The 230,686-nt window shown below is 47.1% G+C and carries 215 protein-coding genes, 1 tRNA gene and 1 pseudogene (2 of these 217 cut by a window edge); 110 read left to right on the plus strand and 107 right to left on the minus strand.

The features are described 5' to 3' along the window. The 3 genes from NIES2104_RS01155 to NIES2104_RS01165 all read right to left on the minus strand — a co-directional run. A protein-coding gene (locus NIES2104_RS01155) for an inositol monophosphatase family protein (protein ID WP_082689902.1) crosses the window boundary here: on the minus strand, positions 1 to 431 show its 5' portion. Its footprint begins 376 nt before the window's first position; the window shows 431 of its 807 coding nt (coding positions 1-431); it begins with the start codon at positions 429 to 431; the stop codon falls past the left edge of the window. After that, a complete protein-coding gene (locus NIES2104_RS01160; protein ID WP_059001503.1) occupies positions 431 to 1,819 on the minus strand; it encodes a BCD family MFS transporter in 1,389 nt (462 codons plus the stop codon). Before NIES2104_RS01160 ends, NIES2104_RS01155 begins: the two co-directional genes overlap by 1 nt. A gap of 88 nt (positions 1,820 to 1,907) precedes the next feature. After that, entirely contained in the window at positions 1,908 to 2,474 is a 567-nt protein-coding gene (locus NIES2104_RS01165; RefSeq protein WP_058994962.1) for a fasciclin domain-containing protein, read from the minus strand. Between the two features lie 222 nt (positions 2,475 to 2,696). Between NIES2104_RS01165 and NIES2104_RS01170 the strand changes: the two genes are divergently transcribed. Together NIES2104_RS01170 and NIES2104_RS01175 are read left to right on the plus strand one after the other, a co-directional pair. Beyond that, complete coding sequence (locus NIES2104_RS01170; RefSeq protein ID WP_058994964.1) at positions 2,697 to 2,957, plus strand: hypothetical protein; 261 nt, start codon at positions 2,697 to 2,699, stop codon at positions 2,955 to 2,957. Further along, the gene (locus NIES2104_RS01175; protein ID WP_058994967.1) at positions 2,944 to 3,366 is read left to right on the plus strand and encodes an anti-sigma factor; all 423 of its coding nucleotides are present in this window, start codon (positions 2,944 to 2,946) and stop codon (positions 3,364 to 3,366) included. The genes NIES2104_RS01170 and NIES2104_RS01175 overlap by 14 nt, the downstream gene beginning before the upstream one ends. Here the strand turns inward: NIES2104_RS01175 and NIES2104_RS32160 are convergent. From NIES2104_RS32160 to NIES2104_RS01195, 5 genes are all read right to left on the minus strand, one after another. Continuing rightward, positions 3,363 to 3,518, minus strand: coding sequence for a hypothetical protein (locus NIES2104_RS32160; RefSeq protein WP_192843545.1), 156 nt, complete (start codon positions 3,516 to 3,518; stop codon positions 3,363 to 3,365). The genes NIES2104_RS01175 and NIES2104_RS32160 overlap by 4 nt on opposite strands. A 41-nt stretch (positions 3,519 to 3,559) precedes the next feature. Next, positions 3,560 to 4,783, minus strand: a complete 1,224-nt coding sequence (chlP, locus tag NIES2104_RS01180) for a geranylgeranyl reductase (RefSeq protein ID WP_058994969.1) — start codon at positions 4,781 to 4,783, stop codon at positions 3,560 to 3,562. Positions 4,784 to 4,889: 106 nt separating this feature from the next. Further along, entirely contained in the window at positions 4,890 to 5,306 is a 417-nt protein-coding gene (locus tag NIES2104_RS01185) for a PIN domain-containing protein (protein ID WP_058994971.1), read from the minus strand. Next, positions 5,303 to 5,536: a hypothetical protein gene (locus NIES2104_RS01190; protein ID WP_058994973.1), complete on the minus strand. Its 234-nt coding sequence runs from the start codon at positions 5,534 to 5,536 to the stop codon at positions 5,303 to 5,305. The genes NIES2104_RS01185 and NIES2104_RS01190 overlap by 4 nt, the downstream gene beginning before the upstream one ends. 70 nt (positions 5,537 to 5,606) lie before the next feature. After that, complete coding sequence (locus NIES2104_RS01195; protein WP_058994975.1) at positions 5,607 to 6,563, minus strand: site-specific DNA-methyltransferase; 957 nt, start codon at positions 6,561 to 6,563, stop codon at positions 5,607 to 5,609. 438 nt (positions 6,564 to 7,001) lie between these two features. On the opposite strand from NIES2104_RS01195, the gene NIES2104_RS01200 reads away from it, so the two are divergent. The 6 genes from NIES2104_RS01200 (at position 7,002) to NIES2104_RS01225 (ending at position 12,458) form a co-directional block, all read left to right on the plus strand. Beyond that, entirely contained in the window at positions 7,002 to 7,253 is a 252-nt protein-coding gene (locus NIES2104_RS01200) for a hypothetical protein (RefSeq protein WP_156426840.1), read from the plus strand. Positions 7,254 to 7,338: 85 nt separating this feature from the next. Beyond that, positions 7,339 to 8,058: a deoxyribose-phosphate aldolase gene (gene deoC / locus NIES2104_RS01205; protein ID WP_263970881.1), complete on the plus strand. Its 720-nt coding sequence runs from the start codon at positions 7,339 to 7,341 to the stop codon at positions 8,056 to 8,058. Continuing rightward, positions 8,055 to 8,927, plus strand: a complete 873-nt coding sequence (gene recO / locus NIES2104_RS01210) for a DNA repair protein RecO (RefSeq protein WP_058994981.1) — start codon at positions 8,055 to 8,057, stop codon at positions 8,925 to 8,927. Before deoC ends, recO begins: the two co-directional genes overlap by 4 nt. Before the next feature lie 2 nt (positions 8,928 to 8,929). Further along, positions 8,930 to 10,465 carry an MFS transporter gene (locus NIES2104_RS01215; protein ID WP_058994983.1) on the plus strand — a complete coding sequence of 512 codons (1,536 nt, stop codon included), beginning with the start codon at positions 8,930 to 8,932 and terminating at the stop codon, positions 10,463 to 10,465. Positions 10,466 to 10,534: 69 nt separating this feature from the next. Next, positions 10,535 to 11,779 (plus strand): glycosyltransferase family 4 protein, encoded by a 1,245-nt coding sequence (locus tag NIES2104_RS01220; RefSeq protein ID WP_058994985.1) that lies wholly within the window; start codon positions 10,535 to 10,537, stop codon positions 11,777 to 11,779. A 259-nt stretch (positions 11,780 to 12,038) separates the two neighbouring features. Continuing rightward, positions 12,039 to 12,458, plus strand: a complete 420-nt coding sequence (locus NIES2104_RS01225) for a hypothetical protein (protein WP_058994988.1) — start codon at positions 12,039 to 12,041, stop codon at positions 12,456 to 12,458. Between the two features lie 15 nt (positions 12,459 to 12,473). Here the strand turns inward: NIES2104_RS01225 and lysS are convergent, their stop codons facing one another. After that, positions 12,474 to 13,976, minus strand: coding sequence for a lysine--tRNA ligase (gene lysS / locus NIES2104_RS01230; protein WP_058994990.1), 1,503 nt, complete (start codon positions 13,974 to 13,976; stop codon positions 12,474 to 12,476). Positions 13,977 to 14,104: 128 nt separating this feature from the next. On the opposite strand from lysS, the gene cysE reads away from it, so the two are divergent. The 5 genes from cysE to NIES2104_RS01255 all read left to right on the plus strand — a co-directional run bounded on the left by cysE (position 14,105) and on the right by NIES2104_RS01255 (position 18,093). Next, positions 14,105 to 14,863 carry a serine O-acetyltransferase gene (cysE, locus tag NIES2104_RS01235; RefSeq protein ID WP_058994991.1) on the plus strand — a complete coding sequence of 253 codons (759 nt, stop codon included), beginning with the start codon at positions 14,105 to 14,107 and terminating at the stop codon, positions 14,861 to 14,863. Between the two features lie 100 nt (positions 14,864 to 14,963). Continuing rightward, positions 14,964 to 15,584: a DUF4142 domain-containing protein gene (locus NIES2104_RS01240; protein WP_058994993.1), complete on the plus strand. Its 621-nt coding sequence runs from the start codon at positions 14,964 to 14,966 to the stop codon at positions 15,582 to 15,584. Positions 15,585 to 15,708: 124 nt separating this feature from the next. Beyond that, entirely contained in the window at positions 15,709 to 15,927 is a 219-nt protein-coding gene (locus NIES2104_RS01245) for a DUF2997 domain-containing protein (protein ID WP_058994996.1), read from the plus strand. 1 nt (position 15,928) lies between these two features. Beyond that, the gene (locus NIES2104_RS01250) at positions 15,929 to 16,546 is read left to right on the plus strand and encodes a hypothetical protein (RefSeq protein WP_058994997.1); all 618 of its coding nucleotides are present in this window, start codon (positions 15,929 to 15,931) and stop codon (positions 16,544 to 16,546) included. Further along, positions 16,543 to 18,093, plus strand: a complete 1,551-nt coding sequence (locus NIES2104_RS01255) for an Hsp70 family protein (RefSeq protein WP_058994999.1) — start codon at positions 16,543 to 16,545, stop codon at positions 18,091 to 18,093. Before NIES2104_RS01250 ends, NIES2104_RS01255 begins: the two co-directional genes overlap by 4 nt. Here NIES2104_RS01255 and NIES2104_RS01260 read toward each other — a convergent pair. Beyond that, entirely contained in the window at positions 18,086 to 19,018 is a 933-nt protein-coding gene (locus NIES2104_RS01260) for a hypothetical protein (protein WP_058995002.1), read from the minus strand. The genes NIES2104_RS01255 and NIES2104_RS01260 overlap by 8 nt on opposite strands. A 97-nt stretch (positions 19,019 to 19,115) precedes the next feature. On the opposite strand from NIES2104_RS01260, the gene NIES2104_RS01265 reads away from it, so the two are divergent. Genes NIES2104_RS01265 through NIES2104_RS01290 form a run of 6 tightly spaced genes read left to right on the plus strand, consistent with a single transcriptional unit; the run spans position 19,116 to position 25,298 of the window. Continuing rightward, positions 19,116 to 20,381 carry an STM4015 family protein gene (locus tag NIES2104_RS01265; protein WP_072218008.1) on the plus strand — a complete coding sequence of 422 codons (1,266 nt, stop codon included), beginning with the start codon at positions 19,116 to 19,118 and terminating at the stop codon, positions 20,379 to 20,381. A gap of 4 nt (positions 20,382 to 20,385) precedes the next feature. Continuing rightward, on the plus strand, positions 20,386 to 21,516 hold the full coding sequence (locus NIES2104_RS01270; RefSeq protein WP_058995006.1) for an STM4014 family protein: 1,131 nt from the start codon (positions 20,386 to 20,388) through the stop codon (positions 21,514 to 21,516). Then, a complete protein-coding gene (locus tag NIES2104_RS01275; RefSeq protein WP_058995008.1) occupies positions 21,504 to 22,289 on the plus strand; it encodes an STM4013/SEN3800 family hydrolase in 786 nt (261 codons plus the stop codon). The genes NIES2104_RS01270 and NIES2104_RS01275 overlap by 13 nt, the downstream gene beginning before the upstream one ends. Continuing rightward, positions 22,286 to 23,554 carry an STM4012 family radical SAM protein gene (locus tag NIES2104_RS01280; RefSeq protein ID WP_058995010.1) on the plus strand — a complete coding sequence of 423 codons (1,269 nt, stop codon included), beginning with the start codon at positions 22,286 to 22,288 and terminating at the stop codon, positions 23,552 to 23,554. Before NIES2104_RS01275 ends, NIES2104_RS01280 begins: the two co-directional genes overlap by 4 nt. Positions 23,555 to 23,556: 2 nt before the next feature. Next, positions 23,557 to 24,411 (plus strand): STM4011 family radical SAM protein, encoded by an 855-nt coding sequence (locus NIES2104_RS01285; RefSeq protein ID WP_058995013.1) that lies wholly within the window; start codon positions 23,557 to 23,559, stop codon positions 24,409 to 24,411. Beyond that, positions 24,408 to 25,298: a hypothetical protein gene (locus NIES2104_RS01290; RefSeq protein ID WP_058995016.1), complete on the plus strand. Its 891-nt coding sequence runs from the start codon at positions 24,408 to 24,410 to the stop codon at positions 25,296 to 25,298. Before NIES2104_RS01285 ends, NIES2104_RS01290 begins: the two co-directional genes overlap by 4 nt. 282 nt (positions 25,299 to 25,580) lie before the next feature. Here the strand turns inward: NIES2104_RS01290 and NIES2104_RS01295 are convergent, their stop codons facing one another. Beyond that, entirely contained in the window at positions 25,581 to 25,805 is a 225-nt protein-coding gene (locus NIES2104_RS01295; RefSeq protein WP_058995018.1) for a hypothetical protein, read from the minus strand. A gap of 93 nt (positions 25,806 to 25,898) precedes the next feature. Between NIES2104_RS01295 and NIES2104_RS31210 the strand changes: the two genes are divergently transcribed. Further along, positions 25,899 to 26,807: a hypothetical protein gene (locus NIES2104_RS31210; protein WP_082689904.1), complete on the plus strand. Its 909-nt coding sequence runs from the start codon at positions 25,899 to 25,901 to the stop codon at positions 26,805 to 26,807. Further along, positions 26,794 to 27,486 (plus strand): hypothetical protein, encoded by a 693-nt coding sequence (locus NIES2104_RS01305; RefSeq protein ID WP_058995021.1) that lies wholly within the window; start codon positions 26,794 to 26,796, stop codon positions 27,484 to 27,486. The genes NIES2104_RS31210 and NIES2104_RS01305 overlap by 14 nt, the downstream gene beginning before the upstream one ends. Positions 27,487 to 27,561: 75 nt before the next feature. On the opposite strand, the gene gndA is transcribed toward NIES2104_RS01305, so the two are convergent. The 4 genes from gndA to NIES2104_RS01325 all read right to left on the minus strand — a co-directional run bounded on the left by gndA (position 27,562) and on the right by NIES2104_RS01325 (position 32,453). Next, a complete protein-coding gene (gndA, locus tag NIES2104_RS01310; protein ID WP_058995023.1) occupies positions 27,562 to 29,079 on the minus strand; it encodes an NADP-dependent phosphogluconate dehydrogenase in 1,518 nt (505 codons plus the stop codon). A gap of 129 nt (positions 29,080 to 29,208) precedes the next feature. Continuing rightward, positions 29,209 to 30,840: an ATP-dependent DNA helicase RecQ gene (locus tag NIES2104_RS01315; RefSeq protein WP_058995025.1), complete on the minus strand. Its 1,632-nt coding sequence runs from the start codon at positions 30,838 to 30,840 to the stop codon at positions 29,209 to 29,211. A 75-nt stretch (positions 30,841 to 30,915) separates the two neighbouring features. Further along, positions 30,916 to 31,932 (minus strand): SDR family oxidoreductase, encoded by a 1,017-nt coding sequence (locus tag NIES2104_RS01320; RefSeq protein WP_058995027.1) that lies wholly within the window; start codon positions 31,930 to 31,932, stop codon positions 30,916 to 30,918. 17 nt (positions 31,933 to 31,949) lie between these two features. Beyond that, positions 31,950 to 32,453 carry a DUF6335 family protein gene (locus NIES2104_RS01325; protein WP_058995029.1) on the minus strand — a complete coding sequence of 168 codons (504 nt, stop codon included), beginning with the start codon at positions 32,451 to 32,453 and terminating at the stop codon, positions 31,950 to 31,952. Positions 32,454 to 32,659: 206 nt separating this feature from the next. On the opposite strand from NIES2104_RS01325, the gene NIES2104_RS01330 reads away from it, so the two are divergent. The 5 genes from NIES2104_RS01330 to NIES2104_RS01350 all read left to right on the plus strand — a co-directional run bounded on the left by NIES2104_RS01330 (position 32,660) and on the right by NIES2104_RS01350 (position 37,615). Next, positions 32,660 to 33,757: a DJ-1/PfpI/YhbO family deglycase/protease gene (locus NIES2104_RS01330; RefSeq protein WP_058995031.1), complete on the plus strand. Its 1,098-nt coding sequence runs from the start codon at positions 32,660 to 32,662 to the stop codon at positions 33,755 to 33,757. Positions 33,758 to 33,820: 63 nt separating this feature from the next. Next, complete coding sequence (locus NIES2104_RS01335; RefSeq protein ID WP_058995033.1) at positions 33,821 to 34,528, plus strand: SRPBCC family protein; 708 nt, start codon at positions 33,821 to 33,823, stop codon at positions 34,526 to 34,528. Positions 34,529 to 34,799: 271 nt separating this feature from the next. Next, positions 34,800 to 35,969, plus strand: coding sequence for a zinc-dependent alcohol dehydrogenase (locus tag NIES2104_RS01340; RefSeq protein WP_058995035.1), 1,170 nt, complete (start codon positions 34,800 to 34,802; stop codon positions 35,967 to 35,969). Then, a complete protein-coding gene (locus NIES2104_RS01345) occupies positions 35,969 to 36,445 on the plus strand; it encodes a hypothetical protein (RefSeq protein WP_058995037.1) in 477 nt (158 codons plus the stop codon). The genes NIES2104_RS01340 and NIES2104_RS01345 overlap by 1 nt, the downstream gene beginning before the upstream one ends. Continuing rightward, positions 36,446 to 37,615 (plus strand): zinc-dependent alcohol dehydrogenase, encoded by a 1,170-nt coding sequence (locus NIES2104_RS01350; protein ID WP_058995039.1) that lies wholly within the window; start codon positions 36,446 to 36,448, stop codon positions 37,613 to 37,615. A 7-nt stretch (positions 37,616 to 37,622) separates the two neighbouring features. Here the strand turns inward: NIES2104_RS01350 and NIES2104_RS01355 are convergent, their stop codons facing one another. From NIES2104_RS01355 to NIES2104_RS01370, 4 genes and pseudogenes are all read right to left on the minus strand, one after another. Beyond that, positions 37,623 to 38,003, minus strand: a complete 381-nt coding sequence (locus tag NIES2104_RS01355; protein WP_058995041.1) for a PleD family two-component system response regulator — start codon at positions 38,001 to 38,003, stop codon at positions 37,623 to 37,625. Positions 38,004 to 38,334: 331 nt separating this feature from the next. Next, positions 38,335 to 38,434 (minus strand): annotated as a pseudogene (locus NIES2104_RS33235) (S-layer homology domain-containing protein); the annotation flags it as partial. A gap of 228 nt (positions 38,435 to 38,662) precedes the next feature. Beyond that, on the minus strand, positions 38,663 to 40,747 hold the full coding sequence (locus tag NIES2104_RS01365) for a S9 family peptidase (protein ID WP_058995045.1): 2,085 nt from the start codon (positions 40,745 to 40,747) through the stop codon (positions 38,663 to 38,665). Positions 40,748 to 40,822: 75 nt separating this feature from the next. Next, positions 40,823 to 41,161 (minus strand): cupin domain-containing protein, encoded by a 339-nt coding sequence (locus NIES2104_RS01370; protein ID WP_058995047.1) that lies wholly within the window; start codon positions 41,159 to 41,161, stop codon positions 40,823 to 40,825. A gap of 368 nt (positions 41,162 to 41,529) precedes the next feature. On the opposite strand from NIES2104_RS01370, the gene NIES2104_RS01375 reads away from it, so the two are divergent. The 5 genes from NIES2104_RS01375 to NIES2104_RS01395 all read left to right on the plus strand — a co-directional run bounded on the left by NIES2104_RS01375 (position 41,530) and on the right by NIES2104_RS01395 (position 46,117). Continuing rightward, complete coding sequence (locus tag NIES2104_RS01375; RefSeq protein WP_058995049.1) at positions 41,530 to 42,660, plus strand: hypothetical protein; 1,131 nt, start codon at positions 41,530 to 41,532, stop codon at positions 42,658 to 42,660. Positions 42,661 to 42,665: 5 nt separating this feature from the next. After that, on the plus strand, positions 42,666 to 43,748 hold the full coding sequence (locus NIES2104_RS01380; RefSeq protein ID WP_058995051.1) for a hypothetical protein: 1,083 nt from the start codon (positions 42,666 to 42,668) through the stop codon (positions 43,746 to 43,748). Positions 43,749 to 43,838: 90 nt separating this feature from the next. After that, complete coding sequence (crtA, locus tag NIES2104_RS01385; protein ID WP_058995053.1) at positions 43,839 to 44,741, plus strand: cyanoexosortase A; 903 nt, start codon at positions 43,839 to 43,841, stop codon at positions 44,739 to 44,741. A gap of 5 nt (positions 44,742 to 44,746) precedes the next feature. Then, positions 44,747 to 45,397: a cyanoexosortase A system-associated protein gene (locus NIES2104_RS01390; RefSeq protein WP_058995055.1), complete on the plus strand. Its 651-nt coding sequence runs from the start codon at positions 44,747 to 44,749 to the stop codon at positions 45,395 to 45,397. 15 nt (positions 45,398 to 45,412) lie between these two features. Beyond that, positions 45,413 to 46,117: an HpsJ family protein gene (locus NIES2104_RS01395; RefSeq protein WP_058995057.1), complete on the plus strand. Its 705-nt coding sequence runs from the start codon at positions 45,413 to 45,415 to the stop codon at positions 46,115 to 46,117. Positions 46,118 to 46,230: 113 nt separating this feature from the next. On the opposite strand, the gene NIES2104_RS01400 is transcribed toward NIES2104_RS01395, so the two are convergent. Then, complete coding sequence (locus NIES2104_RS01400; protein ID WP_082689906.1) at positions 46,231 to 46,917, minus strand: low-complexity tail membrane protein; 687 nt, start codon at positions 46,915 to 46,917, stop codon at positions 46,231 to 46,233. A gap of 14 nt (positions 46,918 to 46,931) precedes the next feature. After that, positions 46,932 to 47,150 (minus strand): hypothetical protein, encoded by a 219-nt coding sequence (locus tag NIES2104_RS01405; protein ID WP_072218152.1) that lies wholly within the window; start codon positions 47,148 to 47,150, stop codon positions 46,932 to 46,934. A gap of 236 nt (positions 47,151 to 47,386) precedes the next feature. Between NIES2104_RS01405 and thrC the strand changes: the two genes are divergently transcribed. Next, positions 47,387 to 48,499 (plus strand): threonine synthase, encoded by a 1,113-nt coding sequence (gene thrC / locus NIES2104_RS01410; protein WP_339375238.1) that lies wholly within the window; start codon positions 47,387 to 47,389, stop codon positions 48,497 to 48,499. A 213-nt stretch (positions 48,500 to 48,712) separates the two neighbouring features. On the opposite strand, the gene NIES2104_RS01415 is transcribed toward thrC, so the two are convergent. After that, on the minus strand, positions 48,713 to 51,994 hold the full coding sequence (locus NIES2104_RS01415) for an efflux RND transporter permease subunit (protein ID WP_058995062.1): 3,282 nt from the start codon (positions 51,992 to 51,994) through the stop codon (positions 48,713 to 48,715). A gap of 4 nt (positions 51,995 to 51,998) precedes the next feature. Continuing rightward, on the minus strand, positions 51,999 to 53,435 hold the full coding sequence (locus tag NIES2104_RS01420) for an efflux RND transporter periplasmic adaptor subunit (protein ID WP_058995064.1): 1,437 nt from the start codon (positions 53,433 to 53,435) through the stop codon (positions 51,999 to 52,001). A 127-nt stretch (positions 53,436 to 53,562) separates the two neighbouring features. On the opposite strand from NIES2104_RS01420, the gene NIES2104_RS01425 reads away from it, so the two are divergent. From NIES2104_RS01425 to aroF, 4 genes are all read left to right on the plus strand, one after another. Beyond that, a complete protein-coding gene (locus NIES2104_RS01425) occupies positions 53,563 to 55,299 on the plus strand; it encodes an alpha-amylase family glycosyl hydrolase (protein WP_263970882.1) in 1,737 nt (578 codons plus the stop codon). A 386-nt stretch (positions 55,300 to 55,685) separates the two neighbouring features. Beyond that, the gene (rpsO, locus tag NIES2104_RS01430; protein ID WP_058995066.1) at positions 55,686 to 55,955 is read left to right on the plus strand and encodes a 30S ribosomal protein S15; all 270 of its coding nucleotides are present in this window, start codon (positions 55,686 to 55,688) and stop codon (positions 55,953 to 55,955) included. 3 nt (positions 55,956 to 55,958) lie between these two features. Further along, entirely contained in the window at positions 55,959 to 56,492 is a 534-nt protein-coding gene (locus tag NIES2104_RS01435; RefSeq protein ID WP_058995068.1) for a PAM68 family protein, read from the plus strand. 113 nt (positions 56,493 to 56,605) lie between these two features. Beyond that, a complete protein-coding gene (gene aroF, locus NIES2104_RS01440; protein WP_339375053.1) occupies positions 56,606 to 57,655 on the plus strand; it encodes a 3-deoxy-7-phosphoheptulonate synthase in 1,050 nt (349 codons plus the stop codon). Positions 57,656 to 57,820: 165 nt separating this feature from the next. Here aroF and NIES2104_RS01445 read toward each other — a convergent pair whose 3' ends face one another. Continuing rightward, complete coding sequence (locus tag NIES2104_RS01445) at positions 57,821 to 59,215, minus strand: amidase (RefSeq protein ID WP_058995073.1); 1,395 nt, start codon at positions 59,213 to 59,215, stop codon at positions 57,821 to 57,823. 162 nt (positions 59,216 to 59,377) lie between these two features. Between NIES2104_RS01445 and NIES2104_RS01450 the strand changes: the two genes are divergently transcribed. Beyond that, positions 59,378 to 60,817 carry an MFS transporter gene (locus NIES2104_RS01450; RefSeq protein ID WP_058995075.1) on the plus strand — a complete coding sequence of 480 codons (1,440 nt, stop codon included), beginning with the start codon at positions 59,378 to 59,380 and terminating at the stop codon, positions 60,815 to 60,817. On the opposite strand, the gene thiL is transcribed toward NIES2104_RS01450, so the two are convergent. Further along, complete coding sequence (thiL, locus tag NIES2104_RS01455) at positions 60,807 to 61,772, minus strand: thiamine-phosphate kinase (RefSeq protein WP_058995077.1); 966 nt, start codon at positions 61,770 to 61,772, stop codon at positions 60,807 to 60,809. The genes NIES2104_RS01450 and thiL overlap by 11 nt on opposite strands. A 99-nt stretch (positions 61,773 to 61,871) precedes the next feature. On the opposite strand from thiL, the gene NIES2104_RS33240 reads away from it, so the two are divergent. After that, positions 61,872 to 62,006, plus strand: a complete 135-nt coding sequence (locus tag NIES2104_RS33240) for a hypothetical protein (RefSeq protein ID WP_263970883.1) — start codon at positions 61,872 to 61,874, stop codon at positions 62,004 to 62,006. 245 nt (positions 62,007 to 62,251) lie between these two features. On the opposite strand, the gene NIES2104_RS01465 is transcribed toward NIES2104_RS33240, so the two are convergent. Beyond that, positions 62,252 to 62,323 (minus strand) — tRNA-Lys (locus tag NIES2104_RS01465). A 30-nt stretch (positions 62,324 to 62,353) separates the two neighbouring features. On the opposite strand from NIES2104_RS01465, the gene NIES2104_RS01470 reads away from it, so the two are divergent. Then, the gene (locus NIES2104_RS01470; RefSeq protein WP_058995079.1) at positions 62,354 to 63,556 is read left to right on the plus strand and encodes a bifunctional cobalt-precorrin-7 (C(5))-methyltransferase/cobalt-precorrin-6B (C(15))-methyltransferase; all 1,203 of its coding nucleotides are present in this window, start codon (positions 62,354 to 62,356) and stop codon (positions 63,554 to 63,556) included. Here NIES2104_RS01470 and NIES2104_RS01475 read toward each other — a convergent pair. After that, positions 63,540 to 64,271, minus strand: coding sequence for a cobalt-precorrin-6A reductase (locus tag NIES2104_RS01475; RefSeq protein ID WP_058995081.1), 732 nt, complete (start codon positions 64,269 to 64,271; stop codon positions 63,540 to 63,542). The genes NIES2104_RS01470 and NIES2104_RS01475 overlap by 17 nt on opposite strands. Positions 64,272 to 64,339: 68 nt before the next feature. On the opposite strand from NIES2104_RS01475, the gene bioA reads away from it, so the two are divergent. Together bioA and NIES2104_RS01485 are read left to right on the plus strand one after the other, a co-directional pair. After that, positions 64,340 to 65,614: an adenosylmethionine--8-amino-7-oxononanoate transaminase gene (gene bioA, locus NIES2104_RS01480; protein ID WP_058995083.1), complete on the plus strand. Its 1,275-nt coding sequence runs from the start codon at positions 64,340 to 64,342 to the stop codon at positions 65,612 to 65,614. A 121-nt stretch (positions 65,615 to 65,735) separates the two neighbouring features. Next, complete coding sequence (locus NIES2104_RS01485; protein ID WP_058995086.1) at positions 65,736 to 66,281, plus strand: hypothetical protein; 546 nt, start codon at positions 65,736 to 65,738, stop codon at positions 66,279 to 66,281. On the opposite strand, the gene NIES2104_RS01490 is transcribed toward NIES2104_RS01485, so the two are convergent. From NIES2104_RS01490 to NIES2104_RS01525, 8 genes are all read right to left on the minus strand, one after another. Further along, positions 66,262 to 67,119 carry a Uma2 family endonuclease gene (locus tag NIES2104_RS01490; protein WP_058995088.1) on the minus strand — a complete coding sequence of 286 codons (858 nt, stop codon included), beginning with the start codon at positions 67,117 to 67,119 and terminating at the stop codon, positions 66,262 to 66,264. The two genes, NIES2104_RS01485 and NIES2104_RS01490, sit on opposite strands and share 20 nt — an antisense overlap. 47 nt (positions 67,120 to 67,166) lie before the next feature. Continuing rightward, positions 67,167 to 68,273: a hypothetical protein gene (locus NIES2104_RS01495; protein WP_058995090.1), complete on the minus strand. Its 1,107-nt coding sequence runs from the start codon at positions 68,271 to 68,273 to the stop codon at positions 67,167 to 67,169. Positions 68,274 to 68,295: 22 nt separating this feature from the next. Further along, a complete protein-coding gene (locus NIES2104_RS01500; RefSeq protein WP_058995092.1) occupies positions 68,296 to 69,258 on the minus strand; it encodes a lysylphosphatidylglycerol synthase transmembrane domain-containing protein in 963 nt (320 codons plus the stop codon). Between the two features lie 225 nt (positions 69,259 to 69,483). Further along, positions 69,484 to 72,960, minus strand: coding sequence for a glycosyltransferase family 39 protein (locus NIES2104_RS01505; RefSeq protein WP_058995095.1), 3,477 nt, complete (start codon positions 72,958 to 72,960; stop codon positions 69,484 to 69,486). Next, positions 72,948 to 74,348: a hypothetical protein gene (locus NIES2104_RS01510; RefSeq protein WP_058995096.1), complete on the minus strand. Its 1,401-nt coding sequence runs from the start codon at positions 74,346 to 74,348 to the stop codon at positions 72,948 to 72,950. Before NIES2104_RS01510 ends, NIES2104_RS01505 begins: the two co-directional genes overlap by 13 nt. 47 nt (positions 74,349 to 74,395) lie before the next feature. Beyond that, positions 74,396 to 75,739 carry an HlyD family secretion protein gene (locus tag NIES2104_RS01515; RefSeq protein ID WP_058995098.1) on the minus strand — a complete coding sequence of 448 codons (1,344 nt, stop codon included), beginning with the start codon at positions 75,737 to 75,739 and terminating at the stop codon, positions 74,396 to 74,398. Positions 75,740 to 75,769: 30 nt separating this feature from the next. Next, complete coding sequence (locus tag NIES2104_RS01520) at positions 75,770 to 76,999, minus strand: glycosyltransferase family 4 protein (RefSeq protein ID WP_225895195.1); 1,230 nt, start codon at positions 76,997 to 76,999, stop codon at positions 75,770 to 75,772. A 36-nt stretch (positions 77,000 to 77,035) separates the two neighbouring features. Then, a complete protein-coding gene (locus tag NIES2104_RS01525; RefSeq protein ID WP_058995102.1) occupies positions 77,036 to 77,887 on the minus strand; it encodes a glycosyltransferase family 2 protein in 852 nt (283 codons plus the stop codon). 1,257 nt (positions 77,888 to 79,144) lie between these two features. Between NIES2104_RS01525 and NIES2104_RS01530 the strand changes: the two genes are divergently transcribed. From NIES2104_RS01530 to fumC, 6 genes are read left to right on the plus strand one after another with little or no spacing between them, the layout of a single operon-like run. After that, the gene (locus NIES2104_RS01530) at positions 79,145 to 80,641 is read left to right on the plus strand and encodes an efflux RND transporter periplasmic adaptor subunit (protein WP_059001507.1); all 1,497 of its coding nucleotides are present in this window, start codon (positions 79,145 to 79,147) and stop codon (positions 80,639 to 80,641) included. Positions 80,642 to 80,645: 4 nt separating this feature from the next. Beyond that, a complete protein-coding gene (locus NIES2104_RS01535; protein WP_058995104.1) occupies positions 80,646 to 81,899 on the plus strand; it encodes an ABC transporter permease in 1,254 nt (417 codons plus the stop codon). A 3-nt stretch (positions 81,900 to 81,902) separates the two neighbouring features. Continuing rightward, positions 81,903 to 82,577 carry an ABC transporter ATP-binding protein gene (locus NIES2104_RS01540; RefSeq protein ID WP_304607997.1) on the plus strand — a complete coding sequence of 225 codons (675 nt, stop codon included), beginning with the start codon at positions 81,903 to 81,905 and terminating at the stop codon, positions 82,575 to 82,577. Positions 82,578 to 82,625: 48 nt separating this feature from the next. Beyond that, positions 82,626 to 82,859, plus strand: a complete 234-nt coding sequence (locus tag NIES2104_RS01545; protein ID WP_072218153.1) for a hypothetical protein — start codon at positions 82,626 to 82,628, stop codon at positions 82,857 to 82,859. Then, positions 82,856 to 83,209: a type II toxin-antitoxin system PemK/MazF family toxin gene (locus NIES2104_RS01550; protein WP_058995106.1), complete on the plus strand. Its 354-nt coding sequence runs from the start codon at positions 82,856 to 82,858 to the stop codon at positions 83,207 to 83,209. The genes NIES2104_RS01545 and NIES2104_RS01550 overlap by 4 nt, the downstream gene beginning before the upstream one ends. A gap of 53 nt (positions 83,210 to 83,262) precedes the next feature. Beyond that, entirely contained in the window at positions 83,263 to 84,651 is a 1,389-nt protein-coding gene (gene fumC / locus NIES2104_RS01555) for a class II fumarate hydratase (RefSeq protein WP_058995108.1), read from the plus strand. Between the two features lie 266 nt (positions 84,652 to 84,917). On the opposite strand, the gene NIES2104_RS01560 is transcribed toward fumC, so the two are convergent. After that, the gene (locus tag NIES2104_RS01560) at positions 84,918 to 86,135 is read right to left on the minus strand and encodes a DUF790 family protein (protein WP_058995109.1); all 1,218 of its coding nucleotides are present in this window, start codon (positions 86,133 to 86,135) and stop codon (positions 84,918 to 84,920) included. Between the two features lie 87 nt (positions 86,136 to 86,222). On the opposite strand from NIES2104_RS01560, the gene NIES2104_RS01565 reads away from it, so the two are divergent. Further along, complete coding sequence (locus NIES2104_RS01565) at positions 86,223 to 87,077, plus strand: DNA/RNA non-specific endonuclease (protein ID WP_058995110.1); 855 nt, start codon at positions 86,223 to 86,225, stop codon at positions 87,075 to 87,077. 88 nt (positions 87,078 to 87,165) lie between these two features. Next, positions 87,166 to 87,690: a photosystem I reaction center subunit XI gene (locus tag NIES2104_RS01570; RefSeq protein WP_058995111.1), complete on the plus strand. Its 525-nt coding sequence runs from the start codon at positions 87,166 to 87,168 to the stop codon at positions 87,688 to 87,690. A 39-nt stretch (positions 87,691 to 87,729) separates the two neighbouring features. On the opposite strand, the gene NIES2104_RS01575 is transcribed toward NIES2104_RS01570, so the two are convergent. Both NIES2104_RS01575 and NIES2104_RS01580 read right to left on the minus strand, forming a co-directional pair. Further along, the gene (locus tag NIES2104_RS01575; protein WP_058995112.1) at positions 87,730 to 88,611 is read right to left on the minus strand and encodes a pentapeptide repeat-containing protein; all 882 of its coding nucleotides are present in this window, start codon (positions 88,609 to 88,611) and stop codon (positions 87,730 to 87,732) included. A gap of 110 nt (positions 88,612 to 88,721) precedes the next feature. Then, positions 88,722 to 89,525, minus strand: coding sequence for an ABC transporter permease (locus tag NIES2104_RS01580; RefSeq protein WP_058995113.1), 804 nt, complete (start codon positions 89,523 to 89,525; stop codon positions 88,722 to 88,724). A 121-nt stretch (positions 89,526 to 89,646) separates the two neighbouring features. Between NIES2104_RS01580 and NIES2104_RS01585 the strand changes: the two genes are divergently transcribed. From NIES2104_RS01585 to NIES2104_RS01605, 5 genes are all read left to right on the plus strand, one after another. Next, positions 89,647 to 90,351 (plus strand): hypothetical protein, encoded by a 705-nt coding sequence (locus NIES2104_RS01585; protein ID WP_156426842.1) that lies wholly within the window; start codon positions 89,647 to 89,649, stop codon positions 90,349 to 90,351. Positions 90,352 to 90,384: 33 nt separating this feature from the next. Further along, positions 90,385 to 90,969: a DUF3172 domain-containing protein gene (locus NIES2104_RS01590; protein WP_082689908.1), complete on the plus strand. Its 585-nt coding sequence runs from the start codon at positions 90,385 to 90,387 to the stop codon at positions 90,967 to 90,969. A gap of 2 nt (positions 90,970 to 90,971) precedes the next feature. Further along, the gene (locus NIES2104_RS01595; RefSeq protein ID WP_058995116.1) at positions 90,972 to 91,559 is read left to right on the plus strand and encodes a Uma2 family endonuclease; all 588 of its coding nucleotides are present in this window, start codon (positions 90,972 to 90,974) and stop codon (positions 91,557 to 91,559) included. 202 nt (positions 91,560 to 91,761) lie between these two features. Continuing rightward, the gene (locus tag NIES2104_RS01600) at positions 91,762 to 92,463 is read left to right on the plus strand and encodes a MotA/TolQ/ExbB proton channel family protein (protein WP_058995118.1); all 702 of its coding nucleotides are present in this window, start codon (positions 91,762 to 91,764) and stop codon (positions 92,461 to 92,463) included. A gap of 7 nt (positions 92,464 to 92,470) precedes the next feature. Further along, positions 92,471 to 92,878: a biopolymer transporter ExbD gene (locus NIES2104_RS01605; protein ID WP_058995120.1), complete on the plus strand. Its 408-nt coding sequence runs from the start codon at positions 92,471 to 92,473 to the stop codon at positions 92,876 to 92,878. A gap of 64 nt (positions 92,879 to 92,942) precedes the next feature. Here the strand turns inward: NIES2104_RS01605 and NIES2104_RS01610 are convergent, their stop codons facing one another. Continuing rightward, positions 92,943 to 94,034, minus strand: a complete 1,092-nt coding sequence (locus NIES2104_RS01610) for a hypothetical protein (RefSeq protein ID WP_156426843.1) — start codon at positions 94,032 to 94,034, stop codon at positions 92,943 to 92,945. Between the two features lie 416 nt (positions 94,035 to 94,450). Between NIES2104_RS01610 and pstS the strand changes: the two genes are divergently transcribed. The 5 genes from pstS (at position 94,451) to pstB (ending at position 100,215) form a co-directional block, all read left to right on the plus strand. Continuing rightward, on the plus strand, positions 94,451 to 95,491 hold the full coding sequence (gene pstS, locus NIES2104_RS01615; protein WP_058995124.1) for a phosphate ABC transporter substrate-binding protein PstS: 1,041 nt from the start codon (positions 94,451 to 94,453) through the stop codon (positions 95,489 to 95,491). Between the two features lie 244 nt (positions 95,492 to 95,735). Beyond that, the gene (locus tag NIES2104_RS01620; RefSeq protein WP_058995125.1) at positions 95,736 to 97,520 is read left to right on the plus strand and encodes an iron uptake porin; all 1,785 of its coding nucleotides are present in this window, start codon (positions 95,736 to 95,738) and stop codon (positions 97,518 to 97,520) included. Between the two features lie 68 nt (positions 97,521 to 97,588). Next, a complete protein-coding gene (gene pstC, locus NIES2104_RS01625) occupies positions 97,589 to 98,548 on the plus strand; it encodes a phosphate ABC transporter permease subunit PstC (protein WP_058995127.1) in 960 nt (319 codons plus the stop codon). After that, positions 98,545 to 99,420 (plus strand): phosphate ABC transporter permease PstA, encoded by an 876-nt coding sequence (gene pstA, locus NIES2104_RS01630; protein WP_058995130.1) that lies wholly within the window; start codon positions 98,545 to 98,547, stop codon positions 99,418 to 99,420. Before pstC ends, pstA begins: the two co-directional genes overlap by 4 nt. A 3-nt stretch (positions 99,421 to 99,423) precedes the next feature. After that, the gene (gene pstB / locus NIES2104_RS01635; RefSeq protein ID WP_058995132.1) at positions 99,424 to 100,215 is read left to right on the plus strand and encodes a phosphate ABC transporter ATP-binding protein PstB; all 792 of its coding nucleotides are present in this window, start codon (positions 99,424 to 99,426) and stop codon (positions 100,213 to 100,215) included. Between the two features lie 146 nt (positions 100,216 to 100,361). Here the strand turns inward: pstB and NIES2104_RS01640 are convergent, their stop codons facing one another. Both NIES2104_RS01640 and NIES2104_RS01645 read right to left on the minus strand, forming a co-directional pair. Then, positions 100,362 to 101,132, minus strand: a complete 771-nt coding sequence (locus tag NIES2104_RS01640; RefSeq protein WP_058995134.1) for an Rpn family recombination-promoting nuclease/putative transposase — start codon at positions 101,130 to 101,132, stop codon at positions 100,362 to 100,364. Positions 101,133 to 101,314: 182 nt separating this feature from the next. Beyond that, a complete protein-coding gene (locus tag NIES2104_RS01645; RefSeq protein ID WP_058995136.1) occupies positions 101,315 to 101,956 on the minus strand; it encodes a hypothetical protein in 642 nt (213 codons plus the stop codon). A gap of 283 nt (positions 101,957 to 102,239) precedes the next feature. On the opposite strand from NIES2104_RS01645, the gene NIES2104_RS01650 reads away from it, so the two are divergent. Then, on the plus strand, positions 102,240 to 102,890 hold the full coding sequence (locus tag NIES2104_RS01650; protein ID WP_058995138.1) for a phage integrase N-terminal SAM-like domain-containing protein: 651 nt from the start codon (positions 102,240 to 102,242) through the stop codon (positions 102,888 to 102,890). Between the two features lie 27 nt (positions 102,891 to 102,917). On the opposite strand, the gene gyrA is transcribed toward NIES2104_RS01650, so the two are convergent. The 3 genes from gyrA to NIES2104_RS01665 all read right to left on the minus strand — a co-directional run bounded on the left by gyrA (position 102,918) and on the right by NIES2104_RS01665 (position 107,241). Then, positions 102,918 to 105,515 (minus strand): DNA gyrase subunit A, encoded by a 2,598-nt coding sequence (gyrA, locus tag NIES2104_RS01655; RefSeq protein ID WP_058995140.1) that lies wholly within the window; start codon positions 105,513 to 105,515, stop codon positions 102,918 to 102,920. Positions 105,516 to 105,680: 165 nt separating this feature from the next. Continuing rightward, complete coding sequence (locus NIES2104_RS01660; protein ID WP_058995142.1) at positions 105,681 to 106,586, minus strand: TIGR01777 family oxidoreductase; 906 nt, start codon at positions 106,584 to 106,586, stop codon at positions 105,681 to 105,683. A gap of 40 nt (positions 106,587 to 106,626) precedes the next feature. After that, positions 106,627 to 107,241 carry a histidine phosphatase family protein gene (locus tag NIES2104_RS01665; RefSeq protein WP_058995144.1) on the minus strand — a complete coding sequence of 205 codons (615 nt, stop codon included), beginning with the start codon at positions 107,239 to 107,241 and terminating at the stop codon, positions 106,627 to 106,629. A 194-nt stretch (positions 107,242 to 107,435) separates the two neighbouring features. Between NIES2104_RS01665 and NIES2104_RS01670 the strand changes: the two genes are divergently transcribed. Then, complete coding sequence (locus NIES2104_RS01670; protein ID WP_156426844.1) at positions 107,436 to 111,149, plus strand: DUF2157 domain-containing protein; 3,714 nt, start codon at positions 107,436 to 107,438, stop codon at positions 111,147 to 111,149. Positions 111,150 to 111,173: 24 nt separating this feature from the next. On the opposite strand, the gene NIES2104_RS01675 is transcribed toward NIES2104_RS01670, so the two are convergent. Together NIES2104_RS01675 and NIES2104_RS01680 are read right to left on the minus strand one after the other, a co-directional pair. Next, the gene (locus NIES2104_RS01675; RefSeq protein ID WP_058995148.1) at positions 111,174 to 116,549 is read right to left on the minus strand and encodes a non-ribosomal peptide synthetase; all 5,376 of its coding nucleotides are present in this window, start codon (positions 116,547 to 116,549) and stop codon (positions 111,174 to 111,176) included. After that, positions 116,546 to 119,731 carry a non-ribosomal peptide synthetase gene (locus NIES2104_RS01680; RefSeq protein ID WP_058995151.1) on the minus strand — a complete coding sequence of 1,062 codons (3,186 nt, stop codon included), beginning with the start codon at positions 119,729 to 119,731 and terminating at the stop codon, positions 116,546 to 116,548. The genes NIES2104_RS01675 and NIES2104_RS01680 overlap by 4 nt, the downstream gene beginning before the upstream one ends. A gap of 239 nt (positions 119,732 to 119,970) precedes the next feature. Between NIES2104_RS01680 and NIES2104_RS01685 the strand changes: the two genes are divergently transcribed. From NIES2104_RS01685 to NIES2104_RS01705, 5 genes are all read left to right on the plus strand, one after another. Continuing rightward, the gene (locus NIES2104_RS01685) at positions 119,971 to 120,294 is read left to right on the plus strand and encodes a hypothetical protein (RefSeq protein WP_058995152.1); all 324 of its coding nucleotides are present in this window, start codon (positions 119,971 to 119,973) and stop codon (positions 120,292 to 120,294) included. Positions 120,295 to 120,330: 36 nt separating this feature from the next. Next, complete coding sequence (locus NIES2104_RS01690) at positions 120,331 to 121,635, plus strand: MFS transporter (protein ID WP_082689909.1); 1,305 nt, start codon at positions 120,331 to 120,333, stop codon at positions 121,633 to 121,635. A gap of 102 nt (positions 121,636 to 121,737) precedes the next feature. Continuing rightward, entirely contained in the window at positions 121,738 to 122,634 is an 897-nt protein-coding gene (locus tag NIES2104_RS01695) for an SDR family oxidoreductase (protein WP_058995154.1), read from the plus strand. 44 nt (positions 122,635 to 122,678) lie between these two features. Further along, complete coding sequence (locus tag NIES2104_RS01700) at positions 122,679 to 126,359, plus strand: hydantoinase B/oxoprolinase family protein (RefSeq protein ID WP_058995156.1); 3,681 nt, start codon at positions 122,679 to 122,681, stop codon at positions 126,357 to 126,359. An 88-nt stretch (positions 126,360 to 126,447) separates the two neighbouring features. Then, entirely contained in the window at positions 126,448 to 126,663 is a 216-nt protein-coding gene (locus NIES2104_RS01705; RefSeq protein ID WP_058995158.1) for a hypothetical protein, read from the plus strand. A gap of 117 nt (positions 126,664 to 126,780) precedes the next feature. On the opposite strand, the gene NIES2104_RS01710 is transcribed toward NIES2104_RS01705, so the two are convergent. The 3 genes from NIES2104_RS01710 to NIES2104_RS01720 all read right to left on the minus strand — a co-directional run bounded on the left by NIES2104_RS01710 (position 126,781) and on the right by NIES2104_RS01720 (position 130,619). Beyond that, positions 126,781 to 127,821 (minus strand): hypothetical protein, encoded by a 1,041-nt coding sequence (locus NIES2104_RS01710; protein WP_058995160.1) that lies wholly within the window; start codon positions 127,819 to 127,821, stop codon positions 126,781 to 126,783. A 432-nt stretch (positions 127,822 to 128,253) separates the two neighbouring features. After that, complete coding sequence (locus tag NIES2104_RS01715; RefSeq protein ID WP_058995162.1) at positions 128,254 to 129,426, minus strand: pyridoxal phosphate-dependent aminotransferase; 1,173 nt, start codon at positions 129,424 to 129,426, stop codon at positions 128,254 to 128,256. A gap of 110 nt (positions 129,427 to 129,536) precedes the next feature. Then, entirely contained in the window at positions 129,537 to 130,619 is a 1,083-nt protein-coding gene (locus NIES2104_RS01720) for a class I fructose-bisphosphate aldolase (RefSeq protein ID WP_058995164.1), read from the minus strand. 77 nt (positions 130,620 to 130,696) lie between these two features. On the opposite strand from NIES2104_RS01720, the gene NIES2104_RS01725 reads away from it, so the two are divergent. The 4 genes from NIES2104_RS01725 to rpsN all read left to right on the plus strand — a co-directional run bounded on the left by NIES2104_RS01725 (position 130,697) and on the right by rpsN (position 133,312). Then, complete coding sequence (locus tag NIES2104_RS01725; RefSeq protein WP_058995166.1) at positions 130,697 to 131,059, plus strand: VOC family protein; 363 nt, start codon at positions 130,697 to 130,699, stop codon at positions 131,057 to 131,059. 111 nt (positions 131,060 to 131,170) lie between these two features. After that, on the plus strand, positions 131,171 to 132,259 hold the full coding sequence (gene rseP / locus NIES2104_RS01730) for an RIP metalloprotease RseP (RefSeq protein ID WP_058995167.1): 1,089 nt from the start codon (positions 131,171 to 131,173) through the stop codon (positions 132,257 to 132,259). Beyond that, positions 132,256 to 132,933 carry an endonuclease III gene (gene nth / locus NIES2104_RS01735; RefSeq protein WP_058995169.1) on the plus strand — a complete coding sequence of 226 codons (678 nt, stop codon included), beginning with the start codon at positions 132,256 to 132,258 and terminating at the stop codon, positions 132,931 to 132,933. The genes rseP and nth overlap by 4 nt, the downstream gene beginning before the upstream one ends. A gap of 76 nt (positions 132,934 to 133,009) precedes the next feature. Beyond that, the gene (gene rpsN, locus NIES2104_RS01740; protein WP_058995171.1) at positions 133,010 to 133,312 is read left to right on the plus strand and encodes a 30S ribosomal protein S14; all 303 of its coding nucleotides are present in this window, start codon (positions 133,010 to 133,012) and stop codon (positions 133,310 to 133,312) included. Between the two features lie 74 nt (positions 133,313 to 133,386). On the opposite strand, the gene NIES2104_RS01745 is transcribed toward rpsN, so the two are convergent. After that, positions 133,387 to 133,716, minus strand: coding sequence for a hypothetical protein (locus NIES2104_RS01745; RefSeq protein WP_058995172.1), 330 nt, complete (start codon positions 133,714 to 133,716; stop codon positions 133,387 to 133,389). A 78-nt stretch (positions 133,717 to 133,794) separates the two neighbouring features. Between NIES2104_RS01745 and aat the strand changes: the two genes are divergently transcribed. Then, on the plus strand, positions 133,795 to 134,373 hold the full coding sequence (gene aat, locus NIES2104_RS01750; protein ID WP_058995175.1) for a leucyl/phenylalanyl-tRNA--protein transferase: 579 nt from the start codon (positions 133,795 to 133,797) through the stop codon (positions 134,371 to 134,373). Here the strand turns inward: aat and NIES2104_RS01755 are convergent. The 10 genes from NIES2104_RS01755 to NIES2104_RS01795 all read right to left on the minus strand — a co-directional run bounded on the left by NIES2104_RS01755 (position 134,370) and on the right by NIES2104_RS01795 (position 142,811). Further along, positions 134,370 to 134,912 carry a Uma2 family endonuclease gene (locus tag NIES2104_RS01755; protein WP_058995176.1) on the minus strand — a complete coding sequence of 181 codons (543 nt, stop codon included), beginning with the start codon at positions 134,910 to 134,912 and terminating at the stop codon, positions 134,370 to 134,372. The genes aat and NIES2104_RS01755 overlap by 4 nt on opposite strands. A 22-nt stretch (positions 134,913 to 134,934) precedes the next feature. Continuing rightward, a complete protein-coding gene (locus tag NIES2104_RS33245; protein ID WP_263970884.1) occupies positions 134,935 to 135,060 on the minus strand; it encodes a hypothetical protein in 126 nt (41 codons plus the stop codon). A 15-nt stretch (positions 135,061 to 135,075) separates the two neighbouring features. After that, positions 135,076 to 135,870 carry an Rpn family recombination-promoting nuclease/putative transposase gene (locus NIES2104_RS01760; protein ID WP_058995178.1) on the minus strand — a complete coding sequence of 265 codons (795 nt, stop codon included), beginning with the start codon at positions 135,868 to 135,870 and terminating at the stop codon, positions 135,076 to 135,078. Positions 135,871 to 135,936: 66 nt separating this feature from the next. Continuing rightward, positions 135,937 to 136,389 carry a GUN4 domain-containing protein gene (locus NIES2104_RS33745; protein ID WP_072218010.1) on the minus strand — a complete coding sequence of 151 codons (453 nt, stop codon included), beginning with the start codon at positions 136,387 to 136,389 and terminating at the stop codon, positions 135,937 to 135,939. Continuing rightward, positions 136,316 to 137,650, minus strand: coding sequence for a caspase family protein (locus NIES2104_RS32605; RefSeq protein WP_058995181.1), 1,335 nt, complete (start codon positions 137,648 to 137,650; stop codon positions 136,316 to 136,318). Before NIES2104_RS32605 ends, NIES2104_RS33745 begins: the two co-directional genes overlap by 74 nt. Next, entirely contained in the window at positions 137,650 to 138,057 is a 408-nt protein-coding gene (locus tag NIES2104_RS01775) for a hypothetical protein (protein WP_058995183.1), read from the minus strand. Before NIES2104_RS01775 ends, NIES2104_RS32605 begins: the two co-directional genes overlap by 1 nt. A 176-nt stretch (positions 138,058 to 138,233) precedes the next feature. Beyond that, complete coding sequence (locus NIES2104_RS01780; RefSeq protein WP_058995186.1) at positions 138,234 to 139,046, minus strand: DUF3598 family protein; 813 nt, start codon at positions 139,044 to 139,046, stop codon at positions 138,234 to 138,236. Then, complete coding sequence (locus NIES2104_RS01785) at positions 139,043 to 141,280, minus strand: glycoside hydrolase family 65 protein (protein ID WP_058995188.1); 2,238 nt, start codon at positions 141,278 to 141,280, stop codon at positions 139,043 to 139,045. Before NIES2104_RS01785 ends, NIES2104_RS01780 begins: the two co-directional genes overlap by 4 nt. A gap of 262 nt (positions 141,281 to 141,542) precedes the next feature. After that, the gene (locus tag NIES2104_RS01790; RefSeq protein ID WP_058995191.1) at positions 141,543 to 142,034 is read right to left on the minus strand and encodes an SRPBCC family protein; all 492 of its coding nucleotides are present in this window, start codon (positions 142,032 to 142,034) and stop codon (positions 141,543 to 141,545) included. Positions 142,035 to 142,244: 210 nt separating this feature from the next. Next, the gene (locus NIES2104_RS01795) at positions 142,245 to 142,811 is read right to left on the minus strand and encodes a hypothetical protein (RefSeq protein ID WP_058995193.1); all 567 of its coding nucleotides are present in this window, start codon (positions 142,809 to 142,811) and stop codon (positions 142,245 to 142,247) included. Positions 142,812 to 142,925: 114 nt separating this feature from the next. Here NIES2104_RS01795 and NIES2104_RS01800 point away from each other — a divergent pair, with 114 nt between their 5' ends. Next, entirely contained in the window at positions 142,926 to 143,297 is a 372-nt protein-coding gene (locus tag NIES2104_RS01800; protein WP_058995194.1) for a sulfite exporter TauE/SafE family protein, read from the plus strand. On the opposite strand, the gene def is transcribed toward NIES2104_RS01800, so the two are convergent. Continuing rightward, on the minus strand, positions 143,283 to 143,816 hold the full coding sequence (gene def, locus NIES2104_RS01805; RefSeq protein WP_058995196.1) for a peptide deformylase: 534 nt from the start codon (positions 143,814 to 143,816) through the stop codon (positions 143,283 to 143,285). The genes NIES2104_RS01800 and def overlap by 15 nt on opposite strands. A gap of 280 nt (positions 143,817 to 144,096) precedes the next feature. Beyond that, on the minus strand, positions 144,097 to 145,290 hold the full coding sequence (locus NIES2104_RS01810; RefSeq protein WP_058995198.1) for an HhoA/HhoB/HtrA family serine endopeptidase: 1,194 nt from the start codon (positions 145,288 to 145,290) through the stop codon (positions 144,097 to 144,099). A 529-nt stretch (positions 145,291 to 145,819) separates the two neighbouring features. On the opposite strand from NIES2104_RS01810, the gene NIES2104_RS01815 reads away from it, so the two are divergent. Beyond that, positions 145,820 to 146,209, plus strand: coding sequence for an AbrB family transcriptional regulator (locus NIES2104_RS01815; protein WP_058995200.1), 390 nt, complete (start codon positions 145,820 to 145,822; stop codon positions 146,207 to 146,209). A gap of 134 nt (positions 146,210 to 146,343) precedes the next feature. Here the strand turns inward: NIES2104_RS01815 and NIES2104_RS01820 are convergent, their stop codons facing one another. Beyond that, complete coding sequence (locus NIES2104_RS01820) at positions 146,344 to 148,272, minus strand: chloride channel protein (RefSeq protein WP_058995202.1); 1,929 nt, start codon at positions 148,270 to 148,272, stop codon at positions 146,344 to 146,346. Positions 148,273 to 148,510: 238 nt separating this feature from the next. Here NIES2104_RS01820 and NIES2104_RS01825 point away from each other — a divergent pair, with 238 nt between their 5' ends. Further along, on the plus strand, positions 148,511 to 150,160 hold the full coding sequence (locus NIES2104_RS01825) for a glycosyltransferase family 39 protein (protein WP_058995204.1): 1,650 nt from the start codon (positions 148,511 to 148,513) through the stop codon (positions 150,158 to 150,160). Between the two features lie 22 nt (positions 150,161 to 150,182). Beyond that, complete coding sequence (locus tag NIES2104_RS01830; protein ID WP_058995207.1) at positions 150,183 to 150,650, plus strand: ATP-binding protein; 468 nt, start codon at positions 150,183 to 150,185, stop codon at positions 150,648 to 150,650. A gap of 123 nt (positions 150,651 to 150,773) precedes the next feature. Here NIES2104_RS01830 and NIES2104_RS01835 read toward each other — a convergent pair whose 3' ends face one another. The 3 genes from NIES2104_RS01835 to rpiA all read right to left on the minus strand — a co-directional run bounded on the left by NIES2104_RS01835 (position 150,774) and on the right by rpiA (position 154,429). Continuing rightward, a complete protein-coding gene (locus NIES2104_RS01835; protein WP_058995208.1) occupies positions 150,774 to 152,360 on the minus strand; it encodes an Eco57I restriction-modification methylase domain-containing protein in 1,587 nt (528 codons plus the stop codon). Further along, entirely contained in the window at positions 152,335 to 153,300 is a 966-nt protein-coding gene (locus NIES2104_RS01840; RefSeq protein WP_058995210.1) for a XamI family restriction endonuclease, read from the minus strand. The genes NIES2104_RS01835 and NIES2104_RS01840 overlap by 26 nt, the downstream gene beginning before the upstream one ends. A gap of 424 nt (positions 153,301 to 153,724) precedes the next feature. After that, the gene (gene rpiA / locus NIES2104_RS01845; RefSeq protein WP_059001512.1) at positions 153,725 to 154,429 is read right to left on the minus strand and encodes a ribose-5-phosphate isomerase RpiA; all 705 of its coding nucleotides are present in this window, start codon (positions 154,427 to 154,429) and stop codon (positions 153,725 to 153,727) included. A 151-nt stretch (positions 154,430 to 154,580) separates the two neighbouring features. Here rpiA and NIES2104_RS01850 point away from each other — a divergent pair, with 151 nt between their 5' ends. Next, the gene (locus NIES2104_RS01850) at positions 154,581 to 155,201 is read left to right on the plus strand and encodes a hypothetical protein (protein WP_058995212.1); all 621 of its coding nucleotides are present in this window, start codon (positions 154,581 to 154,583) and stop codon (positions 155,199 to 155,201) included. Positions 155,202 to 155,285: 84 nt separating this feature from the next. On the opposite strand, the gene NIES2104_RS01855 is transcribed toward NIES2104_RS01850, so the two are convergent. Beyond that, complete coding sequence (locus NIES2104_RS01855) at positions 155,286 to 157,502, minus strand: FdhF/YdeP family oxidoreductase (protein WP_058995214.1); 2,217 nt, start codon at positions 157,500 to 157,502, stop codon at positions 155,286 to 155,288. A gap of 119 nt (positions 157,503 to 157,621) precedes the next feature. Here NIES2104_RS01855 and NIES2104_RS01860 point away from each other — a divergent pair, with 119 nt between their 5' ends. Next, positions 157,622 to 159,322, plus strand: coding sequence for a ShlB/FhaC/HecB family hemolysin secretion/activation protein (locus tag NIES2104_RS01860; RefSeq protein ID WP_058995215.1), 1,701 nt, complete (start codon positions 157,622 to 157,624; stop codon positions 159,320 to 159,322). A gap of 31 nt (positions 159,323 to 159,353) precedes the next feature. Continuing rightward, positions 159,354 to 159,938: a Uma2 family endonuclease gene (locus NIES2104_RS01865; protein WP_339375054.1), complete on the plus strand. Its 585-nt coding sequence runs from the start codon at positions 159,354 to 159,356 to the stop codon at positions 159,936 to 159,938. Positions 159,939 to 160,091: 153 nt separating this feature from the next. On the opposite strand, the gene NIES2104_RS01870 is transcribed toward NIES2104_RS01865, so the two are convergent. Together NIES2104_RS01870 and NIES2104_RS01875 are read right to left on the minus strand one after the other, a co-directional pair. After that, positions 160,092 to 160,688, minus strand: a complete 597-nt coding sequence (locus NIES2104_RS01870) for a cold shock and DUF1294 domain-containing protein (RefSeq protein ID WP_058995217.1) — start codon at positions 160,686 to 160,688, stop codon at positions 160,092 to 160,094. Between the two features lie 44 nt (positions 160,689 to 160,732). Further along, on the minus strand, positions 160,733 to 161,650 hold the full coding sequence (locus NIES2104_RS01875; RefSeq protein WP_058995220.1) for an RluA family pseudouridine synthase: 918 nt from the start codon (positions 161,648 to 161,650) through the stop codon (positions 160,733 to 160,735). 148 nt (positions 161,651 to 161,798) lie between these two features. Here NIES2104_RS01875 and NIES2104_RS01880 point away from each other — a divergent pair, with 148 nt between their 5' ends. Beyond that, positions 161,799 to 162,398, plus strand: coding sequence for a Uma2 family endonuclease (locus NIES2104_RS01880; RefSeq protein WP_058995222.1), 600 nt, complete (start codon positions 161,799 to 161,801; stop codon positions 162,396 to 162,398). On the opposite strand, the gene cobA is transcribed toward NIES2104_RS01880, so the two are convergent. Then, positions 162,399 to 163,199: a uroporphyrinogen-III C-methyltransferase gene (gene cobA, locus NIES2104_RS01885; protein WP_202815021.1), complete on the minus strand. Its 801-nt coding sequence runs from the start codon at positions 163,197 to 163,199 to the stop codon at positions 162,399 to 162,401. 136 nt (positions 163,200 to 163,335) lie between these two features. Beyond that, on the minus strand, positions 163,336 to 164,064 hold the full coding sequence (locus NIES2104_RS01890; RefSeq protein ID WP_058995224.1) for a sirohydrochlorin chelatase: 729 nt from the start codon (positions 164,062 to 164,064) through the stop codon (positions 163,336 to 163,338). Between the two features lie 148 nt (positions 164,065 to 164,212). Between NIES2104_RS01890 and NIES2104_RS01895 the strand changes: the two genes are divergently transcribed. Beyond that, positions 164,213 to 164,917, plus strand: a complete 705-nt coding sequence (locus NIES2104_RS01895) for an SPOR domain-containing protein (RefSeq protein ID WP_058995226.1) — start codon at positions 164,213 to 164,215, stop codon at positions 164,915 to 164,917. Positions 164,918 to 164,929: 12 nt separating this feature from the next. Here the strand turns inward: NIES2104_RS01895 and NIES2104_RS01900 are convergent, their stop codons facing one another. The 7 genes from NIES2104_RS01900 to NIES2104_RS01930 all read right to left on the minus strand — a co-directional run bounded on the left by NIES2104_RS01900 (position 164,930) and on the right by NIES2104_RS01930 (position 172,393). Continuing rightward, positions 164,930 to 166,042, minus strand: a complete 1,113-nt coding sequence (locus tag NIES2104_RS01900; RefSeq protein ID WP_058995228.1) for a PepSY domain-containing protein — start codon at positions 166,040 to 166,042, stop codon at positions 164,930 to 164,932. A 13-nt stretch (positions 166,043 to 166,055) separates the two neighbouring features. Then, entirely contained in the window at positions 166,056 to 166,670 is a 615-nt protein-coding gene (locus tag NIES2104_RS01905; RefSeq protein ID WP_058995229.1) for a hypothetical protein, read from the minus strand. A 15-nt stretch (positions 166,671 to 166,685) separates the two neighbouring features. Continuing rightward, positions 166,686 to 169,217: a TonB-dependent siderophore receptor gene (locus tag NIES2104_RS01910; protein ID WP_058995231.1), complete on the minus strand. Its 2,532-nt coding sequence runs from the start codon at positions 169,215 to 169,217 to the stop codon at positions 166,686 to 166,688. A 271-nt stretch (positions 169,218 to 169,488) separates the two neighbouring features. Beyond that, on the minus strand, positions 169,489 to 169,905 hold the full coding sequence (locus NIES2104_RS01915) for a hypothetical protein (protein ID WP_058995233.1): 417 nt from the start codon (positions 169,903 to 169,905) through the stop codon (positions 169,489 to 169,491). Further along, on the minus strand, positions 169,902 to 171,272 hold the full coding sequence (locus NIES2104_RS01920; protein ID WP_058995235.1) for a GH1 family beta-glucosidase: 1,371 nt from the start codon (positions 171,270 to 171,272) through the stop codon (positions 169,902 to 169,904). Before NIES2104_RS01920 ends, NIES2104_RS01915 begins: the two co-directional genes overlap by 4 nt. Further along, positions 171,265 to 171,459 (minus strand): hypothetical protein, encoded by a 195-nt coding sequence (locus NIES2104_RS01925; RefSeq protein WP_058995237.1) that lies wholly within the window; start codon positions 171,457 to 171,459, stop codon positions 171,265 to 171,267. Before NIES2104_RS01925 ends, NIES2104_RS01920 begins: the two co-directional genes overlap by 8 nt. Then, positions 171,440 to 172,393, minus strand: coding sequence for a PhoH family protein (locus NIES2104_RS01930; protein WP_058995240.1), 954 nt, complete (start codon positions 172,391 to 172,393; stop codon positions 171,440 to 171,442). Before NIES2104_RS01930 ends, NIES2104_RS01925 begins: the two co-directional genes overlap by 20 nt. 98 nt (positions 172,394 to 172,491) lie before the next feature. Between NIES2104_RS01930 and NIES2104_RS01935 the strand changes: the two genes are divergently transcribed. After that, positions 172,492 to 173,058: a Uma2 family endonuclease gene (locus NIES2104_RS01935; RefSeq protein WP_058995242.1), complete on the plus strand. Its 567-nt coding sequence runs from the start codon at positions 172,492 to 172,494 to the stop codon at positions 173,056 to 173,058. 34 nt (positions 173,059 to 173,092) lie between these two features. Here the strand turns inward: NIES2104_RS01935 and NIES2104_RS01940 are convergent, their stop codons facing one another. The 4 genes from NIES2104_RS01940 to NIES2104_RS01955 all read right to left on the minus strand — a co-directional run bounded on the left by NIES2104_RS01940 (position 173,093) and on the right by NIES2104_RS01955 (position 178,807). Beyond that, a complete protein-coding gene (locus tag NIES2104_RS01940) occupies positions 173,093 to 173,443 on the minus strand; it encodes a KH domain-containing protein (RefSeq protein WP_058995244.1) in 351 nt (116 codons plus the stop codon). A gap of 5 nt (positions 173,444 to 173,448) precedes the next feature. Then, positions 173,449 to 173,706 (minus strand): 30S ribosomal protein S16, encoded by a 258-nt coding sequence (rpsP, locus tag NIES2104_RS01945; protein ID WP_058995246.1) that lies wholly within the window; start codon positions 173,704 to 173,706, stop codon positions 173,449 to 173,451. A 109-nt stretch (positions 173,707 to 173,815) separates the two neighbouring features. Continuing rightward, the gene (locus NIES2104_RS01950; RefSeq protein WP_058995248.1) at positions 173,816 to 176,290 is read right to left on the minus strand and encodes an S-layer family protein; all 2,475 of its coding nucleotides are present in this window, start codon (positions 176,288 to 176,290) and stop codon (positions 173,816 to 173,818) included. 30 nt (positions 176,291 to 176,320) lie between these two features. Beyond that, complete coding sequence (locus NIES2104_RS01955; RefSeq protein WP_058995251.1) at positions 176,321 to 178,807, minus strand: S-layer family protein; 2,487 nt, start codon at positions 178,805 to 178,807, stop codon at positions 176,321 to 176,323. A gap of 118 nt (positions 178,808 to 178,925) precedes the next feature. On the opposite strand from NIES2104_RS01955, the gene NIES2104_RS01960 reads away from it, so the two are divergent. Continuing rightward, positions 178,926 to 179,342 (plus strand): secondary thiamine-phosphate synthase enzyme YjbQ, encoded by a 417-nt coding sequence (locus tag NIES2104_RS01960; RefSeq protein WP_058995252.1) that lies wholly within the window; start codon positions 178,926 to 178,928, stop codon positions 179,340 to 179,342. Between the two features lie 206 nt (positions 179,343 to 179,548). Here the strand turns inward: NIES2104_RS01960 and NIES2104_RS01965 are convergent, their stop codons facing one another. The 3 genes from NIES2104_RS01965 to NIES2104_RS01975 form a co-directional block, all read right to left on the minus strand. Then, positions 179,549 to 180,592 carry an EcsC family protein gene (locus tag NIES2104_RS01965; RefSeq protein WP_058995254.1) on the minus strand — a complete coding sequence of 348 codons (1,044 nt, stop codon included), beginning with the start codon at positions 180,590 to 180,592 and terminating at the stop codon, positions 179,549 to 179,551. Positions 180,593 to 180,694: 102 nt separating this feature from the next. Then, positions 180,695 to 181,207 carry a hypothetical protein gene (locus NIES2104_RS01970; protein WP_058995256.1) on the minus strand — a complete coding sequence of 171 codons (513 nt, stop codon included), beginning with the start codon at positions 181,205 to 181,207 and terminating at the stop codon, positions 180,695 to 180,697. A 34-nt stretch (positions 181,208 to 181,241) separates the two neighbouring features. Continuing rightward, on the minus strand, positions 181,242 to 181,676 hold the full coding sequence (locus NIES2104_RS01975) for a hypothetical protein (RefSeq protein WP_058995257.1): 435 nt from the start codon (positions 181,674 to 181,676) through the stop codon (positions 181,242 to 181,244). 217 nt (positions 181,677 to 181,893) lie between these two features. Here NIES2104_RS01975 and NIES2104_RS01980 point away from each other — a divergent pair, with 217 nt between their 5' ends. The 3 genes from NIES2104_RS01980 (at position 181,894) to NIES2104_RS01990 (ending at position 184,592) form a co-directional block, all read left to right on the plus strand. Then, entirely contained in the window at positions 181,894 to 182,409 is a 516-nt protein-coding gene (locus NIES2104_RS01980) for a transcriptional regulator (RefSeq protein WP_058995259.1), read from the plus strand. 142 nt (positions 182,410 to 182,551) lie between these two features. Further along, positions 182,552 to 183,817: a hypothetical protein gene (locus tag NIES2104_RS01985; RefSeq protein ID WP_058995261.1), complete on the plus strand. Its 1,266-nt coding sequence runs from the start codon at positions 182,552 to 182,554 to the stop codon at positions 183,815 to 183,817. A 76-nt stretch (positions 183,818 to 183,893) separates the two neighbouring features. Further along, positions 183,894 to 184,592 carry a ribonuclease gene (locus NIES2104_RS01990; protein WP_058995263.1) on the plus strand — a complete coding sequence of 233 codons (699 nt, stop codon included), beginning with the start codon at positions 183,894 to 183,896 and terminating at the stop codon, positions 184,590 to 184,592. Between the two features lie 134 nt (positions 184,593 to 184,726). Here the strand turns inward: NIES2104_RS01990 and NIES2104_RS01995 are convergent, their stop codons facing one another. Both NIES2104_RS01995 and hisG read right to left on the minus strand, forming a co-directional pair. Beyond that, positions 184,727 to 186,526, minus strand: a complete 1,800-nt coding sequence (locus NIES2104_RS01995; protein ID WP_058995265.1) for an ABC transporter ATP-binding protein — start codon at positions 186,524 to 186,526, stop codon at positions 184,727 to 184,729. Beyond that, the gene (hisG, locus tag NIES2104_RS02000) at positions 186,523 to 187,170 is read right to left on the minus strand and encodes an ATP phosphoribosyltransferase (protein ID WP_059001514.1); all 648 of its coding nucleotides are present in this window, start codon (positions 187,168 to 187,170) and stop codon (positions 186,523 to 186,525) included. Before hisG ends, NIES2104_RS01995 begins: the two co-directional genes overlap by 4 nt. A gap of 70 nt (positions 187,171 to 187,240) precedes the next feature. On the opposite strand from hisG, the gene rppA reads away from it, so the two are divergent. From rppA to NIES2104_RS02020, 4 genes are all read left to right on the plus strand, one after another. Next, entirely contained in the window at positions 187,241 to 187,921 is a 681-nt protein-coding gene (gene rppA / locus NIES2104_RS02005) for a two-component system response regulator RppA (RefSeq protein ID WP_058995267.1), read from the plus strand. A 56-nt stretch (positions 187,922 to 187,977) separates the two neighbouring features. After that, positions 187,978 to 188,880 carry a hypothetical protein gene (locus NIES2104_RS02010; protein ID WP_058995270.1) on the plus strand — a complete coding sequence of 301 codons (903 nt, stop codon included), beginning with the start codon at positions 187,978 to 187,980 and terminating at the stop codon, positions 188,878 to 188,880. A 161-nt stretch (positions 188,881 to 189,041) separates the two neighbouring features. Next, positions 189,042 to 190,562 carry an FkbM family methyltransferase gene (locus NIES2104_RS02015; protein WP_058995271.1) on the plus strand — a complete coding sequence of 507 codons (1,521 nt, stop codon included), beginning with the start codon at positions 189,042 to 189,044 and terminating at the stop codon, positions 190,560 to 190,562. A gap of 12 nt (positions 190,563 to 190,574) precedes the next feature. Further along, a complete protein-coding gene (locus tag NIES2104_RS02020) occupies positions 190,575 to 191,543 on the plus strand; it encodes an FkbM family methyltransferase (RefSeq protein ID WP_058995273.1) in 969 nt (322 codons plus the stop codon). On the opposite strand, the gene NIES2104_RS02025 is transcribed toward NIES2104_RS02020, so the two are convergent. From NIES2104_RS02025 to NIES2104_RS02035, 3 genes are all read right to left on the minus strand, one after another. Then, positions 191,540 to 193,750 carry an O-linked N-acetylglucosamine transferase, SPINDLY family protein gene (locus NIES2104_RS02025; RefSeq protein WP_058995275.1) on the minus strand — a complete coding sequence of 737 codons (2,211 nt, stop codon included), beginning with the start codon at positions 193,748 to 193,750 and terminating at the stop codon, positions 191,540 to 191,542. The two genes, NIES2104_RS02020 and NIES2104_RS02025, sit on opposite strands and share 4 nt — an antisense overlap. A gap of 111 nt (positions 193,751 to 193,861) precedes the next feature. Continuing rightward, a complete protein-coding gene (locus NIES2104_RS02030) occupies positions 193,862 to 194,401 on the minus strand; it encodes a type IV pilin-like G/H family protein (RefSeq protein WP_058995276.1) in 540 nt (179 codons plus the stop codon). Positions 194,402 to 194,588: 187 nt separating this feature from the next. Continuing rightward, complete coding sequence (locus NIES2104_RS02035) at positions 194,589 to 195,914, minus strand: bifunctional 2-polyprenyl-6-hydroxyphenol methylase/3-demethylubiquinol 3-O-methyltransferase UbiG (RefSeq protein WP_202815022.1); 1,326 nt, start codon at positions 195,912 to 195,914, stop codon at positions 194,589 to 194,591. Here NIES2104_RS02035 and NIES2104_RS32165 point away from each other — a divergent pair. The 7 genes from NIES2104_RS32165 (at position 195,907) to NIES2104_RS02065 (ending at position 202,005) form a co-directional block, all read left to right on the plus strand. Beyond that, positions 195,907 to 196,056 (plus strand): hypothetical protein, encoded by a 150-nt coding sequence (locus tag NIES2104_RS32165; RefSeq protein ID WP_192843546.1) that lies wholly within the window; start codon positions 195,907 to 195,909, stop codon positions 196,054 to 196,056. The two genes, NIES2104_RS02035 and NIES2104_RS32165, sit on opposite strands and share 8 nt — an antisense overlap. Positions 196,057 to 196,085: 29 nt before the next feature. Beyond that, positions 196,086 to 196,763 (plus strand): Uma2 family endonuclease, encoded by a 678-nt coding sequence (locus NIES2104_RS02040; protein ID WP_059001516.1) that lies wholly within the window; start codon positions 196,086 to 196,088, stop codon positions 196,761 to 196,763. Positions 196,764 to 196,886: 123 nt separating this feature from the next. After that, on the plus strand, positions 196,887 to 198,086 hold the full coding sequence (locus tag NIES2104_RS02045) for a saccharopine dehydrogenase family protein (protein ID WP_058995278.1): 1,200 nt from the start codon (positions 196,887 to 196,889) through the stop codon (positions 198,084 to 198,086). Between the two features lie 3 nt (positions 198,087 to 198,089). Next, the gene (gene nspC, locus NIES2104_RS02050; RefSeq protein WP_058995279.1) at positions 198,090 to 199,208 is read left to right on the plus strand and encodes a carboxynorspermidine decarboxylase; all 1,119 of its coding nucleotides are present in this window, start codon (positions 198,090 to 198,092) and stop codon (positions 199,206 to 199,208) included. Between the two features lie 75 nt (positions 199,209 to 199,283). After that, complete coding sequence (locus NIES2104_RS02055; protein WP_058995281.1) at positions 199,284 to 199,856, plus strand: hypothetical protein; 573 nt, start codon at positions 199,284 to 199,286, stop codon at positions 199,854 to 199,856. A 236-nt stretch (positions 199,857 to 200,092) separates the two neighbouring features. Further along, on the plus strand, positions 200,093 to 201,196 hold the full coding sequence (gene proB, locus NIES2104_RS02060; RefSeq protein WP_058995282.1) for a glutamate 5-kinase: 1,104 nt from the start codon (positions 200,093 to 200,095) through the stop codon (positions 201,194 to 201,196). A 38-nt stretch (positions 201,197 to 201,234) separates the two neighbouring features. Further along, positions 201,235 to 202,005, plus strand: coding sequence for a WecB/TagA/CpsF family glycosyltransferase (locus tag NIES2104_RS02065; RefSeq protein WP_339375055.1), 771 nt, complete (start codon positions 201,235 to 201,237; stop codon positions 202,003 to 202,005). 296 nt (positions 202,006 to 202,301) lie between these two features. Here NIES2104_RS02065 and NIES2104_RS02070 read toward each other — a convergent pair whose 3' ends face one another. Together NIES2104_RS02070 and NIES2104_RS02075 are read right to left on the minus strand one after the other, a co-directional pair. Next, positions 202,302 to 203,273 carry a heme o synthase gene (locus NIES2104_RS02070; RefSeq protein WP_058995284.1) on the minus strand — a complete coding sequence of 324 codons (972 nt, stop codon included), beginning with the start codon at positions 203,271 to 203,273 and terminating at the stop codon, positions 202,302 to 202,304. A 37-nt stretch (positions 203,274 to 203,310) separates the two neighbouring features. Further along, a complete protein-coding gene (locus tag NIES2104_RS02075) occupies positions 203,311 to 204,237 on the minus strand; it encodes a heme A synthase (RefSeq protein ID WP_058995286.1) in 927 nt (308 codons plus the stop codon). 409 nt (positions 204,238 to 204,646) lie between these two features. Between NIES2104_RS02075 and NIES2104_RS02080 the strand changes: the two genes are divergently transcribed. From NIES2104_RS02080 to NIES2104_RS02090, 3 genes are read left to right on the plus strand one after another with little or no spacing between them, the layout of a single operon-like run. Next, entirely contained in the window at positions 204,647 to 205,714 is a 1,068-nt protein-coding gene (locus tag NIES2104_RS02080; protein ID WP_058995288.1) for a cytochrome c oxidase subunit II, read from the plus strand. 38 nt (positions 205,715 to 205,752) lie between these two features. Further along, positions 205,753 to 207,513, plus strand: a complete 1,761-nt coding sequence (gene ctaD / locus NIES2104_RS02085; RefSeq protein WP_058995290.1) for a cytochrome c oxidase subunit I — start codon at positions 205,753 to 205,755, stop codon at positions 207,511 to 207,513. Between the two features lie 55 nt (positions 207,514 to 207,568). Further along, positions 207,569 to 208,186 carry a heme-copper oxidase subunit III gene (locus NIES2104_RS02090; RefSeq protein WP_058995292.1) on the plus strand — a complete coding sequence of 206 codons (618 nt, stop codon included), beginning with the start codon at positions 207,569 to 207,571 and terminating at the stop codon, positions 208,184 to 208,186. A gap of 50 nt (positions 208,187 to 208,236) precedes the next feature. On the opposite strand, the gene NIES2104_RS02095 is transcribed toward NIES2104_RS02090, so the two are convergent. Next, positions 208,237 to 208,446, minus strand: a complete 210-nt coding sequence (locus NIES2104_RS02095; protein WP_058995294.1) for a type II toxin-antitoxin system HicB family antitoxin — start codon at positions 208,444 to 208,446, stop codon at positions 208,237 to 208,239. After that, positions 208,446 to 208,658 (minus strand): type II toxin-antitoxin system HicA family toxin, encoded by a 213-nt coding sequence (locus NIES2104_RS02100; protein WP_058995296.1) that lies wholly within the window; start codon positions 208,656 to 208,658, stop codon positions 208,446 to 208,448. Before NIES2104_RS02100 ends, NIES2104_RS02095 begins: the two co-directional genes overlap by 1 nt. Positions 208,659 to 208,849: 191 nt before the next feature. On the opposite strand from NIES2104_RS02100, the gene smc reads away from it, so the two are divergent. Continuing rightward, complete coding sequence (gene smc, locus NIES2104_RS02105) at positions 208,850 to 212,521, plus strand: chromosome segregation protein SMC (RefSeq protein ID WP_058995298.1); 3,672 nt, start codon at positions 208,850 to 208,852, stop codon at positions 212,519 to 212,521. A 102-nt stretch (positions 212,522 to 212,623) separates the two neighbouring features. After that, on the plus strand, positions 212,624 to 213,739 hold the full coding sequence (locus NIES2104_RS02110; protein WP_058995300.1) for a PRC-barrel domain-containing protein: 1,116 nt from the start codon (positions 212,624 to 212,626) through the stop codon (positions 213,737 to 213,739). A gap of 313 nt (positions 213,740 to 214,052) precedes the next feature. Here NIES2104_RS02110 and NIES2104_RS02115 read toward each other — a convergent pair whose 3' ends face one another. Next, on the minus strand, positions 214,053 to 214,529 hold the full coding sequence (locus tag NIES2104_RS02115; protein WP_058995302.1) for a hypothetical protein: 477 nt from the start codon (positions 214,527 to 214,529) through the stop codon (positions 214,053 to 214,055). Between the two features lie 59 nt (positions 214,530 to 214,588). Here NIES2104_RS02115 and NIES2104_RS02120 point away from each other — a divergent pair, with 59 nt between their 5' ends. The 7 genes from NIES2104_RS02120 to NIES2104_RS02150 all read left to right on the plus strand — a co-directional run bounded on the left by NIES2104_RS02120 (position 214,589) and on the right by NIES2104_RS02150 (position 219,728). Then, positions 214,589 to 215,509: a site-specific DNA-methyltransferase gene (locus NIES2104_RS02120; protein WP_058995304.1), complete on the plus strand. Its 921-nt coding sequence runs from the start codon at positions 214,589 to 214,591 to the stop codon at positions 215,507 to 215,509. Between the two features lie 63 nt (positions 215,510 to 215,572). Beyond that, positions 215,573 to 216,787, plus strand: coding sequence for a F420-0:Gamma-glutamyl ligase (locus tag NIES2104_RS02125; protein ID WP_263970885.1), 1,215 nt, complete (start codon positions 215,573 to 215,575; stop codon positions 216,785 to 216,787). 76 nt (positions 216,788 to 216,863) lie between these two features. Next, positions 216,864 to 218,108, plus strand: coding sequence for a GNAT family N-acetyltransferase (locus NIES2104_RS02130; protein WP_058995306.1), 1,245 nt, complete (start codon positions 216,864 to 216,866; stop codon positions 218,106 to 218,108). Continuing rightward, positions 218,108 to 218,563 (plus strand): Holliday junction resolvase RuvX, encoded by a 456-nt coding sequence (gene ruvX, locus NIES2104_RS02135; protein WP_058995307.1) that lies wholly within the window; start codon positions 218,108 to 218,110, stop codon positions 218,561 to 218,563. The genes NIES2104_RS02130 and ruvX overlap by 1 nt, the downstream gene beginning before the upstream one ends. 295 nt (positions 218,564 to 218,858) lie before the next feature. Beyond that, entirely contained in the window at positions 218,859 to 219,080 is a 222-nt protein-coding gene (locus NIES2104_RS02140; protein ID WP_156426845.1) for a hypothetical protein, read from the plus strand. A gap of 88 nt (positions 219,081 to 219,168) precedes the next feature. Then, entirely contained in the window at positions 219,169 to 219,438 is a 270-nt protein-coding gene (locus NIES2104_RS02145; RefSeq protein ID WP_058995312.1) for a hypothetical protein, read from the plus strand. A 5-nt stretch (positions 219,439 to 219,443) separates the two neighbouring features. Then, the gene (locus tag NIES2104_RS02150) at positions 219,444 to 219,728 is read left to right on the plus strand and encodes a type II toxin-antitoxin system RelE/ParE family toxin (protein ID WP_058995315.1); all 285 of its coding nucleotides are present in this window, start codon (positions 219,444 to 219,446) and stop codon (positions 219,726 to 219,728) included. A 57-nt stretch (positions 219,729 to 219,785) separates the two neighbouring features. On the opposite strand, the gene NIES2104_RS02155 is transcribed toward NIES2104_RS02150, so the two are convergent. The 6 genes from NIES2104_RS02155 to pipX all read right to left on the minus strand — a co-directional run bounded on the left by NIES2104_RS02155 (position 219,786) and on the right by pipX (position 223,609). Beyond that, entirely contained in the window at positions 219,786 to 220,034 is a 249-nt protein-coding gene (locus NIES2104_RS02155) for a hypothetical protein (RefSeq protein ID WP_058995317.1), read from the minus strand. 49 nt (positions 220,035 to 220,083) lie between these two features. Beyond that, on the minus strand, positions 220,084 to 220,527 hold the full coding sequence (locus NIES2104_RS02160) for an SH3 domain-containing protein (protein WP_058995319.1): 444 nt from the start codon (positions 220,525 to 220,527) through the stop codon (positions 220,084 to 220,086). A gap of 48 nt (positions 220,528 to 220,575) precedes the next feature. After that, positions 220,576 to 221,373: a pyrroline-5-carboxylate reductase gene (gene proC / locus NIES2104_RS02165; RefSeq protein ID WP_156426846.1), complete on the minus strand. Its 798-nt coding sequence runs from the start codon at positions 221,371 to 221,373 to the stop codon at positions 220,576 to 220,578. A gap of 63 nt (positions 221,374 to 221,436) precedes the next feature. Continuing rightward, a complete protein-coding gene (locus NIES2104_RS02170) occupies positions 221,437 to 222,048 on the minus strand; it encodes a cell division protein SepF (RefSeq protein WP_058995321.1) in 612 nt (203 codons plus the stop codon). A 632-nt stretch (positions 222,049 to 222,680) separates the two neighbouring features. Further along, positions 222,681 to 223,343, minus strand: coding sequence for a YggS family pyridoxal phosphate-dependent enzyme (locus NIES2104_RS02175; RefSeq protein ID WP_058995323.1), 663 nt, complete (start codon positions 223,341 to 223,343; stop codon positions 222,681 to 222,683). Beyond that, complete coding sequence (gene pipX / locus NIES2104_RS02180) at positions 223,340 to 223,609, minus strand: transcriptional coactivator PipX (protein WP_058995324.1); 270 nt, start codon at positions 223,607 to 223,609, stop codon at positions 223,340 to 223,342. The genes NIES2104_RS02175 and pipX overlap by 4 nt, the downstream gene beginning before the upstream one ends. Before the next feature lie 199 nt (positions 223,610 to 223,808). Between pipX and NIES2104_RS02185 the strand changes: the two genes are divergently transcribed. After that, complete coding sequence (locus NIES2104_RS02185; RefSeq protein WP_058995326.1) at positions 223,809 to 224,285, plus strand: dihydrofolate reductase; 477 nt, start codon at positions 223,809 to 223,811, stop codon at positions 224,283 to 224,285. 64 nt (positions 224,286 to 224,349) lie between these two features. Here NIES2104_RS02185 and rpoD read toward each other — a convergent pair whose 3' ends face one another. The 6 genes from rpoD to NIES2104_RS02215 all read right to left on the minus strand — a co-directional run bounded on the left by rpoD (position 224,350) and on the right by NIES2104_RS02215 (position 229,731). Beyond that, entirely contained in the window at positions 224,350 to 225,468 is a 1,119-nt protein-coding gene (rpoD, locus tag NIES2104_RS02190; RefSeq protein WP_059001520.1) for an RNA polymerase sigma factor RpoD, read from the minus strand. An 822-nt stretch (positions 225,469 to 226,290) separates the two neighbouring features. After that, positions 226,291 to 226,680 carry a two-component system response regulator gene (locus NIES2104_RS02195; RefSeq protein WP_058995328.1) on the minus strand — a complete coding sequence of 130 codons (390 nt, stop codon included), beginning with the start codon at positions 226,678 to 226,680 and terminating at the stop codon, positions 226,291 to 226,293. 566 nt (positions 226,681 to 227,246) lie between these two features. Beyond that, positions 227,247 to 227,930: a 7-cyano-7-deazaguanine synthase QueC gene (gene queC, locus NIES2104_RS02200; RefSeq protein ID WP_058995330.1), complete on the minus strand. Its 684-nt coding sequence runs from the start codon at positions 227,928 to 227,930 to the stop codon at positions 227,247 to 227,249. Between the two features lie 74 nt (positions 227,931 to 228,004). Then, entirely contained in the window at positions 228,005 to 228,382 is a 378-nt protein-coding gene (locus NIES2104_RS02205) for a hypothetical protein (RefSeq protein ID WP_058995331.1), read from the minus strand. Beyond that, the gene (locus tag NIES2104_RS02210; RefSeq protein WP_058995332.1) at positions 228,354 to 228,941 is read right to left on the minus strand and encodes a Panacea domain-containing protein; all 588 of its coding nucleotides are present in this window, start codon (positions 228,939 to 228,941) and stop codon (positions 228,354 to 228,356) included. The genes NIES2104_RS02205 and NIES2104_RS02210 overlap by 29 nt, the downstream gene beginning before the upstream one ends. A gap of 109 nt (positions 228,942 to 229,050) precedes the next feature. Further along, positions 229,051 to 229,731 (minus strand): PD-(D/E)XK nuclease family protein, encoded by a 681-nt coding sequence (locus tag NIES2104_RS02215; protein WP_202815023.1) that lies wholly within the window; start codon positions 229,729 to 229,731, stop codon positions 229,051 to 229,053. A gap of 300 nt (positions 229,732 to 230,031) precedes the next feature. Here NIES2104_RS02215 and NIES2104_RS02225 point away from each other — a divergent pair, with 300 nt between their 5' ends. Then, a protein-coding gene (locus tag NIES2104_RS02225; protein ID WP_058995338.1) for an S-layer homology domain-containing protein crosses the window boundary here: on the plus strand, positions 230,032 to 230,686 show its 5' portion. Its footprint extends 584 nt past the window's final position; 655 of the gene's 1,239 nt are visible here — the first part of the coding sequence; it begins with the start codon at positions 230,032 to 230,034; the stop codon falls past the right edge of the window.

Raw genomic sequence — 230,686 nt, forward strand, 5'->3', positions numbered from 1 at the left:
TTATCGTTGAGAAATGCACCCGTTGGCAACTCTAAACCTGATTCACCTTGCCAAAATCCGTGAAACGATTGATTCAACGGCGGAAAATGAACATAGCCGAATACTGGAGTACCTTTGTACAGAAGCGCGATCGAGATGCCCCACAACGGCAATCCACGCGCAAAATTCGTCGTGCCATCAAGCGGATCAACAATCCAGCACCAATCGCGATCGGGAAATATATGCTCAACTTCTTCGCTCAGGACACCGTGATCCGGGAAAGTTTTCGCGATCGCGTTCCGAATCTGCTCATCTGCCCATCGATCAGACTGCGTAACTAAGCTCCCATCCGCCTTTTCCGCCGCCTGCACCTGTCCAAAATCTTTCAGCAGTTGCACTCCAACTTCATGAGTGAGCTTTTCTGAAAAAGCTTTAATTTCCGAAAAATCCATCAATCTAACTCACCTTGCAAAATGTTAGAAATCGCTGCTTTCGTATTGTTCCGAAAGGCTTTGACATCGACTCGACTGAGTAATCCGACTGCGATCAACATTCCGATCGCTTGAATTCCAAACACAACCGAATACGCTAACGTCAAATTCGAGAAAATACTTTTGCCTATATCTAAAGCGCCACCTCCAAAAATTGTTGCCAACGCTCTCGCTAATGCTTGCGCCAATCCCCATGCGCCAATAAATGTACCAGCCGTTTCAACCGCCGTGAGATCAAGCATTAAACTAATTGCACCCGTCGTGGTGATTCCTGATGCTAATCCGAATAGAAACAGTCCGCTCTGGAGTAGTTTAGGATTTGCGGTAAAGCCCGTGAGAATGATCAAGACCATACAAACAGCAACGAGAATGCAGCCGAGTTTTGCGGTTCTAGTTTTACCGAGACGAGGCACGATCGCGAATCCTGCACTACTAATTCCAATCAGCGTTCCCATTCCCCAAAATGCATTTAATCGAGTCGTTTCAGAAACCGACATATTAAACACTTGTCCGCCGTAAGATTCCATCACCGCATCTTGCATAAATAAACTCACTGTCATGAATAGCAAGAAGGTGAAAAATAACCCGGTTTGGGGTGAAGCGGTTAACACCCGAATGGCACGATTCAAAGTAATTTGATCTTCTCGATCGCGAATCGTCGTCCGTGTCCTAAACCGCGAATACTTCTTCTCAATTCCAAACGTTGCCAAGATCGCCAATCCGCAAACCACACTTGGAATAATGATAAAAACCCGATTGACTGCCGGACGTAACGCTTCTAAATCCGCCGCTCCTTGTGCTGGTAACAATCGCGAAGTCACGATCGCGCCAATCACAATTCCCACCATCAGCATCGACCAAACAATCCCAACCAGTTTCGATCGCTCTTCTTCCTCAGACACATCCACTAACAGCGCTGCAAATGGAGTCGAACCTGCACTAAGCGTCAACCCATACAAAGCAAACACAAGTCCTAAAACTCCAATCCAAACTTGTGTCTGTGTCGTCCATCCAACCGCCTGCAAACTCGCTCCCACTTGCCACATCACCTGAACCGCGAGAAATGCCGTTAGCGAGAACAACACCGATGCCATCCAAACGTAACTCGTGCGATGATACCCTGCGATCGGTTTCGCGTCCGACATCTGCCCAAACCACAATCGCGCCGGAGCCATGAATTGATGAACCGCGATCGCACCCGCCGCGATCGTTGCAGGAATCGCCAATTCTTTAATCATGATTCGGTTCAAGACACCAAGCGTTAACACCGACATCATGCCCAGTCCCATTTGATAAAGACCAAGTTGGAACATGGTTAAAAGCTTAATTCTGGGGGGTTGCGTGATCATGGTTAGAAAGATATGAAAATGTGGATTGCATAAAAAGCGATCGTACATCACTGCACGATCGCTTTTCTACACAACACCAAAGCAAGGATTATAGATTCGGGGGGAGAAGGACTCGATCGATGACATGAATCACGCCATTCTTCGCATCGACATCCGCTTTCACAACATTGGAATTGTTCACTCTGACGCTTCCATTTCGGACCTGAACTGCAACGGGGCTACCTTCCACAGTTGCGACTTGACCCGATCGCAGATCCTTCGCCATCAGATCGCCTGAGACAACGTGGTAAGTCAGCACCTGACGCAGCAAGTCGCGATTTTCTGGCTGAAGTAACTTCTCCAGCGTTCCCTTTGGCAAGGCTGCAAAGGCTTCATTCGTAGGAGCAAACACCGTGAAAGAACCTTCGCCAGAAAGTGTCTCGGTTAATCCTGCTGCTTTCACTGCTGTCACCAACGTTGAGAAAGAAGGATTGCCTGCTGCAATTTCAACGATCGTTCCTGCTTGAGCGGGTCGCGTTGCTACAGGAGTCGCTGACGTTTTCTTGCCAGTCGCACCGGGGCAAGCGTTTGCTTCTGCTGCTGTGCCAATCAGAACAGAGAGCACAGCGATCGCCCCAAGGGTGCGGACAGTGTTAGACAAAGAAGTGAATCGCATTGTAGGAAACTCCAAGAAGGTTATAGGTTAGGACGATGTTTGTCCGTCTACTGCTAATACGGGAAGCGATCTCAATTGGATTAGAAAGTTTTTCTGCAATCCAATCAAGGTTTCGGAGATTTGCTCGAAACATTTTCAACTGTACAATCGCAAAAATTCAGACTGCAATCGTAAAAAGCAGACGATAATTGGAGTGACACTGTAAGTCCGACTGTTTCAACCATGCAAATTCAGCAAGAAGATGCAATGCAGCCCCTACAAACCTCCTCACCGACCGATGCCGCCCTTAGCGCGATCGCTTATGGTATGGATGCGCTCATTCCGGGACTGTACTTCTGGTGCGGATTCATCAAACTTCGTCTGGGTGGCAGTCCTGCTGAACCGACTTATCCTGGCACCTTACACAGCCGCATTGGAATCGCTCTAGTACTACCGAGCTATCGCATTTACAGTACCTATCGCAGTACATATGACCCAGATTGAAACCTTAGAGCACAATCTGCAACAGGCGAAGCTACGAGACCAGAAACTTCGCCCCGTTTTAAATAGCTTGCAACAACCTGGAACGCGCATCTATTCGCTTCAAGGGTCCGATCGAGCAAATGCAGCTTCCGGTAGTTTAGTAATGTCAACAGAACAAAACAGAGCAATTATCCTAGTGCAAAATCTCCCAGAATTGCCATCTGGTCAGGTTTATCGGCTTTGGGCAAGACTTCCGTCAAAAGCATCGCTCGCTTACTGCGGTCAGTTTAATGTCAATGCTCAGGGAGTTGTACAATTGCAGCCTTCTAGCATTTGCGGAGCAAATCCAACTCAGATGTTGATTACCTTAGATGCGATCGCTGATCCCACGACAAAAGGCGGACCCGTGATCATGCAGAGCCGAGTTTAATCGACCTTTACAAAAAAGCGATCGTACATTCCTGCACGATCGCCTTCCAAATAATCTCCATCCTCGCAAACAACGAAGACCACTGAAACCAACTGAAAATTCTCTCTCCAGTCCCCTTCAGTGGACTTCGCACTGTTAGCCCCGAATTTCATTCCGGGGCGGACTCAAAACGCAGCGAATCGACCCCTTCAACTTACGGAGCTAACGCATTTCCACGAATCAAGCTACCGATCGTTTTTGCCGTAATCTTCAATTGCACCAGCGGATTTGCTGGCACAACTGTTTTGTAGAGATAGCTATCAAAGGTGAGCTTTTGCACATCAATGTCAGAACACATCTCGACAAAGGCTTCACGGGTTGCATCAGTGCGATAGAACACGGTTTGCAAAATGTCTAACACTTTGTAGGTCAAACCGTACTTTCTATCCCAGCGCTTGAGATAGACTTTCAGATCCGCTTCGGTGGGAATGCGACGACCGTTTTCGGAAAATTCCACGATCGTTTCTGCACACATCCGAGCCGATTTCGCAGCAAAGTAGATTCCTTCACCTGAAGATTTCGTCACGGTTCCCGCAGCATCGCCCACGAGGGCAACTCGTCCGACCACACGGCGCGGTCTGGGATGTTCCGGAATCGGATGCGCTTCGACCCGGATGATCTTACCGCCTCTGAGTTTCTTCGCCGCTCTTGCCCGGATTCCAGCCTGTAGCTTCTTGATGTCGGCTTTGTGCGGAGCCATGGTCCCCGTTCCCACAGCGACGTGGTTGTATTTCGGAAACACCCAAGCGTAGAAGTCAGTCGAGACATCATCTCCCACGTACATCTCAGCGAGATCTTCGTAGTACGCCATCTTGTCATCGGGCAACATGATCCGCTCTTGGAACGCGATTGCATAATTATAATCACCCGCATCGATCGCTTTTGCTACCCGCGAATTGGCTCCATCTGCACCGATGACCAAATCGACTTCGAGCGTTGCGGCTTTTCCTTCCAAACTGCCATCGGAGTGATCCGCATAGTGCAGCTTGTACGAGCCTTTCTCGCTGGTGGGTAATTCCAGCTTGTGCATCGTTCCGTTAATCAATTTTGCACCGAGAGAAACGGCACGATCGCGCATGAAGCCATCTAAGACTTCGCGGCGGCACATTCCGATATATTCGTCGTCTTTTAAGGTGCTGCCGATACTGACTTCGACATTCGAGGGGGAAATCATTTTCATCTTTCGCACTTTGCGATCGATGATGTTTTCAGGCAAGTCAAATTCAGCCACCATACAGAGGGGAATTGCCCCGCCACAGGGTTTTACGTTGTCTAACTTGCGTTCAATAAGATAGGTTTCAATACCCGCTTTTGCTAATGTCTCTGCTGCGGATGAACCAGCAGGACCGCCACCTACAACTGCAACCCGGAGTGTCAAAGGTTTTCTCCCAATTTCTTAAAAGCTACGAAAGTCATCGTACCACGCGGCTTTTGCCCTTCTGTTACGCATGTCGGCAACTTGAAACAGAGCTTAACAATTGAATTCATGGATTCAGTCGTTGTAAGAGATCTTCGGTCGAAAAGATAGGTACAGGTGAACTGTTAAAGTCTTGTCGATCGCGAGTCAAAATTCCGTCCAAGTCTTGCGCGATTGCACAAGCGATTTGCACCGCGTCTTCAAAATCGGTCAAACCGGATGCGAATGCTGCCTCTAAAATCGCTCGATCAACTAGGCAAATCACAGTTACTCTCAAAGTGACTGAAACAGCGCGTCGAGCCTGTTCAATATCGCGAGTTTGTCTTCGAGCAATGTAGAAAATATTCGTGAGTGTGGTTGCAGTCACGTAACCAACGATTTGCCTTGCTCTGATTGCCTCAAAAATTTGATTCGCATTCTGAAAAAATGGTTCCCTTTGCAGCAGAAAGTCAAGAACGACATTGGTATCCAACAGAATTCTCACTGAAGATATTTCTCCGCCAGCGCATCTTCTAGCATGGTTTCTACCTCTTCATCGCTTGGAGCAGGTTTATTTGTCGCTAATAAACCTCGCATTTCATTAATTGCGGCAGAGCGTTCTGCTGGGTCAATCGGCTTCTCTTGTTGGAGAGAGGTAATGATTGCACTCATTAATGCAAGCCGATCTTCAGCAGGCAACTCTAAGACCTGTTTTTTTAATCCTCTTGGTAACATAAGCAGTCTGAAGATGAGATTTCCTTTAGTATGACTTATTCGCCTGAAAAATATTTCTGAGGGCATTTGATCAAAAAGGTTGAGTTTTCTGCTGCGCCGCAAGTGTGTTGCGTTCCCAAAATACACCGTCTGACCAGCCTTGAATCTTTCGATCTACCTCAGCAAGTTCTAACCGCCGCTCCGTTAATAAACAATACTCTTCGTTCAAATCAATTCCTAAATAATGTCGATCGAGCTTTTTCGCCACGACCGAAGTGGTTCCACTCCCTACAAACGGATCGAGGACAAAATCGCCTGGATTCGAGCTTGCCAAAATGAGTTTCGCAATCAGTTTTTCGCTCTTCTGGGTGGGGTGTTCCGTATTCTCAGGCATCGACCAGAACGGAATCGTGATATCCGTCCAAAAATTCGAGGGGTGTGTATCGCGGAAATTGCCCTGGTCAGTCGCTTCCCAATCTTTCGGGAATTGGTCGATCGTGCGATAGGGAGCCAGCACCCGTCGCCGCAATTTCACTGCATCTAAGTTAAAGGTGTACTCGTTAGAGACGGTACAGAACCAAATATCCTCGCTCGAATTCTTCCAGTTCGCTTTGGCTCCTCGTCCTTTTTCACGCTCCCAGGTAATGCGATTTCGCACAATAAAGTGGTTAGAAGCGACTGCAAAAATCGAGGCAGAAGAGAGCCAATCGCCACAGATATAAATCGAGGCAGTCGGTTTTAGAAGCGGTTTGAAGGCTGCGATCGCGGTTTCCAACCACTCCGAATAGGCTTCAACCGACCGCCGTTCAAACTTCAGACCATTGAAATTTTTCGATAGGTTGTAGGGCGGATCGAGAATTAAAAGATCCACAAATCTATCGGGAAGCAGAGAGGCAATCGACAAACTATCGGCTTGAATAGTCCCGGTCGGTGAATACGAAATGACTCTGCTTAAGGAAATTAGTTTCGGTCTTAAGCGCTGTCGATCGAGTTCCGTCAATTCCAAACTGCGATTTCGAGGAGCTTTACCTTTCTTGATGTTCGTCATGAAAAACTGCCCTAGTTCACATTAAACTTCGTGGTTTTACGGTTGCTTTTTGTCATAGTTTGCGGCGCTCTGTCTAAAACTGTGAACAAATCGTGAAAATATTATTAGCTTTTAGAGGAATTTTCGGAAAACACAATGAAGATTAATCGGTAAGGTGATAGGTGAGCAGATTTTTGAGGGCATTCTTTACCTCAGGAAATCTCTTCATAACTCAGATTTGTAAAGACAGTTCCTCATTACTCAAAGGATTGACTTGTCACCATGTCTAAAATCAAAAAAATCCGCCATCTCACTTACGTACAAACACGCAGTAAATTTCTCGAACCTATGAAAATGTGGTAAAACCACCGTGAAAACACTGGAGTTGCCCTACCAAATCAACTAAGATGTTGCGAGGAGGTCAACAGCTTAATGCTTTATCTTCATAGGTTGCTGCACATGAGTACGTTCTTTCGGATGGCACTGACGGCAACTTTAGCTTTAGGTGCGTCTTTCTCGTTAATCGGATCAGAGAGTGTTCGAGCAGAAATCAGCAAAATGGCTGATGCGTCTACCGTTCCGCAAGTCGAAGGTTCGACAAGTTCCGTTTTTCGTTCCGCTGCTGAATCTGTCGTTGAACAGCGCGTTAGCACATTTGACCCCGAACCCAATGACCCACCTAAGCGCACTGGGGGTTCTGGTACACGATAGCTTCAAGCTTTTCAATTTTGCGAAGTCAAGAATCCGTAGTTCAGAACCCTGGGCTACGGATTCTTTTATGCCATTCTGAGAAAAGATGCCGTTCGCCGAGAAATCGTTTATGAGTCAACCGTATCCAGAAATCGACATCGCAGCTTTTATCGATCACTCTTTATTAACCCCGATCGCAACTCCCGTCCAAGTCGAACAATGGTGTGAAGAAGCCGATCGCTATCGATTCGCGTCTGTTTGTGTTCTCCCTATCCACGTCAAACAAGCCGTAAATTTACTGCACAACAAACAGCCGAAGGTTTCGACGGTGATTGGATTTCCATTAGGAGCGAATACGTCGATCGTCAAACGGTACGAAGCTGAAGAAGCTGTTGAAAATGGCGCAACCGAACTCGATATCGTCATCAATTTAAGCTGGCTGAAAACAGGTAATTTAGACGCGCTTCATCGAGAGATCGCTGAGATTCGGGAATCTACAGGCTGCCCGATCAAAGCGATTTTAGAAATGGCACTTTTAACCGAGGAGGAAAAAAGAATTGCGGCTCAAGTCTGTATGGAGGCGGGTGCGGCTTTCCTCAAAACCAGCACAGGCTGGAATAAAGGCGCAACCGTGGCGGATGTCCGTCTTTTGAAAGAGATTGCGCGAGATCGGGTGGGAATTAAGGCTTCTGGGGGAATCCGTACCGCACAACAAGCCCTAGATTTAATCGTGGCAGGAGCGACCCGACTCGGAACCTCTAGAGGTGTCGAGTTATTGCGTCAGCGCGATACCCTAGAAGAGACCCCCTCAAACGAATCCGCATGAGTCGAACTTACAAAGCGATCGGGATTAACCTTAAAGCGATGCCCTTGGGAGAGGCAGATCGAATCGTCACCATTTTGACGAAGGAATTCGGATTGCTGAGAGCGGTTGCAATGGGGGCAAGAAAACAAAATTCTAAACTCGGTGGGCGCAGCGGTCTGTTTGTCGTGAACGAATTACTCATGGCAAAAGGTCGATCGCTTGACAAAATCACCCAAGCCGAAACGCTCGAATCCTACCCAGGACTGGCACGAAACCTGAAAAAATTAACCGCAGGGCAATATTTAGCCGAACTCACCCTTCAGCAGGCTCTTAGCGAACAGCCGCAAGAAGAACTGTTCTATCTATTAAATGAGCATCTCGGACGGATTGAGCAATGTGACGATGCCGAAGTGCTGCCTCGATTAATTCATGCCGTTTATCAGCTTTTGGTTGTTGCGGGAATTGCGCCTCAAGTGCATCAATGTAGTGTCACTGGAGCCGTGATTCAACCGGATTTCGAGAACCCGGATGTGCAAGCAGGATTTAGTAGCGCGATCGGGGGAGTCGTGAAACTTGAAGAACTCGATCGTATGGTTGAAGAACAGAGTCCTGCTTACCGAGTCCAGTCACCTGTGGGAGAATATCGAGTAGCGAATGTTCAAACCGTCCGCAAATCTCGTCCCGCTCTTAACGTGCCGCTTCATGCCCCAGAACTGGCAGCCCTTCAGCATCTCCCCCAAGCTGAACCCCCTACGCCCGACCAGCACCCGATCTCGGTCTGGCTCACTCTCGAAAAGTTGCTTCGCCAGTACGCGCAGTATCACTTCGATCAACCGATTCGATCTGCTGCCCTGATTGAAAGCTGTTTTGCACCCGATTCGATGCTGTAACCATGATGCGACCTTCCCCTGCCGATTACGTCCTGATGTCCACCCCGATCGACCACGATTCACGATCGCGGATTGAGCCATTTCAGTCCCAACCCCCGAACCGATCGATGCCGTCTCCGATGCTCAAAGAAGATCTTTTTCCCGAATCGAACGGGGGTTTCGTCCCTGAAAACGGTTCAGCTAAATACGTTTCAGAAGATAAACCTGTCGCACCTCAGCCTCCAGAAGAAGAGCCAGAAGGATTTGTCCCGGTTCTGAAGAATCGGAATTTTCTCACGCTCTGGTCTGGACAAGTGTTTTCGCAACTCTCAGATAAGGTTTATCTAGTGTTGATGATTGCGCTGATTGCCAGTCGATTCCAGTCAGAAGGGCAGACGATCAGCGGTTGGGTGTCCTCGATCATGATTGCGTTTACGATTCCGGCAATTTTGTTTGGATCGATCGCGGGGGTGTATGTCGATCGCTGGTCGAAAAAAGGTGTTCTCGTTGCGACAAATCTACTCCGAGGAGCGCTCGTTTTCATTCTTCCGATCTTGCTTTGGCTGACAAAAGGATGGACAACGTTCGGCGGCTTGCCTGTTGGATTTTGCTTGCTCTTGGGTGTAACCTTTCTCGTTTCCACCTTGACCCAATTTTTCGCACCCGCAGAACAGTCGATCATGCCACTTGTGGTAGAGAAACGGCACTTACTTCCGGCGAATTCGCTCTATACGACGACCGCGATGGCATCGGTGATTATCGGGTTTGCGGTGGGTGAACCGTTGTTAGCGCTGGCGGATACGATCGCGAGTTGGTTCGGTGCAGGAACGGATTTCGGCAAAGAATTACTGGTCGGGGGCGGATATGTGATCGCTGGAGTCCTCTTGCTTTTGATGCGAACAGGCGAGAAGCAGCAAGACATTGCTCCCGAAGATCAGCCGCACGTCTGGGAAGATATCAAAGACGGATTGCGCTTTCTCAAAAAACATGCTCATGTCAGAGGTGCACTGATTCAGCTTGTGATTTTGTTCTCGATTTTTGCAGCGTTGGCAGTTTTAGCGGTTCGGCTGGCGGAAGTGATGCCTGAGATTAAATCCTCGCAGTTTGGATTTCTCTTAGCGGCAGGCGGCGTAGGAATGGCAGCAGGAGCCGCATTACTCGGAACATTTGGACAGCGATTTGCTCATGCTCGATTAGGAACGATCGGATCGATCGGCATGGCAGCTTGTCTAACCGGAATCGGCTTTTTCTACACGCATCTCTGGATCACATTGGCATTACTGACTTCATTAGGAGCGTTTGCGGCACTGATTGGAATTCCGATGCAAACCACGATTCAGCAAGAAACCCCAGAAGATATGCGCGGAAAAGTCTTTGGGCTTCAGAATAATGCTGTGAACATTGCATTATCGTTGCCGTTGGTGTTAGCTGGAGTTTCTGAAACGATTTTTGGGTTGAGGATTGTATTCTTGGCACTTGCGGCTTTGACGATCGCAGGGGGATCATTAACCTGGTATATTTCACATACCAATGATGACAATCAAGATGAAAAAGCTTAAGCGCTGAAGATATGTCGCTTCTATCACCTTGAGCTTTCCTTAACCCTTAGTTTCTATAACTAAACTCAAATGCACATCGCTTGGCTTGGCAAGAAAACGCCGTTTTGCGGCAACGTTACCTACAGTCGAGAAGTTACGAACGCCCTGTTAGATCGCGAACATCAAGTCAGCTTCTTCCACTTTGCACAGGAAGAAGCCGTTCCCGATAACTTTCCCGATCATAGAGAAATTCAAATTCCGTTCTTATATAAATCGCAGATCTATACCATTCCAACCTTAAAATCTGCCAAAGTTCTAGAACAAGCGCTTAGAAATCTGACTCCAAAACCGGATATTGTTCACGCTTCACTGACATTATCGCCGCTCGATTTTATGCTGCCTGAGATTTGTCAGGCGTTGAATTTGCCGCTAGTTGCAACTTTTCATCCAGCCTTCGATCGTAAACTCCGCAACATTACATCAGGGACGCAACACCTGATGTATCAACTGTATGCGCCCTCTTTGGCAAAATATGATCGAGTGATCATTTTCTCCAGAATCCAACGCGATTTACTCATCAAACTAGGCGTTCCAGCAGAAAAAATTGCGGTGATTCCGAACGGTGTTGATAATGAAAAATATTCACCCGGAGCATCATCGTTCAAAGCCCAATTAGGCGCAAAACGATCGTTTCTGTATCAAGGTCGAATCGCACCTGAAAAGAACGTCGAATCGTTGCTCAAGGCTTGGAAACAGGCAAACATGGGCGATGATTGCAAACTGGTGATTGTTGGAAATCACGGCACATTGGCGGCTTCATTGATTCCGTTCTACGGGGAAGAACATGGAATCAAATGGCTGGGATTTTTAGCAGATGAACGCGATCGTATTAACATTCTCCGCAGCACCGATGTTTTTATCTTGCCTTCGTTAGTGGAAGGATTGTCTCTTTCGCTTCTAGAAGCAATGGCGTGTGGCGTTGCGTGTGTTGCCACAGATGCGGGCGCAGATGGTGAAGTGCTCGAAGACGAAGCGGGAATTGTGCTGGAAACTCAGCGAGTCACTTCACAGCTTAGAGCCTTACTCCCACAACTTCGAGATCATGCGAGTTGGACGAAACTATTAGGAGAGAAAGCCAGACAGCGCGTAGAAGAGCGCTATACCTTGAGCAGTAATATTTCTCAGGTCGAAGCTCTCTATGAAGACTTGCTGAGAGAACATCGTTCTCGGCGGCGGGTTCCAGTCTTGAATCGGATTCCTTCAATTTGGCGATCGACTTCCTTCGACTTGCCACGTGGACGGTATCCGATCTCGATCGAATTGCCGAGCGATTAATCTTGTCCTGACTTAAGTGTTTCACCTTTTGATGGAGTCATTCTGTCCGTTATCCCGGTGAAATGAGAGCATCAACGACTAAAGTAATAGCAATCTTTTAAGGTGTTTTAAGTGATTTAACTTTGCTTGGACATTCGTAAAAAATAAGTTCAAAGCAGTGCTGCGTAGAGCGACTCTCTGCACGTAACTCTGAAGCTTTCAAAGGTTCTAACTTTAATCGTTTGTTGTACTCGTCAAAACACAAGACAGGGACGAAATAATGAATTGGTTTATCTCTGTAAAACAGTTTGAAGACCTCGCAACGGCTAGACCTGATCCGCCTTATGTCCTGTTATTCGTGGGCTTGTTTATTACTCTGACCTGTGCGATTCCCTTCGTAGTTCTAATTCGCCAACGAATTGATTATTGGGCTAAAAACCTTTCTGCTAGTTCCTTGCCTGTTCGAGGAGCAGTACAGGTTATTTTGCCATTCTCAGGCATGATGGGCGGAATCTGCATCTTTATTGCTTCTGCATTGGAAGTTTTTGGTGTTCCAGTTTTACCCGCCTTTTTCGTTGCCGTACTCCTTGTTTTATTGAGTAGCTATCTTGCTTGGTGGCAATTAGGTAGAGTCTTGAGTCAGAAAGCGGTACGCCGTCATTTGGATGAAGCTTCTGATTTTCCTTCTCACCAAAGTTGAGGAATTTTGATTAGATTATTCCTCAGTGTCCGCTTTTTCGGGTTTCAATAACGGGAACGCAATCACATCGCGAATACTTGCAGAATCGGTTAATAGCATCACTAATCGATCGATACCAATTCCCAAGCCTCCCGTTGGTGGCATTCCGTATTCTAAAGCGGTGAGAAAATCTTCATCGACTCCATGCGCTTCGAGATCTCCGGCAGCTTTTCGAGCAGATTGGGCTTCTAAGCGATCGCGTTGATCCAGCGGATCAGTCAACTCTGAAAAACTATTCGCGGTTTCCCGTCCAACGATGAACAGTTCAAAGCGTTCGACTAATCCAGGCTTCGATCGATGCGGTTTTGCCAATGGTGAAATCTCAACCGGATAATCTAGGATAAATGTCGGCTGGATCAAAGTTGTTTCAACGGTTTGTTCAAAAGCTTCATTGAGAAGTTTACCGATCGATGGACAGTCTTCAACGTCTTGAATGCCTGCTATTTTCGCCGCTTCTTTTGCTGCTTCTAAATCGGTGAACTGAGCAAAATCGATCCCCGTTTTTTCCTGCACAATGTCGTGCATTGTCACCCGTCGCCAAGGAGGAGTGAGGTCAACTTCTTCGCCCTGGTAGCTAATTTTCAGCGTTCCGAGAACTTTCTGCGCCACGTTTGCGATGATGGCTTCAGTGAGGTTCATCATGTCGTGATAGTCGGCGTAAGCTTGATAAAGCTCGATCGTTGTAAACTCCGGATTGTGCCGCGTCGAAATTCCTTCATTTCTGAAGATGCGACCGAGTTCAAACACTTTCTCAAATCCACCGACAATCAACCGCTTTAAGTGCAGTTCGGTTGCAATCCGCAGATAAAGCTGCATATCTAAAGTGTTGTGATACGTGATGAATGGACGCGCATCGGCTCCACCCGCTTCACTCATCAACACAGGCGTTTCAATTTCGATAAAGCCTTGTTCGTCCAAATAACGACGAATTCCGGCAGTAACCAATGCCCGTTTACGGAACGTATCGCGCACTTCAGGATTTACGATCAAATCTACGTACCGTTGACGATACCGTTTCGCGACATCCGTTAACCCATGCCACTTATCCGGCAATGGCAATAAGGATTTTGTTAAAAGTGTATATTCCTTGACATAGATTGATAATTCGCCTTTATCGGTGCGCTTGAGCGTTCCTTTCACACCCAAAAAATCACCCGCATCTGAAAGCTTATCAAGCTGTTTGAAGGCATTCTCACCCATGTGTTCTTGAATCCGCTTCTTTTCTAGATAAAGCTGAATCGTTCCGGTTTCATCCTGAATCGTGAAGAACGCCAACTTCCCTAAAAAGCGCCGGAGCATCACTCGACCTGCGATCGCAACTTCAGTCGGATCTTCCTCACCGTTCGGTAACTCCGCATATTTTTTCTGCAACTCTGCTGCTGAATGAGTCGATTCCCAGCGGTAGGCATAAGGATTGATCCCCAACTGTTTGAGTTGGTCAACTTTCTCGATGCGAGTTTGGCGGAGTTCGTCTGACATGAGTCGTAAGGGAGAGAATGCAGTCTCTCATTATAGGGGGTTTGCTGAAATTGCAGTGCGGATGACCTCGATTCACTTGACACGCTAAGATAGGCTTTGGTCTTATCACGCCACATAGGGTTGTCGCTGTGCTGAAAAGCCTGATTGCTGACTTCAAAATTATTTTCGATCGTGACCCTGCCGCCCGGAACTGGATGGAAGTGCTGTTCTGCTATCCAGGGCTGCAAGCTTTGATGTTTCATCGGTTCGCTCACTGGATGTTTAAAGTGGGGGTGCCATTTATGCCGAGATTTATTTCGCAGATTGCCCGATTTTTTACCGGAATTGAGATTCACCCTGGAGCCACGATCGGTCAAGGAGTCTTTATCGATCACGGCATGGGTGTGGTGATCGGAGAAACTGCGATCGTGGGAGATTATGCACTAATTTATCAAGGAGTCACGCTCGGCGGAACCGGAAAAGAATGTGGAAAACGACATCCAACTCTGGGCGAAAATGTCGTCGTCGGTGCGGGTGCGAAAGTTTTAGGAAACATTCAGCTTGGGAATAACGTGCGAATCGGAGCGGGATCAGTCGTGCTGCGCGATGTTCCGTCGGATTGTACCGTTGTCGGTGTTCCGGGTCGAATTGTATATCGCGCAGGGGAACGAGTTGATCCCTTAGAGCATGGACGATTGCCGGACTCTGAAGCGCAAGTGATTCGGGCATTAGTCGATCGAATTGAATCCTTAGAGCAACAGATCCAAATGCTGCAAACTCGTGAATCGTTGGCGGTTTGTTATGCGATGCCTGCTGTGGATTCTAAACCGGAACCTGTGGCAGAAGGGGAAGCGTGCCGATTGCGCGATCGCATCATCGACGAATTTTTGGACGGAGCCGGAATCTAAGCCTTTTGGACACGCCTCAAGAGGGAGGAAACTGCCTGCCTAGCTACGAACATGAAAGCAGAGCATCGCTCATCAATCTTTGTAGAAACAGGACAGTTTTATGTTCAGAAAGTATTTTATCGTAGCGATTTCTGCGATCGTGGGATTATGTTTTGCGATCGGAGGTTCGTTCTTTTCGCAGGTGAATGCTCAAACACCTAGAGTGCCCGCTGTCCCCGCTCAACAAGCGAATGCCGTTGATTTGGCGTTTGTGAATGAAGCGGCGCAGTTTGGAGAAGCAAATATCATGCTCGGTCAATTGGCACTGCAACGATCGCAAAATCAGTCAGTGCGTCAGTTTGCTCAAGCTGAAGTCGCAGAACAGCAGAATAATAAACAACAGTTAACGCGAATTGCTCCTCAACTCCGTGTAACCCTGCCAACGGTTCCAGGTCCGAAGTATCAGGCGCTCATGCAACGGTTCCGACAACTATCAGGAACACAGTTTGATAATGCTTATCTAGACGAGGGTGTTAATGCTCATCTAGAGGCTGCGTCTTTGTTCCAGCGTGAAGCAGCATTCGGTCGTAATCCTAGTTTGATTTCACTTGTGAATCAAGGATTGCCAATCATCAATCGGCACTTCACAATCGCAAGCCAATTAACGAACTATCGCTTTGCTCAAGTCCCCAGACGATACAACGAAGCAGCGGTTCCTTCTACGACTCCACGCGCTCAGTAAAATCGTAGAGTTCAAATTAAACCCGATCTTGAGATTGTCAAGATCGGGTTTTTATAGTACATTTTTTCTAGATTGAATCTGATTTCGTGGTGCATAATTCAGAAGCAATTTCACGATCGAACTTATGGCAAACTATCAGCAAATCGAGTATCGCATCGGTAAAGATGGCAAAGTCACAGAAACAGTGTTGAATGGTGCGGGTGAAAGTTGTACATTAGCGACCGAAGATTTAGAACGATCGCTGGGATCGATCGAGTCCCGTGATTTGTTGCCTGAGTATCACGACAATGCCGATAATTCTCTAACTGTGGAACAATCTCAAACGATTCAGCAGCAGGAGTGATATGGATTTGAGTGTTGTTGGATTGTCGCTCGGTTTAGTTGGACTTGGTGGCTTTTATTGGCGATCGACGAAAGCCGCTCAAGCGACAGAGGCAATATTGCGATCGAACATTGATGATCTCAAGCAAACTCAAAGTGATCTTGAACAAAAACTAGAAACTGCGATCGCAGATTGGCAAACGAGTCAGCGAGAGAAAGCGGTTTTGGAAGTTCAGATCGAGGAATTTAAACAACAGTGCGCGAGATTGCGATCGCAGTTAGAAACGCAATCCACTCAAACTCAACAAGATTCCGAAATCAAAGCATTCGAGCAGATTCAATCTTTGTTAACCCAATATCCGAGTGTTCGACGAATGGCAGAATCTAAACCAGATTTACCTGCTCGAAATTTGATCGGAATGTTTACTGCACTCGATAACTTGATGAAATTTTGGGGCTATCAAGCGATCGGGCAACCTTGGGAGCAAACCGAGTATGATCCTCAATTGCATCAGGGTGATGTTGGCAATTTGCAGCCCGGAGAATCGGTGTATGTACGATTTGTTGGATATCGGAATGACGATCGTATTTTAGTACCTGCCAAGGTCAGTCGAACTTTACCCGCTGGAGCAACCTCATGACCGCTGTCGCGATCGATTTTGGCACCAGTAACACAGTTATTAGCCTTTTGGAGCCGGATACACAAACTCCGGTTACTTTGAGAGTTCCGAATCTCTCGCGATTGTTTAACGAAGTCGCAGTTGTTCCAAGCTTAGTCTTTGTACAGGGGAAAGGCGAATTTGTAGTGGGGGAGCCTGTACGATCGCAGCGTCTCGGATTGATGCAGCCACAGCGATTTTTTCGGACATTCAAGCGAGATTTAGCCGCAGATTTTCAGCCACCAGCCCGAACACTGGACGGACAAGTTTATGATGCGGAAGCGATCGCAGTTCATTTTCTGAATCAAATTTGGGACGCGATCAAAGCCGCGCAGATTGAGCCTTCATTGTTAATTTTCACCGTTCCAGTGGGTGCATTTGAACGATATTTAGATTGGTTCCAGGATGTTGCTCTAAAGTTTGGCTTTCCCGATGTCAAGTTCGTAGATGAATCAACTGCGGCAGCATTAGGATATGCGGTTCAGCGTCCAGGCTCTACAGTTCTAGTGGCTGATTTTGGAGGTGGAACTTTAGATTTAAGCTTAGTTCGCACTTCAGGAATGGCAACAGGGCAAGAAGTTTTACAGGCTGAAGTGTTGGCGAAAGCTGATGCTTATGTGGGTGGGGAAGATCTCGATCGCTGGATGGTCGAGAACTATCTTCAGCAAATGAACACCACGCGAGAAGCCATTGGTGAAATTGGTTGGCAGAATTTATTGTCGATCGCTGAACAGTTAAAAATTCGGCTTTCAACGACCGACGAAGCGAAAGAAAGCTGGTTCGATGAAGAGAATTTTGTCTATCACGATTTGGTGTTAACGCGATCGCAATTCGAGGATTTGCTAGAAGAGCGGCAACTCTTAGAGCAAGTTCGACAAGCGATCGATGAAACCTTGCAGTTAGGCTTACGAAAAGGTGTTCAGAAATCAGACATTGAACAGATTTTATTAGTCGGTGGAAGTTGTCAAATTCGAGCAATTCAGCAGTTGTTTATTTCGTACTTTGGACGGCAGAGAGTTCAAATTCATAAACCGTTTGAAGCTGTTGCACATGGCGCTCTAGCACTCACACAGATTGCTGGATTAAAAGATTATTTAAGGCATGGATATGCAATTCGATTGTGGGAGCCATATTCTCGATCGTATAGCTACTATCCACTATTTGAACCAGGCACAAAATACCCTTGCAAACGTGAAGAACCGCTGATGTTACAAGCGGCTTCAGAAGGACAAACTGAGATTCGATTAGACATCGGAGAAGTGGCGCAAGTAACCGAATCAGAAGTGGTTTACGATGCTCAAGGACGAATGAGTAGTACGCCATTACGACAGCAAGAAACTTATCGATCGTTGGATCGCGATCGCAATCAAATCTGTGTGGCGCGACTCGATCCACCTGGACAACTGGGAATCGATCGAATTTCCGTCGAGTTACAAGTGACAGAACACCGAATTTTAACGGCAACGATTCGTGATTTGTTGACGCAGACGGTATTGGTAGAACAAAGCGCGATCGCGAAACTCAATTAAGAAACTGTTGGAGCAATTCATCTCTCGATCTCTGCATCAAAATCGGCAGAAATTCCTCAGAAGAAAGCTGCATTAAGGCAGGAATGATCGCTTGAAGTTCATCCTCGATCAAGCCAAACCGAGATTCTAGAAGGCTCACAATCATTGCCCGTCGCTCTTCCTGTCGTCCTTCCTGTCGTCCTTCCTGTCGTCCTTCCTGTCGTCCTCGCTCCAATCCTTCTTCCATGCCCTGACGACGAGTTTGCTGCTCCCACTCTAAATAAGCTTGCGACAAAGCCATAAGAATTCTCCTCTCTTCATCATTCGCTTGTTCTAATAAATCCATATTAATCCGCCATGACACCAGTAGACTCAGTACATTCATACGTAACGCATCATCTTCTGGAAGCAGCAATAATTCAGCGATCGCGTCTTCCTGAGTTCGTCCACGACCGAGTAGACGCAACCAAAGCGTTTCAGGAATTGTTGGCAGTTCATCAATCACCACGATCGCGGCACGAAGTCGAGGAGCAAGACAATAGAATCCTTCACCCAACGTTTCATCTAATTGCCCATTAAATCCTTCAATCAGTCGATTCGATACTGAGGCGCAAAGCATCCAGAGTCGAGGAAGATTTTCGGTTCTTATCGATTCATCCTGACGACGATATTCTGCATACACTAGAAACAGCTTCAGTAAGCAATTGTGCATATCCTCATCGCTGAGAGAACTGCGAAAAGGTTCAAGCAGGGCGGGTTTATCAAGCATGAATGTGAGATAGCCAAGTTCGTCATGGGGAAGCAAAACGTCCGGATTTGGCTCGAAATAAATGTCGATCGCTCTTTCCTCTCCGAGTACAGACCGATTCGGGATGACTGTGCCAAACGGGGACAGTAAAGTTTCAAATAAGCGTTTGTTGAATTGATCAAAAGGTTTCGTGGTCATGGGTTGTATGATGCTACGATCGCAGAACTGCATCTCCGATTCATTGGGTACACTAAGCTCGGTTTTCTAGCACAATTACATCACGCAAAGCGCAGTTATGATGTCTAATCCTTCAGATTTTGATGCAATTTTAGGTGGACAATCTCCCGCACCTCATCAAGGAGCAATTCTCGGCGGAATTGAGGGGATTCAGCAAAAGCTTAAAAGCGATGATCTCTCAGTTCGATTGGAAGCGGTTGATCAAGCTTGGAATTATGGAACGGCAGGGCTTGGATGTTTGCATCAGGCATTGAGTGATCGATCTAAACTGGTACGTCGTCGATCGCGCTGGTTAATGCGACAATCCCAAGGTGCAATTCTCGCGGATCAGCCTGTGTGGAACATGACCGAACGCTTTGATTGCCCAAGAAACAATAGTCATGTTGAGCAATTTGCAGGGCGGCAAATTTGGGCGTTTAATCGAGAGGAAGCATTGCCGAATCCGCAACAGTTCGCGTATGCGTTTCGGTGCGACTATGACGACGAAGATGATAGTGTTGCCGATCAGCTTGATGTGTTGCTGCAAATGCCTGGAGCCGAACTTACCGAAGCATTGGTAGTCGGGGTTTGGGTTGGGGGTGAAGGGGTTTGTACCGGAGATGTTTCTTCTGCGGTGTTAGTTGAGAGTTTGGTCGCATTACGCGATCGCTTTCCCAATCTCAAAGCATTGTTCATTGGAGACATTGAGTATTTAGAGTGTGAAATCTCCTGGATTGCTCAGAGTGATATGAGTCCGATTTTGCAAGCGTTTCCACAGTTGGAAGTGTTTCAAGTTCGGGGCGGCGAAGGCTTGAAGTTTGATCCAACTTTGGGAACTTCGAGACATGAGCATCTGAAAACATTGATTGTGGAAACGGGTGGATTAAATCGATCGACGGTTCATCAACTCTATGAATGGGAGTTTCCCGCGTTAGAGCATTTAGAACTGTGGTTTGGTAGTGAGAACTATGGGGGCGATTGTTGGGATCGGGATTTACCGCCGTTGTTGGAGGAATTGAAGTTTCCGAATCTGACTTATTTGGGATTGCGGAACAGTGGATTTGCCGATGAGATTGCAGCGATGATTGTTCGATCGCCATTGTTAGCAGGTTTGCAAGTGTTGGATCTATCGCTCGGAACCTTGACCAATGAGGGAGCGCAGCATTTACTCGATTGTGCTGCAATTCGAGATTTGGAAACGCTGAATGTGTCTGAGAGTTATTTGTCTGGAGCGATGATCGATCGACTTCAAGCTTTGGGCATTCAAGTATTGGCACAAGAGCAACGGCAGGAAGAAGACGAGGAAGAACCGTCTTATCGTCGTTACTGTGTGGTTTCTGAATAGTAGAATGCTAAGGTTTGCCCTCATTGCTAACCCTGAAACCCGTCGAGTCGGGCTATTTCAACAAGCTTTAGCCCGATTCAATCTACCGCCTGCTGAAGTAATTCCTTACGAGGAACTCTTAGCAGGTCGGTGCTTTTTGCAGGAATCGAATTCGGTCGATCGCATTTTCCGTTTCGATGCTCCAGAGCGAAGCTTTAATGTCGATCGAGCTTTCATTGCAGCGGGAGCCGACCAACCGGGAAATCATTGGAAAGTGAACGCGATCGAGGCTTACAATCTCCCTGCTGATAAAGGTCGCATTCTGCATTCGCGCCAATGGTATCTCGGCTGGAAAACTCGCTTGCAAGAATGGTCAACGGTGCGAGGTCAGTTTCTCAATCATCCTGACGACATTGTGAGAATGTTTGATAAAACGGTGTGTCAGCGGATTTTAGCGAGTCACAATGTTCCGATTCCTCGATCGCTTTCCTCAATTAATAACTATGAGGAGCTGTGTGAAGAGATGGAGCGGCAACAGTGCGATCGCGTTTTCGTCAAATTAGCACACGGCTCATCAGCTTCGGGTGTCGTGGCTTATGAACGTCGATCAGGAGCAGAACGAGCAATTACTAGCGTTGAAAGAGTGATTGAACAGGGAGAGCTTAGATTCTATAACTCACGTAAAATTCGACAGTACCGAGATTCGCACGAAATTGCAGATATCATTAACTTTCTCGCACGAGAACGGGTACAGGTTGAAAGATGGATGCCGAAAGCGCGGATTGAGGGGCGGGAATTTGATGCGCGGGTGGTTGTGATTGGGGGGAAAGCACGGCAGGTGGTGTTGCGGTTGGGAAATAGTCCGATGACGAACTTGCATTTGGGGAACGATCGACGAGATCGTTCGGCACTTCCTCGATCGTTGTCTTCTGAAACGTGGGCGGAAATGATGCACACTTGTGAAAGGGCTGCGGCTTGTTTTTCCAAAAGCTTTTATTGTGGAATTGATTTACTGATTGCGCCAAATTGGAAAGATCACTACATTCTGGAAATGAATGCGTTTGGAGACTTGTTGCAGGGGATTACTTGGAACGGGCAAGATACTTACACAACACAGATTGAAATGTTGATGGAGCAATATCGATGCTCAACATAAATCACATTGTTGGAACACACGACATTCTATTTATCACTTTCGATACGCTTAGATATGATGTTGCCAGAGATTTACTCGCTCAAGGTCGGACTCCGAATCTAGCCTCAGTTTTGCCGCCTCAAGGCTGGGAAGAGCGTCATTCGCCCGGAAGCTTTACTTATGCCGCTCACCAAGCCTTCTTTGCCGGATTTCTGCCCACTCCGATCGATCCTGGCATTCATCCCCGTCCGTTCTCGCTCCGGTTTGAAGGCAGCACCAGTACATGCCCTGAAACTTGTGTTTTAGAACATGACAACATTGTGAGTGGACTCGCTGCAAAAGGCTACCACACGGTTTGCATTGGTGGAGTTGGATTTTTTAATAAGCTGAATCCATTGGGGAACGTGCTTCCATCAATGTTCGCTGAAAGCTATTGGAGTCCGGAGATTGGGGTCACTTGTCCGAATTCGACCGAAAATCAGATTGCGATCGCACAATCAATCCTCCAACGTCCAGAAAAAATCTTTCTGTTCATCAACATTTCTGCACTTCATCAACCGAATTGTTTTTACTTACCAGGAGCAACCAGCGATAGTTTAGCGTCTCATGCGGCGGCTTTAGAATACGTCGATCAACAGTTAGGCAAACTTTGGAACGCGCTACGTCAAAGAGGTTCCACGTTCTGCATTCTTTGTTCAGATCACGGAACCACATACGGCGATGACGGGTACACTGGACATCGATTAAGCCATCCCGCAGTTTGGACAGTCCCTTACGCAGAGTTTATCTTATGACTCCTTATCAAACGTATGTTTACTCTTACCCGCACAAGACCGCTTATCGGGAGTTAAAACCTCGATCGCTTTCTGAAGTCTGGGCAACTGAGAATAAAAATGCTCTATTCCTCTACATTCACATTCCATTCTGTGAGATGCGGTGTGGTTTTTGTAATCTGTTTACAACGGTGAGCCACAGTGATGATTTTGTCGGTCGCTATGTTGCAGCACTACAGCGACAAGCGAATCAGGTGAAATCAGCATTGGGAGAAGTTCAGTTTGCGCGGTTTGCATTAGGGGGAGGAACACCGACACAGTTATCGATCGGGCACTTAGAAGCTGTCCTGAATGTTGCTGAATCAATGGGAGCAAAGCTTTTAGAAATTCCGGGTTCGGTGGAAGTGTCACCTGAGACAGCAACCGATGAGAAATTGAAATTATTGCGCGATCGTGGACTCGATCGCATTAGTATCGGGGTTCAAAGCTTCGTTGATACTGAAGTTCTCGCGACTCAACGCCGCCAAACTTCGGAGCAAGTCAAAGCAGCACTCACACGAATTCGAGAAGCGAACTTTCCAACCTTGAACATTGATCTAATCTATGGACTTCCAGGACAGACTGTAGAAACCTGGTTACAATCGCTCAAAACTGCTTTGGTGTTTGAACCTGAAGAGGTTTATTTGTACCCGCTCTATGTTCGTCCCTTAACCGGATTGGGAATCAGCGATCGAGAATGGGATGATATTCGCATTGCTTGCTATCGAACAGGTCGAGACTTTCTAAAATCACAGGGCTACACTCAAGTTTCGATGAGAATGTTTCGATCGAACACTGCACCGGAATCTTCGGCACCTGTGTATTGTTGTCAGGCGGACGGCATGATTGGCTTAGGATGCGGAGCGCGATCGTATACTCGATCGTTGCATTACTCAAATGACTATGCAGTGAACGCCAAAGAGATTAAATCGATCATTGAACACTACAACAATACTGAAGATTTCAATGTTGTAAACTATGGCTTTGAGCTAGATTTAGAAGAGCAGAAACGGCGATTTATCTTGATTTCGGTGCTATCAGAGGAAGGATTGAATCTTGAGAATTATCGCGATCGCTTTCACTCTGAACCATTACAAGACTTTCCGCAGCTTCAAGAACTGATCGAACTAGGTTTAGTTGATGACTGGAAACTAACAGAACTAGGACTTGAGCGATCGGATACATTCGGCTCTTGGTTGTTCTCGGAGACTGTGCGATCGAATATGTCAACCTATTCGCTGAAATAACAATGCACCTAACGATTCTTTATCGAGGTTCGCTAGTTAGCTGTAACTATGGTTGCGAGTATTGCCCGTTTGCGAAGCGGCAACAAACAGCGGCAGAAATGGCGATCGACAAACAAGAACTCGATCAATTCGCCACTTGGATCAAGGATCATCCTGAACATGAATTCTCAATTCTCTTTACGCCTTGGGGTGAGGCGTTGATTCATTCTGCCTATCAGCAAACACTCTCTAAGCTGTCTCACCTTCCGAATGTTCGTAAAGTTGCAATCCAGACAAATCTATCGTGTGACTTGCACTGGATTAATCAAGCAAACCCTGAAACATTCGCATTGTGGACAACGTTTCACCCGGAATGGTCGAACCCCGATCGCTTTCTCGAAAAGTGCGATCGCTTAATCGCGCAGAACATTCGATTTAGTGTAGGTGTTGTTGGATTTGCGAAGTTTAGAAATGCGATCGCAACTCTGCGCGAGAAACTACCTCAAAGCGTTTATCTCTGGATCAATGCGGTGAAAGCTGAACTTCCGAATTTAGCAGAAGACGATCGCGCTTTCTTTCAGTCCATTGATCCGCTCTATGAATTAAATACTAAGCATTATCCAAGCTTAGGAAAGCCTTGCAGCGCAGGACGATCGATGATTTCGGTCGATGGGAAAGGTACGATTCGTAGATGTCACTTTATTAAAGATGCGATCGGGAATATCTACGATCGGGACTTTGAAAAAGTTCTGTTTGAGCGGCTTTGCACAAATGAAACTTGTCACTGTCACATCGGCTATGTTCATCTAGACTATTTAGAGTTAGATAAAGTGTTTGGCTCAGGGATTCTAGAACGAATTCCTTCTCTTAAACTATGACGCAACAGCCTGACAATACGGATGCTGTCTTAGGTGGACAGAGCTTACCAAACAGTTTGATACTGGGTGGAATTGAAGGATTGCGACAACGATTTAAGTTCGCATCTTCAAATCAAAAGATGGCTCTATTAACCGATACGCTGAACTATGATGCAGCGGGAATTGATTTATTGATTGATTTGCTGAATGATGCTGAATTGGAGGTGAGAGTTACAGCATATGAATTGCTAGCGCTGATTGACTCAGAAAAAGCAACAAATGCGATCGCACAAGGGATTCGATTAAATCCGGGCGATCATATCTATCACGTTTACGAATCAGCGATCGAATATAATGATAACTGGCTTGAGTTGATTACTGAATTTGACTTTCGGGCGGAGTACAACCCACCGAAATGGCTCTCGTCTCATTTCGTCAGAGATCAAGCAGAGGCAGAGGCATTAAAACATCATCAGAAACGGGCATATAGTTTAGACCTGAAAAGCTTTGGAGGACGACATACTTATCGGGAATTTGATCTTGAACAATGGGTGATTGATCATCTTGTATACGCTCGACAACCTCAAGAAACACCGTCAGATTTCTCAGAACGTCTCAGAATCATCTTTGAAGCAACCGGGCAGACTGCGCTGTTAGAGCAACTTTGGCAAAATTTTCAGAGTGAAAATTTTGATATCGATCGATGGTTTGCATCTCTGTCATTTTCCGGGCGATTGCTTGACGAAACATACTGGGAGTTTGAAGCAAAAATCGTCAAAGGTCTCGAAGCACTTCAATCTGATGAACAGCTTGGAGAACTTTGGATAGAAGCTGCTGGTAGATTGGCTTTTGTGCAGGAAGAGACTGTGACAGAAGTTAGATATGTTGATGCTACAGAGTTTCTTTAATATTAGGGCGTGTTTTAGAGTCTTGTCACTCCGTTGCTTACCCGCCCCGGAATAGAATTCGGGGCTAGTAGAACGAAGTCCACTGAAGGGAACTAAAAGCCAAATCAAGCATCTTTAGTCCTGAAAGGACTTCGCACTGTTAGCCCCGAATTCTATTCCGGGGCGGGAGCGAACGAAGCGAGAAGCTTCAAAACGCAACCTAGAACTGAGTATCATCGCGATCAGATCCGGCATATCAGTTGTTCATACGCTTGAAGCTATTGCAGTAGTGCTTTGAGCACATCAGGCGTGATCGGAGTCATCACACAACCACTCAGCATTGGGGTCATTCGTCCGAGGCAATCGATCAACCCAGGGAGCGTCAATTTCAACTCGCCACAATTCAGCGTGTAGTGTTTGATTCACCTGCTCTTGAGCCTCGTTTGGTGGAAGTTTGAGCAAGCGCTGTCGAGCCGCGATTTTTTCGGCTTCTAGAATATCGATCGACGATTGAGAAATATCGCTCATGTAGTATAATTTTACTATTATTTGTGAATAACACTATTTTATTCTAAACGGTTCGATTGGGCATTCTACACTCAGTTTCCACTTGAGGAATTTATGTCAGAACAAGCAGATCCGAAAGCGACTGATCTTGTAATGGGTGCAGCAATGCCTCCTCCAATTAATGCTGTGGCGTTGGGCGGAGTTGAGGGATTGCGGCAACGATTCGCGCTCGCATCTCTTGATCAAAAGCGCGAACTCTTGCCTTTAGCTCTGAATTATCACGAAGTCGGAATTGATTTCTTGATCGACGCTGTAAGTGATGCTGAATTGATTGTGAGAGCAGAAGCGTGTGAGCTATTAGCGAAGGTAAACTCTGGGAAAGCGGAAAGCGCGATCGATAGAGGAATTCCGTTAGTGCCGGGTGATCGAGTATACGGCGTTTATCAATCTTCAGTTTCTTATGGAGACGATTGGTACTATATCAATTGTTTGGTCGATGAAGAGGAAGAGGAAGAAGATTTATGGGATGATAAGCCCGATTTTTATCGTGTTGGTCAAACCAAGGAAGGAAAAGAGTTCGTCTATGTTTCTGATGTTCCACAATATGATCAATCAATGTCAGAATACGCTTACTATCATCCAAGTCTTATTCATTATTGTATTGAGCAAATCGCAGCAGAAGAAGCTGCACGAGCAGTCTATTGCAATCATTTCTCAAATCTTTACTGCGAGATTCATGAAATTGGTGAGACTTGGGCTGCACCAGATATCAATTTAAGAACATGGGTGGAAACCAACAAAATCACAGTTGATGCTATCTTCTCCGAAGATCAAGGGGGTTGGGGCGATCACGAACGGCAATATCGCTGTAGTCTCCTGATGAGTTTACACAGGCAGAAACAATTTAATTTATTGCGGGAATTGTGGGATCAACTAGAGTACAGTCCATTGGGATTTGTGCACGAATGTGTCATCGATCGACCTTGTTATCTTCGCCTTTCAAATCATCATGTTAGGACTTAGTATTACCGCGATCGGTCTTCGCCCTCTCCCCGATTGCCTCACCATTTTCGATCAACTTCGCCAACCGCTTCAGCTTGATTTTCTCGAATTAGCGATCGGTTCTCCTTGCGATACGGATGCACTCTATCCAGATGTGCCGCTAATTCTGCATGATTCCTGCCTGTATCGTGATAGCTTCCGCTGTCGTCTCGTGCTCACTCAGCCCCGAAGCTGGAAGCCTTACGCAGAGTTCGTCGAAACGCATTCTGTCGCAGCTCTATCGGTTCATGCACCGTTGCGGAAAGATATCGATCGATGTCAAATCGAAGATGCACTTGAAGCACTAGAACAAACGGTTCAAGTTCCTGTGTTTGTCGAAGTGATGCCTTCACCAGAGTATTGGTGTTCTAGTGTCGATACCTTAGTAAAGCATCCATTATTGCTGGATGTATCTCATGTTCTGATTTGGCATCAGGGCGATCAGGTGGAAACGGAGCGAACTTGTTTAGAGATGATCGATCGAGTAAAAGCGATTCATCTTAGCCATAATAACGGTCGCGCCGATGCTCACGATCTGATTCCTTCAGAAATTTGGTTTGCGCCGTATCTGAGCGATTGGACGAAAAACTATTTTGTGACTTATGAGAGTTTGCCGGAAACACAGGCGGATTATGAACGGTTAGATAAAAGACGGCGTTAAAAAGGTCGATCGAAGAAAACCTCGATCGACCTTTGTTCACAGACGTTCCCAAGCTAGTTGATTTAGTGTAACCGACTATCGATTCGTCTGCACCTCTTTGATCTCAACATCGTCTGCACTCGGACGCGGTTGATCGGCGGTGAGCTTCTGTGGAGTCGAAAAACTCGATGAAGACTCTTGAGCCAAAGTCGTCCATTCCGTGTGGAATACGCCTTCTTTGTCAGTGCGGAGGTAGGTGTGTGCACCAAAATAATCGCGCTGCGCCTGTGTTAAGTTTTGTGGCAAACGCTCGCGGCGGTAGCTGTCGAAATAATCTAGCGACGCACTAAACGCAGGAACCGCGATCCCGTGACGAGCAGCCGCCATGATCACCTCACGCCATGCCGATTGTCGATCGAGAATCGATTGCTTGAATTCAGGAGCCAAGAGCAAGTTCGGCAGCGTCGGATTTTCGGTGAACGCATGTTGAATCTTGCCGAGGAAACCTGCACGAATAATACAGCCGCCTTTCCAAATTCGGGCACATTCTGCCAGATTCAGGTCGTATCCGTAGTTTTGCGATGCCACGTTCAGCAGTGCCATGCCTTGCGCGTACGAGCAGATTTTCGAGCAGTACAACGCATCGCGGACGGCATTGATAAACGTCTTTTTATCGCCGTCAAACGTCGGACTGGCATAGCTCAACTGTTGAGCAGCTTCAAGCCGCTCGGTCTTGTACGAGGACATAATGCGAGCGTTTACCGCAGCAATAATCGTCGGAATTGCGACCCCTTGTTCGAGCGCATCAGTGACAGTCCAGCGTCCCGTTCCTTTCTGTCCAGCAGCATCGAGAATAAAATCAACCAGGGGCTGTTTCGTATCTGGATCGAAAACCTTGAAGATGTCTGCGGTAATTTCGATTAGATAAGAGTTCAGTTCGGGAGTCGTGTTCCATTCGGTGAACACTTCATAAAGTTCGTTGTCATCGAGTCCGCCCACGTTCTTCAGCAAATCATAGGCTTCTGCGATCAACTGCATATCGCCGTACTCGATGCCGTTGTGCACCATTTTGACGTAGTGACCTGCGCCACCCGGACCAATGTAGGTCACACAAGCGCCATCATCCACCTGAGCGGCAATCTTGGTCAAAATCGGCTCTAGATATTCGTAAGCCGATTTCGTGCCTCCTGGCATCAAACTCGGTCCATTCAGCGCACCTTCTTCACCACCGCTCACACCCATTCCGATAAAGGTGAATTTTGCAGCTTCGAGATCACGCGCTCGACGGGCAGTATCGCTAAATAGAGAGTTACCGCCATCGATCAGGATGTCACCTTCATCGAGTAGCGGCTTTAGTTGCTCGATCATCGCGTCCACGGGTGCGCCCGCTTTCACCATAATCAAGATTTTCCGAGGGCGTTCGAGCGAAGCAACGAATTCTTCGATCGTATAGGTTGCCTTGACATTTTTGCCGCCAGCCCGATTTGCCATGAAGGTATCGGTCTTTTCGCGGCTTCGGTTAAAGACTGCGACGGGGAAGCCATTGCGCTCGACATTGAGCGCCAGGTTTTCACCCATCACAGCGAGACCAATTACACCAAAACTTTGTGCCATAAAATTTCTCTGCTAACTCTGTAACGGCAAGGAAGCGATCGCTTCTTCAAGGTAGCTCGATCGCTTTAAGGTAGCGTGGAAGATTCCATTAAGACTCTGACTAGAGAGAGGGATTAAGCGTTTTGTATTTTACGCAACTTTTTGAAGCAATCCCCGTAACAATGCGGCTTCCAGGCTGATGGTCTTGTATCCAACTTCATCGAACAGAATGACGATTTTGTCGCCTTCATAACGCATTACAGTCCCTTCTCCCCAAGACTTGTGAGCGACACGGCTGTTGAGTTGATAGGGTTTTCGCCCGTCGTCTTGCTGGTTTGCAGTTCCGGAGTTGCAGTTGTCACAATATCCACACAATTCTTCACGGGGATCACCGAAATAGTTCAATAAGTATTTGCGGCGACAGTCGAGAACTTCAGCATAATTTCGCATCATCTCTAAGCGCGATCGCTCAACTTTAATTTTGCGCTCTTGTGCGTGTAGAACTTCTTCGGCAGCTTGTTCAATCTCAGGAGCGTCCGGTTTTGCGAATACTTCTCCAGTCGGCAAAGCTTCAACGACTCCTAGCAGTTCTAAGTGGCTTAATGTTGTTTTAATTTTTGTTCCAGATAAATCAGTCAGCGACTTTAAAGCTTTTGGGTGAATTGGTTCTGATTGTTGGCGAACCAGTTCAGCGAGTTCAATGACTTTTTCTTTCTCCAGTTTGCCGCTACCTGAGAAGAACTTGCGTAGGTTTAAATCATCCGGTGTGTAGAACAAAATGATGTTTGCAGGATCACCATCTCGCCCGGCTCGTCCGATTTCCTGGTAGTAACTATCGATCGAGTCACTAATGTTGTAGTGCACCACAAATCGAACATTCGACTTATCAACACCCATTCCAAACGCGGTCGTTGCTACAATCACTTCTGCTTCATCAGACATGAAAGCGTTTTGAGCTTGTTCGCGTTCTTTAGTTTTCAGTCCTGCATGATAAGCGATCGCATTAATTCCCGCTTCATTGAGTGCTTCAGCCAAAGATTCCGTTGCTTTGCGAGTGGCAACATACACAATTCCTGGCTTAGTTAATTGCTGAATGCGTTTGATGAAAATCTCCCGCTTTTCCGCTTCATCATCGTAGTTCTCAACCGCGAGACGTAAGTTAGGACGATCGAAGCCTCGAACAATGATTCGCGGGTTGTTCATTCCTAATCGCTGCATGATTTCTTCTCGCACAGGCGGCGATGCGGTTGCAGTCAGAGCTAGAGTTGTCGGATGTCCTAACGCTTCGATCACGGTTCCTAGTCGCAGATAGTCCGGGCGGAAACTATGACCCCATTCACTGATGCAATGTGCTTCGTCAATGACAAACAGAGAAGGAGATGCAGCTTGTAAATGCTCGATCGTATCTGCATTGTTAAATTGTTCGGGTGCGAGGAAGAGGAATTCAATTTCACCATTACTCCAGCGATCGAAAACCTCTGCACGATTAGAAGCAGAAATCGTTGAATTCACGACTGCCGCATGACCCACTTCGGCAACAATCGATTCTACTTGATCTTTTTGGAGTGCTAAAAGTGGAGAAACGACGATCGTTGATCCGGGAATTCTTGCGGCTGTCAGTTGATAGATTGCTGATTTGCCTGATCCGGTCGGCATCACGGCTAAAGTGTCGCGATGTTCTAGAACTGATGCGATCGCGGCTTCTTGTCCGGGCCGAAGATCATCGTAACCTAGATAATCTTGAGCAAGTTGCTGAATTGAAACTGGTTTCTTTCTTGGCATATTTTGAAAAAAATGCAGGGCAAGTTAGACTCGCCCTACATTAGAGAGGTTGAACAGCTTAGAAACTTTGAAAACTTAACTACGATCGCTAAATCCACCTAGCAACGCGAGTCCACCGAGAACCGCAGCCGCTAATACACCAAACGAGAAAGCAGGCGTTTTATCAATGTGATCGAGCAAGCTCGGAATTTCAAATTGTTTGTAATCGCCATCAATGCGATCATATCCTGGCTCTTGAATCGGCTCGAAGAGATTGTTCGGATCGTCTTCACCCTTTTCAACTTCAGTCCGCTGTAGAGGGAAAGCGACTGCTAATAACGCTGCATCGACTAATCCCGGTGAAATGCGCTGAATGACATCTAGGATCTTACCTGCATCACTCACAACATAGTCACGTACTTCATGTTCAGCCGCGTACAGAATTGCATCTGTAACTAAGCTGGCATTGTAGAACGGAGGGGGAGCCATCGGTTTAACACCCAGCTTTGTTTTACCTTTGTTGTAAAACGGAGTGTTAATTACTCCCGGCATGATGTTCGCAACATTAATCGGATAGCCTTGATGCTTTAGTTCTAATCGCAGTGCATCGATCATACCCATTGTTCCATGCTTCGAGGCGGAATAAGGGCTTTGATACGGCAGCGATCGACGTGCTTCCACCGAAGTGATACTGATGAACGAGCCGCGTCCTTCTTCTTTCAGCAACGGTAATGCAACCATCGCACCATAAACTTGACCCATCAAGTTCACATCAATCACGCGCTTGAACTCTTCGGGAGTAATGCGATCGAAGGTCGCAAATATGGCAGTTGCAGCCGCGTGAACCCAAGTATCAAGTCTGCCAAATCGATCGACCGCTTTGTCTGCGATCGCTTTGACTTGCTCGTAATCTGCGACATCTGCCACAACCGCGATCGCTTCTCCGCCGCGTTGATAAATCTCTTCAACTAGAGAAGCTAACCCCGCCTGACTCCGCGCCGCAACGACTACTTTTGCACCCCGCTCAGCGAACTTCAGAGCCGCATCGCGTCCAATTCCACTTGATGCGCCGACAATAGCGACGACTTGTTGGTTAATCGGTTTTAAATCCATTGTTTTATGTAGGGAAATTAGTCTTCTTCGTTTCTACGGTCTTCGTAATCTTCAGAAGAGGAAGGCTCAAGCTCCCATCTGCGATCGTCACGTCCTTCTAGAATTTCATTGGTGTGCAGATAGTTGTGATCGCTCATTTCTAAGCCCACTGCACGCCCCAAATCATCCACAATATCCATATCTGGCGTTGATACGGTGCCGCCAACCGATTCATCACCGACTGCGTTGGCTTGCTCATAGTTCGCATCGATATCGCCACCTGTCAACACGGCAGAAGCTTCATGAAGTTCACTGTCTCGATCGTGCATTGTTCGACCGCCGATCGCATATCCCGGCATTTCCACGACACCCGTGCCGTATGATTCGGTGTACTCCTGCGGAACATCGCCGTAGTCTTGCTCATCTTCGAGATCTTCGTTTTCAAAGTCATCTTCAACATCGCCGCCCAAATTATGCAACGATGCCTCTAGATCTGCTTCGTCAGAGATATCTTGGTATCCTGGATTTTTGCTGTAAGTCATTGTGTTCTCCCGCTCTAAGGCATCGCACCTCTGTAAGTTAACGAATTGCAATCAAGCCAGTCTCTTCACATAGAAAGTTCCTTGATCCACCTAGAGAAAGAGATTTGCTTCTGTCATGCGAATGAGGAGAGATCGAGCTTTTCTTCTTACTGTGTAAAAAGCCTGTCAATCCGGATATCAAGTCTAGACACAAGGGAGACGCAGCAATGGTGATGGACTCGCAGCCCAAAAAGGTTGCTATTTTAATCGAACAAGGGGTCGAAGATGCGGAATTTCAGCTTCCCTACAATGCGCTGAAGAAAGCGGGAGCCGAAGTTATCGTACTTGGTTCGCGGGTGAATGAAGAATATAAAGGTAAGCAAGGCAAGCTCAACATCAAAGCCGATGCGACGACAACGGAATCGATCGCAACTGATTTCGATGCCGTAATCATTCCAGGTGGTCATGCGCCCGATAAGATGCGGACGAATATGAAAACCGTTCAATTCGTAGAGGATGCTTTAGAAAATGGTGTTTTAGTTGCATCAGTTTGTCATGGTCCGCAAGTTCTGATCGAAGGCGATATGTTAGATGGCGTTCGGGCGACCGGATTCCGTGCCATTCGTAAGGATATGCAGAATGCTGGAGCCGAATTCGTCGATGAGCCTTTAGTAATCGACGATAATCTGATTACCTCTCGTCGTCCAGGAGATTTGCCGATTTTTGTCACTGCGATTTTGCAACAGTTAAGTCTCAACATTCCAGATACAACTTTGCCGCCGATCAGTGATCTCGATGCAGGCTGGTGGAAGCTCGGTGAAGAATGGGGTGGCTCTAGCAAAAGCGAAATTGTGAATGCTTTGAACACTGCAATTCAAGGCGAGCGTTACAGCTTGGAAACCTTCCAGCATTACCATGACAATGCCACCGATGATGCAATGAAGGAACTATTCCAAGAAATTTTGCAGCATAAGAATCAGCATGTTCAACAGTTAGAGGCTCGCTTAGCAGTATTCAATGAGAAGCCTTCGCTGCCTGCTGCTGTTAGCAATCTTTATGCCAGTATCAAATCCTTCTTCCAAAACGATCAAACCGATGTCGAAATCTTACGACGTGCATTGGGCGATTTGCAAACAGGTGTAGTTGATACCTACAACCTGCGTAACATGCTGACCGATCCAGCAACCGTTGAGATCTTGGATCAGATGGAAGTGACTTTGGCAAGAGACGAGCAGCGAATTGCAAATCTCTACAAAGATCGATTGGGCGATCGCGTTCCCCAATCTCCCAAGCCCTCTAGCCGTCCTGCGGTAACGGGTGCATAGTTCTCTAGAAGTCGAAGGTTTCATCACTTTCGACTTCTCTGTTTCAATTTACTGTGAGTCACTATGGAAACTGAATCGGACAAAACAATTAACTCTTCTGAACAGCCACCCGTCACCGATACCGAAAAATGGGCATCGATCGTCGGTGGTAGCGCAATGGTGCTATTCGGACTACAAAAACGATCGCTCAGAGGTATCCTAACCGCGATCGCAGGTGGCGGTCTTGCTTACCACGGTGCAACCGCTGATAAAAGCATCACTGATAAAGTGAGTGATGCAGTCGGACTGAACAAAGCGCTCAAAGTTGAAAAGACGGTCACGATCAATCGACCTGTAGAAGAACTCTATAACTACTGGCACGACTTCGAGAATTTACCCACTTTCATGAAGCACGTCAAATCAGTGACGGTCAGCGAAGGTGGAAAGCGATCGCATTGGGTGGCAAATGCGCCGCTCGGTCAAGAAGTCGAATGGGATGCGGAAGTGATCAAAGATGAGCCGAATCGATTGATTGCTTGGGCATCGCTCGAAGGTGCGGATGTGGATAATTCGGGATTTGTGCGATTTACACCAGCACCGGGCGATCGAGGAACTGAGGTGAAGGTGGTGATGGAGTACGAGATTGCAGGCGGCAGACTGACGGCAGCTTTAGCGAAATTGTTTGGGGAAGAGCCAGAACAGCAGGTGGGTGATGAACTGCGCCGATTCAAGCAATTGATGGAAGCGGGTGAGATTGCCACCACTGAAGGTCAACCTCGGTGTCACGGGTAGGGTGTGTTTAGGAATTTTTCGCTTCGATTCAGTCTCGCCCCGGAATGAAATTCGGAGCTAACAGAACGAAGTCCACTGAAGGGGACTAAGAACCCAATTAATTGTCTTCAGTCCGTTAAAACGGACTTCGCACGATTAGCCCCGAATTCTATTCCGGGGCGGAAGCGAACGAAGCGACCGACTCTAAACCACGCTCCAGTTATTTCCAGAAAAAGAGACAGCAATTCGCTCTAATCTCTGTCCCTCTGTTCACTTATCCAACTAACTCACAATGAAAGCTGTTTGCTGGCATGGCGCGAATGATGTCCGCGTCGATAATGTTCCTGATCCAACCATCCTCAATCCGAGAGATGCCATTCTCAAAGTCACCGCTACAACGATTTGCGGTTCTGACTTGCACATCTACGATGGTTACATTCCCTCAATGCAGCCCGGAGACATTATCGGGCACGAATTCATGGGGGAAATCGTTGAAACTGGGCGCGAAGTTCGGAAATTGAAAAAGGGCGATCGCGTTGTCGTTTCCTCGATCATCGGCTGTGGTCAGTGTCACTATTGCGCTCACCAGCAGTGGTCACTTTGTGATAACTCTAATCCGGGTGGCGCGCTCCAAGAGCCGATATTCGGTTACAGCACAGGCGGAATTTTCGGCTACTCTCATCTATTCGGTGGGTATGCAGGCGCACAAGCGGAATATGTTCGCATTCCCTTCGCGGATCATGGCTGTGTGAAAATTCCTGACGGTATGACCGATGAGCAAGCATTACCGATTTCGGATGCGTTCCCGACGGGCTACATGGGCGCGGATATGTGTGATATCAAGCCTGGAGATGTCGTTGCAGTCTGGGGATGTGGTCCGGTTGGATTGTTCGCGATTCGGAGTGCCTATCTATTAGGGGCAGAAAAAGTGATTGGGATCGATCGCTTTCCCGAACGGTTAGCAATGGCGAAAGTGCAATGTGGTGCTGAAGTCATTAACTACGAAGAAATCGATGCAGGGGAAGCCCTCAAAGAGATGACAGGTGGACGTGGACCCGATGCCTGTATCGATGCAGTCGGACTTGAAGCACATGGAACTGGGCTGATGGGACTGTATGACGAAGTGAAACAAAGCGTTCGACTCGAAACCGATCGACCTCATATTCTGCGTCAAATGATCGTTGCTTGCCGCAAAGGTGGTGTGATTTCGGTGATGGGTGTGTACAGCGGCTTTATCGATAAGCTGCCGATGGGTGCTGCATTTAATAAAGGTCTCACGTTCAAAATGGGACAAATGCACGGACAGCGCTACATGCCGAAGCTGATCGATCACGTGCTCAAAGGTGACATTGATCCGGCGTTTGCGTTCTCACATCACATGCCGCTGACCGAAGCAAAGCAAGCTTACGAAATGTTCAAACACAAAACCGATAAATGTATCAAAGTTCTACTGAGACCTTAATGATGAAAGACCTACGTAAAATTTTCTCAACTCTAATCCTGAGCGTCGTTTTATTCCTGACACTATTGTTTACGTCTAGTGTTACGGCAAATGCTGCGATCGCACCCGATGAAGCTCAAAACATCATGCGAGATGCAAATAGCCTGCAAGAAGCTGGACAAAAACTTAGAGAAGCTGATTCTTCGGAAAAGCTGCGGAAAAATGAAGCCCTGAATACTGCAAAAGAAGTCCGCAAAAATCGACCCGCGATCGATGCGAAAGGCAATACGATCGAAGAAGCCAAAAAAGACTTGAAAGGCATCGCCGAAAACGTTAAAGAGAAGCTGAATTTAGACGAACCTCTTGCACCTTCGACCAAAGAATTTCTCGGTACGCGCCAAGAAACCGTCGAACCGAATGGAAAAATCCTAGTCAAAGAAAAGCCAGGGTACTATCAGCGCGATCGTCAAACCAAAGTTTTTGAAGAGGAGAAGTAAATGAAAGCTTTGTGTTGGCATGGTGCGCTCGATGTTCGTGTCGATAATGTTCCTGATCCGAAGATTCTCAATCCGCGAGATGCGATCGTCAAAATTACATCGACTGCGATCTGTGGCTCTGACCTGCATATCTATGATGGCTTCATTCCCACGATGCAATCTGGAGATATTCTCGGTCACGAGTTCATGGGCGAAGTCGTCGAAGTGGGTTCTGCGGTCAAGAATATCAACATTGGCGATCGCGTCGTCGTTCCTTTCACGATTTCTTGTGGTAACTGTTACTTCTGCCAAAAAGACCTTTGGTCACTGTGCGATAACTCGAATCCGAATGCTTCGCTGATTGAACCTTTGTATGGTCATTCTCCAGCCGGATTGTTTGGCTATTCCCATTTCTTTGGTGGATATGCAGGCGGACAAGCTGAATATGCTCGTGTGCCGTTTGCGGACACAGGATTGTTCAAGATTCCACCTGAGTTGACGGATGAACAAGTGCTATTCTTGACTGACATTTTCCCGACGGGATACATGGCAGCAGAACATTGTGATATCAAACCCGGTCATGTTGTTGCGGTTTGGGGTTGCGGTCCGGTGGGACAGTTCGCAATCAAGAGCGCGTTTATGCTGGGAGCTGATCGAGTCATTGCCATCGATCGAGTTCCCGAACGCTTGGAGATGGCGAAAACTCAGTGCGGTGCAGAGGTTCTAAACTACGAAGAACTCGATGTCGGTGATGCCCTCAAAGAAATGACCGGCGGACGCGGACCTGATTCGGTGATTGATGCGGTCGGTTTAGAATCTCACGGAACGAGCATCGATTACTGGGTCGATAAAGCCAAGCAAGCGGTTCGACTCGAAACTGATCGACCAATTGCCTTAAGACAAGCGATCGTGGCTTGTAGTAAAGGTGGAACGGTTTCGGTTCCAGGGGTGTATGGTGGCTTTCTCGATAAAATCCCGATGGGAGCCGCGTTTAACAAGGGGCTAACCTTCAAGATGGGACAAACTCATGTGCATCGCTATCTCGATCGATTGATCGGACACATTCAGCGGGGCGACATTGATCCGTCATTTGTGGTGACTCACACCATGCCATTAGAGCAAGCCCCTCAGGGATATGAGATCTTCAAACAGAAGAAAGATAACTGTATTAAGGTTGTGCTGAAGCCGTAGATAGTGGTTAGTTCAGGTTGCTTGAGCGCGATAACAAATACTGAATTGCGCTCAACATTTCTGACGGGGGGCAGGGCTTAGTCATATAAGCATCTGCCCCTTGTTTCATGCCCCAATAGCGATCGAAGTCTTCTCCTTTGATCGAACACATCATCACCGGAATATTTTGACTGCGCGGATCGCTTTTGATCCAGCGACAAAGTTCATACCCATTCATTCGAGGCATGACCACATCGGTAATGACTAGATCGGGTGGATGTTTCTGAATCACAGAAATCGCGTCAACACCATCGTCAGCGACCGCAACATCAAAGCCGCGATGCCGTAATTCGGTTGAAATGAGTTCTCGGACAACTGCACTGTCATCGACGACTAACACCCAACTCATAGCGATTCCTACATTTGGTATTTACCCTTACACTTTATTGATTCACCGATCGCAACAGCGTTTCAGAGAAAAATCTGTGAAGAAACAATGAATTTTAGTGCATGGCTAAAACCGGGTTGAATCGAGTTGCGATCGCCGTTCACTCGTTGGACACACTATGACTCGACGCAGTTCAGGTTTTGTTAAAATTCCAGACTGAATTATTTCGATAACGTATCCAGTCGATCGCTGAGTCCTTGCAGTTCATCGTTCAAGGTTCTTTGCTGCTGAATGATTCGATCGAACTCGGATTTTGTAGTAAATTGTTCCCGGTTCAAGCGAATCGATTGATCGACTTGCTCTAAGCAGGCGTTGAGTCCTGCGGCGAATTCGTAGCGCGTCATCGGTCGATCGCCGCGATAGGTGCCGTCTGGATAGCCAGAAAGACAGCCTAAAGGGGTGTTGGTCTGGGTTGGGCTTGCGGGGGATTGTGCTAGGGCTTTTGTGCCTGGAATGAGTAGGGTTGCAAGTAGGGAGGAGGTGACGGTGAGCGATCGGAGTTTCATAGTCTGGGTGGGTTGAGGGTTATGAGTGGATGCTTTTTTTATAGCGGTTTTTAGGTAAGTTCGCTATGCACGTGAATGGGGCGTGTTTCGATACTCTTCGCTTCGTTGCAGCCTCTAAAACACACCCGATTCAACCTGCCACTGATCCAACAGAAAAGCATACTCAAACGCAATTTCCTTCAAGCGTTCATATCGCCCAGATGCGCCCCCATGTCCGGCTCCCATGTTCGTTTTTAATAGCAAAACATTAGAATCTGTTTTCAGTGCTCTTAGCTTTGCTGTCCATTTCGCAGGTTCCCAGTAAGACACACGCGGATCATTCAAGCCGGCGGTAATGAGCAAAGCTGGATAAGCCTTTTCTGCAACATTGTCATAGGGTGAATAGCTCTTCATGTAGAAGTAAAATTCTCGATCGCTAGGATTGCCCCATTCTTCCCATTCTGTCACCGTCAAAGGCAGCGAATCATCTAAAATTGTGGTCACCACATCGACAAACGGCACTTGTGCGATCGCGCTTTTGAACAACTCTGGTCGCTGATTGATCACCGCTCCAATTAACAATCCGCCTGCACTACCGCCCGAAATTGCTAAATGCTCTGAATCTGTCCAACCTTGTTGAATCAGCGTTTCTGCACAAGCAATAAAGTCACTGAATGTATTCTGCTTGTGCAGAAACTTACCATCTTCGTACCATTTTCGCCCTAGTTCAGAGCCGCCTCGAATATGTGCGATCGCAAGAATGACTCCTCGATCGAGCAATGCTAACCGAGCCGAGCTAAATGAATCCGGATAGCTAAATCCATAAGATCCATATCCGGTCATAAGTAAGGGATTGCTCCCGCGATCGATGCCTGCTTTGTACACGATCGATAACGGAATCTTTGCACCATCGGGAGCAATCGCTTCGAGTCGTTCGCTTTTGTAATTTGCGCGATCGTATCCACCTAAGACTGGAGTTTCCTTCTTCAGTTCACGAGTTTTAGCATCGAGATCGTAATCAAAAATTGAACCCGGAGTGACTAGCGAAGTGTAACCGAATCGTAGGGTTTTTGTGTTGAAATCGGGATTGGCGGATTCTGAGACTTCGTAAGTTGGCTCTGGGAAGGTAATCGTATGTTCTTCTTCAGTGGAGAGCTTGCGGACTCGAATATTGGGAACGCCGGATTCGCGATCGTAAATAACTAAATGATCAGTAAACGCACTTACTCCCATCAAGAACACATCTTCACGGTGTTCAATCACTGTCTCCCACTGTTTAGGATCATTCACTGATGCTTTCATCAGTTTGAAGTTGAGCGCGTTTTCATTCGTGAGAATGTAGAACGTATCGGTGTGATGCTCGACTTCGTATTCAATGCCGACTTGACGCGGACGAATCACACGGAAGTCTGCGGTCGGATTGTTCGCATCGAGATAATGTACTTCTGAGGTGATTTTGCTACCTAAACCAAGCAGTAGATAAGCTTCACTCCGAGTTTTATCAATGCCAAGAAAGTAAGCATCATCCGCTTCGTGAAACAACAATTCATCGGTGTTCGGATCACTGTCTAATTGATGGCGAAAGAGCTTATACGGGCGATTTGCTGAATCGATTTGAGCATAAAACACGGTTTGATTATCATTGCCCCAAGCAAATGAAGCGGTATCAGGAATCGATTCGGAATAGAGTTTGCGAGTGGTTAAATCGAGAAAAAACAGCGTATAGCGTTCAGCTCCAGTCGTATCAGTTGAATACGCCAAGATCTGATGACTGGGACTGACTTCTAATACGCCTAAGCTGAAATATTCATTCCCTTGGGCTAATTCGTTTTGATCTAGTAAGACTTCTTCGGGTGCATCGAGCGATCGAGGTTTCCGACAATGAATCGGATAAGCTTTCCCAGATTCAGTGCGTGTGTAGTAGTAGAACTCTCCCCAGCGGTAGGGCACAGAGAGATCATCTTCCTGAATGCGAGATAGCATTTCTTCGTAAAGCTTTGTTTGCAGCGATTCAGTGTGCTGCATAATTGCTTCGGTATAAGCATTCTCCGCTTCTAGATAAGCGATGACTTCTGGATTGTCACGCTCACGCAGCCAAAAATAATCGTCGATGCGTTCATCGTCGTGGAGTTGATGAACATAGCGGTGTTGCGCTGCGATCGGGGGTGAAGCAGTTCCCCGATCGAGATTATCGTGTGAGTTAGCGGTGAGCGGTGACATGAAACGAGTAAAAAGACGACCACAATTAGTCAAGCATCTGAACCGAGTTTTGTCACTCTCCACTGAGGAGGGCATTTACTCATCGCGTCCGTGGACTTGAGCGGGTGGACTGGTTGCCTCGATCGCGCTAAATGACTCTAATATTTTGTAGCTGTGTGATGCGCCCTTGGGTACGACCCAAGAATCTCCTGGCTCTAGTAGCACCATTTGTCCTTCAAGATGTAATTCTGCTCGACCTTGAAGTACATAGCCGACCGTTTCATACTCTCGCTGTGTTGCAGGTTTGGCATCCGCAGGCTGTTCATTTTCCCAAAGCCGCATCGCGACGGTTTTACCTGAAGCTAAGTATTTTTGCCCCATTTCGCCTGTGGGTGAAAACTGAGCATCGACTTTCTGAACGGTACTATCAGTCATCGTGGATTCCTCATCAGTTGCAGTATTGCACTCAAAGTAATCCTCCTTAAGAAGAAGTACCTCTCACTTCAGGTGGATCACCTTACAGTGCTATTTTTCCAAACTCTGATCCAGCACTGTCCTAAAGGTTCTGATATCTATAGGCAATTTAATTGCACCTCACTCCATATCCCCGTAAGAATACGAGTCTCGTCCTTAAAGATTGTAAGAAATTTACAGATAAACACGGAGTATACGTAAGTGGCACCCCGGTAAACTATCGGTGCAGTTAGCTTTGCTCAGATTTCAACCCCACGAACAGTTTTAAGCTGTGATCACATATGAAGGACAGACTCTCAATCTACCGTTTTCGTACCTCAGCCTTCTGGATGCGTTGTTTCGCAGTTGTGCTTGTTCTGGGCGGATTCGGAGGCGTAAAATTAGCAAACGCGACAGATTCCAGCGACATCCAAATCGAAAAAGCAGCTTTTAATAAGACTACGATCGAGAAAACGGAACGCGATCGACGCACCGCATCTCCTAGTAAAATCACGACTGAAAAGACACCCGTAGATTTGACGATTCGCGATGCGGCATGGCTCAAACCCGCTTCAGAATCGCGCCGCCCTGCGAAGTCCTCGCTCGTTGCTTCACCGCGATCGAATGCGACTTCCAAAGCAGTCTTTCTCAGACAGCAGCCTCAAGGCAGCGCTCAACAACTTCTTGCAGAAGCGCCGATCGTGGAATCCTCGATCGCTCAAGCGACCAGCCCCCAAGATACTGATGCCTTACGTAGACAATTAGTAATTGATCCGCTCGTAGAACTGCGGATTCCAGCGTATTCTCCCGGTTCCTCGGTGGGGGTTCCGACCGCATTTGGCGCAAATTTTGGAGATGCGTTTGTCGGACTCTCGTTCTCAAATCGGCGACCGAGAATCAATGAAGCTGATGGTGCGCTCAGTGTGGGATTTGGCTTAGGAGATTCCGAAACAGCACTAGGACTCGAAGTGAGTGCAAACATTGGCAGTTTGAGACGGTTTGGTCGCAACGGGGATATTGGATTTAAGCTGCATCGTAGCCTTCCTGGAAAAGCCGCGATCGCGCTGGGCTTTGATTCTGGCATCGTTTGGGGAGAAGAGAACGAAACCACGGTCTCGACTCTCTATGGTGCTGCTTCAAAAGTCTTCGATTTGCGTCCCGGTAATCTTGAAGATTCTCTACCGCTCACTTTAACTCTGGGAATCGGTGGCGGAAGATTTCGATCCTTTGAGAACATTCAGAATGGGCAGGGGGGTGTCGGTGTCTTCGCGAGTGCGGGTCTGCGCGTAGTTCCTCAAGCCTCAGTAATTGGAAGCTGGACTGGACAAGACTTAAATCTGGGTGTTTCTTACGTGCCGCTTAAGACTACGCCATTGTTTCTCACGTTCGTGGTGGGCAATGTTCTGAGCCGAAATGATAATGCAACGTTGTTTTCTTTCGGCATTGGCTATGGGTTCAACTACACCGGATATCAGTACTAAGCATCATGAATCGAATTACTGCTCTTTTTCATTCTGTGGCGGTCTTAGGAGCCGTATTCGCCTTTGCGACTCCGAGTGCGGCAAATACGCCTCGCGGAACTTCTGGAATCAATACAGGTTCTGAAGTTGCGCCCCCGACTCGTCCAATCGTGTTTCCGCGAGTGCCTGGTCTTCAAATCGATCGCGGTCGATTAATTGCACCTCCCCCAGTTCAACAGCGGTTCAATCAAAACTTGATTGCGTTAGTGCGTGATCTCAGAACTGGAGCATTGCAAATTCCGGGTGTGTCCTCAGTACTTCAAAGCTCGATCGCTGATGTGCTACAAACATCGCCAGGGATTTACCGCTACATGGAAGTTGTGGGTGAGCTAAGAACGATTATTTCTCAGCCTGCGGTACCACCAACTGAACCTGGAGTCGAAGTTGAGCGTCCAGGATTTGTCAGGCTTGACTTGAAGCGGCAAGGTAGTACCCCTGCGAATATTGCGGCTCGGTTCTCGCGCTACAGTGCAAATCTGGGAACCAGAGGCGGACAGTTTACGATTTTTGGCAACGATCGACAAGGCATCACGCGCAACATTGAGGTTGTCCTGATTCCGAAGCTTGATCGTACAATGGAAGTCCGTTTTACCTCGAATTCGGCTGCTTTCAAGAGCGCTAACGGTCAGCTACTATCTTTCACGGCTCCGAATGCTCAAGTCGCTTCTATCTTAGCTGGCGTTTTACCTGCGTTAGATGCTGCAAATGCTTCTCTTCTCACCATGCAGACAGCCGCAAAGATTGTTCTTGCTCTCGGCAATGTGAACTTATCTACGCTTGAAATTCAGCAGTTAGCTCAAGGTGTTTCAGAAACATTGATCGCGAGTGAAGGATTGCTATCTGGATGCGGAAAAGATGCTGCCACTCTAACTTGTACAGATATCAGTGTGAATTCGCTTGCTGTTGCGATTCGTGCCTATAACGATTTGGTTCTTAGAACACAGGGATCTGCATTGACCGCATTGTCGAACAATCCAGAGTTTCAAACCTTAGGAGCCGCTTTACGTCGAGCGAGAACTGCGATCGCGCAAGAGTCAGCGACTCGATAAATCTATATCAGTCCTAGATTAGTAGGGAGTGGGGAGTGGGGCGTTGTTCCCGTTTTAGCTCCCTACTCCCTACTCCCTACCTCACAAGTTATGCGTCTATCAGAGTTGCGATCGCGATTCATTCTGGCTGTCAATGATTCCAACTATTGGCTTTTCGGTGTTGCACTCAGTCTGATTGCGCTGCATCTTCAATTGTATTGGCGATTTACAGGTGATTTCAGTCATGTTTCGCTAGAACTAATTGGATGGTCAGCGATCGCTTACTCACTCTGGCAGCGACGAGATCAATTAATGCTGCGACGAGAACCAGTCTCACAGTTTGTGGGCTGGTTCTTGATCGCAGTTCTGTTAGTCCGGAGTGTGAATCTTCGGGGTGGACATAGTGTTGTTCTAAGCGTGACTCCTTTGTTGATTGCGACTGCGATCGCGCTTTTAGCAGTTGGATTTAAACAAATTCGTCACTATCGACGCGAACTATTGCTTGTTTTTATCATGGCGATTCCGACGCAGATTTTAGTGTCAGAAGTTGATCGTTTTGTTCATTCAACTGTACTCACAGCCAAATATGCTCACGCTCTGATGTGGTATTTGGGATTCTTGGTTGAACGCAAGGGAACACAATTAGTTATGCCTTCGGGTGGTGTTGATATCTATCTCGGTTGTTCTGGGCTGGAAGCTGCAATTATTTCTATAAAAGTTGCTGTCTTCTTTCTGCTGGTTTTTCCGACGCGGTTAAGAGAGAAGTTTTTAGTGCCTACGATCGCGGTTCTTTCTGCATTTATTATCAATGGCTTCCGAGTCGTGTTTCTCGCCTATTTAGTTTCAAAGCAAGATACCGCAGGATTTGAATATTGGCATGGAGATCAGGGAGCGCAAATTTTTTCAATGATTTCGATGACGATTCTTAGTACGTATTGTCAAATTTTGATGGAACGTAGTAAGCCACTAACCTTAGAATCTGCTCCAGAAGAGTTAGAGCAATCTTCACGCTAGAATTTATGATTTCATCTAATTCATTGTATTTTCCACTTCTGAGACTGACATTTTTCTGTACGCTTTTGGTGTTAGGTCGGGCTATTTTTTTTCCGAATCTGAATCAGTCCACATCTTTTACGTTTCCAGATCAAATGCCGTTAGAGCGATCGCGGTTTGTTGAAAGAAATGCGATCGTTTCAAAAAGCTTTCACCCTAAATCTTGGTCTGACCTCAACGGCTATCAGTATCAATATCAAGGATTTAATGTTCAGATTCACTACCTTCAAGCAACAGATGGTGATGTTTCTACCTACTTAAAAACATATCTTTTGAACGAGCAGAACATAGAAGCCATAGATAAACAAAGTTCAACAGGGTTTTATCGCTTGCTTGAGCGCGATCGCGTTGCTTATCTAAGTTCTTGTATCAATTCTCGTGGTTCTAGTACAATCAACCGAGAGCAGTTTTTTGCAAACCGAAATACTTACGACCTTCGCATCGATCGACTGTTGCCGATTGTTCTCGGAATGGAAGATCCGAGAGATGCTCGGTGTCTATGGATCACTGTGTCAACACCGATCGAGAATCGATCGATCGAGGTCGTGCATCAACAGTTAGAAGCCGTTTGGCAAGATGTTTACGCTTGGTGGTTGCCAAGATTTCCAAAGCTTTAATCGAGGAGAAATACAATGCAGTTTGATTCAGCAGGAAAAGCAATCTCTGGATTGCGTGTGATTGGGTATGGCATTTTAGTGCTGTGCTTGATTGATTTAGTCGATATCTTGTATCCATTCCAAGCGTTCAACTCGGACTGGGAATTTAACACGGTTGGTAATCTAGTTGAGCGGGTTGGATTTCCTCTGGTTGGATTTGGTTTAATCTTTTTGGGTGAAGAGTCGAATAGATCGAAGATTGAACGATTTTTGTTAAAGCCTTTGTCGTGGGTGTTGATGGTGTATGCGATCGCGTATTGGGTGTTAGTTCCAATCGGAGTCAGTTCAGCTTGGCGCATCCATAATCAGAACAATGCTCAACTCGTTTCACAGTTGTCTCAACAACGTGAGCAAGTCAAAGCGGCACAAACTCAGATTCAGAAGCTGAGCGATGAGCAACTGAAAGCCTTGGTTCAGCGATCGACCGTTAGCGGATTGCAGAATTTTAATGCAGATGAATTTCGTAAGCGTCAGCTTGAGAACATTCAAACCACCGCACAGCAGACTGAGACTCAAGCAAAAGTCGCATTAGAACAGCGATCGAAGAATTTGCTCAAGAAAGCGATCAAATGGACATTGGGTGGAGTGATTGCGGGTGCTGTGTTTCTGTATCTGTGGTACTTATCCGGTTGGGCGCGGATGAAAAAGGTGCGGAGTCGTCCGTTGGCAATGACGCGGTGATGAATTGTTCAGACCGCAAAACCCCGTAGAGACGCGCACACCGAAGGTGCAGCGAAGCTCCTAATCGCGTCTCTACGTCGTCGGGTAAACGCACAATGTGTCGCATTGATTTTTTAATTCTGGGTAGTCGTATCTAACGGAGGCACGATCGCATTCACGGGAATTCCAAACACCAACAATCGCTTGGAAATCTGAGCCACCTCGATCGGCGCAATCTGCATATATTCCGCATCACTCGACAACATCACCAAGCCGACACTCACAGGCACCTGTAAAAACAAATTGCCGCCAAAAAACGCGATCGCTGCCACAATCAAGCCCAATCCATGTGACGGGATTGGGGTAATCCCTTCTGCAATCGGTGCGATCGCATAAATTTGTTTCAGCACTAAAAACAGCACAAACGCCGCAATCCCAGTCGCTACCGGATTCCGACGTGCTAAAAACAATCCTAAAATCTTTCTCTGCGCTTCTGTCAACTGCTCAGGACGTAGCGCCACCGCTAACAAACTATAGATATAGAACGGTTTTTGAAGCTGCATCCAAGCGATCGGAGCAATTCCCGCAGCGCCAACGAATCCTAATTCCAACCAAGGTGGCAAAATCGGATCGCCTGCTGCTAACCCTAATAAGCAGACCAGCAACGCCAGCGGAACCGCTGCAGCCCCAGCCAAATGAATCCACAAATACGGATCAGCCCAAAACGATCGCTGCATACCCCAACACTCGACGCGACAGACTGCCTCAGTATATCGCTCAAGATTGCCAAAAAATAAAGGATGAAGCGAAATCAACTTCATCCTTCAGAGGGGATCTATGAAACTGAACTGACCGTTTGCCCTGTCTTTTGCTGTTTGAGGGCTTGAAGCTGTTTGAGGAGCAGCTCCGCCTCGGCTTGCAAATCCAGAAGCTTGACTTGCTGATCGGCGCGGTAGAGAAGTTTCATTTTCTCTTGCGTCATCGCGGTCACGGATGCACCCGACTGAGAATCACATACCGCAGTATTACTAAGTTGGTCGTTTGAAGCGTTCATATCGATTAGTAATTTGTACTTACTCACACCACCAAAACATCTTAACCTAAACTTTACATAAGTTTGTGTTCTGGCATTCACTTTTAGACGATACCAGATCGACTCAGTTCCGGCAGAAATTGATAAATCACAAAATTCTATAGCCGATCATCGCAATTTGCATCAACCTGAGACAACGAAACGCAGTACACTAGGATTTCACGACTATCTGTTCATTCTTTAACTGATTGACTCCTGTGACCTTACGCCTGTCTCTTGCAAACCCCTCTCCTTCTGAAGAACTGCCCAGAGTCCAAGCTTGGCGCGGTTTAATCCACGGCTATCGCCGCTATCTGCCCGTGACGGATCAGACCCCAGTGGTAACGCTGCACGAGGGCAATACGCCGCTGATTCCGGTGCCTGCGATCGCGCAACAGATCGGTCGTCAGGTGCAGGTGTATATCAAGTACGACGGACTAAATCCGACCGGAAGCTTCAAAGATCGCGGCATGACAATGGCGATCTCGAAGGCGAAAGAAGCAGGCGCGGAGGCGGTCATTTGTGCAAGTACCGGAAATACGTCAGCCGCCGCTGCTGCCTACGCTTGTCGGGGCGGAATGCGAGCGTTTGTTTTGATCCCCGATGGCTATGTGGCTTTGGGAAAATTAGCTCAAGCCTTGTTGTACGGTGCGGAAGTTTTATCGATTAAGGGGAACTTCGATCGTGCTTTGGAAATCGTGCGCGAAATGTCGCAAAACTACCCGGTCACGCTCGTAAATTCGGTGAATCCCTATCGCTTAGAAGGGCAAAAGACCGCAGCATTTGAAGTGGTCGATGTTCTAGGAGATGCCCCCGATTGGCTGTGTATTCCGGTTGGAAATGCCGGAAATATTAGCGCCTACTGGATGGGATTTACGCAGTATCACCAGGAAGGTCGATCGTCGAAATTGCCAAAAATGATGGGATTTCAGGCAGCAGGCGCGGCTCCCTTAGTGCATGGCGAACCGTTTACGCATCCGGAGACGTTAGCAACAGCGATTCGGATTGGCAATCCGGCAAACTGGAATCGAGCGATCGCGGTTCGAGATGCAAGTCAGAGTAGCTTTAATGCGGTGACTGATGAAGAAATTCTCTCAGCCTATCGATTATTGGCGGCGAATGAAGGAATTTTCTGTGAGCCTGCGAGTGCTGCATCGGTTGCGGGCTTGTTGAAGGTCAAGGATCAAGTGCCCACTGGCGCGACCGTCGTTTGCGTGTTGACGGGAAATGGATTAAAAGATCCTGATTCAGCGATTAAGTTTAGCGAGAACAATTTCAAGCAGGGCATTGATCCAGAAACGCGATCGGTTGCGGATGCGATGGGATTTTGATCGATGAAATGCGGAAATGCCGACCTCTTTCTAACGCCAGTTCGATGAATTTCTTCGCTCCGTTGTTCACTCGCCCCGGAATGAAATTCGGGGCGAGACAGAATCGAAGCGGAAAGACTTGTCGAACTGGCGTGGATTTAGGAGGCAGAAGCCCTGGATAGGAGAGGGGCAAGAGAAGATTCTTGTCCCCCTTCTTGATTCACTTCACAATCCTCAGTGTCCATCTCGATCCGATCGACTCATTGCCGTTTCGCGATCGCCCGAACTCGACCCATTCCCATCGACTAAAACAGGTTTTGCAGGTCGTCGAATCCGATCTTCGAGCGATTTGATCATGATGTACAGCACCGGAACGATAAACAAACTGAGGAACGTTGCGACCGCCATCCCACCGACGATCGCAGTTCCTAAAGATTGACGGGCGGCGGCTCCGGGTCCGGTTGCAATCACCAGGGGTAACGCACCGATCGCCGTTGAAATTGCAGTCATGAGAATCGGTCTGAGTCGTTCTCGACCTGCGAAAACAACTGCACTCGCGATTCCTTTTCCGCGCTCGCGCTCTTCATTCGCAAATTCCACAATCAGAATCGAGTTTTTACTTGCCATCCCGATCAGCATCACAAACCCGATTTGGGTATACACATCGTTCGCTGTTCCGCGCAGCAGTACGGCTAACAAGGCTCCTAAGATTGCCAGAGGAACCGTCAGCATAATGATGAACGGATCAACGTAGTTTTCGTACTGTGCCGCGAGTGTGAGGAATACAAAGACGATCGCTAATCCAAAGATGAATACAGCCGCTCCACCGGATTCGATTTCTTCAAGCGACAGTCCCGACCATTGAAATCCAAAACCTCTGGGCAATGTTTCGCGGGCAACGGTTTCCATTGCTTGAATCGCTTGTCCTGAACTCGTTCCAGGTGCAGCCGCACCGTTAATCTCAACGGAGCGGAATAGATTGTAGTGCGTAATGATCGAAGGTCCGTTTGTTTGAGACACGCGCACTAAGTTACCCAGCGGAATCATCCGGGGAGTTCCACCATTCGTAGGAGTACTGCGAACATACAATCGCTTGATGTCCTCAGGATTCGATCGAAACTGACTATCCGCCTGGATATAGACTCGATACGCTCGGTTGAATTGGTTGAAATCGTTGATATAAGCTGAGCCAAGGAAGATTTGCAGCGTGTTGAAAATGTCTTGAAGTGAAACTTCAAGTTGATTTGCGCGATCGCGATCGACTTCAATCGAAATCTGCGGCGTATTGCCGTTAAAGTTCGGGCGTAATCCTGCTAACTGCGGACTTTGAGCAGAAGGATAAGTCGAGGCGCGACCGAGGAACTTTCCTAATGTTTCACCCAAAGCAGGAAAGCCTAATCCGGTTCGGTCTTGCAGGTGAAATTCAAAGCCACCAAAGTTACCAATTCCGGGAACTGCAGGTAAGTTAAACGGCAACACGACTGCTTCTTGAATGGCTGCCATTTTCGGAAATAATCCCGTTGGGCTAGGGAAAAATCCACCAATGATCGCTTGCAAAGATTGATTCGATCCAGTTCTTTCTTCCCAAGGCTTTAAAGTGGTGAAAATTAACCCATTGTTCGGGGTTGCTCCACTAAAGCTAAATCCACCGACTGCAAAGATGTTTGATACTTCTGGTTGTGCTTTTAGAATCGCTTCTGCTTTCTCTAACACTTTCTCGGTGTAGTCGAGTGAAACACCTTCTGGAGCTTGCACAACGGTAATAAATACCCCTTGATCTTCATCGGGAATAAAGGCTTGTGGCACGAAGCCATACACGAAGTAAGTGAGGACTAATGCACCCGCAAAAAACGAGAGAATCAGGCTTTTACGGCGGACAACCCGATCGAGGTTTCGCGCATAGCTATCACGAGTTTTATCGATCGCCCAATTCACCCGCCGGAAAAACCAATTGCTGTTCGTGTTTGGTTTGTATTTAAGCATTAATGCCGACAACATCGGGGTGAAAGTCAGCGCATTGAATGTAGAAACTAAAACTGAAAACGCGATCGTTAACGCAAATTGTCGATACAACTGTCCGGTTGTTCCAGGAAAAAACGCAACAGGTACGAACACCGTAATTAATACCAGTGAAGTTGCAATAACAACTCCAAATAGCACATTCATCGATTCGATCGCGGCTTCAAGCGGGCGCTTTCCTTCTTCTTGAATGCGTCGGGTGATGTCTTCGATAATCACGATCGCATCATCCACAACCAACCCTGTTGCCAGCGTTAATCCAAATAGAGTCAGAGTGTTGATCGAAAATCCGAGCACTTTGACAAAAATGAACGTACCGAGAAATGCGATCGGAATCACGATCGAGGTAATAAACGCCGCTCTCCAATCTTGCAAAAACAGAAACAGAATCAAGACCACTAAGACAACGGCTTGAATCAGTGATGAAACAACTTCTTTCGCCCCTGCATCAATAAAAGTCGTCGTGTCGAACGCCACATCGTAACGTAATCCAGGTGGAAAGCTTGCAGACAATCGCTGAATCTCGTCTTTTACGGCTTGCGCAACATCGAGCGCATTACTGCCGAATAGTTGATTCACCCCTAATCCAATGCCTCGGTGAGTCACCCGATCTTTCGTTGTGAATCTCAACAATGAACCATAGTTTTCGGCTCCGAGTTCTGCACGTCCGACATCCCGCAACCTGACTAGAGTTCCAGTTCCCGTCGATCGAATGACTAGATTATTGAATTCCTCAACATCTTTGAGTCGTCCTTGTGCGGTTACGGAATACTGATACTGCTGTCCAGGAAGTGCGGGCGCTTGTCCAATCTGTCCGGCTCCCACCTGAATGTTTTGCTGTTGCAGTGCGGCAACGACATCTTGAGGAGTCAAGGTGCGACTGGCAAGCCGTTCTGGATCAAGCCACAACCGCATCGCGTAAGTTCGTTCTCCAAAGATTTGAACTTCGCCGACTCCTTTGATTCGTCGAATCGCATCAGCGAGATAGAGATCTGCATAGTTGCTCAGGTACAGATCATCGTAAAGGTCTTGATTCTTTTTCTCATCGCGCTCGGAATAAAGCCCGATCGCTAAGAGAAAATTATTGTTCGTTTTGGCAACTTGAACTCCCGTCTGCGTTACCGGTCCCGGTAAGCGCGACTGCACTGTAGAGACTCGGTTCTGCACATCAACCGCCGCTAAATCTTGATTGATGCCCAGATCAAAGGTCAAATTAATCTGACTCACACCATTGTTCGCGCTGGTGGACTTGATAAATTTCACACCATTGATGCCGTTGAGCTGTCGCTCTAGAATGTTCGTCACCGTCGATTCGACGACTTCAGCATTCGCGCCTACATAGTTAGAAGTCACACTCACTTGAGGCGGAGCAATCTCTGGATACTGCGCCACAGGCAAGGTCGGAATACAAGCAATCCCCAACAGCGTGATCATGATCGAACACACTGTCGCAAACACAGGGCGCTTGATAAAAAAGGTAGAGATTGAAAAAATCATGGCGTTACGGTGAGGGCTTCATTTGTGCCGCATCCGCGATCGGGGCACAGTTTTGCAGTTGGAGAATGCCGGAAGTCACAATGCGATCGCTGGCTGTGACTCCTTCTAAAATTTCTTGCTCGTTCCCGATAATTTTGCCGAGTTGCACCGGTTTCTGAGCTGCAACTAACTGATCTGGAGTGACTTCGACGGGTCCGCCGCCGCCTTGAGGAGCCGCAGGAGCTTCACAGCCTGAAGCCTGAAAAGGGGTTGCGACGAAGAGAAAATCTCTGCCTCCCAAGCGCGAAATTGCGGTGGTCGGAACTAATACACCCGGACGATTTGCCCACACAACTCTAGCCCGCACAAATTGCGAAGTCCTCAGTCCTCCTGCATTGGCAAATCGAGCTTTCACCTGAACGGATTGAGTCGCCGGATCAACATTCGGCGCGATAAAGGAAATTTGCCCATTCTGCACCGGCTGATTTTGATCGTTTAATAATCTCACAGGGAGTCCGGTTCGCAGTGCAGAAGCGCGTTCTAACGGGATTTGAATCTGAATCTCTAGCTGATCATTTTGGGTCAGCGTTAAAAGATCCGTGGGATTCGCGTTACTAACGGTATCGCCCACTTTGACCGGAATATCGCCCACAACGCCGGAAAATGGAGCCGTAATCGTGAAGTCATCGAGTTGAGCGACTCCTTCAGCCGTATTCGCTTGCGCCTGTTCTACCGCTCGTTGATTTCGGGTAACCGTTGATTGGGTTCTTTGAATCGCGGCACGTTGGGCGGCAATATCGGCATCGGCTTGTCTAAGAGCCGCTTGAGCCGTTTGGAGTGCATTGAGTCGCTGATCGACAATTTGCTGACTGGTTGCGCCTTCTTTTTGCAATCGAACAAAGCGATCGTATTCCTGCTGTGCTAGTCGGACGTTCGATTCTGCGGTGGCGCGTTGGGCTTGAAGCGATCGCAAGGCTTCATTCGCACTTCCCACATCTGCCCGCGCTGATTCGACTTCAGCTTGAGCCGTTTGGGTTGCCGATTGCCGACTGGCAACTTGGGCGCGTTGTTGAGCGGAATCGATCTGAATTAAGGGCTGACCAGCTTCGACTCGTTGCCCTGGTCGGACGAGAATCGAGGCAATTTGCCCGGAGACTTTCGGTTGGAGTGTCACCGACTGACGCGAATCGAGACTGGCGGCATAGTCGGAACTATCTTCGACGATCGAAGATTTCGGATTGGCAAGCGGAACTGGGGTCGCTTGTGGCTTCATTTGGCTGGCAATCATCAGCGGCAAAATCAGCCGATTGAAGAGAATCCAGCCGAGTCCACCCAGGACAGCAAGCCCGACCAAGCCAGGAACGAGAAATCGCTGCCAGCGAGGAGGGGGATTTTTTCGAGCGGGGGGGGTTTCGACTTCGGTAGAGGTCTGAAGGTTACGGTCAGTGTCTTCGCCGTTCATTGAGTTAGCCAGTAGAGTCGTGTAATCGAAGCGCAAAGGACGAACTGAAAGGGCAGACGAGTTTCCTATATTATGATGGGTGCGAACTATTCGAGCTCTGCCTTTCGGTAGACAAGTCTATCTGAGGATGGTTAGCAAAACGCTTGGAATCTTTCAAGCGTCAGATGTCCAAGCAGATAGAGTCGATCGATACTGCTTCATCTATACAGTTTTACCATTTATGAGTAGCGCGATCGAGTTTAACGTTTTTGCCCCCCGAAACGAGGAAATTCATCTCATTCTAGATGGAAAAGAAACCCTAATGAAAAAGGGTGAAGATGGGTTCTTTCGGGTACAGATCGATTTAGAGGATGGACAATATCAATACAAGCTGCGCGTGAAATCGAACAGTCCAGCCTTAGAGAATCAATGGGTAGAAACGAACGATCCGTATATGACAGAAATGGATCGTAAAACGGAAAATGGAATCGTTCGGATCAAAGATGGAAAACGCCTTTTAGATACTTATATTTGGAAACACGATGATCAACCGCTTCCCCAAAATCGCGATCTGATCCTTTACGAAATGCACATCGCTGATTTTTGCGGCAAAGGAACGGATATTTCTGATCCCACGAAGTTCAAGCAGGTTTTAAAAAAACTTGATTATTTAAGCGAACTAGGGATTAATGCGATCGCGCTAATGCCTGTAACTGAATATGACGGTGACTATCGCTGGGGCTACATGCCGCTACATTTTTTTGCATTAGAAAGCAGCTACGGCAAGCCCGAAGATTTCAAACAGTTGATCGATGAATGTCACGCCCGTGGAATTCGCGTCCTGCTCGATTGCATCTTTAATCACACGAACGAAGAAAGTCCGTTGTTAAAAATCGATCGAGATTACTGGTACTACCACGATCGACATTACCCTGAAGATGACGCGAACTATTGGGGACCGGAACTGAGCTACGAAAATATTGATAGCGGTCTTAATATCCGCCCGACTTGGAACTTTGTGCGCGACGTGGTGCAATTCTGGATTCGCGAGTATCACATTGATGGAATTCGATATGATGCGGTGCGGCAGATTGCCAGCTATGAGTTTTTCGGCTGGCTATTCGATGAAATCAAAGTCGAAGGAAAGCCGTTCTATCAGATTGCCGAACATATTCCTGATACGAGCGAAGTTTGCAAACCTAAAGGTGTATTTGATGCTTGCTGGCATGAGAGTTTTCGATATTTTCTCAAAGACGCACTCACGGGCGAATCGTTAAATTTAGAGGAACTGAAAAAAGCGATCGATGCCCGACAACAAGGCTACGCGCAATCGACCGCGACCATCAACTATCTAGCAACTCACGATCGTGAACATATGATCGTCGAATTAGGTGATGTGGGGATTTTTGATCAGCCTGCGTTCGATCGCGTTAAATTCGGCGCAATTCTGCAACTCACAGCCCCCGGTGTTCCGATGCTGTGGATGGGTGATGAATTTGGACAACCGACTCATAAGACCAAAACAACGACTGAACCAAATCAGTTGGATTGGTCACTGTTGGATCAAAATCGTGATTTGTTTGAGTTTTATCAACGTGCGATCGCGCTGCGTCACGAAAAATCTTCACTCCGAACTGAGAATATCGAATTCTTTTTCGAGAATGCTGACGACAAGATTTTGGCTTATGTGCGATGGAACGACGAGGGTGCGAGAGTTGTAATCGTCGCGAATTTCTCGGAGCAGGATTATGAGGGATATGCGATCGAGAATTTTCCAAGTGAGGGAAATTGGAAAGATTGGAATTCTGGAACTGCGATCGAGGTAAATGAGGGGAATTTATCGATCGACCTTCCGAAGTTTAGTGCCAGAGTTTTGTTGGGCTGAAGAGGTGGGGAGTAGGGAGTGGGGAGAGACGGCGAACTGAATTTTAGAGGGTGTTTGAAAAGTATAAAAAGTCTCTTCGCTTCGATTGCCTCCCGCCCTGAAATGAATTTCGGGCTAACCGTGGAAAGTCTACTTCAGTAGACTGGGAGCTAGGTTAAAGTTCTTAGTCCATTTCAATGGACTTGCGCCGATTAGCCCGAAATTCATTTCAGGGCGGAATGTAGCGATGAACGAACGCTTTTCAAACACCCTCTTAATCAAACGCTGACCTAACTCCTCTGCACCCCACTCCCTACCCCCCACTCCTAAATTCCCTCATCCCACCCCCGAATTGCTGTGATAATATTAAAAACTGCCGTATTCATCGCAATTCAGGAAAATTCTCAATGGCACTGGTACAAGAGCGCAAGCAAGAAATCATCGGTCAATATCAAGTCCACGAAACCGACACCGGATCAGCCGATGTCCAAGTGGCAATCCTCACCGAGCGGATCAACAAACTCAGCCTCCACCTGAGATCCAACAAAAAAGACCACGCTTCCCGGACTGGACTACTCAAAATGATCGGTCAGCGCAAACGTCTTCTCGCCTACATCCAAAAAGGTGATGTCGATCGCTATCGTGCTCTGATTGGTCGTCTCGGTATCCGGGGTTAAACCATGTCTGACAACGCCCCTGATTCCAACTCAGAGCGGCTCCCATTCGAGCCAGGACGCAAAAAAGCGAAATCCACTGCAAAACCCGCGCCCGAACCCGTCAAGACACCCGCAAAAGAAGCTAAACCCGCTTTCATCGAGAAGCGCCCCAAAACTTCCTCGAAAAAGCCCGTGGCACAAGAGCGATCACGTGAATCTCTTGCTGTTCCCGATGTGGTCAGTAAGCGGATGGCGCGGCGCATGGCTTTCTTTTGTGGTGTGCCGACGACCTTGGGCATCGCTACATTTGTGGTGAGCTATTTCATCGTAACTAAAGGCATTTACAAGTTGCCGAACGTGGCTGTAGTGCTCGTCAGTATGCTCTTTTTTGGATTAGGGGTGGTTGGCTTGTCTTTCGGCTTGCTCTCGGCTTCTTGGGATGAAGATCGCGTCGGTGGATTGGTGGGAGTGAATGAATTCTCGACCAATCTTGGACGACTCGTTTCTGCCTGGAAAGGAGCGCGTCAGCAACAAAAGCAAGCGAAAGGCGAGAATTAAGCAACGATCGAGTACGGTACGATTAACTCTAAAGACTGATCCGGGCAGCAAAATGCTCGATCGGCAATCCAGATCAACACATTACGCCAGGGATTTTTAACATGATTGTGGTTATGAAAGTCGGCTCCCCGGAAGCCGAGATCGCCCGCCTCACTGAAGAATTCACGACTTGGGGTCTTAGCCCTGAAAAGATCGTCGGAAAGCACAAAGTTGTGATCGGTTTAGTGGGTGAAACCGCTGCGATGGACCCGCTACAGATTCAAGAGTCCAGCAATTGGATTGAGCAAGTGTTGCGAGTAGAGCAACCCTTCAAACGTGCCAGCCGCGAGTATCGTCACGGGGAAGCGAGTGAAGTCCCGATCGCGACTCCAAACGGCATTGTTTACATCGGGGAACATCACCCGATCGTGACGGTAGCAGGTCCTTGCTCGGTCGAAAACGAAGAGATGATCATCGAAACGGCTCGTCGGGTGAAAGCGGCGGGAGCGCAATTCCTTAGAGGCGGCGCGTACAAGCCTCGGACTTCTCCCTACGCATTCCAAGGACACGGAGAAAGTGCCCTTGGTTTGTTAGCAGCGGCTCGTGAAGCAACTGGATTGGGGATTATTACCGAATTGATGGACGCGGCTGATTTGGAACCGTTGGCTGAAGTGGCTGACATGATTCAGATCGGAGCGCGGAACATGCAGAACTTCTCGCTGTTGAAGAAAGTCGGAGCGCAGGATAAACCGATTTTGCTCAAGCGCGGAATGGCAGCGACGATCGAAGATTGGCTCATGGCAGCGGAATATATTTTGGCAGCCGGAAACCCGAACGTGATTCTGTGTGAGCGTGGGATTCGGACATTCGATCGACAATATGCCCGAAATACGCTCGACCTTTCAGCGATCCCCGTTCTCAGAACCTTGACCCACTTGCCGATCATGATTGATCCAAGTCACGGAACTGGACGCGCTGAGTATGTTCCAGCGATGGCAATGGCTTCGGTCGCAGCGGGAACCGATTCGCTGATGATCGAAGTGCACCCGAATCCGAAGAAGGCACTTTCTGATGGACCGCAATCGTTGACACCAGATGCGTTCGATGAATTGATGCAGCAATTAGCGATCGTAGGTAAACCGCTCGGTCGTTGGACGGAACAGCGTCAACCTGTGGGCGTTTAAAATTCGGATTGGCATTTTGTGAATCCAGGAATTTTCCGATTTCCGCATTCGGCGGTTCGGAGAATTCCTTGTTTTTTTTTTGGATCTTTGTGGGGTGGGCATCTTGCCTGATTCCCGGTGGCAGGCATCTTGCCTGCCCCACATTTATTTTCTGTTCTAGTTGAATTACTCGATCAACGGTCGCCATCCCTTCCAAGGTTGCGCTTCTTCAATTTGTGCCGCCACCGCTAAAATCGTTTCCTCATCCGCAGGTTTTCCCACAATCTGAACTCCGATCGGTAAACCATTCAGATCAAATCCAGCCGGAATACTAATCGCAGGCTGTCCGGTCACATTGAACGCTGGACAGGGTGCAATCCATTGAATAATTTCTCCGATCGTTCTGACCGGACTTAGTTTCGCCCATTCCCCGATGCGAATCGTAGGATGCAAATAAGTCGGCGTTAACAGGACATCGAAGCGATCGAACAATGCCACCACTTTCCGAGCAAACGTATGGAGTCGAACTTGCGCTTGGCGGTATCGAGAGGCTGAGGTAAATTTCGCTCGCCACCACAGCCAGCGATTCACTTTTTCTAATAAGAAAGGTGGAACTCCTACCTCTACCTGCGCTCTCCAAAGCATTGTAAATGGCTCCACCATCTCACCTAAATCTGGAGTCACAAGCTCGATCGAGTGCCCCATCGATTCGAGTAAATGCGCGATTTTCTCGGTCGCTTCCGCGCAGATTGGATCAGCGCTTCCAATCGGATCGATCGCAGTCACTAACCCAATCCGTAACGGCTCTAATCTGCGCTTTGTCGCCTCTAGAAAAGAAGTTTCTGGATTCGGCAACCAATAGGGATCACCTGTCACATAGCCCGCTGTGACATCCAAAAATGCCGCCGCATCCGCAACCGTTCTCGAAAGAGGACCCGTCACCGCAAATCCAGAAAAAGCTTCCCCCATCGGAGCCATCGAGATCCGACCGCGTGACGGTTTTAGCCCGATCAATCCACAACAAGCCGCCGGACCTCGAATCGATCCACCGCCATCACTGCCTTGCGCGATCGCACAAAGTCCCGCCGCCACTGCCGCAGATGATCCCCCACTCGATCCACCCGGTGTATAGTCCAAATTCCAAGGATTTCGAGCGGGTGGAAATCCAGGCGGCTCTGTGTAAGGAAATGAAGCCAGTTGAGAAGTCGCCGTTTTGCCGAGAATAATAAATCCGGCTTCTTTGAGCTTCTTCACGACTAAATCATCTCGATCGGCGATTCGATTCCGCGCTACTTTCAATCCATACGAACAGGCAACACCTTCGACGGGATTGAGATCTTTAATGGCGATCGGCACTCCGAAAAAGGGCGGTAACTCTGACTCTGAAAGGCGTTCTGTCTTTGAAATGGCATCTGCGATCGCTCGTTCTGCCATCACTGTGAAAAAACTGCCTAACTTCGGATTCAGTTGCTCGATGCGATCAAGGTAAAGCTGCGTCAGTTCGATTGGAGAGATTTCTTTATTCCGAATCAAACGAGCTTGATCGATCGCGGATGTAAAAGCTAATTCTACCGAATCCATAAAAGTGACCCCAGAGACAGAGTATTTTTCACGGCGATGTACCAAATACTATACAGAAGTAAATTTAATGTCGTCGATTGCTGTCCGATTATTGTGTCGCGATCAATGAGACATTAGGTGCCATGATAGTCGAGATAGACTTTCGTGATACCCAACGTAGGTATGGATCGAACGAGGTTAGCAGTGGATTTAGCACCGATTACACCTTCACAAATTATTGAGTCTCCAGAGCCAATTACCGGAAGCGAACCTGTATTTTCGCTCTCCACGCCACCGGAATCGAGATTTTCTAAGGCTGAGATTCGATCGAGTCTCCGCGCTTCGACCTTAGACGGAATTTTCGCCACCGTATTCTCAAATATCGCGGGCGGCGTTCTATTGAGCAATTTTTTGGTTGAACTCGGTGCAACTCCGGTGGAAATTGGCTTATCGGCATCGATTCCGATGATGGCAAATTTGCTGCAACCGTTAGGGGCAATTGTTGGCGATCGCACTTCGAGCCGTCACAATTACTGTTTGGCAATCTATACCCCGTCGCGCCTCATTTGGTTGTTTCTGCTCATTGGGCTAGCTGGCTATCGCTGGGGAAATATTACAAATCATGCAATGGTGGTTTGGACTTTAGCGATCGTTTGTGTGACTCATTTTCTCGGAGCGCTTGGCAGTGCATCCTGGTTGTCTTGGCTGGCGGCATTAGTGCCAAAGCGCTTACGAGGTAGATACTTCAGCATTCGGAACAGTGCAGCGAATCTAACCTGTTTGATCTGTGTGCCGTTAGCAGGATTTGCGGTGTCGCGGTATGACGGAGGCTCGATCGAAGGTTACGGACTGGTTTTATTGTTCGGTATTGTAATGGGATTGCTCAGTCTCGGATTTCAGTGGTTTATGGCTGATGTGAATCCCCAAGAACAGCAGCAAGCTTTACCGCCCACTGAGACCGTTCCGCTAGTTGAGGTTCTAAAGGATGCAAATTTTGTCCGATTTCTGATTTATTTCAGTATCTGGATGTTTGCGGTGAATCTAAGTGCTCCGTTTTTTAACCTTTATCTGCTTGATAACTTAGGATTAGACGTAAGTTGGGTGACGATTTATAGCAGTCTCACTTCAGCGGCAAACTTACTGATGCTGATTGTCTGGGGCAAACTTGCCGATCGAGTAGGCAATCGATTTTTGCTTCTCACAGTTGGCGCTTTAGTTGCAATTACTCCGATTCTCTGGCTTGGAACCGGAACAGATACCTTATCGATTTGGCTATGGTTGCCGTTGCTGCACATGTTAGCGGGTGGAACTTGGGCAGCGATCGATCTTTGCAACAACAATATCCAGCTTGGAATTGCTCCGATGCGAAATCAATCGACCTATTTCGCGATCGCGGCTGCGGTTGCTGGTGTGAGCGGTGCATTAGGAACAACCGCAGGCGGATTTCTCGCGCAGTTAGTTCAATATGGCGGATTGCCTGGACTATTCGCGCTGTCTACGGTGGTGCGGTTTGTGGCACTCATTCCGCTGATTTGGGTGCACGAAGAAGGAGGTCGATCGGTTAGAAAAATTTTCTCATCATTCTTTGGTTCAAAAACAGATTTGCAACTGTCTAATGATTAGAGAAGTGTTGAAAGCCTCGATCGAGGCTTAACGGGCGAGATTCAAATTCGCCTGAAGAATCAATCAACTGCACCATTGGATCAGCAGTAATTTTTCCGACGATCGCTGCTCCTTTCACCTGTTTAATCCAGTGTTGCGCTTGTTCAAACGGTAAACATAAAACCAGTTCTAAATCTTCGCCGCCGTAAAGTGCCCATTCCATTACTTGCTCTGTCGAAACCCACTGTTTTAGTGCTGGATCGATCGGAATTAATGCTCGATCAAGCTTCGCCCCGACTCCACTCATTCGGCAAATTTGCAAGACTGCATCTGCTAGTCCATCACTGCTATCCATTCCAGAAACACGAGTCGAAATCTCAGGTAGATCAAATCGTGGAATCGGATACTGATGAGCACGAATCAAAGACGCTCTTTCCAGTGCAGTGTCATTGTTCAAAAGCATTTCTAACCCTGCACGAGATGAGCCATGATATCCAGTGACGAAAATTGCATCACCGGGTTGAGCCGTCGATCGCTTAATGACTCGCTGTGGATCAACTTGACCCAATGCCGTAATTGCTAACGTCATCACAGGCGATCGACAAATATCACCACCCACGATCGCACCCCCATATTGAGCTAAACAATCAGACATTCCCTGATAAAGTCGCTCGACCCATTCGACAGGCGTTGTTTTCGGTAAGCCTAATCCAACAGTAATTCCAAGCGGTGAGGCTCCCATTGCTGCGAGATCAGAGAGATTTGCAGCGATCGCTCTCCAGCCTGCGGATTCTGGGGGAGTCGTACGATCGCTAAAATGCACTCCATCGATTAGGACATCTGAAGTAATGACGATCGATTTTCCGGGTTCGGTCGGTAAAACGGCGGCATCATCTCCCACAATTGTGCTAGGACAAAATGCTTGAACTCGCTTTAGTAAGCCTTGTTCGCCAATATCTTGAACAGTAAGAGACATAAATACCAACTGATTCTGTCGGTTTGATTACTTTAGCAATAGATTTTGTTTTCTAAATCCTCAGCTTTATAATGCAAGAGAATTTGCTTATTTTTACAGATGCACGTTATTGATTACAATCAGCCTAAATTAATTAAAACCGAAGAAGCAAATGAGCAAGCATTAGCGATCGTAGAAGACTTGATGCACCGCCCTAATCGCACCTCTGAAGAAGGCGAGTTGCTGGAACTCTGAGTTGCTCTGGTTGAAAAGTTTGAACAAGAGCATTATTCACCAGGAACTACTTCAACACCTCAGTCGATGCTACTTTTCTTGATGGAACAACAAGACATCACGGAATCTGATCTAATCGAAATTTTTGGATCTGAAAAAGTTGTCACTGATGTACTGAACGATCGCTGTGAAACCAACCGAACTCAAATGAAAGCACTGGGTCAGTTTTTTAATGTTGATCCGAGCGTATTTCTTTAAGGATTAAATGGATGACCTGGGACTCGAACCCAGAACCAGCGGATTAAGAGTCCGATGCTCTACCATTGAGCTAGTCATCCGAAATTCTTTTTACATCATATCAGGATTGCATGGACAAGTGGTTATCGATCGTTGGAATTGGCGAAGATCGGCTCGAAGGGGTTGCGCCGATTGGTCGATCGCTGATTAATCAGGCTGAAGTTCTGGTGGGTGGCGATCGGCATTTGGCGATGGTGCCGAACGATTCGCGCCCTAGAATTCGCTGGAGTTCGCCGATCGACGACTCTATTCAAAAGCTGCTTACCTATCGGGGACAAGCCGTATGTGTGTTAGCCAGCGGCGATCCAATGTGTTACGGAATTGGAGTCACGTTGAGCCGTCGGATCGCGATCGATGAAATGACGATTATTCCTGCGCTTTCTGCGTTTAGTCTCGCTTGTTCTCGTTTAGGCTGGTCGATGTCGGAAGTAGAAACGCTCAGTCTGTGTGGACGTGATCCAGCTTTGCTGAATGCTGTTCTATATCCGAATGCAAAAATTTTAGTGCTGAGTGCCGATCGACAAACGCCTGCAAAGGTCGCTCAGATGTTATGCAATCGCGGTTTAGCGAATAGTTCAATCCTTGTCTTAGAGCATTTAGGCGGAACAAAAGAACGCATTCTGTCAGGAACAGCAGGCGATTGGAATCATACAAATATTGCAGATTTGAATACGATCGCGATTATTTGCTCTTCTGCATTGCTCCCTTCTCGTAGTCCCGGCATTCCCGATTTTATCTATCAGCATGACGGACAGTTAACTAAGCGAGAAGTTCGAGCCGTTACGCTTTCTACACTTGCTCCACAGCCGGGACAATTACTTTGGGATGTTGGGGCGGGATGTGGATCAATTGCGATCGAATGGATGCGATCGGATCGAAGATGTCATGCGGTCGCGATCGAATCGAATGTCGATCGACTGAAATTAATCGCTCAGAATGCAAACATGTTAGGGGTTCCGAATCTTAGGATTGTGGCTGGAAAAGCACCGATCGCGCTTCAAGATTTGCCTCAGCCCGATACGATCTTTATTGGCGGTGGGTTGACGGTGCCGGATGTGGTTGACACCTGTTGGCGATCGCTCTGTGCTGGAGGTCGATTAGTCGCAAATGCAGTTACAGTCGAAACTGAAGCGCAATTGTTTCATTGGCACAGTCAATTAGGTGGAGAACTGACGAGAATTGCAGTTCAAAGAGCGGAACCTGTTGGAAAATTCTTAGGTTGGAAAGCAATGGCACCGATTACTCAATGGTGCGTGATTAAAGATGTTGATTAATCCATAGCAACGCTAATTCAACATCAGAAACAGTTTTTCCATCAGGCATTGGTGGACGTTGTACCATGACGACAGGTAAATTTAATTCTCGTGCTGCAATTAACTTAGAAACAGTTGCATCGCCGCCGCTGTTTTTACTGACGATCGCTTGAATCTGATAGTGCTGCATCCAAGCGCGTTCTTGCTCAACCGAAAATGGGGCACGCGCTAACAAAACTTCTCCAGGTGGAATCACGGTTTTAGGCGGATCAATCATTCGCATCAAAAACCATAAATCTGTAAGATGCGCGAATGTCGAAAGCTCTTGTCGTCCGATCGTTAAAAAAATTCGCTGTGCTAAATTTGGTAAAATTGCTGCTGCTGCTTCGTTACTTTCAACTTCGATCCAGTGCGGTTCTGATTCCCAAGCAGGACGCACGATCGACAATCGCGGAATCGAAACGCGATCGACTGCCGTTGCTGCATTCCACGAAATTTGAGCCGCAAACGGATGAGTCGCATCAATCAATAAATCAATCTGCTGGTCTTGAAGATAGTGCACTAATCCTTCTACGCCACCAAACCCACCACTCCGAACTGTTCCAGTGGGATTAATTGGCTGTTGAGTACGACCCGCTAACGAAGAAATCACTTCTAAGCTTGGAATCTTTGCGGCTTGTGTCGCTAACTGGGTTGCTTCGGTTGTACCCCCTAGAATCAGCAAACGTTTTTTCACGATCAACAATCCAAACTACCATCGATACTATATGAGACAATAGACAACGCTGCAATCTCGATCGAACCATGAACTCTCCAATCTGGCGACCTTTTACACAGATGAAAACGACACCAGAGCCGCTAAAAGTGAAGCGCGGTGAAGGAGTTTGGCTAGAACTCGAAGACGATCGACGAATTCTGGATTGTATTTCAAGCTGGTGGGTCACGATTCACGGTCATGCACATCCCGCACTTGCAGAAGCACTGTATCAACAAGCACTACAATTAGAGCATGTCATCTTTGCTGGATTTACACATGATCCGGCTGAACAATTAGCACAGAAGTTACTCGCTCAATTGCCATCTGAACTAACAAAAGTGTTCTTCTCTGACAATGGTTCGACAGCGATCGAAGTCGCACTAAAAATGGCATATCAATACTGGCGCAACCTCGGAGAAGATCGCACTCGATTTATTACCTTTGAAGGTGGATATCATGGCGATACGATCGGTGCAATGTCGATCGGTGCGGGTTCTACATGGTGGCAAAAATTCCGCGATTTAATGTTTGAGACCGCGTTAGTTCCCTTTCCTGAAACTTATGAGGGAGATGCAGACATCGATCGTAAAGAAAGCGAAGTGTTAGACGCGATCGCACAATTACTTCAACAGCAAAACATCATTGGGATCTTCATCGAACCTTTGATTCAAGGTGCAGGCGGAATGCGAATGTGCCGCCCTCAATTCTTGCAAAACCTTAGAACATTAGCGGATCAATTCAATGTTTTACTGATTTACGATGAAGTAATGACCGGATTTGGACGAACTGGAGAATTGTTTGCTTGTCTGAAATCGGCTGCAACTCCAGACATTATCTGCTTATCCAAAGGGCTATCTGGTGGATGTCTACCGCTGTCTGTGACGATCGCAACCGAAGCAATCTATCAAGCCTTTTATCAAGACGATCCAACGCAAGCGTTTTATCATGGACATTCCTATACCGGAAACCCATTAGCTTGTGCGACCGGAGTGGTTTCGCTCGATTTACTCACAGAAAATCCTCAAGCCTATCAGCGATTAGAAGCCTTGCACTGGAAATTTCTCGATCGCTATCTCTTAGATCATTCCCGCCTCAAACACTTCCGAGTTTGCGGCACGATCGCAGCAATGGAAGTGAGAACCGATGAAGAATCCGGTTACTTTAACGCGATTTCCCCACGCTTACGATCGCAGTTTCTTGAGGCTGGATTTCTCTTGCGTCCGCTCGGAGATACGCTCTACATTATGCCGCCTTACTGCATTACAGAAGCAGAATTAGAGTCAATTTATGCGGTCATCGATCGCACTTTAAACTCGCTCTAAAATTCACAGTTCCTTTATCAAACTCCTCCGGAGGAATAAAAGCGCTACTGAATATTAATGTATCAAATATAGCAAGGTAGCTGATACAAACTACTGAGCAGTCTACCAATAGAAACCTCCGATGAACAAGCTCGATGATGTTGCGTTGATTCAAAAATTTGTTGAAGGCGAACTTTCGTTTTTAGCAAATCAGAACCTCCGGATTGAACCTGCATTCAACACAGCCCAACTTTTAGCCAAAAAGGGTGAACTGGTTGCGACTGCCAAACTGGTTGGGCGAATTCGAGCCGTCTTAGTTCGGCAATCTTCGACTTATCAAGAGCTTGTCAATCGCGTGCTCGTCTCACAGCAGTATATGCCGACGGGAATCAGCGATCGTGGTTTAGTCCAATACGAACACTGTCCGATTCCTTCAGGCTACGAAGCCAACTACACCGAAGTTCGACAACTCTGGAAATCTTGGCGCAGTCACTACAGCCGTCATGCGAACGCACCTTTATTGATTCGCTCTGGTGAGACTTGGATACCCGTTCGGAAAATTGAATTCGGACAAGACAGTAACTTTTTTATCCAGGTGCCCGGAGATGAAAGAATGCTGTGTGCGACTGATCGGATCATCTGGCTCAGTCCCGCAGAATCAAACATTCCTACAGTTCCTCTGGGTTGATGCCCAGCGATCGTAATCGTTCCGCCAACTGTTGTGCTCTCATGCGCTCTTGCTCTAATTCTCGTTCCGCCTGTTCGGCTCGTTCCCGCTCTTGTTCGGCTCGTTCTCGTTCTAATCTTGCCTGATGACGTTCTCGCTCTGCCCGTTCTCGTTCCCGTTCTGCCCGTTCTCGCTCTAGTTCGGCACGTTCTTGAGCGGTCGGAAACCAGTTTTGGTCTGAATCATACCAGCGTAACCATTGACCCTCCGCAAGTTCATACCGCCCCTGCCAAAGCCCCAAACCGACTTGAATTTCCTCAAGCCAAAGTTTTGAATCCGGTAAAGATAGCGCTTGATACCGCATTCCTACAAGTTTGAACGCCCGAAAATTGTGGGTATAGCGATCGAATACCACGTAGTACGGAACACGCAAAATTTGTTCGTACACTTCCCATTTTGTGGGCGGCTGATTGACATCGCGTAAGGTCTGTCCTAAATCCTCCGCTTCTGTGCCTGGAGAAAGCAATTCGATCACCAAAAACGGCGAGACGCTCTCTTGCCAAATGACATAGCTCAACCGCAGATCTTCTTGAGCGCTCGATCGCTCTACTCCCAGGACAACGAACCAATCCGGGCGCTTATACCACAACGGGCAACGCGACTCATAGTAGAGATTGATGTCAGTCCCGATAAAAAAATCATCGGTTGGGTAAACAGGTGAACGAAAAGTTTCTCGTAATAGTTGGGGCTGGAATTCATGAAACTCGTCGGGCAAACCAGACTCCTGTGGATCTTCGCTAGGAAGATCATACATGGTGGGGAGCGGTTCTCGTGCAGGTTTGAGCGGTCTCCAGTACATAAAAGTGTGCTTTGATTCAGCGATGCTCTTATTGTATGAGGATTAACTCAATAATAGTAATCTGCAATTTTTTCAGCCAGATCCGCCCATTGCTGATCACCCGTGACCGATGCCCAATAAGCAAATCCTCGAATCACAGAGCGGTGCGACACTTCTTTCACAGCACCTACTCTAGTACGTTCTTGTCCAGCGGTGCGCTGATTGCCATCACTGCTAATTTCACCAGTGGGCAAAATTCGCGATCGCTCCCAGGCTAATCCGCGATTGATCATCGCAGCCACTCGCCAAGACAAGGGATCGTTCGGAAAGTAGACTAACCAGTGCTGAGCATAAACGAGTCCAACCATCTGATAACTGCTGTCATAGCCACCTTTTTCGGGATTGACACCATCCGAACGCTGTAAGTTCAATCCTTCCCAAATTGCAACACGAGAAAAATCAATGAGGTTCCGATCTCCAGTCAGTCTCCCCGTTAATCCGAGTGCAGCTCCTACTAAATATCGTCGGTGCGTGTAAGGTTGATTTTTCGCCATACCGGTGCGCCAAATCTCAGGGCGAATCATCCAACGGGCTGCACGATGCACAAGCGGCGTATACGTTGCAATCTGATCTGCGTATTGGGCTGCTTGAGGAGATTGTTTGAGCACTAAAAGCGATCGAGCAACGGCTTGCACAAAAAATGATGCACTATGAAACCCATCTGAAGTATCCCCAAAGCTACCATCGCTTAATTGATGATCAAAGCCCCATTGCATCATTTTAAAACCGCGATCGATTGCCGCTGGATCATTGCGAATCAAGCCACCGACAATTAAATCTTCACAATTGCGCTGGTCTTCGATGTACCATTTTTGTGAAAGTCCTTGTTCCCAGCGAACATTTGCGCTACTTGCTCCAGTCGGTGAACTGGGTTGAAACAGCTTCGAGGGATTGGGATAAAGATATTTTGGAATCAAGCTCTTGGATTCAAACCCTAGATCAGAGCCATTAGAGACTCGAACTAAGGCTTGATTCACGGCTTTGGTATTGTTAAAAATACGATCGAGAAATCGATTCAAAGACTGTCCCGCCACGCTGTGCTGGGTTCCGGTTAGCATGACGAGTAATAGCATTGCTCCAGCGATCCACCCAGTTTTCGATTTGACGAATGACATGCTACAGATTCCCCTTTGCAGCCTAGTTTTTCTTGCTCATTTGCTGTAGTCCAGTTGAGTCGAGCAACAATACGATCGCGCCTGGTAAGCTAAGCAACCAACTGAGCGCCGTAATCGTGACGGAAAGCAGAAACGCTTGTTCCGCTGTTAATTCTACTCGACCGAATAGATAAATCCACAGTCCTTCTTTTAAGCCGAGTCCGCCAAACGAAATCGGAAGTAACGTAATCACAACAATGATCGGGATAAACACTAACAATTGAAGATACGAAACCGGGATGGCTAATTGCTGTGCAATCATATAGTGATAATAAACGATCGCTAACTGTAACAGCAGAGAAAGCGCCAGCGAAGCCGCTAAGATTTGTCGATATTGCACAAAATCTTGTAACAGTAATTGTATTTTCGCCATTCGCGCCGTTAATCTTGCCAGCCGATACTTTGCAAACCAAGGCTCTACCCAGCGCAGTAGTTTTGGACTTGTGATGAGTACGACTCCACCCACGAGCGCAGCAACACAGCCGAGAAACAGAAAGATAATGTCCCACCGTCCGATCAACCGAAACGCGGGCACTAATCCGAGCACTCCAAGGGCGGACAATGCAACCAGTCCAGTAAATCGCTCTAAAAACACAGAGACTAAAGCAATCTCTGGATCTTTAGTCGTTTGAGCCAGCTTGTAAACGCGGTACACATCTCCACTCGTTGCACCTGGAAGAAAAATGTTGAGAAACATGCCAGCAAAGTAACTCTTCATCAATTCAGCGATCGGAACGGTGTGATGAGTCGTTCGTAAGATTAAGCTCCAGCGAATACAACTCATCCACTGGCAGACGGTGTAGTACAGCAATGCAAACAAGACAAACGACCAAGATAGATGCTGTAGCTGCGTCCAGGTTTGCTGAAGATTCACTTGAGTGAGTAGAAAAGCCAGCAATCCGATGCTAATCGCTCCTTTGAGAATGACGGTCACTTTTGATTTCATAGATCTTGCTCCGAACTAAGAAGATGTTTGAGAAGTGTTCGTTCATTGCTACAGCCCGCTCTGAAATGAATTTCGGGCTAATCGACGAAAGTCCATTGAAATGGACTAAGAACTTCAAACTGGCTCTGAGTCTACTTCAGTAGACTTTCCACGGTTAGCCCGAAATTCATTTCAGGGCGAGAGACAATCGAAGCGAAGAGACTGTTTATGCTTTTCAAACACTCTCTAAGGAACACCCAAATCTCGACCTTGATTTGGCACTCTGGGTAGAACACCCTCTTTGCGCTCCCATAGTCTTAACCGAGAGCCAAAAGTTTCTAGAACAGGTTCACCCAACGTCTGGAAAAACTGAATAAAGTTCGGGTCGTTGCGAAGTTCGCGTTCTTCATCAAGTTGAATCCAAATCCGATTCGTGCCTTCGAGAATGTGGCTCATTTGGTCTAAATTGCTTAATAGCTGTCCACCCCCCGCACGATCGACAACTTGACCTTCGCGCAGATACACGCTGTCAAACGGAATTGCCCAGTTTGACGGCAGCACATAATCGACCGCTCCACTAATTCCCGTTGCGACTGAAGGCGTATGAGCAATGATTAAATCTCCAGGCTGTCGGTGATCACGAATATATTCAAACGCATCGGTACTGCGTCGTGTCACCATGTCTTGATAGCCCGCAAACACTCGATCGACTTCTAAGTTTAGAAACAACAATAAAACCACGAACCCTGTTGCGAGTTTTCTCAGCGGTAATTGTCCTCCTAACACTCGCTCATAATGCGATCCCAAGGCTTGCATTACTACGATCGCGCTATAGACCGCCAAGATGATGAAGATCGGGTAGAACGTATACACATACCGAATTGCAACCTGATAGAGCAAAAGCGTCAAGAACAATACGCTAAGAAGGACATTGCTGAACAGAAAAAACAGTTTTCCATCTCGTCGCCAGATCGTATAAACAAAGCCCAACAAGAAAAAGAAACCATACAAGGTATACATTCGAGTCGGACCGACAAACAAACAATTCACAAATGCGGTCACTTGCCACAAATGCGGCTTGAGATAGGAATCAGTCGTAGAAGCAAGCACCACCCAAGGAGTCAAACATTTGATAATGAAAAAGATGCCATTAAACACATAGATCCCCATCGCCATCACACTCCCGACCACAATCCGCCAATCTTCGGATAATCGAAACGGACGGTAAAAGTACCAGAATCCCAAAAAGAAACAAGGCAGCAAAACGACCGTGACTTCTTGGCTAATCAGCATCAAGGTCAGGGCAACAAAGAAAAGATACTGATACCATCGACCCGATCGATCGATAAATCCTTTGATAAACGCTCCAAACACAATTACATCGAGTAGCTGAGTCAGTTGATAAAACCGAATGTTTCTGGAGTACCAAATTTCCATCGGATCAACTGCCAAAATCGCCACGACCACCAGCGCAATCCAAACCTTACCGGTCACTTTCCGGGCAAGTAGAAACACTGCAATCAACGTCGCTTGCCCCAAAAATACCGAGAGCAATCGAGCATTTGTTGCAGAATCCCCGAAGAGGCTCAACCACAGCGCAACCGCGTAGTGATAGAACGGTCCTCGGCTGTACCAAATTCCAGAAGTCGCGATCGGAACACCCGTCCGCAAAATTCCCCGAATGGCATCGAGCGAAACGCCTTCATCGGTATCTAGCGCTTGAAAGTCTAGATCGTACAGTCGAAGCACAAACGCAAACCCGAAGATGAGGATAAACAAAACACTCTGCCAGACGGTAGAGCTTGCAAATTTTAGTTTGGGTCTAGACTCCCAACGCGGCAGAGTTTCAAGATTAAACCCGCCAAAATGACTGCCATACACAATCGATCGAGGTTCTTCTGGGCGACTGTTCGATCGACGATTCCAAACGAAAGTCAGCCCTACAATCCCCACAAAGCCCAGCAGAGTTAAAGGAAGGCTTTGCGGCTGAATAAAGAATAATCCCCGCTCCACTTCTGTAAACCGATGTTTGAGCAATCCAACCGTTGCTAAAAACACGGTTCCGGGTAGCAACAATCCTGCTCCCACAATCAAATAATCCCAGTTCGATTGTTTCTGTTTCAGCCGAAATCGTCCCAGCATCCAAGCCCAGAACAGCGCAAATCCCACGCCAGCCGCCTGCAATAGACTACGGTAGCCAAGGTAACGGGGGTAATCATATAAATCTGCATTGCCTTCATATCGTCGCTGCACTCTCGACGGATTCGGCAGTCCCACGACTCTTGCTGTGTTTCCTGCTCCTGCACCTTCAAACCAGCCTGGAATTGCTCGATCGCTCACTTGCCAATTTTCATCAGTTACGATCGGACTGACAATTCTCGGATCACGATCTGGAGTTGGGGGGGACGCAGCCGATCGCAGCGCGAGATCCGTCCGCTGCTCATCATTTTCCGCATCTGCATCATCAGGAGTTGTCTCGATCGGGGACTCTTCTAGCTCTGTCTCCTCGTTTAAGGGCTGTGTTTCGTCTTGATCTAAAGATTGTGGAGAGTCTACTTCGAGTTCATTTTCTCCAGGGGCGGCTGTATCACTTGCAAATGCTTCTGAAGACGATCGCAGTGGGTTCGCTTGAGACAGCGACAATCCATGAGCTTTCTCCACCCATCCATCTAGAAAAAAGCTGAGTGGACTGGGATCAGTCGAAATCGCTTCTTGCGCGATCGGGCGCGAAGCTCGGACAGCAACAATATTTCTGCCTGGTTTGAGAAACTCAGTCACTTCATGAATGCGGACTTGATGGCTATTGACCACCCCCACCCGTCTCACCATTCGATGATTGATCATCAAACTATATCGACCATTCGCAGCAAATCGCACAAATGCCCGATGGGGCTGCTCAGAAATGTTCCATTCTCGTCTGAGCCAGAGTTCCCCGTTTTGGCTTTCTTGTCCTGTGATCCAAGCTCCACTAAGAAGGCGATCGAAGATGGTATCGGTTAATCGGCTGTAGGTTTTTTCTTGAACGGTTCCGAGAGCTTTCGCTGTTTCCCAATCCTCGTCGGGAAGTTCGGAATCATACCAAAAAATTCCCTGACGATTCTTCGGCAAAGTAGACACTAACCAAGGTGTTTCACCCGTTGTTAAATGAATTGCCGAAGAGAGCTTTCGCGAAGGATAGATGACTCCCTCGATCACAACACGCGGCGATCGACGAGGATTTTCAACCACGATCGCAATCACATTTTTTCCGGCTCTGAGATAGCGAGTGAGTTCTAAGTAAGCGGTTAGCTTCCAATCTGGACTCCCACCGTACCAGTAAGCAGGTCGATGGCGAAAATCATAAGAGCGACTATCACTTAAGCGCTGAAAGCGATCGCTAAGCTGTAATCCTAATCCGCGTGACTGATTCAATAAATTTGTTTCTCTTAAAACAGCTTGACCATTCACATACACAATAAAATCGCTATCCGCACTGATTTTTAACCAGGCAGCTTCTGGAGCATAGTTCAGTTTTTCAGTGCGTCGCAGATAGATTTTATAACTCGGCTGGCTGGCTGACACCCATTGTGCTTCGGGCGACCATTGGACAGATTCCAAATGCACAGGCGTATAAATGAGAGCAAAAATCGAGAGTCCCAATAACACGCCCAACGTGCTGATGATGCCGATCGATAGCCATCGGCTTAACGGCGTATTGCGCCAACTTGCTACTACTCTTTCCATGCTCTTTTATCAACAGATTTTTGATAGTCTTTCCAGGTCTGGTTGAGGTCGCCTTGACGATAGGCGTTCCAGGCTGAATGTAAATAAGCTTGTGCAACAAAAGCAATACTCGGCTGTTGTACATATCTTTGTGATTCCACAATGCGATCGACGACTGCGGGCAACGCCTCAAATTCGCCTGCAACGGTTCTCGCCAGTAGAAGACCATACAACGCTTCTAAATGTCCTGGAAACACCTGAAGGGCTGCTTCAAAATACTTGGCTGATCCCCCAGGCAACCGACCGTCTCCGGGTCTACGATTCGTCAGACGCTCGAACTTATCAGGATCATTAAAGTAATCAATGCCTTGATTTAACAAGGTTGCTGCTAAATAACCGCGTACTAGAAATTGATTCGGTTCTGCTTCTAGCGATCGACGAAAAAAAGGTTCAGCTTTCTCAAAGTCGCCCATGCGATAGTTCTCTAGACCCTTGGCATAATCTAACAGCGCGGGATCAGGCGTTCCTGCGTAATAGCTTGCTTCTGCCATTCGCCGCAAAAAGTTACGATCGCCCTGTAAAGGAGGATACCAAGCTGTGATCGTGCGACTTCCCGTCAAGACTTCTGAATACAGCCCTTGTGCAAATGCAGTTTCAAGCTGATAGTTCAAAAGATTCGGTAACAGCAGCGAAGTCACTAATAAAATGAGCACAATCGCAAAACCAGGAAGCAACCGCAGCAGATCTTTAGAAAATGCCTGAAAGCGCCGCTCTTCTAATCCTAGGTACAATCCCATCAGTGCTAAGACTAGCCCAATGACAGCAAAGCTCCAACCCCGACCAACGTAGCCGAAGAAATTATCGCTGTAGCCTAGTGCTCTGGTGAGAAAGCCATCCCAGGACGAAAGTTGAAACAACCGATAATCGCGAATAATCAAGTAAGGCGGAACTCGAATAAATCCATTACGATCGCTTGATCGCGGTAATGCAATGTTCTGTTTCCACATCGATTGAACTTCAGAAAAGTTCCGCTCGATGTGACGAGTGACCTGCAAATCCTGGCTGTAATAAGCCGCACCTAGAAACCCTAACGTTGGCGACCAAGTGACGACAAAGTAAGGAAATAACAATGCCGCAATCAATCCAATCCAAAGCGGTGTTCGAGCCAGTCGTTTCAAATTTTTCCAAAACGCAAACATCAGCACTAAAAATGCAAATGCGATCGCACCAAGTCTTCCAAAATGCGACGGGAGCAAGTTCGCCCCAAACGCTGTCACTGCTTCTGGTGGCAAAGAATACCAGGGCTGTAGTCCGCCAAAACCGAGTATCAGACCCGCTCCCAAAAGAAAGAATCTCTCACTTTTGAACCGACCTAATCTGCTGCCGATGGAATCAAACACTTCGCGCATGGAGCTATCTCAGAATGTTGGTAAATACTGATTGATGAAATCAAACGCTAACTATTTGCCGGATTCATCTGCACTCGATCGCCTGGATTTAGCCCTCTCGGAGTCAAGATCACCCGATCTTGAGGACTCAACCCAGATAACACTTGCCGCCGATTTTCAAAGGTTCGACCCACCTTAATTTTTCTCACCACCGCTTGGTCATTTTCGACCACCATCACCATCGCTTCACCCGCAGATAAATGCGTAATCGCAGATTCAGGAAGGCTTGCCATCGATTTTTCTGGCACAAATTGAGCATAGCCCTGTAATCCAGGCGGCATCTGCAATTCATCAACCTGAATCCAAACGGAATAGGTATAACGGCGATCGATGCCCACTCTAGCTCTGCCCGATCGCGCTGCATTTGTCGTTACGGTCGGATTTACCTGTGTCACTTTTCCTTGAAAGACGCGCCCTGGATAAGCCACTAGTCGCACCTCAGCCACATCACCGACTTTAACGGTGTTCAATCGAGCTTGATCGACAAAGGCTTGAAACACAATGTTTTCAGTCAATGTAACCAGCGGTAACGGATTCCCCTGTGCGACTTCTCCACTATCGATGTTCAGTTGGCTAACGAGTCCATCTGTCGTGGCATAGAGCGTTGTGTTATTGAGATCCCGCAGTGCGTTTTGAAGCGCGATTTTGGCATTTTCCAGCGTTAATCGCGCATCATCGACTTCAGCACTCAAACTGTTCTGAGTTACTGCTAATAGCTTTTGAGCCTCGATGAGTTCTTTTTGCCGACTCGCATAGATGTCTTCACTGTTAAAGCGATCGAACTCGCTGACTGCACCTTGTCGCGCCAGTCGGTTAATCTGATCTAACTTCGATTGTGCAATCCGCGATCGAGCGTTGGCATTCTCGACACTGGCAGATAATCCTCCAACTTGAGTCGGAAGCTCTTTTTGCAGCGCGATCAATTTCGATTCTGCGATCGCAATTTGATTTCGAGCGGCACTTACCGCATTTTCGTAAGGTGCTTTTTGCAGTTGAATCAGCGGCTGACCTTTACGAACTCGCTGTCCCTCTTTCACATAGACTTGCTCGATCTGAATCGGACCCGTCAGCACCGGACGCACCTGAATTTCATCGAGTGGCACCGATTCACCCGCCGCAGCAATTCCATCTTGTCGCTGCTCTTGTGCGATCGAAACAGTCTCAACACCGATAGAATTTCCCAAGAGTCGCTGTACGGAAGGATAGCCAATTTTCGATGAGAACATCGAAGAACTCGGATTTTTCAGAGTGGGTAATAGCACCGATAACGCCAGCCAACCCATCACCCCTAGCGGAGCAATCAGCAACATCGACAGAACAAATCGACTGGCAGTAGGATGAAGTTTGATCATGGTTTTAGCGTGAAAAGGACTGAGAACGAACTACCGCATCAAGGCGTTTTCAAACACCTGTTGCCAGAGTGGAACAATGCGTGACCAGCTAAAGCGGTACTGCACATCTTGTTGACCTTGCGATCCGAGCGTTGCAGCGAGTTCAGGATCAGCCAGCAGTTTTAGAATGACTTCTGCTAATGCCATCGCGTTGCGCTCTGGAACTAAGAAGCCATTTCTGCCCGAAGTAACAATGTCGGTGATCCCGCCTACTGGTGTCGCAACGACAGGTTTTGCATGAGCTAACGCTTCGATCATCACAATTCCCAAGCCTTCAGTTTCACCTTTGTCATCGACGATCGCAGGTAAAACAAAAACGCTGCACGTTGCATACTCTTCGGCTAAAGCTTCCCGTCCGAGCAACCCTAGAAAATCAACCGCGTGATCAATCTCTAGCTCTCGTGCCAGCGTTTGAAACAGTTCTCGACAGTCTCCATCACCTGCTACTCTCAATCGAACTGCTCGTTCGCGCAAAATCAGCGGCAATGCTCTCAAGAGATACTGCAATCCCTTACGCTCTAACAATCGTCCTGCAAACAGAATTCTAGGAATCTCACAGGTTTGGGAAGGTTTTGCTTCAACCGTGAGACCGTAAGGAATAATGTCGATCGTGCGACCGAACAGTTCTGGAGAGAGCTTTTGAATCAATGCTGCGGTAAATCCAGAGTTTGCTGTCACACCAGAGGTATAAGGCAGTAACCAGCGCAGCACTGTAGAAACAAACTTAAATTTACGACTCAGCAACAGTTCTGTACCGTGAAAAGTAAACACCATCGGAATGTTTAGCAGTCGATTGACCGGAAACGCCATCAATCCATGCGGAAAGGGCCAATGAACTTGCAGCAAATCTGGTTTCTCGCGCCAACACACCCAAAACAGTTGCAAAGCACCTAAAACAATATACAGTGCAGCAACAATCAAATAAAACGGATTTTTGTTGATCTTATGGGGAGCGCCATCACGGGCTAGATTCTCAAATCGTTTTGGACAATAGCGAAATCGATGCACTCGAATTCCATCTAAAACATGGCTCTGGCTCCCTTCAAATGCCGGAGCAAATACCGTAAACCGCACACCCAGAGGCAGTAAACGCAGATTTGCTTCTCGAACAAAAGAGCCATGGCGTGCCGTTTCCGTTTGCGGATAGACCGATGTAACGACTAAGATTCGTTTTCCTTGCAGATTGGTCATAGCTTGAAGCACAAAGGATAGATTAGTCACCGCTAATCGGTGACTAAGAAATAGAGCAAGCGATCGCTACGGCTCACGAACAATTTCGCGATCGAGATGTAGATAAAATGTCTTTTTCCCGGCTTGGAACCCGACCTTGATCCCTTGAGCGATCGCGTGTCCATATCGTTCGATTTCTTGAATCCGTCTTTGCACAAAGAACCACCAGCACACTCTTGAAAAGTCGATCGCAGAAGTTGCAAGTCTACGCTTACCAAACTTACTGTCTCCCGTGTAGCGGGGATACCAAGGTGTCGGTGTCTCTGTAATGGAATGTCCTTTTGCTGCTAACACAGCAAGTAGATAGCGATGCGTTACAGTTTGAATCGGCAGATTGATCAGAATGTCTCGGCGAACGAGCTTGATCCAGTTCATATCATGAATGTTTAGACCAAACACAAGCCGACAGGCAGTATTGGCGAATGTTGATGCGAATACTTTTCCGTCTCCTCGACCTTGCCGCCAACCTGCAACACCATCAATTCCTGGTTCGCAAGCTTCAAGCAGTAGGGGTAAATCAACCTTTGGATCAGATTCTAAATCTGCTTGTCCCCAAAAGATCCAGTCTGTTTCGACGTGAGATAGAGCAGTTCTCCACACCTCTGTCACACCACGGCGACGAGGATGATGCACAACCTTCAAGAAGGAGTAAGATTGTGCTAACTGGGCAAGAATTTTAGCACTGTTGTCTGTGCTTCCATCGTTCACTAAAAGAACAGGTAGCGTAAATCCGAGCTTTTCAAAGGCTTGGTTGATTGAAGAGAACAATAATTCTAAATTACCTTCTTCGTTGAGGCAAGGGATTACAACAGTAACTGAACGGCTGTCAGCAGGCGGCAAGATGCCAGAGTGCTGAGGGGCTTTGGTGAATGAAGACATGTGAAACTCCTGATGATCTTTTGAGCGAAGTCACGCCTGCCGGATGATGGAGTCAAAATCCGCAGCGCGAGCTAGATGATTATTTCCAGGAACAGCAAATTTAGCGGTTCATTGAACAGCTCTTCGTCGCGAACAATGCTCTAAGCTTTTATCAAGCACTTCTGACTGTTATCTAACAGTTCCAAGACCGATTAGCCTTTCTTACTAAGCTATTATTTGAACTGCCTCTAAGCAACCATGACTCATGGCTTTTAAGCTTAGCGATAGAATCAGTGTTGAGTGCAAATGCGATTACTTGCTGTGTTAGAGAACACAAAACGGATGATTCAATAATCCTGAGCGAGAAGCGATATCTCTATCAATGCAATGAGTTCCTTGCTGGGATCAAGCAGTTCCTTAGCTTTTGATGGTCTAACCGCAAGGCTGCTAAGGGCTGAAACTGTTCTCGATCGCGCAAATCTAAAGGATAAGAACTCAGACAACTTGAGTAAAGTAACAAGTCACGCATCGGTGAATTAGCTCCGTAAGTGTGGGGCAACACAGGAAGAGCACTGTAAAATCGCTTTCCTAACAAGGAAGAACAATGTTCTAAAAAAGAAAGTTTGCACTCTTAGAAAAGCAATGCCTTGAGAAACAAGGCGCGGTAGATTCTTCCTGATCAACTTGGATAAAAGTGAGAACCTCAAGTGAAGTGCAATGTTACACTCCTTGACAAATGCAGCATTTAACTTGCTTAGACTTACTTCAAATCCACTGCAACTTGCATTGAATGAGGTAATACACTCCAGCTAGACTGTAATGACAAACATTCTACTTTGCAATCTGGAACACATAGCTTCACAGAAACTTTAAATTTATACAACGCTTACGGAAAGTGATTTCTGTATTCTTAACCCGTTCATCCTATAGGGAAGAGCTACTTTACGCCCTGTCTATTCTCAATGATGTATACCTATCGGCGGAGTTACAGATTGAATCATGACGATTTGCATATGTCTGTTTGCTTCGTTGCTACAAAGCCTAGAACTAGCTAAGAGGCAAATAGTATCACTAAATCGTTGAATAGTATCATTGAGATCATTTGAAAATCAAGCGTACCGCTTAACAGATCGTAACGGGAGCGGTGAACGGATTGGTCGATCGTACTGTCTAACACACCAGGGATTCAATACACTAAGGGACGAGCTAGTCCAGTGTGACCATTGTGGCTTCGATCTAAAAATAAGGGGGACAGCATCCGTGAAACAAGGGGCGATCGTGAAACCGAAGATACCGACAAAGCTACCGAAGTGGGCAGTCTGGCTGATTGGACTCAGCATTCTATTCGGGGGCGGATATTTCGCATACAATCAATACACATCTGCTCAAAGGCAAGATGTCCGACGACGAGTGCAAACTGTGACTGCGGAGCGCGTCGATGCTCCAATTACAATTTCTGCGAATGGAACGATTCAGCCTGCCCAATCGGTGAATGTGAGTCCTAAAAATTCTGGTGTGCTAAAGCAACTATTGGTGAAAGAAGGCGATCGAGTGACAGCAGGTCAAATTCTGGCTTACATGGATGATTCCAATTTTCAAGGACAATTGATTCAGGCACAAGCACAGGTCGCGAATGCTGAAGCAAATCTGAAGAAACTAGAATCCGGTAATCGCCCTCAAGAAATTGCTCAAGTTCAGGCACAGCTTGCAGCGTCTCAGGCGAACTTAGATAAGTTAGTCGCGGGCAATCGTCCTCAAGAAATTGCTCAAGCGCGATCGCAGTTAGCCGCAGCGGAAGCAAACTTACAACAAGCCGAATTAACCTATAACCAAAATCAAAGGTTATTTAGTTCAGGAGCATTATCACAGCGCGAATTTGATACTTCCCGAACGACATTAGCAACCGCTCGTGCTCAAGTGGAACAAGCAAAACAGGCGACGAATCTTCAGCAATCTGGAACTCGTCCAGAAGAGATAGCAGCGGCTCGTGCTCAGGTGGAGCAATTAAAACAATCTCTAAGTTTGCAGCAGGAAGGGAATCGCTCAGAGGACATCGAAGCGGCTCGTGCTCAAGTCATGAACGCTCAAGGACAATTAAAAACGGTTCAAACTCAGATTAATGACACGATTATTCGCGCTCCATTTGCGGGAGTGATTACGCGGAAATTTGCTGATCCAGGATCATTCGTGACCCCGACCACATCGAGTAGTGCTGTCTCTTCTGCGACTTCTTCTTCGATTTTGGCGTTAGCTTCGATCAATCAGGTTGTCGCAAAAGTGCCAGAAACGAGTATTTCGCGGGTGAAGATCGGGCAGCGAGTGACGATCGAAGCTGATGCGTTTCCGGGTAAATCTTTTACGGGAACCGTCGTACAAGTTGCGAAACAATCGACGGTGGATCAAAATGTCACCAATTTTGAAGTCAAAGCTTCGATCGATGATCCGCAGAACAATCTGCAAGCGGGGATGAATGCGAATGTGAAGTTCAATGTCGGTAAGCTTGATAATGCTTTGGTGATTCCAACCGTTGCGATCGTGCGTCAAGCAGAAGGCACCGGAGTATTGCTTGCAGGTGAAGGTAGACCGAGATTTCAGAAGATTACAACCGGAGCCAGCGTGGATGACAAAACAGTGATTGAGTCGGGACTAAAAGAAGGCGATCGAGTGCTGATTAGTTTCCCGCAAGGAGAGCGACCACAATCGAGAACTCCTTCTGTGTTTCCGGGTGCGCCTGGAGGCGGATCTTCTGGCGGTAATAGACGGGGAGGAGGTTAGGTGTATGGGAAAGCGATCGCATCCGATTTCACTGCTGGAAATTTTTACAATGGCAGTGGAAGCACTCTGGAGTAATCGACTCCGCACGAGTTTAACCATGTTAGGAGTCATCATTGGGATTGCTTCGGTGATTACAGTAACTTCAGTAGGGCAAGGAGTACAAAAAGCAACTGAACAACAGATTCAAGCATTAGGCACGAATGTCATGTTGGTGCTGTCGGGTGTTGCTCGATCGGGTGGCATTAGTCAAGGATCAGGATCAGCGAGTACGCTCACGCTCGAAGATGCTCAAGCGGTAGGGCGACAGGTTCCGGCGGCTGAGGGAGTAACCGCATTTTTACAACGAGGTGGGCAAGTTGTTTATAACGATCAGAACACGTCTACTTCGATTTTAGGCATTGATTTGAACTATTCGGATGTGAAAGAAATCAAACCGCAAGAAGGGCGATTTTTTACTCAAGAAGAGATGCGGAATGCAGATTCGATCGTGGTGCTGGGAAGTGCAGTACGGGATAATTTATTTTCGTCTGGAGAACCTGCGATCGGGGCAAATATTCGGATTCAAAACAATCGATATCGGGTAACTGGAGTTGCAGAACCGAAAGGCTCAGTCGGTGGACAAGATCAAGACGATCGCGTTTACATTCCTTTGACAAATATGTCTTCGCGCATTGTGGGAAATAATTCGCTCAATGGTCGGGCAATTAGTGGATTTTGGGTGAAAGCAAAAGATCAAATTCAGCTTGAAGCGGCACAGTTTCAAGTGACGAATCTTCTGAGAATTCGACATAACATTTATCCACCGAAGCCTGATGATTTTCGCATCAGCAATCAGGTTGATATTATCAATACCTTTAGTAGCGTGGTGGGATTGTTCACAATTCTAGTCAGCGCGATCGCTGGAATTTCTCTAATCGTAGGCGGAATTGGGATCGCAAACATTATGCTCGTTTCGGTGGTTGAACGAACTCGCGAAATCGGGATTAGAAAAGCGATCGGGGCAACTAACAGCGCGGTTCTTAGTCAATTTCTCACTGAAGCAATTCTCGTTTCGATGTTAGGAGGTGCGATCGGGGTTGCAGTTGGATTAGGGCTTGCGTTTGCTGCTTCTAGTGTTTTTAGCTTTCCGTTTATTGTTTCAGGATTTGCGATCGCATCAGGACTAACACTCGCTCTAGTGGTTGGCTTGATTGCGGGTGTAATTCCGGCTCGAAATGCCGCCCGACTTGATCCGATTGCAGCACTCCGGAGCGATTGAACAATGGCAACCATGATTTGGATGGAAAATGTTATCAAGACCTATCGATTAGGTGACATTGATGTTCCAGTACTCAAAGGCATTGATCTGACGATCGAGGAAGGTGAATATGTGGCGATTATGGGTATGTCTGGGTCAGGTAAATCAACTTTGATGAACATTATCGGTTGCCTCGATCGACCTTCTGACGGTCACTATGTTTTAGAAGGTCAAAATCTAACAACCTTAAATGATGATGAACTTGCTTTTATTCGCAATCAGCGAATTGGCTTTGTGTTTCAGCAGTTTAATTTACTCAATCGATCGACTGCACTTGAAAATGTAATGTTGCCGATGGTGTATGCCGGAATTCCGCGATCGCAAAGACAACATCGAGCCGCAGAAGCTCTGACTCGTGTGGGACTTGCAGAACGGTTATCAAATCGCCCGAATCAGCTCTCAGGAGGACAACAGCAGCGAGTCGCGATCGCTCGTGCATTAGTGAATCGTCCGGCACTCGTTCTAGCCGATGAACCAACCGGAGCATTGGATACTCAGACTTCACTAGAAGTGATGAGTTTGTTAACCGAGTTGAATCAGCAGGGAATTACGATCGTGATTGTGACACACGAACCGGATGTCGCGGCTCAGACTCAGCGGGTGATTCATGTCAAAGATGGGTTAGTGGTCGATCGTTAAGCGATCGGTTGTTGCTCAGCTAAAATACAGGTAATGGAGGGAAAAGTGATGATTTCAACCGAATTGATTCTAGAAGAATCGCAGCTTGAGTTTCTGAACCAGTTTCAGCAATACGGCTTCAAAGACCAACATGAGGTTGTTCGGACTGCACTGGCTCGACTGAAACAAGCATTGCAGCAAGAACGATTAATCGAGTCTGCACATTTGTATGCTGAGCTTTACGAGGAAGATTTGGAGGTGCAAGCGTTGACGGAGGCGGCATTGTCGGACTGGACAGAATGACAGTATTGCAACGCGGCATGATTGTGAATGTCAATCTAAATCCTACTAAGGGTTCTGAGACGGGGAAAACTCGCCCTTGTATTGTTGTGACGAATAACATCTATAACGCTAGAGTTCCAGTGATTCAAGTTGTTCCGATTACAGAATGGAGCGAGAAAAAAGCAAGAATTGCAACGAACGTCGAAATCGAGCCTTCAGACACAAATGGATTATCGAAAAAATCGATCGCAGATTGTTTGCAGACTCGACCGATTGATCATCGCTTCAGATTAATCAATGTTCGGGGCAATTTGGAGCCAAAACTTTTAAGTGCGATCGACGACGCTTTGAGAACGGTTTTTGCGCTGTAATGTGCGAAATCCCGTAGTCTAGAAATTGCTCGATCGCACAAGGAATTTTTCAAATGACAACGAGAACTGAAACCGATAGCATGGGCGCGATCGCGGTGGAGAGCGATCGATATTGGGGCGCTCAAACCCAGCGGTCTTTGATGTATTTCGCGATCGGACAAGATCAGATGCCGACCGAGTTGATTCGAGCCTTTGGCATTTTGAAAAAAGCAGCCGCGATCGTCAATCAACAGTTAGGAAAGTTACCACCTGAGAAAGCCACTTTGATTATTCAAGCCGCAGATGAGGTGATCGAAGGCAAGCTCAATGATCATTTTCCATTGTCTGTCTGGCAGACTGGTAGCGGCACACAGACGAATATGAATGCAAATGAAGTGATCTCAAATCGTGCGATCGAGATTGCAGGTGGCGTTTTAGGCAGCAAAGAGCCGATTCATCCGAATGATCATGTTAATCTGTCGCAGTCCTCGAATGATACTTTTCCGACTGCGATGCACATTGCAGCAGCAGAATCAATTCATCAGCGATTGTTACCGATGGTGAGAAAGCTTCGGAATGCGTTGCAGGAGAAGTCGAACGAGTTTGAAGCAATCATCAAAATCGGGCGAACTCATTTGATGGATGCTGTGCCGTTAACATTAGGGCAGGAATTTTCGGGCTATGTTGCACAGTTAGATCAAGCAATTGTTCGCATCGAAGCCACGTTACCCGGATTGTATGAGTTAGCGATCGGAGGAACGGCGGTTGGAACTGGAATTAACACACATCCAGAGTTTGCAGAGCGATCGGCAACTGAGATTTCTAGGCTCACTGAGTTGCCGTTTGTGAGTGCGCCAAATAAGTTTGCAGCACTAGCCGCGCATGATGCGATCGTGTTTACCAGTGGAGCGATTAAAACGCTGGCTTGTGCATTGATGAAGATTGCGAATGACTTACGTTGGATGGGGTCAGGACCGCGCTGTGGATTAGGTGAGTTAGTGTTACCTGCAAACGAACCTGGATCATCCATCATGCCGGGAAAAGTCAATCCAACACAGTGTGAAGCGATGACAATGGTGTGTGTGCAAGTGATGGGAAATGATAGCGCGATCGCAATTGCTGCAAGTCAGGGGAACTTTGAACTGAATGTGTTTAAGCCTGTGTTAATTCACAATTTGATTCATTCGATTCGTATTCTTTCCGATGCCTGCTCTTCGTTTACTGATCACATGGTGGTGGGCATTGCGCCGAATCGCGATCGTATCAATCAGTTTCTCGAAAATTCGTTGATGCTAGTAACAGCGCTGAATCCAAAGATTGGATACGATCGAGCTGCAAAAGTTGCTTACAAGGCGTATCAGGAGAATTCAACATTGCGACAGGCTTGTATTGAAATGGGATTTTTAACAGGTGAAGAATTCGATCAAATCGTGCGACCGGAACAGATGATTTATCCAACGTGAGATTTAATCGATCGTCGATCGTTCTAGAAATGAGGGGTTTGCACTAGGACGCGCTTTAAAGCCTTTTCTCTGCGTTGTTCACCCGCCCCGAATTCCATTTCGGGGCTAGTTGAACGAAGTCCACTGAAGGGGACTAAAAGCCAAATTCAGCATCTTCAGTCCTGAAAGGACTTCGCACTGTTAGCCCCGAATTCTATTCCGGGGCGGGCGCGAACGAAGCGAGAAGTTTTAAAGCACGCACTAGATCTGCTTTAAGACGCATCTTATCACCGCTCCAACACTTCTAAAACCGCTTTCGGTAGCAACTGATCCTTAAACCAAACAATTCGCGCTGGAGTATCTGCAATCCTGACTCCAGCTTTTTCTAAATTCAATCGCTCTGACACCGCCAGAATCAGATCATCTCTCCCCGATTGACGAACCTGAGAAAATTTCTTCCGCAAATACTCCGGTCGCCAATACCCGACAATCTCAACTAAGAAGGTTCTACCATCAGGATGAACAATCCGAAAATCTGGAATCATGACACTGCCTGGAATTGGAATTAAATCGACTTCGCGTTCTAATCGCCATTCGGTTTTTGCTTTGTTCCATCGATCGACAAATCCTTCTTCTAACAAACTATCGTAAGTCTTTCCGGGTGGATAATGGCTGATCAATCCACAATCTGAATCGATCGCAAATCTCCCCTGTCTCGTCTTGCCAGAATAGCTATCGTTAATCTGCAATTCTGCGGCTAAACTCCATCGGGTGACATGCAGCAAAGCAGGAAGTAATTTCGCGATCGCGAGTCCATAGCGCGTCGAAGGCTTAAACAAACTCGTGGGACCATCGATCGTTAAAGTAAATCCATGATCTGCATCTCCTTCGATGTAAGTCATCAACTGAAACAGTTTCATATACCGGAACAATAATTTATACTGTCCTGGATCATTACGGTGAGCATTAATCACCATGTGACTAGCACGATAAAACACCCCTTGAACTTGCGATAGATTGTAGCGATGAACCAATGCTTCAGGAGTGGGCGCTTCAAATTCAATTAGAATCTGATTCTCTGGTAAATCGGCATACAAGCCAGTTTTGACTTGTTCTGGAAACACTTCAGAATTTAATTCTTGGCTTAATTGCTCTGCAACTTGATCGATCGTATTTTGCGTTTCGATCGCACTCGGAATTTTCTGTGCAGATAGCGCAAATACTCGCTCTCTTAACATCGTTGGATCAAGCGGACTCACTGTTTCAAACGTACTAAAGGCACCGTTTAGTAAATGCGCTAAACCCCGTTTAAGTCGATAGTCTGTTTCTTCACCTTCAAGCGCTTGCAGTTGTCGATTGAGTTCGCCTTTCGTGCCATGTCTTGCTTCTTGAAATAGCGTGATTAGTTCTTCTGCGATCGCTAATATTTTCTCATCAAGCGGCAATCGTTTCGGAACAATCTCTTCCCCGTTCAAGCGATGAATGAGTAAATCAGTCGGTAACATAGATTCGCCATCCGATTAAGAATCTATCTTAACGCGACGAAACCCCAAATCCGCTGCATAATAAGCTCAAAAAGATAAATAGACGATATGCTCAAACCCCGTTGGCAACTATTTGCGATCGCAACTCTCATCACTGCTGCGATCGTTGGCTTAATTCTCTTCCTGAATCGACCACAAACTCCGATCGGCACTCAACCCCTGCTGCCTCCTAAAAATGTTCACCTCACGATGGGCATTCCCAGCGAAGCCACCTCGAATATTACCAATGCAGATGACTATCTGATTGCAGATAATGCCCGTCCTTATGTCATTTCATACAACAACAGCAAACACATCCCGAACTGGTCAAGCTGGCAACTCAACAAAAGCTGGCTTGGAACCGTTCCCCGCTCTAACGATTTTCGCCCTGACACAACTTTGCCGAAAGGCTGGTATCAAGTCAAATCGAGCGACTACAACGGCAGTGGATACGATCGCGGTCATTTAACCCCTTCTGCCGATCGCACCAAAGATGCTCAAACGAATTCTTCAACCTTTTTGATGACTAATATCGTGCCGCAGACCGCCGATAACAATCGCGACGTGTGGGAAGGTCTAGAAAGCGAATCACGCCGATTAGTCAACGCTGGAAAAGAACTCTACATCGTGGCAGGCGGATCAGGCGAAAAAGGCACGATCGGTGCTCAAAAAATCTCGATTCCTGCTTCGACCTGGAAAGTAATCGTTGTAATGGACAAGCCAAATTCAACGGCTTCAGATGTCACCGGAAAAACGCGGGTGATTGCGATCGATGTTCCGAATATCAATGGCATCAAAGACAAAACTTGGCGAGACTATCGAATCAGTGTAGATGCGTTAGAGCAAAAAACTGGCTACGACTTTCTCAGCAATGTTTCAGAGGCGATCCAACAAGCGATCGAAAGTAAAGTCGATCAAGGCTAAAAAAAAAGTTGTGTCTTCAGAGTGATGAAGCGTGAAAACGCACCCTCGTAAAATCTCCCCATACTTTGCGAAAAGGACAATCTAATCTATGCAAATTCTTAGACATCCTGAAGCGACCGATCGCTCTGATGATCCGCGCAATAAAGAGGTAATTTTCCCCGCTTACGATATTCAAAATGGCAACCTTGCAACGCCGATTAATGCGTCTCCGCTGGTGCGTTCTTATATCAATGCACTTCCAGCGTACCGGGAAGGTCTTTCCCCGTTGCGGCGTGGTCTAGAAGTTGGCTTAGCTCACGGCTACTGGATTATCGGACCGTTTGCGAAACTGGGTCCATTACGCGATACAGACTTGGCAAACTTGGCAGGATTGCTCTCTACGATCGGGCTAATCATCATCTCGACGCTTTCAATCTCGCTCTACGGCGCAAGTAATCCTCCGGCTCCGATGACCACGATTACGACTCCGAATCCGCCCGCAGAACTCAAAACCGGACATGGTTGGAATGAGTACGCGGCTGGCTTTTTGGTGGGTGGCATTGGTGGTGCAGCATTAGCTTACTTCTTGCTAACAAACCTTGCATTGTTCAAGAACTTTGCAAGTGGCTTGTAATTGATTCAGTGGAGCGGGCATCTTGCCTGCTCCCTAAAGTCATTGCAACTGGAATTGATGCAATTTATTCTGTGCTAACACCAAATACCGCTGAGTCATATCGGAAAAGACCGCTTCAGAAAGTTGAGTGTCATCAAGTCTGGCACCCAGAACGCGGACATTGCTGAGATTCGATCGCGTTAAATTTGCCCGACTCAGATTTGTCGATTGCAGATTCGCACTGTGCAAAAAAGCCGCCTCTAAATTCGCACCCGTTAGATTTGCATTCGCGAGATTCGCTCCTTGCAGTCGTGCTTCACGAAAATTTGTGAACGATAACGCCGCACCCTCCAAATTCGCACCACTTAGTTTTGCTGCACTCAAGTTGATACCTGATAAGTCGATTCCTCGCAGATCAACGCCGTTTAAGAACGCTTCAGACAAATTCGTTTCACTGAGGAACGCATTTTGCAGTGATGCTCCACTGAGTCTTGCACCTTGAAGATTTGCCCAATTAAGATTTGCACCTTGAAGATTGGCACTCCGCAGATTGACATTGAGCATTTTCGCACCACAGAGATTTGCACCTTCTAAGATGGCTCCGCGCAGATTTGCATGACTTAAATCGGCTCCACTCAGGCGCGATCGCGAAAAGTCCGACTTGACCAAAAACGCGCCGTTCAAATGCGCTTTCGTGAAATCGGTATCAGCTAAATTTCCCTCAGTCAGCTTTACGAATTGAAAATTTACCCAGTTGAGAAATGCGCCTTTGAGATTCGCTTTCATCAAAAACGATCGACTCAAATTCGCGCCTGTTAGATTTGCGTTTTCGAGATTGATATCCACGAGCGTTAGATGACTCAGATTGGCATTACTGAGATCCACTCCAGAAAAATCTCGATCGCCCCATTCGTATCGTTGTAGTAGCTCTTGAACTTCCATCGCTTGCCCTTCCAATCTATGCTGAGTTTAATCTTTTCTTCAGATTCAGAGAGCGTTTGCACTAGATTGAAAATCGAAAGTAATAGAGCGAAATACAACGATACAGAAGTTCAATCTTGCAGGTGTGAAAACTGATATGCGCCCACTGCCGAAAGCGCGATCGCCATTACCAATAAGACCGGAATCACAAACCAGGGAAATTGTTCGATCGATAAATACGCTGCCGCTCTCAAACCCAGACTCGTATACGTCAACGGCAATAAATATACAAATGCTTTCAACACAGGTGGCAAAGTTGCCGCATCGAAGAAAGTCCCACCCAAAAACGACATCGGAACGATCACAAAGTTATTATAAATCCCAACGCCTTCTAAAGATTTCACATTCAAGCCAATGATTACACCTAAACCCGCAAACACAGCACAATTTAAAATCAGAACCAATAAGAATAATGGATTTAGAAAACTCCATACTTTACCTGTAAAAATGATTGCGACTAGAATCACTGATGCAGCCGTTAGCAGTCCGCGAATAATTCCCGCCATCATTTTGCCAAGGTGAACAGCGAGCGGATGAACCGGAACCAGTAGAATTTCTTCAAACGTTTTAGTGAATAAGCGATCGCCACAAATCGAAAACGTCGTGCCCCCGAAACTAATCACCATCGAAGACAGCGCCACCATTCCCGGCAGAATAAATTGCAGATAATTCTCTCCTGCGCTCGGTTTCGTCACTGTATCGAGCGAACTGCCTAATCCCAATCCAAACGCCAGAATGTAAATCAACGGTGACACCAACCCCGAAGCGACAATCTGCGTGACTCTCACCCGCAAATCGAGCCAATCGCCCCAAAACACAGTGAGGCTGTCTTGCCATAAAGTTGAAAGTGGAGAGCGCTGAAGAGTCGATCGCATAAGACACAAACCGTTACAATTTCCACTATTTTTGCATCAAGTAGTACTCTTTCACGTCATCCAGTAGCGGGATCGCCCTCAAATTCGTCACAATGAACAAATAAAGTGTGGAGATCTTGCGGTGAATTTGCTGCTGGTTTTTCTATTTATGGGTCTAATTGCATACTTATATTTGCAGTACCAGAATTACCGGATTCGGACAATCCGCGATAGCGATGTCGTTATTGTGCAGGGAGCCGAAGACCGCTACCCGAATTTGCCGCTAGGAAATTTTGCTGTACCGCATCGGTTTCGCGGTCCTGATCGCGTTCAAGTCGTCTTTCCCACAATTACCGACAAAGGCGAAGTTGAATACATTTACTCATGGCACGACTTGAAAGATGTCCAGCCCACCTTTCTTTCGCGCACTCACCGTCAAAATAAGATTCGCGTCATGGCAGAACTCGCGCCTGTAATCAAAGAACATTTAAAGCTTGAACAAGATACGATTGCGCTCGAAAATCAATCGGTCAAAATCCACAAAATTGCTGAACTCGTCGCCGTTTCTGATTTCTATTCATCGCAGTTAGATATTTACGAAAGAGCGATCGACGAAACCGAAAAACTGATTAAAAAAGTCGAAGAACTGGGTCAAGTCTATGTCCGCATTGTACGAGAAACGTTAATCGGAACCCGAATCGCCGACTTTAATCCCGATCTTTTAATCGATTTGCACGTTCCACTCGATGCCCAATACGAGCGCGTCAAAGCCGAATATCAATACATGAAAGACACCGCCCAAGCCTACTATGAACTCCTCAGAGAAAGCCAAGGCTTGAACCGCTAGAATAGAATCTCAATCCTTCTCAATTCATTTCCTATGAAGCGAAGACCCCGAAACAATTCCTACAACGACGATCGTTACAGTCGCTACGATGATGATTATGAGCCGAATCGAGGAAAACCACCCGTGAACAAATCACCCTCCTGGTTTAACGCCACTGCGATCGGGATTATCGCAGCTATTTTCGTTTTAGGAATCGGGGTCGGCATCGCCTTTAGCGCCGCCACTCCCACAAATTCAACCAGCTTAGTCACGAACCTGCAACTCGACCAAAAAGCCCCGAACCCGGATATCTGTATCCAGAACGGTGCAAGCGCGATGGCAGTCAGTACCCGCCTTTATGTGACGCTGGTTCCCTTCAAGGTCTTTGTCGCTCAAGCCGCAATGGAACCTGCTTGTATCTTGAGACGCGCAAACTGGTCGATTCTCGAACAGCGCAAACTCTTGTCGGGTGAGCAAACCCGCGATTGCCGTAATCGGATGAACACCTTCGGCTACGTTGGCGATCTGAACAACAAAGATAAATTATCGATCGATTGTGTGTACCAAAGCGACAGCGCTAAAAATCTCTTCTTAGATGGTGCTTCGATTCCCACCCTCGGTAGTGACGAGCAGTTCTAGCCATGACGCAAACCCCGCTAAAAGTGACTTCGCAAGACCAGCACATTGTCGTGCCTGGAACCTGGGAGCAATTCAAATCGATTCAGAAAGGATTTGAAGACTCACGCGGGGTGCGTCTATTTTATTTTGAGGGAACGATCGAGCTTCTCATGCCTGGACGCGAACACGAAATCTTTGGACACGTTATCGGCTACTTAGTGACAACTTACCTGATTCGGCAAGGAATCTTCTTTCAGCCGACGGGCGCGATGACACAAGAGCAGGAAGGAACTGCATCTGCACAAGCCGACCAATCTTATTGCCTCGATTCCATTAAGCTAATTCCAGATCTCTCAATCGAAGTTGTCTTCACCAGTGGCGGAACAAGCAAACTCAAACGGTATCAAGCGCTTGGCGTATCTGAAGTATGGATTTGGCAAGACGGGGTTTTGAAGCTTTACCATTTGGGCACTGATGGATATGGGGAAGTGAATCAAAGCCAACTCGAAGCCCTTAGAGATCTTGATCTTGATCTGTTACGACGCTGCATTCTAATCGGAGAAACGAATCTGAGTGAAGCACTTCGAGTTTTTCAACAGGAAATTGGCTGATTCTTAATCTCTCAATCTGCACCGTTGCAAGTTCGCAGCGATGTTTTTGTTGTCTTAACGAGAAGTTCCATTGTTCATTACGTTGCCTTAACCCGATCGCATTCCCGTTTCCGATATGCTGATCACTGGTCTACGGTGTATTGATTCTGTCTGATCAATGACATCGTTCACGCTTGACAGTTCACACCTCGATCGATTCAGTATGTCTAACCTCTACGAAGTGATTGCAAAAGGCGGACCGCTCATGATTCCGCTCGTCGGTTTATCAGTGGCGACGTTTGCCTGTGCCTTTGAACGATCGACCTTTTGGATTCCATTGCTCAGAACTGAAGCGAAACTATCCCACGACGTTTTGGAAGCGGCGAAATATAGTCTGGTCGATGCTCGAGTGATCGCAGAACGCGCAAAATCTCCGATCGGGCGATTTCTTCTCGCCCCATTAAAGCTAAACCATCCGACTCCCGAAACGTTTCGCTTAGCGCTCGAAACCGCTGGCGATGAAGAGTTTGTCAAAATGCGGAAGGGCGATAAACTGCTTGAAAGTGTGATTGCGATCGCGCCTCTACTTGGATTATTGGGAACAGTGACAGGTTTGATGGTCACTTTCTCAAACCTGAATGTCGGAGGGGGTGCAGCATCTGCGGAAGCGACCACGAAAGCCGCTGCCGGGATCGGGGAAGCACTCACCACAACAGCAGGCGGCATGGTCGTAGCAATCATCGCGCTCTGTATCTTCCGCGTCTCCGTCACCCTCCAAGCCAAACAGATGGATTATTTCTCTAAGATTGGCAGCGAGTTGGAATTGATTTATCGTCAATATTGGTACGAACCTGCAACAAGCGAACTAGCGCGAATCGAATCGGCTCGATCGCAAGACCCAGAATCGGCTGAAGTCCCTGTTTAAGAACTCTATGAAATTCAAGAATCAGCAAAAAGGATCGCAAATGCCCGAAATTAATCTCGTGCCGATGATGGACGTGATTATGACGATTCTGACGTTTTTTATCATCGTGTCGATGACACTGACGAATTTTCAATCGGTCGATGCAAATTTACCCAGTGCAGATAAGGGAAGCAGTACGGAAACGCCTGTTGATCCTTTAGTGATTGGGGTGACGAAAACGGGACAAGTCGAAATCAATCAGGGTGCAGTCACAGAAGCGCAAATGGGTGAGCAAGTGGTTTCGTATTTTCAGAAGAATCCGAAAGGAACCATCATTCTAAAAGCTGATAAATCTTTGCCGTATGAGCGGGTTGTAAAAACGCTGGGCGTGTTGCGAGATGTGGGGGGCGACCGCGTTTCGTTAGCGATCGAATAAACTCAGAACAATCAAAAAAAGTGGTGCAGACATCTTGCCTGCACCACAATCAATGTTTGATTTCTTAACTTCCTGGATTTCTAAGCCAAGTTACTACGATCGTGCCTGTTCTGTCCTTAGTCGGAACTAAGTTCATGTAAAACGTGGTGGTTTCTTTCTTCAACTGATAGAGGTTGCCACCGCCATACTGACCTTTCGGAGTCACTTGGAAGCTTCCAGACAGACCCGCTGTAGAGATTGTTTGAAAGAAGACATCCGGCGTTTGACCTGTAATCAAGGTTGGACTGCCATCAATTCCCGGACGCATTTCTGGAATAGCTCCAGTTTGTAACTCTGCCGCGCTCACGACATTAAAGAACATTTCTGGTTTCGGAAATTGTTCGGGTTGGGCATTGGTTTGAGGATTGTCAGAGCGATCGACTTGAGGAGCTAGATCAGTCAGTAGATTGTAGTAATCTGCGGGAATGTTTACAGAACCTTTGAGTGCTGCTAAGTCCGAAACCTTACTATCACTGAGCAAAATCACTGTTGTCGGTTCATCTTTGAACAAGTGTAAGAACAGTGTTTTCTTGTCTGGCGTAGTCACGGTGTAAATCTTTTTATCAGCCGTCTCTTCGTCTGGTGTTAGGGCAAAGCCTTTTGCTTTTGGTGCAGAAAGGTAGAATGCTGCAACTGTATTCAGATTCGCAGTAGCAACGCGGCAATTTTCACCAAGTCCAACATTGAAACAGTTCGGGGTAGAAGGACTGTAGTGAGGAAAATCGGCAGCGGTCGCGGTTCCTGTATTTCTTGAGGGCTGAGCTTGGGATTGTGGAGAAGTTGCTGATTCTGGTGGATTGGCTTCTTGAGGTGTCGGAGACTCGATCGATTTTTGCACGATCGGATTTGGGTTCGGGCGATTGATTCTTGGTAGGGCGGGTTTTGGTTTTGCGATCGCGACTTTCGGAGTTTGTCTCGCGCTAGATTTGGTCGTCGGTAACTGAGTGATTTTCACCGGAGCTTCTTTATTTTCCGGTGGCTTTTCTTGTTCTTTTGGAAAGGGCGTGAACAGTAAGAGTGCGTGCAGTCCGAGCGCTGCGAATAACATGGGTCGAACCATCGATCGCGCTGCGGCAGGAACTTGAGGAAAGGTAGGTAAGGAAAGAGTCTTAGTCATAAGGTCAAAGAGTGCATGGACTGAGAACAGAACGGGCAAGGAATCGATTGCGGAATTCTTTTCACAGCACAGATGCGAGTTTGCCACATCAATCGTTCAAGCTTTGATCAATCTGTCTGTTGTGCTGAATTTGAAGCAGTACTGATCTTGATCAAAGCTTCATTTCTAAAGTCAATGCAAAAATTGTATCGCGATCGTCTCAATATCTGTCCATTTATAGATCATTTATCTAAGTTTTCTAGCGTATTACTGATATAGATACGTTGTTGTGCTGAGTATCACCTTCCTGTTAACCAAAGTTTTAACTAGATTTAATCTACTGTTAGTTTTCTGTTTGCTTTTGCTTAACTGATTGGGTTGTAGTGTTGTCATTGTTACCTAAATCGACACTAGATCGCATAAAGAACGAGGACATCATGATACTCTCCAGAAAAGCGCTCCGCCGTGGTGGAATTGCTCTGTTTGTTGCGGCTGCGATCGCACTGACTCCGGTTCTATCTGCGATCGCGCAGTCTACGACGTTGAACGGTGCAGGCGCGACTTTCCCAGCATTGTTGTATGAGCGCTACATCTCAGAATTTAAGAAAAAAGAACCCAATATCAACGTGAACTATCAAGGGATCGGTAGCGGTGGCGGAATTCGCCAAGTGATCGCGGGTGTGGTTGATTTTGGTGGAAGTGATGCGGCAATGACCGACGAGGACATGGCAAAAGTCAATCGCGGAATTATTCTAGTGCCAACCGCAGGGGGCGCTGTAACTCCGGTTTATAACCTTCCGGGAGTGAACAACCTGAAGCTTTCGCGGGAAGTGTTACCAGAAATTTTTGCAGGTCGGATTACGAAGTGGAATGATCCGAAGATTGCAAAAGATAACAGCGGTGTGAATCTACCGAATTCAGATATTAAAACGGTTGTCCGCGCAGATGGTAGTGGTACAACGTTTATTTTCACCAATCATCTCAGTGCTGTAAGTCCTTACTTTAAGGGTCGTGTGGGTGTCGGAACGGCTCCGAAATGGACGACGAACCCGCTCAGAGGTCGAGGCAATCCGGGTGTTGCTGCATTGGTGCAGAAGACTCCAGGAACGATCGGTTATGTGGAGTACTCGTTTGCGAAGAAGAACAATCTTACGGTTGCAGCGGTTCAGAATCAGAAGGGTGAATTTTTGACTCCTTCGATCGACAATACCAATAAAGCCCTTTCAACGGTGAATTTCCCACCGAATTTCCGAGTATTTGAAGGCAATCCAGCCGATGGATACCCGATTACGGGATTGACTTGGATGATGGTGTTCAAGCAGTATGACAGTCCTCAGAAGTCGGAAGCGATGAAGAAATGGATTGAGTATGTGCTGACTGAAGGGCAGAACTTGAACGCGAGTTTGGACTTTACTCGGATTCCTGAACCTATCGCAAGACGCGCTCTGGATCAGGTGAGAGCTGAAGTCAAGCCTTAGACGTAACGCGATCGAACTTCGATTGTTGAGAACAGATTGATCGGTCATTGCCGAAATCTTTCGCCCCCTAAATCCCCCACGAGTGGGGGACTAAGAGTAGAGCAGATTACTCCAGTTCAGAGAATGAATTCGATTCAAAGTTCCCCAGAAATGGGGGGTTTAGGGGGCATTAGCCAACCAAAACGAAGCGAACTCAACTCAGAGTAGCGCAAGCCTATTTCAATTGTGATGTGAGGATTTTTTCATGTACCGCCTTTGGCATTCCCTTGTGTTAGCCCCGGTGCTAGCTGGGTCGATCGCACTTTCCGCATCGGCTCAAGAACGCACTACTTCGATCGATGAACTCTCAAAGCCTGCAACCCTTAAAGGTCAGGTCACTTCAGTTTCTCAACTGTCTGATGTGCGCCCTACCGATTGGGCATTCCAAGCCTTGCAATCTTTAGTAGAACGCTATGGCTGTATTGCAGGATATCCAGACCGAACCTATCGCGGCAATCGTGCTTTAACGCGGTTCGAGTTTGCAGCGGGATTAAATGCTTGTCTCGATCGAGTGAATGAACTGATCGCCGCTTCGACCGCTGATTTAGTTAAAAAAGAAGACTTAGCAGCACTGCAAAAGTTGCAAGAAGAGTTTGCTGCCGAGTTAGCCACTGTTCGCGGACAGGTCGATAGCTTAGAAGCTCGAACCACAACGCTGGAAAGACAACAGTTCTCCACCACGAGCAAACTAACGGGAGAAGTCATCTTCTCAGCAAGTCAGGCTTTTGGTGCCGATCGAGCCGTCACTTCAGACCAACAGCGTGTCATTGATGCCGCGGCGACTCCCGCCGCACGAACCGCAGCCCGAAACACTGCCATTACTGGATCAGCCACGAACAGCGATCGGGATGTTCGCGAGAATACTACCTTTTCCAATCGGGTAAGAATTGCGTTTGACACCAGTTTTAGTGGACGCGATCGCTTAAGAACTCAACTGCAAGCGAGAAACATTACTGCGTTTAGCGGTACAGGTGCGGCGGGCATCACGGGCACGAACATGACTCGCTTGGGCTATGACGGAACGAACAACAATACGATCGAACTTCGGCGCTTAGAATATCGCTTTCCATTGGGCGACCAAACAACGGTCTTCCTGGGAACCGGAACAAACGACGGTCTAGAGTTCAATGATTCGATCCCGACACTTAGCCCGTTTGAATCGAGTGGAAGCGGGTCTATTTCTCGATTTGGACGGTTCAATCCCATCTATCGTTCTAGCAGTGGAACAGGGATCATTGTGAATCATCGCTTAGGGCGAGAATTCACCGTTGGGAATCGGTTTACTCTGTCGCTGGGTTACTTAGTGCCGACCGGAGACGCTCAAGATCCGAGCCTCGATCGCGGATTGTTCTCAGGAAGCTATGCTGCGATCGCGCAATTAGTCTATCAACCGACTCCAAATTTAGGAATTGGTTTTACCTATGCGAATGGTTACTTCAATACAGGCTCTGGTGTCACTGGCAGTACGGGTAGTGCGTTCGCGAACAATCCCTTCAACAGTAACCAAACGATCAACTCTGCTGGCAACGTGCCGACCAGTACGAATCAGTACGGGGTGCAAGCAAACATTCGCCTGAGTCCTGGACTCGCTTTAGCAGGTTGGGCAGGATTGACGGATGCTCAAGCAAGACGAACTGTTGGCGCAACTGCCGCGACGAGAACCGTTCGAGAAGGCGATCGAGCGACGATTTTCAATTGGGCGGTAGGTCTTGCTTTCCCGGATCTGTTCAGCGAAGGTAGCTTAGGCGGAATCATCTTTGGAATGCCACCAAAAGTTACGAGCAGCGATTTTGGTTTGGCGACTCCAACAGCGGTGTCTGCACGACGTGAAGATCGGAGTTCTTCCTATCATTTGGAAGTCTTCTACCGTTATCGGCTCAGTGACAACATCTCGATCACACCTGGTGCATTCGTGATTTTTAATCCAGAAGGCAATTCTGCAAATAATGCCATTTATGTTGGCACATTGCGGACAACGTTCACTTTCTAAATCTCACACCTCTAGTGGGGACACTCATTCTAAAAGTGTCCCTTTTCTTTCATTTGGGAAAATAGACTATGACATCAATTCCATCTGAATCTAAACCAACTTTAGACTCGATCGAAGGCGGTAATACGGCTTGGGTCGAGTTTGGTTTTGCATGGGGATTGCGAATTTTGGCATTGAGCGCGATCGCAATTCTGCTTTGGATGGGTTGGATCATTTTCAACGCTGCCTTACCCGCAATCAAAACGTTTGGCTTAGGATTTGTCACACGGCAAGAATGGGATGTGAATCAGCTTCAGTTCGGAGCAAAAACATATTTATATGGCACGATCGTTACTTCTGCGATCGCGCTTTTATTCGCAGTTCCGATCGGGGTCATAGTTGCAATCGTCACGAGCGAGAAATTTCTGCCGGGATGGTTACGATCGATATTAGGATTTTTGATTGAACTCATCGCATCGATTCCTAGCGTAATCATTGGCTTCTGGGGAATCTTTGTTTTGATCCCATTTATGAAACCGATTCAATCCGCATTACATCAACAATTAAGTTGGATTCCGTTATTCGGAACTGAAACCTTTGGACCCAGTTTACTCGTGGCTGGAACGATTCTTGCTGTGATGATTTTGCCAACGATCGCAGCAATCAGCCGAGATGTCATGTTAGCGATTCCCCAAGATCTACGAACTGCATCACTTTCCTTGGGTGCAACTCGTTGGGAAATGATCACAACTGTATTAATCCCAGCGAGTTTATCCGGAATCATTGGTGCAATCATGTTGGCATTGGGACGGGCATTAGGTGAAACGATGGCAGTAACGATGGTCATTGGTAACTCTGATCAAATCAGCTTATCGTTACTTGATCCCGGCAATACGATTCCGTCAATTCTCGCAAATCAATTTCCCGAAGCGTTAGACGAACTGCACATTGGAGCATTGATGTATCTGGCATTAATTCTATTTGCGTTGACGTTGATTATTAATATGATTGCAAACTCGATCGTTAAAAAATTCGGACTGAAACAATGACTTTAGAACAGCAACTCACAAAGCCACTGTCACTCGATCGACGAATTTTCAGCTCTTTCATGAGCGCGATCGCAGTGATTTTCACCGGACTTGCACTCCTGCCATTACTCTCGGTGCTATTTGAAATTCTCCGCCAAGGCTTACCGAATCTGAAGTGGGAAGTCTTCACGAATCTACCTGCTCCTGCGGGCGATACCAGTGTAGTGGGTGGATTTGCGAACGCCATTCAAGGAACGGTGTTAATGGTGAGCATCGCAGCCCTCTTTAGCATTCCGTTTGGAATTGCGATCGCAGTTTATCTATCCGAAATTGGTAAATCGGGCGCGATCGCTCAAACAGTGCGCTTTGTGTTGTCAATCCTTAGTGCAGTTCCCTCGATCGTGGTGGGTGTGTTCGCATATGCTGTGATTGTACTTTCCACTATTCTTGGATATCGGGGCTTTTCAGCGTTAGCAGGTAGTTTTGCACTCGCTGTGATTATGTTACCGATCGTCGTTCTCTCTACCGAAGAAGCTTTGAAACTAGTTCCGAATCATCAGCGATTAGCATCTGCCGCACTCGGAGCTAATTCAATGCAAACCGTGTTCAAGATTGTTTTAAAGGCAGCACTGCCAAGTATTACAACGGGTGTGTTGTTAGCGATCGCACGAGCATCTGGTGAAACGGCTCCTCTGATCTTCACCGCATTGTTCAGTCAGAGTTGGGTCGAGCAGATTCTAAACCCCACTCCTTCGCTGTCTGTGATGATTTACAACTATTCGAGTTCTGCCTTTCCAGAGCAAACCCAGATGGCTTGGACAGCTTCACTCGTCTTGCTCGGTCTTGTCACAATCACCAATTTACTCTCTCGCCTGATTACCCGGAAACGCTGACCTATGTTGCATTCTATTTCTCAGTCTGAACTCGCTTTGTCTGCTCAAGCTGTGGATGTGTTTTATGGCGATCGTAAAGCATTGTCCTCAGTTTCAATGGAAATCTACCCTGGACAAGTCACAGCAATCATTGGTCCTTCAGGCTGTGGTAAATCGACGTTTATCAAAGCCCTCAATCGTATTGGTGAACTCGAAAGCGATATGCGCGTCAAGGGACAAGTGCAATTCTTTGGTCAAGATATCTACAGTCCCCGTGTGAATCTCAACCGATTGCGGCGACAGATTGGCATGGTGTTTCAGAAACCAAATCCCTTTCCGATGAGCATTTACGATAATGTTGCTTACGGGGTTCGGGTCTTTAGTCGGGTATCTCGATCCCTACTCGATGAAATCGTCGAAAAAGCGCTTGCCGATGCCGCTCTGTGGAATGAGGTCAAAGACAATCTAAAAAAATCCGCGTTGAGCCTATCCGGTGGACAACAGCAACGATTGTGTATTGCTCGTGCATTGGCTGTAAAACCAAGAGTTCTGCTAATGGATGAACCCTGTTCGGCACTTGATCCGATCGCCACAATGAAGATCGAGGAATTGATCAATTCATTGCGTCAAGAATTTACGATCGTCATTGTCACTCACAATATGCAGCAGGCGGCACGAATTAGCGATCGTACTGCCTTTTTTAGCACCGACGAGAGCCGTATCGGTCAACTGATCGAAATCGATGATACTCAAAAGATTTTCAGCGGCGCAGCAAATTCTCGAACTCGCGATTATGTTGAGGGACGATTTGGCTAAAGTGAAAAGCAAATGAAGGCAGCATAACGTTCCGGTTGAGCGGCAGCAGATCGACCACAACGATAGACGAAAAGGCTCTCAACTGTCCGCTCCAATCGGGTTGTTATGCCGCTTTTTACGATCAACTCTTCGTACATCGATCAACTTCAACTTTGTGCGGAGCTGTTGAGTTGTTGATGAAGTTGTTGGATTTCTTCGACGGATAACCCGGTACAGCGAACAACGATTTCAACAGATACACCTTCTTGCAGAAGATTGAGTGCAATCTCCCGCTTATCTTCCTTTTGTGCGTCTCTCCAAATCGACTGATAAACAGTAGACTCCTGCATAATGTCCCTCCGTAAGACACGATAAATGATTTCCTCTTCCAATTTTAGCCCCGCAAGAATCCCTGATGCTGCCATCAAGTTCGCTTGCGTTGCGGGGTCTGCAATCTGATCTACTCTCTGAGCCGCTTGTCGTAACGTTTCCTCGGCATCTGCACTTTGACCTAAAACCGCAAACGGAATCAGCCCAGGATATTGCAGAAAGAGCGAGGCAGGTTGCTCCCACAAGCGCATCACGTCAAACTCATGGCGAGTCCGTTCCATCGTAAAGCTAGTCCCATAAACTAAAGGAGATGCCGTCTGCTTCAGATAAATGACCACTTGGTGCATCGGCTTCGTCGAATCTCTTCGGTATCCTCGCAACCGATAATCCGTCACGCGAAACGGAATGTTGTCTTTCGGAAGCGTCTGAAACTCAATATGCAGGATGGCTTCGTCTGATTCGAGAAAAATCAGGGCATCAGCGCGAATCGGATCAAGGGAAAGTTCCGAGGGTTGAAGTTCTGTCATCGTGACAGGTGTTCCCATTAGCCAACTCGCGAAGTCAGCGGAGAAATGTTCAGCCAGGAATCGGCAGGCATCGGCGTACATAGAAATAGTAGGATTGTACGCCTTATGATGCTGATTTAGTCTTGAGCAGATTTAAACTTTGGTGAATGATTGTTGCGGAGCGATCTCAGGAACAGAATAAGGATTGTTATGCCGTCTATTCAAGTTGGTGTAGAGTCACTATGACTATCGTTTATGACAGAGAAAGGGCGATCCATTTATTTTTACTTGAGTTTGCGGGCAATATCTTGAGCACACTCGCTTCCCTCTTTGCAGAAGGTAATTGTTGTACTACCGTACCTCTGATTCTGAGTATTGAGATAATAGATAGTCCCATCGAATTGAGGGGGAGAATCTCCGCTAATAGTCGCTGGAATTGCACCTTCAATATATGCAATGCGAGGGTTCGGGTCAGCAGTGTTCAAGGAGACCATAATTTTCCTGCTATCTGGAAGAACTGCGGCATTAATACTACGCCAACCAACATTTGTTTTTATTACTTGGGACTCAGGATCGATACATCCTCGCCGCGTGGCATTATTTATACTAAATTCGTTCGAGGCTGCTGCCTGAGAAATATCTGCTGTACCCAAAATCGACATGCAGTTCAATTTATCAAACTGAAGTGGTATACCGCTAGTTTTTGTTTCATAAAACCACTTGCCCTGGATCGACAGAGACTTTGGGATGGATGCTTTCTTGATGAGAACATATTCTGCTCCCCCAAACCGAAAACCTTCATATCCTTGCTGCACAGCAATAGCGCCAAGAAAAGCGCCAGCAGTGAAGGCAGCGAGTAACTGCCAATGCTTTTTTGCCCAATCAGTAACAAGAGATTTTGGAGAAGCTTCCGTTTCCATATTCATATCGTTTAAAGAGACTCATTAACGTAGCTGTCACACATCGACCGTCTACTCACGATTATCATCGTCGGCATAACTCTTATTACACGGAAACTTTCCGTATATCACCCTGATTCGGCTGACTATGCGGAAAAGTTTCGGCATATCACACCGCTTTAGAATGCTATGCAGAAAGATTTCCACATATTACGCTCATGTAGATGAATATACGGAGAATTTCAGCATATTTTCCAATTCAGCATAGAAATGTCTTTTATGGTTTTAATACAGATTTACTATTCAAGGCATGGAAGCAAAACCTAGAAAACTGCTCGATCGACTCCATGACACCATTCGCCTCAAGCACTACTCTTACAGCACAGAACAGACTTATGTGAACTGGAACCGCCGCTATATTCTGTTTCACAACAAGCGTCATCCGCAAGACATGGGAGGCGAAGAACTTGAAACTTTTCTTACCCATCTCGCCGTTCACGAAAACGTCTCCGCTTCTACCCAGAATCAGGCGCTGAACGCGATCGTATTCCTCTATCGCGAAGTGCTTAAACAAGACTTAGAACTTGATATTGATGCCGTTCGTGCAAAACGATGCCGAACTTTACCCGCTGTATTAACTAAAGCGGAAACTCAGTCAGTTTTGCAAAACGTCTCATCCGATCGCATTTCCAAAGATCCACGAAGCAACATTACTCGTCGTCATCATCTGCACGAAAGTGTCCTGCAAAAATCAGTGAAGCAATCAGTGCGAACAACAGGAATTGCCAAACGAGTTGGGTGTCATACCTTTCGACATTGCTTTGCAACCCATTTAATTGAGGCGGGATACGATATCCGCACAGTGCAAGAACTGTTAGGACACAAGGATGTGAAGACGACGATGATCTATACTCACGTCCTCAACAAAGGTGGGCGAGGAGTGAAAAGTCCACTCGATTAAAAAAGCGGGATTGCTCCCGCCTGGTCGTTATTCTGCTTCGTCTTCGAGATCGACGATTCCAGCTTCCTCAGCAGTTGGAGGAACAAGCGCAACCGCCGCGATCGCATCCTCTTCATCTAATCGCTGCACTCTTACTCCAGTTGCAGCTCGTGACTGAGACGAAATTGCATCTACTGATTGTCGAATGATGATACCGCGATTGGTAATTAGCATCATTTCATCGCCTTCATTCACGATATGCAGCGAGGACAACGTATCGCCTGGTTTGCGGAATTTCGTGACCACAATTCCCATTCCTGCTCGGTTTTGCAGTCGGAATTGTTTAACGGGAACTCGCTTACCGTAGCCTCCAGTCGTGACAACTAAAGCCCAAGGTCCCGATTGAGGTGGCAATTCAGCGTTTTCATCGACAACGCTTTCATCTTCGTCACCGACAGGTTCTTCCGCTTGCGCTTGTGCGACATCAGCCACAATTTGACCAGGTAGAATTGCCATGCCGACTAACCTATCACCTTCTCGTAGGGACATTGCTCTTACACCACGAGTGGCACGACCCAGCGGACGGAGTTGCTCATGATTGACGCGGAAGTGAATCGATCGACCTAGACTTGATCCGATGATGATACTGTCATCGACTCGCGATAGTCTAACCCATCGCAGTTGATCGCCTTCTTCAAGCGAGATAGCAATCAATCCATTGGTGCGAATGTTGCTGAAGGCTGAGAGCGCGGTTTTCTTGATGTAGCCTTTGTTGGTTAACATCACTAAGTACTCATCATCTGAGAATTCGCTGACTGAGACGACCGAAGTAATCTTTTCTCCGTGGGGAACAGTCAGAAGTTGAACGATCGGAGTTCCACGAGAAGTTCGAGATCCGAGTGGGATTTGGTAAGCTTTCAGCGCGTAGACAACACCTCGATCGCTAAAGAACAATACGCTGTCATGGTCACAACAGCTAATGAAGTGTTCCACAGCATCGTCTTCTTTCATCCGCGCTCCAGATTTACCACGAGTTGCGCGGTTCTGAGCTTCAAAGGTACTGATCGGCATCCGTTTGATGTAGCCTTGCTCGGTGACAAGCACGATCGATTTCTCGTTCGCGATTAGATCGATATCACCAAGCTCGTCTTCGGATTGCTCGATGACGGTGCGGCGAGGAGTTGCGTGAGTGGCTTTAAGCTGCGTGACTTCTTGGATGATGATGTCGAGAATGCGATCGCGTCTCGCCAAAATATCCATCAAGTCCTGAATCTGAGCCTGCAAATCTTGGTGTTCTTGCTCGATCTTTTCAGCTTCTAATGCTGTTAGACGGCGAAGCTGCATTTGAAGAATCGCGTCTGCTTGCTCTTCTGATAATGAGTAAGTTTCGATTAATTGTTGTTTTGCGGTTGCAGTATCAGCAGCGTGACGAATCAGCGCAATAATGCGATCGAGATTTGCTAATGCAATCAGCAAACCTTGAAGAAGATGATCGCGGGCTTCTGCTTTTCGTAATTGGAACTGTGTTCGGCGCGTAATCGCTTCGACTCGGAAATCTAGAAACACGCTCAGGAACTGCTTCAGAGTCAGCAACTGCGGTTCACCATTCACCAGCGCCAACATATTCGCGCCGAAGTTTGCCTGAATCGGGGTTTGCTTATAAAGATTGTTCAGCACCACACGCGGATAAGCATCGCGTCGTAGTTCGATCACGACTCGCATTCCATCACGATCGCTTTCATCGCGCACATCAGAAATGCCATCGATCTTACGATCGTTGACTAATTCCGCAATCCGCTCGATCAAAGCTGCTTTGTTCGTTTGATACGGTAGCGCAGTAATGATGATCGCGTCTTTGTCCTGTCTGCCGCGTTGTTCAATTGTCTCGATCGAGGCGACACCCCGCATTGTGATCGAACCGCGTCCAGTGGTGTAAGCTTCTCGAATTCCTGTGCGTCCCAGGATTTGTGCGCCTGTGGGGAAGTCAGGACCTGGAATGTACTGCATCAAATCCAAATCGGTCAGATCTGGATTTTGAATAAGTGCAACTAACCCATCAATTAATTCACCTAAGTTGTGCGGTGGAATATTCGTTGCCATTCCGACCGCAATCCCAGAAGATCCGTTTAAGAGCAGTTGCGGAATACGGGACGGTAAAACGGTTGGCTCTTGAACTGAACCATCGAAGTTATCGGCAAAATCGACCGTTTCCGATTCAATGTCTTGCAGCAGTGAAAAGGCGGTGAGCGAAGTTAAGCGACATTCGGTGTATCGCATCGCGGCGGGTGGATCGTTATCGACCGAGCCGAAATTCCCGTGACCGTCGATCAAGGGCGATCGCATCGAAAAGTCCTGCGCCATCCGCACGAGTGCATCGTAAACGGCGGTGTCTCCGTGCGGGTGATATTTACCGAGGACTTCCCCGACGACACGAGCGCACTTTCTAAAGGGGCGATCGTGTGTCAGTCCGAGTTCGTGCATAGCATAGAGAATACGACGATGCACTGGTTTCAGCCCATCCCGTGCGTCCGGTAGCGCTCTTCCTACGATGACGCTCATCGCGTATTCCAGGTAAGACCGCTGCATTTCGTTGCGTAAATCGGTGGGAATAATCCGATCTTGGGGCGGTTCCTGGGAGAAGGTCATAGAAGACTCCGAAATACTTTTGTACTACCAACAAAGCAAACAAATATGAGCGAAAAAAGATGCCTAGAAAGTATACCTGCTTCGGCTCATATTGGTTAATTTTAGCACAAAATTAAGAATGCGTTCGGGGCTGAAATCCTTGTGAAATCTAGGGTTTTGCCCGGATTATTTCAGGATCGCCGTCAGCGCTTGCTTCACGCTCGGATATTCGTACTCGAAGCCGGTTGAAACGGTGCGTTGTGGCAAAACTTTTTGCCCTTCGAGTACGACGATCGCGCCATCTCCAAGCAGTGCTTCTAACGCAAATGCGGGAACAGGCAACCAAGACGGACGATTCATCACTTCGCCCAAAGTATTCGTCAAATCTGCCATTTTGACTGGGTTTGGAGCGGTGGCGTTATAGGTGCCTTCCATGCTCGAATCGATCAAGGCTTTGAGAATTAAATTGACTAAATCTTCGCGGTGAATCCAGGAAAACCATTGCTTTCCAGACCCGATCGGACCTCCGGCGAACACCCGAAACGGGGTCAGCATTTTACCGAGTGCGCCGCCGTTTTCTAAGACGATGCCGATTCGCAAAATCACGAGTCGAGTTCCAGAATCTTTTACCTTATTGGCTTCTGCTTCCCAAGCTCGACAGACTTCGGCTAAGAAATCTTGTCCCGATGCGCTCGATTCGTCGAATTCTGCGGTTTCACTCGTGCCATAAAAGCCGATCGCGGAAGCATTCACCAACACAGACGGTTTCGGGTCAGCTTGCGAAATGGCGCTCACCACATTTTGAGTGGTCAATGTTCGACTTTCTAAAAGCGATTTTTTCACTTCTGGAGTCCAGCGATTTTCAGCGATCGGTTCTCCTGCCAAATTCACCACACCATCACAGCCAGAAATTTTCGTCTGCCAGTCTCCCGATTCTTTCGGGTTGTAAGTCACGATTTCTAAGTTTGGAGATTGAGGAAGCTTGGATGCAGAACTGCGCGTGAATGCAACAACGGAATGCCCTTCTGCCAATAATTTTTCAACCAACCGTGAACCCACAAATCCGGTTGCCCCTGTCACCGCGACTTTCATAATCTTCAAGCCAAAACGCCATCTGCAAGTATATCGGGGATCAGTTGGGGTTGAGCGTGCCGATCGCTTTAAACCGATTTTGTGCGTCGAGTTGTAGCACGATCGCATCGCCTTGAGCGGGAACACCTCCCGTAATTGCGGTGATATTGACTTGGTGCGTGACCATGACGACGACTTGCCGATCGGATTTGTTTTGAATCATGAATTGGCGGAGTTGTTCAGTTTGGCGAGATTCAGTGGAGCGATCGCGAAAAAAAGAATTCAGTGCCGGAAACGGTTTAACTTTCCCCAAATCCAAAAGTCGCGCCGTTTCCAAACAGCGACACCACTGGCTGGATAAAACTCTTGCAACTGGAACTTGCCGCTGGCGAAACACCTGACCGATTTGCTTAGCTTGCCGTCTACCGTCTTGGGACAAATTGCGCTGAGTTGAACAATCGTTCAAGCGAAAATTTTTCGGATCGCCTGTTCCCGGAGCCAACGCATGACGCATCAGAATTACGGTGAAGGTTTCGACCTGACGCAGTTGTGACCAGACCGATCGATCAACTGGAGCAGGTTGAGCATTCACAGTCGGTTGAGGCACTTGGGAAAAAGTGCGATCGTATCCACATCCCACGATCAATAGCGACACTAGCCAGACAAATCGTTTCATTGAACAGCAACGGAGAGGGCGAATAACATCTTAAATTGATGTCTTTGAAGCGGACTTAATTTTTGTGGGTGGGGTGAGTGTGACAGTCGTGTGACAGTGCAGGAAGCGGACGAAATTCGCGCACTGACCGGATCAAGCTCCGATAGAGTAAAGCTCATCTCTACATTGTTCTATTCCTACCCGGAGGCACGTTGATGTCACTGCCGGAAAATCGTCGCATGATCATTGAAGTCGATGCGAATCACCCGGATTTACTCACTGGTTTAGAGGCTTGGTTACACCTTGGACTCTTGAGTGATCGTCAAGTTCTTAGACTAGGGCAACAGTATCTTACCGATGTTTTGCCTGAAGTATTCGAGCGACCGAGAGATTTCATTGCGCCTGTTGAGCCAGTGGTACAAGCTCCGCCGCCTCGTCGCGCTCCTGAGCCACCGCGTCAAACGTTCATCGGGCAAATTCTACGATCGCTGCAACAAGAACTAAGTGTCGTTTGGTTACTAGCGTTGGGTGTGTTTCTGGTTGTCATCTCGTCGGCGGTTTTGGCTGCGAGTCAGTGGCAAAATGTCTCACCGACGGGACAGTATTTAGTGTTGTTGAGCTATACGCTGATCTTTTGGGCTGTGGCGTTTTGGACAGGGCGAAAAGAAAACCTGCGCTTGACGGCTTCAACGTTGCAGACTTTGACATTGCTGTTGATTCCGGTGAATTTTTGGGCGATCGATCGCTTTTTGCTGCGATCAATTGAACCGATGTCGATCATCATTGCAATTACATCTGCGGGACTGTTAAGCGGAGTTGCGATCGCGCTGTTTCGACAAAGATTTTCGCGTTTTATTCCGATCGCGATTGTTGGCTATCTCGGTTTGAGCGTTCTACAGTGCGGTTGGAGTTTTGCAAATTTTCCGCTGATTGCTGTGTATCTGGGAGCGGTTGGAGCCGCGATCGTCGTGCGATCAATGGGAGTGATCGAAAATTCAACGATCGGGCTGACTTTCGCGCAAGGATATGTAGCTGGATTGTTGATTCTGCGGGCGATTTTGATTGCTGAGGTGGATATTGCTCAGTTAGGGTTAGCATTTGGCATTGTGGGATGGATTGTTGCTCGGATTGCACAGCAACAATCTTGGTCGGTCTTGTGGATTGTGAGTGGTAGCTTGCTCAGTTTAGGATGGTTGGTTTCTGTTGCTTCTGTTGTATGGCAAGCATTAGGCGTGAGTGGATTAGCGCTTTTATTGTGGTGGAAATTGCTGCAACGGTATGAGCGGCGATTCGATGTGATTGGGTTACTGGTCGTTGGATTGCAATCGCTTTGGTTAGTTTGGCGCTTAGTTCCAAACTCAGTGCAAACGCAAATTGTGAACACTGCCACTAATTTGACTCAAGCTCCTTTGATCGCATTGTTAGGAATTGTGCTGCTGCCGTATTTGGTTGGAATCATGACGATCGCGGCAAGGTTCGATCGCGATCAGAAACCAGAATTAGCAAAATTTACAGAAGAAATTGCGCTAGTGTTCGGATTGGGATTAACTGCTCTAAGCTTCTTTGCGCCTGCAACTCGCACCTTGAATCTGATTGCTTCAACTTTGATTTTAGGACGATCGACTCATCGCAAACAGAATCCGACATGGCTCAGTTATGTGACTCATGGCGTGGGATTGGCAGGACTCATTGCAGCGATCGATTGGCGATTTCCAACTTTGGATCAAGCGGCTTGGGCGTGTATTTTCTTGGGAAGTGCGATCGCCGAATGGAGCTTTAGCCAACTCAGAAATCGGACACAATGGCATCAAAGTGCTTGGTATTTCGGGTTCGCACTGGCAACTTTATCTTATGTTTTCTTCTTCAATCTCCCGTTTAAGTGGGCGATCGTTTGGCTCTTGATTCCCGCTGTGTTGAGTGCGATCGCAGTCCGCGACGAATCAAAACGGACAGTAGCAAGTGGGACTAGTGCGATCGCGCTGATTCTGGTGCAACTTTTAGCAGTGCAAGATCGCAACGCAGGACTATTGAGCTTAGGAATCGCGACGGTTCTGATGCTGGTGAATACCCGTTGTTTGCAGCGAATTGATGCTGCGGCTCTGACGTTTGGCTTTGGCTTTGGGATGGTGAGTTGGGGGATTTGGCACTGGCTTCCAGGGTTTGCGGTGGAATCTTGGCTGTGTGTGGGTGCGATCGTGGTTGCGCTACTCTGGCAGTTTCAGCGGTGGGGACAATTGCATCGATCGGACTTCGTCACTTTGTATGCACGAGCGGCGGACGGTTGGGCGATTGGACTGGGCGCGATCGTGCTCATTGGTTTGAGCCTTCATACCTTTGAGGTGTATCAAGCGACAGTGCGACCAAATGGAGTAACGCTTGCTGCAATTGGAATCATCACGGGTGCTTTGGTGTTTCGGACTTGGCAGACAGCGCGGAGTGTGACCACGATCGGCATCGGAATCGGACTAGAGTTATTAATTGCACAAAGTTTAGCCTGGTTTGAGCCGTCACTGGCTCGATTAAGCGTTGCGAACATGGGCTTAGGATTGTTCGTTCTGATCATTGGTGAAGTTTGGCAACGACGAACTGAAGGACGTTCTTCCGGTTGGGATGCTTTGCCGTTGGCGTATGGCATTTTGGCACTGAGTTTACGATCGCAGAGTTTCGCCGTTTGGACGGGATGGGTGACTTTAGGAGTAGCTGCGATCGCGATCGGGGTGGGTAGACGTGATAGTCAATTGAAACCGTTGACTTACTTGGGCATTGTTGGAACCTCGATCGCGGCTTATGAATTGGTGCTGTATCATTTCCGAACGCTGTCACTGAGTGATCAACTGATGTCGGTCGCAACGGTGGGCACAGTGTTGATGCTGCTGTATCGCGTTCCTCGATCGAGATTATTTCGTGTGCTCAATCTGAGTTCTGAAGAAATTCGACCGCTTGCCCATCTTCATTGGGGAGTGAGCAGCGTTGTATTAAGTTTGGCTGCAATTCTGACGCTGATTGATCCGGCGGTTCCTGGAAAGTTGGCGCTCGTTGGGTTTACAACGGGAATGATTTTATCTCTGTATGCGATCTGGCAGGCGCGGCATCGTCCGCCTTTAGCGATCGTCGAAATCTGGCTGTATGCGGGATTGTTAGAAGCAGCGGGATTGATGTGGTATCTCAGCACGAAGCCTTGGTTTAGTGGGCTGTTTAGTGCAGTGGTGCGCCCGTATGCTGGGGCAATTAGCGCGATCGTTGCATTTCTGATGTTTGTTCTGCCGTGGGATCGGTTTGGGTGGGCAAGACAACCTTGGCAGCGGGTCGCTTTGGCATTACCGCTACTCGTACTTATAGGAACATCATCGATCGTACATCCGGTTAGTTTGATTATCGTTGCTGTGTTTTATGCTCTGGTTGCTTCGATTCGTCGTCAGGTGCGGTGGACGTATCTCAGCATTGGATTGATCAATTGGCTGGTGTTTGATCAGTTGCATCAATTGAATGTGGAAGTGCTGTTTTGGCAAGTTTTACCGATCGGCTTGTCGATTTTATATTTTGCTCAAGTTGAACCTTCGTTTACTCAATCTTCGGGGCGAGGAGCGCGGCACTATGTTCGCATTTGTGGTGTGGGATTGATTGGGGCTACGGCATTGTTGACACAGGAGAACTATGGAATTTTACCGGGCATTGTGGGATTGATTGCGATTTTTGCTGGATTGGGGTTGAGAGTTCGTGCCTTTTTGTATGTGGGTACAGTAGTCTTTTTGCTCAATGTTATCAATCAACTGATTGTTTTTATTGCGTTGTATTCTCTGCTGAAGTGGATTATTGGATTATGTTTAGGTATTTTGCTGATTTGGATAGCGGCAAATTTTGAAACGCGACGGGAGCAAATGAATACATTGATGCAGAATTGGGTGACTCAATTACAACAGTGGCAGTGATGAATTTTCTCATGTCTACACCAATCAAAGGCATTCCCTTAAATGTTCCGCCAGCATTTTCACATGAGGCGATTTTAACAGCGAAAGATGATTTCCTGGCACTTGATAGAGTTGAATGTCATCAACCAAACTGCTCCAGCCTAATGTTGCATCCTTGCCGATCGCTTGTCCCTCAGCTCGAAACAAAGTTAAACGATCGACATAAGGTTTCGGTACATATCGATAAGCTGCCTGAGCATTTGCATACATAACTCGTAGAAGCGGTGTGAGGGTTGATTCATCTAATAACCGTAATTGAGCCGCTTCAGGAATCGATTGCACAAGTCTCGACCACTGCCATCGAGACATCCAGGATGAGCGCGATCGGTGAAGTGCCAGCGCACCGTAGTCAAGCAAAAACGGCATCATTGACCAAAGTGCAGTGCCAATGAGAAATTTCAAACTTTGATAGACAGAAAGATTAGTACGAGCAGGTGTATCAATCATGGCTAAAAGCTCAACTTGTTTTCCAGCTTGTCTAAGTTGCTGCGCCATTTCATACGCTACCCATCCCCCAAAAGACCAACCTCCTAAGCGATAGGGACCTTCTGGCTGGACTGTCTGGATCGCGTCAACGTAGTAAGACGCGATCGCTTCAATGCGATCGAGCGGCGGCGACCCGTCTAATCCTGAAGATTGGAGTCCGTAGAAACTACAATCGTTCTTGAGGGCATCTGCTAATTCCAAGTAAGGTAGCACAACGCCAAACAACGGATGTACACAGAAAAAAGCGGGTTTTGTACTTAGGGTTAAAGGAACGATCGGCGACCAAGATACTGCTGTTTGAGGTTCTACAATCGGTTCTACTTGGGTGAGGCGCTTTTGACGGTAGGCTGAGCGATCGAGTCGAACCAATGGCGGAATCTTTGAGGCTGAAGTTTCTCGTAAACTATCTAGAATTGGAGCGAGTTTTGCGATCGTTGGAGCTTCAAACACGCTCTTTAGCGGTAACTCTAATCCAAACGCATCGCGAACCCGCGAAGTCAGTTGTGTTGCTAGTAAAGAATGTCCACCCAACTCGAAAAAATTCTCGTGAATTGTCGCGTGATTCAGTCGCAGCAAGTCTTTCCAAATCTCTAACAGCATTGATTCTGTTGTCGTTTCACTAGAGCTTTGCACGATCGCTTTAGATTGATTTTGCTCCATCAAACGCAGCACTTGACGATCGACTTTGCCGTTGGTAGTCATCGGAAGTGCTGCTAATGGAACGAAAGCACTAGGGATCATGTACTCTGGTAAGCTCTGTTTCAAACATTGCCGCAGGTCGGGGATGAGTTGACGCGCAAATTGAGATTGAATTGGGTTGTTGGTGTACTGATACCAATTTGAATGAACAGTTACAGGTCGATCGATGCCGATATCAACGCCTTTCCGAACGAATAGAACATCATAGTTACCTTGATTAGTTGACCATGTAATCTCGATCGTATAAGGAATCGCTGTTTCTAAGTCCCACCAGTCTTGAGGATCAATTGCTTCAGTCGCTTGCTGTAATCGTTCTCGCATCTGTCCAACTGTTTTTGGTGCCTCTGTGTGATTGAGCCAAGTTGCAGTTCTTACCGCATCAATCACCCGACTGTTACTTACATTTGTGATTCTGAGGTAATCAGGTTTTGTCTCGGTCAAAATCTTTTTCGCAGCTGCGATCGACATTGCAGGAAGTTCCTCGACCAATCCTTCACGTGTGCTTTGATCACAATGCAGTAGAACATTGTATCGAAACTGTGTCATCTCATTGTGACTCCGACCGCGTGACAGTCGAATTTGCACTCCAGTCATTCGAGAATGTCGATCGCGCAAAGCATAGAAGAACGTCGGATCGATCGCGAGTTCTGGCTCTTCAAACTGCGATCGAGCAACTAACTGACGAAGCTCATTTCGATCAAGAGTTGCATCTGCCTGATTGAACTGCATCCAAGCATGAAAGGCATTGAGTAACCGTAAATTTCTTACATCGCCAACAAAGAGAACACCACCGGGCGCAATTCGCTCGATCGCTTGATCTAAGACTTGTAAAAGATAGTCCACTGTTGGGAAGTATTGCACGATCGAGTTCAAAATCACCAGATCGAATGTCGAATCAATTCCCTCGAAATCCGTTGCAGTTCGATGCAACAGTTCAACGTGAGGTAGTTCGCCTAATTGATGCTGAATTGTTTCTAGTGCAGCGCTCGAAAAATCCGTCGCGACATACTTTTCACAATGAGGGGCAAGTTGAAACAACAATAATCCAGTTCCGCATCCGATTTCTAGGATTCGCTTCGGTTTTAGTGCGAGGATTTGCTGAACTCGATCGTTAACCCATTCCTGCATTTGCTCGATCGGAATCGATTGCGCCGTGTAGCTACTATTCCAGCCAATTGTGTTAAACGATTGAGTTTGTTCTGAAGTTTGATAGGTTTGGTTATAGAGAGTTTGCCAGTGCTGGATTTGTTGAGACGAAAGCGATTCAGCTTCTCTTAAAGCCTGTGGATTGAGACTGAAATAAGCCAGCAATCGCTTCTCACTTTCTGTATTTCCAGAAGTAATAATTGCTGCATCCTGAACTGCTGGATGGCGTTGTAAGGTTGTTTCAATTTCTCCTAACTCGACTCGGAAGCCTCGAATTTTAATTTGATTATCGATACGACCGAGAAACTCGATCGCACCATCCGCCCGAAAACGAGCGAGATCGCCAGTCTTGTAAAGTATCGAGTCTTTCCAGCGAATAAATCGTTCTGCTGTCAATTCTGGACGATCGAGATAACCACGAGCAATTCCTTCACCACCGATATACATCTCACCCGAAATTCCGACCGGAACAGGATTCAAATCTGCATCAAAGATGTACACTTGCGTATTTTGAATCGGATGACCAATCAAAGATGGAGCATCGCCAGGATGAAGTTCTGCAACCGTTGACCAGATTGTTGCTTCTGTCGGTCCATACGCATTAAAAAAATGTCGATCGACTGACCAGCGATCGATGACTTGACTAGAGCAAGCTTCTCCACCCGTAATCAAAACTTGAAGTTCAGGAAGCTCGATCTTTGGTAAAACAGCAAGTACCGCTGGAGTTAATAAAGCATGAGTAATGGCACGATCCTGTAAAAATCGCAGCAGTAGCATTCCAGGTAATTGAGCCGATTTGGGCGGAATAAATAATGTTCCACCTGAGCCGAATGCTAGCGCAATCTCGAAGATAGACGCATCAAAACTAAGAGAACTAAATTGCAGCACCCGACTGGTACGCGATAGATAAAATGTGCGCTGTTGTGCCTCAACAACATTACACAATCCTTGATGTGATAAAAGTACGCCTTTCGGTGTTCCGGTTGATCCAGACGTATAAATCACATAAGCAAGCTGATCCGGCGTTGAAGTAGCAAGCTTGTGGACTGAATGCGATCGCGCTAAAGGCTGATCCAAACAGAGAATCTTTGCCGCTGACTCCGGTAAAGTATCAACCAGCCAAGATTGGGTAAGCAAAATTGAAACTTGAGTATCATGCAACATCAACTGAAGCCGATCGTGCGGATAGTTTGGATCAAGTGGAACATAAACCCCTCCAGCTTTCCAAATTCCCAGGATTCCGATCACCATTTCACTCGATCGATCCATACACAGTCCAACTAGACCGCCGACTTTAATCCCCATTTGTTGCAAAATTAATGCTAGATCATCGGCTCTTTGATTTAGTTCTTGATAAGTGAGTGATCCTTGTTCTGAAACAAGTGCGATCGCATTCGGATCATGACGAACTTGGGCTTCAAAAATCTGATGAAAACAACGACGATCGCGAACTTCCTGATCGATCGGATTCCAATCTACTAAAATCTGCTCGGTTTCTGCGGCAGTTAGCAACGGTAAATCAGACAGACGATTTTCAGGATTTGCAACAATGCCTTCTAAAAGCGTCTCAAAATGACCTACTAAGCGCTGAATGCGATCGTGATCAAACAAATCGGTACGATAGCTAATAAATCCGCTTAATCCTGCCTGAGATTGCCACAAACTGTGCAATCCATGCGTTGGCTCCCACAGATGAACCTCTAGATCAAACCGAGTACTTCCAAACTTTAGAGGAACAGGTTCTAACTTCAATCCAGGCAACTCTAAAGGCTGCATCGGAGCATTCTGGAGCGCAAACGCAACTTGAAATAGTGGATTACGGCTAAGATCGCGTTCCGGGTCAAGTTCCTCAACTAACTTTTCAAAGGGTAAATCTTGATGTTCATACGCTTCTAACGCTGTAGTGCGAACTTGCTCCAACAATTCCACGAATGAGAGATCATCAGAGAAGCGCGATCGCATCACCAAACTATTCACAAAAAATCCAATCAGTTCTTCGACTTCACCACGATGACGGTTTGCAATTGGAATTCCGATCGCAATATCGTCTTGCTGCGTGTATCGATACAGCAAGGCTTGAAATGCAGCCAGCAATGTCATAAACAACGACGTTCCAAATTGCTGACTCAAGGCTTCTAGTTTCTCAGTGAGTGCTGGAGAAAACTGAACTGGATAAGTTGCACCTTGATAAGTCTGAGCAGAACAGGCACGATCCGCAGGCAGATTTAGCACAGTTAAATCTCGCAGTTGTTCCCGCCAGTATGAAAGCTGCTGTTCTAAGATTTCACCTTGTAGCCAGTTGCGCTGCCAGCAAGCAAAATCACTGTATTGAATCGGTAATGCTGGCAATTGAGGTGATCGTCTTTCGACAAATGCACTATAAAACTCAGCGAGTTCTCGCATCAATACACCAAGCGACCAACCATCTGCAACAATATGGTGCATTGTGAGCAATAGAACTGCATGAGTTGAATCAAATTGCAGCAATGTGAGTCGCAGCAATGGATCAAGCATTAGATTAAACGGGCGTTGTGCTTCAGTAGTGGCAAGCTGTTCGATGATTGATTCTTGCTCTGCTGCGATCGACAAATTGACGATCGATAATTCAACTCTGCTCTCAGGATAAACAATCTGTACGGGCTGTCCATTCTCCTCTGCAAATGTTGTCCGAAGTGCAGCATGACGATGCACGATCGCATCAAACGATCGTTTTAATGCGGCTTGATCAAGGGTTCCAGTGAATCGAATCGCGGCAGACACATTGTAAAACGGGTTGTCGGGTGCAAGTTGAGCTAAAAACCATAATCGCTGCTGAGCAAACGACAAAGGAAATGTGGTTTGAACGTTTAAGTGAGACGATCGCAAATGAGCAATCAACTCTGATTTACGTGCTGTCAATTGTTGGCGCAGTTCTGATGTTAAAACGCCTTCTGGTGCATTGCAGCGTAATCGAGGTTCTGAATCATCCTCGATCGACAACTGCACATCCAGACGTTTTAGATCATCTACCCATTCAGCAATGCTCTTCATAGTTCAAACTCCTCGCGTCGTTGTGTAGCTGGCTTCAGTGCTTCGATTTTGTGCGCCAATTCTCTGATTGTTGGTGCTTCAAAGATCGATCGCAGCGGAAGCTCAATCTGATATCGATCGCGAATCCGTGAAACAAACTGAGTTGCTAACAAAGAATGTCCACCGAGTTCAAAAAAGTTGTCTTCGATGCCGATGGGTTCGCGTCCGAGTAGTTGAACCCAAAGATCAGTTAATGATGCTTCTAAAGAAGTAGTTGCAGCAAGAAAAGCCCTTTCCCGAATAGGATTCACTGGCGCAGGTAGCATTTTTTGATTCACCTTTCCGTTTGCTGTCAATGGCAAGGCATCAATCATGACAAAAGCAGCGGGCAGCATATAGACAGGTAGCTTTGATTTGAGAAACGATCGCAGTTCTCGTTCAGTTAAACTTTCAGAGGTTCGAGGAACAACATATGCGATTAATTGTCGATCGCTTTCTATCTCCCGCACTGTTACGATCGCGTTTTGTACTGTTGGATGTTGAGCTAAAACAGTCTCAATTTCACCTAATTCAATCCGAAACCCTCGAATTTTAATTTGATCATCAATACGCCCTAAAAACTCAAGATTGCCATCGGTGCGATACACCGCACGATCGCCCGTTCGGTACAATCTACAATCCTCGACCTGAATAAACTGTGATGCGGTCAATTCTGAACGATTCAAATATCCCCGCGCCAATCCAGCACCACCCAAGTAAATTTCGCCGCTCACTCCTGCGGGAACAGGCTTCAAATTTGCATCGAATAAATATACTTGAGAATTCGCGATCGCTTGCCCGATTGGAATCGTTGTTGCTGAAACTTGCTCTACCTCATACCAAGTTGAAAAAGTGGTGTTCTCAGTTGGTCCATACACATGAATTAAATGTTGAGGCTTACCGTGTTGAATCAGCGATCGGATACAATTCACATTCGCCATTTCGCCCCCAAACAATAAATACTTGAGCGATCGGAAAGCATTCGGGATCTGATAGATAGTTTGATTCAACAATGCAGTTGTGAGAAATAGAATGTTCACTTGCTGCAATTCGGTGACAAACTCAATCGGTGAAAGCGTTGTTGCTCGATCGAGAACAATCAGTTGAGCACCATTGAGCAATGCACCCCAGATTTCAAACGTCGCCGCATCAAAAGCAAGATTTGCAACTTGTGCAACTCGATCGCTAGATTCGATTTGAATATAGTTCGTAGCACACACTAACCGATTCACCGCTCGATGTGGAATCATCACGCCCTTCGGTGTTCCGCTTGACCCGGATGTATAAATCACATAAGCAAGCTGATCCGCTGTGCAAGCAGTCGATAAATTTTCGTCTGACTCTTGTGCGATCGTATTCCAAGCTTGTTCTAAACAAATCACTTTTGTCCGATCACTTTGAAATTGCTCCATCCAGTCGGATTGCGTCAGAACAACTGCAATACCAGCATCCTCGATCATAAAGCGCAACCGCTCTGGAGGATAACTCGCATCGAGCGGAACATAAGCGCCACCTGTTTTGAGGATTGCTAACATTGCCGCGATCGCTTCCACTCCTCGATCCAAACAAATGCCGACTGGTGTTTCGGTTTCTACCCCACAGTGCTGTAAATACCGCGCTAGTTGATTACTACCTTGATTTAATGCTTCATAGGTAAAAGATCGATTTTCAAATTGAACCGCGATCGACTGCGGACGCATTTTAACTTGATGTTCAAACACTTGATGAACACAAGCCGCTTCAGAATTGTGATTACCCTTCCATTTCTGTAGTAGAGTTTGTTGTTCCTGAGAAGTCAATAACGATAGTGCAGATAAACGAGTTCCTGGATCTGCAACGATCGCTTCTAGTAAGGTTTGAAAGTGTTGTCGCATTGATGCGATCGTAGTTGCATCAAACAGGTCTGTATTGTAGACGATCACACCTCGTAATCCATCCGTTTGCTGCCAACCCTGACCCCACAAATTCCTAAAATTATCCGCGCACTTCCAAACATACAACTCCAAATCAAAGCGTGAAGTTTTTGTTTCCAAAGCAACTGGACTTAGCACCAAACCAGGAAGGACTAATTGCTCCATCGGTGTATTTTGAAGTGCAAAAACAACCTGAAACAGTGGATTTTGATCCAAGCTCCGAATCGGTTGTAGTTCCTCAACTAGCTTTTCAAACGGCAAATCTTGATGATCATAGGCAGCCAGTGTGACCTCTCGTACTTTCTCTAACAAAGCTCGAAACGTGGGATCACCTGTAAGATCAGTTCTAAGCACTAGACTATTTACAAAAAAGCCGATTAATCCTTCTAGTTCGCTCTGATGGCGATTCGCGATCGGCGATCCAATTGCAATATCCGTTTGTCCACTATAGCGATGCAGCAACGTCTTAAACGCTGCTAATAATGTCATAAACAACGTGACACCCATTTGCTGGCTCAGTGCTTCTAACTGATCTAACAATGCTTGCGGTAACTCTAATAATTGACTCGCGCCCTGATGACTCCGCTGAGTGTTCGAGTTTGATAAATTCAGCACAGGAACATCTTTTAATTGTTGCTTCCAGTAATTCAACTGACGAGCAAGAACATCACCTTGTAAATAGTTTCGCTGCCATTGGGCAAAATCCGCATACTGAATCGGCAATTCAGGTAGTACAGCAGTCTTTCCTTCGACCAAAGCTGTATAAAATTCACCAAACTCCCGAATCAGCACGCCACTCGACCACTCATCAAAAATAATGTGGTGCACTGTGATCAACAGTAAATGTTCTGTGTCTTGTAATTGCCAGAGATGCGATCGCACTAATGCCCCGCGATCGAGTTGAAACGGCTGTTCAATCTCCTGCCAAATCTGTGTAAGTGCCACCAATTCATGTTCAGGAACTCCTCGCAAATCTGTATAATTCAGTGGAATTTGCAGCGATTGAGTGACGACCTGAAGCAACTGTCCATCTGATGTATCAAAGGTTGTTCTGAGAATTTCGTGACGACGAACGATCGCTTGAAGACTATTTTGAAGTTGCGATCGCATCAGAGAACCCGTGAGCCGAAAAACCAAAGGCGTATTGTAAAGAGAAGCTTCAGGCAGCAATTGTTCAACAAACCATAAGCGCTGTTGAGCAAACGAGGCTGGAAACACAAAAAAATCTTCTTCAAGCTGACCTGAAAGCATTAATCACTTACGCCAAGAGAATCTCACTTTGTTTTAAGACGAATCAACGCGACAAAATTATGCTTTAAGATAGATTTCAACTCAAAATATTGTTTTTTTTTATTGCGTTTTCATGCGAAGCTGTACATTCTAAGACCTTTTATACACGTCAGCTTCTCAAACGTTCTCTTAGACACAATCATTTGATCGAAGCGTTAAGATCAACCAGATGTAGGCACTTGAGATCGCACAAAGCTCCAATGATTGACCCTTTTAACCCTGACGAAGATGAAACGATCGTTCAAGCTGTTCAGGAAAGTTTACAGCAGATGGCGCTTCAACTGGGGCAACCTCACGATGCGACTGCAATCCGTCAACTTTACGAATCGACGCAGGAACTAGTCACCCACCTTTCTCCCGATCCGCTCACTCTAGCGCGGTTGGCTGGCGTATTGTTCGTGTATCAACTCCCAGACACCGATCGAGATGAGGTCAAATGGTTCAAATCCGAAGTTCGCAATTGTCAGGATGTCGAAGCGATCGAGGAATTGATTGATTCGATTTCGCGCCCGGATGCTTTGTAGTTCCCATATTTTCGCAAGGGGCATCTGATTAGTTCTATGAGTCGAGAAGCCGCTCCAATTTCAGACGATCGTACCGAGGCACAGATATCAAACCTTTACGCTGCTTGGTTCTTTGTGCCTACACTGTACTTTGCCGCAGGACTCCCTTATGTACTAGTTAACAGTGCTTCCGTCATTCTCTATAAAAGCTTGGGAATTGACAATGCGACGCTTGCATTCTGGACAAGCATTCTCTATTTTCCTTGGACAATTAAACTTTTTTGGAGTCCGATCGTCGAACTCTACTCAACCAAACGGGTTTGGATTGTTCGCGCTCAATTACTGATGATCGCCTGTCTCAGTGCTACCGCAATCTCATTACAGTTGCCTCAATTCTTTCTTCTATCTTGGGGATGCTTCGCGATCGCAGCTTTCCTCTCCGCCACACAAGACACTGCGATCGATGGATTTTACTTACTCGTGCTTGATCCGAAGGCGCAGGCTTTCTATGTGGGAATTCGATCGACATTCTATCGGATTGCTATGTTGTTCGGCTCAGGGTTGCTGGTCTTTGTAGCTGGACAACTAGAATTCCGAATAGGAGCACGACTCGCTTGGACAATCGTATTAGCGCTCTCTGCTCTCGTTTTTTTCATCCTTTGGATTGTTCATACATTCGTCTTGCCTGAACCCGAAACAAATTCGGAGACTCAACCTGCTCTTTCCACGGTCTACCGCAGTGTGATTCAAAGTTATTTTCAGCAACCGAAAGTAGGGGCAGTGCTGGCGTTTATTTTGCTATACCGACTTGGTGAAGCAATGTTAGTGAAACTTGCTGCTCCGTTTCTGCTCGATGCACCTGAAGTGGGAGGACTAGGACTATCAACGGCTCAAGTCGGATTGGCGTATGGAACGCTTGGGTCGATCGCGCTAACGTTGGGGGGTCTGTTGGGCGGTTGGTTGGTTTCGCGCTATGGAGTGAGGCTAACATTGTTTCCGTTAGCGATCGCGCTCAATTTGCCGCATTTGTTCTATGTCTATCTAGCGTATCAGTCTCCTTCAGTGCAATGGATCTATCTGTTAGTCACGATCGAGCAGTTTGGCTATGGACTGGGAACAGCAGCGTATAGCTTTTATTTGATGATGTTGGCAACAAATCTGTACAAAACATCGCATTTTGCAATTTCAACGAGTGTGATGGCGCTAGGAATGATGCTACCGGGACTGATTAGCGGATTCATACAGCAAGCATTGGGATATCGATCGTTCTTTTGGCTAGTCGTCGGATTGTCGATCGTGGGCATGATTCCATTGCTGTGGATTCCGATCAAAGATACTGAAATGGTGACTGATCAGAAATAAAAAATGCGATCGTCATTTGAATTTCAGCCTAATGCAATACGCAGCGAATCTTCAGGAATAGCAGGATCAGAAGTTACGAACACTCTATTGAGGCAACCTGAAATGGAAAATGATCGCTTAATGGTACAAGATCCGCGCAAGCAGTATCCGCAACCCCCTTTTCCGAAACAGCCGCAACCTGTACCAGGACTGGCTCAAGAAATGCAGCCCCAACCGGATCACGGTGAACAGAGCTACAAAGGCTCTGGAAAGCTTGTGGGTCGAAAAGCATTGATCACCGGAGGCGATTCTGGAATCGGGCGTGCGGTTGCGATCGCATTTGCGCGAGAAGGAGCCGATGTTGCAATTTCTTATCTTCCAAGCGAAGAGAGCGATGCGAAAGCGGTGATTGAATTGATCGAACAATCTGGACGCAAAGCGGTAGCACTTCCGGGCGACATCACTGATGAACAATTCTGCCAGCAGCTTGTTGGAAATGCGGTATCATCGCTCAACGGACTCGATATTCTCGTAAACAATGCCGGGGTACAGAAGTCGTATCCCTCGATTAGCGACATTCCGACCGAGCACTTTGACAAAGTGATGAAAACGAATCTATATGCGATGTTTTGGATTACCAAGGCAGCAGTTCCTCACCTAAAGCCTGGTGCTTCTATCATCAACACGACTTCAATTCAGGGGTATCAACCTTCAGCGTCTTCGCTTGATTATGCGATGACGAAAGCCGCGATCGCAGATTTCAGCAAGGCTCTATCAAAACAACTAATTGAACAAGGAGTACGGGTGAATGCGGTTGCTCCAGGACCGTTCTGGACACCGCTCCAGCCAACGGGCGGACAAACACAGGACAAGATTGAGAAATTTGGTTCAGAAGTGCCGTTAGGACGACCCGGACAGCCTGTGGAAATTGCGCCTGTATATGTCCTGTTGGCTTCACAAGAAGGCAGCTACATTACCGGAGAAGTGTATGGCGTGACGGGTGGAACTGGCATCGCGTAATTGCAAAATAGCGATTAGTTATTTTCAAATAGTCAAAAGTCATTATGCTCAAAGTATTCGCCGATCGAGGAGGAACGTTTACGGATTTAGTGGCAGTGACAGAGGATCAAAAGATCATCGATCGACTCTCACTTTCTCCTGAACGCTTCCAGATTACATCGCTTGCTGGTCAGTTCTGGATTGTGATCTACAAACTACTGTCAGAACAACCCGAACAGTATCAAGATGCAGTGATTCAAGGAATTCGAGACATTCTAGGTTTATCTCGTGATCAATCGATTCCACCTGAAACGGTTGAAGTCGTCAAGATGGGGACTACAGTCGCTACAAATGCGTTACTTGAACGCAAAGGTGAACGAACTTTGCTGCTAATCACTGAAGGCTTCCGAGATGCGCTCACCATTGGATATCAGAACCGTCCTAATATCTTTGCGCGGGAAATCGTTTTACCAGAACGACTGTATGAGCAAGTGATCGAAGTCAAGGAACGCTACACGGCTCAAGGTGAAGAGCTTGTTCCGATTATGTCCGAAGAAGAGGCGAGACTCACAACGCTGTTACAGCAAGCTTACGAAAATGGCATTCGAGCGATCGCGATCGCATTTCTACATAGTTATCGCTATCCACAACACGAACAGCAAATTTCAGCGATCGCTCACAAGGTTGGCTTCGTTCAAGTCTCGGTATCTCACGAAGTCAGTCCACTAATGAAGCTGATTCGGCGCGGAGATACAACGGTTGTCGATGCTTATCTTTCTCCGATTTTGCGGCGCTATGTGGATCAAGTCGGAGCCGCATTAATGCAACAAGGATCGACGACTAAGCTAGAGTTTATGAAATCGGATGGGGGACTGACCGAAGCACAACGATTTCAAGGCAAGGATAGCATTCTTTCAGGACCTGCGGGCGGGATTGTGGGAGCAGTTAAAACCAGTACTGCTGCGGGATTTGACAAAATTATTGGTTTTGATATGGGCGGCACTTCGACAGATGTGTCTCACTATCACGGCGAGTACGAGCGCACCTTTGAAACCGAAGTTGCAGGAGTGCGATTATGTGCGCCAATGATGTCAATTCACACTGTTGCAGCGGGAGGTGGATCAGTCTTGCAGTTTGATGGATCGCGCTATCGAGTCGGTCCAGAATCGGCTGGAGCAAATCCCGGACCTGCTTGCTATCGAAAAGGCGGACCGTTAACCGTAACCGATTGTAATGTTCGCTTAGGCAAAATTCAGCCCGAATTCTTTCCACACGTGTTTGGAACTGAGGGAAATCTACCGCTCGATCGAGCAATTGTGGATCAAAAATTCGCCGCGCTCACCGCAGACATTCAAGCGAAAACCGGAGACACTCGCACCGATGAACAAGTCGCGGCTGGATTTTTGGCAATTGCGATCGACAAAATGGCAAATGCGATCAAAAAAATTTCAGTCCAACGCGGCTATGATGTCACGCAATACACGCTCTGTTGCTTTGGGGGTGCAGGGGGACAACATGCTTGTCTCATTGCTGAAGCGCTAGGCATGTCAAAGATATTTATTCATCCATTTGCAGGAGTTCTGTCGGCTTACGGGATTGGACTTGCAGACGTGCGAACTTTGAAAGAGAAGGCAATAGAAGCTCCTTTAAGTGGAGAACAAATTCCTGTACTAGAGCGAACCTTGTCAGCACTCGATGCAGAAAGTCGATCGGAAATCATCGCTCAAGGAGTGAATCGCGATCGCATTGAAACTCTGTTCAAAGTACGTTTACGCTATCAAGGGACGGATTCTGCATTGACGGTGAACTTCGATCAAGCCGAAACGATGCGATCGCAATTCGAGGAAATCTATCAGCAGCGCTACGGATTTTCCATGACCGATAAAGGTTTAGTGGTTGAAGCGGTTTCGGTCGAAGCGATCGCACACGCAGACCCAATCACCGAACCTTTGATTTCCGAAGATAGAACGATTCCACTCAGTTCAATTGCAACAGTTCAAATCTACACCAAAGGAGCTTGGCGGGATACACCTATCTATCGTCGTCAAGATCTAAAACCTGGCGATCGCATTTCTGGATCTGCTCTGATTTTAGAACCGACTGGGACTAATGTGATTGAACCAGGATGGTGTGCAGAACTTACACCACAAAACTATCTGATCCTAAGCAAGATCAAGGAAGTTAAAGAACTATTGACTACAACGATCGAGACAACGCCTGATCCAGTGCTACTAGAGATTTTTAACAATCTCGTTCGTGCGATCGCGGAAGAAATGGGCATCACTCTGCAAAATACAAGCTACTCGGTCAACATCAAAGAACGCCTCGATTTTTCCTGTGCCATCTTTGATCGAAACGGTCAACTTGTCGCAAATGCACCTCATATTCCAGTGCATCTAGGCTCAATGAGCGAAAGTGTCAGCAGTCTCATTCGTGCACGAGGAAACACACTCAAACCCGGAGATGCCTTTGCCTCGAACAATCCCTACAACGGTGGAACCCATCTACCTGATATCACGGTGATCACCCCAGTATTTGTCGGAAACTCACCGATGTTTTATGTTGCTTCTCGTGGACATCATGCAGACATTGGAGGCATTACACCTGGTTCAATGCCGCCGCATAGTACCACGATCAACCAAGAAGGAATCCTACTTGACAATGTGCAAATCGTCGATCGAGGAAAGTTTCAAGAAGCAGAACTCTTGGAGTTACTTACGACAGGTCACTATCCCGTTCGCAATCCAGTTCAAAATTTAGCAGATTTGCAAGCTCAGATTGCAGCGAATGAACGCGGTGTTCAAGAGCTTCGTCGCATTGTTGAACAATATGGATTAGAAGTAGTACAAGCTTATATGCAGCACGTCCAGAACAATGCAGAAGAATCAGTGCGGCGTGTGATCGATGTGCTCAAACCCGGTCGCTTTGACTATCTGATGGATGATCACAGTCGAATTTGTGTCGATATTCAAATCGATCGCACAACTCGTTCTGCCCACATCGATTTCACCGGAACATCTCCCCAACAATCGACAAATCTCAACGCGCCTTTAGCGATCTGTAAAGCCGTTGTTCTCTATGTGTTCCGCACTCTGGTCAATGATGATATTCCACTCAATGCGGGCTGTCTAAAACCGCTCGAAATCATTGTTCCAGAAGGCTGTTTACTCAATCCGCGTCCGCCTGCTGCGGTCGTCGCTGGAAATGTCGAAACCTCACAAGCGATCGCGAATGCTCTCTACGGCGCACTCGGTGTGATGGCAGCTTCTCAAGGCACGATGAATAATTTCACTTTCGGTAATGAGCAGCATCAATACTATGAAACGATCTGCGGCGGTTCTGGAGCCGGAGAACCATTCGATGGAGCCGATGCGGTTCAAACTCACATGACTAATTCACGCCTGACTGATCCAGAAGTTTTAGAGTGGCGCTTTCCCGTGTTGGTTGAAGCCTTTTCGATCCGATCGCACAGTGGCGGACTCGGAAAACATCGAGGTGGAAATGGAGCCATTCGTCGCATTCAATTTCGCGAACCGATGACCGCTGCTATTTTATCCGGGCATCGAATTGTGCCACCCTTCGGTTTAGCAGGCGGTCAATTCGGTGAGATCGGACGCAATTTCGTTGTTCGGCAAGATGGCTCGATCGAGTCCCTCACGAGTAAAGCCGAAGTGTCCATGAATCCAGGCGATGTCTTTGTGATTGAAACGCCTGGAGGTGGAGGATTCGGCGCTGTTTCTGAGTAACTGGAAGCCCTCTGAACCTGCATCACCTCGCCGGTCGCAGAAACAATTATTACTGTGCATCGATTCACATCATCGATCGAGGTTTCCGATGACCAACCCAAACACTACTCGACAAGGAGATTTATTCAAATTGCTTTTAATGAGTACTTTAGTCGGTCTGATGATGTTCGGTTGGCTCAGCCGCAAATTAGATTCAGAAGTTCAGGCTAAGCCAACGGGAACATCACAAACTGTCGAATGGCGTAATCCGTCTTTCCGCTCTCTGAAACAGGTCAGCGGGGGAACCTCGGCTGGAGTGAGATAAGCCTTTCCTCGGTGTTTCAAATCGAGTCTATTGAAAAAGCCCATTTTCTCGTAGAAGCGTCATTGAAATGTCGAAACGAGAAAATAGGCTCGTAGAACCTCAAATTGAGCACTCGTTTTAGAGTTTTTGCCCGATCGAGATTGTCCGCACCTCGCCATTTCGCCGAACGCTAACGTAGTTGTTCGAGATATCCACAACACTCCAACCACTCGATCCGATACTTTCTCCGATGTAATACCGCTGCGTCACTCCGTTCATTTCAAACAGAATCGCCGATTGAGTCGGATCACTCGCGATCGCAATTCCCCGTAACGATCGCTGCGGTTCACTAGAAGTCGCTTGAGCGGGCTGAATCGCGATCGGAGTCACGGCGACCGACTGAGATCGAGATGATGGATTCATCGACAACCGTTCTAACGCCGAAGATAACCGCGTGAGAACTTGATTCAGTTCTTGCGGATTTTTACTCACTGCGGTAGCAACAGGATTCGGAGCGGAAACAGAAGGAACATTAATCACGACTGGCGTTTTCTCAGACAGATCCGATCGCGGATTGCCCGCAACCGGAACGCTCGGTAGGTTGCGAGCAACCATTGGAGAGCTTGCCGCTTTACGATCGATATTTTCCAGTGATCGCTTCATGTATTGAGCAAACTGGAGATTGGTATCGGCAGAAACCGCTTTAGGTGCGGTCGCAACGGCAGTCGGTTCTCTAGTTGCCAATGCAAAGAATCTTTGAACGGTTCCCCGCTGAATCAGCCATACAGAAGCAGCCGAGAGCGCAGATAATCCGAAGACGATCGCTAGGAACTTTTGAAAACCGTAGCTTTTGAGTTTGACTGGTTTCGATGCGATCGCAGTTTCTGAAACTGCCGGAGCCGTCCACTGAGGCAACTGAGGTTGAACGACAATCGGTGCCGCAGTTTGCAAAGGAAGCTCGATCGAAGGTTGAGGTTTAACTCGAATCGGTTCAGGTGGGGGAACGCTGCCCGATAAGAGATCTTCCACATCCTCAAACAAGTCATCCATTAATCGATCGGCGTAAGTATCGACCTGGACAGGTGCTGGCATCAGCCCATAAAGTTTAGGTGACGGCTGTGCGGAAGTCGCCTGTGAGGAATCGAAGGATTGGGTTGCGCCGTTGATGGTTTGAGGCATAGTTGAAAAGGCTTGTCGAGTACGAAAAACTACTGAGAATTCAGCAGTAGATTGAGATTGAAATGGGCAATCATGTCAGCCTTGCATCACGGTTTTGCAGTTGAGCGAATCGAAGCGAATTCCGAATCGCCCAACCACCATACGTGTTTGGGATTATACTCGACGGATATTTTTACGGCGCAGTTCGACCGAACGATGCCCGGATTCTACGGAGACGATCGAGCTAGGAGGATTTGAGGAGTATGGAAAGTTTCTTCGCTGCGTTCGCTCACGCCCTGAAATAAATTTCGGTCTAATCGACGAAAGTCTACTGAAGTAGACTGGGAGCAAGTTTCAAGCTCTTAGTCCATTTTTAATGGACTTGCGTCGATTAGCCCGAAATTCCATTTCAGGGCGGGATGTCGCAACAAACGAAGACGACTCAAACATTCTCTAAAGTTTCGATTTCACAAACGCCGCTAAACGATCGATGCCTTTCTCGATCGTGCTCATATCCGTTGCGTATGACAGCCGAATATAATCATCTGCATCAAACGCAATCCCCGGAATCGCCGCGACTTTTTGTTCAGTCAACAATCCATCACAAAACTCTAGTGAGGTCTTTCCTAATTTGCTGATGTCGATCATCAGATAAAACGCACCGTCAGGTTTCGCGCAATTTAACCCAGGAATCGCACTGACGAGATCAAAAATTGCTTGTCGCCGTTCTGCAAACGCTTGCCGCATCAATTCGACCGATTCATTCGATCGCGGATCTTCATACGCTGCGATCGCGCCATATTGAGCAAACGTACAGACATTCGAGGTGCTGTGTCCCTGAATCTTACTTGCGGCTTTGATCAAGTCCGCATTGCCCGCCAAGTATCCAACGCGCCATCCGGTCATCGAGTAGGCTTTGGCAAATCCGTGACTAATAATGGTGCGATCGAACACTTCTGGACTTACTGCCGCAATACTCAAGTGCTCTGCACCGTCGTACAGTAAGCGTTCGTAAATTTCGTCTGAAACCACATAGATTTGTTTTTCGACGATCACTTCCGCGATCGCTCGAATTTCATCCGGGGTGTACACCATTCCCGTCGGATTCGAGGGCGAATTTAACACAAACAGCTTTGTTTGATCCGTGATTGCTTGTCTGAGTTGATCGGGTGTGATCTTAAATTGCGTTTCTGCGGTGGTTTTAACAATCTTCGGCGTTCCACCTGCGAGTTTGACCATCTCTGGATAACTCACCCAATACGGAGCCGGGATAATTACTTCATCGCCCGGATCGAGCAGCGTCATCATCAAGTTATAGAGCGAATGTTTACCGCCATTCGTCACGATGATATTTTCCGGTTGATAAGTCAGACCGTTCTCACGCTGGAGTTTGGAAACGATCGCATCTCGCAAGATTGGTTCACCTGCTGCCGGACCGTAGCGGGTTTTTCCTTGTTTGAGGGCATCCGCTGCCGCCTGCTTGATGTGGTCTGGCGTATCAAAGTCCGGTTCACCTGCGCTAAAGCTACAGATATCGATGCCTTCTCGTTTCATTGCTTTTGCTTTTGCGTCGATCGCAAGGGTGAGAGAAGGCGTAACCTGACTTACTCGTGCTGCCAGTTTCATATCAATGTTTAGGATGGGGGATTAGGTCGGGAATCACGAATCGTGCCCGGATCAGGATTTTGATTCTATCGTGATCCCCGAAAATTAAATCCTAAGATTTAACGTATCTTTTATGCGATCGTAATCTCTGGTGATAAATAAACATCCTGAATCGCATGGAACAGTTTCACGCCTTCATCAAACGGGCGTTGAAAGGTCTTACGTCCCGAAATCAATCCGGTTCCACCTGCTCGTTTGTTGACAACAGCAGTCCGAATCGCTTCGGCAAAATCATTCTTACCCGATGCGCCACCAGAATTGATCAATCCTGCTCGTCCCGCATAGCAATTCAGAACTTGGTAGCGGGTGAGATCGATCGGGTGATCCGTGGTTAGATCGCTGTAAACCTTCGGATCAGTTTTTCCGTAACTTTGTCCGGTAGCTTTCGCAACTGCACCGTATCCGTTGTTGATTTCAGGTAGTTTTTGCTTGATGATATCGGCTTCGATCGTCACTCCTAAGTGATTCGCTTGTCCGGTCAGATCTGCTGCCAAATGATAGTCTTTGTCTTGCTTAAAGGCATTATTTCGCAGATAGCACCAGAGAATCGTTGCCATTCCGTATTCATGCGCGAGCGCAAACGCTTGACTGACTTCCTGAATTTGGCGAGTCGAATTCTCAGAGCCAAAATAGATCGTCGCGCCCACTGCAACGGCTCCAAGATTCCAAGCCTGTTCTACTGAAGCAAACATCACTTGATCGTATTGATTCGGGAATGTCAGGAGTTCATTGTGATTGAGCTTGACGATAAACGGAATTTTGTGAGCATATTTGCGCGACACACTGCCTAAAACGCCAAGCGTCGTCGCGACAGCATTACAGCCCCCCTCGATCGCTAATTTGATAATGTTCTCGCTATCAAAATAAATCGGATTCGGAGCAAACGACGCGCCCGCTGAATGTTCAATCCCTTGATCCACAGGCAAAATCGAAATGTATCCGGTATTTGCCAATCGTCCGAATGAATAGAGTTGCTGAAGACTCCGGAGCACTTGAGGAGAACGATCGCTTTGAAGGAAAATACGATCGAGAAAATCCGGTCCCGGTAAATGCAGCAAATCCTTGGAAACTTTCGCTTTATGGGTTAGCAGGTCTTCGCCTTCATCGCCTAACCAAGATGTGACGGACTGAGGCGCAGAGAGTGTAGCGGTCATCGCAGATTCCTCAATTCTGTTTCTCACTCACTCTAACGTTTTGCCTCAGAATGGCTTATGTCTCTAAGGGTATTTTTATGAAGATCGCCAAAGCTTGGACGACGATCGCAGCCGTTGAGTTCGATCGTTCTGTCGCCTTCTATCGCCATTTATTTCAACAAGAACCGCAGCGTTTCGCCCCTGGAAAATATGCCGAGTTTGAAACGACCGGAATTCGACTCGGAATCTATCACCCGACAATGGAAGAATCGCCAGAAAAAGCGCCGATCACCTTGTTTCCAGCGATGAGTTTGTGTGTGCAAATTGAGAATTTAGACAACGCGATCGCCCATCTCGAACCCGAAGCGCACATCGGAGAGATTCGATCGGTTTCACACGGGCGAGAAGCTTACGCCTACGATCCCGACGGCAATCGCATCATTCTCTACGAACCAAAATAGCAACTTTTCTCCTACTCCTTTTAACCGATTTCCGCCATGAAGAATCGTAACGAGGGTTTCAACCCTCTAGAATAAAAGAACATTTTCATCGTGGCTTAAACATTACTGCTTATGTCTGTTCTGGCGGTTATTCTTCTTTTGGCAGTTCTGATCTTCGTGCATGAATTGGGGCATTTCCTAGCAGCGAGGCTTCAGGGCATTTATGCGAATCGATTCTCGATCGGGTTTGGTCCGATTTTGTTTAAATATCAGGGTGAGCAAACCGAGTATGCACTGAGAGCTTTACCGCTCGGTGGCTTCGTCGGATTTCCTGATGATGATCCAGAAAGCACGATCCCGCCAGATGACCCGAATTTGTTGAAAAATCGCCCAGTGCTCGATCGAGCGATCGTCATCAGCGCAGGGGTAATCTCAAACTTAATCTTCGCCTACTTTATTCTCGTCGGGCAGATGGCAGTCGTCGGACTACCTACGATCGACTACAATCCGGGCGTAATTGTCCCCGAAGCGATCGCGCAAGATGTCGCGGCTCAAGCAGGAATCCAAAACGGCGATCTGGTTGTCGCAATTAACGGAAAGCCATTAGGCGCATCCGAAGCGGCGATGAATACTTTGCGACAAACGATCGAAACCAGTCCGGGGATACCTTTGAACTTGTCGATCGAGCGCAAAGGTCAGCCCGTCACCGTGAATCTCACCCCGAAAGATGACAACGGCAGAGGAAAGATCGGCGTTAAATTACAACCGCATTTCAAAGTGCAGCCGAATGGCAAGATCGTGTACTACAAGCATCCGAGTAACCCGATCGGCGTTTTCACGATGGCGGCGAATGAATTTCAGCGGATTGTCGTGCTGACGGTTCAGGGCTTTGGTCAATTGATCAGCAACTTCAGCAACACAGCAAATCAAGTCGCGGGACCTGTCGCGATCGTGGCTACAGGCGCAAAAATCGCTCAAAACGATTTCGCCAGCTTGTTTAATTTCACTGCATTAATCAGTATCAACTTAGCGGTGATCAACATTCTGCCACTTCCCGCGCTCGACGGTGGACAGCTTGCTTTTCTCTTAGTTGAAGGTCTGCGTGGAAAGCCTGTTCCGTCCAAGATCCAAGACGGCGTAATGCAGACCGGATTAATGCTATTACTGGGATTAGGCGTTTTTCTGATCATCCGTGATACGGTGAATCTCATTCCTCAGTGACTACTACTCGACGACTTTCTGCAAAAAAACAACGAGCCTTAGAAATTCTGGTGCGGCTAAAAAAGCTTTATCCTGAAGCGCCCTGCACGTTGGATTATGAAACTCCGGTTCAGTTAATGGTGGCAACGATCCTCGCGGCTCAATGCACCGATGAACGAGTCAATACCGTAACGCCTGCCTTGTTTCGCCGCTTTCCTGATGCGGCAGCACTGGCAGGCGCTGACGTTTCTGAGCTTGAAAACTTAGTGCGATCGACCGGTTTCTACCGCAACAAAGCCAAAAATATCCAGGCTGCCTGTCAACTGATCATGGAAAAATACGGCGGCGAAGTTCCTCGATCGATGGAAGATCTCACCAGTCTCCCCGGAGTCGCCCGCAAAACCGCGAATGTCGTTTCCGCTCACGCTTTCGGAGTCAATCTCGGTGTCACTGTCGATACGCACGTGAAGCGATTAACCTACCGATTAGGCTTAACCAAAAATACCGAGCCTGTGAAAATCGAACGGGATCTGATGAAACTCTTACCGCAACCAGACTGGGAAAACTGGTCGATTCGATTGGTCTATCATGGTCGCGCAGTGTGCAATGCTCGGAGTCCACAGTGCGATCGATGCGTTCTCGCGGATCTTTGCCCCTCTGCCCATCTTGCAGACCCACCCGTCAAGAAAGCCTAAAGGAATCGCATCGAAAGCCGCAGTTTTTGAGTAGAATCAAAAATAGTGTCTTTTATCAAAGGTTCAAAAATCGTTCATGGCTAAAAAGAGCATGGTTGAGCGTGAGAAAAAGCGCGAACGGATGGTTGAGAAGTACGCCGAAAAGCGTACCGCTCTCAAAGAACAGTTTGCCGCTGCTACTTCTCAAGCTGAAAAGCTGGAAATTCACCGTCAGATTCAACAGCTTCCCCGCAACAGTGCAAAAGTGCGGGTACGGAATCGCTGTTGGGCGACGGGTCGTCCAAGAGGCGTGTATCGTGACTTTGGACTGTCACGCCACTGCATCCGTGAAATGGCACACGCAGGATTACTGCCGGGTGTCGTTAAATCGAGCTGGTAAATTTTAGATTGGCGATTTTAGATTTTAGATTTCAAATATGCCAATCTAAAATCTAAAATCCAAAATCTAAAATTCTATTGACCACAACAGCGATCAATGCCCAAGCTATCCATCAGAAGATCGCTTACGGCATTCGCTATCGCAAATTCTCCATAGAAGCTGTCCGAAAAGTCAAACGCTTGCATTTCTGCAATAATCGCGATCACTAGCGATCCCAAATCATTTTCATCTTCCATCCGATGACGTTTAAAGATTTGGGCGGCGCGTTCTGCGATCTTTTGGTTGGCGGGTTCTGGAAGAAACTCTTCATCAAGCCACCGCTGTAATTTTTGCTCAAGCCAAACCGCTTCTTGCTCCGGATGCTTGGAGGGCGGTAACGTAATCGGTGGGATGGGTTCAACCATTGCTTTTCCCCCAACTGACAAGGTTATTCAAACTATATCGTTTCAGTATCCCTGTTACAACGCCCTCGGAGCTACGTTATGCAAATTGATGTGTCTTCGATCCTTGAAGGCTATGCACAAGGCTATTTTTTAATGTCGGATGAGTCAGGTAAAGATTTAGCCTGGTATACGAGTCGCGAACGGACGTTAATTCCTCTAGACGATCGCTTTCGCTATCCAAAATCACTACGACGAGTCCTAAATCAGAATCGATTCACGGTCGCGATCGATAAAGCTTTTATGGAAGTGGTGGAAGGATGCGCCGATCGTGATACGACTTGGATTTCAAATGATTTGAAAGAGATTTATTGGATGCTGCATCAAGCAGGATGGGCGCACAGTTTTGAAGCATGGCAGGGCGATCAGCTTGCAGGTGGGATTCTGGGGCTGGCGTTGCGAGGAGCATTTATCGGGGAATCGATGTTTTTTCGGATTCCGGATGGATCGAAAGTGGCGATGGTAAAACTGGTGGAACATCTGCGATCGCGCAATTTCGTTCTGTTTGATGCTCAGATGATGAACCCGCATTTGGAGCGGTTCGGGGCTTACATCGTTAACAATCGGAACTATAAGGATTTACTGCGGCAGGCATTGGAGCGGGATTGTTCGATCGTTTAATCGAACTGCGGCGACCAGAGATCCTCGACTTTGACTTCCCAGCCAGGTAAGAGATCGGGAACGGTGATTGTGTCGCCGTTGTGAAGCACGATTGCATCTTGCCCACTACGACGGATTTCGACCCATTCTTTTTCTGGATTGATCAAAATTCCAACTCTGGTTCCAAGTTCGAGAAATTGATCAATTTTGTTTCTCAGCTTGGTAATGCTATCGGTCGGCGATTTAACTTCTACTGCTAAATCAGGAGTAACTTCAGCAAAGCTACGAGGACTTCGACGTAACCGCTCTGCTTGAACGAATGAAACATCAGGTGCGCGAGTGTCGGAATTCGGCAGAATGAAACCAGCAGATGAGCCAGTCACGCGCCCTAATCTTCGAGGTCTAACCCAATTTCTCAGTTGAGCTGCAACCTCAGTCGCCACTTCATCCGATTCGTAGCCTGACGGACTCATAACGATAATTTCTCCATTCACTAGCTCCATTCGATAGTCTGGACACTGCGTTTGGAGGGCTTCTAAATCTTTAACGGTGAGTGTCATAAAGCGAGTCCAAAAGGGTTGATTAAGGGGTGGGGAGTTGATCGTATACTTCTGGTTCGACATCAGGCACTTTTGCTAGGACTGCTTCGTATCTTTCTCGGTTGCCTCGCTGTGCTAATTCTTTCAAATAATCAGTTTGATTGGTCATCACACTTCACCCCATCTATTTTTGTGGAACAAACCGTTGAATTGTTTCTACTGAAACTTCAAGATCTTCAGCAATTTGTTCAACGGTTAACCCTCTCTTCAGGAGTTTCGGAACCATTTTGGTTAACGTTTTCTCTTCTCCAGCCTGTTCAGCTTCCTGATATGCACGGGTTTGTTTTAGATCACCAAGTCCCAGCATTTCGCCTACCTCTTGAAAGTTTAGTTTTGGAAATTTGTACACGAATATCGTCTCGATCAATTCTATGAAATTTCGCTGATTTGTCACATCTGTAAGTTCTTGGCGAGTTCGTGCAATTAGCGATCGTCCTTTTGCTGGAGCCTGGTTCTGACTCATTCCGAGCAGTTGTAACATTCCTAGCCCTAATGAGCGATCGCCTACCTCTGGCGGCAACTTGTTCAAATAGATTCGTTGCAGTCTGGGGTTGTTTTCATATTCTGAGTAATGATGTGGGATTCCAGGATCGAAGCGTTTCTCAGTGAAGATGACGACAGCCTTCCAAGGGTTTACAGGTTGATAGTCTTTCAGGTACAGATGAATTTCACCGAAAAAGCGGGCATAGAAGTTTTCGCCTTTTCTGTCTGGGTAGGCTTGCGCTTCGACGAAGTAAATCGGGAATCCGGTTAATCGGAGTGGTGGTAAGAAGATGCCATCGAGTCTGAAACTAGTCTCCTTGATCTCCTGAGAACCAAACGCATAGGTACTGATGCGCGGGTCAGATTCGCCAATCAACTCAAAGAAAGTGTTGGGTGTTGTTTGAAAGATTCTGTAGAAGATAGAGTCTGTTTTCAATCGTCTGTCTCAACCTTCCTAACTTCATGTCGTAGAAAGTAGTGCTGTCAAAAAGGAAATAGAAGGCTAGGACTGGCTCGTGTCATACTTCATAAGCCTCTGTGCGAGAGAAGAGAGTTCTCGCAGTTCTCGCCACCACAGGCGTGAGAGAACACCACAAATAAACATATTTCTGTTGCTATCCATCTCTACAAAATTGAAACGCCTTACTGCCCAACCCCTAAAAGGGAAGTGTCCATTTAAAGAGGAATTTTTAAACAATACATTAGTATTATAACCTGTTGGGCTGACGTCCCAACCCACCCATTCGCAAAATCGCAGAAAGCTCTTCTCCTGGTACTCTCCATTCAATAGATTTCCCGTTTCGACATAAATCTGTTTCTGCACACTGAAGCCAAATCTGCCATCGCTATACTTCACCCAAAGTTGATCAATCGTTCTCAAATCAGCACAAGGGAAGTTCTGAGCATCCTCGAAACCTAGATAATCTTCTACCTGTCGCCCCATCACGGCATACATAACCCGATTCGCGGTCTGCTTCTTCCCATTTTTCCCCTTTCAGCATCTCTCGTAGCGGTGCGTAGTCCATCCCCTTCTCAGATTGCAAGTCATCTTCGGAAAGTTGCTGCACTGGAAGAGATGAGAATGAATTTTCTGCAAGACTCGGCGGGTTCTCATCCTTGATAGTAGGAACAGCGATCGCGGTTCCCAGCGCTTCAACGATCGGTGATTCAATCTCAGAAATATCCTCATCTCGCAAGCGCAACACTATTTGAAGTCGCTGCAATTTCTTTCTGTCAATTTGACTCAATAGATATCGCCGCGACACCGCTTGAGAAAAGACCTCTCGATACTTCGCAATCTTGGCGTTGCGCTGCCGAATCGGTTCTAGCACTTCAAACTCGATCGCTTGTGCCGTTTCAAGATCGATCGCCAACTCCTTCCGCCGTTCATCTAGAAAAGAACGATCGATTAATTCATCGATTTCGCCCTCACTCTCTAAGATCGCTTCGACTACTTTGCGATATGTCAAGGTTGGGCTGGAGATTACCTTTGAGATCGGAAGCAGATAGCCTTCCTTCTTCAGCACAATGATTTGCGGATTCATTGCAGGCGATTCTTCTTGCACCTTGCGACTAGCGAAATCATGCAACTCGCCAACTGTGACCTCGCCATCATTGTCTAAATCTGCTGCGCCCGTGCGAATTCCCTCAATCAGATAGTGCGTGTAAATCGAGAGATCCCCATCTCGTTGCTCAAATGAAGATTGAGTCGAAGTGGAAGAAGTCAGCACTACCCGACCTTCTGCCCCTAAAATCGTCTCTAAATTCACTGAGCCATCGTCTTTCGCCAACAGATCCCCAAATGCCCCACTGAAACAGCAATCGAGAATTACGATCTGTCGCTTTGATTTACTCTCTCGAATGCGATCGCGCACAAACTCCGCCGCAACCGCTGTCGATAGCCTCAACTCATTTTTCTCAATTCGAGAATCACTTGCCGCAAAATAGAGTTTGAAATCTTTCGCTTTGATCCCATGCCCCGAAATGAACAGTAGCGCCAAATCATCTTTTGTATGCGATCGAAACCAAGCCTCGATCTTTTGCAACATCTCAGAATGATTCTGATCGATCAAGGTTTCCACCTTATCAAATCCGCCCATTTCTGGATTTAGCAACACCTCCTCCCAGGCTGCTACATCCTTTGGAGCCGCAGGTAAAGGCTTAAATCCGTCTCCATACTGCTCCGTGCCGATTAATAATGCAACTTTCCTCTCCATTAGTTCTCTGCCTTTACCACTTTCACCTGCAAATTTTTGATCCGCTCGATCGCTTGAATTTGCTGTTCTAGCTGCTTATCGCTCTGATACTTGAACGATATCTTTGTGCCATTTTCATTTTCTTCGTATTGCAGTTCCAAAGTCTTGCCATAAAACAAGCTGCCTAACCAGTCCAGCAACTTCTTGAGATTCTGTAAATTGACTTCTGCTTTGATTATGCCGAGATCAAATCCTGCGAGTCCCGATTTTGATTGTTCAGGAGTCTCCATCGATCGAACTAATTCAGCCGTTTCAGTTAAGTCGCTCATTTCTTGGCTTAATCGAAGCGCGTACTCTTCTAATTCGTTCGGTTCAAGACCTAAGCCAGCTGGGGAAATGTCGATCGCTACGTCCAGAGAGTCAGACATGGGGCAACCGTCTCACGAAATTTTCTACGATTCTAGCGATAGTTTACGCCATTCTGGAAGTAAATTTTTTAGCCGTAGTACTGAGGGCAATTCTGCAATCGTGCAATGAACCTGCAAGTGATTTACCCAAACCGCGATCGCTTAGATCACACAGATCAAAATCGCCCTCAAGGAATTTAGGAGGCGCTTACTTTCCGCTCTGTGACTAAAGTAAGACTGATCCACTCGCCTTTATCGCTGTAGCTCCGAATTAATCGCTGTCGCAGATCGGGCTGTAGCAGCCAGCCGACTTCTAGAACAAACGGCTGACGCAGTTGAATCTCGATCGGACAGTTTGAAGAAGCTCCATCCGGTAACAGTAGAATTTGAATGCCACTATCAAATTTCAAGCTCGATCGCTCAATTCGGGCGATCGTTGTAATCGCTCGACCAAAGTTGAGTTCCTGATATAAACGATCGCCGTCTCGTCGAATCTTCAAAACCGTTGTGTACGAATCCGGCGATCGCCAATCTGGATAAATCGTCGTTGCTTCCCCTCGCCATTCTCCGATCAAATCGTCAACTTGAAGCGGCGGGCGTTCGGACGTTTCTGAACCGGATAGCTTTTCGCGAATCAAAGTGAGTCCGGTGAGCTTACCTTGTTTGTCAAAGAGTTGAACTAATCGGAGTCGTCGATCGCCATTGATTAATCCCAACTCTGCCCCAAACTCCGAGAACGGCGCAAACTGAATCGATCCCTGAGAGAATGCGCCGTTGTCGAACAATAGAGTGTTTCGACCGAGAGAACTGTACTCTAGAACTTTCTCGCCGACGGGTTGGTTTGGTGGAGCTAACCGGACAATTTGACGCATCGTTTGATTGTCATTAAGTCCGGTAAAAGACACGATCGAAGGCACATCTTCTAAGATTTCCCCAGAGGGCGAAAGTCTTGTAAATGAGCCTTCCCACGCGCCCAAGTTCTCTAGCAAACAATCCCATTGAGACTTCATAACGGTGCAAATTCTGTTTGAATCGAGTGTTCGATCGTCTCACAAACCGCACCATTTTGACTCAAATCAAACTCAACCCATTGATTTTGCCAGCACAGACGGAACTTTAATCGTGTCCAGTGTGTAGGCAAATTCGGACAAGCAATTAAGCCAAATTCAGTCATCCGAACTCCGGCAAATCCAAACACGATCGCTTGCCACACTCCACCCGCTGAAGCCGCATGAATTCCTTCAGCAGCATTGCCGCGCACGTCTTCTAAATCGACTAATGCCGATCGCATAAAGTGTTCATACGCTTCATCGACTTTATCGAGATCGCAAGCCAAAATCGCATGAACCGCAGGACCAAGAGACGAACCGTAAACGTGATCGGTTCTTGGCGTGTAATAGTCCCAGTTGGCTTGCAGCACTTTATGATCGAATTGTTGCCGCAGTAAGTAAAGCAGCATCAATACATCCGGCTGCTTGAGAATTTGCCGCTGATTGGTCGGTTCGATTCCGAGAAGGGACTGCATCGAACGCGATCGCGGTTCATAGTCTGCCAAATCCACATCGATCAAATCAAAGAATCCATCACATTGTTCGATCAGATTCGTTTCGGCATCAGGAGAAATCGTGAGATTTTGAGCGATCGCTGTCCAATCAGAAAAGCGATCGGCGTTGAGATCCAATTCCCGCTGTAATCGAATCGCAGTTGAAGGATACGATCGAGCTAACCAATCCCACAGCATAATCGCAGAACTGAGATTCCATTGCGCCATCGCATTTGTGAATGCGTTGTTATTGACATGCTCATGATTCTCATCAGGACCAATCACATCGTTGATCTCGTAGCGTTCTCCGTTCCGCTCGACTCGGCTTGCCCAAAATTTTGCAGTTTCGAGTAAAATTTCTGCGCCATAGTCCCGCATCCATTCATCGTCACCCGTGATTCGCCAGTATTGCCACACGCCATAAGCCACATCAGCAGCAATGTGATACTCGATATCACCGCACCAAATCCGAATCAGTTCACCGTTTGCACCGGGAACCCAGCGAGGGGTAACTTCATCGCCAGTCGCCGCACTTTCCCACGAATACAAAGCGCCTTCGTACCCTAAATCTTTCGCTTTGCGACGTGCTCCCGGTAAGGTGTGATAGCGGTAAGTTAGAAGATTTTTTGCGATCGCAGGTTGCGTCAATGCAAAGAACGGCACGATGAAAATCTCCGTGTCCCAGAATACATGACCGCGATAAGCAAATCCAGAGAGCGTTTTAGCAGGAATGCTGACCCGATCGTCTCTTCGTGGAGCCGCGATCATTAACTGAAAAAGATTGTATCGGATGCTGATTTGAGCTTTGGGGTCGCCTTCGATCGTAATATCTGTATTCTGCCAAGCCATTCCCCACGCGGTAATATGAGCGGCGAATAACGTTGTGTAACTGGGTGCTTTTGCCAATCGTCGAAGTGCAACCGTGAGCGGAAATTCTGTGTCGCGTGAGGTGTAGATCGAAATGATCTTTTCAGCGGTAATGATTTGACCTGGATTGATTTGCGTTGAAGCGGTTAAGGTTGTCGTATTGCTTTCAACATCAAGCGTTTCATTGTCTTTCGTGACCGTGAGTTTCGCCGCTAACCCTAGCTCTAATCCAGAATGCAATGTTTCTGTTGAAAGCCAGATTAAATTCTTTAATCCTCCAGATTTGAGCGTCATCCAATGCGGAATGCTCACTGTGGTCGGATGCGGCTCGAAACCGGACTCGATCGCGATTTTTCCGGTAAAGTCGATCGAGGTAATATGACACCGAATTGCCATCAAATGCTGATCGGCAAAACTACAAAACCGCTCAAATCGAAACTCTAAAGTATGACCGTTGGGACTGCGCCAGCGAATTGATCGCGTTAATAAACCGAGTTTGAGATTGAGGATGCGATCGTATTTCAGAATCTCACCGTGATCCAGTCGAAACGCTTCATCGTCTAATTGAATGATCAAAGGCAACCAATTCGGACAATTGACGAGTTCGGTTGAAACGATCGGCGCATCATCGAAGATTCCATGAATCAATGTAGCGGACTGATCACCTGGAAAACCTTCTTCAAAGCTGCCTCTAGTACAGAGATAACCATTACCGATCGTAAAGACGGTTTCCTGAGCGTGAAGCTTTGCTGGGTCAAATTCTGTTTCGAGAATGTTCCATGCAGTTGCATCAGTCGTACCGTAATCAAGCTGAGACATCGAAGCCGTGGACATAACCAGAAACCCTTGGGAACGTTGGGACAAGTGTTGCAGAGAACGGCGGCGGCGATCCGGTTACGGCTTCAAGATGCAAAGTCATTAAAAGTTGAATTGCACGTCTCCATCCCTCTATAGATAGATTCACGCAATCATTTCAAAAAATACGAGTAAGCGTGAGATTTGATAGAAACTGCAACACTTCTAAATCTTGTCAATAAATCTAAATAAAAAAGCCCACAAAAGCGGGCTAAAGAAACGCGAATGCGATCGTAAATTGCTATTGGTTCGGCGAAATTTCTTGTTTTCCGCCTGTTCCCTCACAGATGCGCTTGATTGATTCCAAAGTTTTACCAATTCCTTCATTCATCGCAGATTCAAAGCTGTGTTGAGGCGATTGCTCTTCCATACGTTGTTTGATTTCTTGAGGTGGCGCGTAGTGAATGTGAACTGTGACTTCGGATTGATCACCTTTTCCATTCACTTTTAACCATCCCCCGTATTCATTTTCACCATCAGAACCCCATTCAATCTTTTGATGTTGGCGATCGACATTGAAATGCCCATCGGCATCATATTCGTGTTCACCTGCATGTCCTTGGGTGCGAATGCGTCCTTCAGATTGCGGTTCTGCATGTGTCACGGTTGGAAGATACTGAGGAACATTGCTGACATCTGAGAGAAATTCAAAAATGCGATCGGCTTGAGCGTTCACCGTGATCGATTGTTCAAAATCTGTGGTTTGGACTGGTCGCTGTTGTGCAGAGGTCATAAGCTTGTGCCGTCCTAGAGTAATGGCATGTTATGACACTCAGGCTAATGATTGTTTCGGGGCAATAGCTCTATCACAAGAGGTAAGCTCTACCTCTGACGAATTAGGGATGAACGGACAAGCATTTACTATCTAAATGGCAGTACGAGACTGGGGTGTATTTTGAAGTCTTCTCGCTGCATTGCTCATCCGCATCAAAGCGATTTGCCATCAATCAGCACAAAGATATTCACTTTGGCGACATCGTTGATCGGCTTGAATCGCTTCATTCAAGTCCTTCAGCGGCAAAATCGTAAAGTGATAATACTTGCGTCCTTGATGGGGTTGCTTAAATTCAGTTGTCACAAAAGCAAATGTTGTCCCGCGATAAAACCGTTTTTCATACTCGGCAAAATTCACTCGTGCAACATATTGCGATCGCACAAAATCCTCCGAAGTTGCACTCCCAAACGTCTGCTGAATCAATCTCACATTTTGTCTTGTGAATCCAGCAAATGGCTTTGTGGCTCCAAATGCGATCGTTTCTTCTATCGATCTTTGACCTTGTCGATCGGGATTCATCGAAAAGACTAACTCACCGTTCGGTAACTTTGCTTGAGCATTGTAAAAGGGCAATCCGCTCAGTTCTCCAATTCCTCGTTTAAGCGGTGAAAAAGCTGAATGATTTGCGATTTTGTTTTTAACGGTTTGGACGGATTCACCGGGTAAAGCATGAGCGGAATTTGCCAAGCTGCAAACAAAGGTGAATGCCAGGATTGGAAGAAGCTGCCGTTTCATGGAGCGTGATGTGAATGAACACAGGATGATACAGTGTGCGATCCCATCAATCCAGACAACACAACCTGATTCGTAACCTGTACTATTCGGAGAAGGTTACATAGGATTTAGATTATGTCAGAGGTATTGATTCAGCTTTTGGTAATCGGGTTAGTTGCAGGTGTGGCAGGCGGAATGTTTGGCATCGGTGGCGGCGCGATTATGGTTCCGGCAATGGTTCTACTGTTGGGAATGGAGCAGAAGTTTGCTACGGGAACATCCGTTGCAGCACAAATTTTACCGATCGGGATTCTGGCAGCGATCGTGTATCAGCGAAGCGGAAATCTTAATTGGAAATATGCGATCGTGATCGCGATCGGGCTTGTGATTGGTAATCTCTTCGGTGCTTTGTTTGCCAATCAGCCGTTTATTAGTGGAGAAACGATGAAAAAACTCTATGGTATGTTTCTCTTCGTGATTGGATTCCGGTATCTATTCTTTCGTTAGGATGATCTTCTGGTATTCTTTTTCGGTGATGAGATCGCGAGTGCTTTCGACTCGATCGACAAACACAACACCATTCAAGTGATCGCATTCGTGCTGAAAAATTCGTGCTACGAAATCGGTCACTTCCATTTTTTGAGGTTTACCAAAGCGATCGAAAAACTCCAGTTCGATCGCTTGATATCTTGGCACGTTTCCCCGAATTCCCGGAATGCTGAGGCACCCTTCCCAGCCTTTCACCGTTTCATCTGAATGTGACAAAATTCGCGGATTGATAATCGGCATCGGTTCCATCATTGGAGCGTTCGGATAACGAAGATTCGGACGCGATGCCACGATCATTAATTGCAGCGATTCCGCCACTTGAGGCGCAGCAATTCCGACCCCGTTCGCTTTTTTGACGGTTGCCAGTAAGTTATCGATTAAGGTTTGAATGCGATCGTCTTGGATGTGTTCAATTGATCGCGCCTTTTCTCTTAGAATCGGATGCCCTAACTCAATGATGTCGAGAATCTCAGCCATATTTGCCTCCTTGAATTCACGTGAATTCGATGAATCCCTTCGATACATTGCTCACCCGCCCCGGAATAGAATTCGGGGCTAATTGTGCGAAGTCCCTTTAGGACTGCAAGCCTTGTGCTGCTTGCTCTTTAGTCCCCTTTAGTGGACTTTGTTTGATTAGCCCCGAATTCTATTCCGGGGCGGGACTGAATCGAAGCGAGGAACTCATCGAATTCACCTTAAATCAAAAAACTCCGAATGACACATCCGGAGTTCGATCGTACTCAATTGCTAACAACAACTACTCGTTACTACCCTGAGCGGTCTGAGTCGGGAACGCTCCCGGTTGAACACTAATCGTGGTCGGTCGTCCATTCCGATTCACCTCAAGCTGAAGATTTCCGCCGACCGAAGCCTGCTCCACCGCTTGTTGAACCTGATCCGCCTTCGTCACGGTTTGACCATTCACTTTCTTGATCACATCACCCGCCCGTAAGCCACTTCTCGCCGCAGGAGAATTCGGCAACACACGGAAAATCACCACACCCTGATCATCCTGCACCCGGAAACCGAGTTGTCGATCGCTGTTAATCTGATCGCGCAACTCTGCGGACAATCCCCGCATCTGAATCCCCAAATACGGATGATCCACACGACCTTTAGAAATCAACTGCTGCGAAATCCGCTGAGCCGTATTGATCGGAACCGCAAATCCTAATCCTTGCGCTCCCCCAATGATCGCCGTATTCATCCCGATCACTTCACCACGCTGATTGAGCAACGGACCGCCAGAGTTTCCGGGGTTAATTGCCGCATCGGTTTGAATGAAGCTCACCCGCTTATCGGGCACTCGAACTTCAGAACTCGATCGACCCGTCGCGCTAATAATTCCCGCTGTCACCGTATTATCCAATCCGAGCGGGTTACCAATCGCGATCGCCCATTCTCCCGGCTTCAACGTGTCCGAATTTCCTAGCGCTACAGTCGGTAGATTATTTCCCTGCACCCGAATCACCGCGACATCAGTGAGCGGATCTTGTCCCACCACTCGACCGCGTAACTCCCGTCCATCTTTCATCGTGACGCTCACGGTATCTGCACCACTGACCACATGAGCATTCGTCAAGATCAAACCATCGGCACTAATAATAAAGCCCGATCCCGTTCCCCGTTCAACCCGACGCTGCGGAGCCGTAGGCACATCCGCGCCAAAGAACTGCCGGAAGAATGGATCATTAAAAATTTCAGGCACTCGTGATTGCACCGTCCGAGAAGCATTAATCCGCACAACCGCAGGACCCACTCGATCGACCGCTGCCGCGATAAAGTTCGGATCAGCGATCGTACCTGTGCGATTGGTCGTTTGTGCGATCGCAGGCGGCGTAATCGGATTCTCAGAGAGTAAACGGTTTCCCGCAAGTGCTGTACCTGCTCCGACCAGAGGCAGCATGAAATAAATTGCAGACTGTTTCCAAGGATTTCGAGATGTCGTCATTGATGTGTACTCTCCATGAATGATGCGTTGCCACCAGACGCAAGATGAGAAGATGAATAAAGATAGATAATCCTAATGTAATCACCACTTATGACGATGGAACGGCATTTTAGTTTCAAATTTGCTTAATTCGATGCCCCGAACTTGTCATTTGAACTTCACGAGGAACACACAGCGTTGACAAGTCCCATTGATAACTTAATTATCACAGGTGAATGAATGGTAAGAGCAGGTTGCTGCTAGAGCGGATATAAGGTTTTTGATCTATTAGGTGTCGATCTAGATGATGCCATCCAGATCGTTCCTATCGCTCGATGCAGAGGATCTGCTTCTTTTTTTATCAATTTAAACAACTGAATCGAATCAGTCAGAAACGAGGCACGATCGCGCTACATTTCCGTGTCAAAAATCTGCAATGCCAGTGTAATATGTATGGGGCGACTGGCAGGAAGCTGAATTCGCTTGATTTAGCGCCTTCTGTAAGTGTTCCAAACTGCAATTGCTGTCCACATCATTTGACTTCGGGTTGATGACTAAAAAGAAAAAGATTGAGCCATTGGTGGGTGAAACCTTGCTGAAAAAGGTGAAGGAACTCGATCATCTCAATAAAGAAGAAAAGGCTAAAGAGTGCGGCTATTACACGGTGACAAAAAACGGTGTAGAGCGTGTGAATATGATGAAATTCCTCAATGCACTCATTGATGCAGAAGGAATTGAGCTAGACGGAAAACAAGGCACAAATGGACGGGGCGGACGTAGCGCCAGTTACCGAATCAGTGTGCAATCGAACGGAAATCTTCTCATTGGGGCAGCGTATACTAAACAAATGGAGTTGAAACCTGGGGACGAATTTGAAATTTCTCTAGGTCGTAAACATATCCATTTGAAACAACTCGATCGAGAAGAGATCTCGGCTTAGTGAAATGGAAAATATTGATTGGTCTACTGCGGTTCCGGCTGGTCTCGCGATCGCGATTTTTCTAGGTGGAATGCTGATGATGTTTACAGGAATTTGGACAAGCAGAAATAGATAATTATTCCTGCTTGTTCCTGTTAGTTTAATGCACCAATGTGTGAGGCAAGTTCGGTTTCGGTCGGATTTGCCTTTTCTGTATGCAGATAAGGCATCAATCGCACTCGCGTTAAAGCAAGATTCGCCGCTAGGGTAATCCCTTCTTGCTCTAACAAGCCCAAAATGTGATTGGGATTGTCGCGATCGATGACAGGTAACTGATGCAATCCACGAGTTGCCATTCGATCAAGGGCATCCGTCAACGGCTCATCCTGATAAGCGTACAAAATATCAGTTGTACACACTTCCGCGATCGTGCGTTGATTCAATCCGTGATCCGTATGATTCGGCTCTGTTTCCCATCGTGCGATCGCTCGATTGATGTCTTGAAGCGTGATGATTCCGATAAATTGTCGATCGTCGTTCACCACTAATGCACTGTGTGAGTGATGCTGAATCAGTTGCAATCCTGCCTCTAATAAGGGAATCGAATCAGAAATCTGTAAGAAACCAGGCTGCATCGCTTCTTTGACAGACAAATTTCTGAGAATTTCTTGCTGATGAAGCGTCGAAGTTTGAATCGGATCAGGATCGCGCTTGGTTTCAATCTGCTCTAAGTTTGAGGGCTGTTCTGGACTCGACTTAAACAAATTCACCAGCCATACACTTAATCCCACCGCAGCCATCAGCGGCAACACGATCCGATAATCGCGTGTCATTTCAAACAGCAGCAAAATCGCAGTCAAAGGAGCATTCACACTCGCTGCCAGGACTGCCGCCATTCCCACCATCGCATAAGCCGGAGGAGCCGCAATACTCCCTGCAAACATCGGAAACACCGAAGGGAGAACTTTTCCGTAAGCCGCTCCGAGTGATGCTCCTAAAAACATTGCAGGCGCAAAAATTCCACCGACTAAACCGCTTCCCAAACTAATTGCAGTCAGCACCAATTTGACAACCAGTAATGTGATCAGCAACACCAACGAGAATTTTACATCTCGCAGCACTGCTTCTACGGTGTCATATCCCACACCCAAAATTTGCGGCAATTTCAGCGCCACCACTCCAACACACAAGCCCCCGATAATCGGCTGAACTTCGTGGGGAATTTTTGCAACCCAACTCGATCCAGGAATGTTGCCTTTAAAGAAGTCGCTCGACCATTTAAGAGAATTCGTATACGCGATCGACACCACACAAGCAAACAATCCTAAGCCCAAATAGAGCGGCAATTCTAACGGACTCCGCACTTCATACGCTGGCAAATCAAATGCAGGCTGTCCACCCAATCCGATCTGAGCAATCAGCGCCGACACGACCGCAGACAGTAGCACAATACTTGCGGCTGAAGTTTCAAACGTCGTTCCTAAAACCACTTCCAGCGCAAAGAACACACCCGCGATCGGCGCATTAAATCCGGCTGCCAATCCCGCAGCGGCTCCCGCACCGAGTAACAAGCGTTGTCGATCGCGAGACACTTTCAGCATTTGTCCCACAAACAAGCCAAAATTCGCTCCAACCTCGACACTCGGACCTTCAGGACCCAAAGAAGCCCCCGTTCCAAGTGAAATCGCCGCCGCGATCGTTTTCGCGATCGGGCGCGTAGGTGACATTTCCTGACCTGCCTGCACATTGGCAATCAGCTTAGAAATGCCGGGACTAAATTCTTTTGTCAGCCAGCGAATCAGTCCAACTAATACGCCGCCGAGAGTCGGAACACAAGCCAACGTCCACGCGCCAAAATGCCCGATCGTTCCCATGAGATCTTCGAGCGTGAGACGGTGAATCCATTCGATCAAAAAACGAAACGTGAGTACGCCTAAACCAGCTCCACCCCCGATTACGACCGCCAAAATGAGAACGATCGTATCTGGGTGCGGTTGGAAGCGACTAAATAGACCAGAAAAGCGAGATTGAGGAGCAGACGCGGAATCAGGCAGCAGAACTTTGGGTGGCAGAATGGAGGGCACGGCGGGAAGGGTAGCAGTAAGATTAATTTTTATTTCTCATTCTCATTGTGAGCGATCAAAGCCTGACTAGACAAGTAATTTAACGGCATCTCAACAAATCAATTTCAGCATCGCTGATCACCCAAATTACGCTTGCAAAACTTTAAGAAATCAGCATGCGATCGCGCTTCTTGTCTATCCCGTCCATCAAACGACTGCTTTTGATGCACAATGAGTCGGTGTAGTGCATCGGAGCAAAATGGATCGCGAGATTTCAACCGGAAATCAATCTGGGACATCCCGATATCACAATTGGATCGACCCAGGCTGGACGATCGGGCTTTGGGGAGTTGCGATCGTGCTTTTCACGATCAATCTAGGAAGTCTTCCCCTGCGCGATTGGGATGAAGGCATCGTGGCTCAGATTGCCCGCGAAATTTCCGATGCTCCGTTTCATTCGTTCGTTTGGCTGTTCCCACGTGATATGAACGGTACGCCTTACCTAAATAAGCCGCCGCTTGTTCACTGGATGATTGCGCTGTGCTATCAGATCGGAGGCGTAAATGAGTGGACGGCTCGACTCCCCGGAGCGTTACTTACCGCCACTTCAGTTCCTCTACTCTATGGTGTGGGGCGCGAAATCTTTTTTCAACGCAGTCCGGCTGTGTTTGCGGCATTGGTGTATCTGACTTCGCTGCCTGTGGTGCGTCAGGGACGCTTAGCGATGCTTGATGGAGCAGTGCTGTGTTTTTTCTTGGTGATGCTTGTCTGTTTATTACGATCGCGCAGAGATCTCCGCTGGGGTTTGGGAGTCGGTCTTGGCTTTAGCTGTCTTTGTTTAACCAAAGGAATTTTAGGAATTTTACTGGCTGCGATCGGGCTGATCTTCATTGCTTGGGATACGCCGCGATTGCTAACTTCGTTGTATCTGTGGATTGGGTTCGGTTTAGGGTGTGTTCCTGTTGCAGTGTGGAATGGTTTGCAGATTCATCGCTATGGTGAAACGTTTTTGACAAGGCATTTTTGGGATCAGTCTCTTAAGCGCGTCTCAGATTCGGTTGAGAACAATCAGGGCTTTGTTACGTACTATGTATGGGAAATTGTCAAACATGGCGTTCCTTGGGTGGTGTTTTTACCGATCGCGCTTCGGAACGCCTGGGAAAATCGAAATCTCGGCTGGGCAAAACTCACGTTAGTCTGGAGCGGCATCTATTTCATTGTGATTTCGCTGATGCAGACCAAACTTCCTTGGTATGCGATGCCGCTCTATCCTGCATTCGCATTGATGATTGGAGCGCAATTGCAGCGATTTTGGCAACCTCCGCTCAATGCGAAACCGCTTCAGCGAGTGCGAATTTGGGTCACTGTATTTGCGGTGTTATCGATCGTGGCTTGGGCAGGCGCAATCTACTATACGGTTGGAGTACAGCAGCCAGATCTACAGCTTATTTTTTCGACATTGGCGCTAACCCTAACTGTCACTGCGATTTTGATAGCGCGACAGGATGTTCAGTTCATCGTTGTGCTGATTTGGGGAACATATTTGACCCTCCTCGTTCTGATGATGTCCAATCACTGGCTGTGGGAACTGCAAGAAACGTTTCCAGCTAAACCCGTTGGAGTCATGATTCAACGAGCAACCCCAAAAGGGCAAACGATTTATACGTCTTATCCTTATTTCCGTCCATCGTTGAATTTCTATAGTCAGCGATCGATCATTCCAACTCCGCCTGAAACGCTGTTAAAACACTGGCGCGAAGATGTTCATCCTCATTTGTTGGTCGATCGAGAAACCTTACAAAAGCTTCCCCAAAAACAGATCCAGTTTTTAGGCATTACCGATGATTGGGTGCTTGTGAGTCGTGCTCCTGTGGTGAAGACGACTGTGACGGCAAAGCGAAGAAAGTAACTATTGTTCTTGATCGATTTCAATGAAAACGCTCTATTTAATGTGTGGAATGCCATTTTCTGGCAAGACAACTCTCGCTCAGTCTATTGCAAAATATCTCCACGCTCCATACATCAGTCTTGATGACATTAACGAATTTCGGGGACTGTTTGGTGGAGATGGTATTCCAGTTGAGGAGTGGGAGAAAACGCATTCGATCGCGATACAGCAATTGCAAAATTTGATGCTGTCTCAACAAGACATCGTGCTAGATGACACGAGTTGTTTTCGATGGTTGCGCGATCGCTATCGTGATTTCAGCATCAAATACAACTATGAAACCATTCTCATTTACCTCGATGTTCCAGTTTCAGAGATTCATAGCAGAACTGAAGAGAATGATAAAACTCAAGATAGGCGCGGAGTTAGGCAAGAGATTGTAAGTGAAATGGCAAAAATGTTTGAATTACCACAATCAGATGAAACCGTGATCAAATATGGTCCAAATTAATCGATCGGAGAATGGATGGCAAGATCTCTTCCAGAGAGAGTAGACTAACGTTCCCGCTCACCGGACGCAGAGCACCTTTGCTTTTTACCGATAACCTCAATTCGTTCCGGTGCAGCGGGGTTGTTAGGTGCGGTGGCTATAGTCTTCTAAAGCTTTTAGTAGAAAATCTGCTGGTGCGTTTGCTAACTCTCTAGGTTCCAATTTATGCAACCCATCTCCGTAAACCCGTCCTTCGTGAATCAAGCTTTGGATAGGAATTGAATTCAAGGCGTTCCAGACAGGCTTTATCAGTTCGGGGTTATTTAACAGTAAGTTTTTTAATTGCGGTTTTGGATACATCATCAGATAAACATTAGGTGCAACTGCCTTGGAATGATTAAGGATAAATCGAAAGGGCTTATTGTTTCTAGATTTACGCCGTCCCATATATGGACATAAAATCATTGCAGGATCTCTAGTTTCTTGCAAATACCAAAGCGAGCGATGCCTACATAAATAACGATCTGAAATTCCAATCCTCTCGCCTTGTTGAAGATAGCTCCACACTGAAGGATATTTAACTTGTAACCATTCCATTGGTTGTCTGCAAGTTAGCAAAAAAAGCTTGCGTTCCAGCCTCGGGTTGCCTTGCTCATCTGAAAGTATTTCATCATCTAGCAAGTACCGAGGACTAGGAAGGATGGGAGTTAAAAATTCAAACGGAATATGAAGATTGTCGATCTGCTCAAGCGTAAGGATAAAAAAGTCGTTTGCTCCAGTGGCAACTCCTCGTTTAATTTCAAATAAATCATATAGCTTAGTTTCAGCTTGAATATCATTCTTCTGAAGTAGCGAAATTGAAGTGTAGTTCCATTTTGATAGCTCTTTCAGCGTTTTTGACGAGATTTTGCTTGAGCAAATTGGGTAAGTGATAGTTCCTCCATAAGTAAAATCTACCAAATAGTTACAATCCAGTTTGGTGTTTCTAAACCAAATCACTGATGTAGAAACTAGAGCATCACCAAACTGCAAGTCGTCAGGAGCAAATTGATGCACTCGCAATAGGGTTACTTGCTCTAGCAGGTATTTCTTGAGCTTTTTTCCATAGTTCACGTCCATAAATTCAGAAGGAATTATCCAGCAGGCTAGACCATTTTGTGCCATCCAGCTATGCGCTGCCAACAGGAAATAACAGTAAAGACCTGCCAAACCACTTAGTTCAACACCCGTGTTTTTTATTCCTAGTCTTTTCAGGGCAATCTTCTTCTCCTTTGATAAATGGTGGTGACGTACATAGGGTGGGTTGCAAATCAACAAGTTAGATCTAAGAACTTCATGTTCGGGTGGAGGGATTTCTGTGAAATCTGCAATATGAAGCTTAAGAAGAGTTTTCGCCCATAACTTGATTGCTACTTCGGCATAGTCTTGGTCAATTTCATAACCAACAGCGCTTTCAATTTGTTCAGAAGGAAATAATCGTAGCAATGCTGAATAGAACGAACCAGTGCCAATCGCTGGATCTAAAAAGTGAATTCCTTCACTAGCCGGGAGTAAAGTCTTAGAGTATTTAAGAATCTCAATTGCAAGCGAATTGGGTGTAGCAAATTGTCCCAATCGGTTACGCTCTACAGAATTTTTAGAAGCATCAAGTTGAATTTGCTCAACTACTCTTTCAGCTTCTGTTAAGCCAACATTGTAAAATTGCCTACAATCCAAATCCTGCAAAATCATCGATACGGTGCTCCCAAACCCAATCTATACCTTCGGCGGCGAAATAGCCTAAGTCTCCACTGTCAAAGTAACCACACAGAAATAGAACAAACTCAATTGTATTGCCATACGTGGCATTTAGCTGCTGAACCTTTTTGGCTTCTTCTTTTCTACGCTTATTGACATTTGTAAAATCTCCTGCCGATTTCGCCTCTACCAATAATGGGTAGTCGCCAGGTTGGGCAGTTTTACGCATAATGACTGCATCAATCGGGATATTAACCGTCTTTCCACCTTCTTCCGCCGAATTGACAAGGATGTTTAGCCGAAAGCTATAGGTTCCTGGAGGCATTTCATCGAACTTTACACGTTGACCAGCAGGCAATAAGCGATACTCACGTGCATCAAGCCATGTTGCGATTTCCTTTAACTGCCTTGTCTCTTGAGCATTGCGAACAATCGGATCTGCTGACGAACCACACAACCGGTCGGCAACAATCGTCGCTGCACGATAAATTTCGCTCTCCAGAGGTGTTTGATTGGTGTTTAGCCAAGGAAAGATATCTCGATCAGCAAGTCTTGTCACAATGTCTGTAATTTTTCCTAATTCTTCATTGAGCCGAGCATCTGTCAACCGAACAGGTAGTTTTCCTTTGACTTCCATACGCTTGACAACGTTTTCAGCTACATTTGCTAGTCCAATCAGCCGATCTCTAGCAATTGGTGGGCAGGTACACATCCTGAGAGTCGGCAATATACCTGGATTCTGCCGAAGAATCTCCGGTTGCAATGTTTTGAGATTATTGGTTGCCTTCAAGGTTGAGGCTACAACTTCCGTGACTTTAATACGAGTATCACGAAATGCCTGTGGTGCAAAATTCATAAACCAAGAATTATACATATCCACAGACGCTGCTACGTCTGCTTTCCAACGATCTGGTTTATCACGATTTACAGCCATGCGAGCTTTGGAGAATTGTGCGTCTCCACTTTACCCCTTAATTACTTCACGAGCAAAAACTTTGCTCACGTCAATACCAAAGACTGAGAACCTAACTATTATTTCTACCGATAAGACACTGCTCAATCGGTAGAATCTGTCTCCAACCGGAATTATGCCGCGTGAAATCGCCATAACTCCCCTTTTTCCAGGATTTATCCCGATTCTAAACCGGATAACTCTCCTATTTGGACAATTATACCGAGTGAAACTCCGATTTCGCGCCCTTAACTACCCATAATGCGAGCAAGCTAGCAACGCGCTTACAGAAACCATAGACGCGATCGCAATCTATCTTCAGTCCCGTTCAATGACCACACTGTCAGCCCCGGAATGGAATTCGGGGCGAGTCAGCAACGAAGCGAAAAGACTGATCAAACTAGCTCTAGAACTCTCTTACGCTTGGCTGACCGTCTTTGACTTCCCCGACCATAATCACATCAGCAACGCCGACGAATAAGCCATTTTCTAGAACTCCCGGCAGATTGTTCAGCGTCTTTTCGAGTTCAGCCGGGTTATCAATCTGATCAAACTTCACATCAATCACTAAATTCCCTTGATCAGTCACAACCGGACCCGCTTTTTTCACGCCCATTCTCAACTGAGGCTTACCACCGAGTTTCTCGATCGCTTTCATTACCGGAGTCACTGCCATCGGAACCACTTCAACGGGTAGGAGAAATGTCGAACCCAATCGATCGACGAGCTTCCCACTATCCACTACCACAATGAACTGATCCGCTAAGCTATCGACAATCTTTTCTTGAGTGTGAGCCGCGCCGCCCCCTTTGATCAAATTCTTTTGCGGATCAACTTCATCAGCCCCATCGATCGCAATATCAATCTTTTCGATTTCGTCCAAGGTCGTTAACGGAATTCCGAACTGACGAGCGAGAACGATCGCTTGAAATGAAGTTGGAACTCCCTTAATATTTTGCAGATCACCCGACTGTAATCGTTCTCCGATCGCTTGAATGGCATAAGCTGTCGTCGAACCTGTCCCCAATCCCACGATTGAATTGGACTGGACTTTCGCTGCTGCCGCATAGCCGACTTGCTGCTTCATTAATGTTACGGGGTCTGCATTCATCGATCGCGTTCCTGTAAAAATCATCCGTTTTTCACTCTATCAACTTTGGGGACTTAGCTGAAAATTTAATTTGGGGATGAATCGTGATGAAATTAATAGTACAAAAACTCGCAGCACTGTAAAATGCGAGTGAATTAGCGGAGTGATAGTCATGCGATTAGGAAAAGTAGTTAAATCAAATTCGCATTGTGATTACATTGTGCAAGTGGATGACTCGATGGATTTTGCTCAGGCTCCACTGCCCGATGACTATGGCTTTGGCACGTTTGTGAAACTAGAAGACGAGCCGCGAAGCGGTGGAAGCCAACGACATTGGGCAGTCGGCATCGTTTACAATTCACAGCTATTCAATCCGCTGTTTCTCAATACTGGAATTCGATTGACCAGTGAGCCTGATCCATTGTTCACACCGGATCAAGTTCAAGAAGTTCGGACATTGCTTTGGACTGTGTTAGTGGGTGAGTTAGACACTTATAACGGCAAACCTTATGGAGTTCAGGGAATTCCGCGGGTAGTGGTTCCGGTCAATACGCCAGTGCAGAAAATGACTTGGGAAGAGATTTACCATTTTCATTTGAATAAAATGGGTCGATCGCAGTTTTGCTATTACAGTCATCTACTACATTGTGGTGGAACCTTTTCAGCGCAGTTAACCCATCAGGTTTTAGAGGAATTGATCGAGACAAAACTTTTCCAGGGAGCCGAAGAACGGGCGCTAATCGTTCTTTGTAAAGAGCTTTCCTGGAAGAATACAATGGGTGCAATGAAGTAATTTTCGCTGTCAGTCTTGAAGGGACTTCGCACTGTTAGCCCCGAATTCTATTCCGGGGCGGACTCGCAACGAAGCGCAGGAACTTCAATAAACCACAACCGGAACGCGCTTATAAGCTGGAGTGCCCGATCGCGGATCAACTTTCGCCTTAAAAATCGCGTTCACCTCCGGGTAAAACATCATTGCAGCCCCCGAGCGAATTGTTCCATAGATAATCTCAACATCTTCGATCTTTCCAGCATCTCCTTGAACAGTCACCCGTTGATGCTCTCGGAATCCCGCTCGTTCTGCATCTTCCTGATTTATCCAAATACAATTCCGGTGGGGCATAGCGCGGTATTTATCTCCAGGTTTGTACACCACAGTATTGTGCTGCGTGTAGCTTCGTCCGGTTCCCAAAATTAGAACAATTCCGGGAGTTGATTCAGATAGACCAAAATCAGCTTTGGTCGGTATTTTCAATTCTGGCAAAGATGTGACGAACATCGAAGCTTTTCCGGTTGGGGTTGGAAATTGAGGCGTTGTAAAGACGCGATTCGAGATCGTAAATTCCTCTTCGGTTTCGTCGATCGAGCCAATCTTCTCGTACCCCGGAATCGTCTGAGCAATCAATTTCCGCACGTATTTTGTATCTTGAAGTTTGCGCCATTCAACTAAGGAATTGGGGAGAATGCGATCGGCAATCTCAGTCAAAAATTCCACTTCAGAAATTAACTCGGCATCTTTCAAATGCGTTTGCCCCTCATCATTCAATCGCACAAAGTTATTGCCCGATTCAGCCGTGGTTTTGTGCGGATTCTCGAATCGCGTTAGTACAGGAATGACGATCGTATTGTGTTCAGCAAGCCCGTGAAAATGTCCTAAATTCGGCTTGGTTGCAACATAGAAGATTGTTTCAATGTTGCCAAGAGCGCGTTTTGTTTGAGCTAAATCTGGATTTGCAGCATACAGATTGCCACCTAAACAGATCAAAGTATCGACTTCGTTTGCATCTGCGGCTTCAATCAAGGCGCGAGTATCATAACCCTGAACTCGACTCAGAGGCTTTTGAAGTAATTTCTCTAATGCTTGTTGAATCTCTTTCTTGAGGCGAATCGTGACTCCCATTGATCCGAAGCCTTGAACATTGGAATGTCCCCGGATCGGCATTGTTCCTGCCCCTTCTTTGCCGACATTGCCACTGATTAAAGCGGTGTTTGCAATGCTATAGATGTTATCAACTCCATTGGCTTGCTGAGTCACACCCATCGCCCAAGCAAACACCACTCCGTTAGAAGTTCCAATCATGTTTGCAGCTAGATCAATCTCAGGTTTAGCAACACCACAAACTTCTGTAATGACTTCCCAAGAGATTGACTTTGCATACTCGATCGCAGATTCCCATTGTTCCGTGTGAGCTTCGAGAAAGTCCTGTTTTACTAAATTCTGCTCGATTAATGCTTTTTGCAATCCGACAAACAATGCAACATCACTACCGGGAATCGGTTGTAAGTACAGTGAGGAGATCTCAGAACCACCACTGAGCATCAACTTAATCGGAAAAGCGGGAGAGCCAAATTTGACTAAACCCACCTCGATCGCTGGATTTACAACAATCACCTTGCCACCTCGATCGCGCAATTGAATCAACTCATTCATCAATCGCGGATGATTCGCAGGCGCATTCGATCCAATTAATACAACACAATCCGCTTGCTTCAAACTTTCTAAGCTCACCATTGATGTGCCCGACCCGAACATATCCTTCAATCCAACGGTTGAAGCAGAATGACACAGATCCGAACAATCCGCTAAATTGTTCGAGCCAAATGCTCTCATCATTAATTGCAAGAGATACGCCGCCTCATTCGACGATCGACCAGAACTATAAGAAGCGACTCTTTCCGGTGCTTTCTGAAACGCTTTCTCAGCAATCCGGTACACTTCATCCCAACTGATGCGCTCATATCGGTTGCTCCCTTTTCTCAAAATCAGCGGATGGCTCAACCGCCCTAGATTATTCGCCTCTTGAGAAGTTAAAGCTTGCAATTGCTCGATCGTATATTCCTGTTCAAACGTCGTTGCAGGTTGTAGCTCCGATGCGATCGCTTCCACACTCTTCGCGCACCGCTGCAACACTTCCCCATCCTCATTCACAAAGCCGCCTTTCTGCCCCCCAGTTCCCCAAGCACAGGACAAACACGCACTTTTATGAAATAGCGTCTGCCAAATTTTGACACCATCGGGCGATAAAGTCTGCTCCGCCCAATATTGCACGACTGCCATTCCACCGCCCGACTGAGGAAGTTTATTTTGCGCCATGATTCCTTTCTTAAAATTCGTGGAATCGATCGTAGCGCGATCGCACCGATCAGTGCTGATTCTTCGCCATTTGTCCAGGGAACACTGCCAATATCTCGATCGAACTTCAGGTCATTTCTATGTCTCCCAAAACCCCCTGGACGCTTGGTTTATTAGCACTCGCTGGCATTGGAATTCAATCTCCCGCATTCGCCAATCCTGCCGCAAATCTTGGTGAATTCACAGGCAGGCTCACTGCCGAACCGCTCAAACTAAAAGATATTGAGCCAAAACCTGTTCTAGAAACTTCGACGCTCCCTGCTCCGAAACTACCAGAAACAACCGAAGTGGCAACCGGAACATTTCGCGTTGATCGCTTTGAAGTCGAAGGCAGCACCCGCTTCAAACCCGAAGATTTCAAAGCCGTCACCGCACCCTTTGTCGGAAAAGATTTAACCTTCGCTCAATTGCTCGAAGCGCGATCGGCAATTACGAAACTCTATGTCGATCAAGGCTATACAACTACAGGAGCAATGATTTCACCGCAAACGCTCGAAGATGGCGTGGTGAAAGTTCAAGTCGTAGAAGGCACACTCGAAGACATTAAAGTGACCGGAAACCACCGATTGAATCCGAAATATATTCGCGATCGCATCAAACTCGGAGTTGGAGCGCCATTAAATGTCTCTCGATTATTAGAAAACTTACAGCAACTCCGACTCGATCCGAGAATTAGCAATGTTTCTGCGGATCTGCAATCGGGAGTCCGTCCCGGCACAAACTTGCTTCAAGTTGAGGTTCGAGAAGCCGATACTTTTAGCATTGGCACTTCATTCGATAATGGTCGATCGCCCAGTGTTGGCAGTTTCCGCCGTAAGCTCGAATTGCGAGAAGGTAACTTATTCGAATTTGGAGACGCGCTGACTTTCGCCTACTCGAATACGAGAGGCAGCAATACGATCGACTTAAACTACACCGTTCCAATCAACGCCCGAAATGGTGCAGTTTGGTTAAGCTATGGTTCCGGTCGCAACAATGTGATCGAAGAACCTTTTACGGTATTAGATATCCAATCTCGATCGCGCTATTACGAACTCGGTTTTCGTCAGCCTCTGATCCAACGCACCTCAACTGATTTCGCGATCGGCTTCCTGTTCTCCCGCCAAGAAAGCCAAACCGCCCTTGGACTCGATAACATTGGTGGCTTCCCGCTCTCACCCGGAGCCGATTCAGAAGGACGCACGAAAGTTTCTGCATTGCGCTTTTTCCAGGAGTATACTCAGCGCAGTACACAGCACGTTTTTGCTTTACGATCGCAGTTCAGTCTCGGTCTGAATTGGCTAAATGCCACTGTGAACGAGAATGCTCCGGACAGTCGTTTTTTCTCGTGGCGCGGTCAAGGTCAATGGCTCCGTCAAGTCGCACCTGAAACTGTATTTTTAGTGCGGGGTGATGTTCAACTTTCAGGCAATTCGCTCGTTCCGCTCGAACAATTTGGCATCGGTGGACAGCTTACCGTACGAGGATTTCGACAAGATGCACTCTTGACTGACAGTGGTGCATTAATGTCGGCTGAATTTCGCTTTCCCGTTGTGCGATCGCGCAGTCTTGGAACCTTCCAACTCGCGCCGTTTATCGATGTTGGCACAGGTTGGAACATTGGTAGCGATACTCCAAGCTCAAATACTTTAGTCGGTGCAGGACTGGGATTGATTTGGCGACAGAGCGATCGCGTTTCGGTGCGACTCGATTGGGGAATCCCGCTGACTTCCACGGGTGGCGAACGTCGATCGCTGCAAGAACGCGGACTGTATTTCTCAGTGAACTACGCACCGTTCTAATATGATGAGGAGTATCTAAGTTGAAAATGCTATGGTTCTCCAAACTCCTCAACAATTGATCGTGACTTGGGAGCCGCTACCCGAAGACTATCCTCTCCCTGATGACCCTGCGGAAAACATTCAACAACCCGCACTCGCTGCCGCGCTCACCGATGCGTTAGGAGCCAATGATCGCATTCAGCCCGAAACGCTAATCGGCTCTAACTTTGGTATCGTTGCCTCAGTTCATAGAAAGATTGTGGTCAAAGCTCCCGATTGGTTTTACGTTCCACAAGTTCAGCCGATTGCAGAAACTGTCATTCGACGCAGCTACACCCCAAATTTAGAGGGTGCTCCCGTCGCGGTCGTGATGGAATTTCTTTCAAATGAAGACGGGGGCGAACTCTCAATCCGCTCAACTCCCCCTTATGGCAAGTTGCACTACTACGAACAAATTCTGCAAGTCCCAACTTATGTGACTTACGATCCATATGAGTTGAGTCTAGAGGTTCGCTGTCTCCAGGATCAGCGCTACCAAATTCAGGCAGCGAACGCAGATGGGCGGTTTTGGATTCCAGAACTTCAGCTATTCCTGGGAATTTGGAACGGTGAACGGCTAGGTCAACGAACGAATTGACTCCGCTGGTGGGACAGCGAGGGGAATTTGTTGCTTTGGAGTTCAGAACAGGCAGAACAAGAGCGGCAACGAGCAGAAATCCTTGCTGCAAAACTGCGTGAGCTTGGCATTGACCCGGATACTCTAACAGGAGGATCTTAGAAAGGAACGTCTCTATTTCGCTTTCAGAAGGAACCAAGCCAGCCAACCGACAAGATGAACAGCGACGATCGCACGAAATTCAAATTGATAGGAGGGCTTGCTACTTTTATGGCGAAAGAGACGTTGAGCAACATAAGCGCCTAACCATCCGCCGCAAAATTCGCAGAGGTGTAGTGTATTTTCTGAGAAGCGCCACTTTCGCTGTTGAGCGCGAAGCTTATCTTCATGGTAGAGGACAAAAGTAAGTCCACTCATTGCAGGGTAAAGAATGAGTGGAGTTGGATTCGCTTGAGTGAATGTGAAATGGATCGAACCTATGATTGGTATGAGTGCCAGTGGCACGACTTCCAAAACTAATTTTGGCGAAACTGGCTTGAGTTGAGGTAGCTGTGGTGCGATCGCGCTTTGAATGGTGGCAAAACAAGCGCGAGGCTTCCCATTTTTACTGGGTATTGTTTGATAGTGAATGATGTCACCTACTTGCGGTGATCGATCGATATCCGAAATATGTAGAAATGCTTCTTCGTTGTGATCTTCTGGCTGAATAAAGCCAAATCCTCGATCGTCGTTCCATTTCACGAGTTTTCCGCGTTGTACACCAGTTCTCATTCCGACACCTTGAGCTTAATTCTGCTGTAGAGTGCCCAAACTCTCTACGATCGCTTTCTCAATACTTCTAATAGTGTGGTGAAGTAAGCGGGAACAGGCGCGATCGCTTCGATCCATTCTTCAGTGACCGGATGAATTAATTGCAGTCGCCACGCATGAAGCGCTTGTCCAGGAAGGTTTACACCAATCGATCGACCAGAACTATAAACCGGATCGCCTACGACTGGATGCCCGATAAAAGCGCTATGAACTCGAATTTGATGAGTTCTTCCAGTTTCTAGCTCGAATTGCAGGAGCGAGTAATTTCCTAATCGCTCTTTGACTTGCCAGTGAGTGATCGCATGTCTGCCACCTTTTTCTTCAGGCACGATCGCTTGTTTTTGTCGATCAACCGGATGCCGCCCAATCGGTTGATCGATCGTGCCGCTCTCTTGTTTCGGTGCGCCGTAGACGATCGCGTAATAGTCTCGACGTGCGGTTTTGGTGCGGAATTGTTCTTGTAAATGATGAAAGGCTTGTTCGGTTTTGGCAGCCACGATCGCGCCTGTTGTATCTTTATCTAATCGGTGAACAATTCCGGGACGTTGCACACCATTGATTCCTGGTAGTGTTTCACAGTGTGCTAACAGAGCATTCACTAAAGTTCCTGATTCGTGTCCCGCTGAAGGATGCACTACCATTCCAGCAGGTTTATTAAGGATAATCAGCGAATCATCTTCGTAGAGAACATCTAAAGGAATCGCTTCTGGTGCAAGTTCAAGCGGTTGGACTTCTGGAAGTTCGATTTGAATTAGATCGCCATCTTCGACTTCGGCTTTTTTGGATTTGCAGAGTTCGCCATTGACTTGAACGTGACCGAGTTCGATTAATTTTTGGATGCGCGATCGCGATAGATCCGGAAGCTGATCCGCGAGATATCGATCGATGCGCTCCCCGCTTTCTTCAACATAAAACTCAATCAATTTTGACTCGACTTCGATTGCATAGAGAGTAAAGCTCTATTTTATGAGTTATCGAAGCAAGGCGACGAACCCTGCTTGCTCGAAATGTTTGTCGTATGCTAAAGCTTCTGTTTGATATGATGAGCTTACCGCAGCGAGGTGAAATCACATGAACATTGCAGCGAAAAAACTGTCCTTTGAAGACTACCTAAAGTTTTGTGAAACTAGCCAAGAGCCTTATGAGTTGGTTCGGGGAGAATTGCAGCTTATGACTCCGCCAACTTGGATACATTTCCTGATTACTGACTATCTAGCCACATCCTTTAAGCATGAAATTGCTCGGATTGGACATTCTTGGATCGTTGTGCAAGGTTCTGGACAGCAAACGGCTGAAGATACTTCGCGATTACCAGATATATCGATCGTGCCTTTCGATGTGATTTCAAATAGTCTTGATCAAACTGCTGTCTTAACGATCGCGGCTCTGTTAGTGGTAGAAGTGATTAGCGATAGTACTGCACTGCAAGACTATCGAGAAAAAGTAACCGAGTATCAAACCAAAGGCATTCGAGAATACTGGATTGCTGATCCTGATCCGTTTGGAGCAGCGAAGTATATTGGCTCTCCTAAGCGCCCGACAGTTAGTATTTACTCACTAGTCGATGGTGTTTATGAAGTAAAGCGGTTTCAGGGAAGCGATCGCGTTTTTTCCCCAACGTTTCCAGCCCTGCAACTGACTACTGAACAGATTTTGAGGGCTGGAAAATAGTTACATCGATTGATGGGTGACTTCTAGAAATTGAGGGCGACACTGCGACAAAATTTCATGTAGATTCACAACGTTACCAATGACCGCGATCGCTGGCGCTCCAAAATTCGCGGCTTCCATTTGTGCAGGCATGGTTGCTAAGGTTCCGATCAATTCCTGCTGCTCTGGACGAGTTCCCCAGCGTACCATCGCGATCGGGGTTTCTAAACTCATTCCCGCTTGGTGCATCTTCTCAATAATCACAGGCAGATTGTGAACGCCCATGTAAATCACGATCGTTTCTGAACCGTGAGCGATCGCGCCCCAATTCACGGCAGGGCGATACTTTCCAGCTTCTTCGTGTCCGGTTACGAATGTTACCGATGAACTATACGATCGATGAGTTAACGGAATTCCCGCATAAGCTGGAGCCGCAATTCCAGAAGTAATGCCTGGAACCATTTCGACGGAAACACCTGCTGCAATCAGATCCATCATTTCTTCGCCACCACGCCCGAAGATAAACGGATCGCCGCCTTTTAAGCGCACCACGATCGCGGCTTCATGGGCTTTGTCGATTAACAATTGATTGATTTCGTCTTGTGCCATTGAATGCCGCCCACGACGTTTTCCCGCATCGATCTTTTCTGCGATCGGGTTAATCATCGCTAAAATCGGCTCACTGACTAACGCATCGTAAACGACCACATCCGCAGTTTCGAGCAATGCTTTTCCTTTCAAGGTCATGAGACCCGGATCGCCCGGTCCCGCACCAACTAAATAGACCTTACCGACACAAGCTGGATCTGTTGAATTCATCATGAAGGGAGAAATGAGGACAACGGGTGAGAACTGAGTTTCTCACGGTAACGAGTCTGAGCGATAAAAATTGCTACTTTCGATACATGACAGTTGAGAAGATTGTAAAGCTTGTCCTGTTTAATTTGAGAATATGCGGTTATTTGCTCGATCGCGTTAGCAATTCGGCTGAAGTTTGCACCGCGATAAACTCAAGAATCAATCGCACCAAATCTTCACAATAATCAAACGGGGTGAGCCATTGCAGCGTTAGATCAGGGTGTTGTTCAGACAGAGTTTGGATGGATTGAGCGATCGCGTCTGTAATTCCGCCTGAGAAGAGAAAGTACGGCAGAATTGCGATTCTCTGACATCCTCGCTGTTTCAATTCTAAAATTCGCGTTTCTAGCTTTGGTTCAACTGACCAATAAGCAGAAACAGCATTGATCGCGCTTGCGATGTTGTCGATCGGAGCATTTCCACCTGTGCGACGGCTGCCATGAGACATCAAAATTCGGGCATCTGCGGAAATTTGAGAAATCCGTGAAGCGAGAACTTCGACCATTCCCGAATGACTCCCTAAATGGGGTAACAGTTCAAGTTTTGGATGAATTCGAGATTGAGCGATCGCAATTTGCTCCGGAATGTCTTCTTTGACATGAACGCCGGGCAACAAAAATAGCGGCACAATCTTAATTTCTGAAAGGGTTGGGTGCTGGCGGCTAAACTCTTCGATCTGTTCATGCAATTCGGTTGGGGCGCATTCTAAAACGGCAGCTCCAACGGGAACAGATAAACGCTGTTCGATACGATCGCGCAACTGATCGATCGCGATCTGAGGGCGAATATCTCGGCTTCCATGCGTAACGAGGAGATAAGCAGATTGCAAAATCCAAGCCTCTCAGTAAATTGTGAAGTTAAGTAACATTCTAGCGGTTTGGGGTGAATTTGCGGATCGAATTGAGCAGATTTGCAAAGGTGAAACGATCGAGACGCTGCATGGTACACTGACCCCAACTTATTCGTGACGGGCATCTATGCGAGTTCAATTGAAACGATTTGGAAACACGATCGCAGTTGGATTACTCTTCGGATTCGGTCAGGTCAATCTTGCCCAAGCTCAGAGATTACCCCCGCCCCCGAATGTTCCGCCCGTTCCGAGTGCGCCCCTTCCAAACGTTCCGGTCACACCGATTCCGGTCGCACCTGCTCCGATTCCAAATGTTCCAGTGACTTCTCCAGATGAGCGGATTTACACCGCACCACGAATCGATCCCGGTGGAAATCCAGTTAGTCGTGGATATCGGGTGATTGTCGATAGCGATAGCCCATTTTTGTTACAGCAAGTCCGATCGATTCAACCCGATGCGTTTATTCAAAATTTTGGCGGACGCAGAGTGATTCAGGCTGGATTGTTTAGCGATGAGTCGAAAGCACGTTTTCAGGTTTCACGATTGGCATCTCAGGGGATTGATTCGCGAATTACAGGTCGATCGCCGGAATTTGGCAACGCTCAACGCGGATATTACGCGATCGTTCCGGGCAGTCAGCGCGAGGTGCAAGAATATCGAGAACGGGCGCTTCGTTTGGGTGTCAGTTCCTCACTGTTACAAATTCGCGATCGTCCTCGTGGCTTGCATTTAGCTGTAGGTCCGTTTGCAAATCAGCGTGAGGCGGAACAAGTCGTGCGGTATTTGCGCGATCAAGGCAGTTTAGATGCTCGATTGTTTTACGATCGCTAAACCTTCATCCAATCAACGATTTACGATTGTTGGACTGAGCGTAGCTTTTCTGCGCTTACGATACCACCACATGACGAATCCTGTGATCATTAGAATTGTCGGCGCGAATCCAACAAACACATAAAAGATCCGAGTCGGTAAGCCACCAAATGTACCATAGTGAATCGGCGTGAACGCATTGAGAACTCGATCGCCGAGGTTTGCAGTGCGGCTATCTTTGACCTGTAGAACTTTTCCACTGTATTGATCGAGCTTGACAGAGCTGATAAAGTCTTCGCGGTCTTCGGGCAGCTTCTTAAAAATGTGAAACACGCCATCAGGACTAGACGGCAGAATTACAAACGTATTCACCGCACCCGGAAGTGCAGTGTTCGATCGACGAATGATCTCATCTAAGCTTAGAGGTTTACTCTTCGTGACAGTGGATTGCACTTCTGGTGGTTTCGGTGTGAAGGTTGCTGCGTAGATCAGTGGTTCTGTTTGCTCGTAGAAATTCCAGCAAAATCCAGTCAATGCGATCGCGCTCAAAAATCCCGCCGTAACAATGCCCGCTACTTTGTGAATGTCGTAGTGAACTCGTTTCGGATGAGCATTCCACTTGATTTCGAATCCAAGAAAAAACTTGCGCCAACCTGACCACAACGCAATCCCAGTCAGGCTTAAAACACAGAGCATCAATGCTGCAACTCCAACAATTTTCATGCCGATTTCGCCTGCGAACAATTGGTAATGCAGCGTTAAGGCACGATTGAACAATGCGGTTTCTCGTTGTCGATCTCCGATCACAGATCCAATGTATGGATTTACAAATACTTCCCACTGAGTCTGATCTGGGCGATTCAACCGAACAGTATAAAATTCCTGACTCGGAAGCATTTGCACCTGTGCAATCTTCCAATCTGGATGATCGGCATAAGTGGCTTGAACGGTTTCGACGATCGCGCCGATGGAAAGCCTTTGTTCTTGATGAATCACACGCCCAAAACGTTGTTGAATGATCCAATCATCAGTTTCATGCTCAAAGACCAGCAAGCTACCTGTTAAACCAACAACGACCAGAATCAAGCCGACAAACAAGCCCAGGTAACGATGAACTGTAAAAATGGTGTTTCGGAAGGATTTCATGATGTCTGCTCCTTTATCCTTTGCCACACTTGGTTTTGCCGCCCCCACAATAGGTCGCAAACCACGGACTAAACTGAGCAGCATTCTCCTCGTTCGTACTCATTCTCAACAATGTGGCAAAGCTAGATTGATCATTGCCGTAGCGAACGTGCATATGAATCGGCTCATCATGCGGTGCAGTGAGTGTTAGATACTGGAATCGCTTACAGTTTGGATCTTGGTCTTCATCGTTTGCCAACTCAAACAGATCCCAGGTTGCTTTGAAGGCTTGATAGTATTTTGGATCAGGAGCCGCGCCCATATAGATGTAGTGGCAATTTCGAGCGATCGCACTTTTTCCAGCCGCATCTTTGTAAAAGGTAATCTTCTCCATTTTTGAGATGCCAATGCGCTTTGGATTGCGCGGATCTTTGATCGAGCTTTCTTGTTCAGTATTGAGCATGAATGTGCCGTTGTAGCCTAAATAAGGAACTTTGTAAGCATTGGGAGAAATCACTTGAGCGACAGAGGAAGAATCTGACTGAGACGCGATCGATACAGATTGAGTTGCGGACGGAATAGCGTTTGGCTGACAAGCAACCGTGATCGTGCTACTTGCAATCACAGTCCAACATGAACCTAATTTCATACAGAGCGCTCCTGATTAAAATTGCACTGACACAGACCCAACCACCGTGAGCGGTTCGCCAAATTCGATTCCACCTTCGTTGCCCGTTGCGGCTCGAACATATTTTGCGTTACCAATGTTTCGCACATTAATCGCAAACCGATAGCGATCGCGGCGGTAAAAGATGCCTAAATTACCAATCAGATAGTCACCGACTTGATAGCTATTTGCTAAATCTCCAAAGCGATCGCTGACATAGTTAATGCCTGCCCCAAATCCAAATCCTCTCAAAGCACCGGAGCGAATTTCATAGGTTGTCCACAAACTTGCACTATGTTTTGGAACGCCGAATAACCGATTGCCAATGATATCAGGATCGGTATCGTCACTGACTTTAGCATCGGTATAAGCATAAGAACCGATGATTTTCCAACCCGGTAAAATTTCGCCAGCGACATCGAATTCGATTCCTTGGCTCTTTTGTTCACCCACTGCGATCGAGAATAAAGGAAAGTTCGGATCAGTCACTGCAACATTTTGCTTCGTGATGTTGAAATAAGTTAGGGTTGCTAAAACTCTTTGATTGAATAGCTCAGTTTTCAAGCCAACTTCAAACCCGCTTCCCCGCTCTGGCTCTAGGATTGCATCACTTGCTGAGCTTGCTGTATTCGGATTGAACGATTGAGAATAATTTGCAAACAAAGAGAGCGCTGGAATCGGTCGATAAAGCAACCCAACTCGCGGAGTGACAGCACGATCGCTTTGCTCTGAATCAGCACCTTCAAGCTCTAAGCCTAAATCCGTGGCGATGTTGGTTGTCTTTCGAGTCACCGAGTCATAGCGGAGTCCAGCAACTAAAATCAAGTTATCTAGCAAATAAACTTGGTCTTGCAGATAAATGCCTAGTCGATTTCCGGTAACGGTTTCATCACTAAAAAGCGGAATCACAGACCGATTTGGTTTTGGAACGAAATCGTAGTCTGGATTGAAAATATCGATCGTTGAAGGATTCTCAGCATCAAATAGCGTGTAAATTCTAGACTCACTGCGATTGAGATCAATTCCTGCTGTGAGCGTGTGTCTGACAGACCCCGTTCTAAAATTGCCGACAACGCTGGTGTACAAAGAATACGATCGATCTTGTCCATCTTGATCCGCATAGAACCGAGTTACGAGCGCATCTTCAACAATGAACGGTAAAGCAACAACACTATAGTTGTAGTCATAGGAAATGTATCGGAAACCATTTCGCAGTCTCCAATCATTGTTGAATCGATGTTCAAGGTCATAACCAAGACTGAGATAATCAGTCTTAATCGAGTCGTCTGGATTGTTAATCACTCGACCTCTGGGGATTGGAGCCACACCCTCTCCAAACTGAGTGACACCAAAATCAGCAGGCTCATCTCTGCGAATGTACTCCAACGAAAGATTGAGATCAGTCCGATCGCTCAATTTCCAACTTAAGGAAGGCGCGATCGCAAATCGATTGATGTCCGTGTCAAAATCTCGAAAACTCTCTTCGCGCAGATAGACTGCATTCAAGCGATAAAGCACTTTTCCGTCATCGCTCAACGGACCCGAAATATCCAGCCGAGGACGCACCAACCCACGACTTCCAAGCTGAAGTTCCGCTTCATAAAATGGAGTTGCTAACGGTTTCTTGGACACTAAGTTAATGATTCCACCTGGATCAATCTGTCCATACAAAATTGAAGCAGGACCTTTCAACACTTCAATCCGCTCTAGATTGGAAACTTCTGGAATCGCCTGAAAGCTACCATAGATCCGATATCCATCTCTCAAAGTTGGAACAGAGCCACCTAATTGATTCCCAAAGCCACGAATATTAAAACTTGCTTCCCGTCCTCCATTTGTGCCAGCAAAGTTCACGCTACTAATGTTGCTCAGTGCATCTTCGATTCGAGTCACCTGCTGATCCCGAAGCACTTCTTGGGGAATCGCTTGAACCGAAAAAGGCGTTTCTAAGATTGGTGTGTCTGTTCCGGTTGCTGTAGAAGCGTTCGGGACACGGTAGCTCGGAGCTTGATTTCCCGTTACTGTAATTTCTTCTTCGTTCTCGTCAGGAGGCTGTGAGATTGGATCGGGCTGAGCAATGACTGTGGCAGTTGGAACAGCCGTTTTACCGATAACCTGTACCTGAACGCGATTAGCTTCTAGCTGTGTCACTATCACCGTTTCGGTTGAAGTATCTGCTTGAAAGGGGCGCTGAAGTGTGACATTCGCGACTTCGATCGTTAACGTTTTACCTTCGACACTCTGAATCGCTTGCAGTGCTGTTGGGGTTGTAGTTTGAAGAACAATTTGCAGCCCTGTATCAGTTCGATCGAGCCGGACATTGGTGACTTGGATCGGCGCTTGGGACAAAGGAGGGGATTGCGATAACCAGTCTTGAACCGTCGTGGCAGGACGATCGACTTCACTGAGTCGAGGTATTGCATCGCGGCTCGGCGTTGAAGAGTTTGTCAGATCTTCGGCTCGCAGCGATGGAGCAATCAGCAGAAAAATACTTCCTGATAGCGATCGTAATAAATGAGAATTCTTCACAATTGTACCTCACACCAAAACTGAAGAGCAGAAAAAAGGCATTGCAAAATTAGCCTTTAAGCAAGAGCTTAAGGGACTTTCAGCCACAAGAGCCTCTCCACGAACACTTTACGATCGCGGAGTATTGAAAATAAGCATAGGGCTTATATTATGATCAAATGAGATTTATTTGCAATAGCTGAGCAAGCAGAATGCTGATCCGAAAAAACAACTCACGATCGCCACACTTTGCCAACAGAGCGATCCAAAGCAAATTCAAGTTCGCGAATTTCTAAACGTAAGTTGCCATGAGCCAACCAAGTCCCAGACCCAACCAAGCCACTACAACGAGAATTCCTAACGCTTGGTGCTGAGTGTATTCTGCGGTTTGCAAATCCAATCGCACCAAAGCTTCTGCGGTCAATACCATGATGATCGGCAAAAAGATCTTGAACCAGTTGAGCAGAATCGATGCAAAACCAGCAAACATAAGCAGGCTGAGAAAAGCAACCGTATCGGAGCGAAACCATCTCGCCAACATCTTTTCAGAACTGGTAAGCGGGTGCATCAAAATAATCGCCAGTACAAGACCCAGCCCAGCCGCAGAAGCCACAGATGTCCACAAATGAGCCGTTGAGATCACAATCTTGCCGAATACCGCATAAGCGATAAACAGCAGTGTTGCCGTCATCCAGGGAAATCTTTTCATACGACGCGATTTTGGCGAATACACTCAGCGTACCAGTGATAACTCGATTTCGGGATGCGCTTCTGATTTTTGTAATCGACATACGTGATGCCAAATCGTCGATCGTATCCCCAAGCCCATTCAAAGTTATCCAGAAAACTCCATACAAAGTAACCTTTGATCGGATAACCCTCTGATACTGCTCGATGAACGCCTTGAAGGTGCTGACGTAAGTAAAGAATGCGATCGAGATCCAACACTTCCCCAGACGATTTCAATTGATCCTGAGCAGCACACCCATTTTCAGTAATGTAAATCTTCAAATCCGGACGGTTCAACGTTTCGCTAACGTGCCGAATTCCCCAGTACAACGACTCTGGAACCAGTTGCAACCACGGCATATTTAAACCTGGATAACGGGATGGAAAATCAATCCATTCACAGCCCTGCCAATTGTCCGCTGCTCTGATGTAAGTTCCGGTGTAAATGTTTAACCCCACAAAATCTAAAGGTTGATGAATGGTTTCGAGATCGCCTTGTTGAATCTCCGGAATATCATTTTTCAACTGTTCTAGAAATGCTGGATTATATGAACCTGTCAACGCTGGATAGATAATTCCGCCATTCTGACAGTGATATTGGAACGCTTTCTTTGCTGCTTCGATATTCTCAGGAGATTCATTAATCGGAACAGTGACACCAAAGTTATCGACTAAGCCGATCGAGGATTTTACCGAGTTCGATCGAATTGCCTGACACGCTAACCCATGAGCTAGTAACGCATGATGTGAAGTCTGCCAAACTTCTTTTCGAGAGCCAACCCGCTTTCCTGGAGCGTGTTTCGGCTTTTCTAACACGTCGTAGCCCATGTGCGTAAAGCAGGTGATTTCGTTGAGCGTCATCCAGTTCGTAACGCGATCGCCCAATCGAGACACAACGACACTCACATAGTCCGCAAAATCCTTTGCCATTTCCCGACTGCGCCAAGACCCATATCGATCTTCCAACGCCTGCGGACTATCCCAATGAAACAACGTCGCCCAAGGTGTAATTCCGTGATCAAGCAAGCAATCGACTAATCGACAGTAGAAATCGATTCCTGCTTCATTCACGGCTCCCCGTCCGTCTGGAACAATTCGACACCAGGAAATGCTGAAACGGTAGTGTTTCACGCCCAATTCCGCCATCAATTTGATGTCATCTTTGTAGCGATCGTAATGTTCGCAAGCGATCGCGCCAGTGTCTCCCCCAAGCGTACTTCCTCTCTTTGCGCTGAATGTATCCCAAACGCTCGGTTTGCGCCCGTCTCGATTCACGGCTCCTTCGATCTGATACGCAGAAGTTGCAGTTCCCCATTCAAAGTCATCTGGAAATTGATAGCTAACCATTTTTTAGAGAAGCTAAAAGTACAGTTGCCAGAATGGTTGTAGGCGATAGTACCGCTAACAGTACGTTAAAGGTCGTAGGTTCAATCTCTACAAAAGGAGCGAGATATTTAATCGCGATCGCAATTAATAACGACGCTCCCATCACTTTGAAAATAACCGAGAGCGTATCAGCGTTCATACTGTTCATAAGCTTCTACAATTTTCTGCACGAGTGGATGACGCACCACATCAGCTTTGTTCAAGGTGCAAAATGCGATCGTATCGATCGATTTCAAAATCTTCTGCGCCATTGCTAATCCTGATTCCTGGTGCATCGGTAAATCTGTCTGCGTCAAATCTCCCGTTACGACCATTTTGGATTTAAACCCAATCCGAGTCAGTAACATTTTCATTTGTGCAGGCGTTGTATTTTGCGCTTCATCGATAATCACAAACGCATTGTTTAAAGTTCGTCCTCGCATATAAGCGATCGGGGCTACTTCAATGATTCCACGTTCCATCAATCCGCTAATTTTCTCAGGCTCGACAAATTCGTAAAGCGCATCATAAAGCGGACGCAGATAAGGATCAATCTTCTGCTGCAAATCTCCCGGTAAGAATCCGAGTCTTTCCCCTGCTTCCACAGCCGGACGAGTCAAAATTAAGCGCTCATACTGATTCGATAACAGTGCTTGAATCGCTAAAACTGCCGCTAAATAAGTCTTACCCGTTCCCGCCGGACCAATACAGAACGTTAAATCGTGCGTTCTCACTGCTTGAATATATTGCCGCTGTCGAAACGTTTTCGCCCGAACCGCTTCCCCACGCCGCGTCCGTCCCAACACATCCTGCTGAATCGTCTCTAATTCACCTTCTTGCTGCGTATCGAGTGCATGACGCGCTGTGAGAATATCCACGCTCGAAATCGCCTGCCCTTTACTCCAGGAAGATTCCAGCGCACCGATCAACCGCTTAATTAGCTCAATTTGATTCGGCGTTCCAGTAATCACCAAGTCTTGCCCGCGTAACACGAGTGTCGCTCCGGTCTGGCGGGCGATCGTTTTGAGATTATCTTCCTGAACGCCAGAGAGAGCAATCGCGCTTTCAGGACTCGGCAAAGGCAGCGTAAATGTTTCGACCATGCAATACCCAAAGAAGGATTCTATATTTAGTCTAGGGGTTTCATCTGCGATTGAGTCGAGAAAATTTACAATCAAGATAGTTTCACGATTAGAAATCCATGAGCCAAACGAAAAGCGGCGTTCGTTGGACGATTCAAGACATCGAAGCCATGCCCGATAACGAATGGATTCGATACGAAATCATCGACGGAGAACTGTTCGTGACGCGATCGCCCCACTGCCAACACCAAAAAGTCACAGGAAGAATCTTCGCAGTGCTCGATCGCTGGTCTACCGAACACGATCGAGGTGAGGCGTTCATTATGCCAGGTCTAATCTTCTCGGATGCCGACAATGTTTCTCCGGATGTTGTCTGGATAAGCCGCGATCGCTATGCTCAAATCGTGGACGAAGCCGGACATTTCCAAGGTGCACCAGAATTAGTCGCCGAAGTCCTTTCACCGGGAAAAGCCAACGAAGATCGCGATCGTTCTGCCAAACTCAAACTTTATTCCACTCAGGGCGTACAAGAATATTGGATTGTCGATCGCATCACTCAACGCCTCGAAGTCTATCGCCGCGAAAACGCCCAACTCGTTTTAGTTGCAACCTTATTACCCGGAGACACTCTTACTTCGCCACTCCTACCCGAATTCGCTTGTGAAGTGGCTCAATTGTTCCGTTAAAAAAAGCACCTCACAAAGAGATGCCTTCAGAATACTAATTTTTCGTCGGTCGCTTCGGAGCATCTGGGCGAGGTGAAGAGCGAGTAGTACGAGGCGGACGATCCTCGTCGTTATCCCGATTCTGTCCACTGCCGTAAATATCCAAACTTACGGTTTGTCCGACTGATGCCGCGACTCCCTCGATCGCGCTCCGAATCGCCTGAACATTCCGACCACCGCGCCCAAACACGCGCCCTTTATCCGTCCCTTCAAACGCCATCCGTATCCAAATGCGCGATCCATTGGCTAACACTTCACAATCGACCCGCAGCGCATCAGGCGTTTCTAAAAAGGGTTGAACGAGAAACCGGATCAGTCCGGCATAATCAGGAGTTGCAGATTTCACAAGCTTTAGACAGATTCAGATTTCAATTGCTCAAGCACGTTGTTCTTGAAGAGAATATCACGAACGGTCTCGGTCGGCTGTGCGCCTTTCTTTAACCAATCGAGAATCACAGGCACATCGAGCCTGACTTCATCCGATCGCGGATTATAAAATCCGACTTCTGCCAACGGACGACCATCGCGACGAGACGTGCTTTGAGCGACCACAATCCGATAACTAGCTTCGCGTTTTTTACCGAAGCGCTTTAATCTCAATTTGAGCATAACTAAAACCGAGGACTCCTTATTAGAATTACAAAGTGATATGGCACAATTTGCCATACTTCCCGGAATAGTTATCCTAGCATGAGTCCGACACTCTGAGAAAACCCTTTTAATGACCGCTCTGCAACCCGGCACACGTGACATTTGGATGCAATACACGGCTGGAATGATTTGCAGTTAAAATCACCTTGCCTTCACGATCGCGTTTCCATCCGGTCGCTTCGATCAGAGAAGGCTCTTGTACAGGTGCGATCGCAGAAGTCGAGGATGGCACCGATCGCAAATCCACCCAAACGCGACTCCACATCAGTTGATCAGTCGGATTCTCAGGAATGCCCCCGCGACCTGTCACAATAAACTGACTATTCGATGCGGAGCTACAGCCCTGAGCCATCTGCTGATTAGAATCAATCAGATTGCTGGGTAACTCAATCAAGTCTGCATTCGGATTGACATTCGGCGAAGAGATAGTAACATTCCCATTCAATCCAACGATATCTGAACTCGCAGTAATGTCATTGTCTGAAGTTTGACGAGTGCGAAAGGCTCCACCCAGCAATCCTTGCGTTGAAATCTCGATCATTCCACCCCGTCCACGACTCGCATTCGCAGTAATGTCACTATTTCCCCGCTGAATCACAAAAGTAGAATCAATCTCAATGTTGCCACCTTTGCTAGTTCCGCCTGCGGTGGTTGTGATAGCGCTATTGTTTTGCAGTGAAAGAACCGTCGATCGCAGCAAAATTTCACCCCCTTCACCCGAAGCCGTATCCGCTAAAATCTTGCCTTGATTCTCCAGTCGAATCCGGTCTGCGTTAATCTCGATCATCCCCCCGTTGCCGCTGCCCTGATTGCGAACTTGAACTGATGCACCGTCGGTCACTCGAAGCAATGGCGTATTGATGACGACTCTTCCGGCATCTCCGCTCGGAATTGAAGGCAAGCCTAAGAACCGCCGGAGTGAAGTTGGCACTAGGTTGCCAGATGATCCAATATTGCTGGGAATGAGAAATTCTCGTCCTACCACGGCACCGCTGACTAAAACCGATTCGGTGGCATTCACCGTGACGCTTCCGGCTCGTCCTGCTGCCAAGGTTGAACCGAGGATCGAGGCTCCATCGAACACCGAAACGCGATCGGCATTGATCACAAGCTTGCCTGAATTTCCAGCATTCAGCGCAGAAATGCCAATATTACTATTTTCATCCGTGTCAAAGTTGAACCCTTGCAATCGAACATCAGCAGCATTGATCAAGACATTGCCAGTATTGCCAGTGCCGAAAGTGCTGCTAAAAAGTTGTCCGCCATTGAGCAGCGTGAAGGTTGGAGTCGTGACTTCGAGTGAACCTGCTTGTCCGGAGCGAAACGAAGAGATATAAACGCCACCCCGCACCAGCGACACCTCTGAGCTACTTCCATCGACGAGGATGGATTCAGGTGCAGTCAGTCGCACCGCGCCAGTCGTTGCAGGACTAAAGGTGGTGCTGACAATTCTCGATCGTTCTACCATTGTGAGCCGAGGCGCGAACACGACAATTTCAGACCCTGCTCCCTGTCCGATCGTCTGGCTCCAAAGTCCACTCGTCACCGTTCGATCACTCGGATCTGCACCTTCGAAAACGATCGATTCGCTCGCCGTGACTTGAATCGGTGATGCGGCTTGCAGTCCCGTGTTTCCGATAAAAGCAAAAGAGCCATCTTGAAACGAAAGTTGTCGCCCTTGAATCTGAATGCCATCACTGCCAAATCCGCTTGCATCCAAAAGCGATCGACGAGAAAGCCGAATGTCTCGAAACACGGTATCGGGCGTGTAATTGAATCGCCAACCGCTGGAAGTTTGAGCAAGCCCGACTGTGGTGAATCGATCAACCGCGCCGATTTCAATGCGTCCTTGAGGAGCCGTCAGCACTCCACCTTCTAACGCTACTTCTCCACCGATTAACGCTAGGGTTTGTTGAGACGGCAGCGTTAAACCTGCTGGAGTGCTTGGAAAAACTGGCGCAAGAATGGAATTGATTTGAATCGTGTGTCCGCTCCCTTGCACCCGAATCGCTCCGGGGTTCTGCCCGAACTGCAATCCAATCGGAGCACTGATGGTTAACAATGGAGACTGATCAGGATTGACCGCACTAAAGGTTGAGCCATCTGCAAAAAGAATGCGATCGCTACTGGTTGCAATGAATGATCCGCTAACTTCTAATCGAGCGTTTGCGCCAAAAAGAATGCCATTAGGATTGAGTAAAAAGAGGCTAACTGGGTTGGCTGAATTGATGGTGCGAAGGGTTCCATCAAGGTTTGAGAGCGTTCCGCCTGTGACTCGACTGAAGATTCTCGAAACAGTGGAAGTATTGATCAAATCGAAGGTTGCTGAACCACCTGTAGGAATCGAGAATTCGCGGAAACTGTGGAACAAGTTCTGTCCGGTTGCGGTTCCATTGGTGATTGTAAAATTTCGACCATCAGAACTCATCTGAACTTGAGTATTGAGCGATTGATCAGGTACGACAGATTGAGCCTGCACGATCGAGGTCAACATCAGTGACTGACTCATCCAACCCATTAACCAGAATGCGGCACGAGACATGAGCTTAGTTTTCTGTAAGAGCATCAAGCTTCAGTGTGCCCCGCGTGAATCAGAACACGTTGCGATCGCTCCAGCTTGTGGCGCAAGAAGTACAATTTTACCGTTTGTCGTCCGAGACCAACTCGTCGCTTCTACTAGAGGCGGGGCGGGGACGGGCGTTGATCGATTGAGCGATCGTAAGTCGTTCCAGGTGCGATCGCGATTTGTTCGTGCGGTTGGATCTTCAGGCAATCCTCCTTTTCCGGTGATCACAAATCGGCTGTTATTTGGTGTGCATCCTTTAGCGATTTGCTGGCTTGGGTCAATGACTTCAGTCGGAAGATTGCTCACGCCTGAATTTGGATCAACCGCTGGACTGGTTACTTCAATGTTTCCATCAATGCCAAATTCTGAACTAGCAGAAATATCACTATTTGAAGTGAGTCGATCGCTCCGTTGTAAACCGAGAATGCTTTGAGTTGTGATTTGAATGTTACCGCCGTTTCCATTAATTGCATTCGCAACAATGTCACTATTTTCCAATCCAATCAAGTTCGCAGTGTTGATTCTGATGTTTCCACCGGATGCAGCCCCTGAAGCATTCGTTGTGATTTCACTGCCGCGTCTGAGGAGAATTGCATCTGCGATCGTTAAATTGATATCGCCTTGAGTTCCGCCTCTAGCTTCAGACTGTAAGCTGGCTCGATCGTGTAATCTCAAATACCGTGCATTGATATTCAAGTTTCCGGCATCGCCCGCCCCCAAACTACTCACCGAAATCGTACCCTGATTGTTCAAGTTCACCGTGTCTGCATTGATCCGAATTGAACCTGCGGGAAGATCACTGACAGAGATTGCAGAGATGCGGCTAGGAAGGTTCAGATCTGGAGAAAATCCGGAGATGTCTATCGATCGAGCATTGATCACCACATCACCTGCTTGACCCGTTCCCAAGTTGGAAGCAGAGATCTGACCGCCATTAAGAATCCTCAAGCTGTCCGTATCGATTCGCAGTGTTCCAGAATTGCCATTGCCATTTTGAACATCTGCCAATAACCCGCTGAACTTTCCGGGTTCATTAAAAATGACTCCATCTACCGTCACTTCATTCGCTCGAATTGAAACATTTCCTGCATTTCCAGAGAGGGCATTTGGATCGACCGAGGCAGCCAGTCTTGCCCCCCCAGATAGCGTTAATCGTCCAGTATCGATCGCAATATTTCCACCATTCCCAGTCGCGTCTCGTTCTACAGTGGCAATGATTGCAGTCGAAAAGATAAAGAATCCGCCCCCTGCTTCAGATTCAAACGTGGGGAAAAAGCCATCGAGCTTAATTGTATTCGTAGCCTGAATCTGAATATCACCTGCTGAGCCTGCACCGAAAGTCGAGGTTGAAATTTGGGAGCCTTGAGAAAGGTCTAATTCTCGTGCTCTGACCGAGAGATTGCCCGCTTGCCCTGCATCAAAGGTCTGAACTGCAATTAACGCTCCCTCTACTACAATCTTAGGTGCGACAATCTCTAAATCTCCCCCTCTTCCCGTTGCACCCATATCTGCCACAATGCCGATCGTACTGTAGTAATCCCCTTCGGGCGTGTAGCCTGAGGCGGTCAACGAGTCTGTTGCATTGATTGTGACATTTCCGGCGTTGCCCGCACCTTGATTGTAAGAATAAATGAACGAAATACCAGACAGAGCAATTTTGCGTCCTTGAAACTGCATTCCTGCAACCGTGTCATTTTGCGATCGTACGGTCGAAAGGTTGGTAATGGTGATATCACCGAAGTTCTGAATTTCATCAAATCCCAGTGTCCAGTCTGGGTTCAGCGTCACGGTTCCCGCTTGTTGAATGCTGCCGTAAGCAATCGAGCCACCGCGAGAAGACACGATCGCGCCATCTTGAACAATGTTGCCACCTGCCAAAATTAATGGTTGATTGGGCTGTAGCTCTAATGTCGTTCCTCCCAGAATCGCATCTCCGATAACAGACGGATTTGCAATCGTTGTCTTGCCCCGGATCGCAATGTCACCCGGAGCATTGAGAAAGCCTAAGCCGATTGGGACACTCACTGTGAGGAGCGGAATTTGAGGCTGAGTAGTGCCAAACTCTGTCCCGTCAGCAAATTTGAAATTGCTGGCTGTGGTGACGAGCAATCCTGCTTTTAGATCCAAGCTGGCATTTGCACCAAAGAGAAAGCCGTTTGGATTGAGCAAAAATAGATTTGCAGTTCCCGCCACACCGAGAACACCACCAATGCTAGAAACATTGCTACCCGTTACGCGAGTAAAAATATTGTTAATTCCCGCAGGATTGCTAAAATAGAGTTCTCTTCCGGTCTGAATATTCAACTCTTGAAAGCTATGGAAAAGATTCGCGCCTCGGATTGCGCCGCCATCAATGCGATCGCGAATCGAAGTTTCAGGTGTCACGATCGACGATTCTGCACCCAGTGTGTTGTCCGGCGCGAGTTGTGCGATCGCTGAAGGGGCGCAAACCGAGATCAAAACGCTGCAAAGCAAAAAACGAAAAAGGGTCATCGTTGTGCAGGGCTATAGTACGCGCTCAGTATTCCCTAGATTGCGCATAATCATTTCTTAACTTGAAACTGCGATCGATTTCGCTTGAATAGAAGTACTAGGTGTCACAAGGATTAACATGACGCAGTATCAGAAAGTTCTTAGAATTGCCACACAGGGGAAATCGCTGCACAAAATTACCTCACAGGTAAATGCGATCGTGGCTGAGTCGGGGATACAAACAGGATTGTGTAATCTCTTCTTGCGGCATACTTCAGCGAGTTTAATTATTCAGGAAAATGCTGATCCAGACGTGTTGCAAGATCTGGAGAATTTCTTTGCCAAGCTAGTTCCTGAGTGGGAAAACTACATTCACAATGCCGAAGGAGCAGACGATATGCCTGCTCATATTCGGACAGTGTTAACGCATTCTTCTGAGCAAATTCCAGTATCCCACGGGCGATTAGTGTTAGGAACTTGGCAAGGAATTTATGTGTGGGAACATCGCCAACATCGCCATACACGGGAATTGGTTGTGCATTTGATGGGTGAATAGCAATTCTAGGGGGCGCTTTAAAACCTTTTCACTCCGTTGCTCACCCGCCCCGGAATGGAATTCGGGGCTAATCAAACGAAGTCCACTAAAGGGGACTAACAGCCAATTTGAGTCTCTTTAGTCCTTTTCAAAGGACTTCGCACCGATAGCCCCGAATTCCATTCCGGGGCGGAAGCGAACGAAGCGAGAGGTCTTTAAAACATGCCTTAACCCTGTATTTCAGCCATCGCTTTCGGACAGCGCTTCTCGATCGTGCTCAAAATTTCCATTTCTTGCGGCGAAACACCATTGGTGCTTTCAGCGATTCCCCGACACTGAACTAATAAAGGAACTGCAAAATCACAGTTCAACTGATCAAGCAGGGCATTGAGCGGCTGGGGCGATCGTAGATTTGCTTCGATCGTTTTAAGTGAAGAAGGTTCCAGATTCAACGATTTGAGTTCCGGAGCGATCGAGTTCCAAGTCTTTTCAGGATAGCTTGCTAACAACATGTGAGCGAGAATCTGATCCATCACTGTTTGCTGTGCGATCGCAACATTCAGATATTTCTCACTGTCTTGGTGAATCTGTTCTAAGGTTGCTGACTCTGGGACATCTGCTTCGAGTTTTGCTTCATAAAATCGGCTGGCAGCGTACCCTAATGAGTAGAGAATCGTTGCATTTGTGCTGGCACCGATCGCGGCTCCGGCAAACGGAATGTTCCGCAAAAATTTCAAACCCGCTCTTAGCGCATTACTTCCACCCAGCGCCAAGCCAAAAATTGCAAGGACTTCTCCTTTGCGTTCTGGGTCGCGGAGATTTAACCCGTAAACGGCAGCAATTTCGTAGACTAGCGCAGTTTGAAGGGCAGTGACCGCAGCGAGATCAAGTGCGAGAAACGCGATCGCAAATCCTGGAATAATGCTACTAATAAACCCAGTTCCACCCGCTTGAGCAGCTTTACGAACAATCAATCGATGAGCAATCTGTTGATGCGTTTCGTTCGGGAATTGGCTCCGGAGTTTTCTCACCGCTTCTTCTGCTTTGCCAACATCCACTTGATCGCTCACACCCAGCAACCAACCAAACTTGAGAACACCTGCGAACCGTCTGATGATCGGGTTTTTCAAGAGCGGAAGACTGCCTACAAAATTCAGAAGATGTCCTGCACGTTTGCTTAATTGCCCAGCTAACCCAATCGATCTTCGAGCGATCGACTTTCCGAAGTTAGAAGAAGGAGTGAGTTTATTAGATTGCGCCATCGGTTTCATACTGAGGGTTTAATAATTACGGTACTTTGATTAAAATATTTCTCATCGTTCTGAGTGCATAGTTCAAAAGCAGCCCAGCAATCAACTGGGCTGCTAGAACCATTAGCGATGACCGAACCACTTCGACGCAATCGCGCCAAGTGCAGCGCCAACCACTGGATTACTCAAGAACTTCACCAGTGCAGGTTGATCTGCCAACACTTCTTGAAAGACATCCGGGTGATTGTGATACGCGAAGCCTGCCAGCTTACTCACATCGTCTGCGCTCATGCGACTCGGATGGTGAGTCGAAAGTCCAAGCTGCTGTTCTAAATCACGATCGCTCAGTCCACGCTTTTTCAGATGGTTGAAAAACTCACGCGCTACATCATCGCGTTCATTGGGCTGGATTTGTGCGATCGCGTGCTGTAATTCCGGTTCCATCTGACTGGTCGGAACCTGATTCGGATGAAATGACTGTTTGAACAATTGATGCCGCTCATCTCTGCTGGTTCGCTGAGCAAAATCATCAAAGCTCTGATAGTTCTGCGTTGAATCGACATCATTCAACTGCTCTTTATTTCCGGCTGCCAAATCTTGCATTACTTGGCGCTTATAAGCATCACTGCTCGACATAATTTATCTCCTAAAATCAAATCACAATCAATGTTTAACCCGCTTGATACTGAATCTGTTTGGACTGTTGATCATACTGAGCCGTAAGAATCAACTGTTTGTCAGGCGCATACACCAACACAGTTAAATCTTGGCTAGGAAAGTTTTTGTGAAATCCTTGAGCCAGCGATCGCGCTAACTCTCTGACTTCAGTCGGGCGAACCTGCGATGAAATCACAACACCAAGCTTATTGTTATCACGCACGTACGCATCTTTGATCAATCCTTTGCTGGCACTCACAACCCAGTTGCCAAAATCTTGTCCAGCAGTGGAATTTCCACGTGCTAACTGTCCATAGCTACTCGTGCTTTGAGTGGGGGCAATCGGTTCTCGTGCCGTTGCCGGACCGCCACAAGCAGTTGTAATCGTCAGCAGAAGAATGAGCGCGATCGTAGCGAAAATCCTACGCCCTTGTTGAAAAAAGCTCACATTATCCTCCTTTACTTCTAAAGTATTTGAAGTAGCTTTACTTTAGATTAGAGCGCTTGATCCCCAGCATTCACCCTACTTTAGAGTGAACAATTGCAGCACTTGAGGAGCCATAAGATAGACACTAGACAGATGATCATTCGATGACTGATTCTTACGCTATAGATTAATACAATTGTTTCGATTATTCATTAGATAAAAAAGCCTGGAATGAATTATGAATGCGCTCAAGTTAAACGCTGAAGAATGTTCGTCGTTCGGACAATTAGTTTTGCAGTATCTAGAAAAAAATTCAGAAACGAATATGAGTCAATTAGCTCGCGAAGTTGGGATCTCACGAGCGGGCTTGGGCTGGATTTGTCGTAAAGAAAGTAACCCGGATGAAGAAACGGCGCTAAAGGTCGCTCGATCGATTGGAGCAAACGCGACCGATGTAGCGCGACTCGTCCACGAGAACAAGCTAGAAAAATTGGCACAGCGTCATCGATTGATTTACGCCACGAAATTTAGCAAGGAGTCCTATCAAACTACGATTCCCCTCGAAGATGCGATCGCGGGTTTAGATGCGCTTTTCCAAGCCTTTCATACGGTAACGCAGAGCATTCCAACCCTTGAGAAACCGACTGATTTTCAAATTTACAAACAATCTTATGAAATCATCAAGCGAGAGTTTTTAAGCCGAAAAATTCCCCGAAAACTGCAAGACTTCCAAAAAGAACCCAGCCCATCTTAACTGCCCGGTCTTAGGCAAGTTTGGAACCTGTCACATCTGGAATTTTCTTTGCTCTCTGTGTGTCCCTAAAGTAAGAGAGCACAGCGGGGATGTGTTCCACTCACTTCACCTGAATAATCCCCGATTCAGGCAATCAGAAACCATGTTGAGAAGACTTCGGCGATGGGTTAGACAGTTCTTCACTCGGACTCGATCGATTAACAAGCAGCCGCTGAATCCTGTGAGCTTGATTGTGATTATTCTGATCGATATTTTTATCTTAGTAAATGTCTTCAATGGGTTAAACGATATTAGCAATTGGGTATTGAGTCCGAATGAAGCTTATCCTTGCTATGAGCAATGGCGCACATATCGAGAAAACACTTCTCCAGACAAAAACATCCAGCAGCTTGAAACCATTTTAAGCGAGGATTATACACTCCCGACCTATTCCCCGAATTCACCGCCACCGCCTCGCGCCCAAGACCAATTTCAACAAACAAGTCGAGGACGACTCGGAACGGTTTCATCGACCTGTTTAGCGTTTGGAACGGCGAAAGATAAAGTTGATACGCCTGCAAATCAGACCATTAAGAAAGCGATCGACCAAAAGCAAACTGCGATCGGCAATCTAGAAAATTCCAATCGCAATATTCGCGCTCAGTACGATTCAACTTTGCTCGAAAAGATTGCAGGACAGAATCGCGACCAATCAATCAACGCAGTCGGAGCAGAGAAAGCAAAAGCACAACTCGATAGCAATAATGAGAAGATCGCTCAGCTTAGATCAGAGATCAAAAAGCTCGAATCGGATCTACTCGCAAAACCTGAAAGTGCTGAGTTGTTCAAGGTTTTAGCAAATAATGATGCTTTCACTGAAGTTGAACGAGGCTATAAACAAGCTTCATTTTGGTATCCGACAATCCAACTCTCTTTACAAGCCTTGTTCTTGGTTCCTCTGTTAATTGGAGCAGGCTTAGTCTACCGATTTGCAGAACGGAAACGCTACGGATTGATTGCGCTGATTAGCTGGCATTTGTTGATCATCTTCTTCATTCCGTTGATTCTGAAGATCTTTGAATTTCTACAAGTTGGGGCACTGTTCCAATTCTTGTTTAGCATTATTAGCAGGCTTTTCGGTGGATTAGTCTTTTTAGTCAGCTATACTTACATTCTGCTGATTCCGATCGCGGGTTTCATCCTGATCAAAGTCTTCCAAAAAATCAACGTTCGCAGCAAGGCTTCACCTTCGAGCTTAGTCCAACAATCGCGCTGTCTGAATTGTACTCGCACTTTGAAGCACAATGAGAGCTACTGTCCACACTGCGGACATCATCAACATCAAGAGTGCCACAACTGTCATCAGCCCACATACAAACAACTGCCCTACTGCCGAAACTGTGGAGCAGATCAAGAATCGGTGTCGTGAGACTGATCAAAAAATTGTTCGATCGTCTTTCTGCCCAGTATGATGTTGTACTACCCAAATTTTGTGTTGAAAAGAAATGTTCAAAAAGGCGATTCTTCCTACGCTTGTTTTAGCTGGAATTTGTGCATTCCCAGCGCTGACAGAAGCGCGTCGTCCGATTTCCCGTCCCAAACCCGCCCCACAAACCCGCAATGTTCCCGGACAATTTGACTACTATGTCTTATCGCTGTCTTGGTCGCCGGACTACTGCGCGACAAAAGGTGGAAACGACTCACAGCAGTGTGGAAACGGGCGGCGGTTGGGCTTTGTTCTTCATGGCTTGTGGCCCCAATACGATCGAGGATACCCTCAAGATTGCACGACCGAAGCCTTTAATCCCAAGATGGAGCAGCAGTTTCCGGGTCTTTATCCGAGTTCTAAGCTATTTCGCCACGAATGGGAGAAGCATGGAACTTGTACCGGATTAAGCCAAGTTCAGTATCATCAGTTGTCGAAAACCTTGAAAGAGAGCGTGAACATTCCCGATCGCTATGTGCGCCCGGATCAACCGTTCCGCGTGACGCTGACTCAGTTTAAGCAGGATTTTGTCAAAGCAAATCCAGGATTTACAGCGAGTAGTGTTGCGCCGAGTTGTTCCGGATCGGGACGGTTTTTACAAGAAACTTTGGTGTGCTACTCGAAGGATGGTAAGCCGGGGACTTGTAGCGAAGAGGTGTTACGTCGATCTCAAAAAAGTTGTGGTCAGGCGAATTTCTTGGTGCGGAGTGTGCGGTAAGAAGCAGAGTTTGTCGTGCCCTCACCCCCAGCCCCTCTCCCAAGTTTGGGAGAGGGGAGCAAGAATTCCGGTTCCCCTTCTCCCAGCTTGGGAGAAGGGGTTAGGGGATGAGGGCAGAAGGGCTGGAAACGAAGCTAGCTCTCCAACATTTGTAAGTGATACAAGCTGGCATACAATCCACCCACGTTCAAAAGCTCTTCATGCGTTCCAGATTCCACAAGCTGTCCACGCTTGAGCACCAAAATACGATCGACATTCCGAATCGTCGAAAGTCGGTGAGCAATAATAATCGCGGTTCGATCTTCTAACAATCGCTCTAACGCATCTTGGATCAAAGCTTCCGTTCCGACATCTAAGCTAGCGGTCGCTTCGTCGAGTACAAGAATTTTTGGATCACGAATGGCTGCACGCGCAAATGCAAGCAGTTGTTTTTGTCCACCAGAAAGGTTGGTTCCTCGTTCTCGTAGCATGGTGTCGTAGCCTTGGGGCAACTGTTCGATCAAGCGATCGACATTTGTTTGCTCGGCAGCCGATCGCACTTGTTCAAAGCTATACGATTCACCCAAGGTAATGTTGCTTTTCACATCGCCTGCAAAGAGAAAGCCATCTTGCAAAATGATCGCCATCCGTCGCCGTAATTCTGCTTGAGGTAAATCCCGGATATCAACCCCATCGAGCAAAATTCTGCCTCTGGTAGGCTCGTACAATCGACTGAGCAAGCGAATAATCGAGCTTTTTCCTGCTCCGGTGGGTCCAACTAATGCGACTTGCTCGCCTGGACGAATCGTAAAATCGAGGTCTTGCAAGACGTATTCATCAGACTTGTACGCGAACCAGACCTTTTCAAAGCGAATTTCGCCTGCATTGGAAGAAGGTGGAGTGTGTCCGTCTGCTCGATCGCGAATCTCGATCGGTTCATTCAAAATTTCGCTCACCCGTTCCACTGCGGTAAATCCAGCCTGAATTGCTGTGAATTTTTCCGCAAACTGTCGCAGCGGATCGAACAATCGTTGAGCATACAAAATAAACGTTGAAAGCACCCCGAAGCTAAGATTTCCGCCTGTTATGAGCCAACCGCCGATCGCGAGAACTCCAGAGATCGCAATCAATGAAACCCACTCCAATGTGGCAGACACAGCGGAATCATGGAAAATTGTACGATCGACTTCTTTGATATAGCGCTCATTCACCTGACGATAGAGGTCGCTGTTAAACTTCTCACGTCGAAACAGTTGCACTACTCCGATGCCCGTAATATTTTCTTGCAGCATCGAGTTCAGTTCTGAGAGTTCTTCACGCGCTCGATAGTTCGCTTTGCGATATTGCTGCTGAAAATAAACAATCAATGCAGTGACCGGAACAAGCATCAGAATTAGAAACAATGCAAGCTGCCACTGAGTCAAGAACATCGCCCCAGCGATGACAAGCATTGTGAACAGATCGCCAATTACACCGATCGCTCCAGTTGAAAAGACCTCTCCCAGCGCTTCGACATCACTGGTTAAGCGCGTGATCAACTTACCGACGGGAGTTCGATCGAAGAATCGCACCGCTAATGAAGTCACATGATCAAACAAATCATTCCGAATGTTCGCTGTGATTCGCTGACCGACATTCTGAACCAGAAAGCCTTGAGACGCATCAAAGAACAACCGTAAAACAACCGTCGTCAGTAACACTAAAGTTAGAGCATTCAAGCCTTGCGCGATCGTTAAACCCCGCAGAAAACCAAACGGAAAATCGTAAGCAGACGGTTCTTGCTTGAGAAGAGAAACCGCTCTTCCGATCAAAATCGGCTGTAGTGTACTCGCGATCGCAGATGGCACGAGAAACACCATCGACAACAGCAACAATCGGGCATTTCGACGGGCATAAGGGGCGAGACGAAGAAACAAACGCCAGTCAGTTTCTTTAGGGCGGCGAGAAGAAATCATACGATCGAAGCAGTAAGTTGGTTGCGAATTTGTTCAATGTGCTGGCTGATGTTGTCTGTATCCAGTCGATAACTCAGTGGGTGAGCAATCAATCGAGCGGTACTGTGAAACAGCACATCAATTTCAATCAAGCCGTTTTCTCTCAAGGTGTTCCCGGTTGCGACCAAATCCACGATCGCTTCTGACATTCCCGTAATCGGACCGAGTTCAACCGATCCAGACAGCGGCACAATTTCCACAGGTAGATCTAAATTCTCAAAATACTCTCGCGCACAGTGGACGAATTTAGAAGCGACTCGACCGTGCAGCGGTAATTCTAACGACGATCGATAAGGACTCGATGCTTTCACTGCCACTGACATCCGGCATTGTCCAAACCCCAAATCGATCAGATGTGCCACATTTGGAGCCTTTTCTTTCAGCACGTCATAGCCAACAATTCCAAGCTGTGCTTGACCGTACTCGACATACACAGAGACATCCGAATTTCGCACCAAGAGCGCTTTGGCGGTATTCGTTGGATCGGTAATCTGAAGTTGTCGGTTGCCGGATTCGAGAAACGCGCTAAAATCTAGCCCGATCGCTTTGAATAACCGAATACTGTCTTTTAATAATGCGCCTTTGGGCAATGCAACCGTCAACATATCAATCAAAATGATTAGGGGAATCTCTATATTAGATCTTGGTTGATCAATTTTTTCTCGATCGAATGGCATGAAAATTCTGTTGGTGGACGATGAAATCGAAATGGCGGAACCTTTAAGCCGTTTGCTGACGCGGGAAGGGTATGAAGTCGATGTCGCATCTGAAGGCGATCGCGGTTTACAACTCGCATCAGGAAGCCAGTACGATCTCTTAATTCTCGATTGGATGCTACCGGGAAAATCAGGCTTAGAAATCTGCCAAAGTTTACGATCGCGGGGAGATGCCACCCCCGTTTTATTTCTCACTGCCAAAGATACGATCGACGATCGCGTTCAGGGACTCGATGCAGGCGCAGATGATTACATTGTCAAACCGTTTGAACTGCGAGAATTATTGGCGCGAGTGAGAGCCTTATTAAGACGACCAACCACGATCGAGCCTGTTGCGATCGCTCGATTAAAAGTCGAAGATTTAGAATTAGATTTACAAAATCAAGTCGCCTATCGCAATGGAAGAGCGATCGAGCTTTCAGAAAAAGAAAGTCAACTCTTAGCGTATTTAATGCGGCAACCGAATCAACTCCTCACGCACGAACAGATTTCGCAATACCTTTGGAGCGACAGCGAGAAACCAACGAGCAATGCTTTAGTAGCACAAATTCGATTATTGAGACGAAAAGTTGAAGCCAAAGGAGAAACGCCATTAATCACAACGGTCTATGGAAAAGGGTATCGATTTGGCAGTCCTTGAGATCTTTTATTGCCCATCTATTAGAATTTGTATACCTCCTAACTTTCTTTTGTTCGATGAGTTGTGACACACAGCAATCTGAGAAATTGACAGATTGTATCAATCAAGTCAAAGCCTTTTCGCTGCAAGAGTTCGATCGACAAATCCAATCGCATCAGTTGTACTATCACACCCGCGATCATATTGCTCAGGTACAACGTCGATCGCAGTTCATTTTTGAAGTCATTCGCTCAGATTTAACCCGCGACGAAGTGAATCAAATCGATCGATTGCTCGATCTGTGTGTGGTTGCTCACGACATGGTTCAGATTTTTCAGGCACAGTCCCAACCCCACGCAACAAGAACGCGATCGAGCGGAGTCAGCGAGACTGCCACGATCAATCACTTACTCGATTACATCGATTCAGTTTGTTCAGGAACATTCACGGATGTCGATCGAGAGATTGTCCGCGCTGCGATCACTGCCACGATCTGCGCCTATGACCCAGAACAGCAAGCTATCTATCAGCCTTCACTCGATCAGCCGAATTTACCGATCGTCGCTCGAATTTTAGCTTTAGCGGATCTTGGCGCATTAGGAATCGATGGCATCGAAATGTACAACCGAGAAGGAAGCTTACTATTCTTAGAAGAAAACTTAGATGTAGTTCCATTGCTGACCACAGGCAAGATCGAACAATTAGAAACCACAGATCCAAGTCTTGCTGAGAACATTCGACAAAGATTGCTCAAGCGATCGCGATTTCAGGTGAACCTTGCGAAAAGTCGATTAGCTAGGTTCGATCATGAGATTTCTGGCTTTCCGGGAAATGCGATCGAGAAGCTCTGTCGAGAAGTATTTCAGTATTTGAATATTGAGACTGTTCAAGAGATTGAGAAGATTACGCCGATTAGCGATCGGGCTTCGTTGAAAGAATTGCTGAAGTTCTTTAACTTCGAGCAGTATTTAGAAAGTTAAGCGCCTTCCTCTAAACAGCTTTTTAGTAGACGAGGCGTAAGATTATTCTCTAAATCTAGAAGATTGTATAGCTCGACTGTAGGAAATAGGCATCAAAAATTCGTGTAATCTTTGATATCAGTGTTATAAGGGACAGACAAGGAAGCCCTGATCGAAATCCTATGGTTCAGCAAGTTCTCTCTCTTTCCGAGCGCTACTACCAATATCTAGAGCACTGTGAGATTGGTTTGCAGCGAGCGATCAATCAGAAGATTCAGCAAAGCTTAGAAAATACAAACTGGGATGAGCCACAATCAGCGCTAGAGCGAAACAATATCGCGGTAGCGATTTTAATTGAAGCCGAACAATGTGAACCCTCATTTCGAGGAGTCCTGCTAGAAAGCGCGATAGAACTTCTAAATCCTGTTGTTCATGAACATCCGCTGTGCGTCGCCCACTTTGCACTGATTCAAAGCTTAGTAGGCAACACTTCTGAAGCGATTAATCTCGCCTTTTCAGCATTCATTCAGACGCTTGGAACGGTAGATACAGTGCAAATAGGAGCAGTTTATTTACCAGAGAGAGCGCTGTTAAAAACCGTTTTGCAAGCCGAAACTGGATCAATGCAAGCCTTGTACTTGCTAACTACAATTCTGCAACAGGCTCAACTCGTTTTTTACAACAATTCTGGGCTTCGATTTCTCAATCTATCAACTCAAATCTTACCTCCAAATCGCTTCACCGCTCTAAAGTTTGGAATTGCCTCGCTGGTAAACTCCCAGTGGGAAGGCTTAGCGGTTCTCCATCACGCACAACAGCTTGAGCCAGATCATCCTCAAGTGTTACAAGCACTCTTCTTGGCATATCGAGGTCTGAGACAGATTGAGACTGCAACACATTGGTTAAAAGTAGCTCAAGATTTGCGATCGCATTACAGCACGTGGAACTGGACTGAAGCTGCGATCGACAGCGACATCACCTATCTACCATTCGAGAACTGTACGCTTGCAGTTGAAGCTAGCTTTCGGAGCATTGTCACCAGCGTACTATTGGCTGAAGGAGACTGGTTTGAGCGAGAGATGGAGTTTTGGCGATCGCAAATTCAGCCAGGAATGACAGTTATTGATGTGGGTGCAAATGTCGGCGTTTATACGTTTAGTGCAGCTTCACGAGTTGGAAAAGAGGGGTGTGTGATTGCAGTTGAGCCATTCTCTGGGTGTGTTCATTGCTTGGAAGAAACCCGTCAGATCAATGATTTCTCTCAGGTGCGAATCTGTGCTGGAGCCGCAAGCGATCGAGTTGGAACAGTAAAGCTTTCTCTACAAAGTGCAAGTGAGTTAAACGAAGTCGTTGATGCAGACAGCAACATTGAAAATGCTGAAGTTGTGAAGTGTTTTACTTTAGACAGTCTGATTGAAGCAGAACAAATCGATCGCATCAATCTACTAAAGCTCGATGCTGAAGGTCATGAAATGCAAGTGTTACAAGGCAGCGATCGTATTCTGACTGAATTTCGACCTGTACTTCTTTATGAAAACATTGCAGGAAGTAAAGGGAGTAACTTACCTGTTGCGGAATACTTGATAGCAAAGAACTATCGATTATTCCGCTATCAGCCATTCGTCCAGGAGTTGATTGAAATCCGATCGCTCGAAGATCTGCAAGGCAACCTCAATGTGATTGCTTTACCTCATTCTATTTAAGGAATTTTTACGATGGCTTTTTTTCTAGATGCACTCAAACAACATGGTTTTCTCGATCGCATTCATCTGAGTATCTGCAATGTTGGTTCGCGCAAGGTGAGCGCTCAAGATGACTATGCAAGCCAAGTTTGGCGGGTTTTTGCTCCGAATCTGACGATCTATGGCTTCGATGCTGATCCAGAAGCCTGTGAGATTGCAAATTCAGAGTTTGAATCACGAGGAGCAGATTGGAATGAGTTTCATATTCCGATCGCACTTGCTAAAGAATCTGAAGTTGCAACGCTGTATGTCACTAGAAATCCAATGTGTAGTTCTCTCTATCAACCCGACGAAGAACTACTTCAGCATTTCCCCGGTCTGCCGAGTCTCGTGAACCTAGATCACACAATCGAAATCGAGACGACCACACTAGATGCTTTTTGCCAAGGGGAGTTGATCGATGAGATTAATTTCTTACAGATCGATGTGCAGGGCGCAGAGCTTCAGGTTTTAGAAGGCGCAGTTCAGACACTCAATCAAAGCATTTTAGCGATTCAGGCTGAAGTTGAATTTTCGCCGCTTTATCAAAATCAGCCTTTGTTTGCAGATGTGGATACATTTTTGAGACGACAAGGATTCACGTTGTTTGATGTCTCCAAAGCACAAATTGCGCGATCGTCAATCCGCTCAGCAAGTCGTCTGGGACAATTGCTTTGGGGAGATGCGATCTATCTTCGTGATCCATTTGATAAAAATACTCCAAAACAGTTCAAAACACCTGACCAGATTTTCAAGTTAGCTTGTGTTGCCGATGCACTAGAGTTTACAGATTATGCTTTGGAGCTTCTGATGGCTTTAACCCTGAACTATGCAAGCAGTTTCGACTATAACTTCGCAGAAATCATTCTTGAAAGCTTAAATCAGATTTCAGGGTTAGAGCAATTAGAAAGAGTACAGGCTTTAATCGCTGAGCTAAAGCCATATGTAACAGTTCAGCATTAAATTGCTTTTTTCATCTGTGTTTGCCACATTTGCAGGTAGGCAGCTTCCATCTGGCGGGTGAAAGCTTTTGCATTCCAGAGCGGGGCAGTTTGGCGCGATCGCATTAAATCCCAGTGAATCTTCTGGCGTAGAGCGGCATCAGTCCCCAGCTTTACGCCCCATTCAATGTATTCTTCATCTGTCCAAGCAATTCCTTCACTAATCCCTGCATTTTTTAGCATGGTGTAACTATTACGAGCAGCGAACTGTTCTCCAACACGAGTAACAAGAGGAATTCCCATCCACAGGGTTTCAAGTGTAGTGGTTGCACCGTTGTACGGGAACGTATCGAGAACTACGTCTGCGATCGCTAAGTTTGCACGATGTACCTCAGAAGAAGCAACATTACCTAAGAACCGTAGCCGCTCTTGTTCAATCCCAAGTTCTTCAGCAATATCAAAGAAGAACTTTTGAATTGATTTTTCATCTGATAAGCCTTTAATCAGAAAATAGCTGTTTGGGACTTGTTTGATGATTTGCAGTTGCAGACGAGTTGTATCGAGATGGCGCTTAAACCCTCGCTGTGCACTGAGAAAGACGATCGCATCGTTTGGAATGTTTAAGTCAGAGCGGTGCAACGTTGGAACCCCAACTTCAAAACCATCAACTGCAATGTATGTTTGAGGCAATCGCCAGATTTTTTCGCGGTAATACTCTTGAGCCGTGTCTGGTAAAACGTAAGGATCAGCAATGAAGTAATCGACCGCAGGCAGACCAGGTGCATCCCAACCGAGCCAAGTGATTTGGACAGGTGCGGGTTTGAGAGCAAGGATTCGACAACTGAGATCTAATGTGATGCTGTCGAGATCAATCAGAATATCAATCTCGTCTTGCTGAATCTGATATGCAATGTCGATCGGAGTATCGTCTAAAGTGAAATGATGAGCGCGATCGAAAGTCTGGACATACCAAGCTTGCAGCGGATCAGTCGAGGAACGATTTAGAAAATAACCGTAGACTTCAAATGTATTGCGATCGTGGTATTGAATTAACCAACGCGCTAACCAACCAACTGAGTGAGTTGCCATACACCGGGAAAGATAACCCACTTTTAAGCGCTTCGGAGAACACCGCTGGATTGGCAAAACTGGGTTTCCGATACGAGCAGCGTGATCTTGAGTTTCAGTCTGAATAAACTCAAGCAGTCGATTTTGTAGAGTTCGCCACGATCGAGGCTGGTCTTTAAGGTACACCAAGTAGTAAGCCACATTCGTCAACTGACTCAAAATGCTGGGATCAAGTCCGTCTGTGGGTTGATCTACAAATGCTTGAAGGTTCGCTTCTTGCTCTTGAGCGATCGAGAGTGCTTCTTCCCAGTAGCCTCCCGCACTCATTAGACCCCGGAGCAGCAGATGACCTGATCTGACTTTCTCATCTAATGTACTGCTGAGTTCATACCGCTGCTTTGCAGTCTGAATGCCTAAATCGTATTCGTGGCAATTTTGGTAGAAAGAAGCTAGATGACCTAACGTTTCGATATCGTTCGGATAGAGTCGGAGAAACAACCGCGCAAGTTCGATTGAGAAACGGTAGAGCGATCTCGAATAAGCAAGCTCGATGGCAGCCGTGAGAATTGCCCATCGGAAGTCTCGCTTGTCTGGAATCCAGCGATCGCAGGCTTCAACGAATGAGAGAACTGTAGGCGAGGGTGGAACAAATTCAAGAACCCGCCGCAACATGAGCAGTATTTGATTGACCTCGATCGAGGTTTCACAAGTCTGAAGCAGGGGAATTGTTTGCTCACAGATCTCAGTCATTTGATGTTTAAGCTCGATCGACAAATCTAGCACCTTGAGCATATTTACTAGATCATCTGGATGAAATTCGCGTAAATGTTGGCGAATGACCCAAGCGATCGACAAGTCTGCGTCTTTCTCAAATCGTTGAGCGGCGTTCTCTAATACTTCGGTTAGTTCAGCGATCGCTGATTCAGTTTGCCCTGGCTCACCGTTTGACAGCACAAATAGCCAAGTCGTTTGTGCTTCTTCTTCTTCTCCTTGCAGCAGTAGTACTAGACCATAGTGCCAATAGTGCAATTGGGTTTTTGGCTCTTGATCAATCAGTTGCTCATACAATAGTGCTGCTTTGCTGTAGTAGCCTTGCAAAAGGGCTTCATGCGCTTGAAAAGTTAGCGTAACTTCAGCCGGAAATGGGGGAGTGAGAGTCATAGGTTACACACAAACAAGTGATATCAGTATGGACGGTTTGATGAGAACTGAAACACAAAAAATAAGTGAGTAGATTCCTCTACCCACTTACGTGAAGCTAAATCGACAAGATTAATTCATTGCTGACGATTTTGCTGGAGGTGTCATTGCGTTGTTAGCGGGGTTGATCGTTGCAAGACCCAGCGGGTTGGTCGTGGGCACGTCGCTTTCATAAGCGATACCAAGCGTGGTCGTTTCAGTGGTGGTCGGATCAGTCACAACAAACACAGTTCCACCATACGATCGGAGAGCAGCCACGCGGGAAGTTCCAGTCGTAAGAACTTGAGTCGCGCTGGTAGCAACATCATCACCCGATGCGTAATCGTAGTTCGGGGTTTGCTTGGGAACTGGATTTGCCATCTGCTCTAGACCTTTAGCAAATCGCGTCTTCTCAAGGTAGAACGATTGCTGAGTTCGGTTGAGTGTACCGACGTAGGTCTTTGCTTCAGACTGTTTACCCTTGTTCGCTTGGTTGAGGAACGAAGGAAGCGCAATTGCAGACAGGATACCGATAATGATGATCACCACGAGCAATTCGATCAGAGTGAAACCACCTTCTCTTTTTTTCGAGATCAAATGATTCAGGAATTTTGCCTTCAGTTCAGATTTCATGAGAAACGTTTCTCCTTATAAGGTGCGGTTTGTTTGAACTTCTAACGCCTGAATCTAATCTGCCCAGCCCGATCAAGTTTCATATCACCTTGAATTAGAAATTCTAGAACTTCCAACTTTCATTTCGGTGCAATGTTCCCTACAGATAGATATGACTTCCAGCACTGAAGTTTTCTAATCCACAATCCTAGGCATTTCTTTCAATCATTACATAGCCGTTTTCTTCCAAAGGTAGCAACAAGCCTTTCACTCGTTCCAATGCCTCTGTTTCCGACGTTGGTTCTTGTGTCACCGGATTAAAGGGACGAAGCTTTTGCCACCATTGAACTAGAGCATTGATCGATCTTGGCATTTCCAAAAGTGGCAGCAGGCATCCTGCACCCTGGCTATCGATGATCAGTGATAAATCAGATAGTTGACAAACTCGGCTCAGTTCAAAGATTTTTGCCCCAGTCACACAATGATTTAGGGCTTCGCGAAACTCAGTCGTGACCACCTGTGGGTGCAGATGCGCGATCGCGGACTGCCAGGTTTCGTCACTCCATTGCGAGATCGGCTCATACTCCTGAGTTTTTTCTGGTAGACCGCACCAAACATCTAACAGTCGATGACGGGGATTCAATAGTTCACAGAGATAGAGTTGTTCAGCGATCGACTGATCCGATAAGCTCATCATCACTGAGAGTGGCATCTCATCAAGATTGTCAAACAGCGATAGTAAATCCCACTCTCGCCAATTTACCATCGAGATAAACTCCAATTCTGCCGCTTCGATTGCTTCAAACAGCTCCAGAATTGTCCATCCTTTATCACCCTCAAGCAGGTAATTTGCCAGAACAGTTTCATCGTCCGTTTCAAAGTTTGAGTTCCAGCCATACACCTTCATAAACGCATTGTTTTTGACACAACGCATGGTTTCTCGCACTAATTTCACTTCAGCTTCAGGTTCAGTACCAAGCATGAATCCAAGCTGTTTGAAGAATTTCTGAGCGCTGTAATAGATTGATCGTTGCAATGAACTATGAAAATTGGTGCGAAGAACTCCATCTGGCTTCAGGGCTTCCCGCATTGCCTTCAATCCCGCGATCGGATCAGGCAGCAGATATAGCACTTCATCATTATTGATGTAGTCAAATTGCATTCCCAAGCTGGGCAAATCTTCAAGAGCGATCGCATGAAATTCCACGTTCTCGATATTGTGATACTGCAATCGCTTCTGAGCTAAATCGACTGATGCAGGAGAAAGATCGATTCCCACAACTTTTGCGCCTGGATTCGCGATCGCGAGTTCTAGGGATTTATAGCCTGTTCCACATCCAGCATCCAAAATCAGCTTTCCAGCCGGAGTGACCACTTTTTGATTGCGACGGTAGTAAGCTGTCACCAAACTGTGAATGTAGAGGCTTCTGAGATTTTTGGGAAACTGTTCGAGCGGGGTTCTGGGATAGGGCGCATTATCAAACTGCTGACGCATCTTTTCTAGAAAGTCAGACTTTAGCGGAGTCATGGTCATCGTCGTTTCTCCCAAATTGCCGAAAATTCCTTTCAATATGCCTGTGAGATTTCGATTGACCTCCGTAATGGTGCGGGTGGATTTGAAGCGTGAAGAAAGCGATCGCAATTTCTACGGAACTAGAACCTTTATACTGAAGTGAGAAAAATCGCGTTGCAGGAGGCTCGATCGATGGTGACTCAGCCGCAAACCTCTAACGAGGTCGTTTACCCGGAGAGTGACGGCAAACCAATGGCAGACAATACGAAGCAATTTCGCTGGATCGTGGTGATTGAGCAGAATTTAGAATTGTTGTTTGCCGATGATCCGAATGTGTTCGTCGCAGGAGATTTACTGTGGTATCCGGTTGAGGGAAATAATCGGCTCTGTACCGCTCCGGATGCGATGGTTGCGTTTGGTAGACCGAAAGGCGATCGAGGTTCCTATCTGCAATGGCGAGAGGATAACATACCGCCCCAAGTTGTGTTTGAGATTCTGTCACCGGGTAACACAGCACGTGAAATGAGCCGTAAGCTGATGTTTTACAGCACTTATGGGGTTGAAGAATACTATCTTTATGATCCAGATCGAAATCGATTAGAAGGATGGTGTCGATCGGATGATCCGTGGTTGGAACAAATAGAATCGATCGAGGGGTGGATCAGTCCCAGATTAGGAATTCGATTTGAACTTGGTGAAGAATTGAACCTGTATCGACCTGATGGAGTCCCCTTTTTCTCGTTCGCTCAACTTAATCAAATGCTCGATCAAGAACGGCAAAGAGCAGAACAGGAAAAACAGAGAGCCGATGACATGGAAGCTTTGTTGAGACAATATCGCGATCGCTTCGGAGAAATAGACCAAGAGTAAGAACTTTTAGGATTGCAATCTAGAAATCCAACACCCTAGAAAATCACGTGTCATAATGGTGAGGCTGAAAATCCGTAGGGGAAAAGATAGCACTCCCAAACTTACCTAATTGAAGGAGAAAAAATGGCACGAGTGATGGTCGTTGGAGCGGGTGGAGTGAGCCGCGTTGTAACTCACAAACTTGCTGCACTGGAAGAGTTTGATGAAATTCTACTCGCCAGCAGGACTTTAGAACGATGTACCCAGATCGCAGAGAGTATATCTACTAAGTCCATTCAGACCGCACAGTTGGATGCGGATAACGTGCCCGAAACCGTAAAGCTGATCAAAGCGTTTCGACCCGATATTCTGGTCAATGTGGCTCTGCCTTATCAAGATCTGTCGCTGATGGATGCGTGTCTCGAAGCGGGAGTGAACTACCTCGATACGGCGAATTACGAGCCTCCCGACAATCCGAAATTCGAGTATCGCTGGCAGTGGGCATATCAGGAACGCTTTTTCGAGGCAGGGTTAACGGCAATTCTTGGCTGTGGTTTCGATCCCGGTGTGACCGGAATTTTTACCGCTTACGCACTCAAACATCATTTTGATGAAATTCACGAACTCGATATCGTGGACTGTAACGCAGGAACTCACGGAAGAGCGTTCGCAACGAATTTCAACCCAGAAATCAATATTCGCGAGATTACGCAGCCCGGACGCTACTACGAAAAGGGTGAATGGGTGACGGTTCCGCCGCTCTCGATTCATCAGCCAGTAGCTTATCCCGAAATTGGCGATCGCGAATCGTATCTGCTCTATCACGAAGAACTCGAATCGCTGGTAAAACACATTCCAACGCTGAAACGAGCTAGATTCTGGATGACGTTTTCGGAGAACTATTTAATGTATCTCCGGGTGTTGGAAACGTTGGGACTGACGCGGATTGATCCGATCGATTACGAAGGAACTCCAGTCGTGCCGCTGAAACTTCTGAAGAAATTGCTGCCTGATCCGTCTTCGTTGGCGGCGACTTATACGGGACAAACCTCGATCGGGTGTCATCTGCGCGGGATCAAGAATGGTCAACCGCAGCAGTATTACATCTACAACAACTGTGATCACGCCAAATCCTATCAAGAAGTGGGAGCACAAGCGATTTCCTACACTACGGGTGTGCCCGCTGCTCTGGGTGCATTGATGGTGGCGAATGGAACTTGGCAGAAACCAGGAGTCTTTAACGTCGAGCAGCTTGATCCTGATCCGTTCTTGGAACGGTTGGGGGCAATGGGTCTGCCTTGGCATGAAGTGATTGGTCAAGCTTCCCCGTTTGTGGAGGAGTAGGACATGATCAACGATGCAGTTTTGGAGGCGATTCCGTCTCCCTGCTTTGTGCTGGATGAAGAGCGACTTGAGCGGAATTTGCAGATCTTCGATCGAGTTCAACGCGAAGCCCCCGTTAAAGTTCTCTTAGCATTGAAAGCGTATGCCTTGTTTCATTCGTTTCCAATGATCAATCGGATGTTATCCGGGGCATCGGCAAGTTCGCTCTGGGAGGCTCGGTTAGCAGCCGAAGAATTCGGAGGTGCATTGCACGTCTATTCGCCTGCATATCGGGAGCAGGATTTACCGGAATTGTTCGATCGAGCAACTCATGTGACTTTTAATTCTCTAAGTCAGTGGGAGCGCTCACCAAAAGGATCGGCATCGATCGGGCTTCGGATTAATCCGCTCTATTCCCCGGTTAAAACCGCTCTCTATAATCCTTGCCAGCCTGGATCACGTTTAGGTGTTTTGCCTGAACAATTAGGCGATCGCTTACCGGATGGCATCAGTGGCTTCTTGTCTCACAATCTGTGTGAAAGCGATTCTTTTGCATTAGAGAAAACGCTTCAGCAGATTGAACAACATTATGGTCACTTGTTGCCTCAGATTCAGTGGTTGAATCTGGGGGGTGGGCATTTGATGACGCACGAAAACTATGATGTCGATCATGCGATCGCAGTTCTGAATGCGTTTCACGATCGCTATCCTCATTTGCAGTTGTATCTAGAACCCGGTTCCGCGATCGTTTGGCAAACAGGCGATTTGATCGGTTCGGTTCTCGATCTGATTCCGACTGCTGATTTTACTCATGTGATGTTGGATGTGTCTTTCACTGCACACATGCCCGATTGTTTGGAGATGCCTTATCAGCCGGAAATTGTGGGAGCATCGCAAAACGGAGAATATCGCTTAGGGGGATCAAGCTGTTTAGCTGGAGATTTCCTCGGTGATTACGGGTTTGAGAAACCGTTAGCCATCGGCGATCGCATCATTTTCAAAGACATGATGCACTATACGATGGTCAAATCCACGATGTTTAACGGGGTCGCGCATCCGGCGATCGGGTGTGTCCGCAAAGATGGATCGTTTGAATTGTGGCGCGAATTTGGCTACGAGGATTATCGATCGCGAGTCGGTTAAGGAAAGTTAGAGAGAATCCACGATCGTAAAAATCCTGATTTACTATTTGGATTAATGCGATCGTGGATTTGATCTATGGGCAAAAAGAAAGGAAAACCAGAGTGGATCAAAGAAACTCTGGAAATCGATGATAATCATGGCTGGCAGTCGAAACCGGGCTACAAGATTTTCGTAGCGGGACGGGGTGCGGTTCGATTCGATGTGCCGCAAGACTGGCATTTTGAACCGAACGAAAAATCTTTTAGCTTCCATGATGCAACGCCGCCAAACGATGATTGTCGGTTAGAAGTTTCTTACAATCACTTGCCGAAACAAGATTGGAGCTTGTTTCCGTTGGAACATACGGTGAAAAAGGTTGCGACTGCCGATCGACGTGATGTGATCGAGGTCGGGGAAGTGGTCAAAGTGAAACGCCAAACGGCTCGAATCGCTTGGATTCAAATTAAATTCATCGATTCTAATGAAAATCGTGAAGCGTATTCTCGGATCTGTGTCGGGCTTGGGTCGAGTATTCAGTGTTTGATTACGTTTGATTATTGGGCGGATCAAGCGGAGAAGTTGACTCCGGTTTGGGATGAAGTGATTAATTCGCTGGTGTTGGGCTTGTATATTCGCGATCCGAGGACTGGGTTTGCGATACCGGATTAGTGTGTAGTTTGGGGTTCTGACTGCGTTGTCAGTCCGCGCCGGAATAGAATTCGGCGCGGATGAGTGCGATCGACGAGGGATGTGTGATTATCTTTCTTTTTCCAATTCACCACCAGTATCATTCTATTCCGGGGCGGAATTGAACGAAGCGAACAAAACACACTAATTCAAAATTCCGCGACCCATTCAAGATTCCTGAACTTGATAGGATATTCAAGCAGCTTACAGTTCAGTTCATGCCTCAAACGATCGTTGTAAAAATCGGGACTTCTAGCCTGACTCAACCCGATTCAAGACAATTAGCACTTTCGACGATCGCTTCTCTAGTCGAAGTTCTCAGTCAGCTCCGCCAACAGGGAAATCGCGTTGTTCTCGTTTCATCTGGCGCGGTCGGGGTTGGATGTGCACGATTGGGATTAGTCGAACGTCCGAAATCGATGGCGCTCAAACAAGCGATCGCGGCGGTCGGTCAAGGTCGTTTGATGCGGATTTATGATGATTTTTTCACCGCACTCCAACAACCGATCGCACAAGTCCTTCTCACTCGTGGCGATCTGATTCAACGCAGCCGCTACATTAATGTTCTTCGCACGTTTCAAGAACTCTTAAACTTGGGTGTTGTTCCGATCGTGAATGAGAACGATACGGTTTCGGTCGATGAATTGAAGTTTGGCGATAATGATACGCTCTCGGCACTGGTTGCGAGTGTGGTCGATGCGGATTGGTTATTTTTGATGACGGATGTAGATCGCTTATATTCTGCTGATCCCCGCAACAATCCGAACGCGCAACCGATCACGATCGTCAAACACATTGATGAATTGTCAGACGTTCAAACCGGAAGCTCTGGGACACAGTGGGGCACTGGGGGAATGGTGACGAAGATTCAAGCGGCTCGAATTGCGACGGGTGCGGGTGTGAGAACTGTAATTACTCAAGGTCGATCGCCGCGTAATCTTTTAAAAATTCTGTCAGGTGAATTGATTGGAACGCAGTTTGAACCGCAGCCGCGCCCGTTTAATGCTCGACAGCGGTGGATTGCTCATGGATTGGTTCCGGTCGGGCAGTTGTATCTCGATGAGGGTGCAGTGAAAGCGATTCGACATTCAGGTCGATCGCTATTAGCCGCAGGCATTATTCAAGTCAAAGGCGAATTTGATAGTCAGAACGCGGTGAAAATCTGCGATCGCTCTGGTGAAGAAGTTGCGCGAGGCATCGTCAACTACAACAGCGACGAACTAGAAAAAATTCGCGGTCGTCAATCCGATGAAATTCCCGAAATTCTTGGATACGCGGGTGAAGAAACCGTCGTGCATCGCGATAATTTGGTTCTTTCCTGATACAATTCAATCCCGAATCATCCCCGCCGAGAAAGCTTGTGACTCACGTTCCTTACTCTGATTCTTTGCAGCCCTTTCCCGTGTTGGGACTGCCGATGCACCTCGTGAATGATTACGATCGCTGGCTGAGTCACCGCATCGAACAGCGGCTGGGTTGTCATGTGATTACGCTGAATGCGGAAATGACGATGCAGGCGGAACAAAATCCAGCGTTAGCAAATATCATTCATCAAGCAGAATTAGTGATTCCGGATGGTTCGGGAATTGTTTTGTATATGCGGCTTCATGGGAAGCGGGTAAAGCGGACTCCGGGGATCGAACTCGCGCAAGGTTTGTTAGAGCGATCGACACAATTCGGTGAACCTTGGTCGATCTTTTTCTTCGGAGGTGCGCCCGGAGTTGCGGAAACAGCGGCGCAAAAATGGCGGCAAAGCATTCCAGGAATCTCGATCGTCGGTGTTCAAAATGGCTATCTCAAGCCTGAAGATGAACCTGAATTTCTTCAACATTTGAAAACACTACAACCCCGACTAATCTATGTGGGTCTGGGTGTGCCGCGACAAGAATTATGGATTTCTAAAAATCGGCACGTCTGCCCGAATGCGGTTTGGATCGGTGTCGGTGGCAGCTTTGATGTGTGGGCGGGAACAAAGGAACGCGCCCCAAAATGGTTCTGTGATAATCACCTCGAATGGTTGTATCGACTGTATCAAGAACCTTGGCGATGGAAACGAATGACTGCACTACCGAAATTTGCGATGAAAGCGATCGTGTATCGTCTCACTAAACGCAATCCGGTCAGCCGCTAAGGAATGGGAATTAATTGACTTACAATTCTCTGGGTTTACCCTCACCCTAGCCCTCTCCCTAGGGGAGAGGGAACAAGAATTCTAGCTCCCTTCTCCCCCAGGGAGAAGGGTTGGGGATGAGGGCAAACCCGTTCAATCTTGCACATTATTTAATTCACAATCCTAAACAATTAAAAACACCCCAGTCGTATCGATCGGAGTGTTTTATTTGTAGTCGCAGCCATGCGACTAACTAAGTTCCCATTGCCAGAAGAGTAATTTAGCTCTATTACCTGTAAATCAGTCTAAAGATAGACCTAGAACACCATTCCGATGATTGTTTGAGCGTGTTCAATGAGCGTACTGACAAGCTGACGAGTTGCAGGTAAAGAATCGATTCCCATTCCAGCGCAAAGCAGCATCATGTAAAGAATCGAGTATTTGAACGTCGATCGAGCTTCCATTAAATCCGACGGAGCCTGCATCAATTTCCAAGCTTTCTGGACAAAAATGCCGCCCAACAGAAGCGCGATCGCAGCATACACCGCACCCATCACATGCAGCGGATAAACCAACAACAGCGACACCGGAATCAATGACAGCGTGTAGTAAAAGATCTGCTTACTCGTCGGCTCATTGCCATTCACAACAGGCAACATCGGCACCCCGACTTTGGCGTAATCTTCACGAATCATGATCGCCAACGCCCAGAAATGCGGGGGAGTCCAGAGAAATACGATCGCAAATAACACCCAAGCCGCCCAACTCAAGTCGCCTGTCACCGCAGCCCAACCCACCAGAGGCGGAATCGCACCCGCAGCACCGCCAATCACAATATTTAGAGTGCTATGCCGCTTCAGCCAGTGAGTATAGACCACCACATAAAAGAAGATGCCGGACATCGCCAAACAAGCACTGAGCAGATTCGCAAAATACACGAGCAAACCAAACGATGTCACCGCTAACGTAATCGCAAAGATTAACGCATCGCGGGGACTCACTCGACCCGATGGAAGTGGACGGCTGCGAGTCCGTTCCATCACGTAATCAATATCTCGATCGTACAAACAATTAATAGTGTTTGCTGATCCTGCGGCAAAGGCACCACTGATCAGCGTCACGATTAGCAAGACGGGATCAACTTGTCCTTGAGCCGCAATCCACATTCCTCCCGCTGTAGTGATTAGGAGCAATAGAATGATACGCGGCTTGGTCAGTTGCCAATAGCTTTTAATGACTTGTAGGAAATCTTGATTGTGGCGAATTACGCCCGTTACTGAATTTTGCATTTTTATCTTCGGTCAAACGAGAGTAGCTAAAAAAGATTTAGGCTTCGACTTTGACGATCTGACCTTCAGCAGAATCGCGTAAAGCCAACACAGTAAACACCAGCAATGTTCCAAGGAGAGCGGCTCCAGTGGCTTGGTGTGCAACCGTTAAAGGTTCAACTTGAAGGCGCAGTTTGAAGGTCGCAACCCCCAATGAAATTTGTAGCACTAACAACAATCCAGCAACATTGATCAAGCGACGCAGCAACGGGTGAAGTGCAGGAGTGCGCCAAGCGAGAATCACTAATGCCAGAACAGAAAGCGTCGGAGGAACAATTCCCGCAATGTGACTGTTCATGATTGTACAGAGTTGGGATTGTCCGAAGCACTGATGTAATGCCCACTGAGACGAGACTAATCCGCCTAAGATGCTTTGAAAATAAACAAATCCGGTTGCCGCAATTCCGACTAAACGGAGCTTTCCGACGGTTCCCGTTCCTTGATATGGAATCAGCATTGTCCCGATCGCGAGTAAGGTGCTAAAGAACAATAATCCCGTTCCCAAATGCGCCGTTACAATGTCGAACCGCAAAAGTTGCGTGACCGTTAAGCCCCCTAACACCCCTTGGAAGACCACCAAGAACAGTGCGAACAAGGTTGCCCAAGGAGTCCACTTCGGTAGGTCACGACGGAACCACCAGGACACAGCCACAAGCGCGATCGTTCCAAAGCCGATCGTTGTCGCAACCAGTCGGTGAAACCATTCTAGAAACACCTCAAGATTCATCTGATCACGAGGCACAATCTCACCATAGCAGAGGGGCCAATCCGGGCAAGACAAGCCTGCATTCATGACCCGTGTGGCGCTGCCGACTGCCATGAGAAACAAGGTCGAGAAAGCCAGTGCAAACACGAGGCGAGTAATCCAACTGCGGGCTTGCGTGGGTTGAGAAATCGTCGGGGAATTAAACAGTGAATCTGACATAATTAATTCCGAAAAGCGGATAGTCGTTATTTAGAAATAAAACTTCATCAACCGTGAAGCATCTGCTCTAAGTTCTACTTTAGTTACGTAATCTGGAATCGACTACGAGTTTTGGAAATTCTTTCGATTTCAGCTAAATCTACTCCTTTCGCCTCTACCTAAAGTTCGATCCCGAAGAAAGAGTTAAATTTCTCTGATTTCGATCGCCCGAATGATGAAACCTGCCCTACCGTGGAAGGAAGACTAGACTGGAAATTGAGCAAGCGTTCTCAAACATACAGTTCTCTCTGAGCGTTGGAATTATTGTCATAACGGCAAACAAAACAGCAAGATCTCTACCCAAAAGCTGTTTACCCAATATCCAGAATCTAGAACCCTGTTAAGTAGTTATAGGCAAGATTGGTGAGCCGTGAATATTCCTAGTCAAATTTCAACTCTCCTCGCGGGTATCGTTCTGACCCTCGTGAGCCTCTGGTACGGTCAGAACCATAATCTGCTTCCGGTTGCTGCGTCTGAAGCAGCCCCACTGGTTGATCAATTATTTAATGCGATGCTGACGATCGGGACTGGCATTTTCCTGCTGGTGAGCTTTATCCTGATCTACTCTTCGTTTCGCTTCCGTCGCCAGCCAGGAGACTTGAGCGATGGTCCTCCTGTTCATGGCAACATTCCCCTCGAAATCCTTTGGACAGCAATTCCGGCTGTGATCGTGTTGGGCATTTCAGTGTTTAGCTTTGAAATCTACAACACCGAAAGCGGAATGAATCCGATGGATCACTCAATGGCGGCACATGGAGGTCATCCCGTGGCTCATGTTCAAAAAGGAGCCGCGATCGCTGCCCCGTTAATTGCCGATACTGATCCGAATATCGCCATCACCAAGGAAATTCGGAAAAATGCGGCAACGAATGCGATCGAAGAAGATATTCCCGTTCGCAAAGATGCGCCCATTCCTGGAGTGGTTTCGCCTAGAGCAGGTTCAATTTCTCCGAACAACAAGCAAGAGCCGCTGGTTATCAATGCCGCAGGAATGCAGTACGCTTGGCTGTTCACTTATCCCGAAGAAATCATTGCGGGTGAAATGCACTTACCCGTGGGTCGTCCGGTGATCATGAACATCACCGCGAACGATGTACTACACGCCTTCTGGGTGCCAGAGTTCCGATTAAAGCAGGACGCAGTTCCGGGACGGCAGACACAGATTCGCTTTGTCCCGACCAAAGAAGGGGACTATCCGATTATTTGTGCGGAATTGTGTGGTGCGTATCATGGCGCGATGAAATCTCATGTAGTGGTAGAGTCGCCTGAAGCATACGAGGAATGGGTACAGAGCATGAAGATTGCTCAAGCGAAGGGTGAGGAGCAAACGGTAGCCCTGAATCCCGCTCAGATGACTGAGAGTGAATACCTCGCACCTTACGCCCAAGAGACGGGTGTGACCCCTGAAATGCTACATCAACTTCATTCGATGAGTTAGTCGAAATTCGGAGCCGCTCTTTTTCTTAAGAACTTGCTATGACACAAGCAGCCCAAATTCAAGAACAAGCGAATCCTTCCGCTCGCGGTCAAGAACCGGGCGATTGGAGACGCTACTTTGGCTTTAGTACAGACCACAAAGTGATCGGGATTCAATACCTGGTCACAACTTTCTTTTTCTATCTGGTGGGTGGTGTGCTGGCGACGATGGTTCGCACTGAGTTAGCCACTCCTGAATCAGATTTCGTTAGCCGCGAAGTTTATAACAGTCTGTTCACGGTTCACGCGACGGTGATGATCTTTTTGTGGATTGTGCCTGCGGGAACGGGCGGCTTTGGAAACTATCTAGTGCCCTTGATGATTGGGGCGCGGGATATGGCGTTTCCGAAGCTGAACGCCTTGGCATTCTGGATCATTCCGCCTGCTGGGATTATGTTGCTCAGTAGCTTTCTGGTCGGTGCGCCCGGTGCAGGCTGGACGAATTACCCCCCGCTGAGTTTGATTAGCGGGAAAGCTGGAGAAATGATCTGGATTCTCAGCGTATTACTGTTGGGAACCTCGTCGATTCTGGCGGCAGTGAACTTTCTCGTGACGATCTGGAAGATGCGAACTCCCGGAATGGGCTGGAATCAGATGCCGCTCTTCTGTTGGGCAATGTTCGCAACCTCGATTTTGGCGGTGATTGCGACTCCAGTATTGGCAGGTGCGCTGATTTTACTGTCGTTTGATGTGTTGATTGGAACGGCGTTCTTTAATCCAACAGGAGGCGGCGACCCGATCGTTTATCAGCACTTGTTCTGGTTCTACTCGCATCCAGCGGTGTATATCATGATCTTGCCTGTGTTCGGCATGATCTCAGACATTATTTCTGTACACGCTCGGAAGCCGATTTTTGGATATAAAGCGATCGCTTATTCGAGTCTGGCGATCTGTGGGTTGGGCTTGATCGTGTGGGTGCACCATATGTTCACCAGCGGAACGCCGCCTTGGATGCGGATGTTCTTTATGATCACGACAATGATCATCGCAGTTCCGACGGGCATTAAGATCTTTAGCTGGCTGGCGACGCTTTGGGGCGGAAAATTAGACGGAAGTTCTGCGTTGCTGTTTGCGATGGGATTTATTTCGCTGTTCGTGATTGGTGGGATTAGCGGTGTAATGGTCGCGTCTGTTCCGTTTGATATTCACGTTCACGATACTTATTTCGTAGTCGCCCACCTGCACTATGTGTTGTTTGGGGGTAGCGTATTTGGACTGTATGCCGGGTTCTACCACTGGTTCCCGAAGATTACAGGACGAATGATGGACGAAACCTGGGGCAAGGTTCACTTTTGGTTGAGCTTTGTTGGGTTTAACTTAGCGTTCATGCCGATGCACAAATTAGGTTTGGAAGGCATGAACCGCCGGATTGCCGAGTACGATCCGAGGTTTGCGACGTTGAACTTGATTTGTACGATCGGTGCTTTTCTCCTTGCCATTTCTACGATTCCATTCGTGGTGAATGCAGCTTGGAGTTGGTTAAGCGGTGCGCCTGCGGGTGACAATCCTTGGCGTGGTTTAACGCTGGAATGGATGACCACTTCGCCGCCTCCGGTTGAGAACTTTGACGCTGATCCGATCTTGGCAACAGGTCCTTATGACTACGGGATGGGATCGCGATCGACAGAGGTTGATGTTCCGTTCTCCGATGCCAGTGATCCTGCCCTTTCAGCGGGACCGAGTTCGACGCTGAGAGCAAAACCTGATCCGGTCGTTGCGGCAGATCCGAGCGATCGGGGAACCGAAAGCCACAATCGCTAAACCTTGAAAGGATGGAGCCGACTTCATCCTTTGTGTCCTTCATTCTTTCAACACCATGACTACGATCGATCCTGCAAAAACTTCGCTCAACTACCACCACGAGAAAGCCGCAGAAACACACCATCACGAACATCCGGATCTTCGGATTCCAGGAATTATCGTGTTTCTAGCGGCGGAATCGATGATCTTTCTGGGGCTGTTCATGGCGTATATCGCGTTCCGAACCGTAACCCCCGTGTGGCCCCCCGAAGGCACTCCAAAGCTTGAACTCTTACTGCCTGGAATTAACACTGCGATTCTGATTAGCAGTAGCTTTGTGATTCATAACGCGGATACTGCAATCAAGAAAAATGATGTCAAAGGATTGCGGTTGTGGTTTGGTGTGACGGCTCTCATGGGCGCGGTCTTTTTGGTCGGTCAGCTTTATGAGTACTTCCACTTAGAATTCGGGTTGAAAACAAACATTTTTGCCAGCACGTTCTATGTTCTGACTGGATTTCACGGGCTGCACGTTTGTTTCGGGTTGATTTTGATTTTGGCGGTACTTTGGCGATCGCTTAAACCGAATCATTACAACAGCGAAAAACATTTCGGAGTCGAAGCCGCAGAAATTTACTGGCACTTCGTAGATGTCATCTGGATTATTTTGTTTCTACTGCTGTACATTCTTTAGATTTGAGCCAAATTCAAGAACGGGCGGGGTGTGAGTGCCTTGCCCGTTTTTTAATGAGTTTCGACATACTCACAAGTAGAAATCGGCTCAGGAACGGACAAGCCATCTTCTATCAATCCTTCGAGATGAAACTCGATCGCTTCATGAATCAGTTCTCTGACTTCCTCAATCGTCTCACCCACTGCCACACATCCTGGAAGATCTGGCACGTAAGCACCGTAGCTAGTTTGTCCTTTTTCGATGACGATCGCATATCGCATCAGTTCTGCTCCTCTTCTGGTCCGATCGATTCAATTTGAGCCTGTCTCCAGATACTTTTTAGTGTACCAATTGGAACATCAACACTAAGTTTTCCTGACACAGTGACTGTTCCTGATTTTTCTGAGTGCTTAAACTGTCGATGACTGCCTTTAGTCCGAGCTAGATACCAACCATCGGCTTCTAACCGTTTGATTACGTCTTTGACTTTCATGGCTTGTTCCATGATGGGTGAGCCATTATGTCATGTTCAAAGACTGCAACAACGTTGTCGATCGCCTAATATTATTTCAAATTTATATAGATCAGACGTTCTAAGTGTGCTATCTATGTTAGAAACTCGACGATTTTCGTTCAATTGTCGGATTCCAAGCTACACTAATCACTGATTTTTACTAAATCCCTGTGTACGTCAAGCGCGTTGAACTGACTAACTTCAAATCTTTTGGCGGCACAACGCCGATCCCGTTGCTGCCTGGATTTACTGTGATTTCAGGACCGAATGGATCGGGAAAATCAAATCTTTTGGATGCTCTGCTGTTTTGTCTGGGTTTGGCAGGCTCGAAAGGAATGCGGGCAGAACGATTGCCCGATTTGGTGAATCACACGCAGGCGACAAAAGGTCGATCGACAGTCGAAGCCGCTGTAACGACGGTGTTTGATCTGACAGACGAATTGGATCTGTTCCAAGCGTTGATGAATCCGAGCGAAGAAAACGCAGATACTTCACTCAATGAACCTAGCAATGGTAACGGGCACAAGCATGAACCGGATACTGTTTATGAAGTAAATGGAAATGGAAACGGTTCGACTAACGCTGAATGGTCTGTAACGCGAAAGCTACGAGTGACGCAACAAGGAACGTATACGTCAAACTATTACATTAATGGTGAACCTTGTACGCTGACGGAATTACACGAACAGTTAGACCGCATGAGAATTTATCCTGAAGGATACAATGTGGTACTTCAGGGAGACGTAACCCGGATTATTTCGATGAATGGTCGGGAGCGGCGGGAAATCATTGACGAATTGGCGGGAGTCGCATCGTTCGATCGCAAAATTAATCAAGCCAAAGACAAGCTCGATGCGGTGAAAGATCAAGAAGATAAGTTTCACATTGTTGAACGAGAATTGATCGAACAGCGCGATCGCTTAGCGCAAGATCGCATCAAAGCCGAGAAGTATAAAAAACTCCGCTCTGAAGTTCAATCTAAAGAACAATGGGAAATTGTCCTCCGCTACGAGCAAGCCGCTCAAGGTGTTCGTAAATTACAAGAACAAATCCACTCTGGCGAAAAAGAGATTGCTGATTTGACCGAGCAGATTGCAGCGATCGACATTCAAATCGGAACCACGACCGCTGAACTCGAACGGCTCAATGCTCAAGTGCGATCGCTCGGTGAAAAAGAATTACTCGCTGTTCAATCGACGTTAGCGACACGAGAAGCCGAACTGCGTCAACTCGAACGCCAGCAGGCAGATTTACAAAAAGCGAGTCAGGAACTAATCGAAACTCTGATAAAACATCAGCGCGATCTTCAGGAGAATCAGCAAACATTAGCGGCGCTGACTCAAGAGAAACAATCGATCGAGACTCAAGAACTCATCCAAGCGACACGAGAACGCGATCAGTCGCGGGAATTGCTCGATCGTAAACGCGATGAAGCGAATGCCTCGGCTGAAAATGCGGATGCGTGGGTGCAAGAACAATCGCAGTTACACCACCACATCGATACGCTGTCGAAATCTTTGGAGCCGCAACGAACCGAACAGGCAGCATTGCGAGAGAAAACCAATCAACTCGATCGACAAATTCTAGAGCAAACGGATTCACTCCGAACCACGACCGCACAACTGAACGAAAAACAGATCGAAGAAAGCGATTTATCTGAACGGTTAAACGCTGCAACCGGACAAATTCAATCACTAGCAGCATCACTATCCGGAGTTGAACAAGAATTACAAATTCAACGCCAAACTCAATCGCGATTAATCGAAGAACAACGCGATAAACAACGCAAGCTAGACAAATTAGAAGCACAAACGCAAGCGGTACAGGAAGCGCAAGGGACACAAGCCTCACAAGTCATTCTTAAAATGGGATTAACTGGGGTGTGTGGCTTAGTTGCAGAGTTGGGACAAGTTGATCCGCGATATCAGCTTGCGCTTGAAACCGCAGCAGGCGCGAGAATGGCAAATATTGTGGTCGAAGATGACGCGATCGCGGCGGCAGCGATCGACATTCTGAAACAAAGACGCGCCGGACGTGCGACCCTTCTCCCGCTGAACAAACTCAACCCGCCTCACATTCCAAATCGCGCCACAATGCGATCAATGCAAGGTTGTATTGGTTACGCGATTAATTTAGTTAACTTTGAAGATCGCTATCACGATGTATTCGCGTATGTGTTCGGTACGACCGTTGTGTTTGAAACGCTGAGCGATGCACGAAGACATTTAGGGCAGTATCGGATTGTTACGCTCAATGGAGAGTTACTCGAATCCAGTGGAGCCATGACCGGAGGAAGTGCTGGACATCGATCGCCGCTCAAATTTGGAACAGGTCATGCGGCAGAATCACCGGAGTTAGCCGCATTACGCCGTCGATTAGAGGAAATCGATCGAATTCTTGGACATTGTGAAGGCGCGATCGCCAAAGCAATGATCGCCCAAAGCGATCGTACAAAAGCCTTAACCGAAGCTCGTCAACAACATCGAGAATTAGAACTCAAACTTGAACAAGCGAAAAAAGAACTCAAACGCTTGGAATCAGAACAAATTCAATTCACAAAGACCTTAGAGAAAAATCAGCAAGAACTTTCTACGGCTCAATCTCGTTTACAGATTCTTGATCGTGAAATTCCAACTCAAGAAGCGCAATTAGAGCAATTGAGAACGAATCTAGCTGAGATTGAACAGTCTCAAACTCATAGCGAATGGCAGCAAATTCAGGCAGGAATACGATCGCTCGAATCCACCTTGAGCGAAAAGGAACTTGCTTTAAGAGCGATCGAGCAGCGATCGCAAGATATCGAAACCCGCTATCAACGCTTGCAAGAAAAAATCGAACAGGGACAAATTCGGATTCAAGAAGCGCGATCGCAGCAAACCATTCAACTGCAACAGCGATCGGAGAATTCGGAGCAACAGACCGCAGTGAATACCCAGATAACCGAGCTGAGAAATCAACTCGCGGAACTCGATAAAACACTGGGTGAAGAAAGAGCGAAACGGGATGCTGTCGATCGACAATTACGCGAACTCCAAAATCGCCATCAACAACACGAATGGCAACGCAATAAAACTCACGAAACCATTCAAGCCCGCCGCGAACAGCTTGTCATCGAACAAGCACAACTTGCAGAACAGAGCGCTGAACTTCCTGATCCGCTCCCCGAAGCGCCAGAAGGGATTACCCGCGATCTAGGGCAACTTCAGCACGAAATTCGATCAATGCAAAAACGGCTACAGGCAATGGAACCCGTCAATATGCTGGCATTGGAAGAATACGATCGCACCCAAGCCCGACTCGATGAACTGACCGAAAAACTCGAAACGCTCCAAGAAGAACGCACCGAGCTTCTACTGCGAATCGAGAACTTCACCACGCTGAGACAACGTGCCTTTATGGAAGCTTACGAAGCGGTCGATATCAACTTCCAAAAGATTTTCGCCACGTTATCCGATGGGGACGGACGGCTTCAGCTTGAAGACCCGAACGCTCCCTTTAACGGCGGCTTAAACCTGATCGCCCATCCGAAAGGCAAGCCTGTTCAACGATTGGCTTCGATGTCTGGGGGTGAAAAATCGCTTACCGCACTCAGTTTCATCTTCGCTCTACAACGCTATCGACCCTCGCCGTTCTACGCATTCGATGAGGTGGATATGTTCTTGGATGGAGCAAACGTGGAGCGATTAGCTAAAATGATCAAGCAGCAAGCCCAACAAGCCCAATTTATTGTGGTCAGTTTGCGGCGACCGATGATCGAATCTGCCCAACGCACGATCGGCGTAACACAAGCGCGAGGAGCCTTCACCCAAGTTCTGGGGATTAAGCTACCCCAAAGCGTCTAGCGTGCGTTTAAGCCGCGAAATCCGTTCGGCATTCCGTACCGATCGATCCTCGATATGATTTGATAATTAGAAAAAAGTGTAAGCAATAGGATTCGGGACTCAATGACAGAAGAATTTCGCCAACGCTCCGACCTCCTTGGAACTCAGGTGATTACGCGCAGCACCGGAAAACGGCTCGGCGTGGTGAGTCAGCTTTGGGTCGATATTGACTCTCAAGAAGTCGTCGCCCTCAGTTTGCGCCCGAATCTGTTCTACGGCACTGCTCAACCGATGATGCTCTCCAGCATTCGCCAGATCGGTGACGTGATTTTAGTCGATGACGAAGATGTGGTCGAAGATGTCGATCTGGAAAATTACAGCAACCTGATCGGCTACGAAGTGATTACCGAAACCGGGGAACTGCTCGGAAAAGTTCGCGGCTTCCGGTTCAATATTGATACAGGCAGACTCGATAATTTAGTCATCGCGTCGATCGGGCTTCCCCTCATTCCCGATCAAGTTGTCAGCACTTACGAACTTCCGATCACCGAAATTGTCAGCAGCGGACCCGATCGCATTATCGTGATCGAAGGTTCCGAAGAGCGGATGAATCAGCTTAGCGTCGGTGTGCTCGAACGTTTGGGAATCGGTAAAGCGCCTTGGGAACGCGAAGAAGCGCAATATCTCGCTCCTGCTCGACCTGAGAATCAACTTCCTGCGGGTCAGCCTACTCAAGTTGAAATGCGTCCTCGGATTCAAGAACCGATCGAGCAAACATGGGACCCGGATGAAACGCTGTACGATGAGCCTGAACCGATTCCGCTTCGTCGTGAACAAGAACCGCCGCGCCAGCAGTATCGCGAAGCCGAAATTTACTCGCCGCCCGTCTATAGCGACGACGATACAGAAAATTGGGACGACGATGAAACGGAAAACTGGGGACTCTCCAGAACCGACGGTTCCCCTGAGTACGAGGACGAAGAATACGACGATACGTATGTCGATGCTGAAGATGATGCGATCGCGGTAGAGTTTGAGGAAGTTAAAATCGAGCCGCCTGCCTCACCAGAAAGCTTTGAACCGGGCAATCTTGATGAAGATCCGTGGGCGGATCAGCCCCAGGAAGAAGAGGTAGCGGCGAAAACTGAAGAGCCTGAGAGCCAACCGCTTCCCGATCTCAACACGATCGCCAAAGCTCAGAAACAAAAACAACCAGAATACGAGGAAGAAGGCTACTAACTGTGATGTCTGCCCATGATTTGAATTCGCCTACCCCGTCTCATCCATTCGTTCATGGGCACACCTTCACAAGCCCCGGTGGTCACTTCACGTATCGTGTGATCGGTCCTTGCTGCCGATTATTTGATCGAGAACAACTCCCTTATCCTTGCTGCCGGATCGAATGGCACGGCAAAGAACCAAGCTGGAGACGCATCGGGCGCAGATTCATCGTCGATTTGGCTTCTCGAAACAGTCCATCTTATAACGTCGAAATCGTTGGGCGCGAGGCACACAATCCAGTTGTTCTCACGTTGTACTGGATTAAGCTGCCTCAACCGCTCAAAGAATGGTGGCATTCGAGCAAACCTGCCAATACTGCTTCTACGAGCGTTTTATCAGCTGAAGACATCAAAATCGAGGGATAAACCGCACTGCCCCAAGTCGGATGCACGATCGTTAAACAATTTCCCACAGGCGCGATCGTATATCCAAGCGTCGATCGCACCACTGCGACATCATCCAATCGTAACGATCCCGATTCTGATAAAACCGGAAATCCAGTTTTGGGATCAAACAATTCAACCAAATGATCTTCAAGCGATTCTGCAACCTTGAAACCAAATTCGAGGAATTGCGATCGCAATTTTTGTTTTTGTAAATCCGTTTCCCAACAGCGCTCAGATAATTCTCGATCGGCAAGTTGAAACACCACCACGATCGAGCGAATTGGATGCGACCATTCTGGTAATAATCTCTCAGAATGCGCGGCGATAAATTCACTCGGTGGATGGACAGAATATTGCATCATTCAGTTGAAAAAATAGAACGATCGGATATAGTGCTAATGCACCAATTTTCCTAGTAAAGATGCGGCAATTTGATTCAGCTATTGATCATCTTAAATCGTCAGTCGATTCAGATCAAAAACCTCATCTTTTCTATCATCATGATAACGGTCAGCTTTGGATTGGAGACGCGGTGGAATGGCTGAAATCACTCCCTTCTGAGTCGATCGATTTAGTGTTTTCCGACCCTCCCTATAACTTGAAAAAAGCCGAGTGGGATACATTTGAATCACAGCGATCGTATGTTGAATGGTCGATGCAATGGATCGAACAAGTAGCGCGAATTCTCAAGCCAACCGGAACGTTTTATATCTGCGGCTTTTCAGAGATTTTGGCAGACTTAAAACTTCCCGCTTCTCAATTTTTTCAAGGCTGCCGCTGGCTGATTTGGCACTACAAAAACAAAGCCAACTTATCGAATGATTGGGGTCGATCGCACGAAAGCATTTTGCACTTTCGTAAAACCAAAAAATTTACTCTTTCTGTTGAGAACATTCGCACTCGTTACAACGATCACACGCTAAAGTATCCCGAACATCCGCAAGCCTTAACAAGTCACTACGGCAACGGAAAATCAAAACTTTGGCATCCTCATCCAAAAGGTGCCAAACCGCGTGATGTGATCGAGATTCCAACGACTTGCAACGGAATGAACGAGAAAACGCCGCATCCGACTCAAAAACCTGAAGAATTAATCCGAAAATTTGTTCTCGCTTCTTCACATCGGGGCGATCGCATTCTCGATCCCTTCATCGGCTCTGGAACGACTGCCGTCGTCGCTGAACAACTCGGACGAAAATGGCTTGGTTGCGATCGACACTCCGAATACTTAACTTGGGCAATTCCTCGAATCGAATCTGCTGACCACCGCAGCGACGAAGACTGGTTTTGGCACGATCGCGATCGCGAATCCCGCCGCTCAAAAAACCGCGAAACATCCTAATCTTGTATTGACGATCGCCCCACTGCCGTATATCTTTTTCAGGCAACGACCCAAGGAGTTTTTGTGAGCATACTCATCGCCATTCTCGGAAGCACTGTCGGATTCGTTTTGCTGGTGATGTTGCTGCTTGAAGCGCAATACTGGCAGCGTCCCACCAATACGCTAGAACTCAATTCCGGTAAGTGGGAACTTGCCGTCTACGAACCGCAACGATACGTATTAGTTGGGCAACTCGAACTGCACAATCTCACCCGCCGATTGGAGGTGATGTCTCCCGAAGTTCATGCAGAAGTGAAATTGCTTTCCGGTGGCAGTCTTGACGGCATCACAATCAAAACCCGCATGATTCCCCGATACAAAGATGCGGAAGTCCGAGAAGACAACTACTGGGAAGCGCGAGTCGTCAAAAGTCAGGCACACGATCCGATCGAAGCGATCGTCGAAATCGAAGGTCCAAATCTCAGTGAATTGAAAGTCGCTTGGATCAAGCTGCACTACGTAGCGTACGGTTCTCAAGGTTGGAAACCTAAAGCTCGTCACGTGATGGTGCCGCTGAAGTTTCCCTCGATCGACGAATCGAAACGCTGGCGACCCGCGACGAATGCCGATGTGCTCCCGATCAAAACTCACTTGCTCACTCAGCTAGACGATCCGGTCAGCGTGGTAAAACGCTACGTCATGCCCCACGCGCAACCGGGCGATATTGTGACAATTGGGGAATCTCCGCTTGCAATTATGCAAGGGCGGTATCGCGATCCCCGTGATATCAAACCTGGCTGGCTAGCGACTCGACTCTGCTACATGTTTTTTCCCACTTCTAGTTTGGCGACCGCTTGCGGAATGCAGACTTTAATCGATGCTGAAGGATCATTCCGGGTGTTGGGCGCGTTTATCGTTGGCTCGATCGCGAAACTCTTCGGGCGAAAAGGAGTCTTCTATCAACTCGCAGGCGACCAAGCCCGACTGATCGACGACGTGACCGGAACCATTCCGCCGTATGACCAATTCATCGTTCTAGGACCTGCAAACTCTCAGGAAGTCGTCGATCAAATTCAACGAGAAACTGGACTTTCTGCGGCAATTGTCGATGTCAATGACTTAAAAGCCGTTAAAATACTAGCAGCGTCTTCAGGTGTCTCGACGGCATTGCTCAAGCAGGCACTCATTACGAACCCCGCAGGCAACGCCAACGAACAGACCCCTGTGGTTCTCATTCGACCCACTGACGCGACTCAAAAACCATCTGCTGTTGGGCTGCAATCGGTCAATCAACCTTAAACGAATACCCCTTAAGGTTGACCCCAAAGCCGTCGCTCAATTCGTACTCTGGGGTTGAACTGCTGCTTTCATCACTATGCCTCGCCTCCAACCGACTTCTAACGCTCTCGTCCGTCCCGTACAATACCGGGATCTCGATGCGATCGACCAACTGACGCAGCAATCGCCAGACCTCGAATTGCCGCACTGTTCTACCGTTCGCGAAAAGAGCGTCTCGATTCGTCACTGGTTTGGCGTGATGAAGCTTCTGAACCTGCTCCCGAATCCCGTTCAAAATCTGCCTTGTGTCCATGTTGCTGAAGTGAATCAGCGGATTCAAGGCATGATTCAGGTGTCGCCGTTCAACCGCACTCGCAGCACTTGGAGAGTTGATCGTGTGGTAGTCGCTCCTACGATCGTTGAAGAGGACACCGAAACCCAAGTTTTAACCAAAGTCGATCTCGGCTCACTCTTGATTCGTTTCTGCCTCGAACGCATTTGGCAAGCGCGAACCTGGGTACTCGAAATCGATGTCAATGATAAAGCCGCGCTGGATCTATACCGTCACAACGGATTTCAGCCTTTGGCAAATATGACCTACTGGGCAGTTTCCTCTGAGCAGCTTCAAGAACTCGCAGAACGAGAGCCAGATCTACCGAACCTGCTCCCGGTAAGTAATGCAGATGCTCAATTACTCTATCAACTCGACACAATGGCAATGCCGCCATTGGTGCGTCAAGTGTTCGATCGACACGTTCAAGATTTCAAAACGAGCGTGTTCGGCAGTCTGATGGAATGGGCAAAACAAGTCTTCACCCGTACTGAAGTTGTGAGCGGATACGTTTTTGAACCGCAACGAAAAGCCGCGATCGGATATTTTCAACTGCATCTTTGCCGCGATGGTTCTCAACCGCATACTGCCCATCTCACGGTGAATCCTGCCTACACTTGGCTCTATCCTGAACTAATGGCGCAAATGGCGCGAATCATGCAGGATCTCCCCGCCCAATCCTTGCAAATGGCATCGCCGGATTATCAACCGGAACGCGAGGCATATCTTGACAGCATCGGAGCCGATCGCATCGGTCACACGCTCTTGATGTCTCGTTCGGTTTGGCACAAAGTCCGGGAAACGAAATCGATCGCAGAAAGTCTGCAACTCGCGGAAATGCTGCAAAACCTCCAGCCCGCTCGTAAACCCGTACCGGGACGGATTTCGATGCTCAAATCTGTGAAACTTCCTGCACCCGATCAAAAGCCGCAAGAAGCGGACAAGCCGAGTGTCCAGGAATTGATGAAAGCGGCATCGCAAGAACCCCCCAGCGAAGATCCTTGCTGCTAATGGAAAGAGTCGCGGCACTGGGGCTAGATGTGGGAAAAAAACGCATCGGCGTTGCAGGCTGTGACGGAACTGGATTAATCGCAACGGGACTCACCACCATTACGCGCAAATCCTATCCGCAGACGATCGAAGAACTGCGTCAAATCGTGCACGATCGCAATGTCGATCTGCTCGTGATTGGGTTGCCATATTCAATGGATGGCTCGATCGGAAAACAAGCGATTCATGTTCAGAAATTTGGGGAAACGATTTCCAAAGCGTTATCGTTACCGATCGAATATGTAGACGAGCGCTTAACGAGCTATCAGGCAGAACAATCCATGATCGCGGAACGGATTTCGCTGCGGGACAACAAGGGAATGATCGATCGTAAAGCGGCGGCTGTAATTCTCCAGCAATGGCTTGATGAACGACGAGCGAAACGGAATGTCGATCGTCTTCCGAATTCTAATTAACACGATCGCGAACAGATGCACATTCCAAGGATGTTCTTGACTCTGCTCACAAAATCGATTAGTCTCTCAAATTAAGCAATCAGTTATTCCGTTGCTTGTGCGTCCCAAAGACTGAATCTGCCGCTGCCCAAAGTTGCGCCAACAACGATGAGCAGCTAACCATCCAAGACTGCGGTAACAGTCCAGGAGGCTAACGTAGGATGATAGCATCTGAAGTAGCCACCTCGATTTGCTATGGATTGGGGTGGCTTTGGTTTTTGGGCTTTCTTCCCTTACTCAAATTAGAGAAAAGCCCATGAATATGAACATCCAGGAGTTTCTGGAGCGTTTCGAGTCGAATCGCGACGCTGAAAAGCTCCAGCACGTTTTGATTGGTACATCTGAAGGGATTCAAGAAGCAAAACAAACGCTACACGCCTTGAGGTATGCCACGATCGATTTATGGAGTCCGATGATTCCGATGCCGGGGACGAGTGTTTATCTCAGTGTGCTAACGCGCTATCGATCGAACTCTTAATCGAGGGAGCGATCGCGCTAATTGTCGAAGCGCGATCGCTCCTAGCAGTTTAACGTCGGTATAATTCCCTTATTGATCGCTTCTTCCCATGAACATCACTATCACCCCCACCGCCGAAGCCCTAATTCGGCAACTAATCGAATTAGGTCATGACAATCCAGAAACCATCATCGAACAAGCTCTGCAAGACTTTTATCGTCAACAACTGATCGATACCTCGATCGGGTTTCCTGATCTCACTGAATCAGAAATCATCCAAGACAACGAACATCGTTGGCAAACCTTCCAGCAAAACCCTAACGGCATTGCTCAAACTCAAGTCGAAACTTGGTTTGCCGATCGTAGAAAGTCATCCTGATTTGTATGTTTGAAGTGATCTGGTTGCCAGTTGCACTGGATGATTTGGATAGACAATTTGACTTTTTGAATGAGAAGAATGCTGATGCTGCTGATCGGGCTGTTCGCGCCATCCTCAATGCAAGTGCCAGCCTCTCTAATGCACCCGAACGAGGACTCCTCATTCCCAACACTGACCAGCGCAAACTTCGAGTTTTCTTTGGCAAGTATGGCTATATGCTTTACTACCGGATTGAAAATCAACAAGTCTTTATCTTGCGAGTTCATCATGGACGCGAACAGCGCTTGTAAGTTTCCATAGCCTCTAATCGAGTTGGGTGATTCCGATGCCGGGAACGAGTGTGTATCTCAGTGTGCTGACGCGCTATCGATCGAACTCTTAATCAAGTGAGGCAGCGATCGACCTTCTGCAATTTCTTGTTTTGCTTTTCGCGCCGCATTAACTAAATTACCTTGCGTCCGATTGAATGAGGCTTCCCACCGCTTCTCATCTTCTAAATCAGCAATATATCCTCGCAGATGATCTGCAACTTTTTCCTGCAAGTCATCCGGTAGAGATTCAACCATCTTTACGATCGTGGTAATAACAGCAGACATAAGTTTCTCAACTGTAATCGTTCGTTAGCCTTATTCTAATTGCCAGCACTTACTGGCTCACTTGCTCTACGTTTCCAGCCCGAATCCAGCCTTCTTGCCCATTGCTGAGTCGAATTTTCTGCCAAGTCTTATCAGCATTCGTCTCTAAGACCGTCACACGATCGTTAAAATCAACCCCACCGATGGAGGCTCCTTCACTCCCTGGAGCATCCCGAACCACAAGCCCGATCGATTGCGTCACTCGCGCCGGAAATGCGCCCGGTGGCAGCGGTTTTGTAGCAGTATCCGGAGTTGCATCTGGTTTAGCTGCCGCAGGCTTTGCAGCGGGTTTTGGTGCAGGTTTCGTCGGCGTATCGTTTGGGAAAGTTGGCTTCGGTGGCAGGACTGCAAGACGTGCCATCATCACCCGCGCCGCCACGACACCTCCAGCGGCAAGGAGCGCGATCGCGAACAACACACCCAACACAAATTTAAGAACGGAAGACCAACGCATAGAAGTCGCCTGTGGACGAGATCGCCCAGATTTTAACACTTGATTTAACTATTGTCCGAGTTCTTTCGATCGCTGAACTGCCGCCTTGACCGCTTGGATAAATGCCGATCGCACGCCTGATTTTTCGAGTTCAGCAATTCCCGCGATCGTGGTTCCGCCCGGACTCGTCACCCGATCTTTCAATTCACCCGGATGAATCTCTGACTCTTGTAGAAGTTGAGCAGTTCCTTTCACGGTTTGAATTGCCAATTTGAGCGCGATCGCTCTCGGTAATCCCGCTGCAACTCCCCCATCTGCAAGGGCTTCAATGACGATCGCAATATAGCCCGGTCCCGATCCCGATAATCCTGTAACGGCATCTAACATCGATTCGGGCACTTCCACGACTTCGCCCACGGTTCCGAGAATCTTTTTCGCCTGCTCAATGTGATGCGGTTGAGCGTGTTGACCCGGTGCGATCGCAGTAATTCCCGCTCCGACTGCGGCGGGTGTATTTGGCATTGCTCGAATGACAGGTGCACCGGGAAACGCGGCTTCTAATTGTGCGATCGGCGTTCCTGCCAGAATCGAAATCACCAAGGCAGAAATCTTTTCACCTGCAAACTCTTGAGCAATTTGCGGAAAGACTTGCGGCTTAATTGCTAACAAAATCACCTCTGAATCGATCGCTTGGCGATTCTGGTCAGTGACTTGAATTTGATACTGTTGTGCCAAAAAATCTTGGCGCGATCGATTCGGTTCACTCACGACGATCGCGCTCGGCTCAAACACGTTCTGAGCAACAAGGCGGGACAAGAGAGCTTCTCCCATCATCCCGCCGCCAATCATGCCAAATTGTTTAGCCAATCTATCATCCTCGATCGTGGAAAAAGGGTTCGAGATCTCACTATCTGTCACCCTTGATTCGTTCTAACCTTGAACGGCTCTCGGTTCTGCGCCCCAAGCGGGAGTCGGAGCAGCGGCACGAGGACGAGCAGCGGGCGCGGGTTGCGGCACTTCATTTAACACGCCTGCTTGAGTGCTCACTTGCACACAGCTTGGAGTGAAGAGAAAAATGCTTTCGCCGATGCGCTCTTGATGACCATCGATCGCATAGGTTCCACCCGCGACGAAATCCACAGCGCGTTGTGCTTGATCCGGGTCCATGATCGTCAGATTCAACACCACCGATTTACGCTCACGTAACGCTTGAATCACCTGGGGCATTTCTTCAAACGTGCGAGGTTCGACGACCACGACTTCCGAAATTCCGTTTGCTGCACCCGGCATTCCAATCACGTTATTCATACCTGCTCCTACACCAGTTGTTTCAGTTCCAATTCCGACCGCCCGATCGCGAAAACGATTTGTGCGACGCGCCCGGTTTTCTTCTTCATTCACAGCTACTGGAGCCGCAGGAGCCGCCTCTTCTTGTTGATAGAGTGCTTGATACTCTTGCCCATCCATTTCGTCGTATTCGTATTCGTATTCGACGGGTTCATTCAATCCGACGAAATCCCGTAATTTACTAAAGATACTCACTGTTCACGCTCCATCCGAATAAGCTCAATTTTGCTGGAAAGTCACGGTCAAATCATTGAGAGTAGCAGAGCCACCGCTGATAGGTTTGATCACTGGCGCTTAATGCTAAGCTGCTTTGCCGGGTGTCGGCAAATTCCATTCTGTGGTTTGACAGCTTAGAAAGTTCTTAATACTGCCGCACAAATAACGAATTGAAGAATCAGTATACATCCAGCGATCGAACTTGAATACATTTTTTGAAGGTTTTTAGTCTCCGCGTGCATTGTATCGGTAGTTTTGAAAGTTGGATCAATTTTTTGCAAATTTCTTTTAATTTTGTTGCAATTCGGTAAGGAAGCGAGTTCTAGCCGCTGGAAAATGTTGCGATCGCTCGATAATTTTCCGAGTCACAGGCAATTTTGGCAGTGAAGAAACAATCGCAATTTAATAGAATTCCGGCGTACATTTCTTGCGATAGAATGCGGGGACGACCGGGGATAAAAGTAATCTCTCTCGTCTTAAGTTTCAGCATTCAGCGCGATACTTAAGTAACGATTTTTACAAGCCAAAGAGACAAAGACGCGACTAAAAATCGACCGCGTTTCGCACTGGAGTATCTACACTACCACTATTTTCTAAACCTGCCGCAATTTTTAAGATCTTGCACCAAAGAGAACGCGCCCCGGTCGAATCATCGTTGCGCCTGCTTGAATCGCGATCGCGTAATCATCGGACATTCCCATCGACATCTGATCCACCAGAAGACAGCTCTGCGATCGAATCTTTTCGCCTAATTCTTTTGCCTGCTGGAAGAGTTCTAACGTTTCCGCAGATTCAAGATCGATCGGTGGAATAACCATCAATCCACGAATCTGCAAATTGTTCAAACGTTCAAGCTGCGGGATTGCCTCCCAAAGTTCTGAGACTGAGAATCCTGCCTTATTTGGATCAGTTCGGAGCTTGACTTGCAGACAAATTTGCGGTTTGCGACTTCTTTCGCCTGCCAATCGATCGAGTCGTTGCGCCAGCTTCAAACTATCGACTGACTGAATCCAATCAAAAAGCTCGATCGCTCTTTGCGCTTTATTACTCTGCAAATGCCCGATGAAATGCCACGTCACATCGGTTAAATCCTGCAATTCTGCCCGTTTTGTTTCTGCTTCCTGAATGCGATTCTCACCAAAATCGCGAATCCCAGCCGCATAAGCCGCTCTCATCGCTTCGACTGAAACCGTTTTTGTCACCGCAATAATTCGGACAGTCGAGGGAATCTTGGCGCAGAACTGAGCAATATGGTCTTGAAGCGTGACGATCATTGGAATGTGTTTTGGTGGACTTTCTGAAGTTGATCGTACTCCTTGTACATTCCCGATCGACGCAACATTCTCATCCGATTTTCGACTAGAACCTTGGCATCAGTTCGCCCGATCGGTTCAAATTCCAAACCGTCAGCGCCCTGAAATACGACAAAAAATAACCGTTGCGCGTAGAGTGTACTGAATAATTCTCGATTTTCTTCAACCAAACACACCCGAAACAGTAACCCAAATGTAGGGTGGTTCAAATAATTCTCAGTATCCATTTACCATCCATCAGGAAGAGAGTAAGCGCACGATTCAGGATAATTCAATATCAATAGGATTTTACAAATTGTAATCATCAACGGTATCACGATGTCCGTCTTTGTAGTGAATTGTGTCAATTCTATCTAGGGAAATTTTGCAACTGCGAGGGTGGCAGAATCTAGAGTTGCTGAACTTGCCAAATTTCAATGAAGAGCGATGTCTGAAATCATCTTAATTGCTGCGATCGCACAAACAAACGGTGTGATCGGCGATCGAGGCAAATTACCATGGTCAATTCCGGAGGATCTCAAACGCTTTCGGCAACTGACGCTGAATCATACTGTCATTATGGGGCGCAAAACGTGGGAGTTTGATTTACAAAAACGCCCGCTAAATCAGAGGACGAACGTTATCGTTTCCTCACAATCACTCACGTCTAATCTGCCGAATGTGGAATTTGTGCGATCGCTGTCCGAAGCCTTCGATCGTTCTGATGAAAAATTGTTCGTAATGGGTGGCGCTTCGATTTACCGTCAGGCGTTGGAATTTGTCGATCGAATGGAATTAACGATCGTCGAAGGCGATTACAACGGCGATGTATATTTTCTGGAATGGCGCGATCGTCTAGATGAATTCCAATTGGTTCGATCGGAACAACGAAATGGATATCGATTTGAAACGTATTGTCGTTGATTGCGCCACAAAAAACCCGATCGTGATGATGCGATCGGGTTAAATAATCAGAAATAATTCAATCCTAACGAATGTATTCTTTCAGAACACTATTGCGATTCGGGTGGCGCAGTTTCCGTAGTGCCTTCGCCTCGATTTGACGAATCCGCTCACGAGTCACATTGAAGATTTGTCCGATCTCTTCGAGGGTCTTCATCCGACCATCATCCAAACCGTAGCGCAACCGCAACACATCTTTTTCACGAGGGCTGAGCGTTGCTAAAACACCTTCAAGGTCTTCCCGCAGAAGATTCTTAGAAACTTGATCTTCTGGCGTTTCACCATCAGATTCGATAAAGTCACCCAAGCGAGAATCTTCTTCTTTCCCGATCGGCGTTTCCAACGAAATTGGCAACTGAGCAGACTTCGCAATAAAACGAAGCTTCTCGATCGTCATTTCCATCCGAGTTGCAATCTCTTCTTCAGTCGGCTTGCGTCCCATTTCTTGAGACAACAGTTTCGTTGTCTTCTTGATGCGGGAAATGGTTTCATACAAGTGAACCGGAAGGCGAATCGTTCTCGATTGGTCCGCGATCGCTCTGGTGATCGCCTGACGAATCCACCAGGTTGCATAAGTTGAGAACTTGTAGCCTTTTTCGTGGTCGAACTTTTCAGCCGCCCGAATCAGACCCAAGCTACCTTCTTGGATCAAATCTTGGAAGGACAGACCGCGATTCATGTATTTTTTCGCGATCGACACCACCAATCGCAGGTTCGACTGCACCATTTTGTCTTTTGCCCGCCGCCCTAAATGCAAACGGTGACGGAACTGCGTTAGAGGCATCTTCACCTCATTTGCCCAATCTGCGTCTGTAGGTTCGCGATCGAGCTTGTCCGCTAACTTGAACCGAATCCGTTCTAGCTCCAGCAAGTCTGCAATTTTTCGTGCAAGTTCGATTTCTTCATCTGCACGAAGCAGACGAATTCGACCAATTTCTTGCAGGTACAACCGAATCGAGTCTTCGGTGTAGTGCTTCTTCTTCGCTTGAGTCCGGCGACGAGTTGCACGCCCCTTACCGGGTTTCCCCTCTTCGTCATCCTCCGCTGGATCGTCTGAGTCGTCCAGGTCGTCGAGTTCTAGCTCAACTTCTAGAGCTTCTGAAGGGTCGAATTCTTCAACAAGTAAGTCTTTGGCTTGGGTCATGCCGCGTTCCTCATGCTCCTTAAGTAATGAAGTAAAATGTCCCAGCACTGAAAACAGATGTTGGTCGCTGCGATGCAGTCTGGCTGATTCAGGAGATTGGACTACGAACATTGACAGGCTCGCACTCCTCCACTGGATTCAGCAGAGCGATCGTGAAAATGATCATTTCAAATTAGCGGCTGCCCCAACGTTCCGGGGAAATACGGTTGGCAGATGCTGAATTTCTGAGATCATTATTTCTAAATGATTGGAATGTCTCCCCGATTGTAGCCTTTCTCACAAAAGTTGCACCCTTTTTCTGATTTCTTTATGGAATCAATTAGGGCAAATCTACTGTAACTAGCATTCACGTTGCCATTCCGATGTGCGCTATCTGTGTGATCGCGCAGCTATCCAGTTTGTACAGTGATTTGATTTAGTCAGGGGACGATTGTGAGCAATCAAGACCTTCAATCTGATTCAAATCTATCGCAAAATTCTGGTGTGATCCACGCTTGTTTCTCTCTGCCACCCCCAAAAGTGATAGATATTTTCGTCGTTCTGTTGATAACGGTAGCCCAAATTTGTGGATGTGACGCAAACTGCTGATTAGCTTCGTTAATAAGATGCGAGTTCGCAAATCAGCCTCAAATTGCAATGAACACAGCACATTCGACTGCATTTCTCCACCTTAACCCAACGATAAACATCAATTATTAAGCGTTGGAAACTGCAAAACTAAGCGCTCGAAACAATCAGCTCTACTTATTACACTTAACAAGGAATTAAGAAACTCTGTCTTCTGGTAGATGCTGGAAATTGTCAGGAGTTTTTAACGAAATTTTAAGTTTGCTGGCAGTATTGACGCGCTGAGGCAGAGTGAATTAAAGAAAATAGAACATCTGGACTCAGCGGCTTGACTAGAAAGCCATCGACATCGGGATGCTGGTCTTGATGTAGCCAGCTTGGAGAATCTGTTTCGGTGACAATGACCAAAGTCATGCGATCGGCATTTGCGATCGTTCTGAGTTTGTGAATCGTTGCTTCAGAGCGAAGATGTTCTTGCAGAATGACGAGACACGGCGGGTTCTGGCTGACGCGATCGAGGGCTTGGTCAGCGGTATCCACGATCTCTACGTCGAATGCAATTTGCTGGAGTAAGGATTCCAACCCCTGCAATTCTTCGATTTGTGGAGCTAAAAGTAGGATGTAAGTGGACGGCGGAAAGACCATGACGAAAGTACCAATCTGAGTCTTAATATAGCGACTGTCCAATTCGTATTTTCGATGATCAAATTCGCTGAAATTCTCTTGATGCTTAGGTTTTCATCTTTAATTGCTGGTTTTTATGCTTCGGTATTTCTTAGCTTTTAAGCTTTTAGAAATACTTCTCGTAAACTTTTTCAGTTAAATCTTCAAGTTCCTTTGAAATAGTGCGCTGAGTGGAACGATATAGCGCGATCGTACTTCAGCAATCGATCGCAATTCGTCGCACGACACAAGGATTTGCCTTGTATTGGTGAACCTGAATACCTTCTTAATCAATCAATGATCGAGTTGTCGAAAAGCAATGCTTAATTACTGTAATTTAGGAAAAAATGCGGCTTTTTGCACGAAATCTCAACTCAAAATCAGGCAAATGACTACTGATTTCTTTTAGATTTCACCACGATTTTATTTAGTCATGAATATAGAACTCTTTTTGTTTAGATTTAAGCTTTTGTTCAATGTGTTGAAGCAACTCTTAAGCTGTTTCTAAATTTATCAAATCAGGCGAACAGACAGTTTTTTGAACACTTCTAATAAAACTCTCGTCCTTGGGGTGTAGCAAGTTCTGGATGTCCCGCCTCAATCAGAGCTTGATCGCGAATTCGACAAGAATCACATACCCCGCAAGGCTCTTTCCCGCCCTGATAGCATGACCAAGTTTTGTCGATCGGCACTGAGAGCGCGATCGCTCTTTTCACAATGTCAGTTTTAGAATCCATCACCAGCGGCGCGACTAACTTTGGTGCTTTCCCCTCTAATCCTGCTTTAGAAGACAACTGCGCCAAGGTTTGGAACGCAGCAAGATACTCTGGGCGGCAATCCGGGTAGCCCGAATAATCGACCGCATTGATTCCTAAATAGATGGCTTCTGCCGATCGCGCTTCTGCAAGAGAAAGCGCGATCGCAATAAACACAGTATTCCGCCCAGGCACATAAGTAATAGGAATCACATTAGCCTGAATCCCCTCGGTCGGAACCTCGATCGCTTGATCCGTCAACGCCGATCCGCCCCATAGCGCCAAATTCACATCAATGACGAAATGCTGCGAGAGATTGAAATGCTTTGCCAAAATTTGAGCGGCTTCGAGTTCTCGATCGTGCCGTTGACCATAGCGAAAGGAAAGTGCGATCACTTCATATCCATCAGAAATTGCTTGGGCGGTTGTGGTTGCAGAATCCAAACCACCAGAAAGAAGTACGATCGCTTTTGGCATAACAGCATCAATCCAGATAACACGACAATTACCGTACTGATTCTAGATGGGGAATAAGCAACTTTAGTCAGCCGCTAAAAATCTAGAATTTCACGAATTGTGTTTTTTAAGTCTGTGTCAGCAGGACGTTTTGCAAACTGCTCGTGACTGTAGATCCAGACCAAGCGAATTGTATAGGTCGATTCATTCACTAGATACATCAACCGGATTTGCCCTGAAGCACCTTTTGCAATCCGAAGCTCTAGCTTATGAAACGTCCAATCCTCTGGTAGCTGAATCTTACTTGGTAGCGGCTCATTGCGAGAATTGTTTGGGTATTGGTCATCAATCAAATTTTCTAAAGTCTCTGCAACAAGCTCAATCAGGGTATTCTTGTGAACTTTTGCCAACTTCTTGAAAGAACGCTTAAAGTTTTCAGACTCTTCAATCGAGAAGGGAATTGAGCCAGTCACTGACTTCTCCTTTCTGAATGCGCTTTGGAGAATCCGAAGCGATCGCGTCTTTCAAAACTTCGGACAGGACAGCTTGATAAGCGGGATGATCGCGCTCTATCAGATCAAGTTTTTGCTGACCTAGTGCTTTCATGTCTTCCAATGAAATAGGTTCTGTAGAGCTTGCTTGGGCAGGTAATCCTCTACGAGCCTTTTTCCAAGGAAACTCTCCGTAAGTCATATCGCTCAGTCGATAGGCTTGATAACTTCCAAAATAGCCCCAAACTTCTTCTAAAAGCTTCTTTTGTCCGGATGGAAGCCGCGATAAGGACTCTTTGCGAGGAATTGGAAGTTGCTTTGCCTCGAACTCGCAGTAAAGCCGGTATGCAGGAGGACAAACAGGTCCGTACCGCCATGCTTGAATTTCTTCTGAGAACAACGGTTCATCATAAAGCGCTAGGTGCAGACTCTGAGAATAGTACAAAAGCTTTTGTACCTTCATGTTGGTCATCTCAGCTTCAAGACCATCCTCATACGCTCTCATAATGAAATAATTTGCGGCGTTAAGGCAGTCAATCATAAGTCAGTGCACCACCTGAGCTAAACGCTTTCAAATATACGAAATATCGACCTAGCAGTTATTATAAGCGATCGCTTGATATAGTACAATAGTACCTAAATCATCAGTATTATCGAAAATATCCCAATCTTCGCCAGTATTGCTGCACTCGCGCTTCCCACTGCTGCCAATATTCATCGATCGCATTTGGTTCAAACCAGAAAATTTCGGCAGGCGTTTCCGGAATTGCAACGACCAGCAAGGCATGACAAAGGTTCAGGTTATAGTCTCGATATAGCTGGTTCGCTGCTCCACAATACGCCACTAACTGAAGTGGATAATCGTACAAGCGATCGACTGTTTTTTTCGGTCGATCGCTTGTTTTCCACTCACAGATACAAGGAACGCCTTCAAAGCTGGCAACACAATCCACGACTCCGGCATATCCGAGTTCATCGTGAATCACCACGCCTTCGACTAATCGAACTTGCTCGATCGTTTTTAAGACAGGTTCGACGCTTTCCCAGTAAGGACGAATCGACTCTGGACATTCGACTTCCTGACCTTGAAGGTATTTCTGAATATAGCGATGGGTTCCAGTTCCGCGCCGACTGGCGGTTTTAGTAATTTCTGCGGCTTGTTCGACTCCGATACGTTGTTGCCAGTTGAATAAGCGTTCTCGGTCTTCGCGGGGCTTCGTGGCATTGAGAATCGTCGTCACACTGGGAATACGATCGCCGTCCTCACTCATATAAAACTGCTTACCTGCTTCTCGAACCGATTTTGACGCATAGCGGGGCAGTTCAATCACCGTTTCTTTCCTCAAAAATTGTTGTCGATCGTACCTAAAAATCGAAGGATTGATCTGTTCAAATCTTAGGTTTCTCCAACCACTTTGGAAAGTGTCCTAAGTTCAGAAACTTCTTAAGGAACTGCGCGGTCACTGTTGAATATAAAGAGTAGATAACTGAGTGAAAAACCTGCATTTCATCCAAAAGAAAGAGAAGGAAAATCTCGATTTCTCTCGCAAGATGTAGGAACTTTTTACCCCACTCAATCATCTACTTAATTAACAGAAAGAAACACTCTCTCGCTTGGGAAACAGCTACCTATGTATAGCACGGTAAAATCTGGTTTGGCTCTGACTTTGGCACTCGGTACGATCGCAGGTGCAGCGGCTCCGATGGTAATGGTCGCACCTGCTTCGGCTCAATCTACTTTCTCTGATGTTGCCTCGAACAACTTCGCTGCTCCGTTCATTCAAGAACTCGCTTCACGTAACATTATTGCTGGATTTCCTGATGGCACATTTCGCCCAAACGATCCGGTAACTCGCGCCCAATTTGCTGCAATTCTGCTCAAAGCATTTCCAAATGCTCAGCGCGTTAATACTCCGATTAATTTCTCAGATGTCCCTAGCAATTATTGGGGATTTCAAGCGATTCAAAATGCTTACGCGACTGGATTCCTCGCTGGATTTCCTGGCGGAACATTTCGCCCGAATGACAACATTCCTCGCGCTCAAGCATTAGTTTCTCTGTCGAATGGTTTGAGATACACCGCTTCTCAACCTGCGGACACCGTACTTCAGGTTTACTCTGATGCTGCCAGCATTCCGAACTTTGCTCGGAACAGTATCGCTGCTGCAACCGAACGCCGGATCGTCGTGAACTACCCGGATGTTCAAACGCTCAATCCGAACCAGGTCGCAACTCGTGCGGATGTCGCTGCGTTTGTCTATCAATCCCTGGTCAGCACTGGACAAG

It is taken from the genome of Leptolyngbya sp. NIES-2104, from assembly GCF_001485215.1.
Classification (GTDB): domain Bacteria; phylum Cyanobacteriota; class Cyanobacteriia; order Leptolyngbyales; family Leptolyngbyaceae; genus Leptolyngbya.

What these genes read in the sequence shown, in the direction of transcription:
- NIES2104_RS01370 (WP_058995047.1), bottom strand. Translation starts at nt 41,161, where the DNA reads ATGACTGATAGTACCGTTCAGAAAGTCGATGCTCAGTTTTCACCCACA.
- NIES2104_RS01415 (WP_058995062.1), bottom strand. Translation starts at nt 51,994, where the DNA reads ATGATTTTTTCAATCTCTACCTTTTTTATCAAGCGCCCTGTGTTTGCG.
- NIES2104_RS01660 (WP_058995142.1), bottom strand. Translation starts at nt 106,586, where the DNA reads ATGAAAGTCGCGGTGACAGGGGCAACCGGATTTGTGGGTTCACGGTTG.
- NIES2104_RS01775 (WP_058995183.1), bottom strand. Translation starts at nt 138,057, where the DNA reads ATGTCTGACTCTCTGGACGTAGCGATCGACATTTCCCCAGCTGGCTTA.
- NIES2104_RS01800 (WP_058995194.1), top strand. Translation starts at nt 142,926, where the DNA reads ATGTCAGAGGTATTGATTCAGCTTTTGGTAATCGGGTTAGTTGCAGGT.
- NIES2104_RS02110 (WP_058995300.1), top strand. Translation starts at nt 212,624, where the DNA reads ATGACAGAAGAATTTCGCCAACGCTCCGACCTCCTTGGAACTCAGGTG.
- NIES2104_RS01745 (WP_058995172.1), bottom strand. Translation starts at nt 133,716, where the DNA reads ATGGTTGAACCCATCCCACCGATTACGTTACCGCCCTCCAAGCATCCG.
- gndA (WP_058995023.1), bottom strand. Translation starts at nt 29,079, where the DNA reads ATGGCACAAAGTTTTGGTGTAATTGGTCTCGCTGTGATGGGTGAAAAC.
- NIES2104_RS01285 (WP_058995013.1), top strand. Translation starts at nt 23,557, where the DNA reads ATGCACCTAACGATTCTTTATCGAGGTTCGCTAGTTAGCTGTAACTAT.
- NIES2104_RS01965 (WP_058995254.1), bottom strand. Translation starts at nt 180,592, where the DNA reads ATGAAACCGATGGCGCAATCTAATAAACTCACTCCTTCTTCTAACTTC.
- NIES2104_RS01525 (WP_058995102.1), bottom strand. Translation starts at nt 77,887, where the DNA reads ATGTCTTCATTCACCAAAGCCCCTCAGCACTCTGGCATCTTGCCGCCT.
- pstA (WP_058995130.1), top strand. Translation starts at nt 98,545, where the DNA reads ATGACTTTAGAACAGCAACTCACAAAGCCACTGTCACTCGATCGACGA.
- NIES2104_RS01500 (WP_058995092.1), bottom strand. Translation starts at nt 69,258, where the DNA reads ATGAAATCAAAAGTGACCGTCATTCTCAAAGGAGCGATTAGCATCGGA.
- NIES2104_RS01990 (WP_058995263.1), top strand. Translation starts at nt 183,894, where the DNA reads ATGTTCAAAAAGGCGATTCTTCCTACGCTTGTTTTAGCTGGAATTTGT.
- NIES2104_RS01780 (WP_058995186.1), bottom strand. Translation starts at nt 139,046, where the DNA reads ATGAAGTCTCAATGGGATTGTTTGCTAGAGAACTTGGGCGCGTGGGAA.
- NIES2104_RS01850 (WP_058995212.1), top strand. Translation starts at nt 154,581, where the DNA reads ATGCGATTAGGAAAAGTAGTTAAATCAAATTCGCATTGTGATTACATT.
- NIES2104_RS02095 (WP_058995294.1), bottom strand. Translation starts at nt 208,446, where the DNA reads ATGCGATATGCGATCGTCATCGAAAAAGGACAAACTAGCTACGGTGCT.
- NIES2104_RS01245 (WP_058994996.1), top strand. Translation starts at nt 15,709, where the DNA reads ATGGCAAACTATCAGCAAATCGAGTATCGCATCGGTAAAGATGGCAAA.
- NIES2104_RS02120 (WP_058995304.1), top strand. Translation starts at nt 214,589, where the DNA reads ATGCGGCAATTTGATTCAGCTATTGATCATCTTAAATCGTCAGTCGAT.
- rpoD (WP_059001520.1), bottom strand. Translation starts at nt 225,468, where the DNA reads ATGACCCAAGCCAAAGACTTACTTGTTGAAGAATTCGACCCTTCAGAA.
- NIES2104_RS02155 (WP_058995317.1), bottom strand. Translation starts at nt 220,034, where the DNA reads ATGTCTGCTGTTATTACCACGATCGTAAAGATGGTTGAATCTCTACCG.
- NIES2104_RS02070 (WP_058995284.1), bottom strand. Translation starts at nt 203,273, where the DNA reads ATGCAAAATTCAGTAACGGGCGTAATTCGCCACAATCAAGATTTCCTA.
- NIES2104_RS01665 (WP_058995144.1), bottom strand. Translation starts at nt 107,241, where the DNA reads ATGAAACGATTTGTCTGGCTAGTGTCGCTATTGATCGTGGGATGTGGA.
- NIES2104_RS01985 (WP_058995261.1), top strand. Translation starts at nt 182,552, where the DNA reads ATGTTGAGAAGACTTCGGCGATGGGTTAGACAGTTCTTCACTCGGACT.
- NIES2104_RS01260 (WP_058995002.1), bottom strand. Translation starts at nt 19,018, where the DNA reads ATGACCACGAAACCTTTTGATCAATTCAACAAACGCTTATTTGAAACT.
- pipX (WP_058995324.1), bottom strand. Translation starts at nt 223,609, where the DNA reads ATGGATACTGAGAATTATTTGAACCACCCTACATTTGGGTTACTGTTT.
- NIES2104_RS01755 (WP_058995176.1), bottom strand. Translation starts at nt 134,912, where the DNA reads ATGACACTCACCGTTAAAGATTTAGAAGCCCTCCAAACGCAGTGTCCA.
- NIES2104_RS01880 (WP_058995222.1), top strand. Translation starts at nt 161,799, where the DNA reads ATGAACATTGCAGCGAAAAAACTGTCCTTTGAAGACTACCTAAAGTTT.
- NIES2104_RS01515 (WP_058995098.1), bottom strand. Translation starts at nt 75,739, where the DNA reads ATGATCAAACTTCATCCTACTGCCAGTCGATTTGTTCTGTCGATGTTG.
- NIES2104_RS02035 (WP_202815022.1), bottom strand. Translation starts at nt 195,914, where the DNA reads ATGACCATGACTCCGCTAAAGTCTGACTTTCTAGAAAAGATGCGTCAG.
- NIES2104_RS01620 (WP_058995125.1), top strand. Translation starts at nt 95,736, where the DNA reads ATGTACCGCCTTTGGCATTCCCTTGTGTTAGCCCCGGTGCTAGCTGGG.
- NIES2104_RS01935 (WP_058995242.1), top strand. Translation starts at nt 172,492, where the DNA reads ATGAGCCAAACGAAAAGCGGCGTTCGTTGGACGATTCAAGACATCGAA.
- NIES2104_RS01315 (WP_058995025.1), bottom strand. Translation starts at nt 30,840, where the DNA reads ATGCCAAGAAAGAAACCAGTTTCAATTCAGCAACTTGCTCAAGATTAT.
- NIES2104_RS01685 (WP_058995152.1), top strand. Translation starts at nt 119,971, where the DNA reads ATGATTGACCCTTTTAACCCTGACGAAGATGAAACGATCGTTCAAGCT.
- NIES2104_RS01785 (WP_058995188.1), bottom strand. Translation starts at nt 141,280, where the DNA reads ATGTCCACGGCTTCGATGTCTCAGCTTGATTACGGTACGACTGATGCA.
- rpiA (WP_059001512.1), bottom strand. Translation starts at nt 154,429, where the DNA reads ATGAATGCAGACCCCGTAACATTAATGAAGCAGCAAGTCGGCTATGCG.
- NIES2104_RS01215 (WP_058994983.1), top strand. Translation starts at nt 8,930, where the DNA reads ATGATGCGACCTTCCCCTGCCGATTACGTCCTGATGTCCACCCCGATC.
- ctaD (WP_058995290.1), top strand. Translation starts at nt 205,753, where the DNA reads ATGACACAAGCAGCCCAAATTCAAGAACAAGCGAATCCTTCCGCTCGC.
- NIES2104_RS01435 (WP_058995068.1), top strand. Translation starts at nt 55,959, where the DNA reads ATGTCTGACAACGCCCCTGATTCCAACTCAGAGCGGCTCCCATTCGAG.
- NIES2104_RS02015 (WP_058995271.1), top strand. Translation starts at nt 189,042, where the DNA reads ATGGTTCAGCAAGTTCTCTCTCTTTCCGAGCGCTACTACCAATATCTA.
- NIES2104_RS01680 (WP_058995151.1), bottom strand. Translation starts at nt 119,731, where the DNA reads ATGCTTTCAGGTCAGCTTGAAGAAGATTTTTTTGTGTTTCCAGCCTCG.
- NIES2104_RS01225 (WP_058994988.1), top strand. Translation starts at nt 12,039, where the DNA reads ATGAATTGGTTTATCTCTGTAAAACAGTTTGAAGACCTCGCAACGGCT.
- NIES2104_RS01220 (WP_058994985.1), top strand. Translation starts at nt 10,535, where the DNA reads ATGCACATCGCTTGGCTTGGCAAGAAAACGCCGTTTTGCGGCAACGTT.
- NIES2104_RS01255 (WP_058994999.1), top strand. Translation starts at nt 16,543, where the DNA reads ATGACCGCTGTCGCGATCGATTTTGGCACCAGTAACACAGTTATTAGC.
- proB (WP_058995282.1), top strand. Translation starts at nt 200,093, where the DNA reads ATGCCTCAAACGATCGTTGTAAAAATCGGGACTTCTAGCCTGACTCAA.
- NIES2104_RS02100 (WP_058995296.1), bottom strand. Translation starts at nt 208,658, where the DNA reads ATGAAAGTCAAAGACGTAATCAAACGGTTAGAAGCCGATGGTTGGTAT.
- NIES2104_RS01905 (WP_058995229.1), bottom strand. Translation starts at nt 166,670, where the DNA reads ATGAAATTAGGTTCATGTTGGACTGTGATTGCAAGTAGCACGATCACG.
- pstC (WP_058995127.1), top strand. Translation starts at nt 97,589, where the DNA reads ATGACATCAATTCCATCTGAATCTAAACCAACTTTAGACTCGATCGAA.
- NIES2104_RS01330 (WP_058995031.1), top strand. Translation starts at nt 32,660, where the DNA reads ATGGTGATGGACTCGCAGCCCAAAAAGGTTGCTATTTTAATCGAACAA.
- NIES2104_RS01400 (WP_082689906.1), bottom strand. Translation starts at nt 46,917, where the DNA reads ATGAAGTTGATTTCGCTTCATCCTTTATTTTTTGGCAATCTTGAGCGA.
- NIES2104_RS01590 (WP_082689908.1), top strand. Translation starts at nt 90,385, where the DNA reads ATGAAGCGAAGACCCCGAAACAATTCCTACAACGACGATCGTTACAGT.
- rseP (WP_058995167.1), top strand. Translation starts at nt 131,171, where the DNA reads ATGTCTGTTCTGGCGGTTATTCTTCTTTTGGCAGTTCTGATCTTCGTG.
- NIES2104_RS01855 (WP_058995214.1), bottom strand. Translation starts at nt 157,502, where the DNA reads ATGGCGCAAAATAAACTTCCTCAGTCGGGCGGTGGAATGGCAGTCGTG.
- NIES2104_RS01340 (WP_058995035.1), top strand. Translation starts at nt 34,800, where the DNA reads ATGAAAGCTGTTTGCTGGCATGGCGCGAATGATGTCCGCGTCGATAAT.
- NIES2104_RS02160 (WP_058995319.1), bottom strand. Translation starts at nt 220,527, where the DNA reads ATGCGTTGGTCTTCCGTTCTTAAATTTGTGTTGGGTGTGTTGTTCGCG.
- NIES2104_RS02210 (WP_058995332.1), bottom strand. Translation starts at nt 228,941, where the DNA reads ATGATTGACTGCCTTAACGCCGCAAATTATTTCATTATGAGAGCGTAT.
- NIES2104_RS01825 (WP_058995204.1), top strand. Translation starts at nt 148,511, where the DNA reads ATGGATCGCGAGATTTCAACCGGAAATCAATCTGGGACATCCCGATAT.
- NIES2104_RS01565 (WP_058995110.1), top strand. Translation starts at nt 86,223, where the DNA reads ATGCTCAAACCCCGTTGGCAACTATTTGCGATCGCAACTCTCATCACT.
- NIES2104_RS02025 (WP_058995275.1), bottom strand. Translation starts at nt 193,750, where the DNA reads ATGACTCTCACTCCCCCATTTCCGGCTGAAGTTACGCTAACTTTTCAA.
- NIES2104_RS01930 (WP_058995240.1), bottom strand. Translation starts at nt 172,393, where the DNA reads ATGGTCGAAACATTTACGCTGCCTTTGCCGAGTCCTGAAAGCGCGATT.
- NIES2104_RS01725 (WP_058995166.1), top strand. Translation starts at nt 130,697, where the DNA reads ATGAAGATCGCCAAAGCTTGGACGACGATCGCAGCCGTTGAGTTCGAT.
- NIES2104_RS02185 (WP_058995326.1), top strand. Translation starts at nt 223,809, where the DNA reads ATGTCTGAAATCATCTTAATTGCTGCGATCGCACAAACAAACGGTGTG.
- NIES2104_RS01610 (WP_156426843.1), bottom strand. Translation starts at nt 94,034, where the DNA reads ATGACTAAGACTCTTTCCTTACCTACCTTTCCTCAAGTTCCTGCCGCA.
- NIES2104_RS01980 (WP_058995259.1), top strand. Translation starts at nt 181,894, where the DNA reads ATGAATGCGCTCAAGTTAAACGCTGAAGAATGTTCGTCGTTCGGACAA.
- aroF (WP_339375053.1), top strand. Translation starts at nt 56,606, where the DNA reads ATGAAAGTCGGCTCCCCGGAAGCCGAGATCGCCCGCCTCACTGAAGAA.
- NIES2104_RS01710 (WP_058995160.1), bottom strand. Translation starts at nt 127,821, where the DNA reads ATGCCTCAAACCATCAACGGCGCAACCCAATCCTTCGATTCCTCACAG.
- NIES2104_RS01160 (WP_059001503.1), bottom strand. Translation starts at nt 1,819, where the DNA reads ATGATCACGCAACCCCCCAGAATTAAGCTTTTAACCATGTTCCAACTT.
- NIES2104_RS01275 (WP_058995008.1), top strand. Translation starts at nt 21,504, where the DNA reads ATGCTCAACATAAATCACATTGTTGGAACACACGACATTCTATTTATC.
- NIES2104_RS01470 (WP_058995079.1), top strand. Translation starts at nt 62,354, where the DNA reads ATGGACAAGTGGTTATCGATCGTTGGAATTGGCGAAGATCGGCTCGAA.
- NIES2104_RS01695 (WP_058995154.1), top strand. Translation starts at nt 121,738, where the DNA reads ATGGAAAATGATCGCTTAATGGTACAAGATCCGCGCAAGCAGTATCCG.
- NIES2104_RS01960 (WP_058995252.1), top strand. Translation starts at nt 178,926, where the DNA reads ATGACGCAGTATCAGAAAGTTCTTAGAATTGCCACACAGGGGAAATCG.
- NIES2104_RS01870 (WP_058995217.1), bottom strand. Translation starts at nt 160,688, where the DNA reads ATGAGAACTGGTGTACAACGCGGAAAACTCGTGAAATGGAACGACGAT.
- NIES2104_RS01365 (WP_058995045.1), bottom strand. Translation starts at nt 40,747, where the DNA reads ATGTCACCGCTCACCGCTAACTCACACGATAATCTCGATCGGGGAACT.
- NIES2104_RS01600 (WP_058995118.1), top strand. Translation starts at nt 91,762, where the DNA reads ATGTCTAACCTCTACGAAGTGATTGCAAAAGGCGGACCGCTCATGATT.
- NIES2104_RS01815 (WP_058995200.1), top strand. Translation starts at nt 145,820, where the DNA reads ATGACTAAAAAGAAAAAGATTGAGCCATTGGTGGGTGAAACCTTGCTG.
- NIES2104_RS33245 (WP_263970884.1), bottom strand. Translation starts at nt 135,060, where the DNA reads ATGACCAATCAAACTGATTATTTGAAAGAATTAGCACAGCGAGGCAAC.
- NIES2104_RS01485 (WP_058995086.1), top strand. Translation starts at nt 65,736, where the DNA reads ATGAACAAGCTCGATGATGTTGCGTTGATTCAAAAATTTGTTGAAGGC.
- NIES2104_RS01790 (WP_058995191.1), bottom strand. Translation starts at nt 142,034, where the DNA reads ATGACCTCTGCACAACAGCGACCAGTCCAAACCACAGATTTTGAACAA.
- rpsO (WP_058995066.1), top strand. Translation starts at nt 55,686, where the DNA reads ATGGCACTGGTACAAGAGCGCAAGCAAGAAATCATCGGTCAATATCAA.
- rpsP (WP_058995246.1), bottom strand. Translation starts at nt 173,706, where the DNA reads ATGCTCAAATTGAGATTAAAGCGCTTCGGTAAAAAACGCGAAGCTAGT.
- aat (WP_058995175.1), top strand. Translation starts at nt 133,795, where the DNA reads ATGCAAATTGATGTGTCTTCGATCCTTGAAGGCTATGCACAAGGCTAT.
- NIES2104_RS31210 (WP_082689904.1), top strand. Translation starts at nt 25,899, where the DNA reads ATGTCAGAACAAGCAGATCCGAAAGCGACTGATCTTGTAATGGGTGCA.
- NIES2104_RS01860 (WP_058995215.1), top strand. Translation starts at nt 157,622, where the DNA reads ATGTCTCCCAAAACCCCCTGGACGCTTGGTTTATTAGCACTCGCTGGC.
- NIES2104_RS01190 (WP_058994973.1), bottom strand. Translation starts at nt 5,536, where the DNA reads ATGTTACCAAGAGGATTAAAAAAACAGGTCTTAGAGTTGCCTGCTGAA.
- NIES2104_RS01650 (WP_058995138.1), top strand. Translation starts at nt 102,240, where the DNA reads ATGGAAGCAAAACCTAGAAAACTGCTCGATCGACTCCATGACACCATT.
- NIES2104_RS01265 (WP_072218008.1), top strand. Translation starts at nt 19,116, where the DNA reads ATGATGTCTAATCCTTCAGATTTTGATGCAATTTTAGGTGGACAATCT.
- NIES2104_RS01305 (WP_058995021.1), top strand. Translation starts at nt 26,794, where the DNA reads ATGTTAGGACTTAGTATTACCGCGATCGGTCTTCGCCCTCTCCCCGAT.
- NIES2104_RS02195 (WP_058995328.1), bottom strand. Translation starts at nt 226,680, where the DNA reads ATGGTCTTTCCGCCGTCCACTTACATCCTACTTTTAGCTCCACAAATC.
- NIES2104_RS02145 (WP_058995312.1), top strand. Translation starts at nt 219,169, where the DNA reads ATGAACATCACTATCACCCCCACCGCCGAAGCCCTAATTCGGCAACTA.
- NIES2104_RS01490 (WP_058995088.1), bottom strand. Translation starts at nt 67,119, where the DNA reads ATGTACTGGAGACCGCTCAAACCTGCACGAGAACCGCTCCCCACCATG.
- NIES2104_RS01925 (WP_058995237.1), bottom strand. Translation starts at nt 171,459, where the DNA reads ATGAACAGTATGAACGCTGATACGCTCTCGGTTATTTTCAAAGTGATG.
- fumC (WP_058995108.1), top strand. Translation starts at nt 83,263, where the DNA reads ATGACAACGAGAACTGAAACCGATAGCATGGGCGCGATCGCGGTGGAG.
- NIES2104_RS01970 (WP_058995256.1), bottom strand. Translation starts at nt 181,207, where the DNA reads ATGTCGAGCAGTGATGCTTATAAGCGCCAAGTAATGCAAGATTTGGCA.
- NIES2104_RS01495 (WP_058995090.1), bottom strand. Translation starts at nt 68,273, where the DNA reads ATGTCATTCGTCAAATCGAAAACTGGGTGGATCGCTGGAGCAATGCTA.
- NIES2104_RS32160 (WP_192843545.1), bottom strand. Translation starts at nt 3,518, where the DNA reads ATGAAATTCGGGGCTAACAGTGCGAAGTCCACTGAAGGGGACTGGAGA.
- NIES2104_RS01280 (WP_058995010.1), top strand. Translation starts at nt 22,286, where the DNA reads ATGACTCCTTATCAAACGTATGTTTACTCTTACCCGCACAAGACCGCT.
- NIES2104_RS01425 (WP_263970882.1), top strand. Translation starts at nt 53,563, where the DNA reads ATGGTTAGCAAAACGCTTGGAATCTTTCAAGCGTCAGATGTCCAAGCA.
- NIES2104_RS02010 (WP_058995270.1), top strand. Translation starts at nt 187,978, where the DNA reads ATGAGTTGTGACACACAGCAATCTGAGAAATTGACAGATTGTATCAAT.
- NIES2104_RS02140 (WP_156426845.1), top strand. Translation starts at nt 218,859, where the DNA reads ATGAATATGAACATCCAGGAGTTTCTGGAGCGTTTCGAGTCGAATCGC.
- NIES2104_RS01900 (WP_058995228.1), bottom strand. Translation starts at nt 166,042, where the DNA reads ATGAAATCCTTCCGAAACACCATTTTTACAGTTCATCGTTACCTGGGC.
- NIES2104_RS01295 (WP_058995018.1), bottom strand. Translation starts at nt 25,805, where the DNA reads ATGAGCGATATTTCTCAATCGTCGATCGATATTCTAGAAGCCGAAAAA.
- NIES2104_RS01570 (WP_058995111.1), top strand. Translation starts at nt 87,166, where the DNA reads ATGCAAATTCTTAGACATCCTGAAGCGACCGATCGCTCTGATGATCCG.
- NIES2104_RS01795 (WP_058995193.1), bottom strand. Translation starts at nt 142,811, where the DNA reads ATGAAACGGCAGCTTCTTCCAATCCTGGCATTCACCTTTGTTTGCAGC.
- NIES2104_RS01645 (WP_058995136.1), bottom strand. Translation starts at nt 101,956, where the DNA reads ATGAATATGGAAACGGAAGCTTCTCCAAAATCTCTTGTTACTGATTGG.
- hisG (WP_059001514.1), bottom strand. Translation starts at nt 187,170, where the DNA reads ATGTTGACGGTTGCATTGCCCAAAGGCGCATTATTAAAAGACAGTATT.
- NIES2104_RS01995 (WP_058995265.1), bottom strand. Translation starts at nt 186,526, where the DNA reads ATGATTTCTTCTCGCCGCCCTAAAGAAACTGACTGGCGTTTGTTTCTT.
- NIES2104_RS01700 (WP_058995156.1), top strand. Translation starts at nt 122,679, where the DNA reads ATGCTCAAAGTATTCGCCGATCGAGGAGGAACGTTTACGGATTTAGTG.
- rpsN (WP_058995171.1), top strand. Translation starts at nt 133,010, where the DNA reads ATGGCTAAAAAGAGCATGGTTGAGCGTGAGAAAAAGCGCGAACGGATG.
- NIES2104_RS01895 (WP_058995226.1), top strand. Translation starts at nt 164,213, where the DNA reads ATGCGAGTTCAATTGAAACGATTTGGAAACACGATCGCAGTTGGATTA.
- NIES2104_RS01420 (WP_058995064.1), bottom strand. Translation starts at nt 53,435, where the DNA reads ATGAACGGCGAAGACACTGACCGTAACCTTCAGACCTCTACCGAAGTC.
- NIES2104_RS01540 (WP_304607997.1), top strand. Translation starts at nt 81,903, where the DNA reads ATGGCAACCATGATTTGGATGGAAAATGTTATCAAGACCTATCGATTA.
- def (WP_058995196.1), bottom strand. Translation starts at nt 143,816, where the DNA reads ATGGCTGAGATTCTCGACATCATTGAGTTAGGGCATCCGATTCTAAGA.
- NIES2104_RS01670 (WP_156426844.1), top strand. Translation starts at nt 107,436, where the DNA reads ATGTCACTGCCGGAAAATCGTCGCATGATCATTGAAGTCGATGCGAAT.
- NIES2104_RS01165 (WP_058994962.1), bottom strand. Translation starts at nt 2,474, where the DNA reads ATGCGATTCACTTCTTTGTCTAACACTGTCCGCACCCTTGGGGCGATC.
- NIES2104_RS01195 (WP_058994975.1), bottom strand. Translation starts at nt 6,563, where the DNA reads ATGACGAACATCAAGAAAGGTAAAGCTCCTCGAAATCGCAGTTTGGAA.
- NIES2104_RS01605 (WP_058995120.1), top strand. Translation starts at nt 92,471, where the DNA reads ATGAAATTCAAGAATCAGCAAAAAGGATCGCAAATGCCCGAAATTAAT.
- NIES2104_RS02115 (WP_058995302.1), bottom strand. Translation starts at nt 214,529, where the DNA reads ATGATGCAATATTCTGTCCATCCACCGAGTGAATTTATCGCCGCGCAT.
- NIES2104_RS01675 (WP_058995148.1), bottom strand. Translation starts at nt 116,549, where the DNA reads ATGAAGAGCATTGCTGAATGGGTAGATGATCTAAAACGTCTGGATGTG.
- NIES2104_RS01320 (WP_058995027.1), bottom strand. Translation starts at nt 31,932, where the DNA reads ATGGATTTAAAACCGATTAACCAACAAGTCGTCGCTATTGTCGGCGCA.
- NIES2104_RS01335 (WP_058995033.1), top strand. Translation starts at nt 33,821, where the DNA reads ATGGAAACTGAATCGGACAAAACAATTAACTCTTCTGAACAGCCACCC.
- NIES2104_RS32605 (WP_058995181.1), bottom strand. Translation starts at nt 137,650, where the DNA reads ATGGAGAGGAAAGTTGCATTATTAATCGGCACGGAGCAGTATGGAGAC.
- NIES2104_RS01950 (WP_058995248.1), bottom strand. Translation starts at nt 176,290, where the DNA reads ATGTCTCGTGCCGCATTCTGGTTAATGGGTTGGATGAGTCAGTCACTG.
- NIES2104_RS01450 (WP_058995075.1), top strand. Translation starts at nt 59,378, where the DNA reads ATGGATCGAACGAGGTTAGCAGTGGATTTAGCACCGATTACACCTTCA.
- crtA (WP_058995053.1), top strand. Translation starts at nt 43,839, where the DNA reads ATGCGTCTATCAGAGTTGCGATCGCGATTCATTCTGGCTGTCAATGAT.
- NIES2104_RS01840 (WP_058995210.1), bottom strand. Translation starts at nt 153,300, where the DNA reads ATGGCTGTAAATCGTGATAAACCAGATCGTTGGAAAGCAGACGTAGCA.
- NIES2104_RS02030 (WP_058995276.1), bottom strand. Translation starts at nt 194,401, where the DNA reads ATGAAATCTGAACTGAAGGCAAAATTCCTGAATCATTTGATCTCGAAA.
- NIES2104_RS01325 (WP_058995029.1), bottom strand. Translation starts at nt 32,453, where the DNA reads ATGACTTACAGCAAAAATCCAGGATACCAAGATATCTCTGACGAAGCA.
- NIES2104_RS01270 (WP_058995006.1), top strand. Translation starts at nt 20,386, where the DNA reads ATGCTAAGGTTTGCCCTCATTGCTAACCCTGAAACCCGTCGAGTCGGG.
- gyrA (WP_058995140.1), bottom strand. Translation starts at nt 105,515, where the DNA reads ATGACCTTCTCCCAGGAACCGCCCCAAGATCGGATTATTCCCACCGAT.
- NIES2104_RS33240 (WP_263970883.1), top strand. Translation starts at nt 61,872, where the DNA reads ATGCACGTTATTGATTACAATCAGCCTAAATTAATTAAAACCGAAGAA.
- NIES2104_RS01380 (WP_058995051.1), top strand. Translation starts at nt 42,666, where the DNA reads ATGAATCGAATTACTGCTCTTTTTCATTCTGTGGCGGTCTTAGGAGCC.
- NIES2104_RS01595 (WP_058995116.1), top strand. Translation starts at nt 90,972, where the DNA reads ATGACGCAAACCCCGCTAAAAGTGACTTCGCAAGACCAGCACATTGTC.
- NIES2104_RS01390 (WP_058995055.1), top strand. Translation starts at nt 44,747, where the DNA reads ATGATTTCATCTAATTCATTGTATTTTCCACTTCTGAGACTGACATTT.
- NIES2104_RS01580 (WP_058995113.1), bottom strand. Translation starts at nt 89,525, where the DNA reads ATGCGATCGACTCTTCAGCGCTCTCCACTTTCAACTTTATGGCAAGAC.
- cobA (WP_202815021.1), bottom strand. Translation starts at nt 163,199, where the DNA reads ATGATGAATTCAACAGATCCAGCTTGTGTCGGTAAGGTCTATTTAGTT.
- NIES2104_RS01405 (WP_072218152.1), bottom strand. Translation starts at nt 47,150, where the DNA reads ATGAACGCTTCAAACGACCAACTTAGTAATACTGCGGTATGTGATTCT.
- NIES2104_RS32165 (WP_192843546.1), top strand. Translation starts at nt 195,907, where the DNA reads ATGGTCATCGTCGTTTCTCCCAAATTGCCGAAAATTCCTTTCAATATG.
- NIES2104_RS02130 (WP_058995306.1), top strand. Translation starts at nt 216,864, where the DNA reads ATGCCTCGCCTCCAACCGACTTCTAACGCTCTCGTCCGTCCCGTACAA.
- NIES2104_RS02040 (WP_059001516.1), top strand. Translation starts at nt 196,086, where the DNA reads ATGGTGACTCAGCCGCAAACCTCTAACGAGGTCGTTTACCCGGAGAGT.
- NIES2104_RS01920 (WP_058995235.1), bottom strand. Translation starts at nt 171,272, where the DNA reads ATGGTTAGCTATCAATTTCCAGATGACTTTGAATGGGGAACTGCAACT.
- NIES2104_RS01395 (WP_058995057.1), top strand. Translation starts at nt 45,413, where the DNA reads ATGCAGTTTGATTCAGCAGGAAAAGCAATCTCTGGATTGCGTGTGATT.
- NIES2104_RS01505 (WP_058995095.1), bottom strand. Translation starts at nt 72,960, where the DNA reads ATGGAAAGAGTAGTAGCAAGTTGGCGCAATACGCCGTTAAGCCGATGG.
- NIES2104_RS01290 (WP_058995016.1), top strand. Translation starts at nt 24,408, where the DNA reads ATGACGCAACAGCCTGACAATACGGATGCTGTCTTAGGTGGACAGAGC.
- NIES2104_RS02075 (WP_058995286.1), bottom strand. Translation starts at nt 204,237, where the DNA reads ATGTCAGATTCACTGTTTAATTCCCCGACGATTTCTCAACCCACGCAA.
- NIES2104_RS01200 (WP_156426840.1), top strand. Translation starts at nt 7,002, where the DNA reads ATGAGTACGTTCTTTCGGATGGCACTGACGGCAACTTTAGCTTTAGGT.
- recO (WP_058994981.1), top strand. Translation starts at nt 8,055, where the DNA reads ATGAGTCGAACTTACAAAGCGATCGGGATTAACCTTAAAGCGATGCCC.
- NIES2104_RS01810 (WP_058995198.1), bottom strand. Translation starts at nt 145,290, where the DNA reads ATGACGACATCTCGAAATCCTTGGAAACAGTCTGCAATTTATTTCATG.
- thiL (WP_058995077.1), bottom strand. Translation starts at nt 61,772, where the DNA reads ATGTCTCTTACTGTTCAAGATATTGGCGAACAAGGCTTACTAAAGCGA.
- NIES2104_RS01955 (WP_058995251.1), bottom strand. Translation starts at nt 178,807, where the DNA reads ATGACCCTTTTTCGTTTTTTGCTTTGCAGCGTTTTGATCTCGGTTTGC.
- NIES2104_RS01720 (WP_058995164.1), bottom strand. Translation starts at nt 130,619, where the DNA reads ATGACCGCTACACTCTCTGCGCCTCAGTCCGTCACATCTTGGTTAGGC.
- pstB (WP_058995132.1), top strand. Translation starts at nt 99,424, where the DNA reads ATGTTGCATTCTATTTCTCAGTCTGAACTCGCTTTGTCTGCTCAAGCT.
- NIES2104_RS01640 (WP_058995134.1), bottom strand. Translation starts at nt 101,132, where the DNA reads ATGTACGCCGATGCCTGCCGATTCCTGGCTGAACATTTCTCCGCTGAC.
- NIES2104_RS02055 (WP_058995281.1), top strand. Translation starts at nt 199,284, where the DNA reads ATGGGCAAAAAGAAAGGAAAACCAGAGTGGATCAAAGAAACTCTGGAA.
- pstS (WP_058995124.1), top strand. Translation starts at nt 94,451, where the DNA reads ATGATACTCTCCAGAAAAGCGCTCCGCCGTGGTGGAATTGCTCTGTTT.
- NIES2104_RS01690 (WP_082689909.1), top strand. Translation starts at nt 120,331, where the DNA reads ATGAGTCGAGAAGCCGCTCCAATTTCAGACGATCGTACCGAGGCACAG.
- rppA (WP_058995267.1), top strand. Translation starts at nt 187,241, where the DNA reads ATGAAAATTCTGTTGGTGGACGATGAAATCGAAATGGCGGAACCTTTA.
- bioA (WP_058995083.1), top strand. Translation starts at nt 64,340, where the DNA reads ATGAACTCTCCAATCTGGCGACCTTTTACACAGATGAAAACGACACCA.
- NIES2104_RS01375 (WP_058995049.1), top strand. Translation starts at nt 41,530, where the DNA reads ATGCGTTGTTTCGCAGTTGTGCTTGTTCTGGGCGGATTCGGAGGCGTA.
- NIES2104_RS01350 (WP_058995039.1), top strand. Translation starts at nt 36,446, where the DNA reads ATGAAAGCTTTGTGTTGGCATGGTGCGCTCGATGTTCGTGTCGATAAT.
- NIES2104_RS01575 (WP_058995112.1), bottom strand. Translation starts at nt 88,611, where the DNA reads ATGGAAGTTCAAGAGCTACTACAACGATACGAATGGGGCGATCGAGAT.
- NIES2104_RS02045 (WP_058995278.1), top strand. Translation starts at nt 196,887, where the DNA reads ATGGCACGAGTGATGGTCGTTGGAGCGGGTGGAGTGAGCCGCGTTGTA.
- NIES2104_RS01445 (WP_058995073.1), bottom strand. Translation starts at nt 59,215, where the DNA reads ATGGATTCGGTAGAATTAGCTTTTACATCCGCGATCGATCAAGCTCGT.
- NIES2104_RS33745 (WP_072218010.1), bottom strand. Translation starts at nt 136,389, where the DNA reads ATGTATGCCGTGATGGGGCGACAGGTAGAAGATTATCTAGGTTTCGAG.
- NIES2104_RS01510 (WP_058995096.1), bottom strand. Translation starts at nt 74,348, where the DNA reads ATGCGCGAAGTGTTTGATTCCATCGGCAGCAGATTAGGTCGGTTCAAA.
- NIES2104_RS01865 (WP_339375054.1), top strand. Translation starts at nt 159,354, where the DNA reads ATGGTTCTCCAAACTCCTCAACAATTGATCGTGACTTGGGAGCCGCTA.
- NIES2104_RS01545 (WP_072218153.1), top strand. Translation starts at nt 82,626, where the DNA reads ATGATTTCAACCGAATTGATTCTAGAAGAATCGCAGCTTGAGTTTCTG.
- NIES2104_RS01705 (WP_058995158.1), top strand. Translation starts at nt 126,448, where the DNA reads ATGACCAACCCAAACACTACTCGACAAGGAGATTTATTCAAATTGCTT.
- NIES2104_RS02020 (WP_058995273.1), top strand. Translation starts at nt 190,575, where the DNA reads ATGGCTTTTTTTCTAGATGCACTCAAACAACATGGTTTTCTCGATCGC.
- NIES2104_RS01355 (WP_058995041.1), bottom strand. Translation starts at nt 38,003, where the DNA reads ATGAGTTGGGTGTTAGTCGTCGATGACAGTGCAGTTGTCCGAGAACTC.
- NIES2104_RS01345 (WP_058995037.1), top strand. Translation starts at nt 35,969, where the DNA reads ATGATGAAAGACCTACGTAAAATTTTCTCAACTCTAATCCTGAGCGTC.
- NIES2104_RS01250 (WP_058994997.1), top strand. Translation starts at nt 15,929, where the DNA reads ATGGATTTGAGTGTTGTTGGATTGTCGCTCGGTTTAGTTGGACTTGGT.
- NIES2104_RS01560 (WP_058995109.1), bottom strand. Translation starts at nt 86,135, where the DNA reads ATGTTACCGACTGATTTACTCATTCATCGCTTGAACGGGGAAGAGATT.
- nspC (WP_058995279.1), top strand. Translation starts at nt 198,090, where the DNA reads ATGATCAACGATGCAGTTTTGGAGGCGATTCCGTCTCCCTGCTTTGTG.
- NIES2104_RS01835 (WP_058995208.1), bottom strand. Translation starts at nt 152,360, where the DNA reads ATGATTTTGCAGGATTTGGATTGTAGGCAATTTTACAATGTTGGCTTA.
- lysS (WP_058994990.1), bottom strand. Translation starts at nt 13,976, where the DNA reads ATGTCAGACGAACTCCGCCAAACTCGCATCGAGAAAGTTGACCAACTC.
- NIES2104_RS02090 (WP_058995292.1), top strand. Translation starts at nt 207,569, where the DNA reads ATGACTACGATCGATCCTGCAAAAACTTCGCTCAACTACCACCACGAG.
- NIES2104_RS01550 (WP_058995106.1), top strand. Translation starts at nt 82,856, where the DNA reads ATGACAGTATTGCAACGCGGCATGATTGTGAATGTCAATCTAAATCCT.
- NIES2104_RS01175 (WP_058994967.1), top strand. Translation starts at nt 2,944, where the DNA reads ATGACCCAGATTGAAACCTTAGAGCACAATCTGCAACAGGCGAAGCTA.
- NIES2104_RS02150 (WP_058995315.1), top strand. Translation starts at nt 219,444, where the DNA reads ATGTTTGAAGTGATCTGGTTGCCAGTTGCACTGGATGATTTGGATAGA.
- NIES2104_RS01170 (WP_058994964.1), top strand. Translation starts at nt 2,697, where the DNA reads ATGCAAATTCAGCAAGAAGATGCAATGCAGCCCCTACAAACCTCCTCA.
- deoC (WP_263970881.1), top strand. Translation starts at nt 7,339, where the DNA reads ATGCCGTTCGCCGAGAAATCGTTTATGAGTCAACCGTATCCAGAAATC.
- NIES2104_RS02175 (WP_058995323.1), bottom strand. Translation starts at nt 223,343, where the DNA reads ATGATCGTCACGCTTCAAGACCATATTGCTCAGTTCTGCGCCAAGATT.
- NIES2104_RS01240 (WP_058994993.1), top strand. Translation starts at nt 14,964, where the DNA reads ATGTTCAGAAAGTATTTTATCGTAGCGATTTCTGCGATCGTGGGATTA.
- queC (WP_058995330.1), bottom strand. Translation starts at nt 227,930, where the DNA reads ATGCCAAAAGCGATCGTACTTCTTTCTGGTGGTTTGGATTCTGCAACC.
- ruvX (WP_058995307.1), top strand. Translation starts at nt 218,108, where the DNA reads ATGGAAAGAGTCGCGGCACTGGGGCTAGATGTGGGAAAAAAACGCATC.
- NIES2104_RS01715 (WP_058995162.1), bottom strand. Translation starts at nt 129,426, where the DNA reads ATGAAACTGGCAGCACGAGTAAGTCAGGTTACGCCTTCTCTCACCCTT.
- NIES2104_RS01535 (WP_058995104.1), top strand. Translation starts at nt 80,646, where the DNA reads ATGGGAAAGCGATCGCATCCGATTTCACTGCTGGAAATTTTTACAATG.
- NIES2104_RS01915 (WP_058995233.1), bottom strand. Translation starts at nt 169,905, where the DNA reads ATGAAAAGATTTCCCTGGATGACGGCAACACTGCTGTTTATCGCTTAT.
- NIES2104_RS01830 (WP_058995207.1), top strand. Translation starts at nt 150,183, where the DNA reads ATGAAAACGCTCTATTTAATGTGTGGAATGCCATTTTCTGGCAAGACA.